Source organism: Streptomyces sp. NPDC033966, from assembly GCF_055575955.1.
Genome location: NZ_JBVIRQ010000015.1, coordinates 1 through 173,035 on the forward strand (window position 1 = coordinate 1; position 173,035 = coordinate 173,035).

Annotated in this window: 151 protein-coding genes and 3 pseudogenes; 77 read left to right on the top strand and 77 right to left on the bottom strand. The window is 71.6% G+C overall.

Annotation, left to right across the window (positions count from 1 at the left end):
• The first annotated feature begins 216 nt into the window (after positions 1-216).
• The 3 genes from ACZ518_RS32310 (at position 217) to ACZ518_RS32320 (ending at position 7,208) form a co-directional block, all read left to right on the top strand.
• Complete coding sequence (locus ACZ518_RS32310; RefSeq protein ID WP_469116582.1) at positions 217-1,779, top strand: sigma-70 family RNA polymerase sigma factor; 1,563 nt, start codon at positions 217-219, stop codon at positions 1,777-1,779.
• A 377-nt stretch (positions 1,780-2,156) separates the two neighbouring features.
• Complete coding sequence (locus ACZ518_RS32315) at positions 2,157-4,538, top strand: non-reducing end alpha-L-arabinofuranosidase family hydrolase (protein ID WP_469116583.1); 2,382 nt, start codon at positions 2,157-2,159, stop codon at positions 4,536-4,538.
• Between the two features lie 42 nt (positions 4,539-4,580).
• The gene (locus tag ACZ518_RS32320) at positions 4,581-7,208 is read left to right on the top strand and encodes an RICIN domain-containing protein (protein ID WP_469116584.1); all 2,628 of its coding nucleotides are present in this window, start codon (positions 4,581-4,583) and stop codon (positions 7,206-7,208) included.
• Positions 7,209-7,336: 128 nt separating this feature from the next.
• Here ACZ518_RS32320 and ACZ518_RS32325 read toward each other — a convergent pair whose 3' ends face one another.
• Positions 7,337-8,242: a LysR family transcriptional regulator gene (locus tag ACZ518_RS32325; RefSeq protein ID WP_469116585.1), complete on the bottom strand. Its 906-nt coding sequence runs from the start codon at positions 8,240-8,242 to the stop codon at positions 7,337-7,339.
• A 144-nt stretch (positions 8,243-8,386) separates the two neighbouring features.
• On the opposite strand from ACZ518_RS32325, the gene ACZ518_RS32330 reads away from it, so the two are divergent.
• Positions 8,387-9,208: an inositol monophosphatase family protein gene (locus ACZ518_RS32330; RefSeq protein ID WP_469116586.1), complete on the top strand. Its 822-nt coding sequence runs from the start codon at positions 8,387-8,389 to the stop codon at positions 9,206-9,208.
• A 42-nt stretch (positions 9,209-9,250) separates the two neighbouring features.
• Positions 9,251-9,847, top strand: a complete 597-nt coding sequence (locus tag ACZ518_RS32335; protein ID WP_469116587.1) for an NADPH-dependent F420 reductase — start codon at positions 9,251-9,253, stop codon at positions 9,845-9,847.
• A 65-nt stretch (positions 9,848-9,912) separates the two neighbouring features.
• On the opposite strand, the gene ACZ518_RS32340 is transcribed toward ACZ518_RS32335, so the two are convergent.
• On the bottom strand, positions 9,913-10,908 hold the full coding sequence (locus tag ACZ518_RS32340; protein WP_469116588.1) for a helix-turn-helix transcriptional regulator: 996 nt from the start codon (positions 10,906-10,908) through the stop codon (positions 9,913-9,915).
• Between the two features lie 242 nt (positions 10,909-11,150).
• Between ACZ518_RS32340 and ACZ518_RS32345 the strand changes: the two genes are divergently transcribed.
• The 16 genes from ACZ518_RS32345 (at position 11,151) to ACZ518_RS32420 (ending at position 27,867) form a co-directional block, all read left to right on the top strand.
• Complete coding sequence (locus tag ACZ518_RS32345; RefSeq protein ID WP_469116589.1) at positions 11,151-11,456, top strand: hypothetical protein; 306 nt, start codon at positions 11,151-11,153, stop codon at positions 11,454-11,456.
• A gap of 105 nt (positions 11,457-11,561) precedes the next feature.
• Positions 11,562-11,750: a hypothetical protein gene (locus ACZ518_RS32350; protein ID WP_469116590.1), complete on the top strand. Its 189-nt coding sequence runs from the start codon at positions 11,562-11,564 to the stop codon at positions 11,748-11,750.
• On the top strand, positions 11,747-12,823 hold the full coding sequence (locus ACZ518_RS32355) for a ParB/RepB/Spo0J family partition protein (protein WP_469116591.1): 1,077 nt from the start codon (positions 11,747-11,749) through the stop codon (positions 12,821-12,823). The genes ACZ518_RS32350 and ACZ518_RS32355 overlap by 4 nt, the downstream gene beginning before the upstream one ends.
• A gap of 214 nt (positions 12,824-13,037) precedes the next feature.
• Positions 13,038-14,042, top strand: coding sequence for a TauD/TfdA family dioxygenase (locus tag ACZ518_RS32360; protein WP_469116592.1), 1,005 nt, complete (start codon positions 13,038-13,040; stop codon positions 14,040-14,042).
• Between the two features lie 190 nt (positions 14,043-14,232).
• Positions 14,233-15,564 (top strand): aspartate aminotransferase family protein, encoded by a 1,332-nt coding sequence (locus tag ACZ518_RS32365; RefSeq protein ID WP_469116593.1) that lies wholly within the window; start codon positions 14,233-14,235, stop codon positions 15,562-15,564.
• Positions 15,561-16,859 carry a hypothetical protein gene (locus ACZ518_RS32370; RefSeq protein WP_469116594.1) on the top strand — a complete coding sequence of 433 codons (1,299 nt, stop codon included), beginning with the start codon at positions 15,561-15,563 and terminating at the stop codon, positions 16,857-16,859. The genes ACZ518_RS32365 and ACZ518_RS32370 overlap by 4 nt, the downstream gene beginning before the upstream one ends.
• Positions 16,856-17,599, top strand: coding sequence for a nucleoside/nucleotide kinase family protein (locus tag ACZ518_RS32375; protein WP_469116595.1), 744 nt, complete (start codon positions 16,856-16,858; stop codon positions 17,597-17,599). The genes ACZ518_RS32370 and ACZ518_RS32375 overlap by 4 nt, the downstream gene beginning before the upstream one ends.
• Positions 17,596-18,297, top strand: coding sequence for an HAD family hydrolase (locus tag ACZ518_RS32380; protein ID WP_469116596.1), 702 nt, complete (start codon positions 17,596-17,598; stop codon positions 18,295-18,297). The genes ACZ518_RS32375 and ACZ518_RS32380 overlap by 4 nt, the downstream gene beginning before the upstream one ends.
• A 97-nt stretch (positions 18,298-18,394) precedes the next feature.
• Positions 18,395-19,663 carry an ATP-grasp domain-containing protein gene (locus tag ACZ518_RS32385; protein WP_469116715.1) on the top strand — a complete coding sequence of 423 codons (1,269 nt, stop codon included), beginning with the start codon at positions 18,395-18,397 and terminating at the stop codon, positions 19,661-19,663.
• On the top strand, positions 19,660-20,916 hold the full coding sequence (locus ACZ518_RS32390) for an ATP-grasp domain-containing protein (protein ID WP_469116597.1): 1,257 nt from the start codon (positions 19,660-19,662) through the stop codon (positions 20,914-20,916). Before ACZ518_RS32385 ends, ACZ518_RS32390 begins: the two co-directional genes overlap by 4 nt.
• A gap of 48 nt (positions 20,917-20,964) precedes the next feature.
• Positions 20,965-22,536, top strand: a complete 1,572-nt coding sequence (locus ACZ518_RS32395) for a class I tRNA ligase family protein (RefSeq protein ID WP_469116598.1) — start codon at positions 20,965-20,967, stop codon at positions 22,534-22,536.
• Between the two features lie 94 nt (positions 22,537-22,630).
• Complete coding sequence (locus ACZ518_RS32400; RefSeq protein ID WP_469116599.1) at positions 22,631-23,686, top strand: D-alanine--D-alanine ligase family protein; 1,056 nt, start codon at positions 22,631-22,633, stop codon at positions 23,684-23,686.
• A 116-nt stretch (positions 23,687-23,802) separates the two neighbouring features.
• Entirely contained in the window at positions 23,803-25,074 is a 1,272-nt protein-coding gene (locus ACZ518_RS32405) for a hypothetical protein (protein ID WP_469116600.1), read from the top strand.
• Positions 25,075-25,256: 182 nt separating this feature from the next.
• Positions 25,257-26,414 (top strand): MFS transporter, encoded by a 1,158-nt coding sequence (locus ACZ518_RS32410; protein ID WP_469116716.1) that lies wholly within the window; start codon positions 25,257-25,259, stop codon positions 26,412-26,414.
• Positions 26,415-26,470: 56 nt separating this feature from the next.
• Positions 26,471-27,163 carry a M15 family metallopeptidase gene (locus ACZ518_RS32415; RefSeq protein WP_469116601.1) on the top strand — a complete coding sequence of 231 codons (693 nt, stop codon included), beginning with the start codon at positions 26,471-26,473 and terminating at the stop codon, positions 27,161-27,163.
• Positions 27,160-27,867: a C39 family peptidase gene (locus ACZ518_RS32420; protein ID WP_469116602.1), complete on the top strand. Its 708-nt coding sequence runs from the start codon at positions 27,160-27,162 to the stop codon at positions 27,865-27,867. Before ACZ518_RS32415 ends, ACZ518_RS32420 begins: the two co-directional genes overlap by 4 nt.
• 176 nt (positions 27,868-28,043) lie before the next feature.
• Here the strand turns inward: ACZ518_RS32420 and ACZ518_RS32425 are convergent, their stop codons facing one another.
• Positions 28,044-28,544 (bottom strand): MarR family winged helix-turn-helix transcriptional regulator, encoded by a 501-nt coding sequence (locus ACZ518_RS32425; protein ID WP_469116603.1) that lies wholly within the window; start codon positions 28,542-28,544, stop codon positions 28,044-28,046.
• A 39-nt stretch (positions 28,545-28,583) separates the two neighbouring features.
• On the opposite strand from ACZ518_RS32425, the gene ACZ518_RS32430 reads away from it, so the two are divergent.
• Both ACZ518_RS32430 and ACZ518_RS32435 read left to right on the top strand, forming a co-directional pair.
• Entirely contained in the window at positions 28,584-28,754 is a 171-nt protein-coding gene (locus ACZ518_RS32430) for a hypothetical protein (protein WP_469116604.1), read from the top strand.
• Positions 28,735-29,997, top strand: a complete 1,263-nt coding sequence (locus ACZ518_RS32435) for an MFS transporter (RefSeq protein WP_469116605.1) — start codon at positions 28,735-28,737, stop codon at positions 29,995-29,997. The genes ACZ518_RS32430 and ACZ518_RS32435 overlap by 20 nt, the downstream gene beginning before the upstream one ends.
• A 70-nt stretch (positions 29,998-30,067) precedes the next feature.
• Here ACZ518_RS32435 and ACZ518_RS32440 read toward each other — a convergent pair whose 3' ends face one another.
• The 6 genes from ACZ518_RS32440 to ACZ518_RS32465 form a co-directional block, all read right to left on the bottom strand.
• On the bottom strand, positions 30,068-31,081 hold the full coding sequence (locus ACZ518_RS32440) for a TIGR03842 family LLM class F420-dependent oxidoreductase (RefSeq protein WP_469116606.1): 1,014 nt from the start codon (positions 31,079-31,081) through the stop codon (positions 30,068-30,070).
• 24 nt (positions 31,082-31,105) lie between these two features.
• Positions 31,106-32,506, bottom strand: coding sequence for a dihydropyrimidinase (gene hydA, locus ACZ518_RS32445; protein ID WP_469116607.1), 1,401 nt, complete (start codon positions 32,504-32,506; stop codon positions 31,106-31,108).
• Positions 32,507-32,516: 10 nt separating this feature from the next.
• A complete protein-coding gene (locus ACZ518_RS32450; protein WP_469116608.1) occupies positions 32,517-33,812 on the bottom strand; it encodes an aspartate aminotransferase family protein in 1,296 nt (431 codons plus the stop codon).
• A complete protein-coding gene (locus ACZ518_RS32455) occupies positions 33,809-34,651 on the bottom strand; it encodes a nitrilase-related carbon-nitrogen hydrolase (protein ID WP_469116609.1) in 843 nt (280 codons plus the stop codon). The genes ACZ518_RS32450 and ACZ518_RS32455 overlap by 4 nt, the downstream gene beginning before the upstream one ends.
• A 167-nt stretch (positions 34,652-34,818) precedes the next feature.
• On the bottom strand, positions 34,819-36,453 hold the full coding sequence (locus tag ACZ518_RS32460; RefSeq protein ID WP_469116610.1) for a hypothetical protein: 1,635 nt from the start codon (positions 36,451-36,453) through the stop codon (positions 34,819-34,821).
• Positions 36,454-36,762: 309 nt separating this feature from the next.
• Positions 36,763-37,014 (bottom strand): helix-turn-helix domain-containing protein, encoded by a 252-nt coding sequence (locus ACZ518_RS32465; RefSeq protein WP_361603255.1) that lies wholly within the window; start codon positions 37,012-37,014, stop codon positions 36,763-36,765.
• Positions 37,015-37,078: 64 nt separating this feature from the next.
• On the opposite strand from ACZ518_RS32465, the gene map reads away from it, so the two are divergent.
• Positions 37,079-37,846, top strand: coding sequence for a type I methionyl aminopeptidase (map, locus tag ACZ518_RS32470; RefSeq protein WP_469116611.1), 768 nt, complete (start codon positions 37,079-37,081; stop codon positions 37,844-37,846).
• 6 nt (positions 37,847-37,852) lie between these two features.
• Here map and ggt read toward each other — a convergent pair whose 3' ends face one another.
• Positions 37,853-39,652 (bottom strand): gamma-glutamyltransferase, encoded by a 1,800-nt coding sequence (gene ggt, locus ACZ518_RS32475; protein ID WP_469116612.1) that lies wholly within the window; start codon positions 39,650-39,652, stop codon positions 37,853-37,855.
• Between the two features lie 100 nt (positions 39,653-39,752).
• On the opposite strand from ggt, the gene ACZ518_RS32480 reads away from it, so the two are divergent.
• Positions 39,753-40,478, top strand: coding sequence for a hypothetical protein (locus ACZ518_RS32480; RefSeq protein ID WP_469116613.1), 726 nt, complete (start codon positions 39,753-39,755; stop codon positions 40,476-40,478).
• On the opposite strand, the gene ACZ518_RS32485 is transcribed toward ACZ518_RS32480, so the two are convergent.
• The 5 genes from ACZ518_RS32485 to murJ are packed head-to-tail and all read right to left on the bottom strand — an operon-like array spanning position 40,438 to position 46,157.
• A complete protein-coding gene (locus ACZ518_RS32485; RefSeq protein WP_469116614.1) occupies positions 40,438-41,706 on the bottom strand; it encodes a cytochrome P450 in 1,269 nt (422 codons plus the stop codon). The genes ACZ518_RS32480 and ACZ518_RS32485 overlap by 41 nt on opposite strands.
• Before the next feature lie 55 nt (positions 41,707-41,761).
• The gene (locus tag ACZ518_RS32490) at positions 41,762-42,274 is read right to left on the bottom strand and encodes a hypothetical protein (RefSeq protein ID WP_469116615.1); all 513 of its coding nucleotides are present in this window, start codon (positions 42,272-42,274) and stop codon (positions 41,762-41,764) included.
• Complete coding sequence (locus tag ACZ518_RS32495; protein WP_469116616.1) at positions 42,271-43,743, bottom strand: ATP-binding protein; 1,473 nt, start codon at positions 43,741-43,743, stop codon at positions 42,271-42,273. Before ACZ518_RS32495 ends, ACZ518_RS32490 begins: the two co-directional genes overlap by 4 nt.
• A 10-nt stretch (positions 43,744-43,753) precedes the next feature.
• A complete protein-coding gene (locus ACZ518_RS32500) occupies positions 43,754-44,434 on the bottom strand; it encodes a response regulator (RefSeq protein ID WP_469116617.1) in 681 nt (226 codons plus the stop codon).
• 40 nt (positions 44,435-44,474) lie between these two features.
• A complete protein-coding gene (gene murJ / locus ACZ518_RS32505; RefSeq protein ID WP_469116618.1) occupies positions 44,475-46,157 on the bottom strand; it encodes a murein biosynthesis integral membrane protein MurJ in 1,683 nt (560 codons plus the stop codon).
• 378 nt (positions 46,158-46,535) lie between these two features.
• On the opposite strand from murJ, the gene ACZ518_RS32510 reads away from it, so the two are divergent.
• Together ACZ518_RS32510 and ACZ518_RS32515 are read left to right on the top strand one after the other, a co-directional pair.
• A complete protein-coding gene (locus ACZ518_RS32510) occupies positions 46,536-47,714 on the top strand; it encodes a L,D-transpeptidase (RefSeq protein WP_469116717.1) in 1,179 nt (392 codons plus the stop codon).
• Positions 47,715-47,844: 130 nt separating this feature from the next.
• Positions 47,845-49,431 (top strand): CocE/NonD family hydrolase, encoded by a 1,587-nt coding sequence (locus tag ACZ518_RS32515; RefSeq protein WP_469116619.1) that lies wholly within the window; start codon positions 47,845-47,847, stop codon positions 49,429-49,431.
• Between the two features lie 24 nt (positions 49,432-49,455).
• Here the strand turns inward: ACZ518_RS32515 and ACZ518_RS32520 are convergent, their stop codons facing one another.
• The 12 genes from ACZ518_RS32520 to ACZ518_RS32575 all read right to left on the bottom strand — a co-directional run bounded on the left by ACZ518_RS32520 (position 49,456) and on the right by ACZ518_RS32575 (position 59,380).
• Positions 49,456-50,334, bottom strand: a complete 879-nt coding sequence (locus ACZ518_RS32520) for an amino acid ABC transporter permease (protein ID WP_469116620.1) — start codon at positions 50,332-50,334, stop codon at positions 49,456-49,458.
• A complete protein-coding gene (locus tag ACZ518_RS32525) occupies positions 50,331-50,975 on the bottom strand; it encodes an amino acid ABC transporter permease (RefSeq protein WP_007267422.1) in 645 nt (214 codons plus the stop codon). The genes ACZ518_RS32520 and ACZ518_RS32525 overlap by 4 nt, the downstream gene beginning before the upstream one ends.
• A 17-nt stretch (positions 50,976-50,992) precedes the next feature.
• Complete coding sequence (locus tag ACZ518_RS32530; protein WP_469116621.1) at positions 50,993-51,898, bottom strand: glutamate ABC transporter substrate-binding protein; 906 nt, start codon at positions 51,896-51,898, stop codon at positions 50,993-50,995.
• An 11-nt stretch (positions 51,899-51,909) separates the two neighbouring features.
• Positions 51,910-52,653, bottom strand: coding sequence for an amino acid ABC transporter ATP-binding protein (locus ACZ518_RS32535; protein WP_469116622.1), 744 nt, complete (start codon positions 52,651-52,653; stop codon positions 51,910-51,912).
• A 112-nt stretch (positions 52,654-52,765) separates the two neighbouring features.
• Entirely contained in the window at positions 52,766-53,206 is a 441-nt protein-coding gene (locus ACZ518_RS32540) for a DUF6278 family protein (protein ID WP_469116623.1), read from the bottom strand.
• Positions 53,207-53,269: 63 nt separating this feature from the next.
• The gene (locus tag ACZ518_RS32545) at positions 53,270-54,049 is read right to left on the bottom strand and encodes an exodeoxyribonuclease III (RefSeq protein WP_469116624.1); all 780 of its coding nucleotides are present in this window, start codon (positions 54,047-54,049) and stop codon (positions 53,270-53,272) included.
• A 30-nt stretch (positions 54,050-54,079) separates the two neighbouring features.
• Positions 54,080-54,712 carry an MBL fold metallo-hydrolase gene (locus tag ACZ518_RS32550; protein WP_469116625.1) on the bottom strand — a complete coding sequence of 211 codons (633 nt, stop codon included), beginning with the start codon at positions 54,710-54,712 and terminating at the stop codon, positions 54,080-54,082.
• A gap of 25 nt (positions 54,713-54,737) precedes the next feature.
• The gene (locus tag ACZ518_RS32555) at positions 54,738-55,337 is read right to left on the bottom strand and encodes a hypothetical protein (protein ID WP_469116626.1); all 600 of its coding nucleotides are present in this window, start codon (positions 55,335-55,337) and stop codon (positions 54,738-54,740) included.
• Positions 55,334-56,503: an ROK family glucokinase gene (locus tag ACZ518_RS32560; protein WP_469116627.1), complete on the bottom strand. Its 1,170-nt coding sequence runs from the start codon at positions 56,501-56,503 to the stop codon at positions 55,334-55,336. Before ACZ518_RS32560 ends, ACZ518_RS32555 begins: the two co-directional genes overlap by 4 nt.
• On the bottom strand, positions 56,500-57,336 hold the full coding sequence (locus ACZ518_RS32565; protein WP_469116628.1) for an ATP-binding cassette domain-containing protein: 837 nt from the start codon (positions 57,334-57,336) through the stop codon (positions 56,500-56,502). Before ACZ518_RS32565 ends, ACZ518_RS32560 begins: the two co-directional genes overlap by 4 nt.
• The gene (locus ACZ518_RS32570; protein ID WP_469116629.1) at positions 57,333-58,373 is read right to left on the bottom strand and encodes an ABC transporter permease; all 1,041 of its coding nucleotides are present in this window, start codon (positions 58,371-58,373) and stop codon (positions 57,333-57,335) included. The genes ACZ518_RS32565 and ACZ518_RS32570 overlap by 4 nt, the downstream gene beginning before the upstream one ends.
• Entirely contained in the window at positions 58,370-59,380 is a 1,011-nt protein-coding gene (locus ACZ518_RS32575) for a sugar ABC transporter substrate-binding protein (RefSeq protein ID WP_469116630.1), read from the bottom strand. The genes ACZ518_RS32570 and ACZ518_RS32575 overlap by 4 nt, the downstream gene beginning before the upstream one ends.
• A 142-nt stretch (positions 59,381-59,522) precedes the next feature.
• Here ACZ518_RS32575 and ACZ518_RS32580 point away from each other — a divergent pair, with 142 nt between their 5' ends.
• A complete protein-coding gene (locus ACZ518_RS32580) occupies positions 59,523-60,527 on the top strand; it encodes a Gfo/Idh/MocA family protein (protein ID WP_469116631.1) in 1,005 nt (334 codons plus the stop codon).
• Between the two features lie 99 nt (positions 60,528-60,626).
• On the opposite strand, the gene ACZ518_RS32585 is transcribed toward ACZ518_RS32580, so the two are convergent.
• From ACZ518_RS32585 to allB, 4 genes are all read right to left on the bottom strand, one after another.
• Positions 60,627-61,544 (bottom strand): DMT family transporter, encoded by a 918-nt coding sequence (locus ACZ518_RS32585; protein ID WP_469116632.1) that lies wholly within the window; start codon positions 61,542-61,544, stop codon positions 60,627-60,629.
• Positions 61,545-61,679: 135 nt separating this feature from the next.
• Positions 61,680-62,297: a dihydrofolate reductase family protein gene (locus tag ACZ518_RS32590; protein ID WP_469116633.1), complete on the bottom strand. Its 618-nt coding sequence runs from the start codon at positions 62,295-62,297 to the stop codon at positions 61,680-61,682.
• A 344-nt stretch (positions 62,298-62,641) separates the two neighbouring features.
• Complete coding sequence (gene alc / locus ACZ518_RS32595) at positions 62,642-63,769, bottom strand: allantoicase (protein ID WP_469116634.1); 1,128 nt, start codon at positions 63,767-63,769, stop codon at positions 62,642-62,644.
• A 2-nt stretch (positions 63,770-63,771) separates the two neighbouring features.
• Entirely contained in the window at positions 63,772-65,106 is a 1,335-nt protein-coding gene (allB, locus tag ACZ518_RS32600; RefSeq protein WP_469116718.1) for an allantoinase AllB, read from the bottom strand.
• A 335-nt stretch (positions 65,107-65,441) separates the two neighbouring features.
• Here allB and ACZ518_RS32605 point away from each other — a divergent pair, with 335 nt between their 5' ends.
• A complete protein-coding gene (locus ACZ518_RS32605) occupies positions 65,442-66,245 on the top strand; it encodes an IclR family transcriptional regulator (RefSeq protein WP_007267406.1) in 804 nt (267 codons plus the stop codon).
• A 103-nt stretch (positions 66,246-66,348) separates the two neighbouring features.
• On the opposite strand, the gene ACZ518_RS32610 is transcribed toward ACZ518_RS32605, so the two are convergent.
• Positions 66,349-67,068: an ABC transporter ATP-binding protein gene (locus ACZ518_RS32610; protein WP_469116635.1), complete on the bottom strand. Its 720-nt coding sequence runs from the start codon at positions 67,066-67,068 to the stop codon at positions 66,349-66,351.
• The gene (locus ACZ518_RS32615; protein WP_469116636.1) at positions 67,065-68,153 is read right to left on the bottom strand and encodes an ABC transporter permease; all 1,089 of its coding nucleotides are present in this window, start codon (positions 68,151-68,153) and stop codon (positions 67,065-67,067) included. Before ACZ518_RS32615 ends, ACZ518_RS32610 begins: the two co-directional genes overlap by 4 nt.
• 134 nt (positions 68,154-68,287) lie before the next feature.
• Between ACZ518_RS32615 and ACZ518_RS32620 the strand changes: the two genes are divergently transcribed.
• Together ACZ518_RS32620 and ACZ518_RS32625 are read left to right on the top strand one after the other, a co-directional pair.
• The gene (locus ACZ518_RS32620; protein ID WP_469116637.1) at positions 68,288-69,568 is read left to right on the top strand and encodes a sensor histidine kinase; all 1,281 of its coding nucleotides are present in this window, start codon (positions 68,288-68,290) and stop codon (positions 69,566-69,568) included.
• Between the two features lie 2 nt (positions 69,569-69,570).
• A complete protein-coding gene (locus tag ACZ518_RS32625; RefSeq protein WP_469116638.1) occupies positions 69,571-70,200 on the top strand; it encodes a response regulator in 630 nt (209 codons plus the stop codon).
• 119 nt (positions 70,201-70,319) lie between these two features.
• On the opposite strand, the gene yczR is transcribed toward ACZ518_RS32625, so the two are convergent.
• On the bottom strand, positions 70,320-71,807 hold the full coding sequence (gene yczR, locus ACZ518_RS32630) for a MocR-like transcription factor YczR (protein WP_469116639.1): 1,488 nt from the start codon (positions 71,805-71,807) through the stop codon (positions 70,320-70,322).
• Between the two features lie 89 nt (positions 71,808-71,896).
• Here yczR and ACZ518_RS32635 point away from each other — a divergent pair, with 89 nt between their 5' ends.
• The 3 genes from ACZ518_RS32635 (at position 71,897) to aceB (ending at position 74,639) form a co-directional block, all read left to right on the top strand.
• A complete protein-coding gene (locus tag ACZ518_RS32635; protein ID WP_469116640.1) occupies positions 71,897-72,130 on the top strand; it encodes a hypothetical protein in 234 nt (77 codons plus the stop codon).
• Between the two features lie 56 nt (positions 72,131-72,186).
• Positions 72,187-72,768, top strand: coding sequence for a nucleotidyltransferase family protein (locus ACZ518_RS32640; RefSeq protein WP_469116719.1), 582 nt, complete (start codon positions 72,187-72,189; stop codon positions 72,766-72,768).
• A 251-nt stretch (positions 72,769-73,019) separates the two neighbouring features.
• Entirely contained in the window at positions 73,020-74,639 is a 1,620-nt protein-coding gene (gene aceB, locus ACZ518_RS32645) for a malate synthase A (protein ID WP_469116641.1), read from the top strand.
• A gap of 193 nt (positions 74,640-74,832) precedes the next feature.
• On the opposite strand, the gene ACZ518_RS32650 is transcribed toward aceB, so the two are convergent.
• Entirely contained in the window at positions 74,833-75,912 is a 1,080-nt protein-coding gene (locus ACZ518_RS32650) for an acyltransferase family protein (RefSeq protein WP_469116642.1), read from the bottom strand.
• Between the two features lie 397 nt (positions 75,913-76,309).
• Between ACZ518_RS32650 and ACZ518_RS32655 the strand changes: the two genes are divergently transcribed.
• From ACZ518_RS32655 to ACZ518_RS32665, 3 genes are all read left to right on the top strand, one after another.
• On the top strand, positions 76,310-77,548 hold the full coding sequence (locus ACZ518_RS32655; protein ID WP_469116643.1) for a glycosyltransferase 87 family protein: 1,239 nt from the start codon (positions 76,310-76,312) through the stop codon (positions 77,546-77,548).
• Between the two features lie 170 nt (positions 77,549-77,718).
• Positions 77,719-78,999, top strand: coding sequence for a GDSL-type esterase/lipase family protein (locus tag ACZ518_RS32660; RefSeq protein WP_469116644.1), 1,281 nt, complete (start codon positions 77,719-77,721; stop codon positions 78,997-78,999).
• Between the two features lie 41 nt (positions 79,000-79,040).
• Entirely contained in the window at positions 79,041-79,643 is a 603-nt protein-coding gene (locus tag ACZ518_RS32665) for a 3'-5' exonuclease (protein WP_469116645.1), read from the top strand.
• Positions 79,644-79,650: 7 nt separating this feature from the next.
• Here the strand turns inward: ACZ518_RS32665 and ACZ518_RS32670 are convergent, their stop codons facing one another.
• Together ACZ518_RS32670 and ACZ518_RS32675 are read right to left on the bottom strand one after the other, a co-directional pair.
• Positions 79,651-80,718: a saccharopine dehydrogenase gene (locus ACZ518_RS32670; RefSeq protein ID WP_469116646.1), complete on the bottom strand. Its 1,068-nt coding sequence runs from the start codon at positions 80,716-80,718 to the stop codon at positions 79,651-79,653.
• Positions 80,719-80,850: 132 nt separating this feature from the next.
• A complete protein-coding gene (locus ACZ518_RS32675) occupies positions 80,851-82,893 on the bottom strand; it encodes an ATP-binding protein (protein WP_469116647.1) in 2,043 nt (680 codons plus the stop codon).
• Positions 82,894-83,021: 128 nt separating this feature from the next.
• Between ACZ518_RS32675 and ACZ518_RS32680 the strand changes: the two genes are divergently transcribed.
• The gene (locus ACZ518_RS32680) at positions 83,022-84,119 is read left to right on the top strand and encodes an Lrp/AsnC family transcriptional regulator (RefSeq protein WP_469116648.1); all 1,098 of its coding nucleotides are present in this window, start codon (positions 83,022-83,024) and stop codon (positions 84,117-84,119) included.
• Between the two features lie 133 nt (positions 84,120-84,252).
• Here the strand turns inward: ACZ518_RS32680 and ACZ518_RS32685 are convergent, their stop codons facing one another.
• The 7 genes from ACZ518_RS32685 to ACZ518_RS32715 all read right to left on the bottom strand — a co-directional run bounded on the left by ACZ518_RS32685 (position 84,253) and on the right by ACZ518_RS32715 (position 90,311).
• Entirely contained in the window at positions 84,253-85,644 is a 1,392-nt protein-coding gene (locus ACZ518_RS32685; protein ID WP_469116649.1) for a nucleobase:cation symporter-2 family protein, read from the bottom strand.
• Positions 85,645-86,075: 431 nt separating this feature from the next.
• The gene (locus ACZ518_RS32690) at positions 86,076-87,479 is read right to left on the bottom strand and encodes an 8-oxoguanine deaminase (protein WP_469116650.1); all 1,404 of its coding nucleotides are present in this window, start codon (positions 87,477-87,479) and stop codon (positions 86,076-86,078) included.
• Positions 87,480-87,666: 187 nt separating this feature from the next.
• On the bottom strand, positions 87,667-88,590 hold the full coding sequence (gene pucL / locus ACZ518_RS32695; RefSeq protein ID WP_385770578.1) for a factor-independent urate hydroxylase: 924 nt from the start codon (positions 88,588-88,590) through the stop codon (positions 87,667-87,669).
• A gap of 1 nt (position 88,591) precedes the next feature.
• Positions 88,592-88,996 (bottom strand): hydroxyisourate hydrolase, encoded by a 405-nt coding sequence (gene uraH / locus ACZ518_RS32700; protein WP_469116651.1) that lies wholly within the window; start codon positions 88,994-88,996, stop codon positions 88,592-88,594.
• A 2-nt stretch (positions 88,997-88,998) separates the two neighbouring features.
• Positions 88,999-89,514, bottom strand: a complete 516-nt coding sequence (uraD, locus tag ACZ518_RS32705) for a 2-oxo-4-hydroxy-4-carboxy-5-ureidoimidazoline decarboxylase (RefSeq protein WP_469116652.1) — start codon at positions 89,512-89,514, stop codon at positions 88,999-89,001.
• A gap of 147 nt (positions 89,515-89,661) precedes the next feature.
• Positions 89,662-90,063 carry a helix-turn-helix domain-containing protein gene (locus ACZ518_RS32710; protein WP_469116653.1) on the bottom strand — a complete coding sequence of 134 codons (402 nt, stop codon included), beginning with the start codon at positions 90,061-90,063 and terminating at the stop codon, positions 89,662-89,664.
• On the bottom strand, positions 90,060-90,311 hold the full coding sequence (locus ACZ518_RS32715) for a thiamine-binding protein (RefSeq protein ID WP_469116654.1): 252 nt from the start codon (positions 90,309-90,311) through the stop codon (positions 90,060-90,062). Before ACZ518_RS32715 ends, ACZ518_RS32710 begins: the two co-directional genes overlap by 4 nt.
• Before the next feature lie 178 nt (positions 90,312-90,489).
• Here ACZ518_RS32715 and ACZ518_RS32720 point away from each other — a divergent pair, with 178 nt between their 5' ends.
• The 3 genes from ACZ518_RS32720 (at position 90,490) to ACZ518_RS32730 (ending at position 93,986) form a co-directional block, all read left to right on the top strand.
• Positions 90,490-91,323 (top strand): TIM barrel protein, encoded by an 834-nt coding sequence (locus tag ACZ518_RS32720; RefSeq protein ID WP_469116655.1) that lies wholly within the window; start codon positions 90,490-90,492, stop codon positions 91,321-91,323.
• A 75-nt stretch (positions 91,324-91,398) separates the two neighbouring features.
• Positions 91,399-92,289: a 2-hydroxy-3-oxopropionate reductase gene (locus ACZ518_RS32725; RefSeq protein ID WP_469116656.1), complete on the top strand. Its 891-nt coding sequence runs from the start codon at positions 91,399-91,401 to the stop codon at positions 92,287-92,289.
• A 239-nt stretch (positions 92,290-92,528) separates the two neighbouring features.
• Positions 92,529-93,986: a catalase gene (locus ACZ518_RS32730; RefSeq protein WP_469116720.1), complete on the top strand. Its 1,458-nt coding sequence runs from the start codon at positions 92,529-92,531 to the stop codon at positions 93,984-93,986.
• Between the two features lie 944 nt (positions 93,987-94,930).
• Here the strand turns inward: ACZ518_RS32730 and ACZ518_RS32735 are convergent.
• Positions 94,931-95,185 (bottom strand): hypothetical protein, encoded by a 255-nt coding sequence (locus ACZ518_RS32735; RefSeq protein ID WP_469116657.1) that lies wholly within the window; start codon positions 95,183-95,185, stop codon positions 94,931-94,933.
• A 763-nt stretch (positions 95,186-95,948) separates the two neighbouring features.
• Positions 95,949-97,727, bottom strand: coding sequence for a glyoxylate carboligase (gene gcl / locus ACZ518_RS32740; RefSeq protein ID WP_469116721.1), 1,779 nt, complete (start codon positions 97,725-97,727; stop codon positions 95,949-95,951).
• A 275-nt stretch (positions 97,728-98,002) separates the two neighbouring features.
• On the opposite strand from gcl, the gene ACZ518_RS32745 reads away from it, so the two are divergent.
• Entirely contained in the window at positions 98,003-98,872 is an 870-nt protein-coding gene (locus ACZ518_RS32745) for a hypothetical protein (protein ID WP_469116658.1), read from the top strand.
• A 74-nt stretch (positions 98,873-98,946) separates the two neighbouring features.
• Positions 98,947-99,435 carry a glutathione peroxidase gene (locus ACZ518_RS32750; RefSeq protein ID WP_469116659.1) on the top strand — a complete coding sequence of 163 codons (489 nt, stop codon included), beginning with the start codon at positions 98,947-98,949 and terminating at the stop codon, positions 99,433-99,435.
• A gap of 16 nt (positions 99,436-99,451) precedes the next feature.
• Here ACZ518_RS32750 and ACZ518_RS32755 read toward each other — a convergent pair whose 3' ends face one another.
• The gene (locus ACZ518_RS32755) at positions 99,452-101,131 is read right to left on the bottom strand and encodes an AMP-binding protein (RefSeq protein ID WP_469116660.1); all 1,680 of its coding nucleotides are present in this window, start codon (positions 101,129-101,131) and stop codon (positions 99,452-99,454) included.
• Positions 101,132-101,176: 45 nt separating this feature from the next.
• Complete coding sequence (locus tag ACZ518_RS32760; RefSeq protein ID WP_469116661.1) at positions 101,177-102,298, bottom strand: winged helix DNA-binding domain-containing protein; 1,122 nt, start codon at positions 102,296-102,298, stop codon at positions 101,177-101,179.
• A gap of 95 nt (positions 102,299-102,393) precedes the next feature.
• Between ACZ518_RS32760 and ACZ518_RS32765 the strand changes: the two genes are divergently transcribed.
• The 3 genes from ACZ518_RS32765 (at position 102,394) to ACZ518_RS32775 (ending at position 105,082) form a co-directional block, all read left to right on the top strand.
• The gene (locus ACZ518_RS32765; RefSeq protein WP_469116662.1) at positions 102,394-103,533 is read left to right on the top strand and encodes a magnesium and cobalt transport protein CorA; all 1,140 of its coding nucleotides are present in this window, start codon (positions 102,394-102,396) and stop codon (positions 103,531-103,533) included.
• 328 nt (positions 103,534-103,861) lie between these two features.
• Positions 103,862-104,392: an SMI1/KNR4 family protein gene (locus ACZ518_RS32770; protein ID WP_469116663.1), complete on the top strand. Its 531-nt coding sequence runs from the start codon at positions 103,862-103,864 to the stop codon at positions 104,390-104,392.
• A gap of 105 nt (positions 104,393-104,497) precedes the next feature.
• Positions 104,498-105,082, top strand: coding sequence for a hypothetical protein (locus ACZ518_RS32775; RefSeq protein WP_469116664.1), 585 nt, complete (start codon positions 104,498-104,500; stop codon positions 105,080-105,082).
• Here the strand turns inward: ACZ518_RS32775 and ACZ518_RS32780 are convergent.
• The 3 genes from ACZ518_RS32780 to ACZ518_RS32790 form a co-directional block, all read right to left on the bottom strand.
• Positions 105,067-106,197, bottom strand: a complete 1,131-nt coding sequence (locus ACZ518_RS32780; RefSeq protein ID WP_469116665.1) for a tyrosine-type recombinase/integrase — start codon at positions 106,195-106,197, stop codon at positions 105,067-105,069. The two genes, ACZ518_RS32775 and ACZ518_RS32780, sit on opposite strands and share 16 nt — an antisense overlap.
• A 186-nt stretch (positions 106,198-106,383) precedes the next feature.
• Complete coding sequence (locus tag ACZ518_RS32785) at positions 106,384-106,662, bottom strand: helix-turn-helix transcriptional regulator (protein ID WP_469116666.1); 279 nt, start codon at positions 106,660-106,662, stop codon at positions 106,384-106,386.
• A 246-nt stretch (positions 106,663-106,908) separates the two neighbouring features.
• On the bottom strand, positions 106,909-107,148 hold the full coding sequence (locus tag ACZ518_RS32790) for a helix-turn-helix domain-containing protein (protein WP_242707646.1): 240 nt from the start codon (positions 107,146-107,148) through the stop codon (positions 106,909-106,911).
• A gap of 567 nt (positions 107,149-107,715) precedes the next feature.
• Here ACZ518_RS32790 and ACZ518_RS32795 point away from each other — a divergent pair.
• The 5 genes from ACZ518_RS32795 (at position 107,716) to ACZ518_RS32815 (ending at position 112,833) form a co-directional block, all read left to right on the top strand.
• Positions 107,716-108,636 carry a hypothetical protein gene (locus ACZ518_RS32795; RefSeq protein ID WP_469116667.1) on the top strand — a complete coding sequence of 307 codons (921 nt, stop codon included), beginning with the start codon at positions 107,716-107,718 and terminating at the stop codon, positions 108,634-108,636.
• Complete coding sequence (locus ACZ518_RS32800) at positions 108,633-109,331, top strand: ATP-binding protein (protein ID WP_469116668.1); 699 nt, start codon at positions 108,633-108,635, stop codon at positions 109,329-109,331. Before ACZ518_RS32795 ends, ACZ518_RS32800 begins: the two co-directional genes overlap by 4 nt.
• A gap of 912 nt (positions 109,332-110,243) precedes the next feature.
• Positions 110,244-110,639 carry a plasmid mobilization protein gene (locus ACZ518_RS32805; RefSeq protein ID WP_392932903.1) on the top strand — a complete coding sequence of 132 codons (396 nt, stop codon included), beginning with the start codon at positions 110,244-110,246 and terminating at the stop codon, positions 110,637-110,639.
• Positions 110,636-112,336 (top strand): relaxase/mobilization nuclease domain-containing protein, encoded by a 1,701-nt coding sequence (locus ACZ518_RS32810; protein ID WP_469116669.1) that lies wholly within the window; start codon positions 110,636-110,638, stop codon positions 112,334-112,336. The genes ACZ518_RS32805 and ACZ518_RS32810 overlap by 4 nt, the downstream gene beginning before the upstream one ends.
• A gap of 113 nt (positions 112,337-112,449) precedes the next feature.
• Positions 112,450-112,833, top strand: coding sequence for a hypothetical protein (locus ACZ518_RS32815; RefSeq protein ID WP_469116670.1), 384 nt, complete (start codon positions 112,450-112,452; stop codon positions 112,831-112,833).
• Positions 112,834-112,941: 108 nt separating this feature from the next.
• Here the strand turns inward: ACZ518_RS32815 and ACZ518_RS32820 are convergent, their stop codons facing one another.
• Positions 112,942-113,496 (bottom strand): flavoprotein, encoded by a 555-nt coding sequence (locus ACZ518_RS32820; protein ID WP_469116671.1) that lies wholly within the window; start codon positions 113,494-113,496, stop codon positions 112,942-112,944.
• Entirely contained in the window at positions 113,493-114,770 is a 1,278-nt protein-coding gene (locus tag ACZ518_RS32825) for a helix-turn-helix domain-containing protein (RefSeq protein WP_469116672.1), read from the bottom strand. The genes ACZ518_RS32820 and ACZ518_RS32825 overlap by 4 nt, the downstream gene beginning before the upstream one ends.
• 248 nt (positions 114,771-115,018) lie before the next feature.
• Here ACZ518_RS32825 and ACZ518_RS32830 point away from each other — a divergent pair.
• The 7 genes and pseudogenes from ACZ518_RS32830 to ACZ518_RS32860 all read left to right on the top strand — a co-directional run.
• Positions 115,019-115,294: pseudogene (locus tag ACZ518_RS32830) on the top strand (ATP-binding protein); the annotation flags it as partial.
• Positions 115,295-115,390: 96 nt separating this feature from the next.
• Complete coding sequence (locus tag ACZ518_RS32835) at positions 115,391-116,710, top strand: UDP-N-acetylglucosamine 1-carboxyvinyltransferase (protein WP_469116722.1); 1,320 nt, start codon at positions 115,391-115,393, stop codon at positions 116,708-116,710.
• Positions 116,707-117,927, top strand: a complete 1,221-nt coding sequence (locus ACZ518_RS32840; RefSeq protein ID WP_469116673.1) for a metallophosphoesterase — start codon at positions 116,707-116,709, stop codon at positions 117,925-117,927. Before ACZ518_RS32835 ends, ACZ518_RS32840 begins: the two co-directional genes overlap by 4 nt.
• Entirely contained in the window at positions 117,924-118,460 is a 537-nt protein-coding gene (dcd, locus tag ACZ518_RS32845; protein ID WP_469116674.1) for a dCTP deaminase, read from the top strand. The genes ACZ518_RS32840 and dcd overlap by 4 nt, the downstream gene beginning before the upstream one ends.
• Positions 118,457-118,993: a dCTP deaminase gene (locus ACZ518_RS32850; protein ID WP_362731388.1), complete on the top strand. Its 537-nt coding sequence runs from the start codon at positions 118,457-118,459 to the stop codon at positions 118,991-118,993. Before dcd ends, ACZ518_RS32850 begins: the two co-directional genes overlap by 4 nt.
• Positions 118,990-120,087 (top strand): annotated as a pseudogene (locus tag ACZ518_RS32855) (glycosyltransferase family 4 protein). Before ACZ518_RS32850 ends, ACZ518_RS32855 begins: the two are co-directional and overlap by 4 nt.
• Before the next feature lie 87 nt (positions 120,088-120,174).
• Positions 120,175-121,206 (top strand): serine hydrolase domain-containing protein, encoded by a 1,032-nt coding sequence (locus tag ACZ518_RS32860; protein WP_469116675.1) that lies wholly within the window; start codon positions 120,175-120,177, stop codon positions 121,204-121,206.
• Between the two features lie 126 nt (positions 121,207-121,332).
• Here the strand turns inward: ACZ518_RS32860 and ACZ518_RS32865 are convergent, their stop codons facing one another.
• From ACZ518_RS32865 to ACZ518_RS32885, 5 genes are all read right to left on the bottom strand, one after another.
• Positions 121,333-121,872, bottom strand: coding sequence for a Pycsar system effector family protein (locus tag ACZ518_RS32865; protein ID WP_469116723.1), 540 nt, complete (start codon positions 121,870-121,872; stop codon positions 121,333-121,335).
• Positions 121,872-122,795: a hypothetical protein gene (locus ACZ518_RS32870; RefSeq protein WP_469116676.1), complete on the bottom strand. Its 924-nt coding sequence runs from the start codon at positions 122,793-122,795 to the stop codon at positions 121,872-121,874. Before ACZ518_RS32870 ends, ACZ518_RS32865 begins: the two co-directional genes overlap by 1 nt.
• On the bottom strand, positions 122,792-124,867 hold the full coding sequence (locus tag ACZ518_RS32875; protein ID WP_469116677.1) for a hypothetical protein: 2,076 nt from the start codon (positions 124,865-124,867) through the stop codon (positions 122,792-122,794). The genes ACZ518_RS32870 and ACZ518_RS32875 overlap by 4 nt, the downstream gene beginning before the upstream one ends.
• Complete coding sequence (locus ACZ518_RS32880) at positions 124,864-125,763, bottom strand: hypothetical protein (RefSeq protein WP_469116678.1); 900 nt, start codon at positions 125,761-125,763, stop codon at positions 124,864-124,866. Before ACZ518_RS32880 ends, ACZ518_RS32875 begins: the two co-directional genes overlap by 4 nt.
• A 129-nt stretch (positions 125,764-125,892) precedes the next feature.
• Positions 125,893-126,534, bottom strand: coding sequence for a Crp/Fnr family transcriptional regulator (locus tag ACZ518_RS32885; protein WP_469116679.1), 642 nt, complete (start codon positions 126,532-126,534; stop codon positions 125,893-125,895).
• A gap of 198 nt (positions 126,535-126,732) precedes the next feature.
• Between ACZ518_RS32885 and ACZ518_RS32890 the strand changes: the two genes are divergently transcribed.
• From ACZ518_RS32890 to ACZ518_RS32905, 4 genes and pseudogenes are all read left to right on the top strand, one after another.
• Positions 126,733-131,970 carry a caspase family protein gene (locus ACZ518_RS32890; RefSeq protein WP_469116680.1) on the top strand — a complete coding sequence of 1,746 codons (5,238 nt, stop codon included), beginning with the start codon at positions 126,733-126,735 and terminating at the stop codon, positions 131,968-131,970.
• Positions 131,967-132,815 (top strand): hypothetical protein, encoded by an 849-nt coding sequence (locus ACZ518_RS32895; protein ID WP_469116681.1) that lies wholly within the window; start codon positions 131,967-131,969, stop codon positions 132,813-132,815. The genes ACZ518_RS32890 and ACZ518_RS32895 overlap by 4 nt, the downstream gene beginning before the upstream one ends.
• Positions 132,816-133,329: 514 nt before the next feature.
• A complete protein-coding gene (locus ACZ518_RS32900) occupies positions 133,330-134,997 on the top strand; it encodes an AAA family ATPase (protein WP_469116682.1) in 1,668 nt (555 codons plus the stop codon).
• A 330-nt stretch (positions 134,998-135,327) separates the two neighbouring features.
• A pseudogene (locus ACZ518_RS32905) lies at positions 135,328-135,513 on the top strand (CorA family divalent cation transporter); the annotation flags it as partial.
• 705 nt (positions 135,514-136,218) lie between these two features.
• Here the strand turns inward: ACZ518_RS32905 and ACZ518_RS32910 are convergent.
• On the bottom strand, positions 136,219-136,539 hold the full coding sequence (locus ACZ518_RS32910; protein ID WP_469116683.1) for a peptidase inhibitor family I36 protein: 321 nt from the start codon (positions 136,537-136,539) through the stop codon (positions 136,219-136,221).
• A gap of 413 nt (positions 136,540-136,952) precedes the next feature.
• Positions 136,953-137,597 (bottom strand): TIGR03086 family metal-binding protein, encoded by a 645-nt coding sequence (locus ACZ518_RS32915; protein ID WP_469116684.1) that lies wholly within the window; start codon positions 137,595-137,597, stop codon positions 136,953-136,955.
• A 52-nt stretch (positions 137,598-137,649) separates the two neighbouring features.
• Here ACZ518_RS32915 and ACZ518_RS32920 point away from each other — a divergent pair, with 52 nt between their 5' ends.
• A complete protein-coding gene (locus tag ACZ518_RS32920; RefSeq protein ID WP_469116685.1) occupies positions 137,650-138,105 on the top strand; it encodes a MarR family winged helix-turn-helix transcriptional regulator in 456 nt (151 codons plus the stop codon).
• A gap of 130 nt (positions 138,106-138,235) precedes the next feature.
• On the opposite strand, the gene ACZ518_RS32925 is transcribed toward ACZ518_RS32920, so the two are convergent.
• Positions 138,236-140,107 (bottom strand): vWA domain-containing protein, encoded by a 1,872-nt coding sequence (locus ACZ518_RS32925; protein WP_469116686.1) that lies wholly within the window; start codon positions 140,105-140,107, stop codon positions 138,236-138,238.
• Between the two features lie 877 nt (positions 140,108-140,984).
• Positions 140,985-141,503, bottom strand: a complete 519-nt coding sequence (locus tag ACZ518_RS32930) for a DUF6928 family protein (RefSeq protein WP_469116687.1) — start codon at positions 141,501-141,503, stop codon at positions 140,985-140,987.
• A gap of 125 nt (positions 141,504-141,628) precedes the next feature.
• Between ACZ518_RS32930 and ACZ518_RS32935 the strand changes: the two genes are divergently transcribed.
• Entirely contained in the window at positions 141,629-141,847 is a 219-nt protein-coding gene (locus tag ACZ518_RS32935) for a DUF6243 family protein (protein ID WP_469116688.1), read from the top strand.
• Between the two features lie 239 nt (positions 141,848-142,086).
• Here ACZ518_RS32935 and ACZ518_RS32940 read toward each other — a convergent pair whose 3' ends face one another.
• From ACZ518_RS32940 to ACZ518_RS32960, 5 genes are read right to left on the bottom strand one after another with little or no spacing between them, the layout of a single operon-like run.
• On the bottom strand, positions 142,087-143,337 hold the full coding sequence (locus ACZ518_RS32940; protein ID WP_469116689.1) for an ATP-binding protein: 1,251 nt from the start codon (positions 143,335-143,337) through the stop codon (positions 142,087-142,089).
• Positions 143,334-144,896, bottom strand: a complete 1,563-nt coding sequence (locus ACZ518_RS32945; RefSeq protein WP_469116690.1) for a hypothetical protein — start codon at positions 144,894-144,896, stop codon at positions 143,334-143,336. Before ACZ518_RS32945 ends, ACZ518_RS32940 begins: the two co-directional genes overlap by 4 nt.
• A 31-nt stretch (positions 144,897-144,927) precedes the next feature.
• Positions 144,928-146,031 carry an NAD(P)/FAD-dependent oxidoreductase gene (locus ACZ518_RS32950; protein ID WP_469116691.1) on the bottom strand — a complete coding sequence of 368 codons (1,104 nt, stop codon included), beginning with the start codon at positions 146,029-146,031 and terminating at the stop codon, positions 144,928-144,930.
• Positions 146,025-147,428 carry an FAD-dependent oxidoreductase gene (locus tag ACZ518_RS32955; protein WP_469116692.1) on the bottom strand — a complete coding sequence of 468 codons (1,404 nt, stop codon included), beginning with the start codon at positions 147,426-147,428 and terminating at the stop codon, positions 146,025-146,027. The genes ACZ518_RS32950 and ACZ518_RS32955 overlap by 7 nt, the downstream gene beginning before the upstream one ends.
• Entirely contained in the window at positions 147,425-148,861 is a 1,437-nt protein-coding gene (locus tag ACZ518_RS32960) for an FGGY family carbohydrate kinase (RefSeq protein ID WP_469116693.1), read from the bottom strand. The genes ACZ518_RS32955 and ACZ518_RS32960 overlap by 4 nt, the downstream gene beginning before the upstream one ends.
• A gap of 411 nt (positions 148,862-149,272) precedes the next feature.
• On the opposite strand from ACZ518_RS32960, the gene ACZ518_RS32965 reads away from it, so the two are divergent.
• Together ACZ518_RS32965 and ACZ518_RS32970 are read left to right on the top strand one after the other, a co-directional pair.
• The gene (locus ACZ518_RS32965; protein ID WP_469116694.1) at positions 149,273-150,259 is read left to right on the top strand and encodes a hypothetical protein; all 987 of its coding nucleotides are present in this window, start codon (positions 149,273-149,275) and stop codon (positions 150,257-150,259) included.
• 127 nt (positions 150,260-150,386) lie between these two features.
• Entirely contained in the window at positions 150,387-151,919 is a 1,533-nt protein-coding gene (locus tag ACZ518_RS32970; RefSeq protein WP_469116695.1) for an amino acid permease, read from the top strand.
• A 42-nt stretch (positions 151,920-151,961) separates the two neighbouring features.
• Here the strand turns inward: ACZ518_RS32970 and ACZ518_RS32975 are convergent, their stop codons facing one another.
• Positions 151,962-153,248, bottom strand: a complete 1,287-nt coding sequence (locus tag ACZ518_RS32975; RefSeq protein WP_469116696.1) for an NAD(P)/FAD-dependent oxidoreductase — start codon at positions 153,246-153,248, stop codon at positions 151,962-151,964.
• A 182-nt stretch (positions 153,249-153,430) separates the two neighbouring features.
• Here ACZ518_RS32975 and ACZ518_RS32980 point away from each other — a divergent pair, with 182 nt between their 5' ends.
• Positions 153,431-154,462, top strand: a complete 1,032-nt coding sequence (locus ACZ518_RS32980; protein ID WP_469116697.1) for an alpha/beta hydrolase — start codon at positions 153,431-153,433, stop codon at positions 154,460-154,462.
• A gap of 245 nt (positions 154,463-154,707) precedes the next feature.
• Here ACZ518_RS32980 and ACZ518_RS32985 read toward each other — a convergent pair whose 3' ends face one another.
• The 3 genes from ACZ518_RS32985 to ACZ518_RS32995 all read right to left on the bottom strand — a co-directional run bounded on the left by ACZ518_RS32985 (position 154,708) and on the right by ACZ518_RS32995 (position 157,510).
• Positions 154,708-156,021, bottom strand: coding sequence for an MFS transporter (locus ACZ518_RS32985; protein ID WP_469116698.1), 1,314 nt, complete (start codon positions 156,019-156,021; stop codon positions 154,708-154,710).
• Positions 156,022-156,165: 144 nt separating this feature from the next.
• On the bottom strand, positions 156,166-156,474 hold the full coding sequence (locus ACZ518_RS32990) for a metal-sensitive transcriptional regulator (protein WP_469116699.1): 309 nt from the start codon (positions 156,472-156,474) through the stop codon (positions 156,166-156,168).
• Positions 156,475-156,529: 55 nt separating this feature from the next.
• Positions 156,530-157,510 (bottom strand): hypothetical protein, encoded by a 981-nt coding sequence (locus tag ACZ518_RS32995; protein ID WP_469116700.1) that lies wholly within the window; start codon positions 157,508-157,510, stop codon positions 156,530-156,532.
• 192 nt (positions 157,511-157,702) lie between these two features.
• Here ACZ518_RS32995 and ACZ518_RS33000 point away from each other — a divergent pair, with 192 nt between their 5' ends.
• The 9 genes from ACZ518_RS33000 (at position 157,703) to ACZ518_RS33040 (ending at position 165,668) form a co-directional block, all read left to right on the top strand.
• Positions 157,703-157,993: a cation transporter gene (locus ACZ518_RS33000; RefSeq protein ID WP_469116701.1), complete on the top strand. Its 291-nt coding sequence runs from the start codon at positions 157,703-157,705 to the stop codon at positions 157,991-157,993.
• A gap of 95 nt (positions 157,994-158,088) precedes the next feature.
• Positions 158,089-160,344 carry a heavy metal translocating P-type ATPase gene (locus tag ACZ518_RS33005; RefSeq protein WP_469116702.1) on the top strand — a complete coding sequence of 752 codons (2,256 nt, stop codon included), beginning with the start codon at positions 158,089-158,091 and terminating at the stop codon, positions 160,342-160,344.
• 9 nt (positions 160,345-160,353) lie between these two features.
• On the top strand, positions 160,354-160,635 hold the full coding sequence (locus tag ACZ518_RS33010; protein ID WP_469116703.1) for a metal-sensitive transcriptional regulator: 282 nt from the start codon (positions 160,354-160,356) through the stop codon (positions 160,633-160,635).
• Positions 160,636-160,793: 158 nt separating this feature from the next.
• Positions 160,794-161,183 carry a BlaI/MecI/CopY family transcriptional regulator gene (locus tag ACZ518_RS33015; RefSeq protein WP_469116704.1) on the top strand — a complete coding sequence of 130 codons (390 nt, stop codon included), beginning with the start codon at positions 160,794-160,796 and terminating at the stop codon, positions 161,181-161,183.
• Positions 161,180-162,088 (top strand): M56 family metallopeptidase, encoded by a 909-nt coding sequence (locus tag ACZ518_RS33020; RefSeq protein WP_469116705.1) that lies wholly within the window; start codon positions 161,180-161,182, stop codon positions 162,086-162,088. The genes ACZ518_RS33015 and ACZ518_RS33020 overlap by 4 nt, the downstream gene beginning before the upstream one ends.
• 149 nt (positions 162,089-162,237) lie before the next feature.
• Complete coding sequence (locus ACZ518_RS33025) at positions 162,238-162,717, top strand: GNAT family N-acetyltransferase (protein ID WP_469116706.1); 480 nt, start codon at positions 162,238-162,240, stop codon at positions 162,715-162,717.
• A 173-nt stretch (positions 162,718-162,890) separates the two neighbouring features.
• Entirely contained in the window at positions 162,891-163,763 is an 873-nt protein-coding gene (locus ACZ518_RS33030) for an SAM-dependent methyltransferase (protein WP_469116707.1), read from the top strand.
• Between the two features lie 186 nt (positions 163,764-163,949).
• Positions 163,950-164,390 carry a Fur family transcriptional regulator gene (locus ACZ518_RS33035; RefSeq protein WP_469116708.1) on the top strand — a complete coding sequence of 147 codons (441 nt, stop codon included), beginning with the start codon at positions 163,950-163,952 and terminating at the stop codon, positions 164,388-164,390.
• A 225-nt stretch (positions 164,391-164,615) separates the two neighbouring features.
• The gene (locus ACZ518_RS33040) at positions 164,616-165,668 is read left to right on the top strand and encodes a helix-turn-helix transcriptional regulator (protein ID WP_469116709.1); all 1,053 of its coding nucleotides are present in this window, start codon (positions 164,616-164,618) and stop codon (positions 165,666-165,668) included.
• 197 nt (positions 165,669-165,865) lie between these two features.
• Here the strand turns inward: ACZ518_RS33040 and ACZ518_RS33045 are convergent, their stop codons facing one another.
• From ACZ518_RS33045 to ACZ518_RS33060, 4 genes are all read right to left on the bottom strand, one after another.
• Positions 165,866-165,991 (bottom strand): hypothetical protein, encoded by a 126-nt coding sequence (locus tag ACZ518_RS33045; RefSeq protein WP_469116710.1) that lies wholly within the window; start codon positions 165,989-165,991, stop codon positions 165,866-165,868.
• Between the two features lie 170 nt (positions 165,992-166,161).
• Positions 166,162-167,478, bottom strand: a complete 1,317-nt coding sequence (gene mshA / locus ACZ518_RS33050) for a D-inositol-3-phosphate glycosyltransferase (protein ID WP_469116724.1) — start codon at positions 167,476-167,478, stop codon at positions 166,162-166,164.
• A gap of 210 nt (positions 167,479-167,688) precedes the next feature.
• Positions 167,689-169,263: a class I tRNA ligase family protein gene (locus ACZ518_RS33055; RefSeq protein WP_469116711.1), complete on the bottom strand. Its 1,575-nt coding sequence runs from the start codon at positions 169,261-169,263 to the stop codon at positions 167,689-167,691.
• Between the two features lie 176 nt (positions 169,264-169,439).
• Positions 169,440-171,239 (bottom strand): asparagine synthetase B family protein, encoded by a 1,800-nt coding sequence (locus ACZ518_RS33060; protein WP_469116712.1) that lies wholly within the window; start codon positions 171,237-171,239, stop codon positions 169,440-169,442.
• 145 nt (positions 171,240-171,384) lie between these two features.
• On the opposite strand from ACZ518_RS33060, the gene ACZ518_RS33065 reads away from it, so the two are divergent.
• Positions 171,385-172,128: a PIG-L deacetylase family protein gene (locus tag ACZ518_RS33065; protein ID WP_469116713.1), complete on the top strand. Its 744-nt coding sequence runs from the start codon at positions 171,385-171,387 to the stop codon at positions 172,126-172,128.
• A gap of 78 nt (positions 172,129-172,206) precedes the next feature.
• On the opposite strand, the gene ACZ518_RS33070 is transcribed toward ACZ518_RS33065, so the two are convergent.
• On the bottom strand, positions 172,207-172,893 hold the full coding sequence (locus tag ACZ518_RS33070) for a maleylpyruvate isomerase family mycothiol-dependent enzyme (RefSeq protein WP_469116714.1): 687 nt from the start codon (positions 172,891-172,893) through the stop codon (positions 172,207-172,209).
• A 5-nt stretch (positions 172,894-172,898) separates the two neighbouring features.
• A partial coding sequence (locus ACZ518_RS33075) for an adenosylhomocysteinase (protein WP_468596207.1) occupies positions 172,899-173,035 on the bottom strand: 137 nt, incomplete at its 5' end.

Here is a 173,035-nt window from a genome sequence, read left to right on the forward strand (position 1 = left end):
TTGTCGGCCTTGCCCGCGGTGGCTGGTGCCGTGCATGGCAAGGCGGAGGGGCGCCCGTGTACTGGACGCACTCGGGCGCTCCGACAACGCGGCCAGGTGCGGTGCCAGGCGCCGCGGGCCCCGACGAGATCCGAAAGAGACGGCCTGGGCGGCACGGGCTTTGGTCGCACACCTCTCGGACGCTAGGGTCTGACGCCTTGATGAGGAGGGTGGGCAATGGGGCTCATGGATGCGGACCACGCGGGGCTGGTCGTCGCGGCGCAGGCCGGGGACGACCGGGCGCGCGAAGAGCTGATCGCCGCATACCTGCCCTTGATCTACAACATCGTCCGACGGGCGGTGAGCGGACATGACGACGTCGACGACGTCGTCCAGGAGACGCTGCTGCGCGTGGTGCGCGATCTGCCCGCCTTGCGCGCCCCCGACAGCTTCCGCTCCTGGCTGGTGTCGATCACCCTCCGCCAGATACGAACCCATTGGCAGCGGTACCGCGACTTCGCCGGCCGGACGGCGCTCATCGACGAGGCGGTCCACATACCGGACGCCGGCCCCGAACCCGAGGACGCGACGATCCTGCGCCTCCATGTGTCGGACGAACGCCGCCAGATCGCCGAAGCCGGCCGGTGGCTCGACCCGGACCACCGGGTGATGCTCTCACTGTGGTGGCAGGAACGCGCCGGACTGCTGAGCCGCGAGGAGATGGCCGCCGCTACGGACCTCACCGTCGCCCACGTGGGAGTGCGCCTGCAACGCATGCGCGAGCAACTGGACCTGAGCCGGACGGTCGTCGCCGCGCTGGAGACCCACCCGCGCTGTCCGCAGCTGGGCGAGACCGTCGCCGGCTGGGACGGTCTGCGTACATCGGTGTGGCGGAAGCGGATCGCGCGGCACACCCGTGACTGCCCGGTCTGCACGGCGGCGACGACGAACCGGGTCCCCGCCGAGCTCCTGCTCCTCAGTCTCGCGCCCCTGGCCGTCCCTGCCGGACTCATCGCCGCGCTGACCGGCAAGGGCCTCCTGTCGGGTTCGGCCGCGAGCGCCGCCGGGCTGGCCGCGGCCCCCGTCGCCGTCGGCACGGCGACGGCGACGGCGACGGGGGGAGGCGGTCTGCACGGCGCGCTGACCGGCACACTCCACGCGGTGACCGCTCATCCGCTGGCGAGCATCGCCGTCGGCGCGGCGCTCGTCACCGGTGCCGCCACCTACGCGACCTGGCCGGAACCGGCCCACCGGGCGCCCGGCGTCATCGCCGTTCCCACGGTCGGCAATCCCACGCCGATCCCGTCGAGCACCCCCACGTCGGCCGGACCGCCGTCGGCGAGTCCGTCCGCGGTCGCAGGCACGGTTCCGCTGGGCGCACGATCACTGGAGTCCGTGGACGAACCCGACCTCTACCTGACGTATTCCGGCGACTTCGCGACGCTGGGCCGGGTCTCCGCGTCCAGCAGTGCGCAGACACGGCAGCGCATCACGTTCACGGTGGTCCCGGGGCTGGCCGACGCACGGTGCGTCACCCTCCGTGCGGCCGACGGCCGTTATCTGCGCCACCACTATCTGCGGCTGCGGCTGAGCACCGACGAGGGCAGCGAGCTGTTCCGGAAGGACGCCACCTTCTGTCCGCGCCCCGGGGCGGTCGCGGGGTCGGTGGTCCTGCACTCCTCCAACTACCCCGGGTCGGTCCTCCGCCACCGCGACGGCGGTATCTGGCTCGACGGCTCCGACGGCACCCGGGCCTTCGCCGGCCAGGCCTCCTTCGTCGTCCGCGAGGCCCGGTCCTGAGGACCGCTCCCTGAAGCTTCCGGGCCGAGCCGTGCGGTGACAGCCGGCGAGCCGGCACCGGGCTCCGGCATGCGCGGTTCGCCCACCGGTGCCGTGGGAGACACCAGCGCTGACCAGGGCGGCCCGTAACACTTTTCGCCTGCGAGATGCATCACGGGGTGATCGTCGGGGCGGCGCCGCTTTTCTGTTACGCCGCCTCGCGTTCGCAAGCCTCCACTTCGTGGGGTTCTTCCCGCCGCTCACCATGCGAGCCGGCGTGAGCGGTCCCCCACCTCCCCGTCGGCACATACGCGAAAGAAACCCCCCATGACGCGACATATCCGTGAGCCCCGCGCGAGCCGTACGCAGAATCGGCGCCTCGTCCACCGAGGAGCAGCATGAAGGGCCTGCACCGGCGCGGTGGGCGTCGCCGGACACTGACGATCGGGCTGTCGGCCGCGGCGCTGGTGGCGGGCGTCATGACGCTCCTGCCCGGCTCTGCCGGGGCCACGACCCCCCTGGGCGCGCATGCGGCGCCCTCGGGCAGGTACTTCGGCACCGCTGTGGCCGCCGGCAGGCTCGGCGACGCGAAGTACGCCGACATCCTGGACCGGGAGTTCAACATGATCACCCCGGAGAACGAGATGAAGTGGGACGCGATCGAACCGTCCCGCGGCACGTTCTCCTTCGGTCCGGCCGATCAGATCGTCAACCATGCCGCGGCCCACGGCCAGCGCCTGCGCGGCCACACCGCGGTCTGGCACTCGCAGCTCCCGTCCTGGGTCGGCTCCATCGGCGACGCGAACACGCTGCGCGGCGTGATGAACAACCACATCACCACCTTGCTCTCCCGCTACAAGGGCAGGATCCACTCCTGGGACGTGGTCAACGAGGCGTTCGCCGACGGCTCCACCCAGCACCGCAGCTCGGTGTTCCAGAACGTGCTGGGCAACGGCTTCATCGAGGAGGCGTTCCGCACCGCGCGGGCAGCCGACCCCTCCGCCAAGCTCTGCTACAACGACTACAACATCGAGAACTGGTCGGACGCCAAGACCCAGGGCGTCTACAGCATGGTCAGGGACTTCACGTCCCGTGGCGTGCCGATCGACTGCGTCGGGTTCCAGAGCCACTTCGGCACCGGCGGTCCCCCGGCAAGCTTCCAGACCACCCTGTCGCGTTTCGCCGCCCTGGGCGTCGACGTCCAGATCACGGAACTGGACATCGCCCAGGCGTCGCCCACCCACTACGCCGACACGGTCAAGGCCTGCCTGTCCGTCGCCCGGTGCACCGGCATCTCGGTCTGGGGCATCCGCGACAGCGACTCCTGGCGCAAAGGCGAGCACCCCCTGCTGTTCGACGACAACGGCAACCCCAAGGCCGCCTACACGGCTGTCGTGAACGCCCTCAAGACAGCCCCCGGTACCAGCACCGGCACGATCAAGGGCGTCGCCTCCGGCCGCTGCATCGACATCGAGGGTTCCACCACGGCCAACGGAACCCAGGCGCAGCTGTGGGACTGCCACGGAGGAACCAACCAGCGCTGGACCTACACCTCCGGCAAGCAGCTGATGATCTACGGCAACAAGTGCCTGGACGCCAGGGGCAAGGGCACCGCCAACGGCACCGCGGTGGTCATCGAGGACTGCGACGGCGGCGTCAGCCAGCAGTGGGACATCAACACCAACGGCACGATCGCCGGGTCCCGGTCCGGGCTGTGCCTCGACGCCGTCGGCGCGGCCACCGCCAACCGCACCAGGATCCAGCTGCACTCCTGCTGGTCCGGCGGCAACCAGAAGTGGACCGGCCTGCCCGGGTCGCCGACCCAGCCGAAGCCCGCGCCGACGAAGCCCACGCCGACGGGCGGCACGTGTGCTCTTCCGTCGACCTACCGGTGGACGTCCACGGGTGCGCTGGCGCAGCCGGCGAACGGGTGGACCTCGCTGAAGGACTTCACCACCGTGACGTACAACGGCAAGCACCTGGTCTACGGGTCGGACTTCTCGGGATCCTCGTACGGCTCCATGATGTTCGGGCCCTTCACGAACTGGCCGGACATGGCGTCGGCCCGCCAGACCGGGATGAGCCAGCCCGCGGTGGCGCCCACACTCTTCTACTTCGCGCCCAAGAAGATCTGGGTGCTGGCGTACCAGTGGGGGCAGTGGCCCTTCATCTACCGCACGTCGAGCGACCCGGCCAACCCCGACGGCTGGTCCGCGCCGCAACCGCTGTTCACCGGAAGCATCCCCCGCACCGATTCCCCCACCGGCCCGATCGACCAGACCCTGATCGCCGACGACCAGAACATGTACCTGTTCTTCGCCGGTGACAACGGCAAGATCTACCGGGCGAGCATGCCGATCGGAAACTTCCCGGGGAACTTCGGCTCCTCGTACACGACGGTCTTGAGCGACACGCCCGACAACCTCTTCGAGGCGCCGCAGGTGTACAAGGTGCAGGGCCAGAAGCAGTACCTCATGATCGTCGAGGCCAAGGGCGCGAACCAGACGCGCTACTTCCGCTCGCTCACGGCCCCCAGCCTGAACGGCCCGTGGACCGCGCAGGCCGGCAGCGAAAGCAGCCCCTTCGCGGGCAAGGCGAACAGCGGCGCCACCTGGACCAACGACATCAGCCACGGTGACCTGGTCCGCGACAACCCCGACCAGACCATGACCATCGACCCCTGCAACCTGCGGTTCCTCTACCAGGGCAAGTCCCCCACGGCGCAGGGCCCCTACGACCGACTGCCCTACCGGCCCGGTCTCCTCACCCTGCAGCGCTGACCTGCCCCGATCCACAGTGATACGCAAGGAGAACAACTCCCCATGAAGAACCCCACGAACGGCGGGCCCCGCGGACGTCACCGCCGTCGCCGGATCGGGACCGGACTGCTGCTCGGTGTGCCCGCCGTCCTCGTCCCGTATTTCCTGTACGTGCAGGACGACTCGCAGGCCGCGACGGTCGACGGCAATGCCTACTACCGGCTGGTCTCCGTACGCAGCGGCAAGGCGCTGGACGTCAACGCCTTCTCCACCGCAGACGGCACCCGCATCCAGCAGTGGACCGACCAGAACACCGCCAACCAGCAGTGGAAGCTGCGTCCCACCGGGGACGGCCACTACGAGCTGGTGAACCGGAACAGCGGCAAAGTGCTCGGCATAGCCGGCGATTCGACGGCCCGGGCAGCCGCCGTCGAGCAGCAGACCGACAGCTCCTCCGCCTCCCAGGAATGGCGGATCGACGAGGTGAGCGGTTCCGACGCCGTCGTCCTCACCTCCCGCAGGAGCGGCCAGGTCCTGGACGTCTCCGGCGGCTCCACGGCCGACGGCGCGGCAGTCGTCCAGTACCCCGGCCATGGCGGTACCAACCAGCAGTGGAAGCTGGTGAGGACGGGCGGGACCCATGCGCCCGGATCCGGACCGTACACGTGGCGAAACGCCCAGGTGGTGGGCGGCGGATACGTCAGCGGCCTGGTGTTCAACCCGCGGGAGAAGGGCCTGCTGTACGCGCGTACCGACATGGGCGGCGCCTACCGCTGGGACTCCGGGGCCGAGCAGTGGATCCCGCTGACCGACTGGATCGGCGAGAAGGACTGGAACCTGCTGGGCATCGACGCGCTGGCCACCGACCCGGTCGACCCCAGCCGGCTCTACCTCGCCACCGGCACCTACACCAACAACTGGGCGGGCAACGGGGCGATCCTGCGCTCCACGGACCGCGGCCGCACCTTCCAGCGCACCGACCTGCCCTTCAAGCTGGGCGGCAACGAGGACGGCCGCGGGGCGGGCGAGCGGCTGGCGGTCAACCCCGCGGACAACGGCACCCTGCTGCTGGGCACGCGCAAGAACGGCCTGTGGCGCAGCACCGACCACGGCGCGACATGGAGCCAGGTCTCCTCGTTCCCCGTCAAGGACGGGGCGAGCAGCGGCGCGGGCATCTCCTTCGTGACGTACGGGCCGGCCGGCAGCAAGACGGTCTACGTCGGCGTCGCCGACAAGTCCACCTCCCTCTACCGCTCCACCGACGGCGGCAGCACCTGGCAGGCCGTCCCCGGGCAGCCGACCGGCCAGATGCCGCAGCACGGCGTGGTCTCCGGTGACGGCTCGCTGTACCTGACGTACACCAACGCCCTCGGCCCCAACGGCGTGACGGGCGGCTCGGTGTGGAAGCACACCCCGGCCGGCGGGGCGTGGAAGAACATCTCCCCCTCCCAGGGCAACTACGGGTTCTCCGGTCTGGCCGTCGACCCGCGCAAGCCCTCCACGGTGATGGTCACGACCCTCGGCCGCTGGTGGCCGGAGGACGAGATCTACCGGACCACCGACGGCGGCACGACGTGGAAGGCACTGGCCGACAAGTCGGTGCGGGACGCCTCCGCCGCTCCGTACGTGGGTACCGGGACCGGGCACTGGATGACCGCCCTGGCCATCGATCCCTTCGACTCCGGGCACGTGCTGTACGGCACCGGCAGCGGCATCCTGCGCAGCAAGGACGCCAACGCCTCCGACAGCGGCGGCACCAGCCACTGGAGCGTGGGGGCCCGCGGGCTGGAGGAGACCGCACTGCTGGACGCGATCGCCCCGCCCGGCGGCGCCCACGTCATCACGGCCATGGGCGACCTGGGCGGATTCCGCCACGACTCCCTGACCGCGGTGCCCGACGGGCGGCTGAAGAACCCGATGATGGCCAACAGCACCTCCATCGACTTCGCGCAGTCCAGCCCCTCGATGATGGTCCGCGTCGGCCGTGGCGGTGCGCAGGACGGCGCCTACTCCACCGATGGCGGCCGCAGCTGGAACGGCTTCGCTTCCGAACCGGTGGCCGGCGCCGACAGCGGCCGGGTGGCGCTCTCCGCCGACGGCTCGGCCATCGTCTGGACCCAGGCCGGCCAGGCCCCGTACCGCTCGACCGACAAGGGAGCGAGCTGGTCGAAGGTCGGCGGCCTGGGCACCGACGCCGTCGTCGTCGCCGACCGCTCCTCGGCCGGGACGTTCTACGCACTGGCCGGCGGCACGCTCCACGCCAGCACCGACGGCGGGGCGACCTTCAGCGCCCGGGCCGCCAACCTGCCGGCCGACGGCCGGCTCAAGGCCGTCCCCGGAGTCGCGGGCGACCTGTGGATCGCCGGCGGCGGCCAGGGGCTCCTGCACTCCACCGACGGTGGCCTCACCTTCACCAGGCTCGCCCCGGTGAAGGCCGCCTCCGCCATCGGCTTCGGCAAGGCCGCACCGGGCGCCTCCTACCAGGCCCTGTACCTGATCGGCACCGTCAAGGACGTCACCGGCGTCTTCCGCTCCACCGACAAGGGCGCCACCTGGGTCCGCGTCAACGACGACGCCCACCAGTGGGGCGGCATCGGCAGCACCGGCGTCATCACCGGCGACCCCGACGCCTTCGGCCGCGTGTACGTCGGCACCAACGGACGTGGCCTCCAGTACGGCGACCCTTCCTGACCCCGACGCCCGGGCGGGGCCGCCGGCACAACCGTGCCGGCGGCCCCGCCTGCGCGGCTGCGGCGTCGCCGTCCACGCGCAGGGCCGTGACGGGGACCCCGGCGGCGCTCCCCATCCCAGGGTGGACCTCATGGCGGGCCAACCGAAGCCAGCGCGTTGCGTGCGAGTCCGCGCAGCCAGGCGTGAGCGTTGTCGGTGTCATGGCGCTGATGCCACGACAGGTATATCGGTGCCGCCGGCAGTTCGAGCGGCAGGGGGAGCACGACCAGGCCGAGGTCGGTGACCGCGGAGCGCGTGGTGGCTTCGGGGACGCTGAGCACCAGGTCGGAGTCGCGCGCGAACGCGAACGCCGCCGCTTCCGTGGGCGCGGTCGCCACCACGCGCCGGCTCAGGTCCAGCCGGGCGAGGGCTTCGTCGAGGGCGTTGTTGAGGTTTCCACGTCGCGACACGGTGACGTGCTCGGCTGCGGCGTAGCGCTGCACGGTGAGGGTCCTGGCGCGGGTGAGGGGGTGCCCCCGCCTCACGACGGTGACCAGGCGGGTCTCGCCCGCGTTCTCGGTACGGACGTCCGGCGCGGTCGGGCGGTTCGCGTTCGCCTCCAAGTCGACCTCGCCGCGCCGCAACTCGTGCGTGTCGAGGCTTGATTCCCCGATGAAGCGCAATCGCACGCCGGGTGCCTGTGCGCGTACGGACGTGAGGAGCGCGGGTCCGCTCAGGGCGACCAGGGACTCGTGCCAGCGAAGTGTGAACGTGCGCTCCAGCGTTGCCAGATCGAGTTCGCGGCTCGGCGCCAGTACCCCCTGGACCTGGTGCAGCAGCTCGTGCACCTGTGCCCGGACGGCGATCGCGTACGGCGTCGGGGTCATCGTGCGGCCGGTGCGCACCAGAATCTGGTCCCCGGTCGTGCGCCGGATACGGCCCAGGCTCCGGCTCATCGCGGGGGCGGTGACATGCAGGCGCGCGGCCGCCCCGGCCACGCTTCCCTCCTCCAGCAGCGCGTCGAGCGCGGTGAGCAGGTTCAGGTCCAATTGCATGGGAGTAATCCTAGGCGTGCTTTACATGCAGTTGAAGTTAACTCTGGGTCTTCATACCGTTGAGGCACAAGCGCACGACGGAACGCCCGGCTCGGCCCGATACGGCGTCACCCGTCCCACCCCTCCTCCGTCAGGAGCACCGCCATGTCCGAAACACCGCAGACCGCCGCCGCTGTCACCGCCGCCGACGCCGACCTGCTGGCCCACACCGCGAGTGCCGTGCGTACGGCAGGTTCGGCGCTGCGCGAGCACTTCGGCGAGGTGGTCCGCTACGAGACCCGCGAGGAGCTGATGCGCGCGCTCGCCGTCAACGACGACATGGCCCTCGACATCCTGCGCCCCCGCCTCACACGGCTGCGTCCTGACGCCGGCTGGGTGGAGGACGAACTCGACGGCGGAGCGCTGCCGCCCGGCGAATGGTGGGTCGTGGATCCGGCCGAAGGAAACGTCAACCACCTTCACGCCCTGCCGGAATGGGCGGTCACCGCCACCCTCGTGCGGGAGAACCAGCCGGTACTCACCGTGGTCCACCTGCCGTTGACGGGCGAGACCTACACCGCGCTCGCGGGAGCGGGTGCCCACCTCGACGGCCGGCCCCTGCATGTCTCGCAGACCGCGAAGCTCGACCTGAGCATCGTCGCCACCAGCCAGGCCCGGCCGGACGAGGACGAGGAGGTCGTACGCCGCGTCGGCGCTTCGATCACCGCGATGCTCCTCGGCGCACTCGTCGTCCGAACCGCTGTGCCCGCGACCCTGCACCTGGCGAACGTGGCCGCCGGCAGGACCGACGTCTTCTGGCAGTTCGCCGGAGCCCGCGCGGACCTGCTTCCCGGGGCGCTGCTCGTCCGGGAGGCCGGCGGACGGATCTCCGACGCCGAGGGCCGACCCTGGACCCCGCAGAGCAACAGCTTCCTGGCCGCCGCACCCGGCGTCCACGCCCAAGCCGCATCGGCACTCTCCCGCTGACCCTGACGAAGAGCAGAAAGAAACAGAAGGAGCCGAATCCGCATGAACGAGATCGCAGTACTCGGGAACGGCCGCGTCGGCGGCAACCTGGCCGCCGCCCTGACCCGAGCAGGGCACCGGGTCACCGTGGCGGACCGCACGCAGGGCGCCGCCGCCGAGGCCGCCCGCACCGCCCGGATCGTCATCAACGCCACACCGGGCGCCGGCTCACTGGAACGTCTCGCCGCGCTGCGCGAGGAACTGCGGGGCAAGATCCTCGTCGACGTCTCCAACGCCACCACCGACGGCCCCGACGGCCTGCCCGCCGACCTGATCCACCCCGGCTCCAGCCTCGCCGAGCGGCTTCAGGAAGCACTCCCCGAAACCCGCGTCGTCAAGACGCTCAACACCATGCTCTACCCGGTGATGACCGCGCCGGCCGCCCTCGCCCAGCCGCCCACCGCATTCCTCTCCGGCGAGGACCCGCAGGCCAAGCAGACCGTCCACGACCTGCTCACCGACCTCGGCTGGAGGAAGGAGTGGATCACCGACCTCGGCGGGATCCAGACCGCCCGCGCCACGGAGGCCGCGATCCTGTTCGTCCCGCACGTGATCCGCTCCAGCGGATTCACGCCCTTCGCGCTCTCCATCGCCCGCTGACCCCGCAGCCGCTGCCCCGGGCGAGCGGATGCGGCCCCGCGCAGGCGGCCAACGGGCGGCGTCCGTCAAAGGTGGGACGGCAGGTACCCCAGCTGTACGGCCCGGACGCCGGCCTGGAAGCGGCTGCGGGCGCCGAGGTGGGTGAGCAGGCCGGTGGTCAGGCGGCGGGCGGTGCGGGTGGAGATGCCCATGCTGTTGGCGATCGACTCGTCGGTGCGGCCCTCCGCCATCAGGCGCACGACCTCGGTCTGCTGGCGGGTCAGTTCGCCGGAGGAGCGCTGGGGCGCGGCGCCGAAGGGTTCGGCGGAGTCCCACACGAGGTCGAACAGGCGGCACATCAGGGAGATCACGCCGGGGTCCGTGATGGCCAGGGCGCCGTCGGCGGTGCTGTCGGAGTCGGAGGCGATCAGGGCCGAGCGCCGGTCGATGATGATCATGCGGTTGGGCAGGGTCGGCACCGTGCGGATGTGCGCTCCCTGCTCGGTGAGCCAGGTCGCGTGGCCGGCGGTGGGGGCGTCGCGGCGGATGCTGTCCAGGTAGACGGTGCGCATCGTGATGCCGCGGGAGAGGAGGCGGCGGTTGAGCGGGCGCGAGGCCTCCATGTTGGCGGGCGTCTGGGGTCCGCCGGGGGCGAAGGTGAGGAACTCCTCCTTGACGTTGTCGTTGAGGGCTTCCAGGTGGTCGCGGATGGCGTCGATGCCGCGGAGGTAGCGGATGCCGGCGCCCATCGACATCGTGTCGTGCTGTGCGTACTGGGCGATCAGCTCGGCCGTCGCCGCGCGGCTCTGCTCGACGTGCTGCTGCTGCTCGGCCAGCTCGGCCTGGCGGCGCGCGAGGAGTTTCATGAGCCCGAGGTCGGGGGTGATGGCGCGCATCGAGGACCCGTCCGCCGACGAGGTGCGGATCAGGGCCAGCTCGAAGAGCTGGTCGAGGGCGTCGCGCACGGCGTCCTCGGACAGCTGCAGCTGTCCGGAGAGCTCGGCCACTCCGGCCAGCGGGTGGGCCAGCATCTCCCGGTAGACCGCTTCGGATGCGGCGCTGAGGCCGAGTGGACCAAGCATGAACGTTCCCTTGTGGTGCGAGTGGTGCGAGTGGTGCGAGCAGTACGAGCGGTGCAGGTGATGTGAGCGGGTCTTCCGCGCCGGGATCCAGTGCCGACGCGCTCCGGCCTCCGACGATCCCGTCCGGTCAGCGGACGCTCGACGCCGCATTCTATTGCTCCGGCCCGTCCCGGGCGGGACGCCCGGCAGTGGCCAACTGCAACCCCTGGCACTGGGGCCCCGAAACCCGCATGGTCTCAACCATGTTCCTGATCTGCGCAGTCCTGACCCCGCGCCCCGGCGGCAGCGGGCCCTTCCCCGCCGACACCGCGGCCGCCGTCGCGTCCGCCTCCGCCGCGGCCGGGGTGCGGGGCATCGAACACGTCGTCCAGCGCGCCGAACCGGGAACACGACCCGTCCTCGGCATGTACGTCGTCGCCGCCACGTGGCAGGCCGCTGCTTCCGCTTCCGAGCGGGCGTGGCACGCCGCGGTCGCCGCCCGCCCCGAGCTGGGGGGGTGGACGGCCGTCTGGGAGGACGTTCCGCTTCCCGAACCGCCCGTGGCCTAGGGCGGACATGGCCATTTTGACCCTCCTGATCTCCCTTCTCCCGGCTCTTGCGCCGGGGCAGACTCGTGGTCGTCCAGGAAAACAACCGAGGAACGGAGCACGAACATGAAGAAGACCAAGGCCCTGGCCATGTCGCTGATCGCGGCCACCGCCGTGCTGTTCGGTGCCGGCACCGCGAGCGCCGGCACCGTCCCGATCTTCACTCTGGAGCCCGGCTCGACCTGCTCCTCCCCCGGCTTCGGCTGCCCGCACGACTCCGGCTGGCAGGAGATCAAGCCGCCCGCCGCCCAGTGACGGAGCCCGGGTCCGGCAGTCGCGCCCCGTCCCCGCACCGGAACGCCGGCGCCCGCCAGCTCACGGCGTTCCTCGACCGGCTGTCCCCCACCTCGACCGTGGAGCCCGTCCCGCTGCGGGACCTGCACACGGCGCACGCGCCGCGCAGCGCCGAGGAGGACGAGCAGTACGCACGGACGCTCGCAGCCTCCGGGGAGGACCTCGCGCCGGTCCTCGTGCACCGCTCGACGATGCTCGTCATCGACGGCGTGTGCCGGGCCCGCGCCGCCGTGCTCCGCGGCCACACCCACATCCGGGCCCGTCTCTTCGACGGCACGGAGGAAGACGGCGAACTGCTGTCGGTGCTGGTCGACATCGCGCACGGCATGGTTCCGCCCGTGGCGGTACGTACCGCAGCGGCCCGGCACGCGCTCCGCGTGCAGCCTGACTGGTCCGACCGGGCGCTGGCCGCTCTCACCGGACTGCCGGGAAAGCGCATCGCAGCGCTCCGGCGGGAGAGCGGAGCCGCCACCGCACCGCACGAACGACGGCTCGGCCTCGACGGCCGGGCCCGGCCCCTCGACTCCGCCGCCCGCCGGCAGCTCGCCGACGGACTGCTCAACGACGACCCGCACGCCTCCCTGCGGCAGGTCGCCCGCGCGGCCGGACTGTCACCGGCCACCGTGGCCGACGTACGCGCACGCAGGCGCCGCGGCGAGGATCCCGTACCCCGCCGGGGCGCCGGGGCCCGGCCCGCGCGGCCCGGCCTGGTCCCGACGCCCCGGAGGCCCGTACCGCCGACGGCCGTCACCGCACTGCGCCCCGTACTGGCATCTCTGACCCAGGACCCCTCCCTGCGGCACACCGAGAGCGGCCGCGCGCTGCTGCGCGCCCTCGACGTCTCCTGTGTGCTCGCGGACGGGATCGAGGGCATCGCCGCGCACGTTCCGCCGCACCGGCTGGACGCCGTCGCCCGGCTCGCGGAGTCGCACGCCCGGCGCTGGGAAGCGCTCGCCTCCCATCTCGGGCAGCGGCGCACCGGCCGGGACGACCGCACCCCGCTGCCCGCGGGCACCGGCGGCGCGGCCGGCTGACGGCGCTTCCCGCTCCGGCCACCGCTTCTGTGCCGGTGGCCGAGGCGGACGAGCACGTGTACTCCGACGGCACGACCGCGTTCGACGCCCCCTGTGCCCGCAGCACCAGCACCAGCACCAGCACCAGCACCAGCACCAGCACCAGCCCATCCCCTTCCGTCGGCGGACCCCGTCCCCGCCCGCCGGAACCCCCCGCAAAATCCAAGGAGCAGGAGTGGCACTCGCCGTAGCAGAACGACACGTGGCAGGGTCCGTCGTCCACCTCACCCGGGCCGAGAGCGAGGGGTTGTGGAACCTGTCGGAAAAGGTGGTCTCACTGCTGGAACGCTCCCCGTCCTTCGACCTCTCGGAACTCCTCCCGGAGGTCCCCCACGCCCTGCGCACCGCGCTGACGGACTTCCGCGAAGGAGCGTCGGACAGCGGATACCTGCTGGTGAAGGGGGTGTCCACGGGTGAACTCCCGAGCACGCCCCTGGAATACGGGTCACGGGCACTGGCCGGACACGCCACCAACGGAACGCTCGCCCTGACGGCCGACCTCCTCGGCAGCCTCATCGGGTACGCCGACGAGAAGAAGGGCGACCTCTTCCACGACGTGCACCCGGTGCGGGGCGAGGAGCACCGGATGGAGAACAGCGGCTCGGTGGCCTTCGACTTCCACACCGAGAACGTCCACCATCCGCTGCGGCCCGACTACCTCGGCCTGCTGAGCCTGCGCCAAGGGCACGAGCGGACCACGGCCACCCGAGTGGCCTCCGTCCGGCACGCCCTCGCCCGCCTGACGGAGGTCGAGACCGCCACCCTGCGGGAACTGCGGTTCGAGAGCCTGTTCCCGACCTCGTTCACGCGGGGCACCTCCGGCGAACGGCCCACCACGGGCCGGCACCGGGTCCTCTTCGGCGCCCCGGGCAACGAGTCCTTCCGCTACGACTCGTTCAACACCGGGGCGGCGGACCCCGAAGCCGCGCAGGCCCTGCAAGCCCTGGCCGAAGCACTCGAAGCCGTCTGCGCCGAAGTCGTCCTGGAACCCGGCGACCTGCTCCTCGTCGACAACCACATCGCCGCCCACGGCCGCTCCGCCTTCACTCCCCGCTACGACGGACAGGACCGCTGGCTGCGCCGCTTCTACTCGCACAGCGCCGTACCGGGCTGGGCGCGGCGCATGATGGCCGGCGAACGCGTCCTGCCGACCACCACCGACATCCAGGGCATCTTCTGAGGCCACACCCCGGCCTCCCACCCCACCCCTCCACCTGCTTGCCCGCTGCCCGCCCCTCCGGCGCCCCGGGCCGATCCGTGGTGCCCCCGCGCATCCCGTCCACGTGCCGCACTCCCTGAGTCCGCACGCCCTCATCGCCAGCGCACATCAAGCGCACACCACCATAAAACCTCCCAAGAAGGGCACACCCATGTCCATCCTCGCTTCCCCCGGTGACCTCGCGGCCGGCGCGATCCCGGACGCCGCCATGGCAGCCGTCGTCTCCGGCGAGACCTCGCCCGAGGCCGTCTACTACCCCGTCAGCGACCAGCGCATGGTCACCGGCGAAGGGGTCTACCTGTACGACTCCGAGGGCCGCGGATACATCGACTGCGCCTCCGCGACGTTCAACCTCAGCCTCGGCTACCGCCACCCGGCCGTCATCAAGGCGATCAAGGACCAGGCCGACGAGCTGATCCACGTCACGTCGAGCTTCCAGACGGAGCCCATCAACCGGCTCTCCAAGCGCCTGGCCGACCTCGCCCCCAAGCGCCTCACCAAGACCCACCTCAAGGTGTCCGGCGGATCGGTCGCCAACGAGGGCGCGATCAAGATGGCGCAGCGGGCCACGGGCAAGCGCGACGTCGTGACGCTGTTCCGCAGCCACGTCGGCCAGACCATGATGATGGCCAGCCTCTCCGGGAACGCCTTCCGCCGGGCGCCGTTCGCCCAGCTGTACCCGGGCGGCATGCAGGTGCCGGACCCGTACTGCCACCGCTGCTTCTACGGCCAGCAGGCCGGCAGCTGCCGCATGATGTGCGTGGACCGCATCAACGACTTCCTGGAGTTCGCAAGCAGCGGCAGCGTCGCCGCCGTCCTCGTGGAGCCCATCTCCGGCAACGGCGGCAACATCGTCCCGCCGGACGGGTACTTCACCAGGCTCCGCGAGTTGTGCGACGCCCACGGCATCAAGCTGATCTTCGACGAGATCCAGACCGGCATCGGCCGCACCGGGCGCATGTTCGCCGCCGAGCACTTCGGCGTCGAGCCGGACGCGATGACGGTCGCCAAGGGCCTCGGCGGTTCGGGCGCGCAGGTGGCCGCGATCATCGCGAGCGACGAGATGGCGGGCCTGCCCACCAACGACCACTCCTTCACCTACGGCTCCAACCTGCTGGCCGCGTCCGCCGCCCTCGCGACGCTCGACGTCATCGACGACCCGCTGTTCCTGGCGAACGTCCGCGCCACCGGCGACCTGATCATGGGCCGGCTGGAGGAGATGAAGAAGCGCCACCGCGTGATCTCCGACGTCCGCGGCGTGGGCCTGATGATCGGCATCGAGATCGTCCGCGCGGACGGCACCCCCGACACCGCCCTGACCAACCACCTTGCGGACAAGGCGATGGAGCACGGCCTGATCCTGCGCACCTCGCGCTACGGCAACGGCAACGTGCTCAAGATCCGGCCGCCGCTCACGCTGACCCTGGCCGAGGCCGAGCTGATCTGCGACCGCTTCGACGCGCTGCTGACGGAGCACGCGTGATGGAACCCGGCCTCGTCCTGGTGGGCGGCGGGTTCCGCGCCACCACCTTCCTCGCCTCCGCCCCCGGACTCCTCGCCCACCGGGTCACCGTGTTCGAGCGCGGCACGGTATTCGGTCCCGGCGGCTTCGCGGACTACGCGATCACCAGCACCTCGATCGGCTCCCGCTTCCTCAAGGAGCTCTCCGCCACCGGTCCCTTCGCCGCGCTGAGGGACGATCCGCTGGTCGCCCGGGTCGCGGACGCCGAGGCGCCGGTTCCCATGGCGCACCTGGCCGCCGCGCTGGGCCGGGTCGGTACGGCGGTGGCCGCGGCCCTGGGGCCCGACCGGCTCGTCCTGGGCACGGAGGTGACCGCCCTCGACGTCGTCGAGGAGGGCTCGGCCGTGCTGGTCCACCTCGCGGACGGGCGGACCGTACGGAGCCGGAACGCGGTCATCGCCACGGGGCGGACCGAGCGGCCGCACGCCGAACTCGCCCCCTGGCGGGCGAAGGTGCGCCGGTCCGCGCAGATCATCAGCCGGAGCGGGCGGGACGGGCTGCGCCGGGAGCTGGCCGCACTCGGACGGCACGGCGAGGACGGCCGCCGGATCGTCATCGCCGGCGCCTCGCACAGTGCCATGTCCGTGCTCCGCGTCCTGCTGGAGCTGTTCGACGAGATCCGCGCGACCGACCCCGGCTACCGGGCCCCCGCCGTCGACGTGCTCCAGCGCAGTGCGGCGCGGCTCGTCCACCCCGGCCTCGCCGAGGCGCGGCGGGACTACGTCGAGGGCCGCGAACGGGCCGCCGACCCGGCCACCGACGTGTGCCCGGCGACGGGCATCGTCTTCCGCGACTCGGGGCTGCGGCACGAATCGCGGGACCTGTATTGCGCACTGTGGGACGGCCTCGTCCCGGGTGCCCGGCTGGTCCGCACGGGCCGGCTCGCGGAGGCCTCGGACCTGCTCGACGACGCCGCTCTGGTGGTCCAGGCCCTCGGCTACCACGGCCACGCGCCCGACGTGCTGGTCGACGGCCGGCTCGCCCGCCCCAGCGGCTCGCCGGAGCGGTTCGCGCACACGGACGACGGCACGGCGCTGATCGCCGGGCGGCCCGTTCCGGTGCTGTCGGTACTCCGGGTCGAGCCGACGCCGTACGCGCTGCGCGACCACGCGGTCTACGGCAGCGGGCTCTACGGCAGGCTCGCCGGCCGGCTCCTCGCCCGGCTCGAAGCGGACGCCGGCTCCCTCGCCGCGGCCGTTTCTCCGTCCGTTGCCGCTTCCCTTCCCCCATACGTTCCCCAGGAGAGCGCCGTATGACCACCGAGACGACGGCCGCGGCCGCCGTGCCCCGCGTCCGCGACCAGCAGCAGCTCGTCGAGGAGCTGGCCGATCTGCTCCAGGACCGCAAGCAGCCGGGCCGGCCGCTGGTGGCTGGGCTGACCGGCATGGACACCTCCGGCAAGTCGCAGCTGGCCACCGCGCTGGCCGCAGAGTTCCGGCGCCGGGGAGCGGACCACCAGCTCGTCCGGATCGACGACTTCCACCGGCCGCGCGCCGTCCGCTACCGCTCCGACCTGCCGGAGGCCGAGGCGTACTACCACCACAGCATCGACTTCGGCCGGGCCGCCGAGCAACTGCTGCGGCCCGTACGGGAGAACGGCCGGCTGTCGGCGGAGCTGACCCTGCTGGACCTGCCCACCGACACGTACACGCTGACCCGGGCGTACGAGGTCGGGCCGGAGACGATCGTGCTGGTCGAGGGGGTGTTCCTGTTCCGCGCCGAAATCCGGGACCTGATCGACCTGTTCGTGTACCTCGACGTCGCCGAGGACGTCGTACTGGCCCGCGGCCGGGTGCGGGACGTTCCCTCTCAGGGCGAGGAGGTCATGGGCAAGTACCACACCAAGTACCTGCCGGCGCAGCGGGCGTACCTGGCCGAGCACCCACCGGCCGAGCACGCAGAGGTGATCGTCGACAACTCGGACTGGGCGGCTCCGGCCGTACGGGTGTGGCCGGCGGATGCGGTTCCGTCCCGCGCAGAGGACGGCGGCCGATGAGCGCCGCGGCCCCCGTCCGGGGTCCCGTGCGCGCGGTGGTCTTCGACCTGTGGAAGACGCTCGTCCCGCTGCCCGATGACGTGAAGCGGCAGGCCTTCACCGAGACCGCGCGGGCCCTGGGCCGGCGGCCGGAGGAACTCGCCGGGCCCTGGGCGCAGACCCGGGTGCGGCGCGAGACCGGCCCCCTGGACGCCTACCTCGACGGCCTGCGCGAGGACCTCCGCGCTCCGTGGGACGACGCGCAGCAGGCCGAGGCCATGCGGGTGCGCCGGGCCGTCCACGGCCGGGGCTTCGCCCGTCCCGCCCGCGGCGCCGTCGAGACGCTGACCCGGCTGAAGGGCCTGGGCGTCCCGGTCGGCCTGGTGTCGAACTGCAGCTCCGATGTCCGGGACATGCTCGACGCCTCGGACCTGGGGCCGCTGATCGACGTGTCCGTGCTCTCGGCGGAAGCCGGGCTGATGAAGCCGGATCCGGAGATCTTCCTACTCGCCGCCCGCCGGCTGGGCGTGGACAGCGGTGCGTGCCTCTACGTCGGAGACGGCCATGACGACGAGCTGGACGGCGCGTCGACCGCCGGGATGACCGCGGTGCTGCTCGACCTCGGCGAGGACCACCCGTGGGCCGGCCCCCGGATCGGCGGGCTGCCGGAGGTCCTGGAGCTGGCGGGGTACGGCGGGCGGGCACCGGATGCCGTCTGAGGTGACCGCGCCCGAACCGTTCCGAAGCCCCGATCCGACAGGCCCGTACCGGGCGACCGATCCCCTTTCCCCGTTCCGACAGGAGCTCGTGAACTTCATGAAGCACGTCATCGTCACCAACACCGGCAACACCAGGCAGGCCCGGCAGCTCGCCGAACGCGGCGACCTGCGCGTCCTGTTCGTCACCGAGCCGCGGTTCGTCGACCAGTACCCGGAGGGCACCGAACTCGCCCTGGTGGACGACCTCAACGACCCCGAAGCCGCCACCGCCGCCGTCACCGCGGCGCGGCAGCTCGGGGAGTTCACCCACGTGCTGGCGCTCTCGGAGCGCGCCTCGCAGGCGGCCGGCCACCTGCGCAGCCATCTCGGCCTGCCGGGGCCGTCGTTCGACACGGTGGTCAACTGCACCGACAAGCAGGCCATGAAGCAGCGGTTCCTGGAGGCCGGGCTGCCCACCGCGCGGCACGCCGTCGCGGCCGATGCGGCCGGGCTCGCCGCCGCGCTCCGGGAGACCGGCTACCCGGCCATCGTCAAGCCGGTCATCGGTGCCGGCGCGGACGCCACCGAGGTGATCCGCTCCGCCGCCGAACTCGCCACGCCCGCCGTGCAGGCGTACCTCGACCGGCTGACCCACCCGGCCACCACCTCCGAGAAGGCCTTCCCGGTCGTGGTCGAGCAGTACCTGGACGTCCTGAACGAGTACCACTGCGACGGGCTCGTCACCGACGGCCGGGTGACCTTCGTACGGGTATCGCGCTACCTCAAGCCGGTCCTCGGCTACGGCGAGGGCGGTGTCTTCGGCTCCCACCTGCTGGACCAGGACTCCGCGGAGGCGGCCGCGGTCCGCGAGCTGCACGAGCGGGCCGTCCGCGCGGTGGGCCTGCGCGACGGGGTGACCCACTTCGAGGCGCTGGAGACCGCCGACGGCTTCCACGCGGGTGAGATCGCGTGCCGTCCGGGCGGCGGCGGCATCCGCCGCATGCTCCAGCTCGACAGCGGCTTCGACACCTGGGGCGCGTACATCGCGAGCAGCTTCGGGGAGGCGTACGAGGTCCCGGCCGCCGCGGGTGCCTCGGACTCCGGTGCCACGGACCCGGGCCTGCTCGTCGAAATGCTGTTCCCGGCGGTGCGCGGCACCGTGACGGCGATCAGCGCGGCGGAGGACTTCACCGCGATCCCCGGCGTCGTCGAGGTCGACATGCGGCTCGCGGCGGGCGACACGGTCGGCGGGCTCATGGACTCCTCCACGGTCAGCGGCCTGGTCTTCGCCCGGACTTCGGCCGGCCGCGACGTGGCCGCTCTCGTACGGGACGTCGAGGCGGCGTTCCACATGGAGACCGCGGCCCCCGAGGAGACGGCCGCATGAAGATCCTCGTCCTGAACCGCTCCAACCTCGCCACCACCCCCTACGCCCAGTGGCTCGGCCCCGCGCACGAGGTCGTCCTGGTCACCTCCACCGGCGCGATCAGCACCGACCCCGACCGCGCGCACGCGGAGCTGTCCGGCTACCGGGAGGTCGTCACCTTCGACCGCTTCCACGCGAACGCGGCCGTCGAGACCACCGCACTCGGCCTGCACCGGCGCCACGGCTTCGACGCGGTCATCGCCATGAACGAGTACGACCTGCTGCGGGCGGCCCGCCTGCGGGAGGCGATGGGCATCGACGGCCAGGGCGTGGCCGAGGCGGAGGCGTTCCGCGACAAGCTCCGCATGAAGGAGGTCCTCACCGCGGCCGGTGTCCGCACGGCGCCGTTCGCGCCCGTCGCGCACGTCACCGACCTGTACGCGTTCGCCGCCGAGCACGGCTACCCGTTCGTGGTGAAGCCGCGGCGCGGCGCCGGTTCGACGGGCGTGGAAGTGCTGCGCGACGCGGGCGAGCTGGCGGCCTACGCAGCGGACCACAGCGCGCTCGGGGACGACGACGGAGCCGCGCTGCTGGCGGAGGCGTACGTCGAGCACGAGCTGTTCCACATCGACGGGCTGATCGTGGCGGGCACCACGGTCCTGGTGTGGCCGTCCGCCTGCACCTCCGCCCTCACCTACCGCGAGGGCACCGTGTTCACCAGCACGACGCTCGATGCGCACGACCCGCTGACCGAGCCGCTGCGCGACCTGACGCTCCGCGCTGTGCGCGCCCTGTCGGCCTGGCCCACGCTCACGTTCCACGCCGAGGTCTTCCGCACCGCGGACGGCACGCTCCTGCTCAACGAGATCGCCTCCCGGGTCGGCGGCGGCAAGATCTACGAGGCGACCCGGCTCGCGACGGGCGTGGACCTGGTCCGCGAATACATCCAGGCCGTCGGCGACGGCAGCGTCCACCGCCCGCCGGTGGACCGGCCCGAACGGACCGCCGGCTTCGCCCTGTTCCCCGGCAGCCCGGGAACCCTGGCAGCTGCTCCCGCCGAGGGCACCTGCGACGTGGCCGGGGTGGACCAGTACCGCCTCAACGTGCCGGTGGGCACGTCCCTCGGCACCGCCGAGCACAGCAGCGCGCGGATCGCGTCGGTGGTCGTCGCCGGCGACGACCGCGCCGCGGCGGAGGCGGTCCTCGCCGAGGCCGTCGACTGGTTCCGGGCGGCCAGCGAGATCACGCCGCCGGTGCCGGACCCGGCCCCCTGACGCGCCTCCCCCTCGCCCGCTTCCCCTCCGTACGACGAAAGGCCCCCCGTGCACGTCAGTCAGACCGTCCTCATCGTGCCGATGCAGCCCACCCCCAACGGACGCATGCACATCGGCCACGGCGCCGGAACGTATCTGCGCGCCGACGTCCTCGCCCGTGCGCTGCGCAGCCGCGGCCACGACGTGTCCGTCATCAGCGGCAGCGACGGGTTCGAGGACTGGGTCACCGCCGCGGCCCGGGCTGACGGGCACACCCCCGAGGAGACCGTCGCCCGCTTCCACGCCGGCATCAAGCAGGACCTGGACAGCCTGTCCATCGGCCTCGACGCGTGGATCGACCCGACCTCGGCCGAGCACCACGACGCCTATCGGGCCGTCCACGAGGACACCCTCGAACTGCTCCGCTCCACCGGCGCGGCGCGCACCGAGAGCGAGCGGATCCCGTTCTCCGAGCAGACCGGGCGGGCCGTCGTCGGCACCTGGATCGCCGGCGACTGCCCGCACTGCGGCAAGCCGTGCGGCGGCGCGACCTGCACCTTCTGCGGGCAGTTCTTCCAGCCCGAGGAGGTCGTCAACCCGCGCTCGCGGCTCGACGACTCCACACTGGAGTGGCGGGACGAGGAGAACTGGTTCACGTACCCGACCGATCCGGACGCCATCACCGAGCACCACGTACGGGCCGGGGTGCGCCCGCAGTTCCTCGACACCGTGCGCCGCTACCTCGACGCCAGTGCGGGCCGGGTCAACCTCACCGGCCAGGGCACCTGGGGCATCAAGAGCCGTACGCTCCCGCCGGGCAAGGTCATCGCGAACAGCTACTACCTGTACAGCGTGTACTGCGGCGAGGTGCACCGCCGGCTGACCGGTGCCGGCGCCAACCCGTTCGCCGCCGGCAGCGGCGTCACCACGATCGGTGTGTTCGGCAGCGACAACTCCCGTCCGGGCTTCGTGTCCCCGCACGTCATCGCCCAGGGTTCGGGCGGCGCCCTCAAGCCGTTCGACGCGGCCGTCGTCACCGGCATGCTGCACTTCGAGGGCCAGAAGTGCTCCACCAGCAAGGGCCACGGCATCTGGCTCGGCGAGCTGCTCGGCAGTGCCTGCGTCACGGCGGACGAGCTGCGCTTCCACCTGCTCCACGCCCCGCTGGACCACGGCACCGCCGACGTCACCCTGGACGGCCTGGTCGACGACGTGGTGCGGCTGCGCGACTGGCAGCGGAACGTGCTGCTGCCCGCGGTCGACCAGGTGCGGTCGGCGGGCGCCTCCGTGGCGTGCACCCCCGCCGTGCTCGACGCCGTCGAGGCCCAGCACGCCGGGCTCAGCCCGTACCACACGGACCTCACCGCGGCGGTCACCGCGCTCGCCGACTGGATGCACCTGGGCCCCGGCCGCGCGCCGGAGGACCGCGGACCGTGGCTGCTCGGCCTCGCCCTGCTCGGCGCACCCCTGGTGCCCCGTCTCGCCGGTGAGATCTGGGCCCAGCTGGGCTTCGAGGGCGCGCCCGACCTGGCACGGGCCCGTGCCGGCAGCCCGGCACCGAGCCCGGAGCCGCGGCTGACGCCGCCGCCTGCGGAGCCGCTGACGGCCGAGGCCCTCCTGCCGTTCGTCCACCGGGCCTGAGGCGCGCGGCCGCCGCCCCGGCCCGGCCCCTGCCGGCGGCCGTCGCCGCCTCCCCCACCCGCTTCCCCTCATCGACCCGACACCGGAGTACCCCATGCACATCACCAGCTGGCTCGACCACGAACCCCACCGGCTGCGCGAGCTGGTCCGCAGCGCCGTGGCCCGGACCGCCCCCTGGCGGGTGGCCGTGCTCTACGGCGGGACCTCCGCCGAGGACCGGCTCTACATGGAGAGCAAGCCCGCCGCCGACTGGTCGGTGCACGACGTCCTCGACGGGCTGCGGCAGCTGGGGACCGACGCCGACTGGATCGACCCGACCTCCCCCGCCTTCCCGTCCGAGATCACCGCCTACGACGCCGCGTTCCTCAACGTGCACGGCGACTTCGGCGAGGACGGCCACCTCCAGGGCACGCTCGCCTACCTCGGCGTCCCCTACACCGGCAGCTCGGTCGCGACGGGTGTCATCGGCGCCGACAAGCGCCTGACGAAACTGGTCCTGGCCTCCTCCGGCGTCACCGTCCCCGCCCACCGCCGGCTCAGCCCGGCCGAGACGCCCGAGGCCGGCCTGGCCTGCCCGGTCATGCTGAAGGCCGTCAACGGCGGCAGCAGCGTGGGCATGGTCCTCGTCACCGAGCCGGATGACGTCGTCCCCGCCCTGCGCGGCCTCGGGAAGGCCGGCTTCACCGACGTCATCGCCGAACCCTTCGTCGACGGCACCACCGTGACGGTCTCCGCGCTGCGCATCGACGGGGACGCGGTCCTGCTGCCGCCGGTCACCTGCGGCACCGAGCGGGAGTACTACGACGAGTACAGCAAGCTGCACGGCGAGCAGGCCGGCACGGTGACCTACCGGGCCCTGACCGATGCCGAGGACCCGCGCCTGCACGCCCTGCACCGCGCCACCCGGGAGGTCCTGAAGGTCATCGACTTCGAGGGGGCGATCCGGGTGGACTTCATCCTCACGCCGGACGGCGACCCGGTGCTCCTGGAACTCAACACCATCCCCGGCGTCCAGCACGGCAGCAACCTCGTGCTCGCCGCCGCCGCGGCCGGCATCACGTACCCCGAGCTGCTGGGCGTCGTCCTGGCCAGCGCCGCGAACACCGCGAAGCTCGCGCCCTGGCGGCGGGAGCGGGCCGGCCTGGCCTGAACCCGGTCCCGGATCCGGCCCGGGCCGGGCCGCCGCCCCGGCCCCGGCCCCGGCCCCGGCCCCGGAGCAGCCGGACTCACCCTCATCACCCACCGCACGGAACGGACACCCACCCCATGCTCCATGACGGCTACAACACCACTGCGGTAGCCGTGGTCGACGCGCTCGGCACCGGTCATCTCCTCGGCCCCGCCCTCCGCTCCCGAGGCGTCCCCGTCGTCCACGTACGCAACCACACCGCGGAGTTCGAACGGCAGCTCCACACCTTCCACGCGCCGGACTTCACTGCCGCGCTCGACTTCACCGGTGACCCGGCGGCCACCGCACGGCAACTGCGCGACCTGGGCGTCCGGCACGTCCTGGCCGGCACCGAGAGCGGCAGCGACACCGCCGACCTCCTCGCCACCGAGCTGGACCTGCCCACGGCGAACGCCCCCGGTTTCGCCGCGGCCCGCCGGGACAAGCGCACGATGCACCGGATCCTGCACGAGGCCGGGGTCCCCGTACCGGCCCAGCAGCACCTGGACGGCGACGGCCGCGTCCACTGGCAGACCGGCCCGCTCGACCCGGCGCAGCCCACCGTGGTCAAGCCGCCCGCCAGCGCCGGGACGGACGGCGTGCACATCTGCCCCACCATGGCGGACCGCGACGCCGCCGTCCGCGGCCTGCTGGGCGCCCCCAACCTGTTCGGCCAGCCCAACGACGGCGTCGTGGTCCAGGAACTCCTCACCGGCCCGGAGTACATGGTCAACAACGTGTCCGTGGACGGCTCCCACATGGCCGTCGAGATCTGGCGCTCCGACAAGAAGCTGGTCGACGACGCGCCCGTCTACGACCGGCAGGAGCTGCAGAGCCCCGACGCGCCCGGCATGCCCGCCCTCCTCACCTACGTCCGCGAGGTCCTCACCGCCCTGGGCGTGCGCTGGGGCGCCACCCACACCGAGGTCATCCTCACCGACCGGGGACCCCTGCTCCTGGAGACGGGCACCCGGCTGCCCGGCGGCCACGACCCCTCGCTCAGCCTCAAGGCCCTCGGCACCAGCCACCTCGACGAGGTCGTCGACTCCTACCTCGCGCCCGACGCGGTCGCCGACCGCGGTCCGGTACGCCCGCTGCGCCGCCACGCCCTGGGCGTCAGCCTGATCTCCCCGGCCGCCGGCGTCCTCCTGCGGCCGCTCGACCTGGACCCGGTCACCTCGCTCCCGTCGTTCCACGGGATCCGGCTGACCGTCCGCCCCGGATGCGAGCTCCCCCGTACGACCGGCCTGCACAGCAAGCCCGGCGGCCTCTACCTCTGCCACGAGGACCCCGCGCAGCTCGAACGCGACTACCTGGCGGTACGGGCCTGGGAGCGGGACGAGTTCACGAACGCCGTGGCCGGCCGCTGACGGACCCTGCCGGGCGCCTCCGCCTGCCCTCCTGCCGACTGCCCTGCCCTGCCCTGCCCTGCCCTGCCCTTGAGGATGCCGCCATCAACGCCCAAGCGAACACCACCACGCCCCCGCCGGAACCCGGCACCGCGTTCACTCCCCGCGAGCTGCTCCGCCGCCGACCGCTGCGGCTGCTCTTCCTGGCCCGCGGCACCTCGGTGCTGGGCGACATGGTCACCCCCGTCGCCCTGGTCTTCGCCGTCCTCGCCCTGGGCGGCGGCGCGTCCGGCGTCGGCATCGTGCTGGCGGCCCGGGCGCTGCCGAGCGTGGCGCTCGTCCTGATCGGCGGGGTCATCGGCGACCGCTACCCGCGCCGGTCCGTCATGGTGTGGTCGAACCTCGCGGGTTTCGCGGGCCAGACCCTCACCGGCGTCCTCATCCTCCTCCAGCACGCCCCGCTGTGGTGCATCGCCCTGCTGGCCGCCACGCGCGGGGCGACGGGCGCGTTCTTCAACCCGGCCTCCACCGGCGCCATCGCGGAAGTCGCCCCGGCAGGGAACCTCCGCCAGACCTACAGCCTCTTCTCCCTCGTGGGCAATGCCGCGGAAGTCGCCGGACCGGTCCTCGCCGCCGTACTCCTGGCCTGGGTCGACCCCGGCTGGATGCTGGTGGCGGACGGAGCCACCTTCCTGATCAGCGCACTCCTCGTCGCCGCCGTCGGCCCGCTCGGCCACCCGGCCGCCGGCGCCCGCCGTTCGATGGCCGGGGACATCCGCGAGGGCCTGCGCTGCGTGACCGAACGCCGCTGGCTGACGGCCCTCATCGCCAGTGCCGCCGTCTTCCAGCTGTGCCTCCTGTCCGCCCTGAACGTCCTCGGCCCGGTCGTCGCCAACGACCACCTCGGCGGCGCCTCCGCCTGGGCCCTCATCGTCGGCGCGCTGGGCGCCGGCGGGCTGTGCGGCACTGCCCTGTCCCTCAAACTGCGCATGCGGCGGCCCCTGCTGACCGGGTACGTCGCCATGCTCGCGGGCTCCGGCCCGACCCTGCTCCTGCTCGCCCTGCCCGCACCGGTGTACGTCCTCGCCGTCTCCGAGTTCGTCTCCGGCATGGCCATCGCGGTCTTCACCGCCGTGGAGTCGGCGGCCATCGCCAAGGAGGTACCCCGCGACCTCCTCTCGCGCGTGGACGCCGTCAACCGCTTCGGGTCGATGGGCCTGCGCCCCGTCGGCACGGCCCTGATCGGCCCGGTCGCCGCCGCCTGCGGAGTGCCCCTCACCCTCGTCTGCGCCGCCGTGCTCTCCCTGCTCGCCATGGTCGTCCCGCTGCTCGTCAGAGACGTGCGCCGGCTGACCGAGTGAGCGGGACGGCACCCGAAGCCGGACAACACCCCCGCACGACCACCGAGGAGACTCGTATGACGGCCCCCACGCCCGCCCCCGTCCTGATGGCCGATCCCCGCGTCGCGGCGATCCCGGTCACCGGCTCCGACGAGCCGCTCGTCGACCTGCGCACCCGCTCCGGCCTGCGCATGGACACCCGCAAGGCCGACCCCGCCGGGCACTACGCCCACGTACGGCAGGGGGTGGCAGACCGCCTCGCGCGCGCCGCCGGCCTGCTGCCCGCCGGGATCACCTTCCTCTTCGTCGAGGGCTACCGGCCGCCCGACCTCCAGCAGCGCTACTTCACCGCGTACCGCGAGCGGCTGCGCGACCTGCGGCCCGACCTGGACGAAGCCGGCCGGCACCTCGCCGCCAGCCGGTACGTGTCACCCCCGGAGATCGCACCCCACTCGGCCGGATCCGCCATCGACCTGACCCTGTGCACCGAGGACGGCCGCGAACTGCCCATGGGTACGAGCGTCAACGCCTCCCCCGAGGACAGCGCCCTGCGCTGCTACACGGCGGCCCCGGACATCGACCCGGAGAGCCGCGCCAACCGGGACCTGCTGGGCAGCGTCCTCACCGCGGCCGGCTTCGTCAACTACCCCACGGAGTGGTGGCACTGGTCGTACGGGGACCGCTACTGGGCCCTGGGCACGGGCCGCACCGCCGCCCTGTACGGGCCGGTCCACCGCACCGCGGACGCCGCCGACGGGGCCGCCCGGTGATCCCCGAGCCGTCCCACTCCGCGTACCGGCCCGTCCGCCACGAGGTGCCGTACTTCGCGCAGTGGGAGTCGCCCGAGCTGGTCTCGGAGATCGTCACGGGCCGCCTGGACGCCGCCGACGACCCCCGCTGGCGGGCCTCCGGCGCCGACTCCCCCGAGGAGTACGCCTTCTGGTCCTGGCGGGTGTGCGGCATGGCCTGCCTGCGGATGGCGCTGACCCACTGGGGCCTCGACGCGCCCCCGAGCGTCACCCTCGGCAAGGAGTACCTCGAAGCGGGGGCGTACGTACCGAAGGAGGGCGGCCTGCACGGGCTGATCTACGAGCCCTTCGCCCGCCACACCCGGGACCGCTTCGGCCTCTACGCCGAATCCCGCCCCTCGCTCCCGCTGCGCGAGGCCGGGCACCAGCTGCACGCCGGCCGCCTCGTCATGCTGTCCGTCCACCCGGGCGTCCGCAGCGGGGACACCGAGCCGCCCCACCGCGGCGGGCACCTGGTGCTGGCCGTGGGCGCGGACCGGAACACGATCACGATCCACAACCCGTCGGGCTGGCACGGCGTCTCACAGGAGTTCGTCGACGTCCCCTGGCCGGTGATGCGCCGCTACTACGCGGGCCGCGGCGTCCTGCTCGGCCGCCCGGCCGACGGTGCACGCCGGTTCCCCGTGTCCACTGACGAAGCCCGAGGTCCACGTTCCGACGGGTGACGCCCCACCGAGCCGACCGTCCGGGACCTGGCCGTCGGGGACGGGGCCGAGATCAAGCCGGGCACACGCTCGACCTCACCCCCCTCGAACTGCTCCTTCAGCCGCTCCGGTACGGGCCGTACCTGCCGATCGGCAGGTACGGCCCGATGAACTTCCAGTGGGCATCGGCGAGTTGCCTAGCCGTCACCTTCGGGCAGTGTTGAGGCGAGTCGTTCGAGTAGGTCGGCAAGCTGCGTCTGCTCCTCCGCGCCGAGCCCGGAGAGGAGACGACGCTGGTTGTCCAGGTGGACGGCGATGAGCTCGTCGGTCAGTTCGACGCCCTCGACGGTGAGGGCAATGAGGCGTCCGCGTGAATCACTCTCGGCGACGGACCTGCTGACCAGGCCGCGGGCTTCGAGCCGGTCGACCCGCTTGCTGATCGCACCGGTCGTGACCAGGACGGTGCGGCTGAGCTCGCCCGCGGACAGTGCGTAGGGTTCCCCCGAACGCCGGAGCGCCGCCAGTACGTCGAAGTCACCGCCACCCAGGCCCGCGGCCTGGAAGGGCGGTCGCAGGCGTTGGTCCAGCCCGTCGGCGAGCCGGAAGAGCCGGCCGATGACGAGCATGGGAGCCGCGTCCAGATCGGGGCGCTCGTGTTTCCACTGTTCGACGATGGCGGCGATGGCGTCGTTCTGCATGCCTTCACCATATCTTCCATGGATGATAATTTATCTTCCATGGAAGATAATATTGTCCCTCGTGCCGCCGTACCGGTCGTCCTCTACTTCGATGCCACCTGCCCCTTCGCCTGGGCCACTTCCCGACGGCTGCTCGAAGTCGAACGGCTGGCCGGGACGGGAGCGTTCACCGAGCTGAAGCGGGGTCGCGGTGCGCTCGACTTCCGCTGAACCCGGCGTTCGTACCCGGCGCCGGCTCACCGCCGCGAGCCTGGTCAGCGCGACCGGCGACGGCGTGTACGTGCCGCTGACGATGCTGTTCGTCCACTCGCTCACCGGCCTGTCGCTGACGTCGATCGGCGCGGGCCTGACTGTCGCCGGGCTCTGCGCCCTGCTGTTCATGCCGGTCGCAGGCGTCCTCATCGACCGGTTCGGCGGACGGCAGGTACTCATCGGCGTGCTCGCGTTGCGCGCGGCCGGTTTCGCCGCCTACCCGTTCGCCGGCTCCTATCCCGCCTTCCTGGCGATCGCCCTGGTGGTCGCGGTGGGGATGTGGGCCTCATCACCCAGCCAGCACGCTCTCATCGGAGAGATCGCCCAAGGCCCCGAGCGTGACCGGCTGCTGGCATGGGACCGCAGCCTGCGCAACGCCGGCATGGGGTTCGGCAGCCTGGCGGCGGCGGGCATGCTGGCGTGGAACGGCAGCGCCGGCTTCATCGGCGCTGCCGTGGTTCTGGCCGCGGTGTTCGCCATCGCCGCCGTGCTGGTGTCCCGGATCCCGGCCGTCCAGCGCGGGGCCAGGGCGCCGGAGGGTCCCGGGGGTGGATACCGGCAGGTGCTCGCCGACCGCCCCTACCTGCTCATCACGACTGCCAACTTCCTGATCGCCTTCGGCTACACCGCTCAGGCCATCGCCCTGCCGATCTTCCTCACCCGCGACGTCGGCATCCCCGACGCCCTGGCCGGAGCCGTGTTCGCGCTCAACACCGCCCTGGTCGCCGCCCTCGGCGTCCCCATCGCCCGCTTGACTCTGCGCGGTAGACGCACCCGCACGGCCGCGTCCGGCGCAGTCGTCTTCGCGCTCTCCTTCGCCGCCTTCGCGGCCCTTCCCCGACTGACCGGCGGTACCGGCGCCATCGTTGCCGTCCTGGCGGTCGCGGTGCTCTACACCGCCGGTGAACTCGTCCACTCCGCACCGTCGCAGGGCCTGTCGATCCAGGCTGCCCCCGATCACCTGCGCGGACGCTACCTGTCGGTCTATCAGCTGTCCTGGTCGGTCTGCCGCACGATCGCGCCCGTGCTGCTGGGATTCCTGCTCGATGCCGGGCAGTGGCACGTGTGGACGGTTCTCGCACTGATCGTCCTGACCGGCGCTGCGATCCTGCTCTGCGCCGAGCGCGTACTGCCGCCGCATGTCGTCAGCAGCAGCACACGGAAAGCCACCGCCAGCACTGCTCAGGAGGTCGTAACCTGACGGTCGCGCGTCTGCGTGCACTGGCTGCGAGGGCCGACCCTCGGGGTCGGCCCTGTCCCGCCTGCGAGCGTCAGCTGAACAACGGGATGATGTGTGAGCCGTACGCGTCGATGGTGGCCTCCCTGGCGTCGTGCATGTCGTAGACGGCGAACTGGTCCACTCCCAGGTCGCGCAGGGCGCGCAGCTTCTCGATGTGGGCCTCGGCCGGGCCGAGCAGGCAGAAGCGGTCGACGATCTCGTCCGGGACGAAGTCGGTGGACGGGTTCCCGGCGCGGCCGTGGTGGCTGTAGTCGTAGCCCTGGCGGGCCTTGATGTACTCGGTGAGTTCGTCCGGGACCATGCCCGAGTGTTCCCCGTAGCGCGAGACCAGGTCGGCGACGTGGTTGCCGACCATCCCGCCGAACCAGCGGCACTGGTCCCGGGCGTGGGCCAGGGCGGCCGGTGAGTCGTCGGCCGTGACGTAGGCGGGGGCCGCCACGCAGATGGTGAGGGATGACGGGTCGCGGCCGGCTTCGGCAGCCGCGTCGCGGACCGCCTTGACCATCCACTCCGTGAGGAAGGGGTCGGCGAGCTGGAGGATGAACCCGTCGGCCTTCTGGCCCGTCAGGGCGAGGGCCTTCGGGCCGTACGCTGCCATCCAGACGGGGAGTCTGCCCTCCTTGATCCAGGGGATGCGGACCGGGTTGCCGTCGACGACCGCCTCGCGGCCCTCCGCGAGGTCCCGGATCACCTCGATGGCCTCGCCCAGGCGGGCCAGGGTGTTGGGGGCGCGGCCGGCGACCCGCATCGCCGAGTCCCCGCGGCCGATGCCGCAGACCGTGCGGTTGCCGTACATGTCGTTGAGGGTGGCGAAGGTGGAGGCGGTGACCTCCCAGGTGCGGGTGCCCGGGTTGGTGACCATGGGGCCGATGTGCAGCTTCCGCGTGTTGGCGAGGATCTGGCTGTAGATGACGAACGGTTCCTGCCACAGCACGGCCGAGTCGAAGGTCCAGCCGTAGCGGAAGCCGTTGCGCTCCGCGCGTTTCATGAGGCTGACGACCTGGGAGGCGGGCGGGTCGGTTTGCAGGACGAGGCCGAAGTCCATGGCGGCTCCTTGCTGCTTGCGGGCTTACAAGTACTGGCAGGTGGAGCGGGGGACGAAGGCCCCGTGGCCGGCCCGGCCGGTGTACTCGCGCCGGTCGATGACGAGTTCGCCGCGCGAGAGGACCGTGTCGACGCGTCCGGTGATCCGCCTGCCCTCGTACGCCGAGTAGTCCACGTTCATGTGGTGCGTCTCGGCGGAGATGACCTGCTCGGCGTGCGGATCGTAGAGGACGATGTCGGCGTCGGAGCCGGGCGCGATGGTGCCCTTCTGCGGGTAGAGGCCGAACATCCGGGCCGGGGTCGCACAGGCGATCTCGATCCAGCGGCGGCGGCTGATGTGCCCGTCCAGGACCGCCTGGTGGAGCAGGTCCATCCGGTTCTCCACGCCGGGGAGGCCGTTGGGGATCTTCGAGAAGTCCCCCCGGCCCAGCTCCTTCTGGCCGCGGAAGCAGAAGGGGCAGTGGTCGGTGGAGACGACCTGGAGGTCGTTGGTGCGCAGGCCGCGCCACAGGGCCGCCTGGTGTTCGCGCGGCCTCAGCGGGGTGGAGCAGACGTACTTGGCGCCCTGGAAGTCCGGCTCGGCCAGGTTGTCGGTCGACAGGAAGAGGTACTGCGGACAGGTTTCGCCGAAGACCGGCAGGCCTTTGTCGCGGGCGGCGGCCAGCTCCGCGACCGCCTCCTCCGCCGAGACGTGCACGACGTACAGCGGGGAGCCGGCCACCCGGGCCAGCTGGATCGCCCGGTGCGTGGCCTCGGCCTCCAACAGCACCTTGCGGACCTCGCCGTGGTGGCGGGGGTCGGTCTCCCCGCGCGCCAGGGCCTGTTCGACGAGGACGTCGATGGCGATGCCGTTCTCGGCGTGCATCATGATCAGCCCGCCGTTGCCGGAGGCCCGCTGCATGGCGCGCAGGATCCGGCCGTCGTCGCTGTAGAAGACGCCCGGGTAGGCCATGAAGAGCTTGAAGGAGGTGATCCCCTCGCCGACGAGGTGGTCCATCTCCTTCAGGGTCCCCTCGTTGACGTCCGAGAGGATCATGTGGAAGGCGTAGTCGACGGCGCACTTGCCGTCCGCCTTGTCGTACCAGGTGTCGAGCCCCTCGCGCAGGGAGCGGCCCACGCTCTGCACGGCGAAGTCGACGATGGTGGTGGTGCCGCCCCAGGCGGCCGCCCGGGTGCCCGTCTCGAAGGTGTCCGAGGCCGCGGTGCCGCCGAAGGGCAGTTCCATGTGCGTGTGCGCGTCGACCCCGCCCGGGATCACGTACTTCCCGGTGGCGTCGATCGTGCGGTCGGCCGTCCAGGCCCCGGCGGCCGCCGAGCCGTGCGCGGCGAGGGCCGCCACCCGGCCGTCCTCGATCAGGACGTCCGCGTGGAGCTCGTCGGCGGCGGTGACGACCAGGCCGCCGCTGATCAGCGTACGGATGCTCATGTGCGTCCCCCTACTGGATGCTGCGCAGCGCCTGTTCGAGGATCTCGGCGCCCTCTTCCGCCTCGGCGACGGTGAGGGAGAGCGGCGGCGCGATGCGCAGCACGCTGGTGTTGTGCCCGCCGCCCTTGCCGAGGAGCAGCCCGCGCTCCCGGGCGGCCTCCAGGACGGCGGCGGCCGCCTGCGGGTCGGCCTGGTCGGTGCCCGGCTTCGTCAGTTCGATGCCGGCCATCAGGCCCCGGCCGCGGACCTCCCGTACGGCGGGCACGGAGGCGGTGACGGCGCGCAGCCGCTCCAGGAGCAGGCCGCCGACGCGGCGGGCGTTGCCCTGCAGGTCGTGGTCCAGCAGGTACGCGAGGTTGGCGAGGCCGGCCGCCATGGTGACCGGGGAGCCGCCGAAGGTGGAGATGGAGTTGGAGTCGAGGCAGTTCATCACCTCGGCGCGGGCCACGACACCGCCGATGGACATGCCGTTGCCGATGCCCTTGGCGAAGGTGAGGATGTCCGGCGGGCCGCTCCGGGCGTGGGCCTGCCAGCCCCAGAAGTTGTCGCCGGTGCGGCCCCAGCCGGTCTGCACCTCGTCGCTGATCCACAGGATGCCGTGCCGGTCGAGGACCTCGCGGAAGGCCCCGTACAGCCCGTCGGGCGGTGAGGTGAACCCGCCGACCCCCTGGATCGGTTCGGCGATGAGCGCGGCCACTCCCCCGCGCGCCTGGCCCAGTACGTCTTCCAGGTCGGCGACGGCCGCGGCGGTGAAGGCGGTGTCGTCGAGGCCGGCGAAGGGCCCGCGGGTGCGGACCGCGCCGTGGACGTAGTACGTCTGGAGCGGGGAGAGGCTGGTCGGGGACCAGCCCCGGTTGCCGGTGATCGAGACGGTGGAGAAGGACCGGCCGTGGTAGCTGTTGCGCATCGCCAGGATCTGGTTGGAGCGGCGGTACGTGGTGGCGAGCAGCAGGGCGGTGTCGTTGGCCTCGGTGCCGGAGGTGGTGAAGAAGACCCGCGCGTCGGGGATGCCCGACAGGGCGGCGACCCGCTCGGCCAGCTCGATCATGGGCCGGTTGAGGTACAGGGTGGAGGAGTGGATGATCCGCCCGGCCTGTTCGGCGACGGCCTTGGTGACCTCGGGCAGCGCGTGGGCGGTCATCGTGGTGAGGATGCCGCCGAAGAAGTCGAGGTAGCGGTTGCCGTCGGCGTCCCAGACGTGGCGGCCCTCGCCGTGGGTGAGCTCGATGGGGCGGTCGTAGTAGAGCGCGAGCCAGTCGGGCAGGACGGAGCGGTGGCGGCTGTGCAGCGGGATGGGGTTGGTCACGGCTGGACGAGTCCTCCGTAGGCGTCGGGGCGGCGGTCGCGGTAGAAGGCCCACTGGTCGCGGACCTCTTTGATCAGGTCGAAGTCCAGGTCGCGGACGAGGAGTTCCTCCTCCTTGTCGCTGGCGACCTCGCCGACGAACTGGCCGCGCGGGTCGACGAAGTAGCTGGTTCCGTAGAAGTCGTTGTCCCCGTACTCCTCCTGGCCGACGCGGTTGATGGCGGCGACGAAGTACTCGTTGGCGACGGCGGAGGCGGGCTGTTCCAGCTGCCACAGGTACGCCGACAGGCCCCGGGAGGTGGCGGAGGGGTTGTATACGAGCTGGGCGCCGCCCAGGCCGAGCTGGCGCCAGCCCTCGGGGAAGTGGCGGTCGTAGCAGATGTAGACGCCGACCTTGCCCACGGCGGTGTCGAAGACGGGCCAGCCGAGGTTGCCGGGGCGGAAGTAGAACTTCTCCCAGAAGCCCTTGACCTGGGGGATGTGGTGTTTGCGGTACTTGCCGAGGTAGCTGCCGTCGGCGTCGATGACGGCCGCGGTGTTGTAGTAGAAGCCCTCGCTCTCCAGCTCGAAGACCGGGACGACGATCACCATGCCGGTCTCGCGGGCCAGCTCCTGCATCCGGCGCACGGTGGGGCCGTCGGGGACGGGCTCGGCCCAGCGGTAGTGCTCGGGTTCCTGGACCTGGCAGAAGTAGGGGGCGTTGAACACCTCCTGGAAGCCGATGATCCGCGCGCCCTGGGCGGCCGCCCGGCGGGCGTGCGCCTCGTGTTTGGCGATCATCGACTCGGTGTCTCCGGTCCAGGTGGCCTGGACGAGTGCGGCGCGGACGACTTGGGCCATGAGCTGCTCCTCGCGACGGGAACGCCGGCTTCTACGCACGTAGACGGTGTGCGTAGGGAGTCGAAGGTAGGCCTCGTCACAGCGCGGGGCAAGACCGCCTTGCGCGATTGGAGTAGTCGATCAGGTTACGCCGCCACGTGGCCGTTTGCGGTCAGCGGACGGGCGGTTCAGGCCACCGGGATTCCCGCCACCCGCAGGGCGTGCACCAGGTCGCGGTGCCGGGTGGAGGACAGCGCCCGGGCGGCGCGCAGCAGCCGGGGGGCGAACCAGTGCGGGTCCCGGCGGGCCAGGCCGGCCGCCTCCTCGGCGGTGCGCAGCAGGACGAAGGCGCCGAGCAGGGCCTGGGCCTCGCGGTCCCGGCCGGCCGCGCCGAGGGCGAGGGCGGCTTCGGCGACCTCGGCGGCGGGGCGGGCCACGCCCTGGCGCAGCAGCCCGTCGCAGTCGGCCTCCCGGCCCGCATCGCCGAGGGCGGCGGCGGCCGCGGCGAGCCGGTCGGGCGGGAGCGAGGCCGCCTCCCAGAGCAGGGTGGCCCAGTCGGCGGCGAGGCCCGCGCGGCCGAGCTCGGCGGCGAGGGCGGGCAGTTCGGCCGCGGGCCAGGCGGCGGCCTCGCAGAGCAGGGCGTGGGCCTCGCCGCTGCGGCCCTGGGCGCGCAGCGCCAGCAGCTCCGCCGTGAACCCGCCGCGGGAGCCGGCCGCCGGGGCGGGCACCGGGGTGCCGGCGGGGGCTCCCCACACGGAGGGCTCGTCGGGGTCGGGGGCGGGGCGGGCGGCGGCGGGCTCGGCCGGGACGGGGTACGGGACGGGCGCTGCCGGGGCCGGGGCCGGCGGGGCGGCGTGCGCACCGGGTGCCCCGTCCGGCGGCGCCGGGGTGCGCGCGGGCGGTGGGGCCGGGTGGGCCAGGTGGGCGAAGCGGGCGCCGCGCGGGGCCGGGACGGGGAGCTCCGGAACCCCGGCGGCCGGGGGCCCTGACGTCGCCGCGGCGGCGTCCGGTGGGGCGCCCGCGTACCGGGCGCCCCCGGCCCGCCGGGTTCCGCGCAGCCACCGGCCGCCCTCCCGCTGCGCCGGGACGGCGGGCAACGGCTCGGGCTCCGGACGCGGCTGCGGCTGCGACCCCGTCCCGTGCTGCGGCGACTCCGGCCGCGCGTGCGCCCCCGGGCTCGGCTGTGCCCCTGCCCCCGGCCGCGACTCCGGCCGCGACCCCGGCCCGTGCAGCGACTCCGGCTGCGGCCCAGACTGCGCGTGCGCCCCTCGGCTCGGCTGTGCCCCTGCCCCCGGCCCCGGCCCCGGGCCGTGCGACGGCCACGGCTCAGCCGAGAGGGCCGCCAGGCGGGATTCCAGGTCCGCGTGCCGTGCGGCGGCGCGGGCCGCGTCGTCGCGGGTCCAGGCGAGCTCCCGGTTCAGGGCGGCCGCCTCCCCCGGGTCCCCGGCGCCGGCGAGCCGGGCGGTCAGGGCGCGCAGTGCCCGGTCCAGGGCGGCCCGCTGGACGGCGGCGGTGTCGAGCAGGGTCCGCAGCTCGCCCGCGCCGCCCGGCATGGCGTCCCACGCGGCGACCGCGGCCGCCCTCAGCGAGGCCGCGTACGCCGCCTCGCCGGCCGCGCCGCCCGGCTCGCCCGGCAGGTCGCCGAGCAGCGATTCCAGTACGTCCCACGGCGGCACCGCGACCCCGTCGAGGCAGGCGCGCATCCCCTCCGGGTCCCGCCGCAGGAACTCCCCGTACCAGCCGGCTCCGGGATCCAGTCTCTGCGTCAGCCCCCGCAGGTAGTCCGTGAGTTGCCCGATCACCAGCGCAGTCGGCGTCTCCATGCACGCATTGCACCCCACCCGTGTTACGGGCGGGCTACGGAAATCTCAAACCTTGACGGCGAACCCGCGTCCACAGCGCTCCCGCCGGCCGGCGCCTGCGCCGGGGCCAGGGCGTCGGCCCGCCCCCCGGGAGTCGAACAGGCGGCGGCCAGCAGGCCGGCCGCGAGGAGGGCGCCGAGGAGCGCGAGGCCGAGGCGTTTGGCTGCGTTCGTCACTGACACGCCTTCACCGCTTCCCGGATCCGGCAACCTCCCACACCCATTGGGCCGTCCGGCCGCCGGACACGCCCCCGGAGGAGCGGCTGCCTGGTCAGGCGGGTACGAGCGCGCAGCGGCGTACGACCTCGTCCAGGGAGAGCCCGAGGACCCCGGCCAGGGCGGCGACCGTGAAGAAGGCGGGGGTGGGCGCCCGGCCGGTCTCGATCTTGCGGAGGGTCTCGGCGGAGAGGCCGGCGCCGGCCGCGACCTCGACCATGCTGCGGCCGGCGCGCGCCTCGCGCAGCAATGCGCCCAGGCGCTCGCCGCGCTCGCGCTCTTCGGGTGTCAGTGGGGTGCGGACCATGCCCCCATCCTACCCCGCATGCCAATAACTATCCCGGTAAACTAATACCGGTATAGTTATTGGCATGGTGCAGCTGAAGACAGACAGATCGATCGACGAGATGCGTGCCGCCGGCCGGGTGGTGGCGCACGCCCTGGCCGCCGTCCGCGGGGCCGCCCGGGTCGGGGTGTCCCTGCTGGAGCTGGACGCGGTGGCCCGCGCGGTCCTGCGCGAGGCCGGTGCCACCTCCCCCTTCCTCGGCTACCGGCCGCACTTCGCGCCGGTGCCCTTCCCGGCCGTGGTCTGCGCCTCGGTCAACGACGCGATCGTCCACGGGATCCCCGGCGGCTACCGGCTGCGCGACGGGGACCTCGTGAGCATCGACTGCGGGGCCAGGCTGCGCGGCTGGGTCGGGGACGCGGCCGTCAGCTTCACCGTCGGCCGCCCCCGCCCCGAGGACCTGCGCCTCGTCGAGACCGCCGAGCGGGCCCTCGCCGCCGGCATCGCCGCCGCCGTACCCGGAAACCGGATCGGCGACATCGCCCACGCCATCGGCACCGTCTGCCGCTCCGCCGGGTACGGCATCCCCGAGGGCTTCGGCGGCCACGGCGTGGGCCGCGGCATGCACGAGGACCCGGGCGTCCCCAACGAGGGACCGCCCGGGCGCGGCATGAAGCTGCGCCCCGGCATGGTCATCGCGATCGAGCCGATGCTGATCGCGGGCGGTACGGACGACTACGTCTGCGACCCCGACGGCTGGACCCTGCGCACCACCGACGGCTCCCGCGCCGCCCATGCCGAGCACACGGTCGCCGTCACCACGGGCGGCCCGAGGATCCTCACCGCCCCGTAGACGCCGCTACGGCTTCCCGTGCGGCCGTACGACCATCGCCGAGCCGCCGCCCCTGCGGGTGGTCTCGGCCGCCGCCAGCCAGCGACCGTCCGGCAGCCGCTGGACGCCGGTCGCGGCGCCGATCTCGGGGTTCTGCCGGAAGGCCTGGCCGAGGCCCTCCAGCTCGGTGCGCAGCGGGCTGTTCCACAGGCCCGGCTCCAGCTCGGTGGTGGTCTGGTTGCGCTGGCTGGCGCGCGGGGCCGCGATGGCGTCCACCAGCGGCAGCCCCCGGTCCAGATGGCCGGTCAGGGTCTGCAGGACGGTGGTGATGATGGTGGCGCCGCCCGGAGAGCCGACCGCGAGGACCGGACGGCCGTGCTCCAGGACGATGGTCGGGGACATGGACGAGCGCGGGCGCTTGCCCGGGCCGGGCAGGTTCGGGTCGGGCACGCCGGGGGCCGCCGGGGCGAAGGAGAAGTCGGTCAGCTCGTTGTTGAGCAGGAAGCCCCGACCGGGGACCGTGATGGCGCTGCCGCCGGTGGACTCGATGGTCAGGGTGTAGGAGACCACGTTGCCCCAGCGGTCGGCGACCGTCAGGTGGGTGGTGTTCTCCCCCTCGTAGGTGGTGGGGGCGGTCTCGCCCGTGGTGGCGCAGGGGACCGGGTTGCGGGGGTCGCCGGGGGCCAGCGGGCTGGTCAGCGTCCGGTCGGGCTCGATGAGGCAGGCGCGCGTGTCCGCGAACCGCTGCGAGAGCAGCTCCCGCGTGGGCACGGACTCGGCGGCCGGGTCGCCGACCCAGCGGCCGCGGTCGGCGAAGGCGATCCGGGAGGCCTCGATGTACCGGTGCAGGTACTGCGCCGGGGACAGCTCCGACAGGTCGGTGCGCTCCAGGATGTTCAGCGCCTCGCCGACGGTGGTGCCGCCGGAGGAGGACGGCGCCATGCTGTAGACGTCCAGGCCCCGGTACCCGATCTGCGTCGGGGCCTGCCGCTTGGTCGCGTACGCGCGCAGGTCGGCGGTGGTCAGGTCGCCGGGGCGGACGTTGCGGGTGGCGGCCGGGTCGACGGGGGGCTTGCGGACGGTGTTGACGATGTCCTCGGCGATCGGGCCCCGGTAGAGCGCGCCGGTGCCCTTGCGGGCGAGTTCGGCGTAGGTGGCGGCGAGGTCCGGGTTCTTGAAGGTGGAGCCGACGACGGGGAGCTGACCGCCGGGCAGGAACAGCTCGCGGGTGGCGGGGAAGTCCTTGAAGCGGTCCTGGTTGGCCTCGGTCTGGGCGCGGAAGGTGCCGTCGACCTTGAAGCCGTCGCGGGCCAGTTTCTCGGCGGGGCGCAGGAGCTGGGCCAGCGGGCGGCTGCCCCAGGCGTCGAGGGCGCTCTTCCAGGTGGCGGGGGTGCCGGGGACGCCGACCGAGCGTCCGCTGGTCTGGCCCTCCGCGAAGGGGATGGGGACGCCGTTCTCCTGGAAGAGGGTGGAGGTGGCCGTGGCGGGCGCGGTCTCGCGGCCGTCGATGGTGTGCACCCGGCGGGAGGAGGCGTCGTAGTAGACGAAGTAGCCGCCCCCGCCGATCCCGGCGGAGTACGGCTCGGTGACCCCGAGCGCGGCGGCGACGGCGACGGCGGCGTCCACGGCGTTGCCGCCGGCCCGCAGGACGGCGATGCCGGCGGCGGAGGCGTCGGCGTCGACGCTGGCGACGGCCCCGCCGTAGCCGGCGGCGACGGGCACCTTGGGCGGGGCGGGGGCCTGCTGCGGCGGGGCGGCGGCCCCGGTGGAGACGAGCGCCCCGGCGAGGGCTGCGAACGCTAACTGACGTGCGGCGGAAGCGCGCATCCGGTTCCTCCAGTCGACTGCCTGTCAGACTCAGGGCGGCAGCCTAGCTTCGCCGCACCCCCCACGTCAGGACGGCGGGGTGGCCGCTAGCATCCGCCGCATGAACGACGACGTGCGCAACATCGTGCTCGGGGTGGCGGCCACCGCCATCAGCGGCGGCTTCGGCTGGTTCTCCCGGACCTACTTGTGGCGCCGCGACCTGCGCCGCAAGCAGTCCTTCTTCGGGCTGCCCGCCGGCTCGGACTGCCTCTTCGTGGCGAACCGCCAGATGGGCGGCAAGGATTCCTCGCTGCACCGCAACGACGCCTTCGCCCTGCTGGAGATATCCGCGCTGATCCGCGACTGCGGGGCGACCGTGCAGATCGTCCCGCACGACGCGGCCCGGCAGGGCTTCGGCGAACGCGCCGAGTTCTGCGTGGGCGGACCCTCCTCCAACTCCCGTACGACGGCGCACCTGGCCTCGCTGTTGCCGGGGGTGCGGATGAACGTGCAGACGGAGCAGGTCCCGGAGCGCGGGGCGATCACCGTGGGCGGGGAGACGTACCTCTGGGACAAGGGCGTGGCCGAGTACGTACTCCTGGCCCGGCTGGTGACGGAGCGGGGCACCCGGCCGCTGTTCCTGCTGTGCGGACAGACCGCCAACAGTAATCAGGCAGCAGCCCGTTACCTGGCGAAGCACCACCGGGAACTGGCGCGGAAGTACGGCGGGGACGCCTTCTGCCTCCTGCTCAAGGTAATCAACGCGGATGCCTACGGGCCGGACGTGACGGAGCTGGTGGCGGACGTCACCGCCGCGGCCCGGACACCCGCAGCGGCAGCCGGGTGATGCCGTTGATGAAGTTGGAGACCAGCCGGCGGGGCGGACCGGTGAGTTCGGGCGCGGGCATCGCCGTACGCCACTCCTCGTAGAGGGTGCGCAGCTGGAGCCGGGCGAAGTGGGCGCCGAGGCAGACGTGCGGGCCGTCTCCGAAGGAGACGTGCGGGTTCGGGGAGCGGCCGAGGTCGAGCCGGTCCGGGTCGGTGAACACGCGCTCGTCGTGGTTGGCGGAGGCGTGGAAGACCACCACCTTGTCGCCGGCGCGGACCGGGGTGCCGGCGAGTTCGGTGTCGCGGGCGGCGGTGCGGCGGAAGCTGAGCACCGGCGGGTGGACGCGCAGGAGTTCCTCCACGGCCCGGTCGAGAGGGGTGTTGCCGTCGGCGAGGCGCCGGTAGGCGTCGGGGTTCCCGGCCAGGGCGAGGAGGCCGCCGGGCGCGGCGCTGCGTACGGTGTCGTTGCCGGCGACGGTGAGCAGGAAGAAGAACATCTCCAGTTCGGCGGGTTCCAGTCCGGCCTGCGCGAGGGCGGTCATCACGTCGTCCTCGGGGTGGGCGCGCTTGTACGCGGCCAGTTCCCGGGCGTAGCCGAACATCTCGCCGAGCAGGGCCGGGGAGCGCGGGTTCAGCGGCTTGCCGTCGGGGCCGAGGAGGGGCGCGGGGGCGTCCTCGGGGTCCTGGTAGCCGATGACGCGTACGGTCCACTCCAGCAGCAGGCCCCGGTCGGCGGGCGGGACGCCCAGCAGGTCGGTCAGGTTGAGCAGGGCGTACTCGTCGGTGACGGCGCGCACCACGTCGGCTCCGCCGTCCTGGGCGCCGTCGCGGGCGGCGGCGAGGAGGGTGCGGGCGCGCTCGCGGGCCCGGTCCGCGAAGGCGTCCACCCGGGCGGGGGTGAAGGCGCGGGAGACCAGGCGGCGCAGCCGGCCGTGCCCGGGCGGGTCCTGGTTGAGCATGGTGCTGCGCAGGAACGGCAGGTCGGCGGGGTCGGGGTCGCGGATCTGGGTGGCGCCGAGCCAGGAGGAGTACGCGGTGTGGTCGCGCAGGACGCGGACGACGTCGGCGTGCCGGGTGACGGCCCAGAAGCCGGGTCCGGCGGGCCATCCCCGGAGTTCGGGCTCCTCCTGCCAGGCCACCGGGTGCCGGTCGCGCAGCAGCCGGTAGCGCTCGTGCGGGACGCCCTCGGCGTACACGCGGGGGTCGAAGACGTCGGGGATGCCGGGGGGCCGGGCGGCGCGTTCCATGGTCCACACGGTGGCGGGACGGCGGGCGCCGCCGCAAGGGGCCGTCGGACAGGTCCTAACCCGCTCGGCCGCCGGGTTCGCAGCGGGCCGCCTCCAAGGCGGTGTCGGTGCCGCGCAGCACCACGTCGAAGGCCGGGGCCAGGGTGGACAGGGCGCTGCACACGAGCTGGCGGCGGGCGATCGGGTCCAGGTCGGCGACGGGGAAGGGGAGCCGCGCCTCCACCCGGTCGCGGGCCGTGAAGCCGACGCCGATCTCCTCCAGTTGCCTTCCCTCGACCGGGGGCAGCCGGGTGCCGAGCCCGGCCTCCAGTTCCGGTGTTCCGGGGCCGCCGAGGAGTCCCGTCAGGCTGCCCCGGGGACCGTCGCGGGTGTGCTCGGGCTGCGGCGTGGGGACCAGTCGTCCCTCGGGGGTGACGAAGTAGGCCATCGAGGTGCGGGCGGGCGCGGCGACGGCCACCTTGGCGGCCGCGCCGCTCTCCACGACCCCGGTCGGTTTGATCCCGCAGCCGGTGAGCAGCGTCGTGCCGAGCAGGGCGGCGGCGGCCGCGAGGGTCCGCGTCCGGCTCATGGGGCGGCCTCCACGGGCATGTCGAGGGTGAACACGGCTCCTCCGTCCGGGCCGTTGGCGGCGCTCAGGGTGCCGCCGTGCAGCCGGACGTTCTCCAGGGTGATGGCGAGCCCGAGGCCGCTGCCGGCGGAGCGGGCACGGGCGGCGTCGGCCTTGAAGAACCGGTCGAAGATGTGCGGGAGCACCTCCTCGGCGATGCCCGGTCCGCTGTCGGCGACCTCCAGCAGCAGGCGCGGCCCGCCGGGGTGCTCCTGGGTGCGTACGGCGACCCGTACGGGGGCCTCCCCGTGCCGCAGCGCGTTGCCGACGAGGTTGGCGAGGACCACGTCGAAGCGGCGCGGGTCCAGCCGGGCGCGGACCCCTTCGGGGAGGTCGGTGGTGACCCGGTCGTCCTCCCAGCGGCGGCGCTCCAGGGTCTTGCCGACGGCCTCGGCGACGTCCACGTCGTCGAGGTTGAGTTCGGCGGCGCGGGCGTCGAAGCGGGAGATCTCCATCAGGTCCTCGACGAGGACGGCGAGTTTGCCAGTCTCGGCGCTGATCAGCCGCAGGGCCTTGGCGGTGTCGGGGTCGAGGGCGGCGGCGTCCTCGTCGAGCACCTCGGTGACGGCGAGCATCCCGGCGAGCGGGGTGCGCAGTTCGTGGGAGACGTCGGCGGCGAAGCGGCGGGCCCGGGCCTCCGCCTCCCGCAGTTCGGTGACGGACTCCTCCAGGGCGCCCGCGGTCTCGTTGAAGGTGCGGGCGAGACCGGCGAGTTCGTCGGCGCCCCTGACCGTGATGCGGGTGTCGAGGCGGCCCCGGCCCAGGTTCTGCGCGGCGCGCCGCATGTCGCGTACGGGGCGCAGGACGCTGCGCGCGGCGAGCAGGGCGGGTACGAGGGAGATGGCCAGGCCCGGTACGGCGCCCTGTTTGGCGGCTTCGACCATGGCGTCGACGGTCTGCTGTTCGCTGGTGAGCGGCATCACGGCGTAGACGGTGACCCCGGTCGGCTCGCGGTTTCCGTTGCGGGTGAAGACGGCGGGCATGCCGATGGTCAGGTAGGGCTCGCCCCGGCTGTCCTCCACCCGCTGGAAGGCGCCGTGCGGGTTCGCCGCGACCTGGTCGCGCAGCTTCTCGGTGAGGACGGCGGAGGTGGTGGGGGTGCCGTTGGAGGAGGCGCGCAGGGTGCCGTACTCGCCGTAGACCACCCAGGAGTGGGGTTTTCCGCGTTTGCCCAGGTCGTTGACGAGGCGCTGGAGCTGCTGGCGGTCCATGGGCAGGCTCATGCCCTGGCCCTCCAGCTGGTCGCGCAGGGTGCTGACCGCCGTGTCCTGGCTCTGGGCCAGCACGGCCCTGCGGGCCTGCCGGTAGGTGAGGGCGGCGGTGCTGACGGCGCAGATCGTGGCGACCAGCAGGAACGCGGCGATCAGCCGGGTGCGCAGGCCGAGCGGCGGGAGGCGGCGCACGGGCCCGGGGGGTGTCTTGCGGGTCACGGGATGCCCCCTAGAGCGGGCCGAAGCGGTAGCCGAAGCCCCGCACGGTCTGTATGTAGCGGGGGTGGCGGTCGGGGTCCTCGACCTTGTTGCGCAGCCGGCGCACGCAGGCGTCCACGAGCCGGGCGTCGGCGTGGTAGCTGTGCTCCCACACGTACTCCAGCAGCTGCTGCCGGGAGAAGACCTGTTCGGGTGAGGCCGACAGGTGGAGCAGGAGCTTGATCTCGCTGGGCGCGAGGGCGATGCGCTCGCCGTTCTTGGCGACGGTCAGCCCGGCGCGGTCGATGGCGAGTTCGCCGTGGCGTTCCACGCCGGGCCGGCCGCCCGGACCCTTGAGGCGGCGCAGCACGGCCTTGACGCGGGCCTCGATGATCGCGGTGCGGGCGGGTTTGACGATGTAGTCGTCGGCGCCTGCCTCCAGGCCGACGACGATGTCGAAGTCGTCGCCGCGCGCGGTGAGCATGATGATCGGGACCTGGCTGGTCTCGCGGATCCGGCGGCAGACCTGTACGCCGTTGATGCCGGGCAGCATCAGGTCCAGCAGGACCAGCTCGGGGCGGAAGCCGCCGATGAGGGCCAGTCCCTCCTCGCCGGTCGCGGCGGCGCTCACCTCGTGGCCGCGGCGGCGCAGGCCGAGGCCGACCCCTTCCCGGATGGAAGGGTCGTCCTCGATCAGCAGTACGCGTGGCATCCGGTCAGTATTCCAGGGTGGTTCATGTGCTTTTCTCCCGCTATCGGCTGGCCTTCCGGCGCAGGGAGTCCAGCAGGCCGGTGATCTCCGCCAGGCGCAGCGGCCGGGCGAGGAGTACGACGACCAGGGCGAGCGCGGCGGTTCCCGCTCCGGCCGCCGCGAAGGGGCCGGGGCCCTCGGCGGCGCGGGCGGCCCCGTACGCGGCGGCGGTGGCGGGCAGGCAGGCGGCGAGCAGCCGCAGGTGGGTGCCGAGGGCGGTGGTGCGGGCGCCGCCGCGCGGGCCGAGCCGCCGGGAGAGGGCGTACGCGGTGACGGCTGCGCCCCCGATGAAGGCGAGGGAGGTGGCGGCGGCCATGCCGGTGACGGCCCAGCGCACCGGCAGCAGCAGGTAGGCGGCGTACGACAGTCCGGCGTTGAGGGCGACGATGACCAGGTTGAGGAAGAAGGGGGTGCGGGTGTCGGAGAGGGCGTAGAAGCCGCGCGCGAGCACGTACTGGGCGGAGTAGGCGACCAGGCCGGGGGCGAAGGCGGCGAGCATGCCGGCCATGGCCCCGACCTCGTCGGGGGTGACCTTGCCGTATCCGGAGACGCAGTCCATCACCCAGGGGGCCAGTGCGGCGAAGAGCGCGGCGGCGGGCACCACGAGGGCGGCGCTGGAGCGCAGTGCGTACGAGACGTCCTCGCGGACGGCGGTGAGGTCGCCTTCGGCTGCGGCCGAGCTCATCCGGGGCATGAGGGCGGTGACCAGGGAGACGGTGATGATGCCCTGGGGGACGATCCACAGCTGGTAGGCGCTGGTGTAGGCGGCGTAGCCGAAGCCGGGGGCCTGGTCGCCGACGGTGGTGGAGAGCTTGGTCACCACCCAGTAGGCGATCTGGTTGGTGAGGACGAGCACGACCAGCCAGCCCGCGTTGCGCAGGGGACGGGTGAGGCCGCTGCCGCGCCAGTCGAAGCGGGGGCGCCAGCGGAAGCGGGCGGCGCGCAGCGAGGGGACGAGGGCGAGGGCCTGGATGACGATTCCGGCGGTGGTGCCGATGCCCAGCAGCCGGGTGTCGGCGGCGCCGAGGGCGTCGCGGCCGCCGCCGGAGGTGTGGAGGAAGAGGCCGAAGACACCGATGATCACGATGTTGTTGAGGACGGGGGTCCACATCATCGCGCCGAACCGGCCGCGTGCGTTCAGCACTTGGCCGAGCAGGGTGAACAGCCCGTAGAAGAGGATCTGCGGCAGGCAGAAGCGGGCCAGGGCGATGACGGTGCTCCGCTGGGCTTCCGTGTAGGAGGCGGGGGTGTACGCGTCGACGATCAGCGGCGTGGCGAGGACGGCGGCGGCGGTGAGCGCGAGGAGCGCCACCGTGCAGGCGGTCAGCAGCCGGTCGGTGTACGCGGCCCCGCCGTCGCGGTGCTCCTTGGCGGCGCGGACCAGCTCGGGGACGAAGACGGCGTTGAGCGCGCCGCCGATGAGCAGCATGTAGATGATGTTCGGGACGGTGTTGGCGACGGTGTAGCCGTCACCGAGGAAGCCGGCGCCCAGGGCGGCGAGGACCACGGCGGAGCGGACGAAGCCGGTGGCGCGGGAGACGACGGAGCCGGCGGCCATCAGCGCGCCGCTGCGCAGCACCGAGGTCTTCGCCGGGGCCTCGGCCGCCGCCTTCGCGGGTGCCGGTTCCGCCGGTGGGCCCGTGGGGGCCGCGCCTGGTGCCGCGCTGCTGGTGGATCCGTACATCGGGGTCTTTCCCTTCGCCGAGCCGAAGGTGGAGGGTAACCCGGCCGTCGGGGCCCGGTGAATTTTCCTGCCGGTAGGGTCCTTTGGCCCCCGCTGCGGCGCGGAAGGTCCTTTTACCGCCCCGGACCCACCCGTTGGCCAATTCCGGACGGCCTCATTCCGGACGGCCTCATTCCGTAGGGCGCTCCCGAATGTGACCGGATGGCAACAGTTCCGCTGCGGCCCATGTCACAACGGTCCCGAGGAGTTTTTCCGCGGAATGCGCAACCTAATGTGGCCGCGTTCGCTCCTTACGTGAGGACGACCGTTATTTCGGAGGGGTTTTCGTTGAGCCGTACACGCCGCACCGCACTTCCGCGCCGCCGCACCCGTCACGCGATGCTGGCGGGCACCGCACTGCTCACGCTCGCGCTCAGCGCCTGCGGGGGCGGCGGCTCCGGCGGGCAGGCGGGCGGCGACGGCAAAGGGGGCGGAGCGGAGAAGGGCCCGGACATGGCGATCTCGGTGAACCTCACGGGTGACCAGGTCAAGGCCGGCGAGCCGGTGAGGGTGACCCTCGCCGACGGCAAATTCTCCCTGGTCAAGGTGGTCGACGGCAAGGGCGGGGAGCTGGCGGGGCAGATATCCGCCGACGGCCGGACCTGGACCTCGGAGCGCAACGCCTCCCCCGGCACCGACTACCGGGTCGAGGCTCAGAACACCGCCAGCCAGAGCGCGAGCACCCAGTTCAAGACCTCGCCCGCGGACAAGGTGAACAAGGTCTCCATCAACATCCCGAAGGGCAGCACGGTGGGCGTCGCGATGCCCGTCTCGCTGGTCTTCGACAATCCGGTGAAGAACAAGGCCGAGGTCGAGAAGCAGCTGAAGGTCACCACGTCGGACAACACCGAGGGTTCCTGGGGCTGGTTCAAGGACTATTCCGGGAAGGACCGGGTGGACTGGCGGCCGAAGGAGTACTGGAAGTCCGGCACCGACGTGAAGGTCGACATGAAACTGAACGGCGTGGACTCCGGATCCGGCGGCGGTCTCTTCGCCCGCGACTACAACACCGAGTTCAGGATAGGCAAGGACCGCCGGATGGAGGTCAGCCTCGACACCAAGAAGATGACGGTGACCGAGGACGGCCAGGCGGTGAAGACGATCCCGGTCTCGGCGGGCACGCCCGGCGGCCAGAAGGCCTCCTGGTCCGGGAAGATGGTGCTGATGGCGAAGGAGGGCACCATCCGGATGGACTCCCAGACGGTGGGCCTGGGCGACTCCTACGACAAGATGGTCGACTACTCGATGCGGCTGACCTGGTCGGGCATGTACGCGCACGCCGCGCCGTGGAACTCCGCCAACTTCGGCCGCGTCAACTCCAGCTCGGGCTGCGTGGGCATGAGCGACGCCGAGGCCAAGTCCTTCTACGAGCGCGTGCAGGTCGGCGACCCCTTCGAGGTGGTCGGCAGCGGCTCCAAGGGCAACGCCGACCTCGGCAACGGGTACGGCGAGTGGAACCTGTCGTGGGACCAGTGGAAGGCGAAGAGCGCCCTGGCCGGCGGCTCCCAGCAGGGCTGACCGGGCGGGCGGCCGGCCGACCGCTCCTCAATTGTTACCGCTACGTAACTTACTCACGGGTTACCTTGAGTAAGCCCCTCCCGTTACCGTCGGGTCACTTTCGGACACCGGCGCACGCGAGGAGCGATCGATGAGAACCCGCCCCACCACCGCAGCGGCCGTGGCCGCACTGCTCGCGGCGACCGCCCTGGGCCTGGCCCCCCATCAGGCCCAGGCGGCCCCCGCCGCCGCCACCTCGCAGACCGACGCGTCCTCGCAGGTGAGCTTCCACGACATCCCCGGCTCCGGCGGCATCACCCTCAAGGGCAACGTCTTCACCCCGGCCGGCGCCGAACCCGGCCGGAAATACCCCCTGATCGTGCTCCCCACCAGCTGGGGCATGCCGCAGATCGAATACATCGCCCAGGCCAAGAAGCTCGCCGACTCCGGTTACGTCGTGGTCGGTTACACCTCGCGCGGCTTCTGGCTCTCCGGCGGCCAGATCGAGACCGCCGGACCGGCGGACGTCGCCGACGTCTCCGCCGTCATCGACTGGGCCCTCGCCAACGCCCCCGCCGACCCCGGCCGCATCGGCCTCGGCGGGGTCTCGTACGGGGCGGGCATCAGCCTGCTGGCCTCCGCGCACGACCCGCGCGTCAAGGCCGTGGTGGCCCTCAGCGGCTGGGCCGACCTCATCGAGTCCATCTACTCCGGCCGCACCCAGCACCTCCAGGCCGCGGGCATGCTCGGCGCCGCCGGCCACCTCACCGGCCGCCCCGGACCCGAACTCCAGCAGATCCTCGGCGACTTCCTCGGCTCGAAACTGGAGAACGAGCAGGCGATGATCGAGTGGGGGAAGAAGCGCTCCGCCGCCGAGCAGGTCGACCGGATCAACGCCAACGGCGCCGCGATCATGCTGGGCAACGCCTGGGGCGACACCATCTTCCCGCCCAACCAGTACGCGGCGTTCTTCGAGAAGCTCACCGGCCCCAAGCGCCTGGAGTTCCGCCCCGGCGACCACGCCACCGCAGAGGCCACCGGCCTGCTGGGCCTGCCCAACGACACCTGGACCAACGCCCACCGCTGGTTCGACCGCTACCTCAAGGGCGAGCGCAACGGGGTCGACGCCGAGGCCCCGGTGCAGATCAAGTCCCGCAGCACCGACGGGTACGAGGGCTACGCCGACTGGAAGGCGGTCGGTTCCGGCGGCACCGAGAGGCTCCCGCTCACCGACAGCGAGCACGTCTGGGCGAACGTCGACTCCGGCGCCAACGGCGGGATCCTCTTCCTCTCCAGCGTCCTCGACCAGTTCGCGAAGGCCCCGCCGACCGCCTCGGTCCCGCTGCTCCCCCGTGCCTTCGCCGCCGTCTGGCAGTCGCCGCGCCACGAGGAGCAGCGCCGGATCCGCGGCACCGTGCGCCTGCACACCACCGTCACGCCCACCAAGGGCGACGGCACCTTCGTCGCCTACCTCTACGACGTCGGCCCGCTCGGCATCGGCAAGCTCGTCAGCAACGCCCCGTACACCTTCCACGGGAAGACCCCCGGCCAGTCCTTCGGGGTCGACCTGGACCTCTTCTCCACCGCCTACGACGTGCCCGCGGGCCACCGCCTGGCCCTCGTCGTCGACACGGTCGACCCGCTCTACATCGAGCACAACCCCACCGGCGCGCAGCTGACCTTCTCCTCGCCGCGCACCGATCCCTCGTACGTCTCGGTGCCGCTGCGCGAGCAGTGATCCGCGGCCGCTGCCGGGGGGCGTCTATCTTCCCGGCAGCACCGTGCCCGGTTCGGCGGGGGCGACCTCGACGGCCCTGGTCTTCAGGCTGCGCCGCTCGCGCCGCGCGACCCAGGTGGCGAACCAGGACAGCAGCATGCACATGCCGATGTAGATCGGCGAGATGATCATCACGACGGGGATGAAGGGCAGGTCGTAGTCCAGGTTGGAGGCGATCAGCTTGCCCGCGTGCAGGAACTCCTCGTAGGTGATCAGGAAGCCCAGCGAGGTGTCCTTCAGGGCCACCACCAGCTGGCTGATGATGGTGGGCAGCATCGCCCGGACCGCCTGTGGTGCGAGCACGAAGGTCATCACCTGCGTCTTGCGCATGCCGAGCGCGTACGCCGCCTCGCGCTGGCCCTTCTCCACGGCGTTGACGCCCGTGCGGAAGACCTCGGCGAGCACCGACCCGTTGTACAGGGTCAGCCCCGCCACCAGGGCGGGCAGGGGCTGGACCTTCAGCGCCACGAAGATGAAGAAGATCATCACCAGTACCGGCATGGCCCGGAAGAACTCCACGCACAGCGTGGCGGTCCAGCGCACCGGACGGTGCACCGAGAGCCTGCCCGTCGCGAGCACCGCGCCGAGCGCCAGGGACAGCACGGAGGCGTACGCGAAGGCCTTCAGGGTGTTGCCGAGCCCCTTGAGCAGCAGCTCCTGGATGCCCTCGTACTCGAAGGGGCTCCACTTGGCGGCGGTGAACTGGTCGGTGTCGAAGAGCAGGTAGAGGATCCACGCCAGCAGGGCGAGGATCAACGCCGTCGAGGCGATCCCGTAGAGGAAGTGGCGGCGCTGGGCCCGGGGCCCGGGCAGGTCGTAGAGGGCGGTGGACCCCAGGTCCCCGTGCAGCGCGTGCGCGGTCATCGGGCGACTCCGTAGCGCTTCTCCAGCACGTTGAAGACCGCGCTGATGGACAGGGTGATGATCAGGTAGCCGACGGCGATCCAGACGAAGGTCCAGATGATGCTGTAGCCCAGCTCGTTGAGGGTCTTGTACGTGCCCAGCAGCTCGGTGACGCTGAAGGCGCCGGCGATCGCGGAGTTCTTCGCGAGCGCGATCAGGGTCGAGCCGATGGGCGGGATGACGGAGCGGAAGGCCTGCGGCAGCACCACCGTGCCCAGGGTCTGCCCGAAGGACATGCCCAGGCTGCGCGCGGCCTCGCCCTGCCCCTTGGGCACGGTGTTGATGCCGGAGCGCAGCGCCTCGCAGATGAAGGCCGAGGTGTAGCAGCCGAGAGCGAGGACCGCGAAGAGCTGGAAGGGCAGGACCAGCCCGAAGCGCGGCAGGCCCAGCAGTACGGCGAAGAAGAGCAGGGTGAGCGGGGTGTTGCGCAGCACGGTCACCCAGACCGTGCCGAAGACCCGGAAGGAGCCGACGGGCGCGACGCGGAAGGAGGCCATCAGGAAGCCGAGGACCAGGGCGAGGAGCGAGGCGTAGACGGTCAGCTCCACGGTGCCGAGGAAGCCCTTGCCGTAGAGCGCGAAGTTCTCGGTGAGTACGTTCATGGGGATGCGCTCTCCCTTCAGCCCGCCGGGTAGCGGTCGATGGCGGGCGGCTTGGGGGCGGGCTGGCCGGAGAGGCCGAGCGTGGCCTCGTAGGCCTTCTTCCAGTCGCCGTTCCTCTCGTCCGCCTCCAGCGCGTCGTCGAGGGCGAGGCGCAGGGCGTCGTCGCCGCGGGGGACGCCGATGCCGTAGGGCTCCTGGGAGAACGGCTTGCCGACGACCTTGAGCTCCTCGGGGACCTTGGCGGCGTAGCCGAGGAGGATGGAGTCGTCGGTGGAGACGGCGTCGACCTGGTAGGTCAGCAGGTTGTCCACGCAGACCGAGTAGGTGTCGTAGGCGACGAGCACGGCGTGGGGGAACTCCCGCTGGAGCCGCTGGTAGGGGGTGGAGCCGGCGGCGGAGCAGACCTTCTTGCCGTCGAGGTCCTCGGGGCCCTTGATGTCCTTCTCGTTCCTGCGGACGAGGAGGGACTGGCCGGCCATGAAGTAGGGGCCCGCGAAGCCGACCTGCTTCTTGCGGTTGTCGTTGATCGTGTAGGTGCCCACGTAGTAGTCGATCTGACCGTTCTGCAGGGCGGTCTCGCGGTTGGCGGAGGCGATCGTCTTGAACTCGATGGTCTTGGGGTCGAAGCCGAGCGAGGCCGCCATCATCTTGGCGATCTCGATGTCGAAGCCGGAGTAGCGGCCGCTCGCGGGGTCCTTCTCCCCCATGTAGGGCTGGTCCTCCTTGACGCCGACGACGAGGCGGCCGCGCTTCTTCGCCTTCTCCCAGGTGCGTGACTGGGGCAGCGAGAAGCCGGTGTCGACCTTGTAGGCGGGCAGGTCCTCGGGCTGGGGGCCCTTGACCGGGGGGCTGCCGGACTTGCCGCAGGCGGCGGTCGCGAGGAGCAGCGCCGCCAGGGCGAGTGCGCGCAGGGTGTGCTTCATCGGGCCGCCCCTCAGTGCTTGAGGATCTTGGAGAGGAAGTCCCGGGCCCGGTCGCTCTCGGGGGCGGTGAAGAAGGCCTCCGGGGTGCGGTCCTCGATGATCCGGCCGTCGGCCATGAAGACGACGCGGTTCGCGGCGGAGCGGGCGAAGCCCATCTCGTGGGTGACCACGACCATGGTCATCCCGTCGCGGGCCAGCTGCTGCATGACCTCCAGCACCTCGTTGATCATCTCCGGGTCGAGTGCGGAGGTGGGCTCGTCGAAGAGCAGCGCCTTGGGGTTCATGGCGAGGGCGCGGGCGATGGCCACGCGCTGCTGCTGGCCGCCGGAGAGCTGGGCGGGGAACTTGTCCGCCTGACTGGCGAGGCCCACCCGGTCCAGGAGCTCCCGGGAGCGCTTGTCGGCCTCGTCCTTCTTGCGCTTGCGCACCTTGATCTGGGCGAGCGAGACGTTGGCCAGGACGGTCTTGTGCGCGAAGAGGTTGAAGGACTGGAAGACCATGCCGACCTCGGCGCGCAGGCCCGCCAGCTCCTTGCCCTCGGCGGGCAGGGGCCGGCCGTCGAGGGTGATGGTGCCGGACTCGATGGTCTCCAGCCGGTTGATCGTTCGGCAGAGCGTGGACTTGCCGGACCCGGAGGGCCCGATGACCACCACGACCTCCCCGCGGCCGACGGTGAGGTTGATGTCCTGGAGGACGTGCAACTTCCCGTAGTGCTTGTTGACGTCCCGCAGCTCGATCAACGGATCGACGGCCATACGCTGCCCTGCCCACTTGTCGGTGTGTCGAGGTCAGCGCAAACTATCCAGCCGTCGAAGGGACTTCACCTCGACACGCCAAAAAGGTACATAAAGTACATTGGCCCTTTATTCAGCCTTCGGAGGCCTCGGCGTAGGCCTGGCTCAGCTCCGGGGAACCGGTCATCGCCCAGGACAGCCCCGACTCGATCACGTTGAGCTCCCGCCCGGACGCGAGCCGGATCACCGGCTGGCCGTTGGGCCAGACCTGCCAGCCGGCCCCCGGGAGGCTGCGCACGATCACGGTCCCGAGGTAGAAGCCGGCGTCGTTGCCCAGCCAGGGCACGGCCTCGGGGTCCCGGCGCCAGCGCGGCATCAGCTGGTCCAGGTCCTCCAACGAGGCCGGGGTCTGGTCGAGTTCCAGCCCGGCCGCCCTCGCCTGGGACCGCAGCATCTCGCACTCCGAGAACAGCTCGGCGACGCCCTCGGGATCATCCGCGAGGGCGGCGGCGAGCCCCGCACCCTGTTCCGTTTCGTGCCGGTTCAGCCAGTTGGCCAGGAAAGGGATGTTCATACCGACCACCCTGGCACCAGGATCCCCGGCTGGCCACAGGGCGCGCCTTGATCCGTCCGTCTTCTAGACGTCCAGGTCGACGACGACCGGGGCGTGGTCGGAGGCGCCCTTGCCCTTGCGCTCCTCGCGGTCGACGTACGCGTCCTTGACGGCCTTCGCGAAGGGTTCGTTCCCGTACACCAGGTCGATGCGCATGCCCCGGTTCTTGGGGAAGGCCAGCTGGCGGTAGTCCCAGAAGGTGTACGGGCGGTCGTACTTGAGCGCGCGCGGCATGACGTCGGCGAGACCGGCCGCGCGCAGGGCCTCCAGGGCGGCCCGCTCGGCGGGGGTGACGTGCGTGAGGCCCGCGAAGACGGCCGGGTCGTACACGTCCTCGTCGGTCGGCGCCACGTTGAAGTCGCCGAGGACCGCGAAGGGGCGGGTGCCGGCCGCGTCCTCGGCGATGGCGGCGGCCAGCGCGCCGAACCAGTTCAGCTTGTAGCCGTAGTGGTCGTGCTCGACCTCGCGGCCGTTGGGCACGTACACGGACCAGACGCGCACCCCGCCGCAGGTGGCGGAGATGGCGCGGGGCTCCTGGACGCCCTCGTAGTCGGGGCCGCCGGGCAGCCCCACGACGACGTCCTCCAGCCCGACGCGGGAGAGCAGGGCCACGCCGTTCCACCGGCCGGTGGCGTTGACGACCGACTCGTAGCCCAGCTCGCGCAGCTCGGCGGCGGGGAACTGCTCCGCGGAGCACTTGGTCTCCTGGATGCACAGCACATCCGTGCCGGAGCTCTCCAGCCAGGCCAGCAGGCGCGGCAGCCGGGCGGTGATCGAGTTGACGTTGTACGTGGCGATACGCATGCACACCAACCTACCGCCCGGCACCGACAGTCAGAGCGCGGCGCTCTCACCTGCGCCGAGACGGCTGTGCGGGGCGCCGCCGAGGTTGTCCAGGGCGAAGTCGTAGATGGGCCGGGCGATGTCCGAGAGGTAGGCGTCGTGGATGTCGACGGCCCGGCCCGGCTTGACCTCGCGGACGTAGTCGATCACCTCGGAGACCTTGTTCCACGGCGCGTGCACGGGCAGCATCAGCGTCTCCACCGGGACCCCGGGCACGGTCAGCGCGTCCCCGGGGTGGAAGAGGGAGCCGTCCACGAGGTAGCCGACGTTCGTGACGCGCGGGATGTCCGGGTGGATCACGGCGTGCAGCTCGCCGTGGACCTGGACCTCGAAGCCCGCCGCGGTGAAGGCGTCGCCGTGGCCCACGGTGTGCACCCGGCCCGGGTAGGCGGCGGCCATCCGGTCCGCGACGCTGCGCAGGGTCCACAGGGCGGCGGCCGGGTTCGCGTCGAGCGCGGCGCGCAGCCGGCCCTCGTCGAAGTGGTCGGGGTGCTCGTGGGTGACCAGCAGGACGTCCGCCCCGAGGCCCGCGTCAGGTTCGCTGAAGGCGCCCGGGTCGATGACGAGCACGCGCCCGTCCTTCTCCAACTGGACGCAGGAGTGCAGCCGTTTGGTGAGCTTCATGATCCCACCATAGGCCGTGGACGGCCTATGGCACGGTGGTGGAGACCACGTAGACGCGGGGGGCCGACGGGTTGGTGAAGTCGACCGTGATGTCACGGGTGGGACGCGGGTCCTCGGCCTCCAGGGTGACCCCGGACCACGTGTGCTGCGGGCTCCAGCTCCAGCCGGCGACCCCGGCGTCGCGGTCGGAGACCGACACGCCGGGCGTCAGGGCGTCCCTGCTCGTGCCCACGCCGCCCAGGAAGGTGTCCAGTTCCGCGGGGGTCACCTGGAACTGCACGTACAGCCGGCTGGTGTGCCAGTTGTTGGTCTCCAGGTAGCCGACGTGGGAGGCCATCATCGGGATCGGCACCTCGTAGATGCCGCGCTGCACCTTGGAGGGCCAGTCGGTGCGCACCTTGACCGCGCCCACCCGGGCGGCCTTGTCCCTGCCGCTCTCACGGCTCTGCTGCGTCGAGACGAACAGGTAGCCCGCCGGGACCCCGATGAGCAGCACGATGATGATCGCGGTGACCCAGCGGCGCCGTACGGTGTGCCGGCGGTCCTCGCGCTCCTCGGCGGTGGGCGGCTGCGTACCGCCCGCTTCGGGGGAGGAGGCCTGGCGGGGCAGGGAGGGCGGTGTCACTGCTGTTCCTGATCCTTGGTGTCCGTGGGGCCCGCGGCGCCGCGCCGGCCCAGCTGCGCGTAGCGCTCGTGGCGCTCGACGCGTCGGCGCGTGGCGCGGCGGAAGCGGCGGGCGACGAGCCGGGCGAGGTCGGCGGCGCCGACCATGCCGGCCTCGGGGCCCAGCTGGGCCTTGGCGATGCGGGCCTCGGGGCGGTAGCCGCGGCCGGTGAGGTGGCGGCGGAAGGCGTCCCGGGCGGGGCCGATCAGCAGGTCGTCGGCGGCGCTGACGCCGCCGCCGATGACGAAGCAGGAGGGGTCCAGGGCGGCGGCGAGGTTGGCGATGCCGACGCCGAGCCACTGGCCGATGTCCTGGAGGAGCTCGACGCACATGGCGTCGCCCTCGCGGGCCAGCTCGGTGATCAGCGGCCCGGTGATCTCGTGGACGTTGCCGCCGACCTTGGCGATGATGTTGTACGCGACCGGGGAGTCGGCGGCGGCCAGCTCGCGGGCCTCGCGGACCAGGGCGTTGCCGGAGCTGTACTGCTCCCAGCAGCCGCGGTTGCCGCAGGGGCAGCGGTGTCCGCCGGGGACGACCTGCATGTGGCCGAACTCGCCGGCCACCCCGAAGCGGCCGCGCTTGACCTGGCCGCCCTCCAGGATGGCCCCGCCGATCCCGGTGCCCAGGGTGATCATGACGAGGTGGTCCTCGCCGCGGCCGGCGCCGAAGCGCCATTCGGCCCAGGCGGCGGTGTTGGCATCGTTGTCCACCATGACCGGGACCGCGAGCCGGGACTGGAGGGCGTCGCGCAGCGGCTCGTCGCGCCAGGCCAGGTGCGGGGCGAACAGGACGCGGGAGCGGTCGGCGTCGACCCAGCCGGCGGCACCGATGCCCACGGCGTGCACGTCGTGCCGGTCGGAAAGGTCGAGGACCAGCTCGACGATGGTGTCCTCGACGACCTTGGGGCTCTTGGACTTGTCCGGGGTCTCGGTGCGGATCTTCTCCAGGATGACCCCGTCGGCGTCGACCACCCCGGCCATCACCTTGGTGCCGCCGATGTCGATGCCGACGGTCGGGACGCGCGGGGCGGTGCGCAGCGAACGGCGCTCACGGGTCCCGACGGTCCGCAGGACGGTGCCCCGCGCCGCCCCCCGGTGGGCGAGCGTGAAGTCCCGGTACGTGCTCATCGAGTCGTTTCGTCCCTGTCGGTGGCCGGATCGGATGGGGTGGTCGCCCCTGATTCTGCCACCCGCTCCAGCTCGTGGCTCAGCTCCTCCAGCTCGGAGCCGCCCGCCATCTGCCGGGTGAGCTCGTCCAGGGTGATCGAGTCCCGGGTGTGGCTGCCCGCCATGGCGCCCCGCTTGAGGAGTACGAAGCGGTTCCCGACCAGGTACGCGTGGTGCGGGTTGTGGGTGATGAGGACCACGCCGAGGCCCGCGTCGCGGGCGGCGGCGACGTACTTGAGGACCACGCCGGACTGCTTGACGCCGAGGGCGGCGGTGGGTTCGTCCAGTACGAGGACCTTCGCGCCGAAGTACACGGCGCGGGCGATGGCCACGCACTGCCGCTCGCCGCCGGAGAGGGTGCCGATGGGCTGGTCGACGTCGCGCAGGTCGATGCCCATGCGCAGCAGCTCGTTGCGGGTGGTCTCGCGCATGAGCTCCACGTCGAGGCGGCGGAAGGGGCCGCGGCCCTTGGTGGGCTCGGAACCGAGGAAGAAGTTCCGCCAGACCGGCATGAGGGGGACGACGGCCAGGTCCTGGTAGACGGTGGCGATGCCGTGGTCGAGGGCGGCGCGCGGGTTGGCCAGCCCGGTCTCGGCGCCCTCGATCTCGAAGCTGCCGGCGTCGTGCCGGTGCAGCCCCGCGATGATCTTGATGAGGGTGGACTTGCCGGCGCCGTTGTCGCCGAGCACACAGGTGATCTCGCCCGCCGACACCTCCAGGGAGACGCCCTGGAGGGCGCGGATGTTGCCGTAGTACTTGCTGACGTCCGTCAGCTTCACCAGTGGCGTGCTCATGCCCGCGCCTCCGCCCGCTTGCGGACCCATGCGTTCAGCAGCGTGGCGAGCAGCAGCATGGCGCCCAGGAAGAACTTGAACCAGTCCGGGTTCCACTGCGCGTAGACGATGCCGTTGCTGGTCATGCCGAAGATGAAGGCGCCGACGGCCGAGCCGATCGCGGAGCCGTAGCCGCCGGTCATCAGACAGCCGCCGATGACGGCCGCGATGATGTAGAGGAACTCGTTGCCGACGCCCTCGCCGGACTGGACGACGTCGAAGGAGAAGAGGATGTGCTGCCCGGAGATCCAGGCGCACAGCGCGACCCCCATGTAGAGGCCGATCCGGGTCTTGACCACCGGGACGCCGGTGGCGCGGGCCGCGTCGGCCCCGCCGCCCACGGCGAAGATCCAGTTCCCGGCGCGGGTGCGCAGCAGGATCCAGGTGGCGACGGCGACCAGCACCAGCCACCACAGGATGGTGACCTTGAGGGTGACCGAGCCGACGTTCCACTGCGAGGCGAACAGGGCCCTGGCGGAGGAGAAGCCCTCCATGTCGGCGATCGTCTTGGTGGAGACCGAGCCGCTGATCAGCTTGGTGAAGCCGAGGTTCAGGCCGGTCAGCATCAGGAAGGTGCCGAGCGTGATGATGAAGCTCGGCAGCTTGGTGCGGGTCAGCATGAACCCGTTGAAGAAGCCGATGGCCAGGGTGACCAGCAGGGAGACGAGGACGCCGACCCAGACGTTGGCGGTCATCTGGTAGCTGAACATCGAGCTGAACAGCGCCGAGGTGGTGACCATGACGCCGGCCGACAGGTCGAACTCGCCTCCGATCATCAGCAGGGCGACCGGGACCGCCATGATGCCGATGGTGGAGGCCGAGTACAGGACCGTGCTCAGGCTGGAGGGCTTCAGGAAGCTGTCGGCTGCGAAGCAGAAGAAGACGAAGACGGCGGCGGCGCCGACGACCGCGCCCAGCTCGGGGCGGCCCAGCAGCCGCCGGACGTACGAGGTGGGCGCCAGCCGTTCGTCCACGGCGGGGGCGGCGGGGGTGCTCATCGGCTGCCCCGCCTGATGTACTCCTCCAGCTTGGCCGCCTCGGCCGCGGTGACGATCTGCGGGCCGGTCAGCACCGGGCGGCCGCCGCCGAGGACGTCCGCGTTGTACCGGTGGAGCCACAGCAGGTCCACGGCCTCGTAGCCCTGGAGGTAGGGCTGCTGGTCCACGGCGAAGCCCAGCGCCCCGGACTTCAGGTCGCGGGCCACGGACTCGTTGAGGTCGAAGGTGTCGACCTCGGCCTTGCTGCCCGCCGCGTCCTTCGCCTTGACGGCGGTGGGGGCGAAGGGCGCGCCGAGCGTGACGATCGCGTCGACGGAGGGGTCCGCCTGGAGCTTCGCCTGGACGGCCGCCTGGACGGAGGGCATGTTGGTGCCCTCGACGTACAGGTTCTCCATGGAGCCGCCGAAGGTCTTCTTGGCGCCGGCGCAGCGCTGCTCGTGGCCCACGTTGCCCTGCTCGTGCAGGACGCAGACGGCCTTCTTCCTGCCGCGCTTGGTCAGCTCCGTGCCGACGGCCTCGCCGGCGATCTCCTCGTCCTGCCCGATGTGGGTGAGCGCCCCGTACGCGGCGGACTGGGCGGAGCCGGAGTTGACCGTGACCACCGGGATGCCGGCCTTGACGGCCTTGCCGATGACGTCCTTGAGGGCCTCGGGCTTGGCGAGGCTGACGATGATCCCGTCGACCTTCTGGTCGATGGCGTTCTGCACGAACTGGGCCTGCTGCTGCGCCTGGTCGTCGTGGGAGTAGACGAAGTTGATGTTGTCCTTCGCCGAGGCCTCCTTGGCTCCCTTCTGCACGATGTCCCAGAAGGTGTCCCCGTCGCCCGCGTGGGTGACCATCGCGAAGGTCCAGCGCGGCGTGGACACGGCGGGCCGGCCCGCCTGCGCGGCCTTCGCCCGCTCCTCGGCGCGCTTGCCGCCCGTGCTGCTGCAGCCCGCGAGGGAGGCCCCCAGTACCGCCGCGAGCACGGCGCTGACGACGCGTACCCCTGTCCGAACCCTAGCCACGTCCCCGTGCCTTTCCCTCGTCCGTCATCAATCGGTCATTCCGGTTTCAGCCGCCCAGTATCCGCCACAGTGGACCATGGAGGGTCATCGGGGCATGCGCGGGCAGATTGACAGGTCCCCCGTACGGGGTCACGTTGAGTGCATGCGCATCGGGCTGATCGGAACGGGCCGGATCGGCTCCTTCCACGCGGCCGCACTGGCCCGCCACCCGGACGCCGGCTCGCTGCTGCTCGCCGACGCCGACCCCCGGCGGGCCGCGCGGCTCGCGGACCGGCTGGGGGCCACCGCCGCTCCGGCGGTCGACCAGGTGTTCACCTGGGGCGTGGACGCCGTGGTGGTGGCCTGTGCCACGGAGGGCCACGCCGACCTGGTGGTACGGGCGGTGCGCGGCGGACTGCCGGTGTTCTGCGAGAAGCCGCTGGCCCCGGACCTGGCCCGCACCCTGGCCGTGCTGCGCGAGGTGGGGACGGCCCGGGGGCTGCTCCAGGTCGGCTTCATGCGGCGCTTCGACGCGGGTTACCGGACCGCGCGGGAGCTGGTCCGTTCGGGTGCCCTGGGGCGGCTGCACACGGTGCGCACGATGACCGCCGACCCGGCCCCGCCGCCGGCCGAGTACCTCGCGGCCTCCGGGGGCCTGTACCGGGACTGCCTGGTGCACGACTTCGACATGGTCCGCTGGGTGACCGGGCGCGAGGTGGCCGAGGTGTACGCGACCGGCGCCGACGCGGGTCCGGCCCGGTTCCGGGAGACGGGGGACGTGGACACCGCCGCCGCCGTCCTGACCCTGGACGACGGGACGCTGGTCACCAGTACCGGGACCCGCTGCAACGGGGCCGGGTACGACGTGCGGATGGAGCTGGCCGGGGAGCTGGACCAGGTCTCCTCCGGGCTGGACGACCGTACGCCGATCGCCTCGACCGAGCCGCACGGCCCGCCCCCGGCGAGCAAGCCGTGGACCGGGTTCCTGGAGCGGTTCGCCCCCGCCTACGAGGCGGAGCTCGCGGCGTTCGTACGGCTGGTGCGCGGCGAGGGGGACAACCCCTGCGACGGGCTCCAGGCGCTCGCCGCGTTCCGGGTGGCCGAGGCCTGCGAGCGCTCCCGGCGGGAGCGCCGGCCCGTACGGCTGGAGGAGCTCCCGGACCTGTAGGGTGCGGGCGCCGGCGGACATGCGGGCCACAGTAAGGCCGGTGATCAAGCCCGCAGGAGCCGTTTACCGGCCAATCGGCGCGGGTTCGGCGGCCTGGCCTCAGCCCCCGGCCGCGCGGCGCCCCCAGGCGGTGCCGGCGAGGACCAGGGCCGCTCCGGTGAGGCCGGCGGCGCCGAGGTGCTCGCCCCCGATGGCGATGCCCGCGGCGGCCGCCCACAGCGGTTCGGTGCCGAGCAGCAGGCTGACGCGGGAGGGCGAGGTACGGCGTACGGCCCACATCTGCACGAAGAAGGCGAAGAGGGTGCAGAAGACGGAGAGGAAGGCGAGTCCGGCCCATTCGGCGGGCCCGAAGCCGGCGGCCGCCGCCCAGGGACCGTCACCGGTGCCGGGGACCGCGGCCAGCACGGCGAAGACCAGTCCGGCGCTGCCGAGCTGGACGGTGGTCAGCGACAGGGAGTCGGCGTCCTGCACGGCCTTGATCCGCGCCATCAGCAGGACGTGCAGGGTGCGGGCCAGGGCCGCGCCGAGGATCAGCAGGTCTCCGGAGCCGGGCACGGCGAACCCGGCGCCCTGCGTCAGGAGCACCACCCCGGCGACGGAGACGGCGGCGGCCCCGAGGAAGGCGGCCGACGGCTTCCTGCGGTGCACGGCGGACTCGGCGAGCGGCGTGAAGATCATGGTCAGGCTGATGATGAGACCGGCGTTGGTGGCCGAGGTGTGCACCACCCCGTAGGTCTCCAGCAGGAAGATCCCGCCGAGTACGAGGCCCAGCGCGGCGGCGCCGCGCAGCTGGGCGGGGCTCAGCGCGCGCAGCCGCCGCCATCCGGCGATGACGAGTACGGGGAGCACGAGCGCGAAGCGCAGCACGAGGACCGCGATCACGGTGTGCGTGGTGGTGATCCCCTTGGCTGCGAGGAAGCTGCCGCCCCAGACGACGGCGACGAGCAGCACGGGCAGGTCCGCGAGCCAGGCGCGGCGGGGGGCGAGGGCGGGGGCGGGGGCGGTGAGGGTGGACACCGGGGCGGCTCCGACGGCGGGCAGGGAGTGGAGACGGCGGCGGCTCGCACGGGGGCGGGCCCACCGTAACCGAGTGGATCTTCCCGGTCGACCGGTTAACCCGCGCCGGCCCGCGCCCGCCGGGCCCCTCCCCGCTCAGTCGGCGACGGTGCCGAAGGAGGCCCGGCCCGTGGGGCGGTAGGTGTGGATGGCGGTACCGCTGCCGGTGGTGCGGGAGTCGGTCGTCTCGAAGGCCGTGGGCAGGCCGCCGGTGGGGAACAGGCGCCGGCCCGCACCGAGGAAGACGGGGAAGACCAGGAGGTTCAGCTCGTCGACGAGGTCGCGGGCGAGCAGCCACTGGGCGAGCTGTCCGCTGCCGTGCACCTGGAGCTCCCCGTCCAGGGCGTCCTTGACGCGGACGATCTCGGACTGGAGCTGTTCCCCGTCCACGACGGTGGCGGGGCCCCAGGCGGGCTCCTTGAGGGTGGTCGAGGCGACGTACTTCGGCAGCCGGTTGAGCTTGTTCGGGATCGGGTCGGCCGGGTCGTCGTGCTGCGGCCAGTACGAGGCGAAGATGTCGTACGTCCGGCGCCCGAGGAGGAAGGCCGCGGCCCGGCCGAAGACCTCGTTCATGAACTCCCCCATGCCCTCGTCGGCGAACGGCACGAGCCAGCCGCCGTACCCGAAGCCGCCGCTGCGGTCCTCGTCGGGCCCGCCGGGGGCCTGCATCACTCCGTCGAGGGTCAGGAAGGTGGTGAGGGTCAGCTTGCCCATGGCGCGGCGCTCCTTGTGTCGGTGTCTTCTCCTCCTCAGACTCCCGTCGGCGCCGGAACTCATCGGTGCGGCGCGCGTGAACGCGGGGTCGGATTCCCGCCAGCGCCGTCCACGCGCCCCGGATTTCGTTGAACACACAACCAAATGAACGGAACGGGGGAGGAACGACATGAACGGCAACACGGTGGCCCTGGTGACGGGCTGGTGACGGCGGACACGCCGCGTGAGGGCGGTGTCCTTCGGTTCGGGGGCCTGTGGGGCGCACCGCGTGCGGTGCGCCCCACAGGGCTGTGCCCGGGCCCCGGGGGTGTCGGCCCCCGGGGCGGGTCACGAGGCGGAGCGGATCAGCCGCCCAGCTCCTGGTGACGGGCGGCGTGCGCGGCCGCGCCGGCCTCCGTCAGCGAACCGAACAGGCGCAGGCGGGAGAAGCCGCCGTCCGGGAAGATGTCGATCCGCACGTGGGTGCCGACCGCCGGGGCGTCCAGCACGAAACGGTGGTTGGTGTCGGGCTGCAGGCGGGTGCGCGGCAGGAACTCCGTCCACTCGCCCTCCTCGCCCGTCTTGACGGACAGCGAGGCCCAGCCGGCCGAGTTGCCCTTGAGGTAGGCGGTGTCGATCTCCACGGCGCGGATCTCGGACTCGGCGACGAGCTGGTAGCGGATCCAGTCGTTGCCGTTGTCGCGGCGGCGGGCGGTCTCCCAGCCGTCGTCCATCTTGCGGGAGCGGCCCGGGTTGATGGTGTTGGTCGGCGGGGAGTAGAAGCGGTTGGACGCGTCCTCGACCGAGCCGCCGTTCTCCAGGGCGACGACGTCGAAGGTGCCCAGCACGGCGAGCCACTTCGGGTCGGGGCGGACCTCGCCGTAGACGCGCAGGCGGGCGATGCCGCCGTCCGGGTGCTGGTTCAGGCGCAGGTGCGTGAAGCGCTGCTCGACATTGACCTCGAAGCCGTTGGCCGCGTGGCCGCCGACCGGGGTGCGCTCGACGAGGGTCGTCCACTTGACGTCGCCGGAGAGCAGCTCCGCCTCGGTCGGGGAGCCCTCGACGGACGCGCCCTGGATGGACACGGCCTGCGGCATGTTGCCGCGGAAGTGGGCGGTGTCGACGACGATGCCGCGGATGACGCCGGGGGCGCCGAGGCGGATCAGGGCGTAGTCGTGGTCCTCGGCGGTCGGCCAGGGCTGCTCGGCGGACACGCCGCGGCGGCGGCGGGTCTCCCAGCCGTCCATGACCTTGCCCTTGTGCCCGAAGTGCTCGGGGTCGAAGTGGCCGGCCTCGGCGATCAGCAGGTTCTCGCGCTCGGCGAAGAACTCGTCGTTGGCGGCGATGACACCGGCGCCCAGCTCGCGGGCCGCGAGGTTCGCGTACTGGGTGAAGGGGAACTCCGCGGTGCGGTAGTCCGCGTACGGGTCGCCGCCCCCGTACGGGTTCGCGTTACCGGTGAAGGAAGCCAGTCCAGTTGAACGCTGTGCCACTGTCAGTTCTGCCTTTCAAGGAGGAGGCCCGTGGGCTCGGTCGGGGTGCCGCGGTCGGCGATCTGCGTACCGCGCAGCCAGGTGGACTTCACGACGCCGTGCAGGGTCTTGCCCGCGTACGCCGTGACCTGGTTGCGGTGGTGCAGCTCGGCCGGGTCCACGGTGAAGGTCTCTTCGGGGGCCAGGACGGCGAAGTCGGCGTCGCGGCCGGCCTCGATGGCGCCCTTCTGCGCCAGGCCCGCCAGCGCGGCGGGGGCGGTGGACATCCAGCGGGCGACCTCTTCGAGGGTGCGGCCGCGCTTGCGCGCCTCGGTCCAGATGGCGGGGAGGCCCAGCTGGAGGGAGGAGATGCCGCCCCACGCGGTCGCGAAGTCGCCGGTCTTCAGGTCCGCCGTGGAGGGAGAGTGGTCGGAGACGATGCAGTCGATGGTGCCGTCGGCGAGCGCGTCCCACAGGACGTCCTGGTTCGCGGCCTCGCGGATGGGCGGGCAGCACTTGAACTCGGTGGCGCCGTCCGGGACTTCCTCGGCGGTGAGGGTGAGGAAGTGCGGGCAGGACTCGACCGTGATCTGCACGCCCTGGGCCTTGGCCGCGGCGATCAGCGGCAGCGCGGAGGCGGAGGACAGGTGCAGGACGTGCACGCGGGCGTTCAGCCGCTTCGCCTGGTCGATCAGGTTCTGGATCGCCGTGTTCTCCGCGTCCTGGGGGCGGGAGGCCAGGAAGTCGGCGTACTTGGGGCCCGGGTTCTGCGGGGCGGACTCCAGGTGGTGCGGGTCCTCGGCGTGGACGATCAGCAGGCCGCCGAAGCCGGTGATCTCGGCGAGCGAGGTGGCCAGCTGCTCCTGGTCCAGCAGGGGGAACTCGTCCACGCCCGAGGGCGACAGGAAGCACTTGAAGCCGTAGACGCCGGCGTCGTGCAGCGGACGCAGGTCCTTGACGTTGTCCGGCAGGGCGCCGCCCCAGAAGCCGACGTCCACGTGCGCCTTGGCCCGGGCGACCTCCTGCTTGACGCGGAGGTTGGCGACCGTGGTGGTCGGCGGCAGGGAGTTCAGGGGCATGTCGAGGATGGTGGTGATGCCACCGGCCGCGGCGGCGCGGGTGGCCGTCCAGAAGCCCTCCCACTCGGTGCGGCCCGGGTCGTTCACGTGGACGTGGGTGTCCACCAGGCCGGGGAGCAGGACGTCGTCGCCGAAGTCCTCCAGCCGGGCTCCGTCCGGTACCTCGGCGTCGTGCGCCAGCACGGCCGTGATCTTCCCGCCGGCGACGGCCACCGAGGCGGCGCGCGTCCCCTCGGGGGTGATGACGCGCGTCGAGCGCAGTACCAGTTCCACTGCCACGTCGGCCACGGAACCTCCCCATCTACTTCCACAGAGCGAAATTCAACGTTCTGTTGACGGAGTCTTCACCCCGATCCGGAGCCAGTCAAGAGCGCCCGGAGGGACTGCTGACACGCTCTCACCGCAATTGGATGTTTCCACAGGATGGAATTAAGATTTCACTATCCAGAATGTAGCTACCACCACCGGGGATCAAGCGGGTAACTTCCCGAGGACGTCCACCACCAGGACAAACCACCTCTGACCGGCGAGGACGGCGAGGACCCGGCTCTAGGGCCGACGCCGACCGACCGGTAGGCTGCTTCCTTGCCTGCCAGCACCGAAAGGACCGCGCCGTGCCGACGTCCAGCGCCAGCACCACCGACGCTTCCGCCAAGCCCACCGCCGGCGGCGGTGGCGTCCAGTCCCTTGAGCGCGCCTTCGATCTGCTCGAACGCATGGCCGATGCCGGTGGCGAGGTCGGTCTCAGCGAGCTCTCGGCCGCCAGCGGCCTGCCGCTGCCGACCATCCACCGCCTGATGCGCACCCTCGTCGCGTGCGGGTACGTCCGGCAGCAGCCCAACCGACGGTACTCCCTCGGCCCCCGCCTCATCCGCCTCGGCGAGTCCGCGTCGCGGCTGCTGGGCACCTGGGCCCGTCCCTACCTCGCCCGTCTGGTCGAGGAGACCGGGGAGACCGCGAACATGGCCCTGCTCGACGGGGACGAGATCGTCTACGTCGCCCAGGTGCCGTCCAAGCACTCCATGCGCATGTTCACCGAGGTCGGCCGCCGCGTCCTGCCGCACTCCACCGGTGTGGGCAAGGCCCTGCTCGCGCACACCCCGGCCGACGAGGTCCGCGCCCTGCTGGCGCGGACGGGGATGCCCGCCGCGACCGAGAAGACCATCACCACCCCCGAGGGCTTCCTGGAGGCCCTGGAGCAGGTCCGCAGGGTGGGCTACGCCGTCGACGACAACGAGCAGGAAATAGGAGTCCGCTGCCTGGCCGTGTCGGTGCCCGACTCGCCGACCGCCGCCGCGATCTCCATCTCCGGTCCGGCCGGCCGGGTGACGCAGGCGGTGGCCGAGTCCTTCGTGCCGATCCTCCAGGGCGTCGCCGCCGAACTGTCGGTGGCCCTGCAGAGCCAGACCCCGGCGTAGGTCCCGCGTACGACGAGGGCCCCGGCACCCTCCCCCTGTGGGGGTGCCGGGGCCCTCGCGTCTGCGGGCCCGCGCGGCCGCGTACGCGGACCCGTCCGCGCGCTCAGGCAGCCGGGACGGACGCGGACCTCGGTTCGCCGGGGGCGGCGGGAGCGCCCGGGGTGAGGCGGCCGTCGGCCATGGTCGCCGTACGGTCCATCCGGTCCAGGTGGGCGCGGTCGTGGGTGACCAGCACCGTGGCGGTGGAACGCTCGCGGGTGAGGGTGACCAGCAGGTCGAGGACCGCCGCGCCGCGCTCGTGGTCGAGGGCGCTGGTCGGCTCGTCCACCAGCAGCACGGCCGGCTCGTTCATCAGGGCCCGGGCGATGTTCACGCGCTGGCGCTGGCCGCCGGACAGCTGGTGCGGGCGCTTGCCCGCCTTGTCGGCCAGGCCCACCGCGTCCAGCAGCTCCAGGGCGCGCCGCCGCAGCTGCCGGGAGGGGCGGCCCGAGACGTGGGCCATCACCTGGAGCTGCTCGGCGGCGGTCAGCGAGGCCAGCAGGTTCGGCTGCTGGAAGACGATGCCGATGTGCTCCCGGCGCAGCGCCGACTTCTCGGCGGGCCCGAGCCGGGTGGTGTCCCGGCCCGCGACCACGACCCGGCCGGAGTCCGGGGTGACCAGGGTGGCCGCCACGGCCAGCAGGCTGGACTTGCCGGAGCCGGAGGGCCCCACGATCGCGGTCAGGGAGCCCGCGGGCACCTCCAGGGAGACCGCGTCGAGCGCCGTGAGGCGGCCGTCCCCGTCGGGGTAGGTGAGCGTGACGTCGTCAACGAGCAGGGTCATCGGGCGCTCCCCAGGGCGGTCAGCGGGTCGACGGCGGTGATCCGCCGGATGGACAGGGCCGCGCCCAGCGCGCCGAGCACGATCATGATCGCGGCGGGGGCCAGCACGGTGGCGGCGTCCAGGACGAAGGGCACGTCACCGCCGCTGATCAGGGCGCCGATGCCGACCGCGAGGGCGGTGCCGGCCCCGGTACCGATCCCCAGCATCACCACGGCCTGGCCGAGGGCGTCCTTGAGCAGGTACGGGGTGGAGGCGCCCAGCGCCTTCAGCACCGCGATGTCACCGCTGCGCTGGATCGTCCAGACGGTGAAGAAGGCCCCTATGACCAGGGCGGAGATGGCGAAGAGGAAGCCGCGCATCAGCTGGAGCGAGCCGTTCTCGGCCTGGTAGGACCCCAGGGCGCCGAGGGCCTCGTCGACCGTCTGCGTCTTCGTGCCCGCGGCCTCGTCGCCGGCCGCCCAGTCCGCGTCCCCGGAGCCCTCGAGGGCGATGACGGTGGCGACGGTGTCCGGGGAGGCGCCGGGGTTGCCGACGCGCTGCCAGTCGTTCAGGTCCGTCCAGACGACGGGGGTGTGGCTGTAGGCGGCCGTCCCCGAGACGGCCGCGACGGTCAGCTCCAGCGGCCCCACCTTGACCCGCGACCCGGCGGTGAGGCCTCCCAGCTCCTTCGCCGCCTTCTCGGTGAGGACGGCCCTGCCCTGCCCGAGCCCCGCCCCGGCCGGTGCGAGCCGGCCGGCCGGCTCGACGCCGAAGACGGAGACGGCGGCGGTGCGCTCACCCGAGACGGCGTTGGTGGTGCGGATGCCGAGCGGCTGGGCGGCCTTGACCCCGGGCTGCGCCCGCCAGGCCCGCCAGGCGCCCTCGGGCAGCTGGGACTGGGTGAAGGAGACCTTCTGGTCCCCGGCGGGCGCCGCGAAGGCCAGGTGCGAGGCGGGCAGTCCGGTGACGGCCGAGATGTTCTCCCGGGCCAGTCCGGAGGTGAGCCCCGACAGCAGGCCGACCAGCAGCGTGATCAGCAGTACGACCGAGCCCATGAGGGCGAATCGGCCCTTGGCGAACCGTAGATCTCTCCATGCGACGAACATGTCCCCCACCTTGGTGTCGCACGCGGGCCCGGGGCATCGCGCCACGGTAGGCATCCTGCTATCGAAGGTGGCATCCGGACATCAAACTTTCGGTTGACCGGGCCCCCGGGCAGCCCGCTTACGCTGGTCGGACGATGTCTGCCGCACTGCCCTCCCGTCCCCTGACCCCCGTCACCCGCGTGCTGCGGCTGTGCCTGCACGCGCTGCTGCTCGGGCTGCTCGCGCTGGCCTCCGCGCGGGCCGTCGCCGACTCCGCGCCGTACGCCGGGTGGGTGACCGGCTGCTGCGTGCTGCTGGCCGCCGTCTACGCGGCGGGCGTACGCGCCCCCGCCGTACGGGGCTCGGCACGGGCGGCCGGCCTGTGGCTGGCCGCGGTGGGCGCGGTGTGGGCCGCGCTGCTGGCCCTCTCCCCGGAGGGGGTGTGGATCGCCTTCCCGCTGTACTTCCTGGAACTGCACCTGCTGCGGCCGCGCTGGGGTCTGGCGGCCGTCGGGGCCACCGCCTGCGCGGCCATCGGCGGCTTCGTGGCGCACACCGGCTCCGTCAACCCCGGGGCCTTCCTCGGGCCGCTGCTGGGCGGGGCGGTGGCCGTCGCCACGGTGCTGGGCTACCAGGCGCTGTACCGCGAGAGCGAACGCCGCCGCGAGCTGATCGAGGAGCTCATCGCCACCCGGGCCGAGCTGGCGGCGGCCGAGCGGGGTGCCGGGATCCTCGCGGAGCGGGAGCGGCTCGCGCGGGAGATCCACGACACGCTGGCCCAGGGCCTGTCCTCCATCCAGCTGCTGCTGCGGGCGGCCGAGCGGGCGCTGTCGGAGGACCCGGCGGCCCCGGCCGTCCCGCCCGGCCCGGGGGTCCCCCCGGGCCCGGACGCTCCGGCCTGCCAGGGGGCTCCGGGGGCCGGCGGCTCCCTCACCCCCGCGGCGGCGGCGCTCGCGCACATCGCCCGGGCCCGCGGGGCCGCGCAGGACAACCTGGCCGAGGCGCGCCGCTTCGTAAGGGCCCTGACTCCTCCGGACCTGGAGCACGGCTCGCTGGCGGCCGCGCTGGAGCGGCTTTGCTCGGGGGCCCCGGGACCGCGCGTGCGCTTCTCCGTCAGCGGCACCCCCCGGGCGCTGCCCACCCCGTACGAGGTGGCCCTGCTGCGGATCGCCCAGTCGGCCCTGGCCAACGTGGTGCGGCACGCGGGGGCCGGGCGGGCGGAGATCACCCTGACCTTCATGGACAGCTCGGTGACCCTGGACGTGGTCGACGACGGCCGGGGCTTCGACCCCGCCGGCGCCCGCGGCGACGGCGGCTTCGGCCTGCCCGCGATGCGGGCGCGGGCCGAGTCGCTGGGCGGGCTGTTCACCGTGGAGTCCGACCCGGGCCAGGGCACCGCCGTGGCCGTCACCCTGCCGCTGCCCGTGGAGGCCTGACCATGACCATCCGGCTCCTGCTCGCCGACGACCACCCCGTGGTGCGCGCCGGGCTGCGCGCGGTGCTGGACACCGAGCCGGACTTCGCGGTGGTCGCGGAAGCGGCGACGGCGGAGCGGGCGGTGGAACTGGCCGCCTCCGAGCCGGTGGACGTCGTACTGATGGACCTCCAGTTCGGCGCCGGGATGCACGGCTCGGCGGCCACGGCGGCGATCACCGCCCGGCCCGGGGCGCCCCGGGTGCTGGTGCTGACCACCTACGACACGGACGCCGACATCCTGGCCGCGGTGGAGGCGGGCGCCTCGGGCTACCTGTTGAAGGACGCCCCGCCGGAGGAGCTGGCGGCGGCGGTCCGCACGGCGGCGGCCGGCCAGTCGGCGCTGGCCCCGGCGGTGGCGCTGCGGCTGATGGACCGGATGCGCACCCCGGCGGAGGCGCTGACGAAGCGGGAGCTGGAGGTGCTCCAGCTGGTCGCGGACGGCCTGTCGAACCAGCAGATCTCGAAGCGGCTCTTCCTCAGCCAGGCCACGGTCAAGTCCCACCTGGTGCACATCTACGCCAAGCTGGGCGTCGACTCGCGCACGTCCGCGGTCGCCGCGGCCGCCACCCGCCGGCTGATCCGGACGCCGTAGGACCCGTGGGGTCCGTGGGCCGTGCGGGGGCTTTCCCCTGGCCGACGGCCAGGGGGCCTTCGAGACCCTGCCGCCCGTGGCGAACGCGTACTTCGGGCAGACCCGGTAGCGGCCGCGGCTCAGGCCACCCAGTAGGGCCGCTCGACGCCCGGAGCCAGCGGGACGCCGTCGTGGAAGGCCGCCGCGAGGCGGCGTACGCCCTCCTCCAGGCGGTCGGCCGGCAGGGTGTACGGGATGCGCAGGCGGTGCTCGAAGGTGCCCGGGTCGACGCCGAAGCGGGCCCCCCGCCCGATGTGCACCCCGGCGGCCGCGGCGCGTTCCGCCAGGGCGGAGCTGACCGGCTCGCCGAGGTCCACCCAGAGGGAGAGGCCGCCCGGCGGCAGCTGCCAGGACCACTCGGGGGTGTGCCGCTGGAGCGCGGACACCAGGGCCGCCCGCTGGGCGCGCAGCTGCGCGAGCCGGTCGGGCAGGGTCCGGTCCAGGTCCTCCAGCAGCGGGAGCGCCACCACCTGGTCGAGCACCGATCCGGTCATGTCCGCGGATACCCGTACGGCGGTCAGCTCGGCGATCAGCTTCGCGGTGGCCCGGACCCAGCCCACCCGCAGGCCGCCCCAGTGCGTCTTGCTCAGCGAGCCGATGGTGATCACGTGGTCGGCGCCCGACCGGGGGGCGAGGGAGGCGAGCGGCGCGGGGGCGGGCACGTCGAGGGCGATGTCGGCGATGGTCTCGTCGACCACCAGCCAGGTACCGGTGGCCCGGGTCGCCGCGAGCAGCCGCAGCCGCTGCTCCTGCGGCATCAGGGAGCCCGTCGGGTTGTGGAAGTCCGGGACCGCGTACGCCAGGCGGGGCACGGTCTGGCGCAGCGTGGACTCGGCGATCTCCATGTCCCAGCCGGTGTCGGAGACGGCGATGGACCCGGTGCGCAGGCGGGCGTGGCGCAGGGCGTCGAGGGCGTTGGCGTAGGTGGGGTTCTCGGTGACGACCCGGTCCCCGGGACGGCAGAGCAGGCTGACCACGAGGGCGAAGGCCTGCTGGGCCCCGGCGGTGACCAGGATCTGCTCGGGGCGGGTGGGCAGTCCGCGCCGCGTGAAGCGGTCCGCGACGGCCGCGCGCAGGTCGGGCAGCCCGAAGGGGTGGTAGCCGGGGGTGCGGGTGAGTCCGGGCAGCCTCGGGGCGGCCCGGGCGAGGGCTTCGGCGAGGCTGCCGTCCGGGGCGCCCATCGCGGCGATGGCGAGGTCGATACCGGGGTCGCCGTCGGCGCTGTAGCCGCCGGCCCCGCGGAGGTTGTGGGCACCGACGGGGCCGTGCCCGTCGGGGAGCTCGGTCCAGGTGCCGGAGCCGCGCCGGCTGCGTACGTAGCCGCTCTCGCGGAGCAGGTCGTAGGCGCCGGTGACGGTGGCGCGGCTGGCGCCGACCGCCTCGGCGAGCTCGCGTTCGGCGGGCAGCCGGACGTGCAGGGCGATCCGGCCGTCGAGGATCAGGGTGCGGACGGCGTCGGCGAGGGCCCGATAGCCGGGGCGGGCCAGTACCTCGGGTGGGAGCATCGCCGCGAGCTGACGGCTCCCGATCGTCCTGTCCGCCGTATGGACCACTCGCCCGTTTGCCATGCCAACCTCCCCTGATTGGCTCTGCCAGCCAGGCCAATCCAGGTCCAGACTCGCGGTATTGGCCCCCGATTGGCAAGGAGTGCTCCACGATGCCGCATGACGTCTTCACCGGCGGTTTCACCGATCGTGACGAACGGGCCCTGGCGGCCGCCGCCGAGAACCGGATCTCCGAGCCGCTGCGGATCGGGGCCGCGCTGGCCTCCGTACGGCGGCTGCTGGCTGGGCTGCCACCCGTTCGGGGGAAGGGACGGCGAGAATCGCTGACATGTCAGCAGTCGAACACTCCCGCGAAGCCGTCTCCGGCCGCGCCCCTGCCCCTGTGACGTCCGCGACCCCGTCCGGGGCCTCCCCCGGGGAGGCGGCGACCCCGCCCCCGCCCCTGATCGCCGGCCTGCTCCTGGCCGCCGGCGGCGGGCGCCGGCTGGGCGGACGCCCCAAGGCACTGCTCCCCTACCGCGGGCGCCCGCTCGTCGAGAACGCCGTGCGCGTGCTGCGCGAGGCCGGCTGCGGTCCGGTGCACGTGGTGCTCGGGGCCTCGGCCGCGGAGGTGCGCGAGCGCGCCGACCTGGCGGGCTGCGTGGTCGTGGACAACCCGGACTGGGCCGAGGGGATGGGTTCGTCTCTGCGGGTCGGTCTCGCCTCCCTGGCCGGTACGGGGGCCCTCGCGGCCCTGGTGTCGCTGGTGGACCAGCCGGGCATCGGGCCGGCGGCGGTGGCCCGGGTGCGGGAGGCCTACCGGTCGCCGTCGAGTCTGGTGGCGGCGGCGTACGACGGGGAGCGCGGGCATCCGGTGCTGTTCGGGGCGGACCGCTGGGCGGACGTCGCCGCGACCGCGACCGGGGACCAGGGTGCGCGCGTCCACCTGAAGAACCACGCCGGCGAGGTCATGCTGGTGGAGTGCGGGGACGTCGCGGCCGCCTTCGACATCGACACTCCGCCCGACCTGGCACGTCTGGACTGAGCGGGGCGTGACGGCGGTGGCACTGAGGGCCACCGGCAAGCGGAATCTGTCGACTCAGAGAATCTCGACATCAACAAACCATTGAACTTCCACCATGAGGAAATTACTATCCACTGGTCAGAAGCGCCCTGAACCCCCAGACGGCGCCCGCGACCGTTATCCGGAACTCTCCACACCCGACGGCACTGCGTGCCGTCTCGCGCGAGCATTCCCCGCGGCCGCCAGGCACCGCCGCTGAAGGAGTGACAGATATGTCCGCACCAGCGCCGTCCCCGCTGGCCATCGTCGACGCCGAGCCCCTGCCCCGGCAGGACGAAGTCCTCACCGAAGCGGCTCTCGCCTTCGTGGCCGAGCTCCACCGGCGGTTCGCCCCCCGCCGCGCCGAGCTCCTCGCCCGACGCGGCGAGCGGCGCGCCGAGATCGCCCGCACCTCCACGCTCGACTTCCTCCCGGACACCGCACAGGTCCGCGAGGGCGACTGGAAGGTCGCGCCGGCCCCGGCCGCCCTGAACGACCGCCGTGTGGAGATCACCGGTCCGACCGACCGCAAGATGACCATCAACGCCCTGAACTCGGGCGCCAAGGTCTGGCTCGCCGACTTCGAGGACGCCTCGGCTCCCACCTGGGAGAACGTCGTCCTCGGCCAGCTCAACCTCATCGACGCCTACGAGCGCCGCATCGACTTCACCGACGCGCGCACCGGCAAGGCGTACGCCCTCAAGTCCGCCGACCAGCTCGCGACCGTGGTCATGCGCCCGCGCGGCTGGCACCTGGAGGAGCGCCACATCAGCTTCGAGGGCGGCCCGGCCTCCGGCTCCCTCGTGGACTTCGGCCTCTACTTCTTCCACAACGCGCAGCGCCTGATCGACCTCGGCAAGGGCCCGTACTTCTACCTCCCGAAGACGGAGTCGCACCTGGAGGCCCGCCTCTGGAACGACATCTTCGTCTTCGCGCAGGACTACGTGGGCATCCCGCAGGGCACCGTCCGCGCGACCGTCCTCATCGAGACCATCACCGCGGCCTACGAGATGGAAGAGATCCTCTTCGAGCTCAAGGACCACGCGGCGGGCCTGAACGCGGGCCGCTGGGACTACCTGTTCTCCATCGTCAAGAACTTCCGGGACGGCGGCGAGAAGTTCGTCCTGCCGGACCGCAACGCGGTGACGATGACGGCCCCGTTCATGCGCGCCTACACCGAGCTGCTCGTCCGCACCTGCCACAAGCGCGGCGCGCACGCGATCGGCGGCATGGCGGCCTTCATCCCGTCCCGCAAGGACGCGGAGGCCAACCGGATCGCCTTCGAGAAGGTCAAGGCCGACAAGGACCGCGAGGCGAACGACGGCTTCGACGGCTCCTGGGTCGCCCACCCCGACCTGGTCCCGATCGCCATGGCCTCCTTCGACGCCGTCCTGGGCGACAAGCCCAACCAGAAGGACCGCCTCCGCGAGGACGTCTCGGTGGCCCCCGGCGACCTGATCGCGATCGACTCGCTGGACGCCAAGCCCACCTACGAGGGCCTGCGCAACGCGGTCCAGGTCGGTACCCGCTACATCGAGGCCTGGCTGCGCGGCCTCGGCGCCGTCGGCATCTTCGGCCTCATGGAGGACGCCGCCACCGCCGAGATCTCGCGCTCCCAGATCTGGCAGTGGATCAACGCCGGCGTCGTCTTCGAGAACGGCGAGCGCGCCACCGCCGAACTGACCCGCAAGATCGCCGCCGAGGAGCTCGAAGCGATCCGCGCCGAGGTCGGCGACGAGGCCTTCGCGGCCGGGAAGTGGCAGCAGGCCCACGACCTCCTGCTCCAGGTCTCCCTGGACGCCGACTACGCGGACTTCCTGACCCTCCCCGCGTACGACCAGCTGGTCGGCTGAGCCTCCGGTACGGCCCGCACCACCCTCTTCGGCTGAATCGCACAGCAGCCGAGCACGACTCCGCCCCCGGCGCCGCAAGGCGCCGGGGGCGGAGTCGTTTCCGTGTGGACGGGGTGAACGGCCCTTCGCCCCGCATCGAGGGCCGGGCCGTTCAGCCCTGGGCGCCCTTGGTGCCCTTGGTGCCCTAGGCGCCCTAGGCGCCCTTTCCGCCTCCGGTCAGCACGTCCTTGCGGACCTGGGCGAAGGAGGCGTCCAGCTTCCGCTTCATCCAGGGGGCGAGCGGGCGCTCCACCAGCCGGTGCACGAGGTAGGCCGCGACCATCATGATCAGGGTCACCGCGATCAGCGTCGGATACGGGTCCAGGTAGCGGCGCAGGCGGGTGATCAGCTGCCAGCCGATCATCTGGTGCAGCAGGTAGAGCGGGTAGGTGAGCGCCCCCGCGACGGTCAGCCACTTCCACCGGATCCAGTTGAACGCACCCAGCGCGGCTGCGATGACGACGCCGAAGGCGACCGTGGTGCAGAACAGCGTGAGGGTCCAGGAGAGCGGGTGCCGGGTGCCGTACTCGTAGCCGCCGGTCACACCGCGCAGGGAGTCCTGGGACATCAGCCAGCAGAATCCGACGATGCCCCAGAGCAGCAGGTTGGGGCCGAAGCGGTACATCAGGAAGATCGCGATGCCCGCGATGAAGTACCAGGCGTAGGTGGGCTGCGCGATCGTGGTGAGCAGCGGGAAGTTCGACGCGGTCGCCATCAGCGCCGCGACGCCCCAGATCCCGCAGAACGCCAGCACCCGGCGGTAGGTCAGGCCGATCGCGACCAGCACGCCGAACAGCAGGTAGAACCGGAGCTCGGCCCAGAGGGTCCAGTAGACCGGGTCCAGGTTGTCCACTCCGACCGGCATGTTGGCCATGCTCAGGTTGGTGAGGATCCGCGAGAGGGTCGGCCGCTTGGTGTTGTCGCCCCAGATGGTCGGCACGATCAGCAGGCAGGCGGACGTGAGCAGTACCGCCACCCAGTAGGCGGGGAAGAGCCGGACCACGCGCGAGGTGACGAAGTCGCCGACCGAACGGCCCCAGCAGGACATGCAGATGACGAAGCCGCTGATCAGGAAGAACAGCTCGACGCCGGTCCAGCTGTACGCACCGACCAGGTGACCGGTCGGCATCAGCTCGCTGGGCTTGCCGTGCCAGATCTGCGGGAAGCGCTCGACTCCGAGCCAGTGCCAGAGCACGACTCCCATCGCGGCGATCAGCCGGAGACCGTCCAGCACGTACAACCGGGGTCGTTTGACGGCGGCCGCCGGAGTGGGCTGCACCGCCTCCGGCCGGGCCGCCGGAGGCGGGGACGCGGAGACCGGCGGGGAACTGACGCTGGAGACCATCGACAACGCTTTCGGGGGCCGGTGCGGAGGATACTTATCAGTACAATTTCAGATGCAAACCCGGTTACCGTATCATGCGCGGATCCCGGCCGGGCCACCCGGAACCCCTGCCGGAGAGCGGGGCCGGCGGCCACGGCCCCTGACGGCACCTCACTTCACAGGGGCACCGGGGGCAGAAGGTAAGGTGGCCCGCCGCGGGCCTTGCGACCGGGCCCCGACTGGTCACGGCGCCGGTGGCAGCCGAGTGGCAGCACCCGCCGACATCGACACCGAATGGACTCGTCCCATGCGTAGCGCGCCCGGAACCCGGCGTTCGGCGGGAGCTGCCGACAGCGACCCCCGACTCTTCGACTGGCTCCGGGGGCGGGCACCACTGGCCCTGGTCGTGGCGGCGGTCGCGCTCCTGGCCAACGTCTACTACCAGGCCAGGCACGCGGGGAACGTCGGCCTCGACAACGAGTGGGTCATCAAGGCCGCGGACGTCTTCAACCACGGCAGGCCCCCGTACGAGGAGGAACGTTTCCTCTATCTGCCGCCGGGCGTCCTGGCCGGCGTGCCGTGGCTCTGGTTCTCCCTGAAGACCCGGCTGGACCTGCTGCCCTTCGTCGGCATCGCCTTCGTCCTCACCGGCTGGTTCCTCTCCCTGCGCATCTTCCAGGTCTCGGCGCGGAGCCGGCTGGCCGTGCTGGGCGCGATCGCGCTCTGCTTCCTGGAGCCGTTCACCAATGTCGTGCAGATCGGCAACTGGACCTCCGGTTACGTGATGGCCCTCCCGGCGGTCCTGCTGCTGGCCGCCAACCGCCGCTGGACGGCGGCCGCGGTGGTGTTCGGCGTGGCCATCAGCATCAAGCCGATCCTCGCCCCCGTGGTGCTGGTCTTCCTGATGGCCCGCCAGTTCAAGGCGTTCGCCGTCGCGATCGTGGTGCCCGCGGCGATCGCGGTGGCGGCCGGCGCGATGATGCCCCAGCCCACGCTGTTCCTCACCAAGACGCTGCCCTACCTGCTCGGCGGCCAGGGCGGCTTCGCCGCGCCGTTCGACGCCTCGGTCTCCAACGTGCTGACCCGGCTGGGGCTGCCCGAGGGCGTGGCCGGGGCGGCCGGGCTGGCCGCGGCGGCCGCCATGATCGTGCTGGCCTGGCTCCGGTGGCGCAAGGGCGGCCACGAGGGCCTGCGCCTGGTGGAGACCAGCACCATGCTGATGCTGGCGGCCTTCCTCGGCACCAAGCCGTCCTTCGACCACTACACCCTGATCGTCCTGGTGCCGATGGCCGCGGCCGTGGTGGCCCCCGGCGCGGGATCGCGCTCCCCGTGGTTCTGGATCGGCTACGTCCCGATGGTGAACGGGCTGGCCCTGCCGTTCGTCTCCGCCTGGAACACGTACAACTACCGGGTCCTGTCCACCAACCTGGTCTCGGCCGCCACGCTCGCCTCGCGGGCCCTCGGCCGCCGGCCCGCCGGGCCCGCCCCGGCCGGCGCCGCTCCCGGCCGGAAGCCGGAGCGGCAGCAGACGCCCTCCGCCGTCTGACCCCTCGCAGCACACCGGAGCCGGGCCCGTCCCAACGGGCCCGGCTCCGGCGCGTTCAGGGACGTCCCGTGCCCCGGCACGGCCCCGGCGCCCGACCGACCGGTCGGACGTTACTGCATCGTAACCTGACTGTACCTAGCGGTAACAAGCGGGCGCGTGCCACCTTTCCGATGCCACCGGCGCCGGAGGTACCCCCACTTTCCAAGCCACGCACCGAAGTTGTTGGCGACTTCGGCGTGGCCGACCGCAGGAGTTCCGCAGTGATCGGATTCCGAAAGGCCGGCGAGGGCCGGGCCGCCCCTCGTCGTGTGCGACGACTGGCCGGCGCCGGGTTGGTACTGCCGCTCGCGGCCGCGCTGCTCGCCGGCGGGGCCGGGACGGCCGTGGCCGGCCCCGGGACGGGACCCACCGCCGTGGTGTCCATGGGCGACAGCTACATCTCCGGCGAGGCCGGACGCTGGAAGGGCAACAGCCTGACCAACAGCGGGAGCAGGAACGGCACCGACCGGGCGTGGGTCAGTGGCAGTTCCTACGACCCCTCCAAGGTCTACGGCACCACCGCGGGCGGCTGCCACCGCTCCGACTCGGCCGAGGTGCTGAGCGCCGGCGCCATCGCCGAGACGGCGGTGAACCTGGCCTGCTCCGGGGCGGTCTCGCAGAACGTCTTCCGCGCCTCCAACGGGGGCGTGGCCTACAAGGGCGAGGCGCCCCAGGCCGACCAGCTCGCGGCGGTGGCCGCGAGCCGCAACGTGAAGGTCATCGCGCTGTCCGTCGGCGGGAACGACCTCGGCTTCGCCGACATCATCAAGGACTGCGCGTACGACTTCGTCCTGTGGGGCTCGTACTGCTACGACGACCAGCAGGCCGGCGTCGACGAGAAGATCGACGGGGTGATGGCGAACGTCGGCAAGTCGGTCGACGAGATCCGGGCCGTGATGCGCCAGGCCGGGTACACGGACTCCTCGTACCGGATCGTGCTGCAGTCCTACCCGTCCCCGATCCCGCGGGGCGCCGAGAACCGGTACACCCAGAGCGACTGGAGCCGCCTCAACACCGGCGGCTGCCCGTTCTGGAACCGGGACTCCGACTGGGCCCGGGACTCGCTCGTGCCGCAGATCGCGAACCGCATCAAGGGGGTCGCGGCGGCCAAGGGCGTGCAGTTCCTGGACCTGCGGGACATGCTCCAGGGCCGTGAGGTCTGCGCGAAGGCCAGCCAGCAGGTCAGCTCCACCGTCCCCGCCTCGGCGAAGACGAGCGAATGGGCGCGCTGGATCGACAACAACGAGTCGCAGGGCCTGATCCAGGAGTCCATGCACCCGAACTGGTTCGGGCAGCTGGCCGTCGGCCGCTGCCTGGCCCTGGCCGTGGCCCAGTCCGCGGACTCGGCCTCCAGCTGCAAGAACACCGCCGGGGGCGACCACACCGGCATGTTCCTGACGGCCGCTCCGTAATTCGGAGGAGGACCGCGGGGGCGGGCTGTCATGATCAGGCCATGGCAGTCCGTCCCGCGCGTCCCAGTCTCTACGTCTCCGTCGACATCGAGGCCGACGGACCGATCCCCGGCCCCTATTCGATGATCAGCTTCGGTGCGGCCGTCGCCGGCCGCCAGGACGGGGCCGTGTACACGGCCGCCGACCCGGAGCGGCAGACCTTCTACCGGGAGCTGCGCCCCATCAGCGACCGGTACGTGGACGCCGCCCTCGCCGTCAGCGGTCTGGACCGCGACCGCCTCCTCCGCGAGGGCGCAGACCCGGCCGCGGCGATGGCGGACTTCCGGGCCTGGGTGCGGGAGGTCTCGGCCGGGGCGCAGCCGGTGATGTGCGGCTACCCGGCCTCCTTCGACTGGACCTTCCTGTACTGGTACCTGATCGAGTTCGGCGACGACAGCCCCTTCGGCCACTCCGGCTGCCTGGACATGAAGACCCTGTACGCGGCCAAGGCCCGGGTCCCCCTGCGCGCGGCCGTGAAGGGCCGGATGCCCCGCGAACTGCGCTCGCGGCGCCGCCACACCCACCACGCGCTGGACGACGCGGTCGAGCAGGCGGAGCTGATGAGCAACCTGATGCTCTGGCAGCCGGACGCGGACCTCCCGTAGAGACCTCCTAGGCCGCGCGGTCCGGGCCGGTCAGGGCGGCCAGGGCCGCGGTGAAGGCCGCGCGGCAGCGGAGCCAGTCCGGGTCCGGGGACGGGGCGTGCAGGGCGAGGAGCTTGGGGAGGAGGTCCGCCGAGAAGGCCCGGGCCGCCTCCGCCGGGAGCAGGGACGGGAGGTTGTCGATGGCGATCACGTCCACCGGCGGGCCCCCGCCCGGCAGCCGCCGCGCCGGGACCGTCCAGTCGGTGAGGCGGTCGTATACGGGGAGCAGGTGCAGCTCTGATCCGGTGTCACAGGTGATGTCGGCGATCACCGAGAGCCTCCGGGGGGCGGCCTCCAGGTCCGCCGGGGTCAGGAAGGGCGGCACCGGCCGGGTGGTGAGCACCGCGTTGACCAGGATGTCGTGGCCGAGCAGGGCGGCCCGGTCCAGGCTGCGGGTCGCGGTGCGGTCCCAGCGGGTGACCGGGATCCCGGCGGTGGTGAGGGCGTCGCAGGCGCCGCGCCCGCTGCGGCCGCCGGCGCCGATGACCAGCGCCCGCAGCCCGTCGGGGGCCGCCGCGCGCAGCCGGGCGTCCAGCTCGGGCCGGGGCAGCGGGACCAGCGGGGACGTGAGGGCGCCGCGGGCGTGCAGCGCGGCCAGCGCGGCTCCCGCGTACCCGGCCCAGTAGCCGAAGGCGGCCAGCCTGCGGCCCTGCGCGTCGGCGAGGTACTCCAGGTCGAGCAGGGTCCCGCCGCCGGCCGCGAACCGGCGCAGCAGTTCGGGGGCCTGGGCCTGGCCCTTGTAGGCGTGCCCGAAGTAGACGTGCCGGTGGTGCAGGAGCTCGGGCGCCGGCGGGAGCTCCTTCAGGCCGAGGACGTACGCGGACCCGGGCGCGGCCCGCGACCAGGAGCCGGCCGGCACGGTGCGGCAGCCGGCGGCCTCGTAGTCGTCGAGCGGGAAGACCCGGTGGCCGGACTCCTCCACGGTGATCCGTACGCCCTGCCCGACGAGCCGCGCGGCGTCCTCGGGGGTCAGGGCGGCGCGCCGTTCGGTGGGCCGGGTCTCGCTGCGCATCCAGAGCTGCGGTGTTTCGGGCATCGCTTTACCACCTGTCCGGTCGGAGGGGGTGGGCTCATGCGATGTCTTTCCGCGTCCTTGACGCGGTACGCCGGGCCGGGGCCGGAACTCCGGGCCCGGGGGCACCTCGCGCCCCAACCGGTGACCTGCGGCTCAGAGTTCCGGCAGCAGGTTCCTCAGCGTGCTCCGGGAGCCCTCCGCGTGGGCCGCCCGGAAGGCCTCCGGGGTCATGCGGGCCCGCAGGGTCCGCTCGGCGCGCGGGGTGCAGGCGGCGGCCGGGCGGCTGCCGGAGACCGCGCCGAGCAGCTTGGCCGACTCCTCGTAGTGGCCGAGGCCGGCCTCCAGTTCGGCCAGCAGCTCCGCCGAGAGGGCCTGCCCGAGCCGGTCCCCGAGGGCCAGCTGGATCTCCAGGGCGGCCACCAGCCGGGTCCGGGCCAGCGCGGGGCGGTCCTTGCGCCGCTGCACGATCGCGTGGGCGTAGTCGGACCAGGACCGGGCCCACAGGTCGGCGGGGGCGCCCGGTTCGCCGTCCCCGAAGGGGACGGACGCCGGGTCGGTGTGCGCGAGGGCCATCGCGAGGGCGGCCCGCAGCGCCTCCCGGCCCGGCCCGAACTCCGGCTCCTGCGGCAGCTGTTCGAGGGCGTCGCGGTACTCGTCGGCGGCCTCGCCGGGCCGGTCCTGCCACAGGGCCGCGGTGCCCCGGGCGTGCGCCAGGTAGGCCAGCGCGGCGTCCTCCCCCTCCAGTACGGCCGCGGTCCAGGCCTCCACCAGCAGCGGAGCGGCGGCCTCCGCCGGGCCGAAGGCGGCGGCCAGCCAGGCCGCCAGGCACAGCGCGCGGGCCGGCCGGGGCTCCGGGTGCAGGGCCAGGGCCCGCTCCAGGTGCCGGCGCCCCTCCGCCTCCAGCCCGCAGGCCGACCAGAGGAACCAGAGCGACACGGCGACCTCCAGCGCCCCCGCCGGTCCGGCCTCGGACAACGGGTCCATCGCGCGGCGCAGCTCGGGCAGCTCCCGCAGGGCCAGGGCGCGCGCCTGCGGCTGCGCCCCCGACCGCCACAGCCAGGCGGCCCGTTCGGCGATGACGCGGCACCGCTCGTGGTGGCGGCGCTCGGCCAGCGCCCCTTCGGTGCCGGGGGCGTGCGCGAGCCGCCGGGCCTCGTAGGCCCGTACGGACAGGGGCAGCCGGTAGCGGCCCGGTTCCCCGGGCTCCGCGAGCAGGGCGGGGGCGAGCCGCCGCAGGGTCTCGGCGGCGTCCTCGGGGCCGAGTTCGCCGAAGCCGCAGACCTGTGCGACGGCGGCCTCGTCGAAGGAGCCCGCGAAGACGGACAGCCGGGTCCACAGCAGCCGCTCCCCCGGCGAGGCCGGCCGGTGCGTGCCCAGGACGCCGGCTCCGCCGGCCCGGTCCGCTCCCCCGGCGAGGAAGCCGAGCGGGTCGGCGGTCAGCCGGCGCAGCGCCTCGGCCGGGCCGCAGCGGCCGGCGTGCCCAGCGGCCAGCTCCAGGGCGGCGGGGATCCCGTCGAGGGCGCGGCACAGGGCGGCGACGGCGGCGGCGTTGCCGTCGGTGAGCTCGAAGGAGGGGTCGGCGCCGCGCGCCCGCTCCGCGTAGAGGCGTACGGAGGCGTAGCCGGAGACCTCGGCGGCACCGGCGCCCGCGACGGCGCCGCCATCGGCATCGGCGTCCTCGGTGCCGGCGTCGTCGGCGATGTCAGCGGCGGATCGCCCACTGGCCGGATCCTGCGGTTCCGGCGGCAGGGGAAGCGGGCCCACAAAGACCTCCGCCCCTTCATGGAACCCCAGAGTCCGCTGCGAGGTGGCCAGAATTCGCACCTGGGGCAATCGAGCCAGCAGCCGGCCCACCAAGGCCCCGGCGTGCTCCCCGAGCCGCTCGCAGCCGTCGAGCACCAGCAGCGCCCCGCGGCCTTCGAGCCGCTGCTCCAGCTCCTGCGCCAGAGTGCCCCGCAGCGCTCCGGGCAGGCTCGCGAGATCGGCCCACACCACGTCGGCGCCCTCGGCGCGGCCCCGCGCCCGGACGGTCCGCACGGCCAGCCGCGTCTTGCCTATTCCAGCTGGTCCGACCAGGCTGACCAGGCGTTCCGTGCCGAGCAGGGCAGTGGTGCGCGCGAGCTCGCGCTCCCGCCCCACGAAGCTCGACCGTTCGGCCGGCACCGCGTGGCGCAGGTTCGAGCCGGGGTCCCCCACGCTTCCTCCTCCCGATCTCCTCAAGGCCCACTCGACCGCCCGGTGGCGTGGCCGGGCCCACGAGGAGAGATGATCAGCCGAAAGCAGGGTTGACCGGCCGATGGCCGGGAGAACCACCAGGGGAAGGTATGAACTCGGCCATTTCCGCCATCGACGACACCGACCGGGCGCTCGTCCACGCACTCCAGCTCGCCCCGCGCGCCAGCTGGGAGCGTCTGGCTCAGGTCCTCGGCGCGCGTCCCGAGACCCTCGCCCGCCGCTGGGAGCGCCTGGCCTCCGCCGGCGACGCCTGGGTCTGCGGCATCGGGCTGCGCACGGGCACTCAGGCGCCCTGCATGGCGTGGGTCGAGGTGATGTGCGCGGCGGGCGCCTCTCCTGCGGTGGGCGCGGCCCTGACCGGCGACGCCCACACCATGGGCGTGGAGCACAGCACCGGCGACCGCGACCTGCTGGTCTTCGTCGCCGTGCCGAACCTGCACATGCTGTACCAGTACCTCTCCTTCCGGGTGCAGCGGATACCGGGGGTGGTCGGCACCCGGTCCTCGGTGGTCACGGCCGTGCACGCCTCCCCCGACCGCTGGCGCCTCGACCAGCTGACGCCCGCCCAGGCCGACATGCTGACCGGGCGCGGCCGCCGCAAGGGAGCGGCGGCCGCCCCGGCGCCGGTCGCCCCGATGCCGGAGGAGGACCGGCCGCTCGTGCTGGCACTGGCCGCGGACGCGCGGCGCAGCGTGGCCTCGCTGGCCCGGGAGTCCGGGATGAGCGAGTCGACCGTACGGCGCCGGCTGGGCCGCCTGGAGGCGGGGCAGAGCCTGCGCTACAGCTGTGCGATGGCCTCGGGCCTGACGGGCTGGCCGGTGGCCGCGACGGTGTGGGCGGAGGTGGCCGAGCACGAGGTGGCCGACTGCGCGGCGGTGGCCTCGGGGCTGCGCGAGACCCGGACCTGCATGTCCGTCAGCGGGCGCTGGAACTTCATGATCGGCGCCCGGCTGCGCACGGTGGAGGAGCTGTCCCGGTACACGGCCGACCTGACGCGGAGGATGCCCGGGCTGCGCGTGACCGACACGGCGGTGGCCCTGCACGTGCGCAAGTCGGAGGCGCAGGAGCTGGACCGGACGGGCCGGCGGGTACGGACGGTCCGGCCGGACATCTGGACGGACACGACACCGGTGGCCTGGGACGAGGCGCTGCCGTACGGGACGGGCCGCCCGCACGGGCCGGCGTAGGGGGTGTCCGGCGGTGCGGGGGGGCGGGGGCACCCCGACGCGCGCGGCGGCGCGCACGCCACACCCGCAGTGGGTGACGTACGCGCCGCCGCGCGCGGCGCCCGGTCCCGGCCCGGCGGGACGGGGCGCGGGCTCAGTGGACGAAGGCCGGCTCCGCCGCGGCCTCCGCGGCCGGGTCGCGCTTCGCGCCGAGGTGGTTGAAGGCCAGGTTGAGCAGGATCGCCACCACGCACCCGGTGCTGATGCCGGAGTCGAGGACGACCAGCAGGTCCTTCGGGAAGGCGTGGTAGAACCCGGGGGCGGCGATCGGGATCAGGCCGATGCCCACCGAGGCGGCGACGATCAGGGCGTTCTCGCCCTTCTCCATGGCCGCGCCCGCCAGGGTCTGGATGCCGCTGGCCGCGACCGAGCCGAAGAGGACCACGCCGGCGCCGCCGAGGACGGGCAGCGGGACGACCCCGATGACGGAGGCGGCCATCGGACACAGGCCGAGCAGGATCAGGATGCCTCCGCCCGCGGCGACCACGAAGCGGCTGCGCACCTTGGTCATCGCGACGAGCCCGATGTTCTGGGCGAAGGCGCTGCACATGAAGCCGTTGAACAGCGGGCTGAGCGCGCTGCCGAGGGTGTCGGCGCGCAGGCCGCCCTCGATGGTCTTCGCGTCCGCGGGCCTCCCGACGATCTTGCCGAGGGCCAGGATGTCGGCGGTGGACTCGGTCATGCAGACCAGCATCACGATGCACATCGAGATGATCGCGGCGACCTGGAACTGCGGGGCGCCGAAGTGGAAGGGGGTCGGGAAGCCGATGATCGAGGCGTTCTTGACGGCGTCGAAGCTGGTCATGCCCAGCGGGAGGGCGATCAGCGTGCCGGCGACCAGGCCCAGCAGGATGGATATCTGCTGGAGGAAGCCGCGCAGGAACTTCCGCATCACCAGGACGATCGCCAGGGTGAGGGCCGCCATGCCGATGTTCTTCATCGAGCCGTAGTCGGCGGCGGCGCGGTTGCCGCCCTGCGACCAGTTGAAGGCCACCGGGAGCAGCGACACGCCGATCAGGGTGATGACGGTGCCGGTGACGACGGGCGGGAAGAAGCGGACGAGCTTGCCGAAGTAGGGGGCGGCTATGAAGCCGACCAGTCCGGCGACGATGATCGCGCCGAAGATGACGGGGATGGCGTTGTCCCCCTCGCCCTTGCCGATGGCGATCATCGGGGTCACCCCGGCGAAGGAGACGCCGTTGACGAAGGGGAGCTTGGCGCCGATCTTCCAGAACCCGAGGGTCTGGAGGAGGGTGGCGAGCCCTGCGGTGAAGAGCGAGGCGCCCATCAGGAAGGCGGTCTCCGTGGCGGAGAGGCCGACCGCCGGACCGACGATCATGGGCGGGGCTACGACACCCGCGTACATGGCGGCCACGTGCTGGAGGCCGCTCGTGAACATTTTCAGCGGAGGCAAGGTCTCGTCGACCGGGTGCTTCTCCTCCGGTACTGCGACTGCATCTTTGCGAAACCTGGGCGTTGCGGCCACGGCTTCCTCCGGTCGGTTAAACACGTCGGCAGGGACGTGGGTGTCATGGAGGTGGTGCGAAAGCGTGCTGGTCGAGCCTGTGTGGAGTTGTGGGTACTGCTACTTCTCGTCCCAAGGGGTGCGGAATCGATTCGCCCAAAATCGGCTCCACGTGGTGGCTCCACCCCCGTACGGGGCTGGTGGTGCCGTGGCAGTGGCACGGGGTGTGCGTCGCTGCGGTGCGGGTGTGACGAGTCACCGCCGCGGGGCGGTCGTCGCGGGATCACCTCTCCGGTGGGAGCGGTGACCGCTCCCGGGGGCGCCCTCGGATCTCTCCTCGGGCGCGTCCCGGGAACGGCTGCCGCGGACCCCGCTCGGGTCCGCGGCCGCCGGCCGGGGGCCGTCCCCCCCGGCCGGACTCCTGGGGTTCCCCCCAGCGGTCGCTGGGGAGATCAGCCCTGCGCGGTGATCCGCGCCAGGCGCTGGGCCTCCTCGCGGGTGGACACCGCGATGGCGTCCTCGTCCGCGAAGAGCAGTCGGCTGTTCTCGACGATCTGCTTGCCGTTGACGAACGAGGCGGTGACCGGGGCGGCCGCACCGAAGACGAGCGCGGTGACCGGGTCGGCGATCGAGGAGTGCAGGAAGGTGTTCAGGTTCCACAGGACCAGGTCGGCGTTCTTGCCGACCTCCAGCGAACCGATGTTGTCGGCGCGGCCGAGGACCTGGGCACCGCCGTAGGTGCCGAGGCGCAGCGACTGGCGGGCGTTGAGCGCGGCCTCGCGGTGCACCGGGTTCAGACGGTTGATCAGCAGCGCGTTGCGCAGCTCGGTGTGCAGCTCACCGGACTCGTTGGAGGCGGTGCCGTCCACGCCGAGGCCGACCGGGACGCCGGCGGCCAGCATGTCCGGGACGCGGGCGATGCCGGCGGCCAGACGGGCGTTGGAGGACGGGCAGTGCGCGACACCGGTCTTGGTGCGGGCGAACGCGGCGATGTCGGAGTCGTTCATGTGGACGCTGTGCGCCATCCACACGTCCTCGCCGAGCCAGCCGGTCGACTCGAAGTAGTCGGTCGGGCCCATGCCGAAGAGCTCGTGGCAGAACTTCTCCTCCTCGACCGTCTCCGAGCCGTGCGTGTGCATGCGCACGCCCAGGCGGCGGGCCAGCTCGGCACCCTGCTTCAGCAGCTCGGTGGAGACCGAGAAGGGGGAGCACGGGGCGACCGCGACCTGCGTCATCGCGTCGGCGGAGGCGTCGTGGAACTTCTTGACGGTCGCCTCGGTGTCGGCCAGGGCGCCCTCGAGGGTCTCGACGGCGTGGTCCGGCGGCAGGCCGCCGTCCTTCTCGCTGCGGTCCATGGAGCCGCGGGCGAGGGTGAAGCGGACGCCCATCTCGGACGCGGCGCGGATGATCGCGCCGGAGAGGTCGCCGGAGTTCTTGGGGTAGACGTAGTGGTGGTCCATCGCGGTGGTGACACCGCCGCGGGCCATCGCGGCCAGCGAACCCTGCGCCGCCGTGTACGCCATCTGCTCGTCGATGCGCGCCCAGGTCGGGTACAGCGCGACGAGCCAGTTGAAGAGGTTGTGGTCGGTGGCCAGGCCACGCGTGATCCACTGGTAGAAGTGGTGGTGCGTGTTGACCAGACCGGGAGTCACGAGGTGCCCGGTGCCGTCGATGCGGCGGACTACGTTGTCGAGGTTCTCGGGGGCTTTGCCCGCGCCGATGGACTCGATCTTGTTGCCGGCGATGACGATGTGACCCGAGGCGTACTCGGTGTCGTTCGCGTCGACGGTCGCGATCGCACAGTTCTCGATGACGATGCGCTCTACGGCGCTGTCATGGGCTGCCGATGCTGCCATGGGACTTCCTCGTGCTTTCAGTGGCGGTGCGGGCACGGCAAAACCCAGGGGATTTGAGTGCCGGAGCCGGGGGCCTGACAGCTGACAGTACTGCCGCCCCGTGTGCTGGTCCGGGTGCCGATTCAGGAAGTTGTGGGGGTGTCGCGCCCCGGGGCCACTGCGGAGCCCCGGGACGCGCGCGCCGTGCTCAGAGGTTGGTCATGTCCACGGGGATACGGGCGTCAGCGCCGTCGCGGAGGACCGTCGCCTCGATCAGACCGTACGGGCGGTCCGCGGCGAAGTAGACCTCGTTGTCGTTCTTGAGGCCGAAGGGCTCCAGGTCGACGAGGAAGTGGTGCTTGTTCGGGAGCGAGAAGCGGACCTCGTCGATCTCCGAACGGTGGTTGATGATGCGCGAACCCATCTGGTACAGGGTCTGCTGCAGCGACAGGGAGTAGGTCTCCGCGAAGGCCTGGAGCATGTGCTTCCTGGTCTCGGCGTAGGACTTCTCCCAGTTGGGCATCCGCTGCTCGTCGTCGGTCCAGTTGAAGCGCCAGCGGCCCGACACCTGGGTGGCCAGGATGCGGTCGTACGCCTCCTGCAGGGTCGTGTACTTGTCCTTCACGTAACCCCAGAACTCGGAGTTCGTGGAGTTCATGACGATCAGGTCCTTGAGGCCGGAGACGACCTCCCAGTTCTGGCCGTCGTACGTGATCTGGGTGACGCGGGTCTCCATGCCCTTGCGGACGAAGGAGTGGTTCACCTCGTCGGCGCCGATGAACTTGGAATTGGCGTCCGAGGTCGCGATGCGGTCCCAGGCGTACTCTTCGATCCGGATGCGCGCGCGCTGGATCGGCTCCTGGCTGTTGACGAACCAACGGGCCAGGTGGATGCCGAACTGCTCGGCGGACTCGATGCCGTACTCCTTGGCGAACGCGTACACCGTGTTCTTGGTGGTGTCCGTCGGGAGGACGTTGGCGTTCGAGCCGGAGTAGTGGACGTCGTCCATGTCGCCGGAGAGGGCGACCGAGACGTTCAGGTCCTTGATGTGGTGGGTGTCGCCGTCCCGCGTGATCTTGACGACGCGGTTCTCTGCCTTGCCGTACTGGTTCTGGCCCAGAATCGTGGCCATGCTAGCTCCCTCGGTAAACGGAGTAGCCGAACGGGTTGAGCAGCAGCGGTACGTGGTAGTGCTCGCCCGGGTTCACCGCGAAGGTGATGGTTACCTCGGGGAAGAACGCACCGCTGTCCCTTACGCGGGGGGCGTCCTGCTGCGCCTCGGCTTGCTTCTTTGCACTGTGCTGATTCAAGAAGTACGTCTCGGTCTCGAAGTCGAGACGCACGTGTGTGGTGCCCTCCGGCAGGGCCGGCAGGTCCTTGCAGCGCCCGTCGGCGTCGGTGGCGCTGCCGCCCAGGGCCGCCCACTCGCCGTCGAGGCCCGCGCGGGCCGACAGGGAGATGGCGACGCCCTCGGCGGGGCGGCCGATGCTGGTGTCCAGGATGTGGGTGGACACCGACGCGGTGGTCTCGGTGCTCATGGTCACTCTCCTTCTGCGAGTTCGGCGAGGCGGGTCAGGCGGATCCGGTTGATCTTCACCAGCTCGCCGCGGGCGATCTCTCGCTCCTGCTCGGCGGAGTTGGCGATCCGGACCTTGACCGCGTCCCGCATGAACTCACCGGTCGCACCGGTGGCGCAGATGAGGAAGACGTGGCCGAACTTCTCCTGGTACGCCAGGTTCAGCTCCAGGAGCTCGTTCTTGAGCTCCTCCGAGGCACCGGCCATGCCACGCTGCTCGCGGGCGGAGGTCGGGTCTCCCGGCTTCGGCCGGCCGATCGGCGCGTGGCCTCCCATCGCCTCGCCCAGGTCCTCCGCGGTGAGCTCCGCCATGGCGGACTCGTTGGCGGCGAACAGGGCGTCGACGGTGGCGAAGGGGCGCTGGGCGAGCATCTTGCTCCCCCACGCCGAACTGGCGCACACCTCGTGCAGCTCGGCCGTGGCCGCGCTGTCGTCCAAGGCGTTGAACCGGGTGAGACCCGGGGTCGGACTCGAAGTCACGGTAGGCCTCCGTGGCCTGTTGTTGCTTTGACGGGCTGCGCATAGCTAACGCCCTCGGCAACACCGCGTCAACACTTTGTTGAAACTTCCCGTACACAAAAGCCGCCGCCCGGGTGAATTGGGCGGCGGCTCGTCACCATCGGTGAATCAGCCCTCACTCTTGGCTGTCTTATTCGGCTTTTGAGAGGCGGCGTCCCGGTTCAAGTAGTTGTAGACCGTGAAACGGCTTACGCCCAGGGCGCCGGCGACCGTTTCCACGCCGTGCCGCACCGAGAAGGCGCCCCGCGCCTCCAGTATGCGCACCACGTCCTGCTTGGCCTTGCGGTCCAGCTGCGCCAACGGTACGCCGTGCCGGCGCTCCAGCGCCGCAAGGATGTGGTCCAGCGAGTCGGAGAGCTGGGGCAGGCGCACGGCCAGCACCTCCTGCCCCTCCCAGGCGAGCACGACGTCGTCGGGCTGCGCGAGGGCGGGGTCCATCATCTCCCCGCCCATCGCGTCCACCAGCGGTTTGACCGCGGCGACGAAGGGGTGGTCGCGGGGCTCGGTCATGCGCCCTCCTCCCCGATCACATTGACCTGGAGCGAGACGCGCGTCGCGCCGGCCTCCAGGGAGTCGCGCAGCAGCGCGGCCACGGCGGTCAGCACCCGGTCGGAGTCGCCCTCGGCGGTGTTTCCGAACGGGCCGACGTCGACCGCGTCCAGCTCGGCCTTCTGGATGACCTCGCGGGCGGCCACGGCATGGGCGGGAGCCTCTTCGAGGTCGAAGGGCTCGGTCGTGAACTCAACTCTCAATCGCACGTCGTCAAGCTACCCAATGGCAGGGGCGGCGCGACAGCGCCTCCATGAGGGGCGGCGGTCGGGTGACGGGCGGGACTGAGATTCCGGGAGTCCGCACTTGACAAGTGCGACGCTCGGCTTGCAGTCTTCCATCAAGCAGAAAATAACTTCCGCAATACGGAAGGAGCGCACACCCCTCATGGGATACACGGACCAGCGCTTCGATGTGAACCTGTCGATCCTCTTCACGGAACTCCCGCTCCTGGAGCGCCCCGCGGCCGCCGCCGCGGCGGGCTTCACCGCGGTCGAGCTGTGGTGGCCCTGGATCGAGACGCCCACCCCCGCTCAGGAGGAGCTGGACGCTCTCAAGAAGGCTCTTGAGGACGCCGGCACCCAGCTGGTGGGCCTGAACTTCTACGCCGGCCAGCTGCCGGGCCCGGACCGCGGTGCGGTATCGGTCCCCGGCGAGGAGTCGGACCGCTTCAACGCCAACATCAACGTGGCGGCGGACTTCGCCGCCTCGGTCGGCTGCAAGGCGCTCAACGCTCTGTACGGCAACCGCGTCGAAGGCGTGGACCCGGCCGTCCAGGACGAGCTGGCCCTGAAGAACCTGGTCGTCGCGGCCCAGGCCGCGGACCGCGTGGGTGCGATCCTCCTGATCGAGACCCTCAACAAGCCCGAGTCGCCGCTCTACCCCCTGGTGAGCGCCCCGGCCGGCATCGAGGTAGTGGACAAGGTGAACGAGGCCACCGGCCTCGGGAACGCCAAGTTCCTGCTCGACCTGTACCACCTGGCGATGAACGATGAGGACCTCTCCGAGGTCATCGAAAAGTACGCCGCCAAGACCGGCCACGTCCAGATCGCGGACAAGCCGGGACGCGGTGCCCCCGGCACCGGCGAGCTGCCCCTGGAGGCGCTCCTGGACCAGCTGAAGAAGGCCGGATACGAGGGCTACGTAGGCCTCGAGTACAAGGCGGCCGACGCCGCCGCGTCCTTCGAGTGGCTGCCGGCCGAGGCCCGCGCCGCCAAGTAGGCGGACAAAGTCCAGGCGATCAGCCAGGCACCTCACGCACTTTTCGTACGAAGCATTAAGAGAAGGACCCTCATCATGAGCAACCTCCCCAAGATCGCCTGGATCGGTCTCGGAATCATGGGCTCCCCCATGGCCGAGAACCTCCTGAAGGCCGGCTACTCGGTCACCGGCTTCACCCTGGAGCAGGACAAGCTGGACCGCCTGGCCGCCGCCGGCGGTGCCGCGGCCGGCTCGATCGCCGAGGCCGTCGCCGACGCCGACGTCATCATCACGATGGTGCCCGCCTCCCCGCAGGTCGAGGCCATCTCCTACGGCGAGAACGGCATCCTGGAGAACGCCAAGTCGGGCGCGCTGATCATCGACATGTCGTCGATCACCCCGCAGACCTCCATCGACCTGGCGAAGAACGCCGCCGAGAAGGGCATCCGCGTCATCGACGCCCCGGTGTCCGGCGGCGAGGCCGGCGCCATCGAGGCCGTCCTGTCGATCATGGTGGGTGGCGAGCAGGCCGACTTCGACGAGGCCCTGCCGATCCTCCAGGCCCTCGGCAAGGTCATCGTCCTGTGCGGTCCGCACGGCTCGGGCCAGACGGTGAAGGCCGCCAACCAGCTCATCGTGGCGGTGAACATCCAGGCGTGCGCCGAGGCCGTCGTCTTCCTCGAGAAGTCCGGCGTGAACCTCCAGGCCGCCCTGGACGTCCTCAACGGCGGTCTGGCCGGCTCCACGGTCCTGACCCGCAAGAAGGACAACTTCCTGAACCGCGACTTCAAGCCCGGTTTCCGGATCGACCTGCACCACAAGGACATGGGCATCGTCACCGACGCCGCCCGCAACGTCGGTGCGGCCCTGCCGGTCGGCGCGGTCGTCGCCCAGCTGGTCGCCTCGCTGCGCGCCCAGGGTGACGGCGGCCTGGACCACTCCGCGCTGCTCCGCGCGGTCGAGCGCCTCTCCGGCGCCCAGGTCTGATCCCCACGGCGGCCCGCTGCCCCGGGCCGCCCTCCCCCCGCCCTGACGGGGGCCTGAGTTTCCGGATGGTGCCGGTGCTGACACCTGTCCTGTCGCGCCCAAGCGCCGGCACCGTCCGGATCACCTCTCCTCTCTCTTTCTTTTAAACAAACTGTTGACGTCGCGTTCACGCCGAAATTAGGCTGTTCCGCATGACGGAAGATGCATTCCGTCAGCAGTTACCCGTACGGAAGGTCACCATGTCGAAGCGCACGCTGACGACCGAGTCCGGCGCCCCGGTCGCCGACAATCAGAACTCCGCCACCGCCGGCGTCGGTGGCCCGCTCCTGATCCAGGACCAGCAGCTCCTGGAGAAGCTCGCCCGCTTCAACCGCGAGCGCATCCCGGAGCGCGTGGTGCACGCCCGCGGCTCGGCCGCGTACGGCTACTTCGAGGTGACCGACGACGTCACCGCGTACACCAGCGCTGCGTTCCTGAACACGGTCGGCAAGAAGACCGAGACCTTCCTGCGCTTCTCCACCGTCGCCGACTCCCTCGGTGGGGCGGACGCCGTCCGCGACCCGCGCGGCTTCGCTCTGAAGTTCTACACCGAAGAGGGCAACTACGACCTCGTCGGCAACAACACCCCGGTGTTCTTCATCAAGGACCCGATCAAGTTCCCCGACTTCATCCACTCCCAGAAGCGCGACCCCTTCACGGGCAAGCAGGAGCCGGACAACGTCTGGGACTTCTGGGCGCACGCCCCCGAGGCCACGCACCAGATCACCTGGCTGATGGGTGACCGCGGCATCCCCGCGTCCTACCGCCACATGAACGGCTACGGCTCCCACACCTACCAGTGGACCAACGCCCAGGGCGAGGCCTTCTTCGTCAAGTACCACTTCAAGACGAACCAGGGCATCCGCTGCCTCTCGGGCGAGCAGGCCGCCGAGCTCGTCGGCCAGGACGCCAACTCGCACCAGACCGACCTGCTCCAGGCGATCGAGCGCGGCGTGAACCCGAGCTGGACCCTCTACGTCCAGATCATGCCGGCCGCCGAGGCCGCGGACTACCGCTTCAACCCGTTCGACCTCACCAAGGTGTGGCCGCACAGCGACTACCCGCTGCAGCGCGTGGGCCGCCTGGTCCTCGACCGCAACCCGGACAACGTCTTCGCCGAGGTCGAGCAGTCCGCCTTCTCCCCGAACAACTTCGTCCCGGGCATCACCGCCTCGCCGGACAAGATGCTCCAGGGCCGCCTGTTCGCGTACGCCGACGCCCAGCGCTACCGCCTCGGCGTGAACCACACCCAGCTGCCGGTCAACGCCCCCAAGGCGACGAAGGCCGACAACTACGGCCGCGACGGCGTCATGGCGCTGCGCAACGGTTCGCGCGCCGACAAGAACTACGAGCCCAACTCGTACCAGGGCCCCGCCGAGACCGGCATAGCCCTCGGTGCCCCGAAGGCCGTCTCCGGCTACACGGGCACCCACGAGGCCCCGGCCCACACCAAGGACGACGACTTCTTCCAGGCCGGTGAGCTCTACCGCCTGATGTCGGAGGCCGAGAAGCAGCGTCTGGTGGCGAACATCGCCGGCGGCCTGTCTCAGGTCACCCTCGAGGACGTCATCGAGAAGAACCTGGCTCACTTCCACGCCGCCGACGCCGACTACGGCAAGCGCGTCGAGGAGGCCGTCCGCGCCCTGCGCGACGCCTGAGCCGAAAAGCTGCACCGGGGGCCTGACGGGAGGTCAGGTCCCGGGTGCCGAGCCCGCACCGCGGACCCGGATGAGGGGTGGTACGCGGTGGGGGCAGGACGAGGACCGTGGCGGGCGAGCGAGCCAGTGCGGTGGTAATGGGTTCCGAGGCCCGTCTCTTGACCTGAGGGAGACGACGCCGGAGTTCTCGTCGCCCGACCGCCACGGTCCCAGCCACTCCTCTATATAGAGGGGCCACGCACAGGGCCCCCTCTATATAGAGGAGAACCTTCCGACTCCGCCCGGCGGTGCGAACGTCCTGTCGCGCCAGCCTCGCTCCGTCGGGCGGTCACAACCAGAGAGCCGAGTCACGGACGGTCCCGTGACTCGGCTCTTTGTCGTGGGTGGTACGCGGCTTGCGGCGCGGGCCCACTATCTCCCCCTCGAGGGGTGGGGGCGGGTCGGTGTTTGCCCACCCGCCTCCCCGTCTGCGGGCCGGAGGGGGGCGGTGTCCCCCCGGGCGGTCTCACGGCCGGTTTGGGGGTTTCCCGTCAGTCCCATCGTCCTTCCGTGTCGGGCCGGCCTGTCAAGGGCGCTCCTTCGTCGCGTCACTTCGTGATCGCCTTCGGCGACCCTTGACAGCCCGTCCCGCCCCGGAAAGCCGAAAGACTGCCGGGAAGCCCCCAAAAGAACGGCACGGTCGATGGTCGAAGCACGGCCGTGTCAGGGACGAGGCGAGGGGCCGGGCGTCGGCCGGCCGGGCATCCGGGCCCTCAAGAGCCGAGATTCCGGGCCAGGGCGCGACTAAGCGCACGAGAGGCTGATGAGAGCGACCTCCGGCGCCCCCGGGCGCGTCAGATCGCTACGCGCTCCTCATTTCTCGGCGTCCGGCGACCGCCTGTGGCTGATACCCGCACGAGAGGACGAACAGAGCAGCGCGGGAAGCGGTCGGGCGCGTCAGATCGCTACGCGCTTCTCCCGGCTCGGCGGCCGGCGGCCGTCTGGGGCTGGTCGTAGGCGGGTGCGACGTTGGCGACGGCGGTGGTGAACTCACGGCCCGACGCGCCCCGGATGTAGGCCAGCTCCATCCAGCGCTCGATGCCGGTGTCGGAGACGTTCTCGTTGATCACCGCCATCAGGACGCCTTCGACGCCGGACGCGATGTCACGCACGCGTCGGCGGAGGAGCTGGTGCGGCACGTACTCGTAGCACTCACTCATCGGACGCCGCCTCGAAGGAGGCGAGGAAGCGTGCCCAGCCGGCCTGTGCGCGGTGCGAAGCCACGACGGACGGCAACTACTCACAGACCAACCCCAGACAGCCGTCGGCCGCCGAGCCGGGAGAAGCGCGTAGCGATCTGACGCGCCCATCGGCTCCCTGGGCTGCTCTGATCAACCTTTGGTGCGGGTATCCGCCACGGGCGGTCGTCGGACGCTGAGATATGAGGAGCGCGTAGCGATCTGACGCGCCTGGGGGGCTTGCCAGGGGGGTCTGGTCATCCTCTCGTGCGGGTAGTCGCGCCCCTGGCCCGGAATCTCAGCCCTTGAGGGCCCGGATGCCCGGCCGGCCGACGCCCGGCCCCGTCGCCTCATCGCTGAGAGACCCGTCCCTCTCCCTTGGACCGTGCCGTTCTTTTGGGGGCTTCCCGTCAGTCTTTCGGCTTTCCGGGGCGGGTCGGTCGGTCAAGGGTCGCCGAAGGCGATCACGAAGTGACGCGACCGAAGGGAGCGCCCTTGAGGGACCGGCCCGACACGGAAGGACGATGGGACTGACGGGAAACCCCCAAAGCTGCTCTGAGACCGCCCAAGGGGATCCCGCCCCGCGCCCCCCGCCCCGCGCCCAGAGGCGGAGGCGGGTGGGCAACCACCGACCCGCCCCCACCCCTCGAGGGGGAGATAGCGCGCCCGCACCGCCACCCAACGCACAGCGGCCCCCGCCCCTCCCGGAGGAGGAGCGGGGGCCGCTGCGTACGTGCGGGGTCGATCAGACCTGGAGGGCCTTGATCGCGGTCGGGGCGTGGCCGGGCTCGGTCGCGAGCTCTTCGAACTCGGTGACGTCGCTCATGTCGACCGTCTTGCTCATGGCGATGTTGGTGACGCGCTCCAGGATGGCCTCGACGACGACCGGGACCTGGTGCTCCTGGGCCCACTTCTTGGCCTGCTCGAAGGCCTCGCCCAGCTTGTCCGGGTCGGTGACGCGGATGGCCTTGACGCCCAGGCCCTCGGCGACCTTGACGTGGTCGACGCCGTAGACGCCGATCTCCGGGGTGTTGATGTTCTCGAACTCGAGGTTGACCTCGAAGTTGATGCCGAGGCCGCCCTGCGCCTGGCGGATCAGACCCAGGTAGGCGTTGTTCACGAGGACGTGGACGTAGGGGACCTTGTGCTGGGCGGCGACCGCCAGCTCCTCGATCATGAACTGGAAGTCGTAGTCGCCGGAGAGGGCGACGACCGGGGTCTCGGGCTGCGCGGTGGCGGCACCGATGGCGGCCGGGATGGTCCAGCCGAGCGGGCCGGCCTGGCCGCAGTTGACCCAGTGGCGCGGCTTGTAGACGTGCAGGAACTGCGCGGCCGCGATCTGGGAGAGGCCGATGGTGGTGACGTAGCGGGTCTCGGGGCCGAAGACCCGGTTCATCTCCTCGTAGACGCGCTGCGGCTTCATGGGGATGTTGTCGAAGTGCGTACGGCGCTGCAGGGTGGCCTTGCGCTCCTGCGCGGAGGCGGCCCAGGCGGAGAAGTCGGGGAGCTTGCCCTCGGCCTTCCACTCCTTGGCGACCTCGATGAAGAGCTCCAGGGCGACCTTGGCGTCGGAGGCGATGCCGAAGTCGGGGGCGAAGATCTTGCCCAGCTGGGTGGGCTCGATGTCGACGTGGACGAACTTGCGGCCCTTGGTGTAGGCGTCCAGGTTGTAGCCGGTGTGGCGGTTGGCCCAGCGGTTGCCGATGCCGATGACCGTGTCCGACTCCAGGAAGGTCGCGTTGCCGTAGCGGTGGGCGGTCTGCACACCGACCATGCCGGCGGCCAGCTCGTGGTCGTCCGGGATGGTGCCCCAGCCCATCAGGGTGGAGATGACCGGGATGCCCGTGAGCTCGGCGAACTCGACCAGCAGGTCGGAGGCGTCGGCGTTGATGATGCCGCCGCCGGCGACGATCAGCGGACGCTCGGCCTCCAGCAGGAAGCCGAGGGCCTTCTCGGCCTGGGCGCGGCTGGCCTGCGGCTTGTAGACCGGCAGCGGGGTGTAGGTCTCGGGGTCGAACTCGATCTCGGTCAGCTGGACGTCGATCGGCAGGTCGATCAGGACCGGGCCCGGACGGCCGGAGCGCATCAGGTGGAAGGCCTGCTGGAAGACGCCGGGGACCTGCGCGGCCTCCAGGACCGTGGTGGCGGCCTTGGTGACGGGCTTGGCGATCGAGGCGATGTCGACGGCCTGGAAGTCCTCCTTGTGGAGCTTCGAGACCGGAGCCTGACCGGTGATGCACAGGATCGGGATCGAGTCCGCGATGGCGGAGTACAGGCCGGTGATCATGTCGGTGCCGGCCGGGCCCGAGGTACCGATGCAGACGCCGATGTTGCCCGCCTTGGCACGGGTGTAGCCCTCGGCCATGTGCGAGGCGCCCTCGACGTGGCGGGCCAGCGTGTGCGCGATGCCGCCCACGTTCTTGAGCTCGCGGTAGAACGGGTTGATCGCAGCACCGGGCACGCCGAACGCTTGTTCGACACCCTCGAGCTTGAGGATCTCAACTGCGGCAGCGGCGGCTGTCATACGAGGCATCAGGTTCTCCTGCGGGTCTGGCGTCAGACTTTTCCGTCATCCGGAATTTTTGTTCTGCTATACGGAACAAGCTAAAGCGCGACTTCGCGCACGTCAAGGCGGTGGGGCACCCCGGAACCCACCAAAAGCCGCATTGCGTTCGGCGAGTTGTACAAATGACCAGGGCTCGGAGCCGGATCGGCGTGAATCGGCCGGTCCGCGCCACCCGACGGTCGCCGGTGGTGGAGCATGGACCCACGCACAGCGACGGAGGGGGTCCAGGTCTCATGGCGGAAGCGGTACCGGTGCGCTGTCCTTCGTGCCGGCGCGAGAACGGTTACAGCGTCCCGGTCTATCCCTGCGCCTGCGGGAGCCCGGTCGCGCCGCCCCTGGACCTGGCGGCGCCGCCCGTCCCCCTCACGCACCGCAACTGGTCGGAGGCGTGGGTGACGGTGCGCTGCGGGGCCTGCGGGCGGGAGAGCGAGTGGCCGCACCCGGAGGTCGGCTGCGGCTCCTGCGGGATGGTCGTACGGGTGCCCGTGCATCCGGTGCAGCAGCCGGCTGCGGACGTCAGTGCCACCGGCGCCACCGGCGACCCCGATGACACCGGGGACGCTGCCGCGCGGGACGGCGTACGGGACGGCTCGCCGGTGGACCCGGGGCGTACGGCGCCGGCTCCGGCGGAGGCCGGCGCCCCGGGCGGGCCGGGGGCGCGTACGGGCCCGGGCCCGGCGGCCGGACCGCCCCCGGTGTCCCGGTCCCCGGTGTCACGGCCCGCGTTCCGGCCCGTGACCATCCGTACCGCCCGGGACGCGGTGGTGACGGCCGCGCTGTACCTGCGCTGGCTCGGCTTCCAGGACGTACGCCAGCCCGACGCGGTGCCGATCCCCTCGGCCGTGGTGGACCTGCGGGCCCCCGGGGTGGTGGCGCAGGTCGACCCGACCACGGCTCCGGCCGGGCTGCGGGCGGTGGAGTGCGTATGGCTGAACGGCCTCACGGCCGCGGCGACCAGCGTCTACTTCTCCCTGGCCGGGTACACCGATGAGGCCCGGGGCCGGGCCGACGACCTGGGGATACCGCTGTTCGTGATGGACCTGACGGGCATGCCGCAGCCGGTCAACGACCCGGCGGACCGGCTGGTGGGAATGGGGGCCTAGGCTCAGGGGCTGTTGATGTCCGTATGAACATCTTGAATATCGTCCCGACGCCCCTTCCTGCCGAGGAGAGCCCGATGAGCCTGTACGACATCCCGCTGACGACCCTGGACGACGAGCCCACCAGCCTGGCGGCCCACCGGGGCAAGGCCATCCTGCTGGTGAACACCGCCTCCCAGTGCGGGCTCACCCCCCAGTACTCGGGACTGGCCCGGCTGCAGTTCAAGTACGAGGGGAAGGGCTTCACCGTCATCGGTGTGCCCTGCAACCAGTTCGGCGGGCAGGAGCCGGGCACCGCGGAGGACATCCAGACCTTCTGCGCGGCCGGCTTCGGCGTGACCTTCCCGATGCTGGAGAAGTCCGAGGTGAACGGCGAGAACCGGCACCCGCTGTACCAGGAGCTGGTGAAGACCCCGGACGCCGGGGGTGAGGCGGGGGACATCCAGTGGAACTTCGAGAAGTTCCTGATCTCCCCCGCCGGCGAGGTCGTCGCGCGCTTCCGCCCGCGTACCGAGCCCGAGGCCCCCGAGGTCATCGCCGCGATCGAGGCGCAGCTGCCGGGCTGAGGCCCGTACGCCGTGCTCAGCCCAGGTCGGCCTCGTCGTACTCCCCCGCCGAGCCGGCCGCGGTGAGCTCCCTCAGCTCGACGCGGCGGATCTTGCCGGAGACGGTCTTGGGGAGCTCGGCGAACTCGATGCGCCGGATCCGCTTGTAGGGGGAGAGGACCGCCCGGGAGTGCTCGAAGAGCGCCCGGGCCGTCTCCTTCCCGGGCTCCCAGCCGGCTGCGAGGGTGATGTACGCCTTCGGAACGGCCAGGCGCAGCTCGTCGGGGGCGGGGACGACGGCCGCCTCGGCGACGGCCTCGTGCTCCAGGAGGGCGCTCTCCAGCTCGAAGGGGCTGATCTTGTAGTCGGAGGCCTTGAAGACGTCGTCGGCCCGGCCCACGTAGGTGAGGTACCCGTCGGCGTCGCGGGAGGCGATGTCGCCGGTGCGGTAGAGCCCGTCCGCCATGGCCTCGGCGGTGCGCCCGGGGTCGTCCCGGTAGCCGGTCATCACCCCGGCGGGGGCGCGGCGCAGGTCCACGCAGAGCTCGCCCTCGACGGGCGACTCCTTGCCGGTGACGGCGTCCAGCAGCACGATCTCGTACCCGGGCGCGGGGCGGCCCATGGACCCGGGCTTGACCTCGGCTCCGGGGAAGTTGCCCACCTGGAGGGTGGTCTCGGTCTGGCCGAAGCCGTCGCGGATGGTGATGCCCCAGGCGTCCCGGACCCGCTCGATGACCTCGGGGTTCAGCGGTTCGCCGGCGGCGACGGCCTCGCGCGGGGGCTGGCGGAGCTTGGTGAGGTCGGACTGGATCAGCATCCGCCAGACGGTGGGCGGGGCGCAGAAGGTGGTGACGCCGCCGCGGTCCATCTCGGCCATGAGGCGCTCGGCGTCGAAGCGGGTGTAGTTGTGGACGAAGACGGTCGCGCCCGCGTTCCAGGGGGCGAAGATGTTGGACCAGGCGTGCTTGGCCCAGCCGGGCGAGGCGATGTTGAGGTGGACGTCGCCGGGGCGCAGCCCGAGCCAGTACATGGTGGAGAGGTGCCCGATCGGGTACGAGGCGTGCGTGTGCTCGACCAGCTTGGGGCTGGCGGTGGTGCCCGAGGTGAAGTAGAGCATCAGGGGGTCGGTGGCGAGGGTGACGCCGTCCGGGGTGAAGTCGCCGTCGGTCGCGTACATGTCCTCCAGCCGCCGCCACCCGGTGGGGACCTCCGTCCCGGCGGCGATGCGGGTGTAGGTGCCGGGGACCTCGTCGAACTTGTGGGTGTCCTCGGCGCGCGCGATGACGTGGCGCACGTGCCCGCGGTCGACCCGGTCGCGCAGGTCGGCCGGGCCGAGCAGCGGGGTGGCGGGGATGACGACGGCGCGCAGCTTCATCGCGCCGAGCATCACCTCCCACAGCTCTCTCTGGTTGCCGAGCATGACGAGGATCCGGTCGCCGGCGGCGACGCCCTGGGCGCGGAGCCAGTTGGCGGCGGAGTCGGAGCGCACGCTCATCTCGCCGAAGGAGACGGAGCGGCTGGTGCCGTCCTCCTCCACGATGCGCAGGGCGTCGGCGCCGTTGCCGTGCGCGATGTGGTCGAACCAGTCGAGGGCCCAGTTGAAGCGCTCGGGGCGGGGCCAGGTGAAGCCGGCGTGGGCGGCGTCGTACTTCCCGCGGTGTTCGAGCAGGAAGTCCCGCGCGGCCTGGAAGCTTTCGGTGGCGCTGTTCTCCGTCATGAGAGGCATCGTGCCGCGCCGGGCGGGGCCTCCACCAGGGCGGCGTCAGCCGTGGATTGACCCGAAGCGCACGGGTCCGGGCGCGCCGCCCATCCCGGCGAGCAGGGCTTCGCCCTCGGCGGCGATCGCGTCCCGGCGCGCGGGGGTCTGCGTACCGAAGAGCTCGACGGTCAGCCGCGGCCGGCCGCTCGTCTCGTCGATGCGCCAGAGACCGGCGAGGAACCCGTCGACGAGGAGGGTGCAGTGGGCCTGGTTGCCCGTCCAGGTGCGGCCCTTGGTCTCCGGGGGGATCACGCGGGAGCGGTCGGCGTGCGAGAGCAGGAGGTTGTCGTACTCGGGGAGGAAGCGGGGCGGTGCGGGCGTGTCGGGGTCGGGGCGGGGCGCGTCGGGCAGGTCGAAGAGCACGACGCCGTTCTCGTCGCGGAAGGTGACCAGCCGGGGGCGCAGCCGCTCGAAGGCCTCGCGCAGCCGGGTGAGCCCGGCCCAGGTCTGCATGTCCTTGACGGAGGCGGGCCCGAAGGCACCCAGATAGCGCAGCACGACGGCGTCGATGCCCTCCCCCTCTTCCCCTGTCTCCCCCCGGGCGGCATCGCCCACCCAGCACTCCACGGTGGTCAACCGCACCTGCCCGCTACGGCCCCACACCCCGCGCGGGGTGACCTGCACGAGCGGAAGCAGGCAGCGGGCGGCGACGGACAGCGACTGCGGGTCGGCGGAGGGCCACTCCCGCAGCAGGTCCTCGCGGATCTCCCCCATCGTGCGCGGCTCGGCCTCGACGAAGGCCCGCGCGCGCCGGGCGAGCCGCTCCAGGTCCACCCCTCCCAGCCCCTTCCGGAAGTAGTTCACCTCCCGGTCCCGGGCCCCCTGCACGAGCGGCCGCAGTGCGAGCGCGTCCCGCACGGTGTGGGTGTGGATGGTGGACCGCATGGTCACCATCCGGACCACCTTCCGCTCCTCCATCAGCCGGCCCAGCTGCTCGGGGCGGAACCCGGCGAGCCGGGCGTGCAGCTGGAAGTACGGGGGCTTCACGTTCTGCGCCTGGAGTCCGAGGAGGTGCGCGACGGCGTCCTGCGGGGACATCTCGGCGCGGCTCAGCAGCAGCTGGCGGGCGAGCGTGGCACGGTTCAGAGCGCGGGTGTCGAGTACGGGGTGCGTCGTGGAAGCCATACCGGCAACCTATCCCCGATTGCGGACACCCCCTGTCCGCAACCACACACCGACTCCACCCAACTCCCCCACCAACTCCCCGGAGGCTGACTGCGATGTCGGAGCGCCCAAACCGCCGCCCCTCCTCGCCTTCGAGGCGCTCGGGCTGGCTCCGCCCGCCCGCCCCCGCCGCCACGCCCCCATCGTCGACCCCCGCGCCCGTCCCCCCGGACCACGAGAGCGTGATCGACTCCGCCGTCTACCGCGACGGCCGCCGGGTCGCCTCCCCCACCACCCTGGCGGACACCTTCCGGCTGCTGCGCGAACAGCCGGACGGCATGGCCTGGATCGGCCTGCACCGCCCCACCGAATCCGAACTCCACTCCCTCGCCGCCGAGTTCAACCTCCACCCGCTCTCGATCGAAGACGCCCTTGAGGCCCACCAGCGCCCCAAGCTGGAGCGCTACGGCGACACCCTCTTCGTGGTCCTGCGCGCGGCCCGCTACCTGGACGCCCTGGAGGAGGTCGACTTCGGCGAGCTCCACATCTTCGTCGGCCCGGACTTCCTGATCACGGTCCGCCACGGCGCGGCCCCGGACCTCACCGCCGTCCGCCGCCGCATGGAGGAGACCCCGGACCTCCTCTCCCTCGGCCCGGAGGCCGTCCTGTACGCGATCCTCGACGCGGTGGTGGACGGCTACGCCCCGGTCGTGGCGGGCGTCCAGACGGACATGGACGAGATCGAGACGGAGGTCTTCCGCGGCGACCCGGAGGTCTCCCGCCGCATCTACGAACTCTCCCGCGAAATGGTCGAGTTCCAACGCGCCACCCGCCCCCTGGTCGGCATGCTCCACGGCCTGATGGCGGGCTTCGCCAAGTACGGCACGGACGAGGAACTCCAGCGCCACCTCCGCGACGTGGCCGACCACGTGACCCACACCAGCGAACGCGTCGACGGCTTCCGCCAGGCCCTCACCGACATCCTCACGGTGAACGCCACCCTGGTCTCCCAACAACAGAACGCCGAGATGCGCGCCTTGGCGGAGGCCGGCTTCGAACAGAACGAGGAGATCAAGAAGATCTCCTCGTGGGCCGCCATCCTGTTTGCACCCACGTTGGTGGGAACCATCTACGGCATGAACTTCGAGACCATGCCGGAACTGAAGTGGGCTGCCGGCTACCCCTTCGCAATTCTCCTGATGGCAGTGGTCTGCGTGAGCCTGTACGTCATCTTCAAGAAGCGCGACTGGCTGTAGACCGCACAGCAGCACCATTGATCAACTTAGCTCCTGCGAACGCCGAGAAGCGGCCCGCAGGACCCCCTGGGGAGAATCTGGGGAGAATCCGCAGCCCACCCATGCCGGGCGCTCCCCCGGACCTTGGGGCCAGCCCTCCCGCACCGCCGACCACCTTCGACGGCACGCGATTGCGGAGGGTAACGACAACGGGTGGCACAGCAGATGCTGTGCCACCCGTTGTCGCGACCAGGCCTGTCCTGTCTCCCCCGACGACTACAAGCCGGCAGTCGTCCAACGACCTTGCCCGTGGGGCGTCGATGTCCGACCCCCTGTCTAGCCTGTCTCCGTGAAGCCCACTGATGACCGCCAGTTCCCCGCCGCGCTCGCCACCGCGATGGCCGTTCGATTCGACTACGCCGACGGGAAGACCGGGGTCGACTTCGAACCCTTCCCGGCCTTCCTGTCCGCTGCCGAGACCACCGACTGGTTTCAGGCATGGACCGGGAACAGTGAACTGGACGGCAACGACTTCCGCGTGTTCGGACAGGACGGCACGGGCGGGTACGCGGCGATCTGGCTCATCCGCCCGAGCCGCCCTCTGGCCGAGCAGCCCATCGTCTTCCTCGGCTCGGAGGGCGAGACCGGTGTCGTAGCACGCGACCTGGGCGACTTCCTGTGGCTACTGGCCGACGGCTTCGGCCCCTGGGAAGCCGCCACGTCCTACGAGTCGGACTGGAAGGCGCAGCCCAATCCGGAGCTGGCAGCCATCGCCGAAGGATTCGCACCGCACCAGCGCCGGTCGGCGGCAGCCGTGATCGAGCTGGCGACCCGGGAGTTCCCCGACTTCGACGACACCATCATGGACCTCTGCCGCTGAACCCAGCGTCGTCACCTGCACGACCAGCCGGAATCACGGGAATGACGGAACGCTCAAGTCACCGCGCCCCTCTGTCGCGTTCGAGCATCGCTGTAGCCTCTGGCCATGAAGCACGGGGAAGGCGGGGACGCGCTCGTTCTGGAGGCCCGCGAGATGCTGGCCGCCGGACAGGGCAAGGAGGAGGTCTTCGCCGAACTGGCCGCGCGCACCGGTGACCGGGACGCCTGCGCGTTGGCCCTATGTCTGGCCCTGGGAGTGTCCCGGCCGGACGCCGAAGCTCGAATCCACGAGGCACGGCCCCTCTTCGACGAGTTCGAGGCGGGAGAGGAAGACATCGTCGCCATGCTCCTCGCCTGTGGGCACGTGTTCGTCGTGGACCAAGTGCTGGACGGTCGCGGCGAGCGGATCCGCAACCTGTTGTGGACTGCCGCCTGCGCCCGTGGAGGCTTTCCTGGCGGCATGATCCCCTGGTTTCGTACCGGGGAGCTCACGAAGATCTTCCTGCTCTTCGCGCAGACCCGGTTCCGGGACGGGCGGGGCTCACCTCCCGAGTTCTGGGCGGCCATGGTTACGGCCGGGAAACTACTGGCGACCGAGGACAGCCCGGACCAGGCGGAGGTGACCGCGGGGCTGGAACATTGCCGGGCGCAGGCGACCGCTGTCGGTACGGGCTCTCAGATGCTGCCGTGAGAGGAGACGAGGCCCTCAGGTACGTACTCGGGCACCGTGCCGAGCAGCGCATCGATGGCCGCGCGACCCTTGCCGCCAGCCTCGGGCATGAAGTGGGCGTAATGGTCGAGGGTGATGGTCGGACTTGAGTGACCGAGCCACTGGGCTAGCGTGACGATGGACTCGCCCGCTTCAAGGAGGACCGAGGCGTAAGTGTGCCGGAGCACGTGGAAACCGTCCTTGCGCGAAGCCTTCCACCGCGCACCCTTCTCCCGCGCGGGAATGACTCCGGCCGCGGCGAGGGCCGGCTTCCAGGCCTCGTCGTTGAAGATGTTGGCGCGGATGGCGTTGCCGTACGTCGTCGTGAGGACGAGCGGGAAGCTCTGCTTCTCCCGGTCGGGCTCCGGTCCGCCCCAGGGGAGCTCGACGTCGACCGCCGGATGATCGAGGAAGTACGCAGCCAGTTCCGTGGCCACCGACCGGGGCATGTCGACGATGCACGTCTTGCCACCCTTGGGCAGGGCGAAGTAAAGGCGCCCTGAGAGAAGTTGCACCTGCCTGCGCACCCGAATGACACCGCGTTCGAAGTCGATGTCCCTCGGCGACAACCCGAACACCTCTCCCTGGCGCAGCCCACACCCCAGCGCGACGACGACCGCGATCCGGTAGCGAGGATTGATCACGTCCCGCACCCGCTGCGCCGTTGCCAGCGGCCACGCGTCACGATCCTCGTCGGGGGCCTTCGGCCAGCGCACCGTCTTGGCCCGCATCGGGTTGCGGACAAGGCGCTTGTCGTCGATCGCGGTCTCGAAGATGTTCGACAGCGAGGTGAGGATCTGCCGGGCGTACCGAGGAGAGCACTCGCCATCGAGCGTGGCTATGTAGCCGCGCAGGACGGTCGCCGACACGTCGCGCAGCGCCACCGCACCGAGGTGCGGAAGGATGTGGAGTCGTACACGCTCGTCAACTCGTTTGACCGTGCCGGGCGCGCCGCGAACGCCGGCGCGCCAGTGGCGCGTGACGAAGTCCGTCAAGGTGATGGAGCCGTCGCGCGGGTCGACGAACTCGCCCCGTTCGCTGTCGGTGCCAGACCGCCGGAGCCACCCCTTGGCGTCCTCCAGCACGTCGAACGACATGTCCCGGACGCCCGGGATTCCAGCGACACGATACCGAGACCCCTTGCCGTAACGGGTCGTACGCTCACGCTTCCCTGTGACAGGATCCTTCTTCTTTTTAATCCAACGGTCTTCGATATAGCCGGCCAAAGAATTCCTCGGGGTAAGGGTTGGGCGTAGGGCGGGCGGTAAGGCCGGGTAGATCGGTCAGGCCGTGGCCGAGTACCCGGCGCGGCGCTGCGGGGCGGCATTCACCGGATTTAGGGAAGTATTACTGCGGGAGTCCGCCTGCTCCTGTTCCCGGATCCACCCGTCAAGCGCTTCGATCCGGTACATCACACGTCCGCTCCGCCCCATCCGAAAACTCGGCGGACCTTGGCGACGGTGCCGCCACACGTAAAGGGTGGCAGGCGACAGCCCCAGGTATTCGGCGGCTTCACGCACGTTCAGAAAACCCCTCCCCAGCGGCGACACACGGGCAGACATACGGACATTCGCCAGCAATTCACTGTCACAAGCAACACTTCGCACGTACCGAAACCTTCGGGGTCCTCCGTCGCCAACCTCTGGCGACGGACATCGGGCATGACGAGTCCGCCCCCGCTTGCTGTCAGGCGGGTGGAGCGGACTACTTCAATGGTCTGGAGAATCCCCGGTTTGGCTGACCGGGGATCGTCGGGTATAAGCCGGGGCGACGTCACCGCGCACCCGCCCGGACCCCTGCGTCCCGGGCTAGAGCAGGGCGAGTGGGGAGACACCGAGGGCGGCCGCGATGGCGACGAGGTCATCCACGTCGCAGCGTCGGCGGGTGCGTTCGATGCGGGACAGCATGGTGTTGGTCATGGGGTGGCCGAGCTCGGTGACACGGGCAGCGAGCTCGCGCTGGGCGAATCCACGCGAGGTGCGCAGCCGCTCGATGGCGTGGGCGGTCCGTTCTCCGGCGGGACCGATTTCCGTAGCTCTTCGGGGCATGCGTCTGTTGTAGCTCGGGTTCCCGGGTTCACGTAATCGCGGAAGCCCAGACATGGGACTTTGGGGCCCGTTTCGCGGAGAACGAACTGGCAAGTCCCGCATAGGCGGCCATTGCGGAACTAGGACCCATCTCGGATCACAGAGGTACGCACACCATCAGCGGCTCCGGCGGCGGAAACATAGATCGCCTCATCTACCCCGGTCAATAGATTTCGGGGTGCGATCTTCGCCGCTCTCCCTAGGCCGTCGACTTTTTGGTCAACCGGGGATTCGCCCTTACTGTAAAGACGTTCGCGATCAGCGATGCACTCTGACGCTTTTCGAGTGCGGATTCGCTGGACTTGCGCGGGCTGGGTGTGGCTGTCTTGGCCAAGCACCCCTGACAAAGGAATCGGCTCCCGGCGTTGCAGCGCCGAGAGCCGATGGGAGTCCCTTGTCCAAACCGCCCACTCCTGAACGGATCTGAGGAACGTCTATGCCCAACAGTACGGCCGACGCAGCCGTCCGCACACCCGCGCCCACCCCGGCGTCGCCGTCCCAGCAGCAGGCGAAGGCGGGGCGATAGGCATGGCACGCATCCGCACCATCAAGCCGGAAGCCTTCAGCTCCGAATCGCTGGCCGCCGTCAGCATCACCGCGGAGCGGACGTTCTTCGGTCTGCTCACCCAGGCCGACGACCACGGCCGGTTCCGTGACCAGTCCGCCGTCATCGCAGGCCTCTTGTGCTCGCTGCGCCCCGAACACGGCCCGATCGAGGTCGAGGACGACCTCACCCAGCTCGCCGGCAATGAACTCATCTGCCGGTACGAAGGCGAGGACGGCAAGCGGTACCTGCACATCGTGACCTTCTCCAAGCACCAGAAGGTCAACCGCCCCAGCGGTGTCCGGCACCCGAACTGCCCCTACCACGACGGCGGCCGGGTACCCCTGACTTCACCGCTGGCGCAGGGAGGGCTCCGTGAGGCGTCCGTGCACCATCAGGCACCCGCACTGGAGCTCGCACCCACACCTCATGCCGCTTCGATGGTCCCCGTATCCGCAGGTCAGGACGGGTTCAGTGAGCCCTGCGTGCAGCATCAGCAGGAAGTGCGGGAGCCTGCGCCGAGCCCTCACGGTCCGGATCTAGGACCTAGGATCATGGATCTAGGATCTCCGTTGGGAGGCGCGAGCGCCCCCGCCACACCGCAGACCGCAACGGCCCAGCAACTGGTCGCCGAGTACGCCGCCGCGTGCGGGAAGCGACCTCCGGAGAAGGTCTTGGGCCATGTCGGCCGGGAGATCAGCAAGTTGCTGCACGAAGGCATCGACCCGGACCACATCCGAGCCGGGGTCGACCGCATGCGCCTCAAGAGCCTCTACCCGAGCCTGCTGCCCAGCTTGGTCAACGAGGCCATGAACCCGCCGCAGGCCGCTGCTGGCGCGCGCCGAACCCCTCAGCCGTACACCAACCCCGTTGACGCCGAAGCCGCTTACGGAGGCCAGCTGTGACCACCGCGATCCGCGAACCCCAGCGTGCCGGCGCCCTGGCAGCCCGTCTCCAGGCCATCCTCGCCACCAAGGGCATCGACCCCGACGCCACCCCCGCCGGGCCCACGATGGAGCCGGTGACCGCCCTTGAACTCGCCGATCGTCGCATCCCGCCCCGCTACCGCGAAGCACTCGCCACCCAACCCGAAGTCCTGGGCTGGGTGGAGGCGGTCACCCGCGCCGGGCGGAACGGGCCGGCCGGGACCCGGGGCATCGCCTACGGCCCCTCGCTGCTGATCGCCGGGCCCACCGGCATCGGCAAGACCCACCAGGCGTACGGAGCCGTCCGCTCGCTGCTGGCCGCCGGAGTCCGCCTGCGCTGGCAGGCGGTCACCTCCGCCGATCTCTACGCCCAGCTCCGCCCCCGCCCCAACCACGACCCCGAACGGGAAATCCAGGAGCTCGGCCGGTGCCCGCTGCTGATCCTGGACGACCTCGGCGCGGCCAAGCAGTCCGAGTGGACGGAGGAGCTGACGTACCGGCTGATCAACCGCCGCTACACCGAGATGCTCCCGACCCTGATCACCACCAACCTGCCGATCGCGGAACTCCGCAACGCAGTCGGGGACCGCGTCGCCTCCCGCCTGGCAGAGATGACCACCCGCGTCATCCTCACCGGCCCGGACCGCCGACGCGCCCAGCCGTCGGGCTCCTGACCACCACGGTCCCCGCCCAGGTCGGTCCCCGTCATCGTGGGGACCAACCAACTGGTCCGAGCCGTTCGGGGACCGTCCCCATCCAGGTCCCGGCCCCGTCCCAATCACGGTCCCCAACCCCGTCCCCGTCCCCGTCCCAATCACGGTCCCCAACCCGGTCCCCGTCCCGGTCGCGGTCCCCGTCCCGGTCCCCAACCTGGCCCCGGTCCCCGGCTGACAGCGCCCTCCCCCAGGAGGGGACCGACAGCAGTCGAGCGGGGACGGTCCCCTGATTGCGCTGCCCGCGTCAGGCACCACAGGGACCGGTCCCCAACTCTGTTCCCGCAGGTCATCCCCCTGACATCCCCGACTCAGTGGGGACCGTCCCCACGGTCCCCACCATCCAGGACCGCCCCGCAACGGTTCAGGGACCGTCAGGTCACCACGTCGGGGACCGTCCCCACCCACGACTACGGGGAACGAGACGGGACCGGTCCCCGCGCCCATGCCACTGGGGACCGAGCACCTCCCGAATCGGGGACCGTCCCCGCCCGGTCCCCGAACAGCACCGGCAGCGTCTCGCGTCACGAGCGAGTGGTCCCCAACCGGTCGACCCCGCCCAACAGCCCCTTGACCTGCCCAGCCTCTACCTCTTCAAGGACACGCATGCACAACCCACCGCACGACCGTCCCAGCCACGACGAGCACATGCCCTCGCTTCCAGCCTCAGGAGGAGCAAGTTGTACCCAGAGCATTGCTCCCCTCGGGAGCAATGCTCTGGGCTCCCCCGCCCCAGGGGTGGCGGGAGCGGACCGGCACCAGGGGGCGCCGGTCCTTCGGGATGCTGCCGAGGCCGGACCGCATCACGAGACGGAGGGACAGCACGCCTGCCACACCCCCCGCTGCACGCACACCGCCCCAACGACATCGCACGTGCGCCAGCGTGAACGCCTGCTCGCCGAGAAGAAGCGCATGCACCAGCCCAGCTGCCGCATGAACGACGACGAATTCCAGCTCCTCACCGACGCCGCGTCTGCCTGCCGCATGAGCACCGCCGGCTTCCTCGCCCACTCTGCCCTGAAGGCCGCACGCGACCTCGAACACACCGAAGCCGAGATCGCCACCCACCGGGAGATGGTCAGAGAGCTGTTCGCGCTGCGCAGAGCCCTCGGCCAGATCGGCAACAACCTCAACCAGGTCGCCACCGTCCTGAACTCCGGCGCCGACGCCCCGCACGCCAAGGCGGTCCTCGACACCGTCCAGCGGACCGCCGAGCGCGTGGAGGACTTCACCCAGCGCTACTTGGAGACGGAGGCTCCCGCCGGATGATCCCCCGCGTCCACAAGATGGGCACCCGCACCATCGGCCTGATCCGCTACCTCTACGGCCCCGGCACCCACGAGGAACACACCGACCCGCACCTCGTGGCGGCCTGGGACAGCCTCGTCCCCGACCCCGGACGCAACCCGAAAGCCACTTACGCGGACCTGCAAAGGCTCCTCGACCAGCCCGTCGAAGCCCTGCCCAAGTCACGGCGCCCCACCGAGCACGTGTGGCACCTGTCCGTACGTGCCGCGCCCGAGGACCCGATCCTCAGCGACGAGCAGTGGGGCGACATCGCCCGCCGCATGGTCGCCGCCACCGGCATTACCCCCGCCGGCGATACCGCCGCCTGTCGCTGGGCAGCCGTCCGCCACGCCGACGACCACATCCACATCATCGCCACCACCGTCCGCGAGGACGGCCGCCGGCCCCGCCGCCACAACGAAGCCAAGCGCTCCCAGGCCGAAGCCCGTCTCATCGAGGCCGACTACGGCCTGCGCCGCCTCAACACCGGTGACGGAACCGCAGCTCAGCGCCCCACCAGCGCCGAGCGCCACAAAGCCGACCGCCACCAGCGGGAACGCACCCCGAGGGAGGAACTGCGCGAGAGCGTCCGACGCGCGGCTGCCGGCGCCCGGAGCGAGGAGGAGTTCTTCGACCGTCTCACCCATGCCGGTCTCCTCGTAAAGCGGCGCGTGGCACCGTCCGGGGACCTCCTCGGCTACACCGTGGCCCTGCCCGACGACCGCAACAAGAACGGCGAACCCGTCTTCTACTCGGGATCCAAGCTCGCCCCCGACCTCTCCCTGCCCCGCATCCGCGAACGCTGGACCCTGCCAGCAGAACCCTCCTCGGACGAGGGCGTCTCACCGGAGCAGCCCGTTCTCCCGCCGGTGACCGGCCCGGCGTACGCCCGCCGCCGCGCCACCACGGCGACCTGGCAGGCACTGCTGCTCATCGATCACGGCGACGACGGCACGACAGCAGCCCGGATAGCGGCTGCCGCCGAGATCCTCGACGCGCTCGCCGAGACCTCCGCTGCCCACACCCGACGAGAACTCCGGGATGCAGCCTTCGCGTTCGAGCGGGCCTCGTGCTCCCACGTCCGCGCCGTACGCGGGCACGACCATGCCCTGCGCCAGGCCGCGTACGACCTCGTCCACAGCGGACCGGCCCTCGGCCACGGAGAGGAGGGCGCTACCACCGCCATGCTCATCGACACCGCGTTCTTCCTCGTCACCGCGGCGGCGAACTGGCACGCCAAGAAGCACCACGCCCAGCAAGCCGAAGCCGCCCGCCGGGCCGCCGAACATCTCCGTGCCGCCTACGAGATCGCGGCCGTCCAGCCGATGTCCGTGCTCCACCAGCGAGGCCGCTCCCTGCCACTACAGCGACGGCAGGCAGCCGTCCTACGCCAGGCGCTGCCCGAGATTGCCGAACACATTCTGGCCGAGCCGGGCTGGCCCGCCCTGGCGGCCACACTCGCCGATACCCAGGCCGCAGGCCACAACCCGGCCCACCTCCTCGCCGAAGCCACGCGACACCGGGAGCTGGACAGCGCCACGTCCGTCAGCGGCGTCCTCGTCTGGCGCCTGCGCCGCCTCGCCCACCTGCCTGCCGATCCCGCGGCATCGCTCCCCCGGCACGCGCCGACCACACAACCGGCTCTGAAGGCCGCGAACAGCGCCTCCCGCCGGCGCTGACGGCAGAACGCGTCCGTCCCTACATAGCCGACGATCCCCGGTCAGCCAAACCGGGGATTTTCCGGAGCATTGAAAACATCACCACCAACCCCGTCCCGTAAAGGAACCTCCGCATGCCCGAATCCGAACTGCGCATCGAAGTCATCGCCCTGCTGATGGACTCGGACTTCAAGCTCCGGCCCGACACCAACACCTGGTCCCACCGTGACGGTCGCCCGTTCACCCGAGCCGAACAGGCGACCGCCCTCCAGGCCACGCACGCCGAACTCGAAGCCACAGCCGCCCTGAGTGCCCGCAACGCTGCGGCTGCCCTCGAACAGGGCACCGCCGTGGAGGCCCTCACCGAGCTCCTGTTCTCGTACTTCACCCGGCACCCCGACGCCCGGATGGTCATGGACGTACTCCCGCACATGACCGAGGAAGACCGCGCCGAGTACGAGCGCCTGCGCGCCATAGCCGCTCCGGACGGCGGCATCTACCTCCCCTACGAGGACTGACGGGCCCGGAACAGCAGCCTGCGGCCGGTGACCAGGTACCTCCCGGTCACCAGTCGCAGGCATTCGCTGTGCAAGGCCGACAGGCCTTACCCACTGGCAGTCGCAGGATCAGTGGTGGGCGGCCGCTGCCGCCAGCAACGGAGCCAGGAGGTCAACGGCTTCCTCCCAGCGGAAGCGGTCGGCGCCACCGCCGGACTTCGGACGGTGTGGCTCGTAGCTCCCGACCAGGACGCCCATCTCACGCAGCTCGGCGAGGCTGCGTTGGTACGCGCGGTGGGCTGCGAGGGCGGTGTTCACGTAGGGCAGGACGGCGGTGGGGATGCCCATGCCCGGAGCCTCGCAGAGGATGCCGAGGGCAAGGTTGTCCGCGAAGCCTGCCGCCCACTTGTTGACCGTGTTGAAGGTGGCCGGGGCTACGGCGATCGCGTCGGCAGGTGGGAAGGACCTTGCGTCGCCGGGCGCGCGCCAGGCGGAGCGCACGGGATAGCCGGTCCACTCCTCGACTACGGCGACATCGAGGAAGGCAATCCCCTGCGGGGTGGCGACGACGCCGACGTCCCACCCCCGCTCGTGTGCGGCGTCGATCAGCTTCCCAACGTCGCCCGCGATCCCGGCCGCGCAGACGACGACGTACAGGAAGGGCTTGCGCTGCGGCTCGGTCACGCGGGTACTCCCAGTCGGCGGCTCAAGTGGTGGAGCTCTGGCAGCGTACGCCGACGGTCGCGGGCCGCCATGTCGGCGACCAGCTCCCGGACGGCTGGTCGTCGTACGTCCTGGGCCGCGCAGATCTCCGCGATCCGCAGGGCCTGATAGCCGTCGGCGAGGCGGCCCTGCTGCGCGTAGGCACGGGCGGCTTCCACCCACAGGGCGGCCCGGCGCTCGGGAACGGGGATGTGGCGGCGCATGAGCGGACGGGCGATGTCGATGGCGACGCCGGCGTCGCCGAAGGACACGGCAGCGCTGACCTCGTGGAGGGCCACATTGGTGGGGCTGAAGTTGGCCCAGGCCTCGGGGTGGTCCAAGGCGACGTACTTCGCCACCTCCTTGGCCTCGGCCAGGAACTCTGCGGTGGCAGCGCGGTCCCCGGCCCTGCTGGCAGCCGTGACTCCGCGCAGTAGCAGCAACCCGAGCACGGAGAGATGGTGGTGGGGCTGCTGGTCGTACGCGCCGGCGAGTTGTGAGGCCGTGTGCTTGATCAGCGTGACGGCCTGGCCGGCGTGCTGTTCGCGGACCAGGACGTGCGCGTGGAGGCGGACGCTGGCGGCGAGGACGAGCGGATCACCCGAGCGTTCGGCCTCGGCCATCGCGCGCCCGACGGCGAGCCACGCCGTGCCGGGGTCTCCTTGCTTCAGCAGGAGGCTGGCCGAGGTCTGGTAGGCCGTGGCCAGGAAGCGGGGAAGCTCCTCGGCCTGCGGGGAGTCGGCGATGCAGTGGCGGAGATCGGTGATCAGGCCGGGAAGGGTCCGCTCCAGCTCCGCGTAGTCGCACGTGCTCCACAGGCGCCGGATGGCCGTGGCCCGGATTCGTAGTTCCCCGGAATCCGGCGCTTCCGTCGTCGGAACCGTCGGCATCCCGGGCATGAGTGCCCGGACGAGCGCGGGGTGCGCAGCCGTCGGCGCGACCGAGGCTGTGAGCGCGGTGACGCTGGCGGCAAGGAAGGTACGGCGGCGCAGCATTTCCTCTGTCTCCGGATCGTGGGGATCGGCTTCCGGGGCGGCCTCCGCCAGACCGAGTCGGGCCGGGGGAATGCGCAGGATGTGGGCGACGTCGCGCAGAACCCGGATGTCGTCCGTTCCGCGTCCGCCCTCCAGTCGGCTGATCTTCGACTGGTGGTATCCGAGCTCGCGGGCCACGTCCGCTTGTGAGCGGCCCTGTAAGACCCGAGCCCGGCGGATCAGTTCACCGATCCGGTGCGCCTCGCCCTGCGTGTCGACCATCTCCGCCACGGCCCCTTCTGCCGAGACCGATCCTGCCTGCTCAACCGAGCCTAGCTGCAAGGAACTTGCCCGCCATGCACAACGTGCATGAACGATGCAGGAGCTGCGCGGCACATCGCGCAGCTGCCTCCTGACCCGCTTGCCTGGTGGAACCGCACCCCTCCAGGAGGCTGCTCATGGAAGTGCACGAGGTCACGCTGACCGTCACGAGTACGCCCGAGGGCGCTGCTCGTGCCCGGCACCAGGTGATGAACGAGATCAGGGGCTGGCGCTCGGTCATCGGCACCGACGGCATGTGCGTGGCAGAGGTCGTGGCCGGCGAGCTGCTGGCGAATGCCGTTCAGCACACGGGAAACGAAGCTGCTTCCGTAACCGCTCGCCTGCGCGGGAGCCGACTGCGCTTCGAGGTCCGCGACCGGAGTTCCACCCTCCCCCACGCACGCCCACCCCGTACGGACGCCGAGGACGGCCGCGGGCTGCTGATCATCGACGCCCTCGCCGACCGGCACGGCGTCGAGCACAGCGCCGACGGCAAGTCCTGCTGGGCCGAGCTCGATCTGTCCGCACCCACCTCGGTCACGCCCTCCATCACGCGACCTCCCTGCAAAGGAGTTGAACGCATGGCACCCCATCGAGCTCTTGCGACGAGCGCGGAGGTCATCGCCGTACGTCCGGGGAGTCCCCTCGCCGGTTCGGTCACCGTCGACGGCTCCAAGAACGCCGCCCTGCCGCTGCTGGCCGCCGCAGCAGCCGTGCGCCGGACCATCCAGCTGGAGAACGTCCCCGCCAGCGCCGACGTCCACTGGATGCTCACCTTGATCCAAGGGGCGGGCTGGCACGTCGCCCGGGCCGTGGGACGGCCCGACAGCGTGGTGATCATGCCCCCTGACGTCGTACCCGCGGAACTCGACCTGGCCCCGGCCGCCCGGATCCGCGCGTCGTACTACCTGGTGCCCGCACTCCTTGCCCTACAGGGGAACGCCCGGCTGCCCTGGCCCGGTGGATGTCGGATCGGGGAGCGCGGCATGGACCTGCACTTCAAGGTGTACGAGGCGTTCGGCGACCGCGTAACCGTCCATGACGAGGGCTATCACGTCGAGGCCGGTCGACCCGCCACGGGAACGGTCTCCCACACGTTGCCGTTCCGGTCGCGCGGTGCGACGGTCGTCGCCGTCCTGCGTACGGTCGTCGCGGGCCGTGCGCTGCGCCTCGGTCGGCCGAACCTGTCGCCGGAAGTCCTCACCGTGCTGGACGCCCTGCGCTCGGCGGGATGGGAGGCCCGAGCCGGCGAACAGGTCCTGGACCTGAGCCCGGCAGCGGCTTCACCGGCCCAGATGCCGGCCTGGCGCGTTCCGGGCGACAAGATCGAGGCTGGCACCCTGGCCTGCGCCGTCGCCGCCACCGGTGGGACCGCGCGCATCGAGGGCGTCCAAGGTCGGGATGTGGTGCCGTTGCAGGCAGCCCTGCAACGGCTGGGCATCCCCACCGCGGTACGGGAGGACGTCCTCCTGGTCGATGGGAGCGCCGCCCGGCCGACGGGCCGTCCCCTTCGCGCCATCGCCACGCTCGCCACCGGCGGCCTGGACGCCGACTTCGAACCTCCCCTGATGGCACTGGCTCTCGGCCAGCCCGGCACACACCTGTTCGCCGACTCCATCAACCCCGGCCGCCACGGGAACCTGCTGCCCCAGTTGGCCCGGCTCGGCGCGAAGATCGAGGAGATCTCCCCCACCGAATGCCGACTGACCGGCCCGCAACGCCTCACCGGAGCCGGGGTAGAGGCCACCGACATCCGCACCGGCTCCGCGCTCATGGTGGCCGCGCTGACCGCCCGCGGAATCACCACCCTCGGCGGAGTCGACCAGCTCCGCCGCGGCCACGCCGACCTGCCCGGCAAGCTCCTCCACCTCGGCGCCGACATCTGCGAGGTCGCGCCATGACCACGGCCCGTTCCCTACGACAAATCATGGCAACCACCGACGTCCACTCCGCTCTCGACGCCGACGGCCCGCTGCTCGGGCACCTCCACCAGGCACGCACGGACAGCCTGCTGGTGGACTGCGGCGACTTCTTCGAGGGCACCGGGTACTACCGCCTCGGCCGGGGCGCGCTCGAACGGGACATCCTGCTCGCCCTGTACGACGTCGTCGCTCCCGGGAACCACGGCTGGCCGCACTACGTCGAGGCTGGCCTCCGCCAGCGGACCGTATGCGCCAACGTCGTCGAGGACACCACCGGCAACGCGCTCTTCCGACGTCTGCGCATCGTGGACATCGCGGGCAGAAGGACGGCCGTCACGGCCGTGATCGGCCTGCAGGCGTTCAACTCGATTCCGGCCGGGCAGCGGTCCGCCCACCGCGTCACCGACCCCGTCCAGGCTCTGCGCGAGCTGATGCTCGCGCACCACCACGAGGTCGACTCCTGGGTCCTCCTCAGCCACTCCGGCTTCGAGCAGGACCTCCAGCTCGCCGAGGCGTGCCCTTTCCTCGACGTGGTCTTCGCCGGCCACTGCCACAGCGAACACACCGGACCCGAACGGGTCGGCAGCACCATCGTGCTCAAGGGGCAGGAACTCGCCGTCGGCTACGCAGTCGCCGAACGCTCCCTCGAAGGCTGGGTCGGACGGACCGCCCGTTTCCCCGACACCTCGGGATCCGTCCTGCCGACCGAGCTGGCCTCCGTCCGTGAACAGATCGCCTCCATCGACGCACAGCTGGCCGAGCCGCTGGGACGTCTCGTCGCGCCCTATCGGAACAAGCCGCTCGACCGCCGCGCTCTGCTCCGCGAACTGGCCGACCGGCTACGCAGCGGACTCGGCAGCGAGGCGGTCGTCCTCAACGAGACCGCCGTGCGCACGACGCTGCTGGGCGAAGTCCTCACCGCGGGAGACCTGCTGGCCATCGAGCCGTTCGACAACAACCTGGTCGAGGCCCAGGTTGCGCCGGCCTTCCGCCACGACCCCGCTGCCCTGCTCACTCACCTCACCGAGCGGGCAGGACCCCTGATCACCTCCCCCGATCCGCTCCCTGTCGGGCTGACGAGCGTGCTGACCACCGACTACTTCGCCGACACCTGTCTCGGCAGCCGAGCCCATCCCGCCTGCCTCAGCCTCGGCTCGGCGATCAGGAGCATCCTGACCAACGGAGACGACCAGTGATCCTCACCGGACCCGAGATCACCTCCGCCTCGAAGGACGGACGGCTGCGCATCTCCCCCTTCATGCAGACCCAGGTCAACCCGAACAGCTACAACGTCCGCCTTGGCGGGACCCTGCTCACCTATACCAACGAGGTACTCGACGCCCACAGGCCGAACCCCACCCGTCGCACAGAGATCGCCGACGACGGCCACGTCCTGCAGCCTGGCGAGCTGTACCTCGGCCACACCCTGGAGGAGGTGGGATCCGACCTCTTCGTCCCCCTGCTCTTCGGTCGGTCCTCCGTCGGCCGACTGGGGCTCTTCGTCGAGATCACCGCACCCATCGGTGACATCGGCTTCCACGGCCAGTGGACACTGATGCTCACCCCGACCCGCCCCGTACGCGTCTACGCCGGGATGAAGATCGGGCAGATCATGTTCTTCGTCTCCGAGGGCGCCATCGACCTGTACGAGGGCAAGTACCAGGCGGCCTCAGGGCCCCAGCCCTCCTCGTACTGGCGCGACCTCGACAGTACGGCGGTGACCTCGTGATCCTCACCGGACCGGCCATCGGCGCCGCCCGCGAGGCGGGCCGCATCACCATCGACCCGTACGACCCGGACCGCCTGTCCCCCAACGCGTACGACTGGCGCCTGGGCAGCACGCTCCGCGTCTGCGAGGGCGACCTCGACGCCGCCAGTCCCACCGCCTTCTCCGAACTCACCCTCCCCGACGACGGGTACGTCCTGGAGCCCGGCCACCTCTACCTCGGCCACACCCTGGAGCGGACGGGCTCCGAGTCCTACGCCCAGCTCCTCAACGGCGACCGGACCACCGGCTCCCTCGGCATCTGGGTCCACGTCTCCGCCCCGCTCGGACACCAGGGCCACGCGATCCGCTGGACCCTGGAGATCCGAGCCACCCGCCCCGTGCGCGTCCGGCCCGGCATGACCTTCGGCAAGCTCGTCTTCCTCCGCACCCACGGCTCCCCGGCCAGCTACCAGCAGCACGGCCTCAAGTACCGCGCCAGCGAGGGCATCGAGACATCCCGCCTCTACGAGGAGAACCCCGGAGGCCGCCGGTGAACCGCGTCGTCGCCACCGCCCTCGACCTGCCGTTCCCCAGCCCCAGCGGAAGCGTCGAACTCTTCCTCGACCTCTACGCCGGCACCCAACCCGCGATCCCCGCCCGCGCCTTCATGCTCGCCCCCAACGGCGCCCGGCCCCACCCCCCAGCCGGCATCGACCTACTGCACGCATCCGGCAAGTGCCTCGACGGCCACGCCTTCAGCCGGTACGTCACCAACCTGCGCCACGCCATGACGGCCGCCATCGACCCGCACCAGATCAGCGTGCTGCACCTGCACCACCTGGCCTTCGGCGCCACTCCCGCCCTCCTGCGGGCCCTACCCGCCCACCCCCGGATCGCTTTCGTCCACGGCACCGACCTCCTGCACGCCGAGAACCACACCACGCAGCTGCGCGTTCTCCGCGAGACAGCCTCCGCTGCCGACGCGATCGTCGTCCCCACCGGCGCCATGGCCGACCGCCTGCTCAAACTCGCCCCCAAGACCGACAGGCACAAGATCGAGAAGATCCCCTAGGGCATCCCCGACCGCCTCCTCACCGGCCCACCGCCCCGGCCCGCCCGACGTCCCACGAGCCACCTGCGGATCCTCTTCGCAGGCCGCCTCAGCTCCGAGAAGGGCCTCGAACCCCTCCTCCAAGCCGTCGCGGCCACCCGCTCGGTCGAGCTGAGCATCGCGGCCCCGCGCGCCCAGTTCCTCGACCTCGCCCCAGTCCTCCGCCAGCTCGGCGTCCACGTCCGCTACCTCGGCTGGTTCCGCCGCGACCAACTGTGGAAGGCCTTCGCCGACCACGACGTCCTGGCCGTGCCCTCCACCACCTTGGAGGCCATGGGCCTCGTCGCCCTCGAAGCCCAGGCCTGCGGACTCCCCGTCCTTTACCAACCCGTCCCCGGCCTCAGCGAAGCCCTCTCCGGCACCGGCCTGGCCACCGACTTCACCAACCCCACCACCGCAGCCCACGACCTCCACCGTCTGCGCACCACCCCCGGCCTCCTGGAGATGCTCCGGGCATCCGGCCGCACCAATGCCGCCCGTTTCCCCCTCAGCACCACCGCCACGGCCATCGCCGACCTCGGCCGGCGACTCGCCTGACACCACCCGTGGCGCAGCCGGCACCGCCCCGGCCGCGTCACTAACCTGGCCAGCGGACCACCCGCGGCCCACGACGATCGGGAGACCATGACCCACACCACCGACCGGATCGAAGACCTCCTCCAGACCGGCGTACGCGACGAGGTCTACCCCGGCGCGGTGTGGGCCGTCGGGAACGCCGACGGCATCCAGGCCAGCGGAGCCGTCGGCCTCCTCGACCCCGACCACCCGGACGAGCCGATGCGGCTGGACACCGTCTTCGACGTGGCCAGCCTCACCAAGATCCTCGCCGTCTGGTCCACGATCGGCACCCTCGTCGAAGAGGGAAAACTCCAGCTCTACACCCCGCTGGGCACCTTCTGGGACGAGGTCGCAGGCCACCCCCTCGCCCGGGCCACGGCCCACCACCTCCTCACCCACACCGCCGGCCTGCCACTGCGCGCCAACCTGAAGAACCTCTACGGCACCGACCCCCAGGACATCCGCGACGGCGTCCTACACGAGGCCCTCCACCGCCCGCCCGGCGAAGCCGTCGAATACACCGACCGAGCCGCCCTCGTCCTCGGCTACCTCGCCGAGCACCTCTCGGGCCAGCCCCTGGACCAGCTCGCCACCGACCGCGTCTGGCACCCCTTGGGGATGACGCAGACCCGCTTCGGCCCCCTCCCCGCCACCGAGGCGGCCCGCTGCGCCCCCACCGAGTACGACGAGGCAACCGGCACCCACCTCAAGGGCACCGCCCACGACTTCTCCGCCCGCCTCCTCGGCGGCGTCTGCGGCATCGCCGGCGCCTTCTCGGTCCTCGACGACGTCGCCCTCTTCCTCCGCCACATGCTCGCCCCCACCCAGACTGCCTTCGGCCCGGCTTGGATCAAGGACTCACTCCACCTCCACACTGGCGACCTCACCCCCGCCCGCGGCCTCTTCTGGCACCCCGCCCCCGGCACCGACCCCACTGAGGACATCTGGGTCCACTACGGCTTCACCGGCACCGGCATGTGGATCAGCCCAGCCCGGAGCTGCTGGGCTGTCCTGCTAACCAACAAGGTCTACTTCACCCGCGACCGCGGACCATTGACCGAGATCCGGAACAGGTTCAGAGCCAGTCTGTTCGCCTAGCCAAGTCCCTTGGCACGCCGCGCTACTGTCCCCCGCAAACGTAACCACGATGATGACGAACGACGTAGACGAGCAATGCCTTACGGGTCCAGGTACAGCAGCACCGAACCTCCCACTTGAGGCAGGTCAGCGACCGAGTGCAACGGCCAGGAAGGCCGCAGTGATCGCCGGTAGCAGCATGACAATGGCGTACCGCACGCAACGGTTCTTGGCTCGGGCGATCCTGCTCGTCTCCCTCAGCGCACGGAGTAGCCGGGGCTGGGGATCTGAGCCGTCCCGCCTGAGCCCAGCCGACAAGTCGGCGCGCGTCTCTGCACGCACCACGTCTTCGTAGTACGCGAGGAGGCCGTGCCTCTCGCTGGCTCGTGCCCCACGGCGCGGGGCAAGAGCCAGGAGCAGGAAGACTAACGCCCCGGTCGTGGTGGCCGCTGCCGTCCACCACAACGGGACGGCCCACAAGACATCGAGGGGACGTCGTACGAGAAGGAGCCCGAAGAGTGTTCCCCCAGTAGCCAGAAGGATGGCTGCCTTGCCGTCAGCCCGGCCGATCTCCAGATAATTCTGTGCGATGAGTTCGCGCGAAAGAATCACCACGTGGTCCGCGTCCGAGACATGGTGTTCGGGCCGGCTTCTCAAACGGGCGAGGCGAGACGGTAGAGCCCACATCACGGCGCCCCTCCGTGGAAGCCGTTCATGCCGCTGTGCGGTACACCCGCGTCGCCGATCCTGCGCAGGACCTCATCGCCCTGGGGTACGCCGACTTCGCTGAGGAGGCGCGCCAGGTTCACCCCGACGAAGCCCCGGTCCTCCTTCGTCAGTCCCTGGAGCGTTGCCGCCAGCGTCCGCTCCCATCCGTCCCGCTCGGTGAGCAGGTCGCCGTGTGCGACCGTCCAGTCGAGCACCTCCCTGGCCTGGTCGGGATGGTGGAGCAGCCAGAGGGCCGCCAGACCGACCGGCCCGCCGGCCACCACCTCGCGGTAGAAGCGGTAGGCATCGCGGTGGGCCTCGCCGAAGCCCGGCGGGAGGAGGAGCTCGGCAGGATGACTTGAAGCCGGTAGGAGGCCGGCTGGAGGGTCCAGGAACCAGTAGGTCAGGCCCGCCCCGTCGATGTTCCGCGGCTGACCGGGGGGCTCGACCTGAGCGGTCCCGTACAGGGTCGGCGGCTGTCGAAGGGGATCAGAAGCACCCGGCAGTCCGGCACTTCCACGGACGGCCTGGTCGATCAGCCGACGCGCGGCGTCCTCCGTCAGGCCGCTGCGTGCCGCGACCACCGGATTGCTGACGTTCCAGGCGACTTCGTAGCGTGCTCGCGAAGGCGTTGGTGTCGCAGGACCCCGGCGTGGCACCTCCACCACGGTCCGGCGTTCTGCCAGCGAGACCCACCCGATCGAGTCGAACTCCCGTCGGAAGGTCGCCCCGATCGAAGGTCGGGGGTATCCCCAGATATCTCCGCCCCGGGGCGGCTCGAGGCGATCCGCTTCCTGATCCGAGAGGAAGACGAGCGCGCGATCCGAAGACGATCCGAACCGTTGTCGCAGCAGCTGCCGAACCGGTGAAGAACTGACCGACGTAAACAGTGGCCTGCTCATGACGCACTCCTCCTGCGCGATGTGTTCGTGTGATCTCGGTGGCGCCCCAGTAGGAAGCGGATGACTCCCCGACGATGGCGAGCGGTACGGGAGAGCTCGCTCACCACGAGGTCGAAGGCCGTCCTCTGGAACATGTCGGGGTCGGCTTCGACCCGCCCAAGCCCTTGGGCCATCGCTTCGTACGTGGCCGGGTCGTCAAGGCCCAGCACAACGAGGGCAAAACCCTGAGCGGGGTGGCACTCAAGAATGCGGGCGAGGCTCATCCGGACCGCACCCGGTATACCCGGCTGAGGGAACGTCGAGAGGGACATGGAGTGAATCACGTGCACCGCCAGCGTGTGACGTGGTGTTCCCCGGCCGTCTCCGAGCCATCTCGTCACCGCCTCAAGGACCTCGATGTGGTTCGCCTGCTCGGTGAGGAGGGCGCCCAGCGCGAAGGAGACCGCGGAACGCAGCTTCGCATCCAACTCCGGAGAGGAGCCGCCGAGGACGTTGTCCAGGAGTTTGAGGGCCGCGCCCGGCCGGGCGAGCCCGTAGCTGCCCCCGCAGGTCTCGGCGACCGTGCAGCGGAGAACTACGGATGACCGGCTGCTCCACCGACGCATCTGCTCCTTGACCGCACCGGAAACCAAGGGGTACTGAACGAGCTCTCCCAACGCCACCGCGACCAGCCGTCGGCGCCAGCGGTCCTCCGAGGAGGCGAACCGGTCCAGCTGAGTCAGCACGCCGGGGCCGGTGGCATGCGCGAGCACCCGGCCAATCGCCTTTCCAGCTGCCAGATCGAGGCCCGGCTGATAGTTCAGCTGCTCCAGAGCTCCCCACAGCGCCGCCGGCATGCCTTCGAAGTCCAGCCAGAGGTGGCGCAGAATTGTCGCCGCGCGGTGCCTGCCCGAGAAGACGATCGGCTGCACGGGGTATCGAAACCGGTCGGCGGGAGAACTGCGTGGTGTCTCCAGGCGTGCACCGATGGCTTCGAGGCGGTCTTCGAACGAGGGGCCGAGGACATCCGGCAGCTGATCGTCCGGGGCCTGGTTCTGCCCCGTCTTTGCAGCACGTACACCGAGTAGTGGCCGCATCTCGGTGGCGAACTGCTCGATGACCGTGCGGTCCTGTCCAGGGAGCAGAGCGACGGCCGCCATCAAGGAGACCTTGTCGGCACTGTGCCGAGCCTGAGCGAGCGCGGACCAGGCAGCGGCCTCGGTGCCGGTCAGTAGGTCCTCGAGCACAGACCCGATCGGTGCAGACGTCTCCGCGGACTGCCGCAATCCCTCCGCCAGGTCGACGGCATCACCGGGCAGTGAATGGGTCGAGAGGTAGTCAGTGGACTCAGGGGAGGCCAGGTGCCGCAGTGCGGCGTCGAGTTGCAGGCTGTCGAGCCCCCCTTTGGCCGCCATGAGCCGTAGTCGTCTCTCTGCGATCTCGTGCGGTCCGGGTGCGGCATGTGCCTCTTCCCACCGGCTGGCGTCTGGCGGCAACCGGGCATCCTGCGCCATGGTGACGACCAGGTGAGCCCCGGCGTCGTGCAAAGCCTTGGCCAGGCCCGTCAGCCGCACTTCGTCGAGGGCCCGGGCCGAAGCCGTCGGCAACCCCTGCAGGAGGTACCCGCGGCCGGCCTTCGGCCGCCATGCCGACAGATCCGCCATCGCATCCAGACCCGTGACACCGTCCTCGCCGTGCCTTTCAGCAAGAAGGGCGAACCCCGCCGTGCCGGCGCCCGTTCCGGCCTTCGCCCTGAGCAGCACGATCCGGCTGTCCAGAGCCTTACGGCAGCGTACGTACGACGGCGGTTCGACGAATCCGTGCAGCCGGTCGCGCACCTCTTCCGCCGGATAAGGCCCCTCGCGCAGGCGCGGTTTGAGGATTCCCTCGATGGCTTCGTCGTTGGATGCGGCGATGTGCAGGAAGTTGAAGTCGCCTCCGACGTTCCCCATGAACGCAACTCCGCTGTCCACCCGTTGGTGGCCCTCGCGGAGGGAGCTCTGCTGCCCGGTCCCCGGTCCAACCGACGGATCGGGCTGATCGGCGTCCGGCTGCTCGTCCGGCTCGGCGGCCGGTTCAGGTCCGGCGTTCACCGGTGGTCCCCGTCACCGGTCCGCTTGTCACCCGCAACGTTGTCTCCGCTGCCCCAGTGCTGGTTGGTGCCACGGTACGTGGTCGCGGGCGCGGTATAGGTGAAGTCACGACCTACGTTGCCCATCACTGCGGCGCCTTCCCCGACGTGCTGGGAGTTTCCGCGGTACTCCGTTCCGGAACCCTTGTCCGATGCCACGGCGGGCTCCGCCGGCACCGCAGCTACGGGTTCCTCACGCGGCCGGATGCCCGCCCGCACGAGGTTCCCGGAGGGCGAAGGAACGTACAGCCAGGCGCGCTGCGAGAAGTTCTTGCCTTCGACGCTGGCCGACACTTCGACACACCGGTCGGGGTGGAGCCCCGTGTAGGCGCCCAACACGACGTCTTCGTAGACCCGCTCCGAGACGATTGCGGCGAGGTGGGTCACCTCCTCGCTCGCTGCGGCGAGGATGGCCTTGACCGGACGCGAATCCAGGAGCCGGTGCATGTCGTTGCGGGCCGTTCCGTTGCCGTCCCCGGGCTCGCCCCCATCGGGCAGCGGACCGACGTGGATGCTGGCCCGGAGCCTGATCCGTGGACCGACGGCCTGCCGGTTGTACGAACCGAGTACATCGTCCAGAACGCCCAGGAACGGCCAGAGCACGAAGGGCAGGTGCACCGGATCGAACCCGAAGACGACGCCGTCTCCCGTATTGGCGGGAAAACGCTGGGCATCGCGCAGCTGGTGCAGGCCAGCCCGCTCCAGGGCCTGCTCCACCAGCTGGGGAATGAGCTGACTGACCGGTCCGTGCTGAGCGGCCGGCAGTCCGGTGAAGTCCTTGGCGTCAACGGCGAACAGGGCGCGGTAGGGCGGGAGCGGCCGGCTCTCGGCATACGGAACAGGCACGGGTGCAGACATGCGAGGTCTCCTCACGGATGGTCCGGTAAGTGGCCGTAGTCGGGCTGCTTCGAGGTTCCATCCGCGCCACTCCGCCGAGTGCACAGCGCTGGGCGCACGGGGTGTGTCCCGGGTCACAGGCTGCCGTCCTCAGTCGGCCGCCGCCCAGCGCTGCAAGGCTTCCACGTCCCTGATGACGATCACCCGCCGCGCCGTTTCGACCAGCCCGACGGCCCGCAGCTGCCCCAACCCGCTGATGACCGCATTGCGTGTCACGCCGATCGCCTGCGCGACCTCTTCCTGATTCAGCCCCGTCAGCCGGACGGCGTTGCTCGCCGCCGTCTGATCGGTGAGCACGGCCAACCTCAGCAGTGTGCGAGCCAGCCGCACGACCAATGGCAAGGTCTGCAGTTCGGCTCGGTGGATGTCGGACTCGCGCATCCTGGCGAGTGCCTGGCGCATCAGATGCATGACCAGTCCACGCTCCTCGACGAACTGGACGAAGCGCTGTGCGTCCAGAACGACTGCAGCGCAGGGCGTCAGGGCAACGACGTCCGCCGTCCGCGAGGTCCCGTTGAAGACCGAGACTTCTCCGAGGAGGTCCCCCGGCCCTCGAAACGCGAGCCACGTCCTCGCGCCATTCGGTTCTCGGCAAACCACCTTGGCCAACCCGGAGGTGAGGGCGAGGAGGTGCGTCCCTGGGGATCCCTGCCGCAGCATCACGCTGCGCTCGGAGTACATCCTGGTCACGCCTTGACTGCGCAGGTCACGCCAGACTTCATCGGACAGCACGCGTCACCTTCCCATCACGCCCGCATCGGTACACATCGGCCCCCGAGTTGTATGCCGATGTGGCGGGCAGCATCGGCGTATGGGTGATGTTGACCGGAAGTGGTCGTGCCACTTCGACTCAGCGGCAACCCGCACCGAAACGCCCTCCGGCTGGGTAAAGTTCGGGGCCAGCGGTCCACGACGTCGTCGGGTGGTGGGGTGGGAAGGCAATTCTTCATCGCCTTGGGGAGCGGCAAGTACCGCCACCTTCCGAAGGAAGAGCAGCTGGCCTCCGTACCCGGGGACGTACGGGCGACGACCGAGCTGTTCCAGGCGTTCGGCTACACGGCCGTGTTACCGGGTCTGGGGGACTACGAAAGCGCCGACCAGATACGTCGGAAACTGACCCATTGGTCGTCTGATGCCGATCTGACGGCCGATGACGTCGTCGTGGTGTACTTCGCGGGCCACGGCTCCGTGGAGGAACGGGACCGGCACTACCTGCTGTGCTGGGACTCGCAGGAGGACGACCTCGTCTCCAGCGCCCTGGCCACCGAAGACCTCGTACGCATCCTCTGCCGCGGCGAGCTGCGTCACCTTCTGCTCATCCTCGACACTTGCTCCGCAGGAGCGGGCAGCGCGGATGCCGCTGCCGTCGCTCTCCAGACGATCGCCTACCGGAGCACCTCCGGTCACGTCTCGACTGGCCTGTGGTTCCTGGGCTCGGCCCGGCACAAGGACATCGCGGAGGACGGCATGTTCGTCACGGCCCTGATCGCGGCCGTCGAAACCACTGCCGACAGGACCGGACAGCGCCAGCAGTATCTGGACCTGACCGAACTCGTCAAGGCGGTCAACGAGCAGTTCGATACCGGAGGCCACGGCCAGCGAGCCGAGCTGGCCAGTGGACTGGTAACCGGTCTCGCACCGTTCCTGGCCAACTCGAACTACCGGGAGGAACTTCCGCCCCAGGGAACTGATCTACAGGTCCAACGCCGTGTGGCCGATCGGGACCTGGACGAGCACTTCGGCCCCCGCTCCCGGGGCGTGGAGTTCGAATCCGAGCAGGGCCTGTACTTCAGCGGGCGGATCCGGGTGCTGTCCGAACTCGTGGCCTGGATCACCTCGCCCCGAGGCGACGGTCGCGGCAGGGTCGTCACCGGCAGCCCCGGATGCGGAAAGTCCGCGGTGCTCGGACGGATCGTCGCCCTTTCAGACTCCGGGTACCGGGCTCGTCTGGACCTCTCCGATGTCGACACTTCGACCGTGCTTCCCGCCGGATGCGTCTCGGCAGCGGTCCACGCCCGCCACAAACGGCTGGAGGAGGTGGTCGAACGGATCGCGACCGCGCTGGACACCCGTACCGAAGGCCCCGCCGCCCTGCTGCAGGAGCTGACACGGCGCGGGCGCCACGGGGCACCCATCGTCGTCGTGGTGGATGCCGTGGACGAAGCGGGGTCGGACACTGCCGCGGACGCCGGCGGCCACGGCGAGCCTCGCCGGATCACTCGCGAACTGCTGCGACCCATGTCGGAGATTCCGGGCGTGAGGCTGCTCGTCGGAGCCCGCCACGAACTCGTGGGCCCGCTGGGGCGCACCTTCACCGTCATGGACCTGGGTCAGGAAGGCTACCGGGCGACTCAGGAGGACGTATCCGGCTACGTCGCACGGATGCTGCTCGCCAGCGACGAACCCGAGATCCCGACGCCGTACCGAGATCAAGCCGATCGTGCCCGTACGGTCGCCGACGCTGTGGCGGCGAAGGCAGCCGGCGTCTACCTCTACGCGAGGACGACGGCACGCACCCTGCGCTCCGACGGATCCACCGTCGACACCAGCCGGCAGGGTTGGGCCGAGGACCTGCCCAGTGAGGTGGGTGAAGCCTTCGATGACTATCTGGCTCGCTTCGGACCGGACGAGGCCCGGGTGCGACGCATGCTGCTCGCGCTGGCCTTCTCGGAGGGGAAGGGGCTGCCCCGGGGCCACGTGTGGACCACGCTGAGCTCGGTGATCTCGGGGGTTCCCTGCACGGAGGCGGACATCACTTGGGTCCTGGACGTGGCAGAGGCTTACGTCGCCGAAGTCATCGACGATGACCGAAGGTCCGCGTACCGCCTGTACCACAAGGCGCTCGCCGAGCATCTGCGTGCCACTGCCGACCGGTCGGCGGAGCAGGTCCAACGGTCGATCGTACGAGCCCTGCGCTCACTCGTCGCCAAACCGATCGACGGGCCGCCGGGCTGGTTCGGTGCCGTCGGCTACGTCCGTCATCATCTGGCCACCCACGCAGCCGCGGGCGGCGTGCTGACCGGCCTGATCGAGGATCCCGGTTTCCTGCTGGCCAGCGATCCACGAGCGCTCCTCACGGCCTTCTCCTCCATTGAGGGCGATACAGCGCGGCGCATCCGAAGCGCGTACGAGCAAGTGGCGCACCGGCTCACTCCTGATCGTCCGCTCGGCGCCCGTGCCGCGGACCTGCAGCTCTCTGCCCGACGGTGCGAGGCCGATCCATTAGCCGACAGCATCGAGGACCTGTCGCTGGAACGTCCCTGGGCCGCGAACTGGGCCTGGTGGTCCACGAGCGGTGTCCACCGGCTGCTGGCCGGCCATACCCGGAACGTGAGCTGTGTTGCCGTGGGCGCGCTGGATGGTCGTCCCATCACCGTCACCGGCAGCATCGACGGCACGGCACGTATCTGGGATCTGACAGCTCAGCAACAAATCGGCGATCCCCTCTCCGTCGGCATCGCCGTCAGCGCCGTAGCCATGGGGGATCTGGGTGACTACACCGTGGCTCTCACCGGGGGCGAGGACGGCACGGTCAGGATTTGGGACCTTTCGGCAGGCCAAGAACACGGAACTCCTCTGCGCGGGCACACGAACCGGGTGGCGAGCATCGCGATGGGGGCTCTCCGCGGGCGACCGGTAGCACTTACTGCCAGTGCCGACGGCACGGCACGGTTGTGGGACCTGCAGGATCGGTGCCAGCTGGGGAACGAGCTGACCGAGCACCGTCGTTCGGTGCTCGCCGCTAGCTTCGGCGAACTCGATGGGCGGCCGATCGCGGTCACCGGCGGGGACGACAAAGCCGTTTACGTCTGGGACCTGTCCGAAGTGATCGACGGTGGGAACGCTCGTGTGGATGGCAGCCCACTCATCGGCCCAGCGATGGGCGTCTCGGCAGTGTGCGTAACCAAAGTCGATGGCCGGACCATCGCACTGGTCGGCGACCAGGCAGGCATGCTGAGCCGCTGGGACCTACACGATCGGCGTCAGGTCGGGGAGCCGGTCAGTGCCCACGTCTACTACACCCGCAGCGGGGTGACCTCGGCTGCCGCCGGCCACTTCGAAGGGCGCCCGGTGGCAGTGACGAGCGGCCGGATGGAGGCACGGCTCTGGGACGTCCGCACCCTCCAACAGGTCGGTCCGCCGCTGCGCGGCCACGTCGGCGACATCACCGCGGCAGCGCTCTTCGACCGGGACGACAGCGCCCTCGCCGTCACGGTGAGCCAAGACCGGACGGCTCGCATCTGGGACCTGACCGCAGACCAGCCCTCAGAAGGCCACGCACGACCAGTACTGGCCGCGGCCTACCGCTCGCACCAGGGCCGGGACCTGGCTGTCACCGGGAGTGAGGACGGATCAGCTCGCCTGTGGGACCTGCGCACCGGCCAGGAGTGCGCTTCCCCACTGGAGGGTCACACCGGACAGGTCATGGCCGTCGCGGTCGGAGAAGTGGGAGGTTCACTCGTCGTCGCCACGGGCGGGTCCGACACCACCGTCCGGTTGTGGGAGCCGCTCCGCGCCGACAACTCGGCCACTCCCCTTCTCGGCCACACGAATGCCGTTCGATGCGCCGTCTTCGGCGACTTCGACGAGCGGACCGTACTCCTCACGGGAAGCGACGACGGAACGGTACGTCTGTGGGACGCGCGCGACGGCACCGCGCTTTGCCCACCACTGTCTGGTCACATCGGAGGCATTCGGCACCTGTCGGTCCGCAAGGTCGGACGCATGCTAGAGGTCGCTCTCTGCACTTCTTTGGACCACGGATACCTGTGGCACATCGCCCCCGGGCCGAGCCAACCGGCCGCAACGCGCCACGGCCACTTCGATGCGCCTGCGCTCACACCCGCCGCCCGGACCGTAGGGGTCGGGTTCCACCAAGGGCGCCCCGTCGTCGTGGTGATCCTGGACGGAAACGCGGTCCATGTCCGGGACCTGGAGACCTCCGCCGCCATCGCAGGTCCCTTTGTAGGCCACACCGGTTTCATAACAGCGGCCACACTGGGCCAGATAGGCAGCAGGACAGTCGTCACCACTTCCGCATACGACAACACCTTGCGCACGTGGGACATAGCGTCCGGCACGGAGGAGGGCCCGCCACTGGAAAGCTGCAACAACCTGTCGCCGGGCTCGCAGGTTCCTCCTGTGATCGGGCGAATCGGCAGCGTTCCGGTACTGATCGGGATCGGCTCCCAACACGTCCGCTTGTGGAACTTGACGACCATGGAACCAATGGGCGAGCCACTGTGCGGCGTCGAACATCACCTACTCTCGGCCGACATCGCACATGCCACTGACGGCCGTGCGGTCGTGGTGACGGGGAACTTCGACGGGTCGGTGCGGGTCCACGACCTGGATAATGGCTGTCAGGTCGCTGCCCATCTGACCTCCGGGTCCCCATCGACCTACAGCGTCGCCACGGAGCTTCTGGACGACGAGGTCATCGTGGTTCGCAGCAACTGGACGGACGTTGACGTGTGGTCTGTCAGCACCCGCCGGCGGCTGTGGAAACGGGCCGGAGCCACGCAGTTGTCCTGTGTGAGCACGGTCGGCGGACGGCCCGTGGTCCTGGCAGTGTCCGGGGACTACACGCTCAACGCGTGGGACCTGGCAACCCAGGTACCCGTCTGTCCTCCCATGGTGGGACACACCGCCATCGTCAACGCACTACGGGTCGGGTACACGGACGCGGTGCCGATCCTGGCGAGCGCCTCGTACGACGGAACCGTGCGCCTTTGGGACCTCCGGACCGGTCACCCTCACGGAGAGGTCAGGACCGGCTACGCGATGGGAGCGACCGCCATGGACTTGGTCGTCATGGGCGGACGCAGCCACCTGCTGATCGGGGCCGGTGACGGCCGACTCACCATGGAACCCATCGACGGCCCCTCGTCCTGCGCCACCGAGCTGGACCTATTCCCTGCCTCGGTGAGACGCATCCGTGTGGCGAACGTGGACGGAACTCCGACCCTCGTTGCTGCCGACGTGTACGGCTTGGTGCGCGTCTGGGACCTTGAAGCGCGTGCTCTCCGAGCGGAGATCAACGTTGGCAGCGGAATCAACGGAGTTGCCGTCGACGCCACCGGACAGATCTGCGTGGCGACCGACATGGGGTTGGTGGCGCTCCGCATGACTCCTGCAAGTCGTAGAGCTATGGGGGAATCCAGATGACCCGTGTCGTCTTAGTCCACGGCATCGCACAGCAGTTGAAGGGACCTGAAACCATCACCGAGGCATGGCTTCCGTCCTTGAACGACGGGCTCGCCATCTCGGGCTCCGACCTGCTGCCGCGCCAAGACGTCTCGGTTGCCTTCTACGGTGACCTATTCCGCCGGCCCGGCCACCGCGGCTTGGGCGAGCCGCCCCTCGACGCATCGGACGTGGAACCCGGACTCGAGCACGAGCTGCTCCTCGCGTGGTGGCAGGCAGCCGCGGACGCCGAGGTCCCTGTACCCGGTCCGGATGCCCCTGCCCGGCTGCGAACCCCACGCGTCGTCCAGCGAGCACTCAACGCGCTCAGCCACTCGGCGTTCTTCGCCGGCCTCGCCGAAGGCGCGATGATCGGCAGTGCACGCCAGGTCCGACGCTACTTCACCGAGCCAGAAGTCCGTCGGGCTGCCGGAGAACGCCTGACTCGCGCGGTCACCGACGAGACGACGGTGATCATCGCCCACTCCCTGGGCAGTGTGGTCGCCTACGAGACGTTGTGTGCCCACCCACAGTGGCAGGACCTCACATTGATCACGCTCGGATCTCCCCTCGCCGTACGCGGCCTCGTGTTCAACCGGCTACGTCCCGCGCCGACCGGAGGTACGGCCCGGTGGCCTGTCCCTGTGAAGCGCTGGATCAACATCGCCGATCGCGGAGATGCCGTGGCCCTGATCAAAGAGCTCGCGCCTTTGTTCGGAACCCGTGTCCAAGACCTGGCGGTCAACAACGGCGCGCATGCCCACGATGTCCGCCCCTACCTGACCGCACGCGAGACCGGACTTGTTCTTGCAGAGGCGCTCAGCTGAGCCGCTCGTTCCGACACGGGGGACAGTGATCGCCCACCCACTCGGAACAATGAGGTACGTCGCCGCGACTACGAACACCGTGACTTTGACGACAGGTCTACCTTCGGACTCCAAGGAACGGAAACCTCCGAACAGTTCGATCGAATGGCCGGGATTCACTTGCGGGCTGTGAGCTCGGCGAGGAGGGCCACAACCGTGGCGGCTCCCACGACCGCGGCACCAGCTTCCGGTGCGTACAGAGCCAGGGTGGTGACGAGCACACCGACCAGCAGAAGCAAAGCAACACGCACACTTGTGGGTTCCATGGACACTTGCCTTCCGTACGGGGGAGAACGGGGATCTGCATCCAGCGTGTGTCCCTCGCGGAAGACCTTGACGACCTGAGACGCCACCTGACAGCTTCGGCCAAATTTCCCCGCCGCTCGACATGATCTCGGCCGAGAATCGAAGATGTCGTGCATATCCAGCGGTCCATCTGATTGACAGAACCTGACACACCGACGAGGGGGATCACATGGCGGGCGTCCAGTCGTGGAGGAAGCCGGACCTACGCGGACGCCCCGTACTCAAGAAGCTCAACCACGACCTGCACGATCTACGGCTGGACGCTGGGCTCCCGTCTGCACGAAGCATCCGCGACCGGATCGGGAAGGACGCGCAGGACTACTGGATCGTGAACCACCAGGCCGTGCTGGACACCTTTCAGAGGCCGGACCTCCCCAAGCTGGGCCGCCTGGAACTCATCGTCGCCGTCCTGTCCGAGAGCGCGGGTCGCGACGACCCCGAAGGCGAAGCCAAACGGTTCAAGGAGCTATGGAAGCAGGCATACGACGAGACTGTCGCGCAGGCATCCGTGCAGGCGCCGACCGAAGCCGCTGCTTTCGGCGTCAGCGACGAAGCGGAAACCCCAACTGATTCTTCGGATTTCTCCGACCAGGACGCCGAGGAAACTCCTCAGCAAGGTACGCAAGGGACATCAGCCGATGAGCAGGAGCCTCTTGACGCCGATGAAGCGGCTACAGGCGTCAACTTCGCCGAGGAGTCCCTGAAGGGATTGATCATCAATGCGTCTCAGGCCCTGTGGGACGACAAGGATGCACTGAGGGTCTTCCTCGGTGTCGTGCGCCGCGGTGAAGGGTTCGTCAAGATGGCGGACGCTCTAAATGCGAGCAGGCCGGCGAACGCCACGTTCTACGGGGTCGAAAGCAAAGAGTTCGAGGTGACCTCTTCGCCAGCGCGACATGAGCTGGTCATGCTGAACCGTCTCCTTCGGGAGCACAGGGTCAAGCGACGGTGGTCGTTCACCTACCTGGGAGAAGAGACAGGCATTCCGTCAGACGACTGGATCCGTTGGTACACCCATGACGAGCTGCCGACTCGTGAGGCGGTCGTAGCCTTCTCTCACGTGGCCCACCTGACGCTCGAGGAGCACGTGCTTCTCCTCGGACTTTGGGAAGCGGCATACGAGGCGTTGAGGGCGCAGCGTTGCTTCGAGGATCTACCGGATCGGATCAGCTTCGACGAGGCATGGTCGATGCGGGATCGGACGACACCAAGCTTGTGGGCATTAGCGGGGATCACAGGCGAAGAGCGGCGTGCGTACGGGCCTGACCTCGCAACCGGAACTGCTCCAGCATTCGTCGTGGCAGGGCCGCCGGGGTCAGGGCGGTCCACAGCACTGGTGAACATCTCGCGCTCTCTACTCGCCGCCAACGCCCGCGTCGTTCTGGTCGCGCCAAAAGTGTCGCCCTTGCGAGACGTTGCTGGCCAGAGCGGAGTGGTGGACTGCTTCGTACACGACTACCTCGGCACCGACGAACTCGAGGCAGCCCTATCGTCGGCGTCTCCCGAAGAACCGGTCGTTGTGGTGATGGACGACGCGGAGGTCCTCGACAAATGCGATGCCGGACGTCTCCTCAAGAGCGTCGTGCATCAAGGATTCGAAGAGGGTACAGCCCTGGTGGTCAGCTGCCGCGAAGACAAACTCCCTTTCGGCTTCGGCTGGCTCGAGGAGACGAAGAAGGCCCGCCGTGGCCTTCTATTGTCCCCGCAGGAGCGGAGCACGGGCGATGCGATCGGCATCAGAATCAGCGACTCCACCACTGGCTGGACCATCACCCCTGGTCGCGGTTGGCTGCACCTCGGGGACGGCAAGCTACTGCCTGTCGCTGTGCCGGGGTGAGGCACTACTGAGCCTGGTGAGGAAGTCCTGGCCGAAGAGCTGTACCGGCACATATCCGCCGACGGCCAGCCCATGCCGAAGCAGACCCCGCGCGTCAACGCTCCGTAGCCCTTCACCCAGCCCATGTCGCCCCGCCGACCAGCGGCGTCTCTCCTTCGGAGGCACCCTCCGCTGGGGAGAATCTGGGGAGGATGAAGGCCGTTGGGGAGCGGCTGGGGAGGATCGGCCGTACAAACGGGCAGCATGGTGAAAGGTCGGAAAGGTCGATCGCCGCAGGACAGACCGCGCGTGCGGGCTATTTCCGCAGGTCAGCGGTGTGAGGGCGACGACTTCAAGAAGATCTCCTCGTGGGCCGCCATCCTCTTTACACCCACCCTGGTGGGAACCATCTACGGCATGAACTTCGAGACCATGCCGGAGCTGAAGTGGGCTGCCGGCTACCCCTTCGCGATCCTGCTGATGGCGGTGGTCTGCGTCAGCCTGTACGTCATCTTCAAGAAGCGCGACTGGCTGTAGCAGCCCACCTCACACGGTTGATCGACTTAGCGCAAGCGAACCATGGATCACGCCCTCAGGGGCCCCGTGGGGGCCGGTCCCAACTGCGCTCCGTGCTCCGCTGGGATTCCGTGCTCGTCGCGGCCCTCGGCGCCCCCGGCGGCCTCGCGCTCGGCGGCTTTCTTGGCACGAGGCCCGGCTCAATGTGCAGCGCGCTATCACCCATGGGTAAGGGCCCCCATACGACCGAACCCATGCGGCCGGACCCCAGGGCCGGCCCTCTCGGCCGTCTCGGTGTCGTGATTGGTCTGGTCGACCTCGCCGCCAACGGCGCGCTGCTTCCCGAGGGCGTCGACCTGGTGATCCTGTTGCCGATCGGCCGGTTCACCTCGATCGCCTGGCTGCTCGCGGTCGCGGCGAGAGCCGTTCCTGACGTTCCTGCGGGCCCCGGGTGTGTTGCCCGGGGCCGTCGGGACGGCTGTCCCACGATGCGGGGACCGGCACCAGTGAGGCTGGGACGCCACCGCCGGAACCGCCGTACCGCCGGATCCCGGGCAGCACGCGTACGGCTCGGCACAGAGCCGAGCGAGTTCTGTCCTGGGGCTGAGCCCGGCGTGGCTCACCCGCTGACCGCGCCGTGGTGACCGAGCCCGTCGGGAGATCGGTTCGTGCACCCCTCCGGCTCCGCCCACGTCCTGGCGGAAAGCCGGAGGGGGGGTTCAGGTGCTACAGGCCGGCGTTGGGGTCGACACCGCCGGTGCAGACGGCACCGCGCTCGCCGAACTGTGCGAGGGAGCTGGAGTCGCTGCTGGAACCGCCGGGGCGGATCGTGCCGTCCAGGTAGAACAGCTTCTTGTCGGCGCTGTAGTGGTAGACCACGGCGTTGACCGGCAGGTTGTTCACGTACGATCCGATTCCGTCGAAGAACCCGGTCTCGCCGTAGTGACCGAGGAAGACGCAGGTCTGTGTGCTGGTCGAGGTGACATCGAGATCGCGGAACTGGGTGCTCTCGTACAGGCAGAGCTTGCCCGAGGGACATCCGCCCACGGCCGCAGCACTGTTTGCCGTAGCCGCCACTCCTCCTGCGGCGAGCGTGACCGATGAAAGTGCCACTGCCAACGTGCGCTTGAGGTCCACTGTTTCCTCCAAGGTCGTCGGTGAAGATGGTGTGCAGCCTCTCCCTGTCGGGGAGGCCCGTCCCTTGCGGATGGCGAAGGGAAGCTCAGGTCCTAGGGCCGGCCATGAGGACAGTCCTCGGCGTGCATCGCATCCGCGAGTGCAGTCCCTGCGACGGGAGAGTCGTCGCACGAAAGGGCGCGCAGGGGCCGAGTGCGTCGTCGTTCGGATCAGGCAGGTGGCGGCGCGCCCGCAGCGGAAGGCTGTTCGGATATGCGCTCACGCCGTCGCAGAGGTCAGGAGCCACGGATCAGGGCCCCGGCACCTACGCCTCACCGCCCGTCTCATGCCGACCCCACGTCTGCCGAACCGCGTGAACCAAGAGGCACGCCCCAGGAGGGGGAGCGGCCCAGGTGGATGAGGATTCGACCCAGGGCGTCGGAGTCGGCGGGCACCGGGAGGCTCGGGGCGAAGGCGGTGCCCGGCTGCGCGCGGTGGGCGCCGTTGGGGACGGCCAGCGCGATGGGGAGGGCGGCATCCAGGATGTCGGAGTCCGGAACGAAGAGCAGATCGAGGGCGCGGGCGACGTCCCAGGCGTGGACCACGTAGTCGAGGAAGTGGAATCCGATGGCCCGGACGGCCGGGAAGACTGCGCCTGCGCCGAACTCGGGGAGAGTGAACTCCTGCTCCTCCGTGCGGACTTCGGCGCATGCGGCCAAGACTGCCTCCGCGGCGGCAAGGTACCGCCCGACGGTTTCCGGCCCCGGCGCCTCAACCTTCCAGTGCGCCAGGTCACCGCCGTCGGCCCTCGCCGCGGCCGCGAAACCCCGGTGCTGGGCCGTCATGTGCGCGAGCAGCTCGCCCAGGTTCCAGGCCGAGCAGGGGGTGGCGCGGGTGAGGTCCTCCACGTTCACCCGGCGGACCAGGGCCATGCTTTCGCGTACGGCACGGTCGTTGAAAGCCTTGATGGCTAACAGATTCATGTGCATGCGCTTACGGTAGGCGAATGCCTACCATAGGTCAACGAGTATCTTCTTCCCCATGACTGTGAACACCACACCCGAAGGGCGCCCTGACCTGGCGGCGATGATCGTCCCTCTGGGCCGCGCTCTGGTGGCCGCCGAGTTGCCGGTGCTGCGCGAACACGGGCTGGCCATGTGGGCGTATTCGGTACTGCTCGGGCTCGACGACGAACCGGTGCGGACGCAGGCCGCGTTGGCCCGGGACATCGGTGCCGACAAGACGCGGATCATCGGCGTCCTCGACGACCTGGAAGAACGTGGACTGATCCGGCGGCAGCCTGATCCGGCGGACCGGCGGGCGCGCGTCCTCTCCCTCACCCCTGCGGGACGCCAGGTGCGCGACACGGTCCAGTCGGCGATCCAGCGGCGCGAGGAACGTCTGCTCGCCCGCCTGCCGGAGGAAGACCGACGCGGCTTCCTGCACGCTCTGCAGGTGCTCGCCGCGCTGCCTCCCTCCGAGATCAGCGGGGACTGAGCACTGTGTGAGTCGACGTCCGGGGGCGACCGTCGGAATCGACGCCGCGTCGGCCAACGCAAGGCAACGCAACGCCGGATGTTGTCCGCGCTCGGCGGCATACCACTGTCGGTTCGCGCAAGCGCCGGTGTCAGGCCGCCCGGCGGCGCTTGAGGGCGTAGAAGGTGATGCCGCCGAGCAGGAGGACTGCGGCGCCGACGCCGATGGGGAGTGCGAGCTTGCCCACGGGTGAGTCGTCGTCCTTCGCGGCAGCCGTCGGGCCGCCGGTCCCGCCCTGCGCGCCGTTCCCGTTCGCACCGGACGGGGAGGGGCCCTGGGCGGCGTCGTCGCCGAAGAAGAACACCGGGCTGTTCGTGGAGCGCGGTGTGCCGGAGACGTCCACGGTCAGCGAGATCGGTACGAAGATGCCCTTCGCCTTGTTGTCGGGCTCGGCGACCTGCGCCTGGATGTAGTAGGTGCCGGGCACGTCGTATCCGTTGGAGTCGGGGCTCTTGGCGTCGTCCTGCTCGGTGATGTCCCAGGGTCCGCAGACCCGCTCGAAGTGCCCGGTCCTGCCCGCGAAGAGCTTGGTGGCGTTGTGGTCCTCGTTGCACAGCGTCGGGTTGCGCTGGGCGTTGTAGAGGGTGACGCTCCACCCGCTGGTGGCGGAATTGGGGAAGTCGTTCGGGATGTCCAGGCCGGCCGTGACCGTCAGTTTCTGGCCCGCTTTCAGCTCCACCCGCCAGAAGGGGGCCTCACCGACGGCGATGGACTGTCGGTGGGTGCCCGGTCCGATCGGGGTGGCGCTGTTGAAGGAGAAGCCGCCCTCGGCGTCGGCCCCGGTGCGGGCCTTCGGAGTCCGCGCGCCGGCCCCCTGGGTCGTGGTGTCGGCGATGCCGACGAGAAGCTCGACGGGCATCGGCTTGTCGCCGGCCCGGGTCACCTGGTTCTCGACCACGATGCAGCCGGTGTCGTCCGGCGCGGGCGTCTCGTTGCCTGCTCCGGGCTTGCTGCGACCTCCGGTGGAGATGATGTTCGCCCACCCCATCGACTGGTCGAACTCCCGTAGCCAGGCGCTGGGTTTGCCGTTGCCCGCAGGGCCGGCAGAGACGGTGATGATGGAACCGCGCGAGTACCCCTCCTCGGCGACGGCGGTGGCGCTCACCTGGAGCCGCTGCTCCGGCCGCTTCTTGACCTTGTAGTAGAGGTCGCGCCCCCCGGTGAACTTGTCCAGGTACTGGCCGGGCGTGACCAGCGGAGCGTCCTGGCAGCCGTTGAGGGAGCCCGCGACCGGCTGTCCGGTGGCGTGGTAGGTCCGCCACGCCTTGCGGAACAGGGCGCCCAGGTTGGCGGTCAGCGAGGCGGCGTCGTCGGCGTCCGCGTACGACCCGTCGGTCGCGTCGGCGATGCACTTCAGCTGCGTACGTGCCGAGGAGGGCGTGCGAAACCCGACCACGTCCACGGCGAGGTCGATGCCCTGCGCCTTGAGCTCACGGGCCACCTCGCACGGAGGCGGCGGTGCACAGGTGTCGTCACCGTCCGAGACCAGGATGATGCGGCGCTTGCCGCTCGTGCCGAGGTCCTTGGCGGCTTCGCGAAGCGAGACGCCGATCGGAGTGAACCCGACCGCTTTGAAGTCCGCGACCCGCTTCTTGGCGTCGGCACGCGCCGCCTGGTCCATCGGAGTCACCGGCAGGACCTGCTGCGTGTCCGCGCAGCCTTGTTGCTTGTCCTGTCCGGGGTACGTGGCGCCGTAGACGCGCAGTCCCAGCGGGGCTTGTTCGGGGGCGGTTTCGATGATCCGGGTGACGGCCTGCTTGGCGGCGGCGAGGCGGGTCTGGCCGCCGGCGTCGTTCTCGTTCATCGACCCGGAAAGGTCGAGAACCAGGTTGATCCGCGCAGGCTCAGGAGCCTCGGGGGCTGCAGGCGAGGCGCTCGCGGTCGCCGCCGGCGACAGGAGCGCGCCGAGCAACAGCACGGAAACAGCAGCGAGCACGCGTCGTCGGCGTGGTATCGGATACATGAAGGCGATCTCCAGGAGTGTCTGTCGGTTCTGGGAGGGGCACCAGCGGAGCGGAAGTCGTGTCGGCTCCGGACGTTCGGGCCCTGCCTGGTCCAGGCGGTCCGAACCGCCGTGCTGGGCAACGCGATCCAAGGCGTGGGCAGCGGCCGGCTCCGGAGGTGACTGTTGCGCTGTGTCAGCATACTTTCGAGGTTCTGTGAGTGCAGATAATTGCGCAGCCGCCCGGGCGCAGCCCGAGTGGAAGGTCCCGGATGAAGCTGTCGGCCAGTGACCGAGGCCGCCTCAAGGAGGCCCCCTCCAGGCGCACCGAGCCGCGATCGACCCTGTGAGTACGGGGTTCCCCAAGGAAGGCCCGGTCCCGGTCTGCGGGCTGCCGGTCTGAGTCAGGAGCAGAGGGACGTGCTGCTCACGCACCGCGGGCACTGACAACCGGTTCGAGAACGGTCAGCTCGCCGGCCCAAGTCCCGGTCTTCTCACCGCAGTCGCCAAGACGCTGCGGCTGGACGAGCAGGAGTGGGCGTTCCTGTGGCTGATCACCCGCAAGGAGAACCCCCATGCCCTGCAGGGCAGCTCGGGGACGTCCATAGCCGCAGCGTGGCAGCGGGTCACCGACCACACCCACGGTACGTTGGCGTACAGCAGGCTCTGAGCGACGCGCTGTTCGACGCCGCACTGACCGAAGAGGAGCCTCCCTTCTCAGCCCCAGAAGTTGGACGGATCGAACCGGAAGGGGTCGTGGACACGGACCCCGATCAGGCGGTGCCGCAACTCGGCCGGCTCATCCGCGACCGCCCCGGCGAGGCCTCAGAAGGCAGATATTCCGAGTACTGAACACCCCACTCGGGCGGTGATCCGGAAGTTGGGGCCTGGTCATCCCTCACAGCTCCTGTTCGCCACCGAGCCGTACCGTCCCGGAGATCAAGGTGCCGTTCGGAGCAAGGTGGTACGTCGTGCCGCGCATACGCCGAGCCGCCGCTTCCACCGAGGCCTGCCGTTGCGCGAGGTCGGGGCCACCCCCGCTCAGTGAGGCGAAAGCCGTGGAGCCGGATGTCGTGCGGGGCGATGTCGTCGGACGAGGCCGGCCTTCAAGGTTGAACCCGAAGGATGCGCGGAGTGCTTCTTCACCCAGTTCGAGCGGGTGGAACGGCAACGGATACGGTGCCTCGTCCCCCCGGCCCGGGTAGGGCAAGTATGGTGCGGCCTCCACTGGGCGGCCGGCTGGGGAGAATCTGGGGGTGCCCAGCGATGCCGTCGCTACCCGCAGTAGTGGACGGCTACACAGGGCGATGGAAGCGGGCGGCATGGCATCTTGGATCTTCACCAAGGGCCGGCCGGCGCTGGGGCGGCGAAATGCTTGGCGTCCGGGGTCGTCCGGACCGGGTAACGTCTTTGTCATGTTCTTCCACAAGCCGATTTACGAGTGAGAGCGTGACGGGCCCCTGCTGACGTCCTCCGACGTCGCCGCGCCCGTCCCCCACCGATGAATCCGTAGATCACTTCACATCATCCCCGGGAGAACCCGTGACCGACAGCAAGAACATCAACAACCCCGTGGGCCAGGGCGGCGGCCAGCGCAAGAGGCAGTCCCGCGCCGAACGGCAGAACAACGGTCCGCACCGAAACTTCGACCGCCAGAGTGCCGCCGACAAGAAGGCGGAGCTGGTGCGCAAGATGCGCGAGAAGGCCCGCGCAGCCGAGGCCGCCGCGGGGCAGGCGAGCGACGACACCGCACAGAGCTGAAGCACCGCCGCCGCAGGGCGGTACCACTCGGGGGCAGGGCCCGGACCGCGACGCGCGGTCCGGGCCCTGCCGGCGTATCGGGCGCGGCTGGTTCCGTTCTGCGCTCATCCACCAGGGTTACGGGACAACCCGCAGCTGGCCGAGTGACGCCCACCGGTGATCCCGTCATGCGGGTGACGGTGGTGGGGTGCCGGGTTCAGCGGCAGAGTTCCATGATGGTGTTTGATGACGCCGTCTGCTCAACAAGGGGCGCGGCCTCTACTCCAGGCCTCGATGATCAACTTCTGGTCGAGCAGCGGAGCTTGGACCGCCATGGCCGCTCCCGGAGGATCCTGGCACATGACGACCCTTCCTGTGGGCATGACCACACCACCCTGCCGCCCGCCCTGGTAGACCAGGTGCCTGTCGTGCAGCTGCTTCCGATCGCCTGGATGCATGGTTCTGATCTCACAGTTCAGGTCCGAGAAGGCGGCCAGGACATGCTCATCGATGTTCTTGTCCTGGTCCTTGGCCACCAGCATCCGCAACCTGGTCGCCGATTTCATGCGGACCTCACGAATGAACCGCAGCAGGACGGCGGGTTCTGCTGCCAGGTACCGGTCCACCCACACGGCTGCCGGCGCACCGTCGAGGAGTCGACAGAAGGTGGCGACCGAATCCACCCAAAGAGCAGGCCACGTAGGCGCCCGGTCGTTCAGGCCCGCGACCGCGGCATCCGATCTCAGGGCGTTCACGACATCATACGTTTTGCTGTCCGTGGTGAATATCAGTGGGGCCAGCGCCTCGACCGTCGATCCGTCTCCCGGTAGTGGAGAAGGCCCATGGTGAATGACGTCCTTCATCCACCGGACGGCATCCCACGGAGCATCCTGCACCCACTGTGGAGCGAGTAACTCGGCTGCCTCGCGTGCTTGGTGGGTGGATGGCCTGCCGAGTACGGGCGCGACCTTCGCCAGCAGTGCGAGATTGCCGCCGACCGTCGCGTCGATCTCCGCCGAGCGCGGGCAACCTATGGATTCGACGTCCGACTCGGCGACAACCGGCAGAGACATCATGCGCGCCCGCGGCACGAGAGGAGAACCCCTGCTGGTCAAGTGCATGCTTCGAGCCCAGCGTCCCGTCAGCAACGCCCCGATGTCCACTGCCCGCTCGCCATCGACCAGCAGGTGGAGGAGTTGCCGTTGCAGCCTCAGTCCTTGCGAGTGCCGAAGGGCGTGCGGGTAGTCGTCAAACAGCAGGTGTGCCGTGCCGTGTTCGCAGACCAGATCCTCGATCCGCCGTTTGAGATCATCCCTGCGTCCACCCTGATCTTGCTCCGTGTAGCTGCGCCCTCGTGTGATCACGCTGGTCTCTGCCAGTTCTCTCGCCACTGCTTCAAGCAGAACTGTCTTGCCTGACCCTGGCGCACCCCTGAGGATGACGAGCTCGCCATCGATGAGAAACTCACACACGCTCTGCACCCAGAGCAGTTGCGAAGGCAGAAGCTTCACCCCACCACCAACGCACGCATGGCATGAATACGTGGCGCCCAGTTCTCGTCGGTGATTCCATACGACATGAGATGGGCTGCCATATCCGGCTCGCTACGCGCCCATGCGCGGGCTTCTTCCTTCTCCTGCGGATCGTCCGACCAGAGCAGTGGCAGCATCGCGGCCTCGTCCCCAAACCATTCGGTGAAGGAATCCAGCACATCGCGCACTTCCGATTGCGGCGTGTTCGGGCCCCGCATCTGGGCGGCCTCTTCCAGTGCGGCGAGCGGCACATGCCACGGGATTGCGTTCTGAGGCCGCTGGCGGGCCGCCACGGAGCACGCCTTCCGCGTAAGCAGTGGATGGCCGCCAAATTCCTGGAACAGGAAGTCTATGGTGTGGTGATCCGAATAGCGGAGCGCCATTCTCTTGCCGAGATTCCGCACCATGTCCCCCATTTCGTCACGCTTCATGGGCGAGAGGAAGGACAACCTGGCAAACTTGTAGAGAAGATTGTCACGCTTGTCAATCAGCGGTTTCTCGAAGATGGCGGGATCCACCCCGGCGCACACGATACCGATACCGTGCTTCCCGTCGGCCTCTCGGCTCTGAACCACCCCGCGCAACTGATTGAGGCACTTGAGTACCGCATGCGCCTGTTCCGATCCGAGGTTGGACCGACTGGGCCACGCTTGATCGACCTCATCGACGAACAGCTCCAGTCGATCCGGCATCACATCCAGCAGGGCGTTCAGATCACGAATCCAGTACGTGCCGATCTGGGTGGAAGAAGTGGGGTTTCCATCCCTGGTCAGAGACATCAGCCGCGGCGGCCGCAGAGCGAGCCGCCGAATGATTTCATGGCATCTCTCGAGCAGCTCCAGCTGGAAAGCCTCGGCGGTTTGCAGAACGCTGATGTCCAGCCAGACAACCGGCTTCTTGGTTTCCTTGCGCTGGGAAGCGACGAAGTTGAGCAACGATGTCTTGCCGGCCTTGCGCAGCCCGAACACCCCGACGGACTGCCCCCGCTCCAGAGCAAAGCTGAGCTCGGCCACTTCGGCCTGTCGGCCGTAGAATGCAGCGGGTTCGGTGATGGGCCGCGTCAGGTCGTAGTGGTCGTGGGTGGTCATGATCTCCGCGATGCGCTCGCGAAGCCCTGCACCCGGACTGCCGACCAGCTCCTCCGAATTGATCGTCAAGATGGCCAGTTGTCCGCGGCGTCGCCTTACAAGTTCAGCGGCTCCAAGGTCCGGCGTAAACAGGATGGCAAAGTCAGGGTCGACCCGGGCGTTGTTCGAGCGCAGCCGCTCGGCGATGAGCGTGAGGCTCCGCGGTTCCACCCTGTCGTACGAGGCGGACAGGCAAAGGACGTCGAGGCGTAGGTCGAAGGTCTCCCTGATGTTCGGCGGCAGGGTGATGTAAATCCACCAACGGTGCCGGTCCAGCTTGTCCTGTTCGAAGCGGTACGCCTCCGCGCCTATATCGCGCAGCAGCTTGGTGAACTCGGCTCCACCGATTACTAGCTGTTCGAACCTGGCTTTGTGTTCGGCCAGAACTTGCTGGTTGCGGGTGCTCGCCACGTACGCCCCTCATCTGTGTCGGAGTCACAGGTTAGAGATCACGGTCCTGGTTCTGCAGCAGATTGGACGATTTCAGCAAACGGGGGCCGCAGCGGGCTCTCACCGCGGGGGTGATCCAGGCGAGTGGGGGGCGGACCAGGAGGGGTGGGCCGGGGGTGGGCCGGGGGGTGGGCCAGGGGGTGCCCGCGAGGTGGGAGAGGACCGCAGGTGCGGCGGCGGCGCCTTCGGCTGCGGCGGTGGCCGCGGGTCCGGCGCCGTGGAGGGCGTTGCCGATGGCGAAGACCCCCGGTGACGAGGTGCGGAACGAGGGGTCAACGGCGGGGCCCCGGGTGCCCGGGTCCAGGGTGATGCCGCCGCGGCGGGCCAGTTCGTGATCGGGGATCCAGTCGCCGGTGAAGACCACCGTGTCGCAGGCGATGACCCCCGACCGGCCGTCCTGGTGGCGTACGGCCACGCCCGTGAGCCGGCCCCGGCCGTGGAGGGCGGTCACCGTGGTGCGGGTGAGGAGGGGGACTCCGGGGAGGGAGGTGCCGCGCGGGTGTTCCGTGAGCAGCGCCGCCACCCGCGTGCCCGCGCGGCGGAGGGTGCGTGCCGCGTGGCGGGCCACCGGTTCGGCTCCGACCAGCACGGCCCGGCGGCCGACCGGTTGGGCGTACAGGTGCACCGACTGCTGGAGTTCGCCGGTGGTGAGGACGCCCGCCGGGCGGGTTCCCGGGACCAGGCGGGCGCTGCGGGGGCGTTCCCGGGCGCCGGTGGCGAGGACGACGGCCCGGGCGGTGATCCGTTCCAGCCCGGCGGGGCTCGTGGTCTCCAGGGTCAGCGGTCCCGCCCAGCCGGTGGCGGTGACGCCGGTACGCAGCGCTGCTCCGGCGTCCAGTGCCGCCGCGACCGCACGGCGTGCGTACTCCGGGCCGTGCAGCCAGGGCAGCGGGGGACTGCCGAAGCCGCCGTGGTGGCAGTGGCGGGGCATGCCGCCCGGCTGCTCGTCGCGTTCCAGGACCTCGACCCGGCCGGCGCCCGCCCGGGCGGCGCGGGCGGCGAGGGCGAGTCCGGCGGGGCCCGCTCCCACGACCAGGACGTCGACCGTACGGTCCGTGCGGTCCGTGCGGTCCGTGCGGTCCGAATGGTTCAGCACCGGGGCTCCTTCGACTCGAACAGCGCGCGGACCGCCGCCCCGCAGTGGAAGCCCTGGCAGCGGCCGGCCCGGGCGCGGGTGCGTCGGCGGAGGCCGTCGAGCGAGCCGGGCGGGACCGTCGCGGCGAGCGCGTCGCGGATCTCCCCGCGGGTCACGCGTTCGCAGTGGCAGACGATGCGGCCGTACTCGGGGTCCGCCGCGATCAGCTCCGCGTCGCGGTAGGGGCGGGGGAACGCCTCGCCCAGGTTCGGCATCCGGACCGGTTCGAGGTCCCGGGCCCCGGTCACGGGCAGGCCGCCGTCCGCGAGCAGGTCCACGACGTGGGACGCGATCGCCATCGAGGCGGTCAGGCCCGTCGAGCGGATCCCGCCCACGGTGACGTACCGCTGCGCGGGGTGGGCGCGGATCGCGTAGTCCTCGGATCCGGTGGCGGCCCGCAGTCCCGCGTAGACGGCGGTGACCTCTTCGTCCAGCAGTGCGGGCAGGATCCGCCGGCCCTTCTCCCGGAGCAGGGCGAGGCCTTCGGCGGTGGACCCGGTGGCCGTCTTGTCGTCCAGGTCCTCGGCGGTCGGGCCCAGCATGACCTTGCCGTGCACGGTCGGCGTCACCAGGACCCCCTTGCCGAGTGCACCCGGCACCGGCAGCAGGATGTGGCGTACGAGGCCCCGTGCGAGCTCGTCGAAGACGATCAGCTGGCCGCGCCGGGGCGTCACGGTGAAGTCGGTGTGGCCGAGCAGCCGGTCGATCCCGTCGGCGTACAGGCCGGCCGCGTTGACCAGGTGTCGGGTGCGCAGCGGCCCGCGGCCGGTGGCCAGGAGGTGCGGGCTGCCCGGAGTGACGGCATCGACCCGGCAGTTGAGGTGGAGGTCGACGCCCGCGCGGACGGCCTGCGTGGCGTACGCGAGCGTGGTCGTCCAGGGGCAGATGACGGACTCGCCGGGCACTTCGAGGGCTCCGAGCACCCCGGGGCCGAGGTGCGGCTCGCGGGCCCGGACCTCCTCGGCCGGCACGATGCGGGCGTCGCGGTAGCCGTTGGACACGGCCTTGCCGGCGAGGCCCGGGAGTGCGGCACGCTGCTCTTCGTCCCAGGCCACGAGGAGCGCGCCGAGCGGTTCCACCGGGATGCCGCTCTCGGCCGCGTACGCGGCGAGCCTGCGCGCGCCGTCGCGGACCAGCCGGGACTCCAGGGAGCCGGGCACGGCGTCGAAGCCGGTGTGCAGGATGGCGGTGTTGGCCTTGGAGGTGCCGTCGCCGACGTCGTCGGAGGCGTCGAGCAGGGCGATCCGCAGCGGGAGCCGCGCCAGTTCGCGGGCGACGGCCGAGCCGACCACGCCCGCGCCGATGACCGTGACGTCGTACTCGTCGCCGGGCAGGGCGCCGCGGGTGGTGACGCTCACGCGGGGCCGTCGAGCAGGGCGGCGACCGCCGTGCGGAAGCGGGCGCGGCGTTCGGCGGCCGCGCCGGCGTCGGCCCGGGGCTCGTAGACGGCGGACGGCTTCCACTCCGGGACGGCCTCTTGGACCGTGAGGGAGGGGTCGAGGCCGAGGCGGGCGACCGCTCCGACGCCGAGGGCGGTGGCGTCCGGCAGCGCCGACACCTCCACGGGGATCTGCAGCAGATCGGCCTGGGCCTGCATGAGCAGGGCGGACCGGGTGAGCCCGCCGTCGACCCGGAGGGCGCTGAGCGGGGTGCCCAGGTCGGCGGCTGCCGCGTCCGCGAGCTCGGCGACCTGGGCGGCGATGCCGTCGCACAGGGCGTGCACCAGGTGCCCGGCGGTGGTGCCGAGGCCGAGACCGGTGACGGAGCCCCGCAGGTCGCCCCGCCACCACGGGGCGGCGAGCCCGGCGAGTGCGGGGACGAAGGTGACGCCGCCGGAGTCCGGGACGCCGGCGCCGACGGTGTCGATGTCCTCGGCGCCGGAGATCACGCCGAGGTCGGTGAGCCAGCGCACGGCGGAGGCTGCCGTGTACACCTGGCCGTCGAGGCAGTAGCTGGTCCGGCCGCCGATCCGCCAGGCCACGCAGCCGACGAGTCCGGTGGAGCTGCGGCGCGGCTGCGGCCCGGTCTGGGCGAGCAGGAACGCGCCGGTGCCGTAGGTGCACTTGGCGGTGCCGGGGGCGGTGACGCTCTGGGCGAGCAGGGCGGCCTGCTGGTCGACGAGCAGTCCGGTCAGCGGCAGTTCGGGGCCGAAGGCGGTGGTGGTGCCGACGCGGGCGTCCGCGTCGACGATCCTCGGCAGCGGCTCGCCGGCGAGGCCGAAGGCTCCGAGGGCCTCCTGGGACCAGCCGACGGTGTCGAGGTCGAGCAGCTGGGTGCGGCCGGCGGTCGCGGCGTCGGTGACGAACTCGCCGGTGAGGCGGTGCACCAGCCACGCGTCGCTGGTGGTCACCACGCCCCGCGGGGTCAGGTGGCGGCGTATCCAGGCCATCTTGGGCGCGGCGAAGTACGGGTCGAGCGGCAGCCCGGTGCGCTCCCGCAACAGCTCGGCGTACGGGGCCAGTTCGGCGCACAGGTCGGCGGCGCGCCGGTCCTGCCAGACGATCGCGTCGGTCAGCGGCTCGCCGCTCGCCGGGTCCCAGGCGAGTACGGTCTCGCCCTGGTTGGCCAGGCCCACGGCCGCCACCGGTTCACCCGCCGCGGCCAGCGCGGCCCGTCCGGCGTCGACGACGGAGTCCAGCAGCTCGGCCGGGTCCACCTCCACCCGGCCGTCCGGCAGGTGGCGGGGGCGTACGGGAGCGGACGCCGAGCCGATGATCCCGCGGTCCGGGCACAGGACGAGGGCCTTGGTTCCCGAGGTGCCTTGGTCCACTGCGAGCACCGGGCCCGTCATCACCACTCCGTTCCGTCCGCCGGTCGGCGGGTCCGCCGGTCGGAAGCCTCCACCAGCGCGGGGCAGCCGTCAAGATCCTTCCACGCCGGCCCCGTCTCGACTGACGGACAATCACATGCCCTGGATGGCTTGAAACTTGGCATCGAAAAAGTTTCCGGGTGAGATCCGCCGCACCCGCTCTATAGTGATCGCCGGTCAACGGGCGGTAACGGCGCCGTCCGTGGCTCAACTGCGGGGGTCCGCCGAACAGTTCGCGCATGGTTCACGCATCCCTGGTGCTGGCCCCGAGCCCGCGGTGCGGCGATCGGACGCCAGACGGACCGACCCGTCCCTCCATGCGATCCGAGGACCGATGACCACGATGACCGAAGTACGAGCCGGTTCCGGCCGCACGTCGCCCGGGACGAGGTGATGGCCGGCGGCGATTTCCGGCCCGTCTACCACCCCGCCGGCCTCGACAACGACCTGCGCGCCGCCGTACAGGACCTGCGCACCGGCCGCTGGCTGTCGATGGCGCGGCTGCTGGAGCGCACGGACGGCTGGGGGCTGTGGACCCAGCGCACCCAGGTCCTGGCCGCCGTGGCGGCCGGCTCCGACGTGGTGCAGGCCTGGCGGGCCGAGCAGCCCACCAGTGCGGCGGCGACGGTGATGCACACCCGGGTCGCCGTGGAGCGCGCCGTCCGCGCCCACCGCGCGGGCCACCCCCGGACGCACGAGCTGTGGCAGGAGGCCTGGCAGTCCTGCCGGACGACCGCCGGCCTCAGCCCCGCCGATCCCGTTCCCTGGGTCTGCCTGCTCGCCCTGGCCCTCCTCGACGAGGACCGCCGGATGGACGAGCACCGGCTGCCGCCGCCCGGCCCGATGCTGCCGCCCGGGCCGTGGGGCATCCTCGCGCAGGCCGACGAGCGGGACCCGCACAACCGTGAGGCCTACCACCGGATGCTCCAGTTCGTGCACGCGGGCGCGCCCGGGCCGCGTCCGCGCTCCGAGGCCGTCAACTTCGCCCGCTGGGCCGTCGCCGCGGCCCCGCCCGGATCCGCCGTCCACCTCCTGCCGCTCTACGTCCACGTCGAGCGCTACCGCCGCGAAGGCGGACAGGAGCGGGCGCTCGACCTGCACTGGGTCGCCGAGGACGCCATCCGCGACGCCGTCCACGCCCTGGACGCCTGGTTCCCGTACGCCGACCCGGTGCACGCCTCTCCGCTCGACCTGAACCACCTCGCCCACGCCCTGTGGGGAGCGCACCGGTTCGAGGCGGCGGCCCGGGTGTTCGACGCGATGGGCGGGTACTGGACCACCCTGCCCTGGGCGCAGCGGACCCTCGACCCCGCCGACCCGGCACTCGCCGAGGAGGTGTTCCTGCGCGCCAGGTCCCGCAGCCTGGCCGGCCAGGACTGACACCTCCTCCCGGCTCCCGCTCCCCCGCTCCCCCGTTCCGCCGCTCCCCTCTCCCCCTCCACCCCCGGCTCCACCCTGCTCCGTCTCCCCCCGTCCCCCGCTCCAACGCCCCTTCGGAGGTACCCCCGTGTCGCGCACCACGCCGGCAGCCCGCCCGGACCACAAGGCCCCGCCCCACCAGGACGAGGAGGAGCGGCTCAGAGAGCTCGGCTACCAGCCCGTACTCGCCCGCCGGATGGGCGGCTTCGGCAACTTCGCCATCAGCTTCTCGGTCATATCCGTGCTGTCCGGCTGCATGACCCTGTACGGCTTCGGCCTCGGCACCGGCGGCCCGGCCGTGATGCTGTGGGGCTGGGCCGGCGTCGGCCTCTTCGTGCTCTGCGTGGGGCTCGCCCTGGCCGAGGTGACCAGCGCCTACCCCACCTCCGGCGCGCTCTACTACATGGCCGACCGGCTCGGCGGACGCCGCTGGGGCTGGTACACGGGCTGGCTCAACCTGCTCGGCCTGCTCGGCGCCATCGCCGGCATCGACTACGGCGCCGCCCTGTTCACCGGCGCCTTCCTGAACCTGCAGTTCGGCTTCGTGCCCACCCCGGGCTCGACCTTCCTGATCTTCCTCGCCATCCTGCTGCTGCACGCCGTGCTCAACCTCTTCGGCGTCCGGCTCGTCAGCGTGCTCAACTCGATCAGCGTCTGGTGGCACCTGGCCGGCGTCGCCGCGATCGTCGGCGCCCTGGCCTTCGTGCCCGACCGCCACCAGTCGGCCTCGTTCGTCTTCACCGAGTTCGTCAACGACACCGGCTGGGCCAACCCGCTCTACGTGGCGGCGATCGGCCTCCTGCTCGCGCAGTACACCTTCTCCGGCTACGACGCCTCCGCGCACCTCTCGGAGGAGACCTCCAACGCCTCCGTCTCCGCCGCCAAGGGGATCGTGCGGGCCATCTGGGTCTCCTGGCTCGCCGGGTTCGCCCTGCTCGCGGGGCTCACCTTCGCCATCCAGGACTACGCGGCCGTCCAGGGCAGCGCCACGGGTGTGCCGCCCGCCCAGATCTTCCTCGACGCCCTGGGCTCCGGCGGCGCCACCGCCCTGCTGCTCGTCGTGATCGTCGCGCAGATCTTCTGCGGCAACGCCGAGGTCGCCGCCGCGAGCCGGATGGTCTTCGCCTTCAGCCGGGACAACGCGCTCCCCGGCTCCACCCTGTGGCGCAAGGTGAGCGGCCGCACCCAGACCCCCGTCCCGGCCGTGTGGCTCTCGGTCGCGGCCGCCGCCGTCCTCGCGCTGCCCTCGCTCTGGTCCGCCACCGCCTACGGTGCCGTGACCGCCATCAACGTCATCGGCATCACCCCGGCCTACGCCATCCCGATCTACCTGCGGCTGCGGGCCGGCGACCGGTTCCGGCCGGGCCCGTGGAGCCTCGGCCGCTGGGGCAAGCCGGTCGGCTGGACCGCCGTCGCCTGGGTGGCCGTGGTCACCGTCCTGTTCTGCCTGCCGCAGAAGTCCCCGGTGACGATCGACTCGATGAACTACGCGGTGATCGCCCTGGCGGTCGTGCTCGTCCTCGCCAGCGTGTGGTGGTACGCCGCCCGGCGCTCGTACGGGACCCCGTCCGCCTACGGCAACGCGCGCGAGCAGGCGGACATCGCGGAGGGCATCGTCTGACGGTCCGGTCCCCGCGGAACGGCGGGCGGCGGCACGGGTGCCTCAGCGGCGCGCGCCCGGGGCGCCGCCCGCGGCCGGCTCGGGCGTCCCGCGGTACCTGGCGTTGATGACCGCCGCCCTGGCCAGCGCCGCGGGGTTGAGGAAGCGCGCCGGACCGATCAGCCGGGACCCGAAGCGGTGCATGTGGCGCGCCATGGCCTCGTCGCGCGCCGCCGCCGCGAACATCAGCCGCTCCCCCGGGTTGAACGGGCGTGTCTTGGCGTAGTCGACGGCGATCGACTGGTGACCGCGCAGCCTGCGCCGGTGCGTACGGGCGTACGCCGCGAGCGACCGGTCGAGGTCGCCCCGGCCCGCCGCGGCCGGGGCGACCGCATCGGCCAGCCACTTCGCGGACTCCAGGGCCCAGCCGCACCCCACGCCCCACAGGGGGTCGCTGGTCAGGGCGGCGTCACCGACCAGCGCGAGGCCCGGCGCGGTCGGCTCGCGGGTGAGGAGCGGATAGTCGACGGTGCCGATGATCTTGCCGATCCGCTCGGCGGAGTCGACGTCGGGCGCCTCGGGCAGGCCCCGGACGAAGGAGAGGAAGCTGCCCTCCAGGTCCTCGCGGAAGGCCGGCAGCCGCTTCTTGTGCGGGAGCACCGCGAGGACCGTCACCCCGTCGTCGTTGGGGAACGCGTACGCCATCTCGGGCTCCAGGAACCACGTCTGGCCGATGCCCCCGTGCAGCGGGAGGTCGCGGAAGTACGCGAGGTACCCGAACCGCGAGTTCTCGTACTGCCGGGTGGGCACCCCGGCGAGCTTCGCCACGGCCGAGTCCTTGCCGTCGGCGCCGACCACCAGCCGGGCCCGGATCTCCCGCTCGCCCCGGGGCGTCTTCGCCCGCACGCCCACGGTCCGTCCGGCTTCCGTGACCAGGCCGGTCACCTGGTGGCCGAGGAGCAGGTCGACGCCGGGGGTCTCCCCCGCACGGGCCCTGATCAGCGGGTCGAGGGTGCTGCGCCGGATGTTGTACCCGTACGGCAGCGCGGGCCCCGCGGGGGCGGCCCTCGCCTGGATCCACCCCCAACGGGTGTACCAGCGGGCCTCGTTGCGGACGGCTCCGGCCTTGTCGAGAGCGGGGAGGAGGCCGAGCTCGTCCAGCACCGGGTAGGCGTTGGCCGTTATGGAGTGGGTGCACAGCACCTTGTACGCCTCGGGGTCCGAGCGGCGTTCCAGCAGTGCGACGCGGGCACCGCGCCGCGCGAGCAGGATCGCCGCGGCACTGCCGGCGAGGCTGGCTCCGCTGATGACGACGTCGTAGCCGTCTCCCGCGCTCTCAGGCTCGGTCATGCGCTGATCGCCCCCTTCGGGGTGTCGTGCGGTCGTGGGAGTGGTGCGGTGCCAACTGCAGTCGGGAGTCCGCCCAGTTGTCAACGGCACCTTTCGGACGGCGATCGGCCGGCGGTGGGTCGGCGATCGGCCGGCGGGACGGTGCGGGTACGCCCCGGCCGTCCCGTGGTTAGCCTGGGCGCGTGACGCACGCCGATGACCGACAGCCGACCGCCCCGTTGGACCCCGCGCCCGTCGGGGCGCCGCCCCTCGATCCCGAACTGGGCGCCGTACTGGCCGGGTTGGGCGAGGGGGCGCGGGAGCCCGTCACGCCGGACACGCTCGCCGCGTGGCAGGCGCGGGATGCCGCGGGCCGGCCCCGGCCGACGGTGGGGGACCTGCGGGCGGGCGGGCTGTTCGAGGTGGCGGAGGTGTCCGTTCCGGGGCCGCCGGGCGGGCCGGAAGTCACGCTCGTCAGCGCGCGGCCGGCCGGGACGGCCGGGCCGCTGCCGTTGCTGTACTACCTGCACGGCGGCGGGATGGTCGGGGGCAACGCGTGGTCCGTGCTGCCGCGGGTGCTGCGCGAGTGGGCGCTCCCGCTGGGGCTGGCCGTCGTCTCGGCCGAGTACCGGCTGGCGCCCCGGGCGCGGTACCCCGAGCCGCTGGAGGACTGCTACGCCGGGCTCGTCTGGGCACTCGCCCACGGCGGCGAACTCGGCGTCGACCCGGGCCGGTTCGTCCTCGGGGGCAAGAGCGCGGGCGGCGGGCTCGCCGCGGCGCTCGCCCTGCTGGCCCGCGACCGGGGCGGCCCCGAGGCGCTGGGGCAGCTGCTGCTGAGCCCGATGCTCGACGATCGCGGCGCCACCTTCTCCACCCGGCAGATGAGCGGCACGGCCGTGTGGGGCCCGGTCTCCAACGCGACCGCCTGGCAGGCGCTGCTCGGTGAGCGGCAGGGTGCCGCGGACCTGCCGCCGTACGCGGCCCCGGCGCGTGCCGCCGACCTCTCCGGGCTTCCGGCGGCCTACGTCGAGGTGGGGTCGGCCGAGATCTTCCGGGACGAGGGCGTGGCGTACGCGAACGCGATCTGGCGGGCCGGCGGGCAGGCCGAGCTGCACGTGTGGCCCGGCGCCTGCCACGGCTTCGACGGCCTGGCCCCGCACGCCGCCCTCACCCTCGACGCCCGCGAGGCCCGCACCCGCTGGCTGCGGCGCCTGCTCGCACGGCCGGTCGGCTAGGCCCTGTCCGGGCGATCTTCGCGGGCCCACGCCGCCCGGCACGGCACCTCGCCGCGTTGTCGGTCCGCGCAAGTACGTCCAGTACGAGCCGCGTCCCTCCGCCTTGCGATGCACCGCGCCGGACAACGTGTGCTGATCCACGAAGACCGCCCGGACAGGGCCTAGGTCGTCTCTTCCGGATCTTGCTCCCCCAGCCACCGCTGGGGGAGACAGGGGCTTGACCGGCCAGATCCGAAAGAGACGGCCTAGCTCCCCACCGCGTCCAGGCGGCGCAGGCTCGTCCGGCGCTGGAGGAGGGCCAGGGCCGCCACCGCCGCGCCGAGGGCCAGCCAGCCGGGCGGGCCCGCCGCCATGACGGCGCCGGTCAGCAGCGGCGGGCCGACGGCCTTCTGTGCGGAGGAGGAGATGCCGGCCACGCCCAGGTAGGAGGCCCGCGCCCGCGGCGGGGCGAGGGAGACGGCCAGTTCCCAGGAGGACACCGAGCGGACCAGCTCGGCCGCGGTGACCAGGGCGGCCGCGGCCAGCAGGGTCGCGGAGGCGGTCCAGGGCCCGTGCTCGGGGGTGAGGGCGAGGAGGGCGCAGGCGCCAAGCAGGAAGAGCCCGTACCAGGAGACGGCGGCCGCCGCCGGGCGCGGTGCGTGGACCTTCGCCGACACGGGGAGCTGGAGGGCGACGACCAGCACGGTGTTGAGCACGAGGAAGGCGGGGACGACGGCGTGCGGCGCGTCGGTGTGGTGGACCAGCCACAGCGGGAGCCCGACGTCGAGGAGGGAGGCGTCCAGGTTCATCGCGGTGTCGAGGAGGACGAAGCGGAGGTAGCCGCGGTCCCGCCAGGGTCCGGCGGCCGGGGCCTTCGCCCCGGGCGGGCCGTCGCCGGGTGCCGGGGCGACCAGGCGGCCGTGGCCGCGCGGTTCCCGCGTACGCCACACCAGGACGGCGGCCGCCAGGAAGGACAGCGCGTTGCCGAGGATCAGGGCCTCGTACGCGCCCCGGGTGCCCACGGCGAGGCCGATGGCGGCCAGTCCCGCGCCGACGGCGCACCCGGCGTTGGCGGCGCTGCGCGACAGGGCCTGGTAGGTGGTGCGCCGTTCGCCGGCCACCCGGGTCGCGAAGAGCATTTCGAGGGTCTTGGCCGCGCGGTCGCCGAGGCAGGTGAGGGCGACGATCAGCAGGAGCGCCTCGAAGCGGGTGACGACGAGCATCGCGCCGAGGGTCACCAGGCGCAGCAGGTGACAGGCGATCAGGAGGGGGCGTACGGGGAGCCGGTCGGCCAGATGGCCCGCGAGGGGCGAGCCTGCGATGCCCGCCACCGCGCCGGCGCCGAGCATCAGGCCGAGCCGTCCCGCGTCGAGGCCGACGACGAAGGTGAAGAACAGCACCGAGGAGGCGGCCCAGATGCCGCTTCCGGTGCGGTCGACGAGCTGGCCGAGCAGCATGATCCGGGCGTCGCGGCCGCCGGGCGGCCGCTTCAGCTGTGCGATCAGTCCGCCGCCGCCGTCGGCGCCGTCGGCCCGCTCGCGGTCCGTGTCGCGTCGCCGTGCCGTGCCGAGCCGCCGCATGGCGGGCCTCCGTCTCCCCCGTGAAAGTATCTCGATGTCGAGATACTTCACGGCAGCCTGCCCTCCATTCCTCTCGACGTCAAGATATTTCCGCCGCCCGGGCCGGCGCGGTCCCGGCCCCGGCCCTGATCCGCCGGACAGGCCCTAGGAGCGGACCATCCGGGCGACGGCCCGGGAGGCCTCCTCGACCTTCTCGCGCGCCTTGTCGCCGCCCTCGGCGACGGCGTCGGCGACACAGGAGTGCAGGTGGTCCTCCAGCAGGGTCAGCGCGAAGGACTGCAGGGCCTTGGTGGCGGCGCTGACCTGGGTGAGCACGTCGATGCAGTACGTCCCCTCCTCCACCATGCGCTGGAGGCCGCGCACCTGGCCCTCGATGCGGCGCAGCCGCTTGAGGACGTCGTCCTTGTCCGTGCGGTAGGCGGGGCGTGCGGAGTGTGCGGTGTAAGCGGACACGGCGGTCGATCCCTTCCCGTTCGTACGTCTCGTACGTCCCTCTGCTTGTGCGCGCTCAGTGGGCGTGGTCGCCCGGCTCCTCCGGCGCCGCGGGGCCGGCCGCGGGACCGGCCGCGGGACCGGCGCCGGCGCCGCCCGCGTTGACCGTGAAGGCCGCCGTACGCACCTTGCCCTCGTGCTGGAAGTCCAGGAAGAGCCGGTACGTGCCCGCGCTCGGGGCGGTTGCGGTGAAGGAGACGTCCGGGCCGGGGCCGCCCTCGTTGGGGTGGACGTGCAGGTAGGCGAGGTCTCCGTCGCGCAGGGCGACGAGATGGCCGTAAGCACCCAGGTACGGTTCAAGGTTGGTGACGGGCTTGCCGTCCTTGCTGACCGTGAGCTTGAGTTCGCCCGCCTTGCCGGGGTCGAGGGTTCCGCCCAGGGCCACCCGGTAGCCGTCCACCTCGGCCGTGTTCACGGCCGGCGGCATCGGGGCCGGCTCGTACACCCCGGGGACCGTGAGGTCCGCGCCGAGGGTGACGTTCTTCGCGCCGGGCACGGCGGGGGCGAAGTCGGCGAACGCCTTGTAGGCGCCGGCCGCGGGCAGGTCCACGGGCGCCGACCAGGTGCCGTCCTGCGCCCGCACCGGGTGCAGGTGGCGGTAGACCGTGAGGTCGCGCGAGGCCACGATGAAGTGCAGCTCCTTGCCGTGCTCGGTCTTGTACCCGGTGACCTTGCGGCCCTCCGCGTCCTTGACCGAGAACCGCAGCTCGCCCTGGCCCGCCGCGATCCGCGGGGTGTCCAGGCTCAGCGTGTAGCCGCCCTCCGAGACCTGGAGACCGCCGGCCGCGGGGCCCTGGGCCGCCGCCTGGTCATGACCCCCGTGGCCCTCCGGGGTCCCGGACGCCCCGGATCCGGCGGACGCCCGCGCGGCGTGGGCGCCGTGCGCCGGCGCGGCCGGCGCGCCCACGGGCCCCACGCCCGCACCCACCCCGTAGGCGGTGCCGAAGGTCGCCGCCAGGGCTGCGGCGAAAACGGTGATCTTCACTCCGGTGTTCATGGCTGATCTCCCCTACGACGTACGTACCACTGCCGCATCCAGCGGTTTCATGGACTTCACCATACCCCCCAGGGGTATCAAGTCAAGCTGGAGGAACACTTGCGATGCATACCACCGGGGGGTATATCTGGAGTCAGGCCGGATACCCCCAGCGGGTATCGGCACGACTGAGGTCCGATCTAGGAGAAACACATGTCTTCCTGCTGCACCCCCGAAGGCACCTGCGGTACGAACGCCGCCGAGACCACCACCTCCGTGGCCGTGGTCGACACCACCGCCACCGCCTACCGGGTGTCCGGCATGTCCTGCGGGCACTGCCGGACCGCCATCACCGCCTCCGTCGGGGCGCTCGACGGGGTCGTCTCCGTCGACGTGGACGTCGACGGCGGCGTGGTCACCGTGATCACCGCCGGCGAGCCCGACGACGCGGCGATCACCGCGGCGGTCGACGACGCCGGCTACGAGCTGACCGGCCGGGTCTGACACCCGGTCCGCCCCCGACCCACCCGGCCGCCGGGGCCCCGTCCGTCCCACCGGGCCCCGGCCCCCACCCCGCGCTCGAACGAGGAGCAGCACTCATGACCACCATCACTCCCGGCGCCGCCCAGGTCGAGCTCGCCATCGGCGGCATGACCTGCGCCTCGTGCGCGGCACGCATCGAGAAGAAGCTCAACCGCATGGACGGCGTCGAGGCCACCGTCAACTACGCCACCGAGAAGGCCAAGGTCACCTTCGACGCCGACATCTCCGTCGCGGACCTGATCGCCACGGTCGAGGCCACCGGCTACACCGCGCAGGAGCCGGCGCCGCCGCGCACCGGCGGCGCCGGCCCCGAGGGGGAGCAGCCCGAGCACGACGAGCTCGCGCCGCTGCGCCAGCGGCTCGTCACCGCGGTCTCCCTCGCGGTGCCCGTCATCGCGATGGCGATGGCCCCGGCCCTCCAGATCGACTACTGGCAGTGGCTCTCGCTGACCCTGACCGCGCCCGTCGTCACGTACGCGGCCTGGCCCTTCCACCGCGCCGCCTGGACCAACGCCAGGCACGGCGCGGCCACCATGGACACCCTGATCTCGGTGGGCACGATCGCCGCGTTCCTGTGGTCGCTGTGGGCCCTGTTCTTCGGCACGGCCGGCACCCCCGGCATGACCCACGCCTTCGAGTTCAGCATCGCCCGCACCGACGGCGCGGGGAACATCTACCTGGAGGCCGCGGCCGGCGTCGTCGCCTTCATCCTGGCGGGCCGGTACTTCGAGGCCAAGTCCAAGCGCAAGGCCGGAGCGGCCCTCAAGGCGCTGCTGGAGCTGGGCGCCAAGGAGGTCACCGTGCTGCGCGGCGGCCGCGAGGTGACCGTGCCGACGGCCGACCTCCAGGTCGGGGACCGCTTCCTGGTCCGTCCCGGCGAGAAGATCGCCACCGACGGCACCGTCGTCGAGGGCTCCTCCGCCGTCGACGCCTCCATGCTCACCGGCGAGTCCGTGCCCGTGGAGGTCTCCGTCGGCGACTCCGTCACCGGCGCCACCCTCAACGCCGGCGGCCGCCTGGTCGTCGAGGCCACCCGGGTCGGCTCCGACACCCAGCTCGCCCGGATGGCCCGGCTGGTCGAGGACGCCCAGAACGGCAAGGCCGCCGCCCAGCGGCTCGCCGACAAGATCTCCGCGGTGTTCGTCCCCGTCGTCATCGGACTGGCCCTGGCCACCCTCGGGTTCTGGCTCGGCACCGGATCGGGCCTGGCGGCCGCCTTCACCGCCGCCGTCGCCGTACTGATCATCGCCTGCCCCTGCGCCCTGGGCCTGGCCACCCCGACCGCCCTCATGGTCGGCACCGGCCGCGGCGCCCAGCTCGGCATCCTCATCAAGGGCCCCGAGGTCCTGGAGAGCACCCGCAAGGTCGACACCATCGTCCTGGACAAGACCGGCACCGTCACCACCGGCCACATGACCCTGCTGCGCGTCCACACCGCCGAGGACACCGACGAGGCCGAGGTGCTCCGCCTCGCCGGAGCGCTGGAGCACTCCTCCGAACACCCCATCGCGCAGGCCGTCGCCGCCGGCGCCGCCGCCCGGGTCGGCGCCCTGCCCGCCCCCGAGGACTTCGCGAACATCCCCGGCCTCGGCGTACAGGGCATCGTCGACGGCCACGCGGTCCTCGTCGGCCGCGGCAAGCTGCTCGCCGAGTGGGCGATGGAGCTGCCCGCGCACCTGGAGCGCGCCAAGTCCGAGGCGGAGGCCGCCGGCCGCACCGCGATCGCGGTGGCCTGGGACGGCCGGGCCCGCGCGGTCCTGGAGGTCGCGGACGCGGTCAAGGACACCAGCGCCGAGGCCATCCGCCGGCTGCGCGCCCTCGGCCTCACCCCGATCCTGCTGACCGGCGACAACAAGGCCGTCGCCGAGACGGTGGCCCGCGAGGTCGGCATCGACGAGGTCATCGCCGAGGTCATGCCGCAGGACAAGGTCGACGTCGTCAAGCGGCTCCAGGCCGAGGGCCGCAGCGTCGCGATGGTGGGCGACGGCGTCAACGACGCGGCCGCGCTCGCCCAGGCGGACCTGGGCCTGGCCATGGGCACCGGCACCGACGCGGCCATCGAGGCCGGCGACCTGACCCTCGTACGCGGCGACCTGCGGGCCGCGGCGGACGCCATCCGGCTCGCCCGCAAGACCCTCGGCACCATCCGCTCGAACCTGTTCTGGGCCTTCGCCTACAACGTGGCCGCCCTGCCGCTCGCTGCGGCCGGACTGCTCAACCCGATGATCGCCGGAGCGGCCATGGCCTTCTCCTCGGTCTTCGTCGTCGGCAACAGCCTGCGCCTGCGCGGCTTCCGGGCCGCCACCGACTGAGGAGCCCCCGTGGCCGGTTACACAGAACACAAGGAAGACGTCATCAGACGGCTGCGGCGGATCGAGGGCCAGGTCCGCGGCGTGCAGCGGATGGTCACCGAGGACGTCTACTGCATCGACGTGCTCACCCAGGTCTCCGCGATCAACGCCGCGCTCCAGTCCTGCGCCGTGGTCCTGCTCGACGAACACCTCGCCTGCTGCGTCACCGAGGCCGTCGCCAGGGGCGGGGACGAGGCGAAGGCCAAGGTCGGCGAGGCGACCAGGGCCATCGCCCGCCTGATCCGCACCTGACGGGCCCCGCCCGGCCCCGCGCCCGCCGCCCCTCCACCGCACGGTTCGCGGTGGAGGGGCGGCGGGCGTTCCGGCCCCCGTGTACCGGTGCGGGGTATGCCCCCGCCGCCGGGACGGGCCGTACGATGAGCCGCTCGCGAGGGGGAGGGCCGAGAGGGATGCGCGTACGCCGGCTGGGAGAGCTGGAGGCCGAGATCATGGACCGGGTGTGGCAGTGGGAACGCCCCGCCTCGGTCCGCGAGATCGTGGACGACATAAACCGGGTCCGCAAGGTCGCCTACACCACCGTCATGACCGTGGCGGACATCCTGTACCGCAAGGGCTGGCTGAGCCGTGAGAAATCCGGCCGGGCCTGGATGTACGAGGCGGTGCGCAGCCGCGAGGAGTACACCGCGGCACTGATGCAGGACGCGCTCGGCGACAGCCAGGACCGCAGGGCCACGCTGCTGCGGTTCGTGGAGCGGATGTCCCACGAGGACGTGGAGGCCCTGGACGAGGCCCTGCGCGCCGCCCGCACCGACCGTCCGGCCGACGGGAGCTGCCGGTGAACCACCACGTACTGCCGCCCCTCGGACTCGCCCTGATGACCGGTCTGGTGCTGCCGTTACTGCTGGTGCGCGCCCGCTGGGCCCAGCAGGTGCCCCGGCTGGGGCTGGCCGCCTGGATCGCCTGCGGCGCCGTCTTCGCACTGTCCACGGCCATGGTGCCGGCCCAGCTGCTGCTCCCCCCGGAGACCAGCCACCGCCTCGTCGACGCGGTCCTGACCCTGACCCCGCCCTCCCCCGCGCGGCTGGCCGCGGCCACCGCGCGCGAGACCCTCGCCGCGGTGGCCGCGCTGGCGGTCCTGGCGGTACCGGCCACCGGTTTCGTACGCGAGCTCGTGCGGGCGCGCCGGGCCCGCACCCGGCACGCCGAACTGCTGCGCCTCGTCGGCCGGTACGACTCCCGGATCGGGGCGACCGTACTGGAGGACGCGCGCCCGGCGGTGTACTGCCTGCCGGGGCGTTCCCGGCGGGTCGTGGTGTCCTCGGGGGCCCTGGACGTGCTGACGGAACAGGAGCTGGGTGCGGCGCTCGCCCATGAGCGGGCCCACATCGGCGGCCGCCACCACCTGCTGGTCGCGGCGGCGGGCGCGTACTCGGCGGTGTTCCGCCGGCTGCCGCTGGCCCGGATCGGCGGACGGACGGTGCCGCTGCTGCTGGAGATGGCCGCCGACGACCGGGCGCTGCACGGGTGTTCGAGCGAGGCGCTGGCGACGGCGCTGTACGCGCTGGCCTCGGGGCGGGCGCCGCGCCGGGCGTTCGCGGCGGGCGGGCCGTCGGCGGCGGTGCGGATGCGGCGCATCCTGGGGCCGCGCCGGGCGGGACGCCCGGTGCTGCGCGGGGTGTTGGCGGTGGCCGGAGCGGTGTCGACGGTCGTTCCGCTGGTGGTCGCGTGTTGCTGGACGTCCTGACAGCGGATTGCCCTCTTCCTCTTCCCTTCCCCAACCCGGCTATTTACTAAGCCAATTCGTAGATTTCCCGCCGCCCCCGGCCACTCGAATTGCCCGCTATTCTGAGCGCGTGCGGGCTCAGGACCGGTACGGGGAGAGGTGCGGAAAGAATGCTGCTGGCTGACGTGCGGACGGCAGCTCCCGGTGACGCGACGGCCATTTCCCGGCTCCTCGCCGAAGCGATTCGCGACGGCTACGGTGAGGCCCTCGGGGAAATCCGGGTCGGCCGGCTGGTGTCGGACCATTGCGCCCTGCCGCGCATAAGAGCGGAAATTGAAATTCCCGGCGGCGCCCCCGCCTGGCTGGGCTGGCTGGTCGCTGCCGACATCGACGGCACCGTCGTGGGGGCCGTTTCCGGCGGCGTGCCGGTCGCCGGCGAGGGCGAGATCTACGCCCTGTGCGTGACCCCGGACCGGCAGCGGGAGGGCATCGGCACGGCGCTGCTGGAGGCGGCCACCGGCCGGATGCGGGCGCACGGGGCCGCGTACCAGCGGATCACGCTGCCCGTCGAACAGGCCCCGGCGCTGCCCTTCTTCACCCACCACGGCTTCGGCACGCTCACACCGGTCAGGTTCGGCCGCGCCCTCTGACGGACGCCCGTCCTCCGCGGGGGCGTGGCAGATCCACGCCATCGCGTGTTCACGCAGCCCGTTGCTCTGGCCCCGGACCTCCCGCGCAGGACAGGATCTCACCAGCGGCGCGGTCCCGGCGGCACGGGAGCCCCGCCCCGGAGGCCTGGACCGAGCGACCCCCTGGAGGAGCGATGCAGACACCGAGCGGCATTTTTTCCCCGCCCGTCCCGCAGGTCGTGCCCGCCCCGTTCACGCCGGTCACGCGGGCGCCCGTCCCGCCCCCCGCCGGCTTCCTGCCCGGCCTGGAGTCGACCGCGCCCGCCGACGAGGACTCGCTCTGGCTGCAGGACGCGCTGCTGGGCCCGCACAGCGCGGACATCGTCCGCTACCTGGGTCTCGCGCGGGACTGCGGCGGCGGTCCGGTCCTGGACCTGGGCTGCGGCGCGGGGCGGCTCGCGGTGCCGTTCGCCCGCCAGGGCTTCCGGGTCGAGGCCGTGGACCGGGACGCCGCCAGCCTGGAGCGGCTGCGGGCCTGGGGCCGGCGGATCGGGCCGCAGGTGTCGGAGCGGCTGGTGACCACCCGGGCCGACCTGGCGGGGCTGCGGCTGCGGGGCTCGTACCGGCTGGCCCTGCTGGCCGGGGCGATGATCTCCGCCGTGCCGCCCCACGCCCGTCCGGGGCTGCTGCGCGAGGTCGCCGCACACCTGGAGCCGGGCGGCGCGCTCGCCCTGGACTTCACGGCGCACCGGCTGCGCGGGCTGTCGCAGGACCCCTCGCGCACCTGGGCGTTCCAGGTGCCGCGGTTCGACGGGGTGGAGGAGTGGACGGTGGCCCGCCAGGAGTTCGACCTGGACGGCATGAGCGAGCACATCACCTACCACTCCGTCCGCACGGGGAAGCTGAGCAGCGAGCGGGTGGCCGGAGCCACCCGCAAATGGATCATCGACCCGGAGCGGCTGACCGCCGAACTGCACGGGGCGGGCCTGCGCGTGGAGCGCCGACGCGGCCACCGCGTGGACGAGCGGACGGAGAGCGTCCTGCTCGTCTGCCGGGCCGACGGCTGACCTGCGGCCGCCGTTCCTCGGGCGCCCCGACAACGCGGCGAGGTGCGGTGCCAGGCGGCGCGGGTGTGGGGGCACCTCCCAGCGGTAGCTGGGGGAGCACGATCCGGAAGAGACGGCCCAGGCCGGGCAAGAGGTACGATGCCCACAAAGGTTTGATTGGACCAGATCACGGATGGTGGCGGGGAGATGGCTGTCGCAGAGGAGCCGACCGGCCGCGAGGCGGTGATCCAGCGCCTGCGCGACGTCGGGCTGCGCGTCACCGGCCCCCGCCTCGAAGTACTGCAAGTGCTGTCGGCGGGCGGCCACATGGACGTCGAGTCCATCACCGCCGCCGCCCGCGAGCGGCTCGGGACCCTGACCAGCCAGGCCGTCTACGAGATGCTGCGGCACTTCCTGGAGACCGGGCTGGCGTCGAAGTTCGACCGCCCCGGCCTGCCGGCCGTCTTCGAGATCGCCGGCCCGCCCCACCAGCACGCACTGTGCGTGCGCTGCGGCCGGGTGGAGAACGTCCGGGCGGAAGTGCCCGAGCCGGCCGGCGAGGCGATCCGCGCGTGGCGGATGGGCGAAGGCGCCGAGGTCATCTTCAAGGGGCTCTGCCCCGACTGCCTGGCCGCACCGCAGGACTGACCGTCCGCACCGGCCCCGTCTTCCCTGGGCGGCAAGGCAGTTGACCCGCCCAGGACCCCTCACCACCGCCGCCGGAGCCCCGTCCGGGCCGGCCGCAAGCGCAGTCGCGCACCTCAGAGGCACCCTGTGACGCCCGTCACATCCCGTTCCAGGGGGCGGGAGCCCTCCCATAGGTATGTGCCAAAGTGTGACTGTCGATTCGTAAGATGAGGGGGTCGCTTCGCGATGGCAACGGGCGACGGCAGGGACGGCATCCAGTCCGCCGACAGGGTGCTGGCCTTCTATCAGGAGCTGCGCCTGCGCGGGGTGTCCGACCTGAACGAGGTCTTCCGGGAGCTCGGGATCGCGCCGGAGGAGTACGAGAAGTGGCGCGCGGAGCTGACCTCCCTCGGCCTGATCGTACCGACCGGCACCACCCACGCCACCCGCGCCGACCTCCAGTCCGGCGCGTGGGAGCCGGGTCCGGACGCGGTCACCGTGATCGACCCCGAAATCGCCCTGCTGCGGATGCTCCAGCGCGAACGCGAGCGGCTGCGCGAGCACCTGGACGAGTCCGACCGGGCGTACAGCGCGCTGGAGAGCCTGGTCGGAAGGTTCCTGCGGCCCGGTTCGCTGAACGCTTCCGACGTCGAGGTCGAGATCCTCGACGACTACGGGCGGATCCAGCAGGTGCTGGAGGACATCACCGACGTCATCCGGCACGACCTGACCTCCATGCACGTGACGGCGCTGGTCCGGGAGGTCGCCGACCGGGTGCTCAGCCGCGACCGCCGCCAGATCGACAACGGGGTGCGCATCCGCGCCATCTACCACCAGCGCATCACCAACTCGCCGGAGGCGGTGGAGATGCTCCGCCGCCGGGTCGAGGCCGGGGTGGAGGTCCGCCTGTCCCCCGCCGTCCCGATGAACATGATCATCGCGGACCAGCAGTTCGCCGTGCTGCCCGTGCACCCCGACGACCGGGCGGCAGGGGCGATCCTCGCCCGCGGCCCCGCCCTGGTCCGCTCCTACCTCGCGCTGTACGAGCACTGCTGGCACGCGGCCACCCCGTACGGCGACGACGTGGCGCCGGAACTCGGCGGCGACGGGCTGTCCGAGCAGCAGCGGGCCGCCCTGAAAATGCTCGCCTCGGGAATGAAGGACGAGAAGGTCGCCCGGAATCTCGGGGTGTCCCTGCGGACCGTGAGCCGAATGCTGTCCGAGCTGATGCAGGAAATGGGCGCGTCGAGCCGTTTCGAGGCCGGCGTGCGCGCGCAGCGACTCGGCTGGCTGGACTGATTTCACAGGACACCGACCGGTTCCGGCCCCCTGGAGCCCTTTTCCCGACCCACCCGTGACGGTCCGCCCGTGACGGTCCGCCGAAATACCGCCGCAATACTCGGGGCCCGCCGGACCGCGCCGATCGGGAACGCGAAAAGCCCCGCGCCGCCGGAGGCGGTCACGGGGCTACGAACCGGCCGGGCCGGGCGGGCCGTTCAGTCCCAGCCGTTGTCGTCCGCGCGGGACACCGAGCCGGCGGCGAAGGCCGCGGTACAGGACGGACGGGCGGGGGCGGCGTGACGGGCCTGCGCGCGGATTCCGGTGGTGTGCACGGCGGACATGATTCCTCCAGGAAGTCTGAATACCGATTCCGTCTCCGCGGATCCGTGCCGCCGGTATTCCGTCGAAGACATCTCCATTCTCATATGGATTCCGCGGCCGGACCACTTTCCTGTAGCGCGTTTAGGGTGGATCTGGAGTTCATACAGACGTTACGCCTGCGCATCTTTGGTCAGCTCAAAAGAGCTGTTAGGGTGGCCTTCCGGCCTTCTCGACCCTCCAGGGGAGAGGCGTCGGCGAGGCAGGAGCGTGCCGCCGCTCCTGCCTCACTCACCTCCGGGCCCCACCGCTCCTCGCGCAGTACGTCCCGGTAGACCTCCAGGGTGCGCGCGGCCGCGGCCCGCCAGCTCATGTTCCGTGCGTGGCGCACCGCAGCCCGCCCCATCTCCGCGGCCTCCCCCGGCTGCCCGGCGAACCACCGCAGCCGCCGGGCGTACTCCACCGGGTCGTTGCCGCGCACGAGCAGTCCCGTCTCCCCGTCGCGCACCGCGGTCGGCAGTCCCCCGACCGCCGACGCCAGCACCGGAGTCCCGCACGCCTGGGCCTCCAGCGCGACCAGCCCGAAGGACTCGCTGCGCGAGGGCACCATCAGCACGTCCGCCGCCCGGTACCACCGGGCGAGCTCCGACTGCGGCACCGGCGGGAAGTGGCGCAGTACGTCCGACACCCCCAGCTCGCGCGCCAGTTCCCAGGCCCCGCCGCGCGGCCCGGCCCCCGAATCGCCGCCCACCACCGGGACGATGGTCCGCCGGCGCAGTTCCGGATCCTCCCGCAGCAGTTCGGCGATGGCGCGGACCATCACGTCCGGGCCCTTGAGGGGCTGGATCCGTCCCGCGTACAGGGGGACGAACGCGTCGGCCGGCAGTCCCAGCCGGGCCCGCGCCGCCGCCCGTCCCCGGCCGGGCCCGAAGGTGCGCAGGTCGACCCCCGGCCGGACGATCTCCGTGCGCCGGTCCTCGGCCCCGTACAGCTCGCGCAACGCCCGGGCCTCGTCCGCGGTGTTGGCGATGAGGCGGTCCGCGGAGCCGACCACCTGGTGCTCGCCGCGGATCCGCAGCTCCGGCTCGGGGGTGTCGCCGTCGGCGAGGGCCCCGTTCTTCACCCGGGCCAGGGTGTGCGCGGTGTGCACCAGCGGGATCCGCCAGCCGGCGGCGGCGATCCGGCCCGCCTGTCCGGAGAGCCAGTAGTGCGAGTGCACCAGGTCGTAGCGCCGCTCCTGCTTGAGCAGCGCCAGCGAGAAGGGGACGACCAGGGCGGGCATGTCCTCCTTGGCGAGGGCGGTGCGCGGGCCGGCCTCCAGGTGGCGCACCCGGACGCCGGGGCCGAGGGCGTCCGGGGAGGGGCGGGACTCGCCCCGGCAGCGGGTGAACAGGTCGACCTCGGCGCCCTGTTCGGCGAGCGCGCGGGACAGCTGGACCATGTAGACGTTCATGCCGCCCGCGTCCCCGGTGCCGGGCTGGTGCAGCGGCGAGGTGTGGACACTGAGCATGGCGACGCGCAGGGACACGTGGAGCTCCTACGGGCAGGGGCCGCGCCCGCCCCGCGCCGCCGGGCGACCGGCGCGCGGTCACGCGGCGAAGAAGGGTTTCTGTCGTCTTGCTGTCGTCTTGCTGTCGTGCGGGTCGTGCCCTCGTACGCGTGGCGCCGTCGTACGGGTCCTGCGGACCACGCGGGTGCCGCCGTCCGCGCGGGCGCAGCACTAGAAGCCGAACACCGGCCCCGAGGGCGGGGCCAGTCGGGTGCCCGGGGCGGGCGGGACGAGGGCGGCGGCCGAGACCGGGCCGCCGGGTTCCGCCTTGAGCGCGGCGGCCAGCCGGTCCGCGCCCTCCGGCATCACCGGGCGCGCCCACGCGCCGAGCGCCCGGGCCACCGCCAACTGCGCGGCCAGCACCGGGAGGTGGCGGCCGGCGGCGGTGGGGCGGTGGGCCTCGTGCGCGTTGACGTGGCCGAAGTCGGCCGCGGAGCGCACCATCTCGTCGAGCAGGGCGACCGCCCGGCGCGGGTCGAACGCGTCCGGCGAGTAGGCCTCGCGCAGGTCCTCCAGTCCGCGCAGCAGCCGGCGCTCCAGCACCTCCCAGCCCGAGCCGCCGGGCAGCGCCGCCGGGGCACGTCCCGCGCATTCCTCGCGGACGGCCGTGAAGAGCCCGGCGAGCCAGTTGTTCCAGCTCTCGTCCAGCTCCCGGCGGGCGGTGGCGAGCCGGTCGGCGTGGAAGGCCGTGCGGCGGCCGAGCGGGCGGGCCTGCAGGACGTGCCGGCGCAGGGTGTCCGAGCCGTACTCGGTGATCAGGTCCAGCGCCCAGGCCTTCTGGCCGGAACCCCAGACGAGCGCCTCGTCCTCGATGACGTAGGCCTCGTTGACGCAGAAGTGCTGCGGCAGTTTGAGTCCCTGGGCGAACAGCAGGACCGGCAGCAGCACCGCGTGGCAGAAGGCGTGGCCGAACCCGCAGAAGTGGACGGCCCGTTCGGGCAGCGGCCGGCCGCCGTGCCCGAAGAGGTGCATGGCGGCCGCCTCGAAGCAGCCGTCGATCCGGTGCTCGGGGAAGCCGTCGACGGGGACGGGCAGCCCCCACTCGGCGGGGTGGGACACGGCGATGTCCGGCAGCCCGTCCTCGACGAGGGACTCGCACAGCGCGGCCAGCCTCGGCGGCAGGCCGGTGCCGGCCCAGTACTCGGCGAGCTCCTCGCGGTACGGCTCCAGCGGGATGTACAGCCGCCGGCAGCGCCGGGGCCGGGCCGGGGAGGCGCACAGGGCGCAGCGCGGCTCCAGCAGGTCGCCGCCGTCGTTGGGGCGGGCGCACTCGTGGCACATCCCGCCGTCGCTGACCGCCGCGCAGTGCGGGCAGGTGCCGGTGACGTGCGCTCCGTTGAGCCAGCGTCCGCAGGGCTCGCAGTACGGGGTCAGGCGGGTGCGGGCCGCGATGACCCCGTCCGCGTACAGCTGCCGGAAGAGCTCCGTCAGCCGGCCCCGGTAGCCCTTGTCCTGGCGGGGGCGCACGATGTGGTCGAACTCGACGCCCGAGCGCAGCCAGTCCGACGTGATCGCGGCCCGGTATCCCTCGGCGACCTCCTCCGGTTTGCGGCCGGCGCGGAGCGCGCGGACGTGGACGGAGCTGGCGTGGTCGGCGGTGCCGGTGGTGAACCGGACGGGTTCGCCCTCGGCCCGCAGGAACCGGGCGAGTACGTCGGCGGCGACGTACGGTCCCGCGAGATGGCCGACGTGCAGTTCGCCGTGGGTGGCCGGCGGGGTCGCGGTGATCCAGACGGGGGTGCTCATGGGACCTCCTTGACGCTGTGGTGCTAAGGACGCAGCGAGGCTCGGAACGGAAGGAACAGCGGGTGCCCAGCCAAGACTGACAGAGAAACGAACCGTCCGGTCTGGTTTGGGCTTGCGCGTTCGCGCCGTTGCGTGGACACGCCAGCGGGGCGCCCCCGCGGCCCGGTTCGGGGCCGTCAGGCGGCGCAGTCCACCGGCACGCGCATCCCCCGCACCACCTCGGTCCACAGCTCGTGCGTGGCCAGCGCCCACAGCGCGAGCGCGTCGTGGTCCGACGGCCGCTCCAGCTGACGGGCCAGCAGGGTCCGCACCCGGTCCGGCCGGACCTGCCCGGCCCGTGCCAGCCGCTCCGCCGACAGCAGTTCGCGTACGGGTTCCAGCAGCGGCCCGCCCGGAGCGAGCATCGCGGTGACGGGCAGGGCGAGGGGCTGCCCGGGCCGCCTCCGCACGGCCTTGGGCAGCAGTTCCCGGCCCGCCTCGGCCAGCGCCCGCCGGTCCTGGAGCAGGCGCGGCGGGAGGGCCCGGGCGTGCGCGGCCACCGGGGGCCGGCAGAACGGCGTCCGGGCCTCGACGGCCGAGGCCATGCCCAGGTGGTCGAGCCGGCGCAGGTGCCGGGCCGGCAGCCGCCAGCGGCTCTCGAACGCCGCGACCGCGGCGAGCCGGTCACCGCCCGCGGAGCGCAGCTCCCGCTCGACGCGGTCGGCGGCCGAGCCCTCCTCCGCGATGAAGGACCGGTAGGCGGGCGTGTACAGGTACTCGCGCAGCAGCCGGGGCGCGGCGGACAGCCCGTCGGTGTAGGCGGCGGCCCAGTCGGCGACGAAGGGGCCCGTGGCCGCCGCCCGCGTGCGTGCGTCGGCGCCGAACAGTTCGTCGGCGCCGTCCCCGGTCAGGGCCACGCTGTACCCGGCTTGCCGCACGGCCCGGAAGAGGGCGTACGTGCTCAGCGCGGCCGGGTCGGCGTCGGGCTGCCCCAGGTGCCGGGTGGTGAGGGTCAGCAGCGACCCCAGCTCGGCGGGGTCCAGGGCGACTTCGTGGTGCACGGTACGGGTGTGCCGGGCCACCGAGCGGGCGTACGCGGCCTCGCGGCCGGGCCACCGGCCCCGGTACCCGAGGTGGAAGGCGTGCGGGGCGGGCGCCCCCGCCTCCCGGGCGTACTCGGCCGCCAGCGCGGTGACCAGGCCCGAGGCGAGCCCGCCGCTCGTGAGGACGCACACCGGTACGTCGGCCCGCGCGAGGCGGCGGACCTCCCTGCGGAGCACGTCCGCGGTGGACCGGCGGGCCCGCTCGGGCGCGTCCGGCTCCGGGGGCCGGCGCCGCAGCGCCGCCGGCCTGCCCGGGTGGACGACGGCGGTCGCGCCGGGCGGCAGGGCGCTGATGCCCTCCAGGGCGGTCCGGGCGGAGATCGGGGCGCGCAGGGCGAGGACGGTGTCGAGGCTGTCCGCGCGCGGGGCCGTGCGCACCCCGTCGAAGGCCAGCAGCGCCGGGATCTCGGAGGCGAACCGGAACGCCCCGTCCGCACCCTGGTGGTAGTGCAGGGGCTTGCTGCCCATGGAGTCCACGGCGAGGACCAGCCGGGGGGCCGCGCGGACGTCGAGGACGGCGACGGCGAACATCCCGTCGAGCAGGCGTGCGAAACCCGTCCCGTACTCGGCGTACAGGGCGGGCAGCAGGGTGCCGTCGCACAGGTCGGGGAAGCGGTGGCCGCGGGCGGCGAGTCCGCGCCGCAGCTCGGCGTGGTTGTAGATCTCCCCGCCCAGGACGGCGGCCACCCCCGGCAGGTGGGCCAGCCGGTACGGCTGCCGCCCGCCGCGCGGGTCCGTCACCGCGAGCCGGTCGCAGCCCAGCGCCCACCCCGGCCCGCGCAGCACCTGGTGCCCGTCGGGGCCGCCGTGCCGCTGCCGGGCCGAGACCGCCGCCAGCTCGGCCGGGTCGGGTGCGGCCGCCCCGGCCGCGAGCGAGCCGAAAATCCTGCCCATGCCGGACACCTCCGCTTCCCACGCACGCGTGGTTCCCTCGACGATGTGGAGCAGTGAAGTCTGCGAGTGGCGTAGAGGCGACATGTCGCGAGTACGCCAAAGGAGCCGCCTTGCGGCCGGTGCCCGCGCCCAACAGGCTGATCACATGGAACACTTCGCGACCGATCGCATAGACCGCAGCGCCCCCGAATCCCTGCTGGTCGTGGCCGCGCACCCGGACGACATCGAGTTCTGCGTCAGCGGGACGGTCATGCGGTGGATCGCGCAGGGCACCACCCGGGTGACGTACTGCATCGTCACCGACGGCGGTGCGGGCGGCTACGACGAGCAGCTCCCCCGCCAGGCCATGGGGGACCTGCGCCGCGCCGAACAGGTCCACTCGGCCAAGCGCAGCGGCGTCGACGACGTCCGTTTCCTCGGCTACCCCGACAGCTACGTCGAGGCGAGCGTGGAGCTGCGCCGGGACCTGTGCCGGGTGATCCGGCAGGTCCGGCCGCAGCGTGCCGTCATCCCGAGCCCGGAGATCAACTGGGGCCGGATCGCGGACCTGCACCCCGATCACCGGGCGGTGGGCGACGCCGCCCTGCGGGCCGTCTATCCCGAGGCGCGCAACCCGTTCGCGCACCCCGAACTCCTCCGGGAGGAGGGCCTGGAGCCGTGGATCGTGCCGGAGCTGTGGCTGATGACCGGGCCCACGCCCAACCAGTACGTCGACGTCACCCCCGTCTTCGACCGCAAGGTCGAGGCCCTGCGCATCCACACCTCGCAGACCGCGCACTTCGACGACCTGGCGGGGCTGCTGCGGGAGTGGCTGGGCGAGCACGCCCGGGCGGCGGGGCTGCCCGCGGGCCGGATGGCGGAGGCCTTCCAGGTCGTCAGGATCGAGTGACCGGGGGCGAGTTCCGCCGGGGCCGGGCCGCGTTCGCCGTGTGGGGCGTACGGGACCCGGCCCTCGTGCTGTCCGGGGTCACCGGTAGATGAGCAGTTCCGCCTCGGCCGCGCCCGCCAGTTCGTAGCGGGTCGCGACCAGGGGGCGGCCGGAGTAGAGGCGGATCAGCGTCGCCGCGTCCCCCCGGAAGCGGGCCGGGGCCCGGCCGGGCACCTCGTTGCCCAGGACCAGCGGGCCCCCCGGGCCGCCGATGTCCGCGACCAGCCGGGGCGTCTCCCGCTTGCGGCTGACCATCCGCAGCAGCGGCAGGGCCAGCGGCAGGCTGTCGCCGGCGTACTCCCCGGGCTCCCCGAACGCCGCGCGGACGTCGCCCGCGTGGATCCACTCCCCCAGGGCCACCGCGTCGAGCGTGCCGTCGCCCTCGGCGATGACCGGGCCGGCCTCGGTGAGCCCGCGCTCCAGCTCGTCCACGATCCGTGCGAGGGGCCAGTCCACGCGCTCCGCCACGTCGGCGGCGTTGGCGGCGGGCAGGAACACCCCTTCCTCCAGCCGGCCCTCCACGATGCGGACCAGGGCGGCCGCGCAGTGCGCGAGCACGTCCCTGGCGGTCCACCCCGGGCAGGCGGTGCGGAGCCCGTACGCCGCCTCCGGCGTACGCCGCAACAGCGGTAACAGCGCGTCCCGTTCGGTGCGCAGCAGCCGGTCCGGAAGCCAGGGGTCGCGCACCTCGGCGCCGGACTCCACGGCCGCTTCCCTGATGACCATGGCCGTCAGTAGCGGTAGTGGTCGGGCTTGTACGGGCCCTCGACCTCGACGCCGATGTACGCGGCCTGCTCCGGGCGCAGGGTGGTGAGCTTGACGCCCAGCGCGTCCAGGTGGAGGCGGGCGACCTTCTCGTCCAGGTGCT

Excerpts from the sequence above, each read along its gene's own strand:
- ACZ518_RS32310 (WP_469116582.1), top strand. The coding sequence starts at position 217 with ATGGGGCTCATGGATGCGGACCACGCGGGGCTGGTCGTCGCGGCGCAG.
- ACZ518_RS32315 (WP_469116583.1), top strand. The coding sequence starts at position 2,157 with ATGAAGGGCCTGCACCGGCGCGGTGGGCGTCGCCGGACACTGACGATC.
- ACZ518_RS32320 (WP_469116584.1), top strand. The coding sequence starts at position 4,581 with ATGAAGAACCCCACGAACGGCGGGCCCCGCGGACGTCACCGCCGTCGC.
- ACZ518_RS32325 (WP_469116585.1), bottom strand. The coding sequence starts at position 8,242 with ATGCAATTGGACCTGAACCTGCTCACCGCGCTCGACGCGCTGCTGGAG.
- ACZ518_RS32330 (WP_469116586.1), top strand. The coding sequence starts at position 8,387 with ATGTCCGAAACACCGCAGACCGCCGCCGCTGTCACCGCCGCCGACGCC.
- ACZ518_RS32335 (WP_469116587.1), top strand. The coding sequence starts at position 9,251 with ATGAACGAGATCGCAGTACTCGGGAACGGCCGCGTCGGCGGCAACCTG.
- ACZ518_RS32340 (WP_469116588.1), bottom strand. The coding sequence starts at position 10,908 with ATGCTTGGTCCACTCGGCCTCAGCGCCGCATCCGAAGCGGTCTACCGG.
- ACZ518_RS32345 (WP_469116589.1), top strand. The coding sequence starts at position 11,151 with ATGTTCCTGATCTGCGCAGTCCTGACCCCGCGCCCCGGCGGCAGCGGG.
- ACZ518_RS32350 (WP_469116590.1), top strand. The coding sequence starts at position 11,562 with ATGAAGAAGACCAAGGCCCTGGCCATGTCGCTGATCGCGGCCACCGCC.
- ACZ518_RS32365 (WP_469116593.1), top strand. The coding sequence starts at position 14,233 with ATGTCCATCCTCGCTTCCCCCGGTGACCTCGCGGCCGGCGCGATCCCG.
- ACZ518_RS32375 (WP_469116595.1), top strand. The coding sequence starts at position 16,856 with ATGACCACCGAGACGACGGCCGCGGCCGCCGTGCCCCGCGTCCGCGAC.
- ACZ518_RS32380 (WP_469116596.1), top strand. The coding sequence starts at position 17,596 with ATGAGCGCCGCGGCCCCCGTCCGGGGTCCCGTGCGCGCGGTGGTCTTC.
- ACZ518_RS32385 (WP_469116715.1), top strand. The coding sequence starts at position 18,395 with ATGAAGCACGTCATCGTCACCAACACCGGCAACACCAGGCAGGCCCGG.
- ACZ518_RS32390 (WP_469116597.1), top strand. The coding sequence starts at position 19,660 with ATGAAGATCCTCGTCCTGAACCGCTCCAACCTCGCCACCACCCCCTAC.
- ACZ518_RS32400 (WP_469116599.1), top strand. The coding sequence starts at position 22,631 with ATGCACATCACCAGCTGGCTCGACCACGAACCCCACCGGCTGCGCGAG.
- ACZ518_RS32405 (WP_469116600.1), top strand. The coding sequence starts at position 23,803 with ATGCTCCATGACGGCTACAACACCACTGCGGTAGCCGTGGTCGACGCG.
- ACZ518_RS32415 (WP_469116601.1), top strand. The coding sequence starts at position 26,471 with ATGACGGCCCCCACGCCCGCCCCCGTCCTGATGGCCGATCCCCGCGTC.
- ACZ518_RS32425 (WP_469116603.1), bottom strand. The coding sequence starts at position 28,544 with ATGCAGAACGACGCCATCGCCGCCATCGTCGAACAGTGGAAACACGAG.
- ACZ518_RS32430 (WP_469116604.1), top strand. The coding sequence starts at position 28,584 with ATGGAAGATAATATTGTCCCTCGTGCCGCCGTACCGGTCGTCCTCTAC.
- ACZ518_RS32440 (WP_469116606.1), bottom strand. The coding sequence starts at position 31,081 with ATGGACTTCGGCCTCGTCCTGCAAACCGACCCGCCCGCCTCCCAGGTC.
- hydA (WP_469116607.1), bottom strand. The coding sequence starts at position 32,506 with ATGAGCATCCGTACGCTGATCAGCGGCGGCCTGGTCGTCACCGCCGCC.
- ACZ518_RS32455 (WP_469116609.1), bottom strand. The coding sequence starts at position 34,651 with ATGGCCCAAGTCGTCCGCGCCGCACTCGTCCAGGCCACCTGGACCGGA.
- ACZ518_RS32460 (WP_469116610.1), bottom strand. The coding sequence starts at position 36,453 with ATGGAGACGCCGACTGCGCTGGTGATCGGGCAACTCACGGACTACCTG.
- ACZ518_RS32465 (WP_361603255.1), bottom strand. The coding sequence starts at position 37,014 with ATGGTCCGCACCCCACTGACACCCGAAGAGCGCGAGCGCGGCGAGCGC.
- map (WP_469116611.1), top strand. The coding sequence starts at position 37,079 with ATGGTGCAGCTGAAGACAGACAGATCGATCGACGAGATGCGTGCCGCC.
- ggt (WP_469116612.1), bottom strand. The coding sequence starts at position 39,652 with ATGCGCGCTTCCGCCGCACGTCAGTTAGCGTTCGCAGCCCTCGCCGGG.
- ACZ518_RS32480 (WP_469116613.1), top strand. The coding sequence starts at position 39,753 with ATGAACGACGACGTGCGCAACATCGTGCTCGGGGTGGCGGCCACCGCC.
- ACZ518_RS32485 (WP_469116614.1), bottom strand. The coding sequence starts at position 41,706 with ATGGAACGCGCCGCCCGGCCCCCCGGCATCCCCGACGTCTTCGACCCC.
- ACZ518_RS32490 (WP_469116615.1), bottom strand. The coding sequence starts at position 42,274 with ATGAGCCGGACGCGGACCCTCGCGGCCGCCGCCGCCCTGCTCGGCACG.
- ACZ518_RS32500 (WP_469116617.1), bottom strand. The coding sequence starts at position 44,434 with ATGCCACGCGTACTGCTGATCGAGGACGACCCTTCCATCCGGGAAGGG.
- murJ (WP_469116618.1), bottom strand. The coding sequence starts at position 46,157 with ATGTACGGATCCACCAGCAGCGCGGCACCAGGCGCGGCCCCCACGGGC.
- ACZ518_RS32510 (WP_469116717.1), top strand. The coding sequence starts at position 46,536 with ATGCTGGCGGGCACCGCACTGCTCACGCTCGCGCTCAGCGCCTGCGGG.
- ACZ518_RS32515 (WP_469116619.1), top strand. The coding sequence starts at position 47,845 with ATGAGAACCCGCCCCACCACCGCAGCGGCCGTGGCCGCACTGCTCGCG.
- ACZ518_RS32520 (WP_469116620.1), bottom strand. The coding sequence starts at position 50,334 with ATGACCGCGCACGCGCTGCACGGGGACCTGGGGTCCACCGCCCTCTAC.
- ACZ518_RS32525 (WP_007267422.1), bottom strand. The coding sequence starts at position 50,975 with ATGAACGTACTCACCGAGAACTTCGCGCTCTACGGCAAGGGCTTCCTC.
- ACZ518_RS32530 (WP_469116621.1), bottom strand. The coding sequence starts at position 51,898 with ATGAAGCACACCCTGCGCGCACTCGCCCTGGCGGCGCTGCTCCTCGCG.
- ACZ518_RS32535 (WP_469116622.1), bottom strand. The coding sequence starts at position 52,653 with ATGGCCGTCGATCCGTTGATCGAGCTGCGGGACGTCAACAAGCACTAC.
- ACZ518_RS32540 (WP_469116623.1), bottom strand. The coding sequence starts at position 53,206 with ATGAACATCCCTTTCCTGGCCAACTGGCTGAACCGGCACGAAACGGAA.
- ACZ518_RS32545 (WP_469116624.1), bottom strand. The coding sequence starts at position 54,049 with ATGCGTATCGCCACGTACAACGTCAACTCGATCACCGCCCGGCTGCCG.
- ACZ518_RS32550 (WP_469116625.1), bottom strand. The coding sequence starts at position 54,712 with ATGAAGCTCACCAAACGGCTGCACTCCTGCGTCCAGTTGGAGAAGGAC.
- ACZ518_RS32560 (WP_469116627.1), bottom strand. The coding sequence starts at position 56,503 with ATGAGCACGTACCGGGACTTCACGCTCGCCCACCGGGGGGCGGCGCGG.
- ACZ518_RS32565 (WP_469116628.1), bottom strand. The coding sequence starts at position 57,336 with ATGAGCACGCCACTGGTGAAGCTGACGGACGTCAGCAAGTACTACGGC.
- ACZ518_RS32570 (WP_469116629.1), bottom strand. The coding sequence starts at position 58,373 with ATGAGCACCCCCGCCGCCCCCGCCGTGGACGAACGGCTGGCGCCCACC.
- ACZ518_RS32580 (WP_469116631.1), top strand. The coding sequence starts at position 59,523 with ATGCGCATCGGGCTGATCGGAACGGGCCGGATCGGCTCCTTCCACGCG.
- ACZ518_RS32590 (WP_469116633.1), bottom strand. The coding sequence starts at position 62,297 with ATGGGCAAGCTGACCCTCACCACCTTCCTGACCCTCGACGGAGTGATG.
- ACZ518_RS32610 (WP_469116635.1), bottom strand. The coding sequence starts at position 67,068 with ATGACCCTGCTCGTTGACGACGTCACGCTCACCTACCCCGACGGGGAC.
- ACZ518_RS32615 (WP_469116636.1), bottom strand. The coding sequence starts at position 68,153 with ATGTTCGTCGCATGGAGAGATCTACGGTTCGCCAAGGGCCGATTCGCC.
- ACZ518_RS32620 (WP_469116637.1), top strand. The coding sequence starts at position 68,288 with ATGTCTGCCGCACTGCCCTCCCGTCCCCTGACCCCCGTCACCCGCGTG.
- ACZ518_RS32625 (WP_469116638.1), top strand. The coding sequence starts at position 69,571 with ATGACCATCCGGCTCCTGCTCGCCGACGACCACCCCGTGGTGCGCGCC.
- yczR (WP_469116639.1), bottom strand. The coding sequence starts at position 71,807 with ATGGCAAACGGGCGAGTGGTCCATACGGCGGACAGGACGATCGGGAGC.
- ACZ518_RS32635 (WP_469116640.1), top strand. The coding sequence starts at position 71,897 with ATGCCGCATGACGTCTTCACCGGCGGTTTCACCGATCGTGACGAACGG.
- aceB (WP_469116641.1), top strand. The coding sequence starts at position 73,020 with ATGTCCGCACCAGCGCCGTCCCCGCTGGCCATCGTCGACGCCGAGCCC.
- ACZ518_RS32655 (WP_469116643.1), top strand. The coding sequence starts at position 76,310 with ATGCGTAGCGCGCCCGGAACCCGGCGTTCGGCGGGAGCTGCCGACAGC.
- ACZ518_RS32660 (WP_469116644.1), top strand. The coding sequence starts at position 77,719 with ATGCCACCGGCGCCGGAGGTACCCCCACTTTCCAAGCCACGCACCGAA.
- ACZ518_RS32665 (WP_469116645.1), top strand. The coding sequence starts at position 79,041 with ATGGCAGTCCGTCCCGCGCGTCCCAGTCTCTACGTCTCCGTCGACATC.
- ACZ518_RS32670 (WP_469116646.1), bottom strand. The coding sequence starts at position 80,718 with ATGCCCGAAACACCGCAGCTCTGGATGCGCAGCGAGACCCGGCCCACC.
- ACZ518_RS32680 (WP_469116648.1), top strand. The coding sequence starts at position 83,022 with ATGAACTCGGCCATTTCCGCCATCGACGACACCGACCGGGCGCTCGTC.
- ACZ518_RS32690 (WP_469116650.1), bottom strand. The coding sequence starts at position 87,479 with ATGGCAGCATCGGCAGCCCATGACAGCGCCGTAGAGCGCATCGTCATC.
- pucL (WP_385770578.1), bottom strand. The coding sequence starts at position 88,590 with ATGGCCACGATTCTGGGCCAGAACCAGTACGGCAAGGCAGAGAACCGC.
- uraH (WP_469116651.1), bottom strand. The coding sequence starts at position 88,996 with ATGAGCACCGAGACCACCGCGTCGGTGTCCACCCACATCCTGGACACC.
- ACZ518_RS32710 (WP_469116653.1), bottom strand. The coding sequence starts at position 90,063 with ATGACCGAGCCCCGCGACCACCCCTTCGTCGCCGCGGTCAAACCGCTG.
- ACZ518_RS32720 (WP_469116655.1), top strand. The coding sequence starts at position 90,490 with ATGGGATACACGGACCAGCGCTTCGATGTGAACCTGTCGATCCTCTTC.
- ACZ518_RS32725 (WP_469116656.1), top strand. The coding sequence starts at position 91,399 with ATGAGCAACCTCCCCAAGATCGCCTGGATCGGTCTCGGAATCATGGGC.
- ACZ518_RS32730 (WP_469116720.1), top strand. The coding sequence starts at position 92,529 with ATGTCGAAGCGCACGCTGACGACCGAGTCCGGCGCCCCGGTCGCCGAC.
- ACZ518_RS32735 (WP_469116657.1), bottom strand. The coding sequence starts at position 95,185 with ATGAGTGAGTGCTACGAGTACGTGCCGCACCAGCTCCTCCGCCGACGC.
- gcl (WP_469116721.1), bottom strand. The coding sequence starts at position 97,727 with ATGACAGCCGCCGCTGCCGCAGTTGAGATCCTCAAGCTCGAGGGTGTC.
- ACZ518_RS32745 (WP_469116658.1), top strand. The coding sequence starts at position 98,003 with ATGGCGGAAGCGGTACCGGTGCGCTGTCCTTCGTGCCGGCGCGAGAAC.
- ACZ518_RS32750 (WP_469116659.1), top strand. The coding sequence starts at position 98,947 with ATGAGCCTGTACGACATCCCGCTGACGACCCTGGACGACGAGCCCACC.
- ACZ518_RS32755 (WP_469116660.1), bottom strand. The coding sequence starts at position 101,131 with ATGACGGAGAACAGCGCCACCGAAAGCTTCCAGGCCGCGCGGGACTTC.
- ACZ518_RS32760 (WP_469116661.1), bottom strand. The coding sequence starts at position 102,298 with ATGGCTTCCACGACGCACCCCGTACTCGACACCCGCGCTCTGAACCGT.
- ACZ518_RS32765 (WP_469116662.1), top strand. The coding sequence starts at position 102,394 with ATGTCGGAGCGCCCAAACCGCCGCCCCTCCTCGCCTTCGAGGCGCTCG.
- ACZ518_RS32775 (WP_469116664.1), top strand. The coding sequence starts at position 104,498 with ATGAAGCACGGGGAAGGCGGGGACGCGCTCGTTCTGGAGGCCCGCGAG.
- ACZ518_RS32780 (WP_469116665.1), bottom strand. The coding sequence starts at position 106,197 with ATGTCGTTCGACGTGCTGGAGGACGCCAAGGGGTGGCTCCGGCGGTCT.
- ACZ518_RS32785 (WP_469116666.1), bottom strand. The coding sequence starts at position 106,662 with ATGTCTGCCCGTGTGTCGCCGCTGGGGAGGGGTTTTCTGAACGTGCGT.
- ACZ518_RS32790 (WP_242707646.1), bottom strand. The coding sequence starts at position 107,148 with ATGCCCCGAAGAGCTACGGAAATCGGTCCCGCCGGAGAACGGACCGCC.
- ACZ518_RS32795 (WP_469116667.1), top strand. The coding sequence starts at position 107,716 with ATGGCACGCATCCGCACCATCAAGCCGGAAGCCTTCAGCTCCGAATCG.
- ACZ518_RS32810 (WP_469116669.1), top strand. The coding sequence starts at position 110,636 with ATGATCCCCCGCGTCCACAAGATGGGCACCCGCACCATCGGCCTGATC.
- ACZ518_RS32815 (WP_469116670.1), top strand. The coding sequence starts at position 112,450 with ATGCCCGAATCCGAACTGCGCATCGAAGTCATCGCCCTGCTGATGGAC.
- ACZ518_RS32825 (WP_469116672.1), bottom strand. The coding sequence starts at position 114,770 with ATGGTCGACACGCAGGGCGAGGCGCACCGGATCGGTGAACTGATCCGC.
- ACZ518_RS32835 (WP_469116722.1), top strand. The coding sequence starts at position 115,391 with ATGGCACCCCATCGAGCTCTTGCGACGAGCGCGGAGGTCATCGCCGTA.
- ACZ518_RS32840 (WP_469116673.1), top strand. The coding sequence starts at position 116,707 with ATGACCACGGCCCGTTCCCTACGACAAATCATGGCAACCACCGACGTC.
- ACZ518_RS32860 (WP_469116675.1), top strand. The coding sequence starts at position 120,175 with ATGACCCACACCACCGACCGGATCGAAGACCTCCTCCAGACCGGCGTA.
- ACZ518_RS32865 (WP_469116723.1), bottom strand. The coding sequence starts at position 121,872 with ATGTGGGCTCTACCGTCTCGCCTCGCCCGTTTGAGAAGCCGGCCCGAA.
- ACZ518_RS32870 (WP_469116676.1), bottom strand. The coding sequence starts at position 122,795 with ATGAGCAGGCCACTGTTTACGTCGGTCAGTTCTTCACCGGTTCGGCAG.
- ACZ518_RS32880 (WP_469116678.1), bottom strand. The coding sequence starts at position 125,763 with ATGTCTGCACCCGTGCCTGTTCCGTATGCCGAGAGCCGGCCGCTCCCG.
- ACZ518_RS32895 (WP_469116681.1), top strand. The coding sequence starts at position 131,967 with ATGACCCGTGTCGTCTTAGTCCACGGCATCGCACAGCAGTTGAAGGGA.
- ACZ518_RS32900 (WP_469116682.1), top strand. The coding sequence starts at position 133,330 with ATGGCGGGCGTCCAGTCGTGGAGGAAGCCGGACCTACGCGGACGCCCC.
- ACZ518_RS32915 (WP_469116684.1), bottom strand. The coding sequence starts at position 137,597 with ATGCACATGAATCTGTTAGCCATCAAGGCTTTCAACGACCGTGCCGTA.
- ACZ518_RS32920 (WP_469116685.1), top strand. The coding sequence starts at position 137,650 with ATGACTGTGAACACCACACCCGAAGGGCGCCCTGACCTGGCGGCGATG.
- ACZ518_RS32925 (WP_469116686.1), bottom strand. The coding sequence starts at position 140,107 with ATGTATCCGATACCACGCCGACGACGCGTGCTCGCTGCTGTTTCCGTG.
- ACZ518_RS32930 (WP_469116687.1), bottom strand. The coding sequence starts at position 141,503 with ATGACAAAGACGTTACCCGGTCCGGACGACCCCGGACGCCAAGCATTT.
- ACZ518_RS32960 (WP_469116693.1), bottom strand. The coding sequence starts at position 148,861 with ATGACGGGCCCGGTGCTCGCAGTGGACCAAGGCACCTCGGGAACCAAG.
- ACZ518_RS32965 (WP_469116694.1), top strand. The coding sequence starts at position 149,273 with ATGGCCGGCGGCGATTTCCGGCCCGTCTACCACCCCGCCGGCCTCGAC.
- ACZ518_RS32975 (WP_469116696.1), bottom strand. The coding sequence starts at position 153,248 with ATGACCGAGCCTGAGAGCGCGGGAGACGGCTACGACGTCGTCATCAGC.
- ACZ518_RS32985 (WP_469116698.1), bottom strand. The coding sequence starts at position 156,021 with ATGCGGCGGCTCGGCACGGCACGGCGACGCGACACGGACCGCGAGCGG.
- ACZ518_RS32995 (WP_469116700.1), bottom strand. The coding sequence starts at position 157,510 with ATGAACACCGGAGTGAAGATCACCGTTTTCGCCGCAGCCCTGGCGGCG.
- ACZ518_RS33000 (WP_469116701.1), top strand. The coding sequence starts at position 157,703 with ATGTCTTCCTGCTGCACCCCCGAAGGCACCTGCGGTACGAACGCCGCC.
- ACZ518_RS33005 (WP_469116702.1), top strand. The coding sequence starts at position 158,089 with ATGACCACCATCACTCCCGGCGCCGCCCAGGTCGAGCTCGCCATCGGC.
- ACZ518_RS33015 (WP_469116704.1), top strand. The coding sequence starts at position 160,794 with ATGCGCGTACGCCGGCTGGGAGAGCTGGAGGCCGAGATCATGGACCGG.
- ACZ518_RS33025 (WP_469116706.1), top strand. The coding sequence starts at position 162,238 with ATGCTGCTGGCTGACGTGCGGACGGCAGCTCCCGGTGACGCGACGGCC.
- ACZ518_RS33030 (WP_469116707.1), top strand. The coding sequence starts at position 162,891 with ATGCAGACACCGAGCGGCATTTTTTCCCCGCCCGTCCCGCAGGTCGTG.
- ACZ518_RS33035 (WP_469116708.1), top strand. The coding sequence starts at position 163,950 with ATGGCTGTCGCAGAGGAGCCGACCGGCCGCGAGGCGGTGATCCAGCGC.
- ACZ518_RS33040 (WP_469116709.1), top strand. The coding sequence starts at position 164,616 with ATGGCAACGGGCGACGGCAGGGACGGCATCCAGTCCGCCGACAGGGTG.
- ACZ518_RS33045 (WP_469116710.1), bottom strand. The coding sequence starts at position 165,991 with ATGTCCGCCGTGCACACCACCGGAATCCGCGCGCAGGCCCGTCACGCC.
- mshA (WP_469116724.1), bottom strand. The coding sequence starts at position 167,478 with ATGCTCAGTGTCCACACCTCGCCGCTGCACCAGCCCGGCACCGGGGAC.
- ACZ518_RS33055 (WP_469116711.1), bottom strand. The coding sequence starts at position 169,263 with ATGAGCACCCCCGTCTGGATCACCGCGACCCCGCCGGCCACCCACGGC.
- ACZ518_RS33060 (WP_469116712.1), bottom strand. The coding sequence starts at position 171,239 with ATGGGCAGGATTTTCGGCTCGCTCGCGGCCGGGGCGGCCGCACCCGAC.
- ACZ518_RS33065 (WP_469116713.1), top strand. The coding sequence starts at position 171,385 with ATGGAACACTTCGCGACCGATCGCATAGACCGCAGCGCCCCCGAATCC.
- ACZ518_RS33070 (WP_469116714.1), bottom strand. The coding sequence starts at position 172,893 with ATGGTCATCAGGGAAGCGGCCGTGGAGTCCGGCGCCGAGGTGCGCGAC.